This is a genomic window from Pelosinus sp. IPA-1 (genome assembly GCF_030269905.1).
Classification (GTDB): domain Bacteria; phylum Bacillota; class Negativicutes; order DSM-13327; family DSM-13327; genus Pelosinus.
On sequence record NZ_BSVC01000004.1, the window covers coordinates 1 to 230,686 of the forward strand.

Below are 230,686 nucleotides of genomic sequence, written 5' to 3' on the forward strand. Positions count from 1 at the left end.
ACGTCCAGGAGTAGTTGGCTTTTCATTGGGAAGCGGCCACTTTGCCAATGGCAGTAAAGACGTCACCATTGACGGGGCCACAATCAAGGGAGATTCGCGGCGTAGTAAGGGTATTCATGCAAATGTAACGATGAGAGTAGACCCCATTCTTAAAAATACAGGTCTTCAAGATCTTGTAGGTGGAAGTATCTGTTTTTATGATACCAAGGTAAAATTACTAAAGGCGTAGTAGAAAGGAGGCGGGATATCCCGCCTCTTTTCTACGTGTAACTACCCCATTAGCACTATAGATATTATAATTCATTGAATAGGATATAAAAGTAATTCATTCTTAATTACATAAGTTAATAGCATGGTTGATAAATGTAATAGGGATAGGTATGCTGCTGCTTATCAATTCTAATTCTTCTAATCGGGTTTCAACAAATGTTAGGATAATAGAACGCAGAAGGTATCATATCAAACAACGAAATTTATCCTCATTTGCACAATTAGCAGGAAATAGCATTTAAATAAAGAAGATACCCAAAGCATAGTGGTATACTTTGGGTATTTTGCATAACAGATATTGTTGGATGATTTGCTAATGATAGGGTATTTTTATCTGACAATTACTTATCAGGGAGGAAAATTGAATGGTAATCAATGAAATGGACTTTGAGCAGGTATATACCGAATTTCAGCCTAGAATTTACCGCTATCTAGTGAGGTTGATTGGTATTAAAGAAGCTGAAGACATAACCCAGGATGTTTTTGTTAAGATTGGTAAGGCATTAGCAACTTTTAATAATCAATCACAATTGTCCACTTGGATTTATCAAATCGCAACTAATGCGGCTATTGATAGAATGAGAAGTCGTTCATTTAAGCAGGAGTCTACCGAATCATATTGTCTAATAGAAGCAGAGCAATGCAAGGAAATAGGATGTTCTTATAAGAAGCCGTCTTTAACGGAAGAAAAGGTTATTCGTAAGGAAATGAACGAATGTATTCAGGGGTATATTGCAATCCTTCCTGAAAGTTACCGGACTGCAATCATTCTTAGTGAAATAGAAGGACTGAAGAATAGCGAAATTGCTTCTATACTGGGGTTAAGCATTGGTACGGTAAAAATACGATTACATCGTGGGAAAGAAAAACTAAAGGAGCTACTTTCTGCAAATTGCACTTTTTATAGAACAGAATGTAATGAATTGGCCTGTGAATCGAAAGGACCCAACGTAATAAGAATAAAGCCGTTTACTTCTATGAAGCACTGACTAAACTAGTCAGTGCTTTTTGCTTACTTTTTAAAATATTTTAGGTGTATCCTTTTCAACGCATCTTCGTCTATAGATTTAGAGGAGGTGATAGGAATGACGTTTGATAAAAGGACAGTAGAATTAATTGCCCTTGGGGCTTCTGTTGCAGTAAATTGCCAACCGTGCCTGCAATTCCACATAAATGAGGCGCTAAAAGTTGGAATTACTGAACTGGAAATTAAAGAAGCAATTCAAGTGGGTAGAACGGTTAGAAAAGGTGCGGCCCATAAAATGGATCAGTTCGTCTCAACTATGATTGAAGATGAACTCTTAATTTCACGCGGGGGAGAAGGTTGTGGATGTCGGTAAAAAGGAGGAATTTTTATGCAATCATTAAATTGTGATATCGTAAGTTCGGAACACTGGGTAGAACATGATGGTATCAAGCTCTACGTTTTTGAAAAGTGTCAAGAAGATTCTTTCCGTAAACCGATTGTGGTCTTAGCCCACGGTTCTGCGACGGCAGGTAAAGAGAGTTTCGACCTTCAAGTACCTGGGAAGCCTTCTTATAGTCTCATGGATTTTCTGGCAAATGAGGGATTTGATGTATTTGCTTTGGATATTAGAGGCTTCGGTCGTTCCACTCATCCCGATGGACACATAACCACTGCGGACGCGAGTGAAGATCTCAACGCAGCCGTTGATTACGTCCTTAAAATAAAAAATGCCGAGAAGATCAATCTTCTCGGTTGGTCCTGGGGCACGCAATATGGCGGAATGTTTATTATGAACCACCCTGAGAAAGTGTTAAAGTATGTGAGTTATGCACAAATGCATGTCGATAGCGCCGACCTCGCCAAAAGACGACCTAAGATTGAGACATTCCGAAAGAACCTATATGTTAACATTCCAGAGGCTGGCTGGAAAGGCCGTTTCTATTCGATGACACCAGCCGAGGTTAATGATCCTGATATTGTAGACAACTACGCCAAGGCTGCCACCCATGTGGAGTTTCGGACTCCCACAGGACCTCAGCTCGACATGGTCACTATAATGCCTATGGTGAATCCTCGACTATTATCGATTCCCACGATGATCATTCACGGTGAGCATGATGATGTGGCTGATGTGGAAGGTTTGCTGCCGTTTTTTAAGCAGATTCCTAACGCTTATAAGCGCTACGCCATAATCCCCGACGCCGGGCATATGATGCACCTTCAAAAGGGGCACCGATTGTTTCAGCACGAGATAGTCGGCTTTTTAAAAGATGCAGTTGAAGTAGAAATAACAGTCAGAGATGGAGCGATGTAAAGGTGCATAAGTTTACTACAAATCTAAGTAAAGAGTTGCCCTGTATTCACGTGGAGGCAGCGAAAGGTATGGAAGAAAAGACTCCTCGGAATAATGAAACAAGTACATTACCTAATTTTGTGGACATAACAAAGGAGCAATCTTTTTGGGATAAGGCAGTTCTATCTTAGGATTAGGTCTTTGACTATCCTGTTACTAGCAAAAGTGTACTTAGTATTATAAGTAGAGAAAGAAGGAAATGCATGACTATAAATAAAAAGGTTTTTACTCCATCACCGTTAATGGTACTAATTTGCGGTAGCATTATTTTAGCACTGGCGCTCGGTACAAGGCAAAGCTTTGGAATTTTTTTAAAACCAATGAGCCTTGATTTAGGTTATAGTAGGGAGACATTTTCTTTTGCCATAGCATTACAAAATCTAGTATGGGGGATTGCTCAGCCATTTACCGGGTGGATCGCTGATAGATACGGGGCAAGTAAAGCATTGCTTATCGGTGCTGTAGCTTATGTGCTTGGGCTCATATTTATGGCTAATTCTTCATCCGGCATAGGTTTAACCCTTAGTGCTGGCATGCTAATAGGTATAGGACTTGGCGGAAGTAGTTTTGCGGTTGTTTTTGGTGCGCTCGGTCGGGCATTTGACCCGAGTAAACGGAGTCTGGTGTTGGGTATAGCAGGAGCGGGTGCTTCTTTCGGAATGTTCGCCATGGTGCCGTATAGCCGGTTTTTTATAAATTACTGGGGGTGGTTTGAGTCTTTAATTGTTCTCGCAATTACCTGCGCCTTGATGTTTCCTCTTTCCTTAGGCTTGATAGAAAGAAAAGATCCATTGGAAGAAAAACGTGATACGAAAGCTGCATTAACTGAAGCTTTTAATCACCGAGACTTTTGGCTACTAGGCCTAGGGTTTTCGGTTTGCGGTTTTCAAGTGGTTTTTATTCTTACTCACTTTGCGGCTTTTATTCAAGATAATAGTCTATCTTTAGCAGTTGCAGCAAATGCTTTAGCAATTATAGGATTCTCTAATATGTTTGGCTCCTATCTTGCGGGATATTTAGGTGGAAAGTATCCAAAATCGTATTTGTTGAGCCTAATCTTTTTTCTCCGCGCAATAGTGATTACAGTATTTATTGCAATGCCCATTACCGAGATATCAGTATATGTCTTTTCAGCTGCCATAGGCTTGATTTGGCTAGCGACGGTACCGTTAACGAATGGGATTTTGGCGAGTGTTTTCGGAGTGAAGTATCTTTCGACGCTTTCGGGGATTGTATTTGTCATGCACCAAATAGGTAGTTTTACAGGAGGATGGCTAGGTGGGCTTCTATTTGACTGTACTGGTTCTTACCAAACTATCTGGATAACAACAATAATCTTGAGTATTGTTGCTGCTCTTTGTTATTTGCCAATCAAAGAAAGGTCTATTAATGATCTCAAAGCCGAGTTGCAACAAAAAAGCGTTAGCTCTTAGCCAATTCAATTGCGCAACCAGCAGACAGTGGCTGCGGGTGTAGTTGTTCAGGTTAAATACTTTTACTTTAACATTAAATATATGCATAGGGGGAGGAGTTAACATGTCAATCGGATGTGGAGAAAGAAGTAGCGAGGCAAGAATCTGCCCAGAGGGAGCACGATACGTAGAAAAAATATTGGCTGGACCACCTAGAACAGCTATCATGGCCTGTGAAGGTGGTTGTATTAAAGGCGAGGTTGCCCGCGTTGCCGCTAATATATTGGCGTATCAACTTGAGCGGGATGCCGCTGTTAGGATTTGTTTGGGGGACGCTGTGACAGGGGATTCTGGTTTTTTGGAACTGATAAAGCAGGCCCCAAAAACAATTGTGATTGAGGGGTGCTTTTTACATTGCGGCACAACAATTATGAAAACACGGTTGCCGGGTTTTGACCCTGTGGTCGTGGAAGCAATTCGTTTATATCGCTTTGACCGAGATAAGTATTTCGAAATTTTTGATATGCCGCGTGCGGAAATTGAGCAGTATGCGAAACAGGTTGCCGACTATGTGCAACAAACCTATTTTCAGGGGAAGAGTGTGGAAGGAGCCGTTTTGCCTCCCTGTTGTGGTGGCAGCACATCTTTCCAATAGGTTTGCAGTTCATGTGCTGCCGCCTTAACGGGTGGTGATGCTTGGCTTGTCTCACTCATGATGACTCATCTAGACACAACAACAAGCCGGAGACTTTTGTCCCCGGCTTGCTGTTGGTAAGGGTGGGCCGCTGTCGTGCTGCCAGGGTAATTACTGGTCGGCAGCAATCGGCGTAAACTTTGTCCGCTTGTGCAGTTGGTTTTCCAATATCTCTTTAGTTATTTCGGCAGCACCGCGTACATAGACGGCGCATTGTCCGATATGTTCAGCTGACAGCCATTCTACTTTACGGGTCAAAACCCGGCAGCAGGTGGCCCCAAATTGTTCTTTAAATTCATCATGCAACTGATTGGTAATGGTAAAAGCTGGGTCTTCTGACTCCTCCGCCGTGTTGCGGCCGGCAACTAAGCTCAATACGATGGCACTGCCGGTCACACAGCCGCAGCAGCATTTTGAGCCACCTAGGCCCACGCCGAATGCCGTGGCAATTTTATACCATTCTTTGGTCAAACCCAAATCATAGTCATCACTGAACGCTTTTAAAATGGCCTCGCTGCAGTACAGGCCACCGTCAGTAAACTCTTGCACCGCTTTGTCGACGGTAGTGATTGTTCCGGGAATATTCGCCATTTTTTCTACCCCCTTATTTTTAATATGATTTGCTGAGCAAAAAGAAAAAGGCTAATACATCTCCTAGCGAAGATGTATTAGCCTTCAAATTTTTTGATCAGCTATCTATTAAAAATTAGCATAACAAAAAATAAATTGTTTGTCAATGCTCCTTCTTCTTGCAACCAGCCCTGCCGAAGAGCGGTGTTGCCACAGCATATCCTCGTAGCGAATTTTCGTTCAAATTTGAGATATAATGGTTAACTACTTTCAGAGAGATAAGCACTTTAATCTGTCATTAATACTTTGCATTACATTACAATATGTCACAGGATTTTCCATTTATTTATAGAAATTATATATTAAATATGGTTTTTTTGTTGTTTTAACACAGGAATTGGAATAATTATCTAGAAATTACTAAGTTAGTAAACCACTATAAATGAGGGAGTGAGTGTATGAAGGATTGGAGAAAGCTTTGGGCGTATGGGTCGGCAACAGCTCTATGGTTTGCTGCTCAATTGGGTTTGGTAGATGCACCCCATGTTGAAGCTAAGCATATACAGCCCAATGATGGAAATTTGAGAATCACCGGAAATGAACCTATTTATCTTGATAAAACGAGTACAATTCAGAACTCATTAGAAGACATCTTTGCCAATGATAATCTTGATCAATTTGCGCATTATTCTCACCGTTCCCACAGCTCCCATCGATCACATTCTTCGCATAGCTCTCACTACTCTCACTATTCCAGCACAGGTGGCAGTGGAGAAGGTGGTGGATATTATAGCAGCGCGCCTGCTACACCTGAAGATGCGATGGATATCCGTGCAATCCAAAAAAAACTTAATGAACTAGGATACGATTGTGGGACTGTGGATGGTGTTAAAGGGGCTCAAACCAGGGAATCTATACGGAACTTCCAAATGGATTATGACCTCTCAGTCGATGGAATCGTTGGTGAAGGGACTAAAAGAATACTCGAATCTGTTGACCTAATCAGCATTCAAAAGAAGCTCAAACAACTGGGCTATGATTGCAATACCATTGGTAATAGGGATGAAAAGACAATACAAGCCATTAAGGATTTTCAAGCGACAGAAGGACTCGATAGCTATGGAACCATCAATCGCGTGACTAAAGAAGCTGTTGAGAAGAAAGAAATTCCTAAACAAGTAAATCCTGAAACCGCAAAATCAAAGACACAAAATAAGTATGATTTTAAATCCAATTCAGGTCGGTAGGTGATTAACATAGAAAAGATACAGAACAGGCAACCTTTTATTACTGAGACGGAAGCGGGTGTATTCTTAGTAAAGTTGAAAAAAGAATTTTACGAACAGGAGGCTGTTATGCAAGCCTCCTATAAATTTACGAATACCTGTTTTATTAAGATTGATGCTATGGAAGAGGGGTATGTAGGAATATGGTTTAAAGCTAAGCTCGAATTACATGTAGATCCCGAATTGCTCCTATGTGAATTTTGCAATGAAGTACTAGACCAACAGGTGAGGCTTGATCTCGAAAAACGTTACGGAACCATTCGAGATAGTATTTATCAATTTGCCTTCGCTCCCATTAAAGACCGTATTGAGGATCTGGATGGGTAATATGATGAGGAATGAATATAGTATATTGCCTTTTACTTTTAAACGGTTACCACACCGTAAGATGCTTATGGTCAATCAGAGTGGCGAATTTATCTTTGTGAGTAGTAATGATTTTAATGATTTGTTAAATAATGATTTATCTGCTGGTAGTCCCACATACTTTGAGCTTAAAGGTAAGCATTTTCTAGCAGATACCGATCTAGATATCGCTCAGGAAATGGTAGCCACACAACTACGCAGCCGTAAGAGTTTTCTTCGTCATTTTTCTTCCTTACACATGATTGTTGTAACGGCGCGGTGTAACTTCATTTGTGATTATTGCCATGCATCTAGTGCAGCTCTTGAGCAGCAAAGAGTTGATATGAATTGGAAAGTAGCGAAGAAGACTGTTGATCTGATTTTTTCTTCTCCTTCACCGGTACTGAAAATAGAATTTCAAGGGGGAGAGCCTCTACTAAATTGGCCGATCATAAAGGAAATTTTCCATTATGGGACATTTCTTAATCGTTTTGCCAAGCGACAGCTAGAATTTGTTATCTGTACCAATCTGACGCTGCTAACAGAGGAAATGATTGATTTTATTAAGGAGCATAAAATAGCCATATCCACTTCTCTAGATGGTCCCAAGTTGATTCAAGATCTGCACCGCAAAACCCGTGAAGGATATAGTGGATACGATGTATTTCATAGCAATTTACAACGGTTACGTGAGAGAATTGGGCACGATGGTGCCTCGGCTTTGTTAACCATTACGAAGACCAATCTTAGTAAATTGCAGGAAGTCATTGATCATTACGTGGAACTCGGGTTTGATGGTGTCTTTTTACGGGCACTAAACCCCTATGGATTTGCACGTCAAAACATGGAACAACTAGGCTATTCTGTAGAAGCGTTTGTTAGTGAGTATAAAAATATATTACAATATTTGATTGAATTAAACCTGCAAGGTATTCCCTTTGCAGAATACTATACAACGCTTTTATTACAACGAATTTTCACACCTTTTTCAACGGGATTCGTAGATTTGCAATCTCCTTCAGGAGCTGCCATCAGTGGTGTTATTTATGATTATAACGGAGAGGTCTATCCTACAGATGAAGCGCGGATGCTTGCTCGTACAGGTGATAAGCACTTTAGAATGGGACATGTTCTAAGAAACAATTATGAAGAAGTCTTTGGTGGATCATTAGTGAAGGAACTGGTTAAAAAGTCCTGCATTGAAGTATTACCTGGTTGTGCTTCTTGCGTATATCAAGCTTATTGCGGTGTAGATCCAATACGAAATTATGTAGAAACCAAAGATATTGTCGGTCATCGACCCAGTAGTGATTTTTGTAAAAAGAATACAATGATTTTAGATCATTTATTTCAATTAATTGATGAAAATGATCCGGATGTCATAGATGTATTTTGGTCTTGGATAACACGACGTCCTTTGGAGGAAATTCGCCATGATAAATTTAGTAGGAATAGCCCTTAATTTTCAATACCCCATTATTGGGATTGTTACAACCACACCATTAAACCCTTTCATACGAAGAGAGCGAATATTTGTTTCCACGAAAATTAATTCTTCAGTTTTCGGCTATGCTTGTTGTATCACAAGTCAAAATGTTGTTGCTATACCACGCGGCAGTTTTGTTCACTCTGTGTCCCAAACGGAAACATTAATAGATGGTGATATTGTATTAGTTACTCCTGAAGGACGAATCAATGTCATGCACCGAAGTTGCGATGCAGATCATACTGTCTTTATCACAAACCGTTGTAACAGCCGTTGCATCATGTGTCCGCAGCCTCCAAGTAATGATCCGCCAGATTTACAAGATATAAACGAAAAGGTATTGTCTTTAATAAAGGCTGGTAGCTTACAACACATTGGAATTACTGGGGGCGAACCCACGGTTGTCTTAGATCAGCTCTGTCAAACGTTAGTCTACTTGAAAAGTAACTTTCCTAATGCATTTATTTCTCTATTAACCAATGGACGTAGATTGAGTGATTTTAATTTAGCGAAACAAGTCGTTGCAGTAAAAAACAAGAAGTTGCTGTTCTGTATTCCTCTTTATGCAGATAATGATGTCCAGCATGATGCCATTGTAGGCGTACCTGGTGCATTTGCCGATACAATACAAGGAATTTATAACCTCTATCGTTTGGGACGAAGAATGGAAGTTCGCGTTGTTGTAATGCGACAGAACTTTGCTCGCTTAACAGCAATATCAGAATTTATCTACCGTAATATGCCCTTTGTTGCCCATATCGCTTTTATGGGTATGGAGTATACTGGAGAAGCCGAGCAACATTTAGAGGATTTATGGGTTGATCCCGATGAATATAGTCAACAATTGTATGCGGCAGTATGGCACTTGCATCGACGAGGAATGAATATATCCATTTATAATATTCCACTCTGTTTGTTAGCAGAGCCACTATGGCGATTTGCCCGGGATAGTATATCTACTTGGAAGAAGAATTACTTGGAACCATGTAATTCTTGCTCAGTAAAAGAAAAATGTGGTGGTGTATTTGGAACTTCGGCCGTACAAAGTGAAAATATATCACCTTTATCCTTATAAAAATCATAACTAAGTTGCCAGGAGCGTTATAAAGAAACATTAGAAGATGTTGAGAGAATTATATTTTATACTGAAGGAGTACTATACATGCCATATCTAATTCTTTTTATTATAGTTATTGCTATCTTTTCGTACCTTGGACAACTCTTCCAAGAAGTCCTTAGATACCTTCACTCCATTCCTCAACCTATCATAACGAATACGGGATTTTTTCTAGTCTCTTTAGTTATACTTTATCTAGCCAATACTCTATACCACTACTATACTACAATTTCCAATCACTCCTGTTCCATTACCCAAACTACCGAAAAATACCAATCTCTAATATCTCAAATTAAATCTATACAACGACAATAGAATTAAAAAGAGTGCAACGGAATCGTTCCACTCTTTTTAATTTACACACTACCATTTCTTAAAAAGGAGATTTTTCATGCCTACTGTATCAGCCTGTTTTAATACTATTCAATCCATTATAAAACAAAAATGTAACCAAACTCCTTTCAATGTTACTGGTGAAATATCGGACTATTATGAGCCAACTTACAATACCACTTATGCAGTACTCAGCCTAACAGAAATAACCACTGAGGCTATCCATAAACTAAAAGTTTATGTTCCGATTCAAGTATTGCGCCAAACTTCTATTCAACTATGTAATAAACAAATCATTGAAGTAACCGGCGCACTAAACTTATATAAAGGTTCTTTACAAATTATTGCAAATAGTATTGCGATTATCAAAAACGAAGAACAAATAAAAAAACCATATCCTTTCTTAACACATAAAAAGGCACTTCCCGATATTATTGCGAGTATTGCCATCATCACAAGTGTTAACGGCAAAGTATACGGTGACTTAATAAATAACCTAAAATACGGACAAGCAGAAGTATTTGACACCAACATGCAAGGTCCTACCACTGCAGCAGATATAAGCCATCAAATCAATCTCATTAACCAATCCCAAAAGAAATACGACTGTATATGCATTATACGAGGTGGGGGAAGTGAATCTGATTTCTATGGTTACAACGGTCATAGTCTAGCCGATGCCATTAAATCATCCAATATTCCCATCTTAACCGCCATCGGTCACGATGGCAACCAATTCCTCTGCGATCAAGTAGCTGATAACCCATACTTTTTCTCAACTCCTACCTCCATCGCAAACTATCTTTCCAACCATCACGATAAATTGCTTAATGAATATAATCAACGAATACCGAAACCACTTTCATTCACCCAGAAATTCGGCATGCTTCCTTTTAAAAAGATTGTATTATGTCTTATAGCGATTTATTTAATATATAAATACTTACTCAGTTGAGTAAAATGAAATTATAATTTAAAAATAATTTCTTCTTTATAAATTACGGATATATATGACAGTTTATGAAGCTTATGGAATAAATGTCGTAGCTACTTATGCCGTAATATTACAAAGAAAAACTCAATCAGCAAAATCTGTTGCGTAGATTGGGCTGTAATAGTTTTTAAATAGAGCATAGTGTAAAATAATAGACATATAGAAACGGAACGACCTATTGAATAAAGGAGTGATGAAAATGCGCCAAAATCATAAAAGTCACATTTTAAAACTTAAACAAATAGCTAAATATAAGGCTATTAAGATATTTAAAGAATATAGACTTTACATGGCTGATGTGCCAGCTGTAGTAAAAATGCTAACGATTCACAAAATAACTGTTGAAAAAGTAAAAGAAGCTATTATTTATTTTTATCGTGGTTATAAGGAAAGCACTGATTATTGATAAAAAATGCTCTGGAAATAATAGAAAACAGAAAAAAGAAAAAAGAGGCACAAGTACTAATCAAATGATCAACTACCTGATTTTATGCCGGTTGAGGCGGATATTGATAGGAGTGTTTACAATGGCAAAAGACCCTGAATCCCGTGACTGGAAAATTGACAAGTATATTTCTAAATGTATCGCAATAGACCCCGACAAAGAACCACCTTCCTATGAAGAAGTAGGGCAGATTATTGATAAATGGGACAATATGGGGAGACATATCACATATCCAATGGCAGGGGATTTGTGGAATCAGATTGAATGGCAAAACGCGAGGAATGTGAATGAGTTTATCAAACAAAATTTTCCTAACGAAATTAAAATAGAATTATTTTATGGGCAAAATAGGCTAATTAAAAGAGTAATTTTGCCAGATGGAATAGAGAAAGTTGTTGCATATAATTCGGAAACTGGTGAGGTCGGATGTGTTGATATTAATAATACAGCTTTGATAGAAAGTATACTAAAAGGGCTTGATGAGCCTATTAATCAAATTTCAAAAATCAAACCAGTTCTCGAAACAAGAAAACCACATGAGATTCTTTCCTCAATGAGAGACGCAATACGCGCTAATGAAGAAAGCAGATTTATTGCAAATGTACCTGGCGGTTATAAAATGGGAATGGTGGAACTAAAACAGAGAGATAAAAATGAAACGTGACAAATTCATTTGCATTTAAGAAAACTCACTATTTGGGGGAGTGTGATGAATTTGAAACTTCTGTACTGTCCGATGTGCCATGAAATTTTCAATCTTACCTATAAGAAGTTACACTTTTTAAATAAAATCCGTAGTCTATACTTAGGATAACCCATTAATAATAGCTGTAGTTACTTTGTAAGTATATTTATTATATTGAGCTTAGTGCAGATGCACTTGAAATTCTGGACATGATCAAGGATGAAGGAATTGAAGCTCAAACATTAAAAGATATAATACAATTTAAAAAACTTACTCATGAAAAGAGCATAGAACTTTCATTTTAAAGCTGTTGTGATGTTGTGACAGAAACAACAGCTTTTGTCACACCTTCTTATGAAGTTTGTTCTAGGGAAAATTGCCCCAATTATGCAATCTGTAAACGTTATTTATTGCTTTTTTATCTAAAATATAAAGATATGTTGAAGGGGTAAAATTTTATTTCTCCCAAGGGTAATTTAGAGGATTTACGAAAATGTAAAAAGCTAATCGGGATGGAGGAAATGTTCTGATTAGCTTTTTAGAAAGTTGTTGATCTAAAAAGGCCATAAGTCCGAGTTATATTCACGATTGATGTTGATTAGTCTCGTTAAGAGGGGTGATATTATGCGTACTGTTGATAGGATTTTGGCGACTTCTGACGTTCATGGAGAGAATAAAAAACTTCTTAGTTTACTAGAAAAAGCGGCATATGAACCAGATAAAGACTTATTAGTAGTCTGCGGTGATTTAGTAGACAGGGGGGAAGAAAACCTAGCTACTCTTACTACCTGTATTGATTTACAGAAAAAGGGAGCAATCATTTTAAAAGGCAATCACGAGAAATTTTTAGAAGAGTGTTTGAAAGAAATGATAATCAATGACACTATTTCTTCTGAAAATGTAAATCTTTGGGTAGGTCATAATGGTGGGGCGAGTACCTATGACGAGATAAGGAATCTATCTCAAAATGAGTTAATTAATATTCTGAAATTCGTTCGAAGCCTACCTACCTATTTCACAAGTGGCACATATATCTTCAGCCACGCCGGCGCTGATACAAGAAAGCCTGTTGAAAAAAATAGTGAGGATGATTTAATTTGGATGGAGGACAGGTTTCCTTATTGTTCGGCATATAAAAATAAAATAATGGTCTTTGGGCACGTACCCACTTGGCTACTGTACTCATACGATAAAAAATTCAAAAAGAAAAATGCGAAAATATGGTATGACAAAACTTGGAATGACAAAATCGGTATTGACTGTGGTGGAGTCTTTGGGGGGAATTTGGCGGCAATAGAGTTGCCAACCTATCGAGAATTTTATGAATAGGAGTTTGATGTTATTTTGCTTACAAAAGAAGATATTAAAAAAGCAAGAGATTTTGATGATGCCGCAATGGAAGCAGGCGGCTATCTAGACACCACCTTTGAGGCACCATCATATAGACTTCGTGATATGTACCGATGGGCTAGAGAACAGGGAAAAGATGTTGAAAACTTAACTGAAAGTGAACGAAAACAGTTTTTAGTTGGTAAAAAAATTTGGTTAATCCGTCACGGGGAGAGTACAGCTAATGCCGGGGCCATTACAGATAATCACAAAACCATTTCTTTATCTCCTGCCGGACAAATACAAGCTGAACAGATAAGCCACTCATTCCAAGAAGCACCAGCCTTAATCATTACCTCACCCTTTACCCGAACTCAACAGACAGCAGAGCCGACAATTAAGCGTTTTCCTAATGTTAGATGCGAGGTGTGGAGTGTAGAAGAATTTACATACCTATCCCCTGAAACTTGCAGAGGGACAACCGCTGCCGAACGTAAGGAACGAGTAAGTGAATACTGGGAACGACTTGACCCCGACTATGTAGATGGTGAAGGTGCCGAAAGTTTTAGTATGCTACTATCTCGGGCACAGACCGCCATTGACCGTCTAAGCCGACTTGAAAGCGGGTTTATAGTAATGTTCACCCATGCACAATTCATGAGGGCTATGTGGGTGCTAAGCACTAATCGCGGAGAGGACGCAAAAGGACTTATGAACCGTTTCAGAGAATTACCACAATTTAATAATTGTGAAATTATCAAGTGGAAGGAATAAAGAATGGAAATAAAGCAGTAGAAATGAAAAAACACGACCTGAAATTTATAGATATAATACTTGAAAATTGCGAGATTATACGAGTTGACGAATCATCCGTTTGCTTGGTACGGAAGATGTATTATGACCGTAGTCAACGCTCGAATGTACGTCCATAGATTCTCTCTGCTGTATTGAAAATGTGAAATACTCAATTGCTCAATAATAGTATGGCTTTATCAGATTTACTTAGTGGTTAAGCAGCATCGAAAATTCATATTAATGTTTAAACTTATATATAAAGCCTTCACGAAGCTAACATACTTGGTGTAGAATTTATTATTGATACGTACGTAATCTCTATGCTAGATAAAATGATGATCCGATACGTGAAATTTTGGGTAATTCGGAAAGTGGACAGTTGTCAATAAAGCTCAATTTAGTCGTTGACCATATTCTTCCTTTTATGATAAAATTTCCTCAGAAAGAAGCCTTTTGGGGAAAGGTTGATTCATATGTTTTTAGAAACAGTAAATCGTTTACCTATTGTACAAGCAAATAAATGCGTTTGTGCTATCAGCGGCTACCGAAGGAGAACTTCCTAAATACTTCACCAGTAATGAAGTATTTAGGAAGTTCTTTGCGACACGTCTATTTTCTATGTTGTTTCTATGGCGTACTTTTTGCCGGATCAGCACTAAGTTACAGTGGTTGATCTTGATACTATGAATAAAGTAGTTTGTATTCATACATTAAAGAGAAAGAATCATATGTACTTTGTACTACTTGCCACTTCAGATTGAATTTATTGGTAAAATTGCTATTTAGATCAACTAAATTAGTTGAGTCGTACGGATAATCTATTGTTTGACGGAGGGACTATAACGCATAATCGGCTTGGACATGCCTACTTAGGGGAGATAACTCAATTGGTGGCGACTGACACTTGAAATTATGGATGGGTAAGATTTTAAGGGCGCAATTGAATTTGTTTATAGTCAAATCCAGTTGGCATAAATTAAGCCCCTTATAGTACGAGGGCTCTATGGTACTAAATAGTTTCTGCTAAAAAGAAACATTGATTTGAAAATAACTGTAAATTTATCAAATCTTATAAATACGTACAATATAATTATGTATATTAAAAATTTAGTTAATAAAACGCTTGTCCTTAGATGCTTTAGGGTTAATACTTATTTTATTGCGAGAGGATAGATAATAGTGACTATAGGAAATATTGATTTTTCTAAATTGAAGCCATTCGATGGAAAGCAAACAAAAAGTTTTGAACAATTTTGTTATGAAATAGCCAAAAATCAATTTTCTCATTTGGGGAAATTTACCCCTATTGACGGCAGCGGTGGTGATGGTGGTATAGAGTTTTATTTGGAATTTGATAATGGAGATTGTTGGGGCTGGCAATGTAAGTATTTTTCGGATAGTGGACGTTTGCAGAGTAACCGTAAACAGCAGATTCAGAGTTCACTAAAAACAGCTTGTGAAATCCGTCCAAATTTAAAAAAGTGGTTTCTATGTTTAAAAACTGACTTAACAGGAACTCGCAAAACTTCAGAAGAAAGTGTTTCTGACGGTGAAATCGGTTGGTTTAATACTACATTAAAAAATAAAATTCCTAATCATATGAGTGTCGAATTAGTGTTGTGGGGCGCTAGCGAACTTATTAGTCATTTAATTAGTCCTAAAAGCATTGGTATAAGAAGTTTTTTCTTTGGAGAATTAGAAGTTAATCAGGAGTGGTTTAAAAAAAGGTTTGATGAAAATTTTGAAAAAGTAAACAGTAAATATGATAATGATCTTCATTGTATTGATGAATTTAGTAAATCTATAATTGAATGTGCTTTGTTAGACCCTAATTATATTGTACGTCTAGAAAAAGTGAGTTTTGAATTACATATATTATTAAAAGAATTTGTTGATGCTTTAAATTCTTTTTCTGAAGAAAAGAAAATTGAGAGTAAGGAACAGCATGATTTTGATATGCATGTTATAGCTTATAACCAAGTTCATAAACATATGGAACTAGCTTTAGAAAAAATCAATACATTAATTCAATATTTCAAGAATAATAATGAATTTGAAATAAAGTCATTTAACATTTTAGATATAGAAAAGAATTATATAGAGTTAATTAGAAGTACTGATTTTTCCATTTTTAATGCGGAATCAAGTTTGTATAAAAAAGCAAAAGCTGTTTTCTATTGTTCACACGATTTTCAAGAAAAGTATGAACGATTTTTTCGAAATTATTTTCACCAACCTCGGAATACGCTTCATTTTTTAGGTGATGCTGCTAAGGGAAAAACTCATCTATCTTGTGATATCGCATATTCAAAAATTATCAATAATCAACCAGCTATATTTATTACAGGTGATAAGTTTTCTAACGCAATATCAATAACGGATATATTTTTAAAAATCTTAGAAATCCCTCCAAATTATTCTTTTGAACAGTTACTAGAGGCTTTGGATACATATGCATCAATTACTAAAGTAAAAATACCTATTATTATTGATGCCTTGAATGAGACAACTTATAATGGTCTGTTTTCTTCCATATGGCAGGATCACTTATCTTCTTTTCAAAAGAAGATTACAAATACTAAAAATTTAATATTAGTTACGACATGTAGAAATTCTTATAAAGAAAAAATTTGGGGTATAGATAAAACTATTAAATTTGTTTTTATCGACGGCTTTACAGATCAAGAAACTTTAGAAACTGCAGTGAAAAAATATTTTACTAAATATAAATTAAAAGCTGATTTAAATTTTGCCAATATTAGAAAGTTCAAAGAGCCAATATTATTAAAGCTATATTGTGAAATGAAGAATTCTGAACGTGATAACGAAGTAGAAGTGAATTTAGAAGAAGAATCAACTTTTGATATATTTAATCAATATATTTTAAAGATTAATAAAAGTTTAACATTACAGCATTGCTTCTTAAGACCTAATGAACCTTTTATTTCAAAGTCTTTATCAATATTTGCTAATTATTTGTGGGAAAATAATGTAAGAGAAATCCCAATACAAGAATATTACGATTTAATAGATGGAATAAACCAACCATATAATGAGGCTTCTTCTAGGGCAGAAGTTTTAATTCACGAAGATCTTTTAATTAACCGAGATATAAGAAACGATAATGAATTTGTTAGTTTCACCTATGATGTTATGGCAGGTTTTTTCTTGGCAAAAAACTTGATGGAAAAGTATACTGATCCGAAATATTTCCTCAGTTTCCATTTTGCTATCCGCATAATGGATGATAAAAGACAACACCCGTTATACGATGATTTAATATCTTCGCTTTGTATACTATTACCTAAACAAGGATATAAATTACATCAAATAATATTAAGAAAAAATAGCGCTAAATATAATGTTAATAAATTTGAGATTGATAAAAAGGTTGTTAAAACTATAAAGTTCAAATCTATGGTAATGAAAAAATATATAAATTATGCTTTGTCATTATCGATAGAATCTTTATTCAAAATAGAATATCAATATATTGACTCAGTTGATATTCAAATATTACAAGAACTATTTGATAGTGACGCTAATAATGCAAAAAGAATTATCGAATTAAGTATGACAATTTTAAGCAATACTCTACACCCTCTTAACATGAAATTCTTATCTGAGTTATTAAATACCTTGCATATGAATATGCGTGATATAATTTGGACTGAAGTTATACGTAGAGAATCTACCAGCTGGAAAGCATTTTTGAAGAATTTTGAACAATGTATAGCTCAAGTGGAAATGCATTCCGAGATAACCATAAAAAAATTACATTTAATTTCCCAATTTTCCATGTGGTTGCTTACAAGTACCGACAGAGACATAAGAGATTTAGCAACTCGTTCTCTCTATAATTATGGACGAAAATTTCCTAATGAGTATACCGATTTAGTCTATTTTTCACTTGGTATAAATGATCCATATATTTGGGAACGTACATTAGCAAGTTTATACGGTGTTACTATGGCTGAGCATAATGCTCTTTTTAATAAAGATTTTAGAGATAATATTTTGCCTTCAATCGCCAAAAAACTTTATGATTTAATGTTTAAAGAAAATGCTTCATTCTCCACGACCCATATTTTAGCTCGAGACTACGCTAGAAAAATAATTGAAATTGCTTTAATACATCATAAAAATTTTTTAACTACAAAAGAAACTCAAAGAGTAATGCCTCCATATAAAGATGGTGGAATACGAAAATGGGGAGAACATAAATATAAAAGTTATGAAGATCCTATTAATATGGATTTTTCGAATTATACAATCGGAAATATCGTTAAAAACGCTCATAGCTACAGTGATCCTCCAGAAAAACAAAAGGTAAGAAGGCAAATTTATTGGAGAATCTTTGATTTAGGTTGGGAAGAACAATTATTTAATGCAGTGGACAAGAACATTGACCGTTTTAGCAATAGAGATCGACCTAAGATTGAACGATATGGTAAAAAGTATTCATGGATTGCTTACTATGAAAATGCAGGATTTCGTAATGATAAGGGTCTTTTAGAAAATAAATGGAACCAATTTAGAATTATAAATAACGATATAGATCCAAGTTTTCCAGTTAACTGTGAAAACAAAAGAACTGTACTAAAGGATTTGCTTGGTAGCCGTAATACTTCTCTTATTGAATGGTATCAGAGTGATGATGCAATAGATATTGATGAATATCTTATTCTGAAGGATTCAACTAAAGATTGGGTTTGTTTAGATGGACATATATCCCAGGAAGATGGAAGTTGTAATCGAAGGATGTTTTTGTTTATTAGAGCATTTATTGTGAATAATGAAGATTATGATCAAATTATTGACCATTTAAACAAAGTAAATATGACTAAACATGAACTACCTGAAAAAAATGAAAATAATGATTCATTTTCTGGCGAAGTATATACTTTTGATGATGCAACTTGGTCAAACTATTCCGAATTTAAATTTTTATTAGAAACTAAAACTGTAAAAGTGAGAAAAGGTGAAGACGGCTATTTCCCTGATATAAGTTTGGAAGATAATAGTAGTGATTTATCTATCAAAGAATTTTTCCCTGAGGAAAAAGAAATAAGAAAAGATATTATTAAAAGATTTAAAACTTTATTACCTGTAATGAAGTGGTCTTGGAATAGTGAGAATAGTTTTGTTAATGATGCTAAATCCAGAGTTGTAATCGCAAAAGAGTTAGTAAGAGGTCTCGAACTCAAGGATCAGCCTCAGACATTAGATTTATATACGGCTGAGGGTGAAAAAGCTACGCGATATATGACGTATCTTAAAAATTATCACGATAATGAAGAATTAATATATTTAAGAAAAGATCTATTGGATAAATATTTAGATTTTAATAATTCGAAACTAATATATGTCATTTGGGGTGAGCGTGAACCTTCATTTGACGATAATACACTACAAAGTAGATTTTATGAAGAAAATGGCTCTGAAGATATTAAACGATTCAAAAGCATTATAAAGTACTCTACTTAATGAATCGGACTGATGAAATCAAAGCAGAGAGACAAAAATGAAACGTGACAAATTACAGGTATTACGTTACAAATATATCCCCCTATAGCTTTTTTTCTAGATTATTGTAATCTGAAGCGTGACAAATTTACGGTATTACATGTAATAAAGCTCTAGCGTTGGTGTTTTTGTAGTAGTTTTCTGCGGTGCTTCACATATTAACCCATCCATTGCTTTTGCTAAATTGCTAAATGGTGTAAACGCAAGTAATGAAGCCATTATGATTTCAAATTGATAATTCAATAGTCTTATTCAAATTGGATGCTTGGAAATTATAATCGATAAAATAACCTATTAAGGACGAGTAATTAATAGGAAAATTTACATATATACAGAAAAAATACCATAGGATGTGCTAATTTAAATCATTTAATTATAAACGACTAGGTGCGCAGTAAAAGATACTACTTATTGTATAGATAGGGAGAGATAATGGAATTAAAGATTAGTTTAATAGAAAATGCTCTCGACTCAATATATCATGGGCTTGACCATCTGAAAATAGCAATAGATAACAATAGTTCATCCGATTATAAACAATCCATCCTGTTGATTTTTCAAGGGGTGGAATTAATACTCAAAGAATTACTAGTTCAAGAAAATCCTATATATATGTTCGACAAAAACGCTTTGTTTGAAAAATGTATAGATCCTCAAAATCCAAAACTGGATGAGTTATACAATTGCAAATCCCTTGATATAAAGCAAATCTGTACTACTATCAAAAAATTATATCCAGATTTATTAGATAAAGAGTCGTTTAAAATTATTGAGTGTAGTGCAAAGATAAGAAATAAGATTCAACATTTTTCATTACAAATAGATAAACAAGAATTAAGCAAGATGATTGCTAAAATGCATGGAAAAGTTATATCGCCAGCTTTACGGCACATTGGGAAAAGGTTTTTAGATGGAAGTTTTAATAATCCATTCAAAGTCAGAGTAGAGGAAATTCTCCAGTTTGATAGGATTGCTTGTCAAGAGGTTGAAATACTTAAAATGGAAGACGTTGATTTCGAAAGGGGGAGTTGTTTCGCTTGTAGAAATTATACATTCTTCTTTATTTATTCCGAAGGTCCCTCATATCCTGAAAGCTGTTATTGTACAAGCTGTGGATACTCGAAGGGAAATCTTAGTCATGAAGAGAAATATGAATGTCCTGAGTGTGGTGCATTCTCATTACTTTATTGTCAAGAATTAGAGGCTGGTATTTGCCTATGGTACAATTGCGGAAACCATAAAGAAGGTGGTTTATTAACCACAATGGAGTGGTGTAGTGATTGTAATAGTTATAACATAGAGTCTATTTGTAAATGTAATTCAAATGAAGAGAACGAGAACAGCTAGAGGAATGTAGTTGAAATTTAGTATACTTTGATTAGCTTTTTAGCATTTAATAAAGAAATGGGAGACTTTCTTATGCATACTGCTGATCCTGATCGCATATTAGCGACGTCTGACCTGCACGGACAAATCAACGATTTTTACAATTACTTAAGTGGAATATGATCTAGAGAAAGATTTATTAGTAATATGTAGCGACTTAATCGACCGGGGCGAAGAAAATTAGATTGCCTTGCCACTTGTGCTGAATTGCTGAAATAAGGTGCAATACTCCCTAAGGTAAATCACGAGCAATTCCTTGAGCAAAGCCTCATCGAAATGCTTACTACTGACACTTGGCATACTAATCCATCAGAAGATTTATATAATTGGATCACTTATAACGGCGGCGCAGAGATGTTCCATGAAATAAAGGATTTGTCTAATGCCCACTTAACTAGTAGCTACAATAAATAATATCTTCCCTACAGCCGATAGCCGTAACCTAATCAGTTTGTTTGATGTATATGGTATTTATAGGTTTAACGGAAGGTATTGAAAAGTCACTACTAGCGGACATGGCTCCGAGTAGTCAAAAGGCCTCGGTTTATGGATTACATGCTTTAATGGTAGGGGGCGCTCTTTTGCCAGCTTCCATAATCTCTGGATTTTTATGGGATGCATTTGGCGCCTCTGCACCTTTTTGGTTTGGCGGTGCAATGGGAATTTTATCAGCCAGTGGAATTTGGTTTGGTTTAAGAAATACTTAAGTTAGATAGTGTTATGCTGCATTACATATGTCCAATCTTTTACAACAAATATTAATGGATATAAAACAGGCAGCTATTTTGTTTAAACTATTGCAAACAAAATAGCTGTTTATTGCATTGAGAAAGGTGATATATAGCTATTTATGTTCAAACTTATATAAAAAGCTACACTAAGATTGAGGTCATAAGCAACCCGTGTATTCCCGACGATGTATTAATTCAAATGGAGGTGTTTGTTGTCCACAGACTTATTAATAAACTTGATCGTAAGATTGTTGAGAAGGCGTGTGGACATCTTGATGGAGCAGCTGCGGCTTTTTTGCCTATACTGGGACAAGGTGAGGCTATTCTTGTTGGCGCTGATTTTCCGATGCCGATGCCTATGCAGATCATTCAACCCGATTACTCACCAGAGTCTAATGGACCTGCTTATGCTGAATCATGGAAGCGCAAGAGCGCTAGTGATTGAAAATGCTACGGACACTGCATATTAGTAACGAATAAAATGATAAGGGAACTCTCTTGAGTAAAACACGACAGGTAAAACAAAACTAACTGTTGAAGTCCCAAAATTTTAAATGAAGTTCCCATTCGGTTACTCCCAAAATTATGGGACAAGAAGTTAGTTGCAGAAGGAGCTATCAGAATTTAAAATCTTAGCTTTTGCCATGAAATATAAACTTTATATATTATATGGAAGAAACTTAAAAAACGGGCTATAGCAGGCGGTGATATCATTGCGATGGAAAGACTAACAAAGATTCAAGTAATAAAAGGTATTTTAACGTGTGAGTAGACGTATAATATACGCATATTGTCGGTAAGACAACATTGGCGCAAATTATTGCTAACACTACAGGTAGTTATTTTGAAAAACTCAATGCAGTAGCGGCGGGTATTGCTGATATCCGTAAAATCGTTGAGGCAGCAAAGGAAAGGCTCGGATTTTATCGACAACGCACTATTGTTTTTATAGATGAAATACATCGATTCAATAAAGGCCAACAAGATGTGCTTTTACCATATGTGGAGGACGGCAGAATTATTTTAATTGGTGCAACTACAGAAAATCCATATTTTGAAGTAAACGCAGCTTTATTATCTAGAATGAGAGTGGTTCGCTTAAAATCTCTTGGAGTGTCAGACTTAGTAGAAATTATGCAACAAGCAATGAATGACAGTGAACGTGGACTTGGAAACTTCAATATTGAATACACAAATGAGGCCTTAGCTATTATCGCTGAATTATCCGGTGGTGATGCCAGAATTGCTCTAAATATTATTGAACAATCAGTAACTATGATGAGATCATCGAACGTAACTGAATTAACAATTGAAATTCTAAAGGAAGTAGTAGGCGAAAGAGTACAAAGGTATGATAAGTCTGGTGACCATCATTATGATACCGTGTCCGCCTTTATTAAAAGCATGCGTGGCTCTGATCCAGACGCCGCTTTACATTATTTAGCACGTATGATAGTAGCAGGAGAAGATGTTAAGTTTATAGCTAGGCGAATCGTTATTTGTGCTGCAGAAGATGTAGGCAATGCTGACCCTCAGGCTTTAGTAGTAGCCATGTCTGCTGCTCAAGCGGTTCAGTTTATTGGTATGCCTGAAGCACAAATTATTTTATCAGAAGCTGTCATTTATATTAGTACTGCACCTAAAAGTAATGCTTCTTATATGGCCGTAGCCCAAGCAATCAATGACGTGAAGCAAAAAGATTGTGGACAAATACCGTTACATTTACGGGACGCTCATTATCCAGGGGCTAAAAAAATGGGACATGGCTTAGATTATTTATATCCCCATAACTATGAAGGTAATTATATAGAACAACAATATTTACCGGATAATTTAAAGGGTACGGTCTACTATAGGCCTACTGAAAATGGCCAGGAATTAAAAAATAAAAAAAAGTCAAAAACTTAAAGATATTTTTTTGACAACAGGATTTTTTTTTGGTATATTAATAAATAAGAAAGCCTACTAAATTACTCGGAATACTCGGGAATTGCAGGAGAGATTACTGTGAAGATATCGACAAAAGGACGCTATGGCGTAGCAGCCATGTATGATTTAGCAGTACATTATGGAGAAGGACCAATTTCTTTAAAAAGTATTGCGCAGCGGCAAAAAATTTCAGAAAATTATTTAGAACAGTTAGTAAGCACATTGCGTAAAGCTGGATATGTAAAAAGTATTCGTGGTGCGCAAGGCGGATATACTTTAAGTAAAGACCCAGCAAAAATTTCAGTAGGTGACATTATTAGAATCATGGAAGGCCCTATTGTTTTGGTAGATTGTCTATTAGCAGAATCAGAAGATAATGATTATTGCGAAAGGGCAAATATATGTGTAACCCGTGGGGTCTGGGCAAAGGTTTGTGACAGTATAAGTTCAGTGTTAGATTCTATTTCACTTGCGGACTTATGCCGGGAAGAAAGATTACAAGGAGATGTTTGTGATAATGGAAAGAATTTATTTTGATCATTCGGCTACTACGCCTGTTGATAAGGAAGTAGCTAAGGTAACCCTGGAATATATGACAGAAAAGTATGGCAATCCTTCTAGCGTTCATTTTTTTGGGCGTGAAACTCGCAAAGCTGTAGAGGAAGCTAGATCAAGCGTAGCGGCTTTACTTGGAGCCAATGCCAATGAAATATTTTTTACCAGTGGTGGTACTGAATCTGATAATCTTGCATTAAAAGGTATTGCTTTTGCAAATCGTAAAAAAGGAAATCATATTATAACGACTACGATAGAGCATCATGCAGTATTACATGCTTGTGAATATTTAGAGAAACAAGGTTTCGAAATTACGTATTTACCAGTTGATGAAAATGCCATGGTTCGCGTAGAAGATGTAAAAAATGCCATTACAGATAAAACAATCTTAATTAGTGTAATGTTTGCTAATAATGAAGTTGGTACTATTCAACCGATTAAGGCAATTGGACAATTAGCAAAAGAGAAAAAGATATATTTTCACACAGATGCAGTACAGGCCGTAGGCAATTATCCTATTGATGTAAATGAATATAATATTGATTTGCTTAGTCTTTCTGGGCATAAGTTATATGGTCCTAAAGGTATCGGGGCGATTTACATACGCAAAGGGGTAAAGATTGAATCCTTGCAGCAAGGTGGTTCTCAAGAACGTAAACTGAGAGCTGGTACTGAAAATGTTTCCGGCATTGTTGGTTTAGGCAAAGCGACAGAACTAGCTAGACTTGAAATGGATTCTAGAATTGCGCATGTGAAAGCACTTCGTGATAAGTTGATTGCAGGAATACAAGAGAAAATTACAGATATTAAATTAAATGGTCATAAAGATTTACGATTACCTGGGAATGTTAATTTTAGCTTTCTTTATATTGAAGGTGAATCACTTCTTTTAAATCTTGACTTAAAAGGTATTGCAGCTTCTAGTGGTTCAGCTTGTACATCAGGATCTCTTGATCCTTCACATGTTTTGTTGGCTATGGGACTTACACACGAAACAGCTCATGGTTCCCTTAGACTTTCTTTAGGGCGTGGCAATACAGAAGCTGATGTTTCCTATTGTTTAGAAGTATTACCACAAATTGTTGAAAGATTGAGGAGTATGTCACCATTAAGTGCTAACTCAAAGTTGGCGGCTAATAATCCTTGCAATCAATGTGATCATCATTAATTTATTTAAGGGGAGATATTATTATGTATACTGATAAAGTAATGGACCATTTTACCAATCCTCGTAATGTAGGTGAAATAGAAAATCCTAGTGGTGTTGGAGAAGTTGGTAACGCTAAATGTGGCGATATCATGAGAATTTATTTAGATGTAAAAGATGGAATTATCAAAGATGTTAAATTTAAAACTTTTGGCTGTGGTGCTGCGATTGCAACTAGTAGTATGGTTACTGAATTGGTAATGGGAAAAACCCTTGACGAAGCCTTAAAAATTTCAAACGATGCTGTTGCTGAAGCGTTAGACGGTCTCCCACCAGCTAAAATGCATTGTTCGAATTTAGCTGCTGATGCATTACATGAAGCTATTAAGGATTATATCAGCAAAAAAGGAAAGTGATTTGATTCATGGGAACTAAGCCAAGAGTTCTTGTAGCCATGAGTGGAGGGGTGGACAGTTCTTTAACTGCCGCCCTTTTGGTTCAACAAGGATATGATGTAATTGGAGCAACTATGCAAATCTGGGATAAAGATGTTCCAGAGGATGATGTTGAAAATCGGGGATGTTGCTCTTTAAGTGCAGTAGATGACGCTCGTAGGGTAGCTGAAAAAATTGGTATACCATATTATGTACTGAATTTTCGCGATATGTTTGAGGAAACAGTTATTGATTATTTTATTGCAGAATATGGTGCAGGAAAAACACCGAATCCTTGCATCGCTTGTAATCGATTTGTCAAGTTCGAAGGTTTGTTAAAGAAAGCACTGGCTTTAGGAGCCGAATATGTTGCAACTGGCCACTATGCTCGTATTGGTTATGATGATAAATTAAACAGACATACGTTGAGTAAGGGAATAGATTCTACCAAAGATCAATCCTATGCTTTATATCATTTGAATCAAAATACATTGAAGCATTTCTTGATGCCCTTAGGTGATTATACTAAAGTGAGGACAAGAGAACTAGCGGCTGAATTCGGTTTATTAGTTGCTAATAAACCTGAAAGTCAAGAAATTTGTTTTATTCCGGATGATGATTATAAAGGATTTTTAGCGGAGAAAACTCCTGAAGCACTGAAACCAGGTGATATGGTGGACTTACAGGGAAAAGTTATAGGAAAACACCAAGGACTTCCTTTGTACACTATTGGACAACGTAAGGGATTAGGAATTGCTGCAGGGACACCCCTATATGTGGTAAAATTAGATTATGAAAAGAATCAAGTAGTAGTTGGATCGAATGAGGATGTTTTTGCTTCGGAACTTATAGCAGAAGATCTGAATTTTATTACTATTGATAAGTTAGAACATCCTATTACTGTTTCTGCTAAAATTCGTTATGGCTCACGTGAAGGTACCGCTACTGTAACTCCTCTTGCTGATGGTGGTGTTCATGTGAAATTTGATCAACCCCAAAGGGCGATTACACCAGGGCAGTCAGTTGTATTTTATGATGGAGATATGGTTATTGGCGGCGGTATTATTAGAAAATCAATGTAGGTACACAAAAGAAGAACCGTTTTAATAAAAACAAGGACTTGGCTTTAAAGCCAAGTTCTTGTTTTTATTATATATACTATATAGATGCATTATAAAATAATCCATTGTGGGTAATAATAGTATTACATTCTCTTGGAGGCTACTCTTATGCAAAGAATGCGAGACATAGTTGGGCTGCCTGTAATAGAAACTGAAACAGGTAAGCAAATAAGCCAAATAGAAGATATTGTTTTAAATATTGATGAGGCGAAAATCTATGGAATCATTACTAATAGTGCAAAGGATTTGTCTTCTGAACAAGGTATCTCTTTTATGAACATATTAAGTTTAGGTCGGGATGCTGTTATGGTAAGGAACCATTCAGTTATACAAGAAGCTACTGCTTTTTTTGAAGTGACAGCTATTTACTATATAAAAGAATTATTTGAGAAAGAAATCGTAACGGAAGAAGGGTTTCGTTTAGGTATATTAGTTGATGTTTTTTTTGATACTAGTACTGGTGAAATGAAATCATATCAAATATCTGATAGTATCATAACAGATTTACTATATGGTCGAAAAAAAATGCCGATACCAAAAATTCAAGTTATAGGCAAAGACAAGGTAATAGTTCCTGGAACTATGAAAACTCTTCTATATACTGAAATATAAGTTAACAATAAGAAGAGAGCCACTTTTCTTATCGTCAATAGATGAAAGTCGTGTGAGGTGCGAATTATGACGGTTTGTCCTGTATGTAATAGTAAAAGAGCGATTGGTAAAGTAGGAGCAGTACAATATTATTGTTGGGATTGCTGTATTGAGTTTATAGTGCGCGGGGAAGATATTAAGATCTTTAATGTCGAACCTGATGGTACATTAACTCTCTATTTAGATCCATTAGAAAACGCTGCTCATTAAGGAAAGGGGTGATATAATGCGCAATTTTTGGCAGGGCTTATTCTGGGGAAGTTTCATTGGAATCATGTTAGGGACTGTCATAAGTCCGATAATGAATAAGTCTACATTAAGAAGAAAACCATTCGTAGAACGTAGTGCCGACTCAGTAATTTCTACAACACATGGTTTAATGAGAAAGGCCCGTAAGCGGTTACTACACAAATTTGATTAGAAATAAAGTGGAGACCACAGGGTCTCCACTTTATTTTAGCTTTAGAATCATAGTTTTTAGTATTTATAAGTAACGAATCAAAACCAACTTTTTAGAGTGAGGTATTATAAATTGCTTATAAAAAAAACACATTTTAGGATAATGCTTATTTTTTTCCTTATAATGGTTTGTTTTTATTTTTTTTGGATGGTACGAAATGCATTATATCCTTTTCTCATTGGCCTATTTCTATCATATTTATTAAATCCAGCAGTATGTTATTTGGAAAACAAAAAGATAGGAAGGGTATGGGCGATTATTGCCGTATACATACTATTATTTAGTATTGTTATTATTGGTGGAAGTAAGTTGCTTGCCATATTGATTAGAGATTTACAATCCTTTGCACAGGATTTACCATCTATGATAGAAAATATTAATATACTGTTGATTAAAGTGCAATCACAGTATCAAAACTCTGCATTGCCATATTATTTAAGGTTAGCGATAGATGATGCCTTATTATTATTATTAGGTGATGTACAGGAGTTTATTGGAGAAGTCGTAAATGGTATAATTAATCTTATAACCCACTCTTTGGGTTTAGCAATAAGCCCAATCTTAGCCTTTTATCTTCTTCATGACTGGCATGAAATTAAAAGTAAATTATTATTGTTAGTGCCAAGCCAATGGAGGGGGGAGTTGATTTCATTTTGGCGTGATGTTGATAAAGTGCTAGGGGGGATTATTCGAGGACAATTAATCGTAGCATGCATTATTGGTATCTTTGTAACAATCGGTTTATTCTTACTTCAAGTAAAGTTTGCCCTCATTATTGGGATATTGGCAGCATTATTTGATATAATTCCTTATTTTGGTCCTATAATCGGAGCTTCGCCGGCGGTAATGTTAGCTATATTGGAATCACCTTTGTTAACCTTAAAAGTAATTCTATTATTTTTTATCATACAACAAATTGAAGGAAATATTATTCATCCTAAAATTATAGGTGAAAATATAGGGCTTCATCCGTTGACTGTGATTTTTTTTGTTTTTGTTGGAGGCGAGATGGGTGGAATTATTGGAATGTTGCTTGGTGTGCCATTCGTGGCAGTTGGTAAAGTATTGTTACATCATATAATAAAGGTATTGTTATAATCACCATTAATTGACATTGGGCAATTATTTATGTATAATGTCGAACGAGAGTATGCCTAACAATCTGGAGGTTGATGAACTTGAATTATATAACGGGAAATGAACTTCGTAAGAAATTTTTAACTTTTTTTAAAAGTAAAGATCATTTAATATTACAAAGTTATCCATTAGTTCCTGAGAATGATCCTACATTATTATTAGTCGGTGCAGGCATGGCACCATTTAAACCCTTTTTTACAGGAAAGATGAATCCGCCACATCCGAGAATTAGTACTAGTCAAAAATGCGTACGTACAGGTGATATTGAGAATGTCGGTCGTACAGCTCGTCATCATACTTTTTTTGAGATGCTAGGAAACTTCTCTTTTGGTGATTATTTCAAAAAAGAAGCAATTGCTTGGGCTTGGGAGTTTATTACTGAGCAATTACAAATGCCTAAGGATAGATTATGGATAACAATTCATACAGAAGATGATGAAGCATTTGCGATTTGGAATAATGATATTCATATACCCGCAGATCGAATTATTAGAATGGAAGATAATTTTTGGGAAATTGGTCCAGGACCATGCGGTCCATGTTCAGAACTATATTTTGATTTAGGTGAAGAACGGGGCTGTGGAAAACCAGATTGCGCAGTTGGCTGTGATTGTGATCGATTTTTAGAAATTTGGAATTTGGTCTTTACCCAGTATGATCGAGATGAAGCTGGAAATTATACCCCATTAGCGAAAAAGAACATTGATACGGGAGCAGGGCTAGAGCGTATTGCATCTGTATTGCAAAATAAAAAATCTAATTTTGAAACAGATTTATTATTTCCGCTTATTGAGCATGCAGCAAAAATAGCGAATGTGGAATATGGTAATGACAACAAAATAGATATTTCCCTTAAAGTTATTGCGGATCATATTCGGAGTATGACGGTTATGATTGGCGATGGCATATTACCTTCGAATGAAGGTCGAGGATATGTTTTACGTCGGATTTTACGTAGAGCGGTAAGACATGCCCGCTTACTAGGAATTGAAAAATTGTTTTTGGTTCCAATGGTTGATGTTGTAATTGCAATTTTTGCTGAAGCCTACCCTGATTTAGCAGAAAAACAATCTTACATAAAAAAAGTAATCCAATTAGAAGAAGAACGTTTTCAAACAACATTAGTACAAGGTATGGAGTTATTGAACGGACACGTTCAAAGTCTAAAAAAATCTGGAATTACAATGCTAGATGGTGCAACTGCCTTTAAGTTATACGATACTTTTGGCTTTCCTTGGGAACTTACCTTAGAAATACTGGAAGAACATGACATGCAGCTGGATAAACAGAATTTTGATGCTGCGATGAAAGAACAACGAGAACGTGCACGGGCAGCCCGCCAGGATCACGCTGAAAAAGTAATTATACCTGATTTGTCTAAGCTAGCAACGGAATTACTCACTGTTGATGAGCAGGCTGACAGCGGGAAGGTGGTCTTAGCTTGGAAAGAGGGTATGCTTGTTGATGAAGTTCACGATGGTGAGGATGTAGCCGTTATATTGGATGTGACAGGTTTTCATGCCGAAGGTGGCGGTCAAGTTGGAGATACTGGATTTTTAGAAAGTTCCTTGGGGAAAATGCAAATTACTGCTACTAAGAAGTTAGCAAATGGTACAACTTATCATATTGGTAATGTTACAGAAGGTTTATTGAAAATTGGCGATACTGTAAATCTTAAAGTTGATATGATAAGGCGGCGGGAGATTGCACGCAATCATACAGCGACCCATTTGCTTCATGCTGCTTTAAAGCAAATCCTAGGAACACACGTAAATCAGTCAGGCTCATTTGTAAGTCCTGAAAGATTACGTTTTGACTTCTCTCATTTTTCTCAAGTGACTCCAGAGCAATTATTGGAGATTGAACAGTTTGTACATCAAGCTATTTTAGAGAACATTTCTGTCTCTATTGTTGAGACGAATCAAAGTGCAGCGAAAGAAATGGGAGCTGTAGCTTTATTTGGTGAAAAATATGGTGAGTCTGTTCGAGTTGTTTTAGTGGGCGATGTAAGTAAAGAACTTTGTGGTGGTAGCCATGTAGTCAGCACTGCAGAAATAGGCTTATTCAAAATCGTTAGTGAAGCTGGTATTGGTTCTGGTATTCGAAGAATTGAAGCTGTGACAGGAAAGGGTGCAATTGAATACGTTAATGCGCGAGAACAATTACTAGTTAGTGCTGCAACGGTTTTAAAATCACGTCCTGAAGAAATTGTTCTTAAGGTAGATAGTGTTGTCGCTCGTGTTAAAGAATTGGAGCATGAATTAACTGAACTCACTAGTAAATTAGCTCATGGTGAAGTAGATGCGTTATTAGCTAGTTCTCAAGAGATTAATGGAGTCCAGGTTGTCGTTGGTAAAGTTAGTATTAATGATCCAGATGGTTTGCGTACCGTGGCGGATATGGTGCGAAATCGTTTAACTTGCGGTATTGTTACTTTAGGTTCTATTAATGGAGATAAAGTCAATTTTGTTGCAATGGTAACAAAAGAAGCTATAGCAAAAGGTATACATGCTGGTAATATTGTAAAAGAAGTTTCTAAAATAACTGGCGGTGGTGGTGGTGGCCGTCCAGATATGGCCCAAGCGGGTGGCAAGAACCCAGAAAAACTTGCTGATGCTTTACAATTTGCCATAGAAGTTATTAAGAAGCAGATTAAATAGTTTTAAGTGTACGTAGAGTGGATATAGTAACTCTACGTACACTTTTGCACTTAAAAATGGAATTGTTCCTTTTAAAATCTAGAAGGTGATTTCCTATGAAATTATGTAAATTATTTAATAATATTTAGCAAAATGAAATAATTATTTTTATTTTAGTGGAGGAAATAACTAGTCCAGGTAGAATATAATGGTATAGTGATGGAGATACTATTGGAGAGGAGGATGCTCAATGCCTAATATATCGGAAGAAACAATGATGTTTCGTGTGGAGAATGAGGAAAATAATGCAGCGATGGTTATTAATGCTGTATATCAGTCGTTAAAGACCAAAGGATATAATCCTATAAATCAACTAGTGGGATACCTTTTATCTGGAGATCCTACCTATATTACCAGCTATAACAACGCCCGTGGACTAATACGTAAATTAGAACGGGATGAACTTCTAGAAGAGTTGGTAAGAGCATATCTCAAAGATAAATAATATGTTATAGGTATAGTGGGAGGACAAATGCGCATACTAGCTCTTGACGTTGGTGATAAAACAATTGGTGTTGCAGCAAGTGATTTGTTATTACTGACAGCCCAAGGCATTGAGGTCATTCGCCGTACTTCTTTAGAAAAAGATTTTATTAGGTTGAGTGAGATTGTTAATGAGTATGAAGTTGAGACAATTGTAATTGGATTACCTAAAAATATGAATGGAACAATCGGCCCTAGAGGCGAATCGATGCAAGATTTTGCTGACAAGGTTGCAGCACAGTTTCCTAAAATAAAAGTGCATTTGTGGGATGAACGCTTATCCACAGTAGGAGCACAAAAGGCATTAATTGCTGCAGATGTGAGTCGTGCAAAGAGGAAAAAAGTAATAGATAAAATGGCTGCGGTGTTTATTTTACAGGGTTATCTAGATAGTTTGTCCTGCTAATAACTTCCTTGACAGGATAACTTTTCTAAGATAAAATTACAGTACACTAAAAGGAAGAGGTGATATGAATGGCTGATTTTGAGAAAGAAGACCTCGAAGAATTGGATGAAGAGCTTGTGGTTGTTATGACTGATGAAGAAGGTAATGAATATTATTATCGTGAAGAAATGATTGTTCCAGTAGGTGACAAGCAGTATGCTATATTAATTCCTATCGAAGATGGAGACGATTGCGAATGTCAGGATGCTGGATGCGGTTGTTCTGACGATGAAGTTGATGTATATATTGCGCGCATTGATACTGATGAAAATGGCGAGGAAATATATGTCGATCCTACCGATGAAGAATTTGAAGATGTTCGTAAGGCATATGAAGAACTAATGGTAGAAGAAGAGGATGAAGCCGAATAGGCTTCATTTTTTTACAGATTGAAAGTATAACACTTCTGATTAGGCAAGCAACTATGGCTTGTTGCAAGTCATAGTTTTTTTATGATGGCATAGTTCTAATTTTGATTTCTAGTGATTAGGCTTTTGGTTTAAGTCTAGGGACTTACCAGAAGCCTAGTCTTTTTTTATCTTTTTGTGTATAATATAGTCATTGTCTTAAAAGGATAACTAAAAATGCTAGGGAGGTGGTATATGATGAGGTATAGGCTGATACAATTTAAATGGCATATTCTGTTAGTATTTGTTTTTCTTTGTTTGGGAAACGTTATATATAGATTGACACAACCGGTTAATGCACCTGTAGCGGAAAAAGCAGTAATTGTAGTTAAGACGGGAATGGCTGCCAATGAAATTGGTGAGTTGTTGTATCAACAAGGTATTATAAAAAGTGTATTAGCATTTCATGCTGTAGCTAAAATGCAGGGATTGGCAAATTCTTTGCAGGCAGGCGAATATGTAATAAACAAAAATATGACGATTCAACAAATTGTAGCAATGTTAGCTAAGGGGGAAACAGTATATCAACAAATTACAATTCCTGAAGGATATACTGTCGATCAAATTGCGAAACTAATACAAGAAAAGCAGCTTGGCAGTGCGGAAAAGTTTAAAGCACTCGCTAAAAAAAGTAATGTTTTTTCTTATCCTTATATGATGAATTATAATGCAAATATAGTATATAAAGTTGAAGGGTATCTATTTCCTAACACTTATCAAATCAGTAAGGGTGCGACAGAAGAGCAATTACTAAATATGATGCTTACTCAATTTGATAAAGAATTTAGTGAAAGCATGAGGGAAAGAGCAACTGCAATTGGTTTATCCGTCAAGGATGTAATTATTTTGGCATCTTTAGTAGAGAAGGAAGCCCAAATAGAAGATGATCGCCCAATTATTGCCGGAGTCTTTCTTAATCGTTTAAAACAAGAGATGCCTTTACAATCTTGTGCTACGATTCAATATATTTTAGGATATCCTAAAGTAGAACTTTCAGTGGAAGATACAGAAATTTCTTCTCCTTATAATACTTACCAACACATGGGACTACCTCCAGGGCCTATTGCAAATCCTGGAATGGCAGCAATAAATGCTGTTTTATACCCAAAGGAAACCAGTTTTATATACTTTGTTGCAGATAAGCAGGGCACGCATCATTTTAGTAAAACATATGAAGAACACCTTGCAGCAATTGAACAAGTGCGTAAATAATAGGAGTGATATATTGAATTTGCTAAATGAAATGGAAAGATATGCTACTGATAATAATATACCAATTATTAATAAAATGAGTAGTAATTTGCTAATTGACGCTGTAAAAAGTAAACAACCAAAATCGATTTTGGAAATCGGTACTGCCATTGGCTACTCAGCATTACTTATGGCTCAATATATGCCACAGGATGGTAAAATTACTACCATAGAGCAAGATGCTTCACGTATTGATCTTGCTTATGATTACATTGCTAGGGCTGGTAGAACAGAACAAATTCAGCTATTAGACGGTGATGCGAGCACTATTTTATCAGATCTTGAGGGGACATTTGATCTAGTATTTATTGATGCGGCCAAAGCTCAATACCTTGATTATTTATGTAAAATTGTAGACAAGTTATCTGCTGGCGCTGTTATTATCGCTGATAATGTATTATTTCGTGGTATGGTTTTGAGTGAAGAGCCACCGTTAAAACGTTACAAAACCATTGTCAAGCGTTTAAAGGAATATTTGCAATTTGTTAATACAGATTCTCGTTTTACTACAACAATTCACCATGAGGGTGACGGAGTGGCTATTTCTTATTATCAAGGAGCGAATAAAAAGTGAGAAAACCCGAACTTTTGGCACCTGCTGGTAACTTTGAAAAGCTTAAGATGGCTCTTCTTTATGGAGCAGACGCTGTGTTTATGGCCGGCAAGTCCTTTGGACTGAGAGCTTTTAGCGGTAATTTTACGGAAGAAGAGCTAAAAGAGGGTATTAATTTTGCCCATAGTTTACAAAAAAAAGCATATGTTACAGTGAATATATTTCCTCATAATGAGGATCTACCAGAACTACCTGCCTACATTAAATTTTTAGTTGACTGTCATGTTGACGCAGTGATTGTTGCCGATGTAGGTGTATACCGAATTGTTCGAGAAGTAGCACCTACATTACCTATTCATATTAGTACGCAAGCCAACAATACTAATTGGTCTTCAGTACTTTTCTGGCAAGAATTGGGAGCTGATCGAGTAGTGCTTGCTCGTGAATTGTCCCTAGAAGAAATTACAGAAATTAGGCAAAAAGTGAGTCTTGATCTTGAAGCATTTGTTCATGGAGCGATGTGTATATCTTATTCTGGACGTTGCTTAATGAGTAATTATTTTGCTGATCGCGATGCAAATCGCGGACAATGCGCTCAACCCTGCCGCTGGAAGTTTAACTTAGTAGAAGAGAAACGTCCAGGTGAATATTATCCTGTACTAGAGGATGAACGTGGGACTTATATCTTCAATTCAAAGGACTTGTGTTTATTGCCAAACATTCCTGAATTGATCAATAGTGGCCTGGATAGTTTTAAAATTGAAGGTCGTATGAAAAGTGTGCATTACGTGGCTACAGTTATTAAAGTATACCGTGAAGCCATTGATGCTTATATAGCGGATCCAGACAAATATAGTGTTAAAACAGAGTGGCTCGAAGAATTGCAAAAAATCTCTCATCGTGCCTATACAAGTGGATTTTACTTTAACAAAGCAACTCAAGATGATCAAATTTATGGATCATCTTCTTATGAACAGACATTTGATTTTATTGGTTTAGTGAAAAATTATGACGCCACGACACGCATGGCTATTATTGAACAACGCAATAATATAAAAATTGGGCAAAGAATTGAGGTCATGCAACCTGGGAGATCCAATTTTTCACAAGTCATTACTGAAATGTTTGACATGGAAGGCAATTCTATAAGTGTTGCGCCCCATGCTCAACAGCTTATTCGTATTCCTATGCTCCAAGAAACTGTGGAGTTTGCCATGTTACGCCGTGAGGTACAGGAAAATGCATGAACAAATTCTAATTCGTATTGATGTCAAGTACATAAATTATCTAAATCGTATTATGGAAGGGTATGAATATTTAGGTGTAGTTACTACTGTAAAAGATCAGGTTGGAGTATTACGTATCCGAGTTACACCCGATACATATAAAGAAGTACAAGATATATTAGAAAATCTACCGATTGAGTTTGAATATGTAAGCAATAATAGCGCATAGCTGCAGTATAATGAAAAATTAATAATTTTACCAGCCAATGCCATACTATCATTGAGGTGATAGTATGGCATTACAAGTTTCACGCATCTACAAAATGTTGACGTTCTTTCTTTTGGTCAGTTGCCTACTAATTATGCGATTATTCTATTTACAAATTATTGCTGGCAGCGAGCTTGCAAGCCAAAGTTTGAGTATGCGTATTCAAGAAGTACCTATTGAAGTTGCCAGAGGAGAAGTTGTTGATCGCAATGGATTAGCACTCACAAATACAGCGCAACATTTTAGCGTTGTTATTTTTCCAGGATTAATTCATAATGCAGAAACTGCGGCTAGTCAATTAGCAATGTTAATGGGTCTTTCGAAAGAGTATATTCTATCGGAAATTATAGGTAATAAACGCCCCTTTAAGTTAAATGGTAAGGTTGATGCCATGGTTGGAGACAAAATAAATCTGTCTAACATTTCAGGAGTTATAGTCGTAGCGGAGAGGGTTAGATATGGTTATCTTCCTATAGCAGCCCATGTAACAGGCTATATTAATAATGCTGATAACCAAGGTGTTAGTGGCATTGAAGCTATGTATGATGACGTATTACGAGGTAGCCAGCCAGAATATGCCGCGGCATTGGTCGATGCAGGGCAACAGATTATACCAGGTTTAGGGTATAAGCGTTTACGATTGCTGGATCATTCTGGCCCAAGCAACGTAGTATTAACTATAGATAGACAAATACAAAAAGATGTGGAAAATATATTAGATAATCATGATGTAAAAGGAGCGGTAGTAGTAATACGTCCAAATACAGGTGAAATCTTGGCTATGGCGTCACGTCCTAATTTTGATGCAAATCATCTTGATGACTATTTAAAACAAAGTAGTGCGCCTTTATTAAATCGTGCTATCGCAGCATATCAGCCTGGGTCAGTATTTAAATTAGTGGCGGCGGCAGCTGCATTAGAAATGGGGATTGTACATCCAGATGATAGTTTTTTTGATCCTGGTTTTATTGAGGTTGATCATATACGATTTAACGGATGGGACTATGAGAAAGGTGGGCGTGGTAAATTGACTTTTACCGAAGCTTTAGCATACTCTAGTAACCCTGTCTTTATTGAAGTTGGCTTAAAATTAGGTGCTGAGAATCTAATTTCCTTTGCAAAAAAATTAGGCTTTGGTAAGAAAACCAATTTAGATTTTTATGGTGAGGTAGAAGGGTATCTACCGCCAGTTGATAGTATTTATCCAGGAGAACTTGCAAATTTAACTATCGGTCAGGGAAAATTGGAGGCAACACCACTTCAAATTGTGTCATTAGTTGCAACGATTGCAAATGATGGCGTTAAAGTAAATCCGTATATAGTGGACAAGTTGACAAATGCGGAAGGCGTGGTTGTGAAAAATTATATTGCAACACCAGGTCAGCGGGTGTTAACCCAAAGAACCGCTAAGCAAATGCAAGAAATGATGGGAGCAGTTACCCGTTTTGGGACAGGGCAAGCGGCTTATGTGGAAACAATTGGTTCAGCAGGTAAAACTGGTTCTGCTGAAACTGGACGAACAAATGAGTCTGGGAAGAGTATTAATCATGCATGGTTTGCTGGTTATGCACCTTTAAAAAATCCGCAATATGCGATAGTCGTTTTTATTGAAGAGGGAATGTCTGGCGGCGATGTAGCAGCACCAATTTTTAGTGAGATTATGTCAGCCATAATAGACCCAGCAAAAGAATTGAAATAGCTTACAAAAAACTAGGCAATAAATTAAAAATATGATAAACTATATGAGATAATGAATTATTATGCTAAGGCTGTGATATTGTGATAGAAGAAAAGCCTTGTATTTTGGTTATTCATGGGCCTAATTTAAATTTATTAGGAAAACGTGAACCAAATATTTATGGTAACCTGACGCTAGATGAAATTAATGCAAATATAAGGGGAAAAGCTAACAACCTAGGTTTTGCAGTGGAATTTGTTCAATCAAATCATGAAGGTTATATAGTGGACGCCATTCAGCAAGCTGAAGGCAATCAGAAGGGTATCATTATTAACGCTGCGGCTTTTACTCATTACAGTATTGCTATACGTGATGCCTTAGCTGCTATTTCTGTTCCCGCGATAGAAGTGCATTTGTCGAATATTTATAAGCGTGAAGAGTTTCGCCATCATTCGGTTATATCTTCAGTTGTCTATGGCCAAATCAGCGGATTTGGATATGATAGCTATCTTTTAGCATTGGAGGCAGTTGCCCGTTTAATCGGCAACAAGAGATAAAATGGAAAGAAGAATAATAAAACTTCGTAAGTTTATGAATGAAAATGATTTACACGCAATGCTTGTTAGTAAACCGGAAAATGTACGGTATTTCAGTGGATTTAGTGGTTCAGCCGGTATGTTATTAATCACTAATAACTCTAACAAGTTATTAACGGATTTTCGTTATATTGAACAAGCTACTGCTCAAGCTAAGCAATTTGAAATAGTACGCTATAGCGCAACTTTATGGAAAACATTGGCTGATCTTGTTAAGAGTTCGGATCTTTCAAAAATTGGCTTCGAAGGTGATTTTATCACTTATGATGGGTATCTTGAAGTAGTTGATACTCTTCCTATGATCTCTTTAGTACCAGTTAAATTAGATAACTTGCGTATGGCAAAAGATGATGCTGAAATTGTTTCTATTAAGAAGGCCGTAGAAATTGCTGACAATGCCTTTTTACAAATCCTGTCTTTTATAAAACCTGGAATGACGGAGCAGGAGGTTGCTCTTCAATTAGAATATTATATGCGCAAGCTTGGTGCAGAAAAGCCAGCATTTGATACTATAATGGCTTCTGGTGTTCGTGGGGCATTACCCCATGGCAGAGCTTCCGAGAAAGTAATTGAAGTCGGCGATTTTGTGACAATGGATTTTGGTGCAGTGTATAAGGGCTATCATTCTGATATTACACGTACCATTTGTATGGGCAAAGCCAATACGCGGCAAAAAGAAATATATGGAATTGTCCTTGAGGCACAATTAGCAGGTGTCAAGACTGTTGCTCCTGGAAAAGTTGGCAAAGAGATTGATATAGTATCTAGAGATATTATTACTAATGCTGGTTTTGGTGAATTTTTCGGTCACGGGCTAGGACATGGATTGGGGCTTAATATCCATGAAGAGCCGAGGCTTTCACCTACTAATATACATACTGTTTTATTGGAAAATATGGTAGTAACAGTTGAACCAGGAATTTATCTGCCTAATTGGGGTGGAGTTCGCATTGAAGACACTGTTTTAGTTAGTACTGAAGGGTGTCAGATATTGACTGCTAGTAGCAAGCAGTTGATAGAATTAGACTAATTTATTTTTACAAATTGAATTTTTGGAGGTAGCAAAATGATATCAAGTGGTGACTTTCGTACAGGTGCAACAATTGAAATTGACAATAATGTTTGGCAGATAGTAGACTTTCAACACGTAAAGCCAGGTAAAGGTGCGGCTTTTGTGCGCACGAAAATGAAGAATGTACGTACTGGAGCGGTTGTTGAACGTACGTTTAATCCAGGTGAAAAGTTTCCTAAGGCTCATGTTGATCGTCGTGAGATGCAATTTTTGTATGAAAGCGATGGCAGCTATAACTTTATGGATAATGAAACCTATGAGCAAAGTGAATTATCCGCTGATCAATTAGGTGATGCAGTAAAATATTTAAAAGAAAATATGACTATTGGTATTATGTTTTTCCAAGGAACTATTATTGGTGTAGAATTACCAGTGGCAGTTGAACTTACAGTAGTTGAAACAGACCCTGGTATTCGCGGCGATACAGCAACTGGTGGTACTAAACCAGCGAAAATGGAATCTGGTTGTGTAGTGCGTGTACCTTTATTTATTAATATTGGTGATGTTCTACGAATAGATACCCGTACAGGTGACTATTTAGAAAGAGCGTAATTAGCGTTATATAGGGGTATAAAAGATTATTAAAAAATCTTTTATACCCCTATTTTTTATTTTTATATGAATAGATAATTCGAAAAATAGTTAAAATAAGTTGTAGTGACAGTTGAAAAAGTAACGAGAATAACTGTCTAACTATTGGGTATAATGACAATATCGTAGTAAATTACTTTAAAGGGGGTTATTCATATGGCAAATATTAAAGAACGAGTAGCTTATTTACAAGGATTAACGCAAGGGCTCAATGTCAGTTCTCACTCTGCCGAAGGTAAGTTGTTAATAAATATTATTGATGTCCTTGATGATATGGCTGAGGAATTTAGTAACATTCAGATGGTGCAAGAGGACTTAGAAACGTATGTAGAAAGTATGGATGAAGATTTAACAGATTTAGAAGAAGAAGTATATGATGATGTTGCTGGGGAAGAATTAGTAGAGGTGCAATGTCCTTCTTGTCACGAAACAGTTAGTTTTGAGTCCAGTTTATTAGAAGATGAAGATGATCTAGAAGTTTCATGTCCTCATTGTGGTGAAACTGTATATGATAGTGCATTAGAAATTGAGGTTACGGATATTGGTGATGGACAAATTAATAATAACTTTAATTATGGACTTCACCCAGGAATTTAGTAGTATATTAAAATGAATATACTTTTTCTTGGTTGTTGATCTTTTATATGAAATTCTAGTTTGCAAAAAAATCCCGGGAAACCGGGATTTTTTTTGTGTTATTGGCATAAATTTCTAGTTACTCCATATCTATGTAAAGAAAGGATGTAAAATATATGACTGATAGTAAACTTATTTTAGTTAAGAATATCTTAGAAGATTATATCTATCCCGTCTTACCTTATAAGTTAGTCACTATGATACGAGAGATACCTTTAGAAAAATTAATTGACCTAACGGAAATAAGATTACGAGTAAATCAGCCCCCACTATTGGTATTAGCTAATACCGATATCCTTGTAAGCCCTATGGGAAAAGAATCAACTATTCATGGAAAAACTTATGTATGTAATCAAGATGACCTACAGAAAACATTGCAACTTATTAGTAAAAACTCACTATATGCCTTTGAGGAAGAGTTGAAAATGGGGTTTTTAACCATAGATGGTGGACATAGAATCGGTTTAACTGGACAGGCAATTGTAAATGCTGGAGAGGTTAAGGCACTAAAACACATAAGCTCTCTCAATATTCGTTTAGCTAGAGAGGTCAGGGGATGTGCTGACAAAATTATGCCATTTATTATTACTAAAGGAGGTCATGTCTTAAATACCCTAATTATTTCACCCCCCCGCTGCGGAAAAACTACAATTTTACGGGATCTTATAAGGCAAATAAGTGGAGGATCTAAAATATGTAAAGGGTTGCAAGTGGGGGTTGTTGATGAACGCTCAGAAATTGCTGCATGTAAGAACGGAGTCAGTACTGTTGATTTAGGGCCTCGTACCGATATACTTGATGGTTGCCCTAAAGCTATAGGTATGTTGATGTTGATTCGCTCAATGTCACCGGCTGTAATAGCAACAGATGAGCTGGGGAGGGTTGAAGATATATATGCCGTTCATGAAGCCTTAAATGCTGGTGTTAGCGTACTAGCAACGGTACATGGTCGGAATAATAACGACTTGTTATACCGACCGTATGTGAAAGAGTTATTAGAAAATAAGTCCTTTGACCGTTACATTATCTTGGGAGACAGTCCATCTGTCGGTACTATTGAAAGAGTTATCGATAGTAAAAGTAATGAAATTTTATGGGACATAACAACAAAGTAATTCACTGTGGATCATTTTTCCATAGTAAAAAGGAGTAACGATGTTGCTAAAAATAATAGGTAGTATTTTGGTGTTAATAACAAGTTCCTATATTGGGTTTAAAATGGCGGCCTCGTGCCAAGAAAGACCTCGCCATCTTCGGCAAATCATAAGTTGTATTGCATCAATGAGATCTTATATTTTATACGCCCGTGTTCCTCTACATGAAGCTGTGGCTCAATGTACGAATGGAATCTATGGGCCTGTAGCTACTTTTTTTCAGAAAATAGCCACTATGCTAGAAAAGCAAACAATATTGACTCCCCAGGAAGTGATAAGTAAGGTTTTACATGAAATGCAAGGGAGTTTAATGTTAAATACTCCAGAAATAGAAGTACTACATGTTTTAGGTGGAAATTTAGGTCACATGAATTGTACGGAGCAAGAAAAATACCTATTGTTAGTAATTGAACAGTTAGAGCGATTCGAGAATGAAGCAACAAGATTGCGCGATCTTAATACTAAAATGTATCGCTACTTAGGGGTTTGTGGGGGAATGGCTATAGTAATTATATTAGTCTAATAGGTATTAGCTAGTTATTTTAAATAGCCGAAAGGTGGTAGTACTATGAAGGAGGATAATAATGGGCCTGGATATATTATTTAAGATTGCTGGTGTTGGTATTTTGGTTTCCGTTTTTCATACAGCACTAAAACAGGCTGGTAAAGAAGATATGGCACATTTATGTACACTGGCAGGATTTACTGTAGTTTTATTATGGGTTGTTCAATTATTAGGAAGACTATTTACTACAGTACAAGATGTTTTTAAGTTATTTTAAGGGGTGCAGGGTGTGGAAATTATTCAAATTGTCGGGCTTGGATTTGTTGTAACCTTACTTATCTTAACAATTAAACGAGAAAGGCCGGAAATTGCCGTACAGTTAAGTTTAACCTTAGCAACCATCATCTTTTTAATAGTTCTTACTAAAATTAATGTTATTCTAAATTTATTCCGTGATATGGCGGATAAAGCTAATATTAGTCAAATGTATTTAAATACGATATTAAAAATTATTGGTATTTCCTATATTACTGAATTTGGAGCTCAAGTATGCCGAGATGCAGGCGAAGGAGCAGTAGCAGGTAAAATTGAATTTGCAGGTAAAGTGTTAGTTATGGTAATGGCCGTTCCTATTATCGCTTTGGTAATGGATACCATTGTCAGATTGATTCCATGAGGTGAAACATGAAAATATTTATTATGGCAATAGTATGGCTAATGATTAGCATAACTAGTGTTTTTGCCAATCCCTTAAATAGTGTTGAAATTGAGCAGCAACTATTAGAGAAAGTTTCTCCTGAAAACATTAATCAATTTATTCAGCAAGTTAATCAAGAACTAAATGATGAGATGCCCTTATTAAATAGTGACACCATTCATGGTATAGCAACTCAAGGCTTAAATGTAAGCTGGCAACATCTCAGGCAATCCATAATTGCAAATTTCTTTCACGAAATAACAGTAAGTACTCATTTAATGGGTAAATTATTATTTCTAGCAGTATTATGTGCTATGTTACAAAATCTACAGAATTCATTTGAAAAATCTAGTATTTCTTTATTAGCCTATAGTGTTTGTTTTATTTTTATGTCATCGATTGCTCTAACTGCTTTTTATAATACATTAAAATTAGCAAGTCAAACAGTGGGGTATATGGTTGGATTTATGGAGGCTTTGTTACCCCTTTTAATGTCACTCTTAGCAGGAGTTGGGGCGATAACTTCTGCAAGTTTGTTTACTCCCTTAATGTTATTTGTCATAAGTAGTATGAGTGTTATTGTTAAAGATGTGGTTTTGCCTTTGTTATTTTTAACAGCAGCTCTTGAATGCTTAAACTTTCTTTCTGATACATACCGTTTAAGTAATTTAGCGAGTATATTAAAACAATCAGGCATGATAATACTCGGCTTTTCAATGGTAATATTTATTGGAGTTATTACAATTCAAGGTACAGCAGGTAGTATTGCCGATGGGCTAGCACTGCGCACGGCAAAATTCGCAACAGCAACCTTTATTCCTGTAGTAGGCAAAATGTTTGCCGACACGGTGGAATTAGTAATGGGCGCATCCCTACTTTTAAAAAATGCAGTTGGAATTTTTGGTATTATCATAGTATCTATGATTTGCATACTTCCCTTAATTAAGATATTATCTTTAATTTTGGTGATAAAAATTTCTGGTGCATTAGTACAACCACTAGGTGATGAAAAAATGGCAAAATGTCTTGATTCTATAGGAAATAATTTATTTTTAGTATTTGGTGCAGTATTAACAGTTGCTTTAATGTTTTTTTTAGATATAACCATGATTCTAGCTGCAGGTAGTGCAGCTATGATGCTGAGGTAGGTGTTTTTTATTGATTGCTATGTTTACTGGCTGGGTTAAATATATTATTTTTGTTGTTTTATTTGCATCATTTTTAGAACTTTTATTACCAAGTAGTAGTATGCAACGATTTGTCAGGGTAATCATGGGATTATTTATTATGTTAGCAATTATGAATCCAATTATTTCAATAGTACAAAATCATTTAATACCAACAAACCAAATACCAGCACTGAGTACAAATTTTGGTAATTCCATAATGAATGATTCAATGAACATGTCTAACGATCGTGAAAAGTTATCTCTTGAACTGTATAAAAAAGAATTAGCCCAGCAAATGAAAATTTTAGTAATGGCTATTGATGGTGTAGCCGATGTTCATGTAAATATAGAAGTTAATACCGTCAAGAATAGCAGTATAGTAAGTGGTATTGAAAGTGTTATTTTATATATTAAGCCGGGTTTATCGGCAAAGGATCGGAAAGTTGCTGCCGTATCAAAGATAACGATTGGCGAACAAAAAGATAAATCTGAAGACCCATATATAGATCTAAAAAAAAGAATCTCGGAGATAGTAACAGAGCTTTACCAAATTCCCAAAGAAAAAATTGAAGTAAAGACTATACATCCATAAAGGAGTGAGTAATATATGAACGGTTTAGATACTGTTTTATCTTATACAAAAAAAATGTGGCCAAGGCAATTACTAAAAGATGGGGTACTAAACTCACGATTAATTTGGTTAGGTATTTTAGGAATAGGGCTCTTGTTATTGGGAGGAGTATTTGATCATTCCTTAATCGATTCTAATCAAAAAACTCCTACTGAAGTCAGTAAGAACCCTACTCCAGTAAATCGTAGTTATGAAGAGATTGTAGAAGGCAAATTAGCAAATGTATTATCACAGGTAAAAGGTGCCGGATCCGTTGTTGTTAATATCACGTGGGAAAATAGTAGCACGCAGGAACATGCTAAAAACGTAACAAAAGAAAGTAAAACCATTCAAGAAAAAGATACTTCAGGGGGAATTCGTAGTACTACTGAAACCAAAGAGAGTGAACAAATTCTGGTAGGCAAAGAAAATGGTATCGATCGTCCAGTTCTTGTGCGAGAAGTAAAGCCAATAATTAAAGGTGTATTGGTTATCGCTGAAGGCGCATATGATTCTAATGTTAAGGCAAACTTAACGAAAGCTGTAGAAGCTGGTTTAGGGATTCCTTCCTATAAAATAACTGTATTAGCTCAAAAAAAGTGAGGAGTTTATTATGAAAATATTCACTTTCCATAAAATAAATAAATATACTATATTTGCTGTTGGACTGGGTATAACTATAATGATGCTTGTCCTAGTAAAAGGTTTAGGTGCAATGCTACAAGCGAAAGTAAATCAATCGAATGCAATGCAGGTTTCCGCTACAAGTGTTTCTGAACCCATTATACCTAATAGTAGCCCAGATTTTTTTATCGAATATCGATTGGAACGAGACAAGATTCGAAGTGAGCGCTCAGACTTACTAAGAGAAAATATCAAAAATGCAAAAACAGATGATAGTAGGAATCAAGCCCAAATTACAATCCTAAAAATGATTGCTGAAAAACAGAAAGAAACTGAGATGGAAAGCCTAATAAAATCGCGCGGATTTGCTGATGCATTAGTATTTGTCAGAGAAAATTCAGTAAGTGCCATAATAAAAACCACCTCCTTATCCCGGGAAGAAGTAGTTCAAGTAGCAGATGTAATTAGTAAGGTCTCAGGAATGAAATCTGAAGATATTTCAATTAGCGCAAAACCTTAATATTTGCAAGTTGCATAGCTAGTTTGTAAAGATGGAAAATGTTTGTTATAATAAAATAGCTATCGTAACGTAATTGTATTATTATATATAGTATAAAAATTATCTTGAAATGGGGGGGATTTGTGAGTGGATAAACGTGAACGCAGTGAAAAGATGGAAAATAATGACGTTGGCTCTATTCGTATTGCGGATGAAGTCGTAGGGATTATTGCAGGTATGGCTGCCACCGAAATTGCTGGCGTAGCAGGAATGAGTGCAGGCTTGGTAGGTGGTATTGCGGAGATGCTTGGCAAAAAAAGCCTGGCTAAAGGCGTAAAAGTAGAGGTTGGCGAGCGTGAAGCTGCCGTGGATTTATACATAATTGTAGAATATGGCGTACGTATACCGGACATTGCATTAAGAGTACAAGAAAACGTAAAACGTGGAATCGAATCAATGACAGGGTTAGATGTTGTAGAAGTTAATGTTCATATACAAGGCGTGGGCTTTAATCAGGATGGTAAAGAAGAGGATATTCGTGTGCGGTAAAGTCATGTTGTAGCAGCAGTCGTGTAGAAAGGAGTAATATATGGGAATTTTTGATCGCATCATTTTATCTATTTACACCTTATTGTTAGCAATTTTATCAATAGGCGTAATCTTACTTTCTTTGCGCCTTATTTCTTTGGAATGGGTTTGGACAAGTATTTCGCTTCTTAGCGGACAATGGGAAGTTGGTTTGGTAGGGGCGGTGTTTTTATTGGTAAGTATTCGGTTGTTACTAGCAAGTATACGTTCTCACCGAATTAAAGAAACTATAGTTCATCATACCAATATGGGTGACGTACATATTTCACTTGATGCCATAAAAAATTTAGTTGAAAAAACAGCTAGACATACACGCGGTGTACGAGGAGTTAAAGTTCGTGTTAGTCATGATGGAAAAGGTTTAAAAGTATCTTTAAAAGCAGTTGTTAGTCCAGAAAACAACGTTCCAAGTGTTTCAGAAGAATTGCAAAAGAGAGTTCATGCCTATATAAAAAATACGGTTGGTGTTGAGTTAGTTGATGTACAAATTTTAGTTGAAAATATATCTAATGATTTTAAATCTAAGCAACGTGTAGAATAATAGTTAAGAGAGAATTCTCTAGTATGTAAAGGAGTGTAAATATGAATTCCGAGTTACTAGCAAAAATATGGCAGTATCATAGCGGGAAAATTGTAGGTTTAGTGACAGGGTTTTTAGTTGGTATTTTCATTTTAGTATTCGGTTTTTTACATACTATGTTTGTAATGCTATGCATGGTTGCTGGTTATTTGGTCGGCAAACGAATTGACGAAAAAGAAGACATTATGGATATTTTGGGTAAATTATTGCCTCCAGGATATTATCGTCAATGAAAAAAGTATGGTATACTATAAGTCCAATAGTAACGATGTTGTTATAAAAAATTTTGTATGACATACCAAATGTCATGAATTTTGTTTTACAACATTGGAGTGAAGCATAAGAAAAGAGGGAAGTTATGAGCCGTAGACAAGCCCGTGAATTGGCGCTTCAGACTTTATTTCAGTTAGATTTTAACACTACAGGTAAAGATGAAGCTCTACAGACAGCATTAAGTGAACATGATAATATTGATGAAAACACTAGAAAATACACCGAGAATCTTGTTATTGGCACCCAGGAACATTTAAAAGAAATAGACACAATTATTGGGGACATTTCAAACGATTGGAAAATAGATCGTATGCCTGGAATTGATCGAAATATTGCTAGGATGGCAATTTATGAAATGAATTTTGGTAATGAATCATTACCACCTAATGTAGTCATTAATGAGGCTATTGAATTGGCCAAGCTTTTTGGAACTGAAGAATCAAGTCGATTTGTAAATGGAATTCTAGGAACATTGGTCAAAAGAACGGACAAGTAAACTATAGTTGCTCGTCTATTAGTACCATTCAGTATTTACTTTGCATATGATACATAAAAAACATATGCGGAGGTGCTTTCTATGTTTAGATATATGTTATTTGGGGCGGCAATAGGTGCATTTATAGGTTATCTTATTCCGCCAGGTAGCTTTTTTTGGTTTATATTAGGAGTAACTGGTGGTTATATAACATGTCAATGTGTAGAGCAGCGTCGATATTGAAGAAAACTATCCAGACTTTCGTCTGGTTTTTTTTGTACTCATGTTATATGATAAATAGAAAATATAGTTGATAAAGTGATTTTATCAACTATATTTTCAAATGAAGGTGAATTATGAATATAGTTAGTGTAAGTGAAATAACAAAATACATAAAACAACTTTTTGAGTCCGATGCTAAAGTTGCATCTGTGTTAATACGTGGAGAAATATCAAATTTTAAGAAACATTATTCTGGGCATTGTTATTTTACTCTCAAAGATAGTAATGCTACAATTAGAGCTGTAATGTTTAAAAGCCGCGCACAATATCTAAAATTTGAACCAAGGGATGGCATGAAAGTGATTGCTGGCGGCCAAGTCACAATATTTGAAAGAGATGGCCAATATCAGTTATATGCAGTCCAATTGGTACCAGAAGGAATTGGCGAATTAAGTATCGCTTTTGCCCAGCTAAAAGAAAAGTTGGAGGCAGAGGGACTATTTAATGATGAGCATAAACAAACACTACCAATGTTACCAAAAACAGTGGGTATTGTTACTTCACCAACAGGTGCAGTTCTTAGAGATATTATTACTGTATCTAAACGAAGACATCCCGGCATCTTACTAAAGTTATATCCTGTTCAGGTACAAGGACCAGATGCACCTTTACAAATTGTCCATGGAATTGAAGTCTTTAATAAACTGTGTAATGTTGATGTTATTATTATTGGCCGTGGTGGGGGCTCTATTGAAGAATTATGGGCATTTAATGATGAGAGAGTGATAAGAGCTATTGCCGCTTCAAAAATTCCTATTGTCTCTGCAGTTGGCCATCAGACAGATTATACCTTGGCAGATTTTGTAGCTGATCGTCGGGCAGCTACGCCATCGCAAGCAGCAGAATTTGTTGTACCTGATGTCAGAGAGCTTTACAAATATGTCTCTACCTTAAAAAGTATGTTAGAAAGTAATGCACGGGGTGTATTGAAGAATCATCGCATGAGGCTTGAGCAATCTGCGAAGAGCAGAGTTTTTAAATATCCCTATGAGAACCTAGCAATAAAACAACAACTGGTCGATAACCTGCTGCAAAATTTGCAGCAGGTTATGAAGAAAATGGTCATAGAAAAACAACATGGTTTTAAAATTATGGCCGAAAAGTTATCAATGCTGAATCCACTAGCTGTATTGGCACGAGGATACGGTATTGTGCGTACAAACGATGGACAACTGGTTAACAATGTTAAGACACTGCAGCCAGGAACAAGAGTTGAAATTGTGCTCAATGAAGGTTTGATAGATGCTGAAATAATTCGCGTACAGGAGGGGCATTATGGTAAGAGCTAAGAAAAAAGAAGAGTTAGATGAAATGTGTTTTGAAAAGGCTTTGGAAAATCTAGAAGCCATTGTAAAGCAGTTGGAAAAAGGAGAATTACCATTAGATGAATCATTAGCCAACTTTGCTGAAGGAGTAAATTTATCAAAAATTTGTTTAAATAAATTAAATTATGCTGAACAGCAAATAGATAAAATTTTATTAGAAGAAAAGGGAAAAGTAATAGAAAGACCCTTATTGTTAAAGGAGGACGATAGATGTTAAAACAATATTGTCAGGAAAAAGGTAAAATAATTGATGAAGCTTTAGGCAAATTTGTTTCCTGCGAAAATATGTATCCACCAGCTATTTTTGAAGCTATGCGTTATAGTTTATTTGCGGGTGGAAAACGTTTACGTCCGATATTACTCATGGCAGCTGCTGACGCCGTAGGTGGAACAGGTACTGATTATCTTAATATAGCCTGCGGGTTAGAAATGATTCACACCTATTCTTTAATTCACGATGATTTACCAGCAATGGATGATGATGATTATCGAAGGGGTAAACTAACTAGCCATAAAGTTTTTGGTGAAGGTATGGCTATTTTAGCTGGAGATGGGCTATTAACTGCAGCATTTACGGTTATGTTGTCTCAGCCCGCCGTTAAGCCTGATGTGCTAGTAAAAGTCTTAGGGGAAATTAGTACTGCTGCGGGTGCTACAGGTATGATTGGTGGACAAGTCATTGATTTGTCTTCTGAGGGAGAAGTTATTTCTATTGATACTCTCGCTTATATGCACCAAGCAAAAACAGGAGCCTTATTTAAAGCTGCTCTAAGAGCTGGGGCACAATTAGCAAGCGCAAAAGAATGGCAAATTGAAGCATTAACAAAATATGCAGAACAATTTGGTTTGGCTTTTCAAATAACGGATGATATTTTAGATGTAACTGGATTGCAAGAAAAAATTGGAAAACCAATTGGTAGTGATATGAAAAATCACAAAGCAACCTATGTAACCTTATATTCTTTAAATGAGGCAAAGATAATGGCAAATCAAGCCGTAAATCAAGCCCTAGAAGCGTTAAGTCATTTTGGTCATGAAGCAGATATCTTAAGGGAAATGGTACGGTCTTTATTAACACGAGATAATTGAGGTGTTTATTGTGGCAGAGTGTATCGCTCTTATGGGAAAAAATATAATATTGGCAACCGCTCTGACTGCTTGGTTTTGCGCTCAAGTTCTCAAGACATTAACGTCTTATTGGAAGCATGGTGCGCTTAATTTTGAACGTTTAGTAGGTGCGGGCGGAATGCCTAGTTCCCATACTGCATTAGTAATGAGCTTAGCCTGGGCTGTAGGACTTCATGATGGCTTTGATTCATCATTATTTGCTGTAACTATTGTATTGGCAAGTATTGTTATGTACGATGCAGCTGGAGTACGTAGAGCAGCTGGGAGACAAGCAAAAGTTATTAATAAGTTAGTGCGTCAGCTACGTGCGGAACATACAGTACGTGATATTCGCTTGAAGGAGCTCTTAGGGCATACGCCTCTAGAAGTATTAGCGGGAGCAATATTAGGAATTACTATTGCCCATGGCTTTAAGAATTTATTAGGATAACAAGTATATTCATAAGGGCTTTGTGATAAGCCCTTAATATCACAGTAACTATAGAAAACTTAATGCTGATTGAATCATGTTATGTTATAATGTTTTTACAGATTGTGGATTACTGAAAGAGGGTTGTTATATTTGAAGACAATACTTGAGGCCATTAATAAGCCCCAAGATTTAAAAAAGCTCTCATTTGTACAAATGAGAGCTTTAGCGGAAGAAATTCGTCATTTTTTAATCTGTTCCGTCTCTAAGACAGGCGGACATTTAGCCCCCAACTTAGGTGTTGTAGAGCTAACGATTGCTATACATAAAATATTTAATAGTCCCGTTGATAAAATCGTATGGGATGTTGGTCATCAATCATATGTACACAAAATTTTGACAGGTAGGCGTAATGAGTTTTCATCGTTACGTCAGTTTGGCGGTATAAGTGGATTTCCTAAAATTAGTGAGAGTGTGCATGATGCTTTTGGCACAGGTCATTCTAGTACGTCTATATCTGCTGCATTAGGAATGTCACTAGCTAGAGATATCGTAAACGACAAAGAAAATGTACTAGCTGTTATCGGTGATGGTTCTTTGACTGGCGGTCAGGCCTATGAAGCATTAAACCATGCTGGACATTCAGGAACAAATATGATTGTTATTCTTAATGATAATGAAATGTCCATTGCTAAAAATGTTGGTGCTATTTCGGAATATTTGTCTAAAATGCGTACAGAGCCAAAATATACAAAAGTTAAACAAGATATTGAATTTTTGTTACGACGTATTCCAGCGATTGGTGACACAGTAGCAAAAACTGTAGAACGTGTCAAAGACAGTTTGCGCTACCTACTAGTCCCTGGCGTTCTATTTGAAGAATTAGGATTTAATTATATTGGCCCGATTGATGGACATAATTTAGAATTGCTTTGTGAGGTTCTTGAAAAAGCGAAAAAGATGCAGGGGCCTATTTTAATCCATGTTCTTACTTGTAAAGGAAAAGGTTATAAACCTGCTGAATGTAATCCAGGTAAATTTCATGGTGTTGGGCCTTATTGTGTCGAGTCTGGCGAAGTGATAAAAAATGGTAATACCCCGACCTATTCAAGTGTCTTCGGTGATACTCTGCTAGATTTAGCACAGCAGGATTCACGCATTGTGGCGATAACAGCCGCTATGCCGGAAGGAACTGGTCTCAAGAAGTTCGCAGCAGCCTTTCCTAAACGGTTCTTTGATGTAGGTATTGCTGAACAAAATGCGGTTACCATGGCTGCGGGCATGGCAGTTAAGGGAATGAAGCCAGTAGTGGCCATATATTCAACTTTTTCTCAAAGAGCATATGATCAGATTTTACATGATATCTGTTTGCAAAAACTACCTGTAATATTTGCATTAGACCGGGCCGGAATTGTAGGTGACGATGGTCCAACTCATCATGGATTATTTGATTATAGTTTTTTGCGGCATATTCCCAATTTAGTAATAATGGCACCAAAGGATGAAGATGAACTACGTCATATGCTGCTTACGGCAATCAATATGAATGGGCCAGTTGCCATTCGTTATCCACGTGGTAGTGGTCTAGGAGTCCCCATTGATAAGCCTTTACAGCCTATTTCCATAAGTTGTGCTGAGGAACTAAATAGCGGCACAGATGTAGTCTTCTTAGCAGTTGGTTCTATGGTTGAACCTTGCCAATCAGCCAGTAAGTTACTTGCCTCAAAAGGGATAAGCGCTGGTGTAGTAAATGCTAGATTTATAAAACCGTTAGACGAGCAGATTATCCGAAAATTATCGCGGGACGTTGGTGTTATTGTTACGGTAGAAGAGAATACCTTAACTGGAGGATTTGGATCAGCCGTTCTTGAATATATAAATACGCAGAGTTTTAACTGGGTTAAAGTACTACGGTTGGGTTTTCCTGATAAGTTCATTGAACAAGGCGTACGAACTCAACTATTGGAAAAATACGGTTTGACAGCAGAAGCTATTGCTGCTGAGGTAAATTCTTTTGTCCAAAAATTTGGAGCGCGGTGAAAAATGAGTAAAGTACTTAAAGAACGTTTGGATGTTTTATTATTGGATAAAGGCTTAGTTTCTAGTAGGGAACGAGCTAAGTCTTGTATTATGGCAGGATTAGTATTTGTTGATGAACAAAAGATCGATAAAGCTGGTACTTTAGTGCCAGTAGATAGCAACATTGTTGTTACTGGTGATAATATTGGTTACGTAAGCCGTGGTGGATTAAAATTAGCAAAAGCCTTGAATTTCTTTTCCGTAAATTTAGTCGATAAGGTTATGGCGGACGTAGGTGCTTCTACAGGTGGATTTACGGATTGCGCATTAAAAAACGGTGCTAAACAGGTCTATGCAATTGATGTTGGCTATGGTCAATTAGCTTGGTCTCTTAGAACTGATAGTCGAGTTATTAATATGGAACGTACTAACATTCGTAATGTTACCTTAGAGCAACTAGGACAGCCCTTAGATTTTGTTTCTATTGATGTTGCATTTATATCACTAACAAAAGTATTACCTGTTATTAAAACGCTATTATCCTTGACTGGTACAGTAGTGGCTTTGATAAAACCACAATTTGAGGCCGGACGAGGAAAAGTTGGCAAAAAAGGAGTAGTAAAAGATCCTTTAGTTCATAGTGAGGTTATTCATAATGTTATCAATCATGCCTGTGAATTAGGATTTACCCCCCTTGGCCTTACGTACTCTCCAGTAAAAGGTCCAGAAGGTAATATAGAATATCTTGTTCATTTAGCAAATTTTACAGCAGAGATAGGAGTTACTGGTGAGACCATAGAAAAGATTGTACAAGAAGCTCATGCGGGAGCCATATAGAAAGTTGTCATTGGCAAAGCAATTTTATTATAGAGTGTACTAAAAGCCGCGCAACCTTAATGTAACAAGGCTGTTTTAATGGCAGGGGATTAAATCACCTGCCATTATGGTGTATTTAAATAATGGGGGATTGTGTGTGTTAACAATAGGTCTATTTCCTAATACGAACAAGCAGAGTGTAGTTACTGTGCTAGGTTGGATGGTGCAGTACTTTAAAGAGCATGGTGTACGTGTTTTATTACCTACAGAGGCTGCACAAAAAATGGGATATCTAGAGTTAGCCTGTGGTCAAAAAGATATGGTAAAGGAAATTACAGTAGGTGTTACAATAGGTGGCGATGGGACATTATTAAATACAGCAAGAGAAATTGCTTGTGCTGGTATACCTATATGCGGAATTAACATGGGGCAATTAGGTTTTTTAACCGAAGTAGAGCTCCCCGATTTAAGCAGCTCCTTAGATAAGCTTATTCGTGGAGAGTATCACATTGAAGAACGATTGATGTTAGATGCAATAATTGTTCGTAGAGGCAAGACCATTTATGTTTCTCCCGTTTTAAATGATGTGGTAATCAGCAAAAATGGAGTCTCACGTATGATTAAGTTCAATCTGTTTGTTGATGAAGAATTAACAGCTAATTATGCAGCTGACGGTTTAATTATTGCCACAGCAACTGGTTCCACAGGGTATTCATTATCAGCAGGCGGTCCCATTATAAATCCTAAGTTAAAAGTGATTGTATTAACACCTATTTGCTCTCATACATTACATGTCAGACCATTAGTAGTTTCTGATGAAGAAGAGATAAAAGTAGAGATGATAGCAAACCAGGATGATGTTGTTTTAACAATTGATGGTCAGACAGTATATAGCTTATTGCCTGAAGATACTGTGCTCGTAAAACGTTCATCCTTTAGGGCACAATTTATACGACTTAATAATAGAAGTTACTACGAAACACTACGTACTAAACTATGGCGGAGTGAAACAAATGCAAACTTTTAATGCAGTCAAATTAGCACAATATTTATTACTCCCGAAAGTTAATGAAGCGCAATGTATGATAGATGCGACGGCTGGAACAGGTAGGGATACTTTATTCTTAGCAGAAAATTCTCCCGCAGATTCCATTATTTGGTCATTTGATATTCAACAATTAGCAATTTTTAAAACACAAGATTTACTTAATCATCATAAAGTGGCTCCTGACAAGGTAAAATTGGTAGCAGATAGCCATGTTAGTATAGCTTCTTATGTAAATACTTCTATCGATGTAGCTATGTTTAATCTAGGATATTTACCTAATGCAGATCATACTATTACAACGCATTGCCAATCAACAATAGAAGCTTTACAACAAATTTTAGATTTACTTTGTATCGGCGGTCTCATTTCCGTAGTAACCTATCCTGGGCATCAAGAAGGATCTCTAGAGCAGCAGGCTGTAAATGAGCTATTTAAATCATTACCATCAAAGTTATTTACTGTGGGCTCTTGGTCTATGATGAACCATAGTAATCAACCTCCCATATTATATGTAGTTGAAAAAACGAGGAGTGAAGCCTGTGAAAGTTTTGCGTCACGCCAAAATAAAAGCAATAATTGAAGACAATGTAATTGAAACGCAAGAAGAATTAGCTACTGCATTGCGCAAGCAAGGAATTGAAGTAACACAGGCTACCGTCTCAAGAGATATAAAAGAATTGATGCTTATCAAAGTCCCTGCTGGAGATGGCCGCTATCGTTATGCTTTTCCTGTAGAACAAAGTGCAGCTTTTCTACAACCCCGTATGGAGCGAATATTTCAGGATTCTGTTATTGGTATAGATTATAGCGAAAATATTGTAGTGATAAAAACATTGCCTGGTACTGCACAAGCCGTTGCCGCTGCCATAGATAATACCAAATGGCCAGATATTATTGGTACAGTAGCTGGTGACGATAATATTTTGGTTGTTGTTAAGCCAACGGATGCAGTTCCCCAGGTGATGGCAAAGTTACATACTTTATCACAGTAAAAATTAGGAGAGAAATTACGTGTTAAAATCATTGACTGTTACTAATTTTGCACTAATTGAGCAGGCTATGGTGGAATTTGATGAGGGGTTAAATATACTAACTGGAGAAACAGGTGCTGGTAAGTCGATCTTAATTGATGCTCTCAGTATTATCCTAGGCAACCGAGCATCTGTTGATTCGATTCGCACTGGTTGCGATTATTTTCGGGTTGAGGCAGTATTTGATATTTCCAAGAACTCTACCATTTATAAAATAGTGGAAGATCAGGGCATTATCGTAGAAGATGATGCAATATTAATCATAAGCCGTCGTTTTTCTCGACAAGGTAAAAATGTTATATTGATTAATGGATGCCATGTTACTGTAACTATTTTACGACAAATAGGTGAAAAACTTGTTGACATGCATGGTCAACATGAAAATCAGGCTTTATTGCGTCCCGAGTCTTATTTATTTTTATTGGATGCTTTTGATAATAAAATTAAAGACATTTTGGGTGAATATCATATCGTTTATCAGAATTGGCAAGAAATAATGAAACAGCAATCGTTACTCGAACAAAATTCAAGAGAACGAGCTCAACGTATTGATATGCTCAGTTGGCAAACACAAGAAATAGCTGCTGCAGAACTAAAACCCAATGAAGAGGAAGACATTGAGAGGCAATTACCCGTACTAGCTAATGTTGAGAAAATTACCACTGCTGTCAATCGTGCCTATTTTTTGTTAGAACAAAGTAGTAATGGAATGAAAGGTATTTTACCGGCACTGGCTGAGGTAAAACATGAACTAGAAGTCATTGCTCGTTATGATAACCGAATACAGGGGCAACTTACTGTTATCAGTGATGCTTTATACCAATTAGAAGAAAGTTGCATGGATTTGCGTGTATATAGTGATCAAATTGATTATGATCCCAATAATTTATCCGTATTGCAAGAGCGTATGGATTTAATTTATAAGCTGAAAAAAAAGTATGGTGGAAGTACTGCAGAAATATTAGCTTATTATGAGTCTGCACTTTCCGAGTTGTCTGATATTCATAATTATGATAAAAATATTATCAAATTGCGCGAACAACAGAAAGAATTAGAAAAGTCATTAGGGCAATTATCTGAAAAGATTACGGCTTTGCGACAAGAAGCTTCTAAATTACTTGCTAAACAGATCTGTAGGCATTTAAATGATTTAGGTATGACAAACGCGAAATTTAGTATAGAAGTAACAAAAAGTTCAAACTTTACTTTTAATGGAGCTGATGAAGTAATTTTCTTATTCTCAGCCAATCTTGGAGAACAAACTAAACCCTTGTATAAAATTGCTTCAGGTGGTGAACTTTCTCGTATTGCTTTAGCTATAAAAACAGTTTGTGCCCATCGTGATGCTGCTGGTATTATGGTATTCGATGAAATTGACGCTGGAATAGGCGGTCAGGCTGGGCATATGGTAGCAGAAAAGGTTGCTAAAGTAGCATCGACTAGACAAGTGTTGTGTATCACTCATTTGCCACAGATCGCTTGTATGGCTGATCGCCATATCTATATAAAGAAGCAAATTGAGGGTGAAAGAACAAATACTGTAATCCAAGTTTTGGATAAAGAGGAACAATTGCTTGAAATAACAAGGATGATTTCAGGTACTAATATAACAAAAATAGCATTAGACAATGCCAAACAAATGTTTGATTCTGCCTATCGTAAAAAAGAAAAATGGTAAAATAAAGCGCAAGCATAAGCTTGCGCTTTATTTTTCGTCAAAATAGCCGAATTTCAAAATACATAAGATTATACGCGAATAACAACAGAATAATAGCCTTATAAAACGGGAATCTTTAAAGTTAAGAGGTTAAGAAGAAAAAATAAATTTTCTTGCTGTCTTCTCTTTACTCAAACGTATGACTGTTTTTTTCTAGGTAGTTTTGAATACGATTAGGGAGGGGGAAATAATAAAAATATGAAAAATAGTAGGTACCGTTCTCTTTTGGGAATGTGTCTTGCAGTGTTAATTGTTGCCTTCTGTTTTTCGCCGCAGTTCCGTACTATCTATGAATTTCCACCTCATATGCGTATCATTGAAGGAGAGGTTGCATTATTTAATGTTAATTTTCCTTTAACACTAAGTGTTGAGCCCGATGCAGAAGACCAATCCGCTCTGCCCAAATATGCATTATCTAGGTCCGTATTCTTAGAAACTTTAAAATTAAGAACAGCTACTATTCAATTTAAACTATTGGGTATCATTCCTATTCGGACAGTACAAGTAGATGTGCTACCAACTATTAAATTGGTTCCTGGAGGACACTCGATAGGTGTTGTATTACATTCTCGGGGCGTCATAGTAGTTGGGAATTCACCTGTTTCTACGAATAATAATGAGCAATATGTAACGCCGGCGAAAGATGCAGGAATTACTGTTGGTGATGTTATTTTAAGTATTAATGATATTCCTGTACAAAGTGATAGCCAAGTAGCCGAAATTATTGATAATGCTGGCAGACAACAGGAAATATTAAAAATACTTATCAAACGTGGTGAAGAACAAATAACAATTAATTTAAAACCAGTGTTATGTAATGATACCAAAAGATACAGAGTTGGATTATTTGTACGTGATAGTGCTGCTGGTGTAGGTACCTTGTCTTTTTATGATCCGAAAACTCATGCTTATGGAGCGTTAGGGCATGTAATCACAGATAGCGATACAAACCAACCGATTGATTGTGCTCAAGGTAAAATAGTGTCAGCGGCAGTGTCGGGAATTCAACATGGTAAGAGAGGACAACCAGGAGAAAAAATTGGTGTATTTATTGATGAAGACCATCTACTGGGAAATATACAGAAAAATACGAAGTTTGGTATATATGGACAGTTGCATGATAACATAGCAAACGACCTATATTCTGAAGCAATACCTGTTGCTTCAATGAATCAAGTTCAGACGGGGCCAGCTGAGATTTTAACAGTTGTAGATGGGCAAACCATTGAGCGTTTTAAAATTGAAATTCAAAAAGTAAACCTACAAGAATACCCTGATGGTAAAGGACTTGTCATTAAAATAACTGATCCTATTCTACTAGAAAAAACAGGTGGTATTGTCCAAGGTATGAGTGGTAGTCCTATTATTCAAAATGGTAAGTTAGTTGGTGCAGTAACCCATGTATTTGTTCATGATCCAACTAGAGGTTACGGATGCTTTATTGACTGGATGCTAATGGAAATTGGCGTAGTTCCTAAATCTGAAAAACAATCTGCCAGAAAACTATTTACGTTTTCTGGTTTTTTTCTGGAAAATACATATTAATGATAGATAGAACGTCTTTGTAATATTTAGGCAAAATGTGTAACAATTTAACGATAAATAATAAGCTAAAATATGGTTTTTTTTTCCATAGAAGGAAGGGATTTATATAGCTTTGTCGAATTGATATTATTAGAGAAAACAGCAGGGAGAGGATTTTACGTGATTAGAGAAACAATTAAAGTAGCTATTGCAGATGACAATAGAGAATTTGTTGGTATTGTTCAGGATTACCTTACTCAACAAGCAGATTTTCAATTAGTTGGTATTGCTTACAATGGTGAAGAAATTTTATCAATAATTGAAGAGAAAAGTCCTGATGTAGTAATTTTAGATATTATTATGCCCCATCTTGATGGTATCGGTGTTTTAGAACGCCTTAATACATTAGCTGCTAAGCGGCCTAAAGTTATAATGCTCACTGCCTTTGGACAAGAAAGTATTACACAGCGTGTCGTAGAATTAGGGGCTGACTATTATATATTAAAACCATTTAATATGGATGTACTAGCTAGTAGAATTAGACAATTAGCCACTACTATTACAACGCAGCGCCCAGTCGTTGCTCAAGCAATTAAGGCTCGCCCAGTTGATGTAGAAGTTACTAATATTATCCGTGAAATTGGTATTCCAGCGCATATTAAGGGTTACCAATATTTACGAGATGCAATTATGATGATTATCACTGAAATTGATTTATTGGGTGCTGTAACTAAAGTTTTATATCCTATGATTGCTGAAAAATATTCTACTACACCTAGTCGTGTGGAACGCGCTATTAGACATGCTATTGAAGTGGCTTGGAGTCGCGGTAATATGGATATGATTAATCGTTTATTTGGTTATACTGTTAAGTTGGAAAAAGGAAAACCGACTAACTCAGAATTTATGGCAATGATTGCCGATAAATTAAGATTGGAAATGCGGGCATAAGTTACTACTTTTAGAACAAAGCTCTACAAACTAGATTACTAGTATGTAGGGCTTTTTCGTGGTGAAAGAGGCAATTTTTATACATAAGGTGAAGGTGATTGGGTAAGAATTATAGAAGTATATAATGTCCATTAGGATTTATAAATATTATTTTAATATAAATGTTCTTAAAAGTAATATATGTATACGTATTCCTAAATATACCGATAAATTGGGGGTAATCTTATGAGTCATTTAGCGGAAAAATTTATAGACACAAAAGTAGTTTTTGAGGGTAAATTGCTCAAGGTATTTTCTGATAAAGTAGAGTTACCAAATGGTACTGAAGCATCACGAGAATTTATTAAACATCCTGGGGCAGTAGCAGTTGTTCCAATTACACCAGAGGGGAAAATTGTATTAGTAAGACAGTTTCGTTATCCTGTAGGTAAGGTCATGCTAGAAATACCAGCCGGTAAACTAGATTATGGTGAACATCCTGATGCGTGTGCGTTAAGAGAATTAGAAGAAGAAACTGGCTTTATCGCAAAAAATATAAAAAAGCTGACTTCTATTTATACTACTCCTGGGTTTACTGATGAAATAATACATCTTTATATTGCTGATCAATTATCAGTATCTAAGCAACGGCTAGACGAAGATGAATTTTTAGATGTTGAATTGTATACAAAAGAAGAAATAAAAACTATGATTGCCGATGGTAAAATTAATGATGCTAAAAGTATGCTTGCTTTATTGTTAGCAGAAATATAAGCAAGTTATTTTTTAAATGAATAAGTTAACACAATAAAGTAAGTGGACAAATAAGGTATAAACTCAGCTTGCATGACATATATCATAACAGAAGAAACAGGGAGGATGGTCGCATGCTGGGGTATCTTCGCCAAAATTTTGGAATGTATCTAAAGGCAAACATTGTTGCTTATTTTTTTATGATTCTTATTTTTGTTATTGGTATTGTTGTGGGAGCATTAGCTGTAAAGATATTGCCAGATGAACAAAAAACTGAACTTATTAATTATTTGCGTATTTTTTTTACAGGATTGGCTCAGGGAACTGAAGAAGTTGCCTCCTCTGAAACTATGATTGGTGTCGTAATGTTTAACAACGCTAAAACAGTAGTTTTAATGTGGATACTAGGATTTACTATTGTTGGAATACCTTTTGTATTATTTATTTTATTTACAAGGGGTTTTATAATTGGCTTTACTGTAGGATTTTTAGTAAATGAATATGTCATGAAAGGATTATTATTTGCATTTGCATCCGTACTGCCTCATAATTTATTTGCTGTTCCAGCTATTTTAGTGCTTAGTGTATCAGCAACTACATTTTCTCTTATGTTATTACGCCGTAAGACTTATGGTAAGGTAAATATATGGTATGAAGCAATTCGGTATTCAATTGTATGCATGATAATTTTAGCCCTTATGCTGTTTGCAGCTTTACTAGAAGTATATATTTCACCAGTATTTATGAAACTAGCAGCAAGCTTATTAGCAAAGTAGCAGTGAGCATAAAAGAATACTCGCCTATACTTTTATTTATTAATTTGAGTATTTGAATAATAATTATGAGGACTGTAAATTTTACAGTCCTTATTCTATTTATAGTTGAATAAAGCAGGTAGATAGTGAATAAGCATTATATTAAGTTAAGCTAATTAGGAGGTGGAGTAGAAAAATGGTAATTAATTTCTCAGGAAACAGTCTTATAAAGAAAACAAAACTTATTTTTAAGTTAATTATCTTAGTAATTATAGTATTTTATATTTTGCCGAAATTGTTAAGTTTATTGTGGTATCTGAATCCTCCTGAACTTAAAATACGTGAAGAACATTTATTAGAGAAGCCGCTAAGGGTAATCTTAAATATAATAAATTATAGTTAACAAAAAAAAATGCCATAAAGTATGGATTTTGTTAATATTAAACAGGAAAAGAGAATATTATGTGGAATAAGGAATTAGAAAGATTTTCGTGATTTTATGACTGGAAAAGTAGAAAAAGGGTGGTAAAAATGGAAGGCTATGTTAATGAGTTTATTAACTATCTTGCAGTTGAAAGAGGTTTAGCACAAAATACGCTAGAATCATATGGTCGTGACTTACATCAATTCCAAGTTTATTTACAAAATGGAAATATGGAAATCTTAAAAGACTCTAATCGCACTACCATCCTCAGTTATTTAAATAATCTTCAATCTAAAGGCAGAGCCGTTTCCACAATTTCCCGCAACCTTGCTGCAATAAAATCATTTTATCAATATCTGGTACGTGAACGTTATTTAGAAAAGGATCCCGCTGCTAATCTTGAATCTCCAAAACTTGAAAAAAAGTTACCAAAGGTTCTAAGTATTGGTGAAGTTGAGGAATTATTAAAACAACCTAGTGGATTTTTACCTACAGGTCTTAGGGATAAGGCAATGTTAGAACTTTTATATGCTACAGGCATTCGCGTTTCTGAATTAATATCTTTGAATATATCAGATGTGAATTTAGAGATGGGATATATAAAATGTTATGGTAAAGGTGCCAAGGAACGTATAGTTCCTTTAGGCTCAATAGCTGCCAAGTGTGTACAGGATTACGTTGGTAAAGGACGTTCTAAATTAATACGTACATATGAAGAAGCCGCCCTTTTTGTTAATCATCATGGTAATCGATTGACAAGGCAGGGATTTTGGAAAATTATAAAAAAATATGCGCAGGAAGCTGACATTAGTAAAGCGATTACTCCTCATACACTGCGTCACTCTTTTGCTACACATTTACTAGAAAATGGAGCCGATTTACGTTCTGTACAAGAAATGCTTGGTCATGCAGATATTTCTACTACGCAGATTTATACTCATGTTACTAAAAATCGCTTAAAAGAAGTGTATGATAAAACACATCCCCGAGCATAGTAGTAGCATAAGTAATTAGGCTAGTTTTAAAAGAAAATTAATTGTTATATTTGTTTTGGGCCAATAGGATAGCTAGATTGTGTGTTCATCAAGTTTTTTTCTGTCTTGAAAAAAACAGAATTAAGCTTTTTTCCTATTGACCCGATGGATTTGTAGAAAGGTAATTCCTACTCTTTGAAAATATTATTAGTTAAGGACAGAGCTTTTTTCACAAGAAATTTTGAGGTGAAATAAATGAGACTGTTAGATATTATTACTAAAAAACGTGATGGCTTTGTTCTCACTGATTTGGAAATCAACACTTTAATTCATGCATATACGAATGATAAAATACCTGACTATCAAATGGCAGCGTGGTTAATGTCAGTATATTTTCAAGGAATGACGATTGAAGAGACCGCAACGCTAACTATGGCAATGGCTAAGTCAGGTAATATGATGGATCTAACTGCTGTTCCTGGTATTAAGGTAGATAAGCATAGCACTGGTGGCGTCGCCGACACTACCACGTTAATCTTAGCACCCTTAATAGCGGCAGCTGGGGTACCAATTGCTAAAATGTCGGGAAGAGGATTAGGTTTTACAGGTGGAACACTTGATAAATTAGATGCTATTGCGGGATTCAAGACAACTCTATCACAAAGTGAATTTATTAGTATTTTGCAAAAACATAATATAGCAGTAATTGGCCAGAGTATTGATATTGCACCAGCAGATGGTAAGATCTACGCATTACGAGATGTAACTGCTACGGTTGAAAGCATTCCTTTGATAGCTTCCTCAATAATGAGTAAAAAAATTGCTGCTGGAGCCAACAAAATCCTACTTGATGTAAAGGTCGGTAAGGGCGCCTTTATGAAAAAAATGGAAGATGCAATAAAATTGGCTGAAACTATGGTACACATTGGTCAATTAGTCGGAAGAGAAACTAGAGCTATCGTAAGTAGTATGGATGAGCCACTGGGACAAGCCATTGGTAACAGCCTAGAAGTACAAGAGGCTATAAATATATTAAGTGGACGTGGGGAAGAATCTCTAAGACATGTTAGTTTATTTCTAGGAGCTCATATGCTTCATATGGCTCGTGCTGTACCAAATATTACTGTTGGCTATGAAACCTTGACTAAATTGTTAGATAACAAAATAGCATTAGCTAAATTTAAAGAGTTTATATTAGCCCAAGGTGGTAATACAAACATAATTGATAACCCAAATTTATTGCCACAAGCAAAAATAAAGGCTAAAGTAGTAAGTACAGATAGAGGCTTTGTACATATGGTTGATGCTGCAAAAATTGGCAATTGTGCTATGAGATTAGGGGCCGGGCGAGAGTACAAGGGTCAAGAAATAGACCTAGCAGCTGGAATAATGTTAGAGCAAAGAGTTGGTGACTTTGTTGAAAAAGGGCAGCTTCTCTGTACTATCTATGCCAACGATGAACGCCATCTGAAAGAAGTACAGGCATTACTTTTAGATGCTATTAAAATCGGTAGTGATAAAGTTTCTAAAACCAAGTTAGTTTTAGGAACTGTAGATATACAGGGGTTCCAAGCTATATAAAAATTATATTAAACTAAAAATTGGACTAGCTTAGCTAGTCTTTTTTTATTGTTAAATTTCCAGTGTAATTGGTTTTTATCTTGGAGAAACTAAAAAAAAGAGAAAGGAGTGTTTTGCGTATGTGTCGACTGAAGAAATTTAGAATGATTCTTTTTCTTATCTGTGTTTTAGTTTTAACAAGTGCTTTTAATCAAACGATACAAGCTGCCGACAATAAGAAAGCAATAAATGCAAGCTTTCAAACAACGGCGCAATCCGCTATTCTGATGGATGGTAATGGTACAATTTTATATGAAAAAGAATCACACAAACGTTTACCGCCTGCAAGCGTTACAAAGTCTATGACTTTGTTATTAGCGACTGAGGCGGTAGAACAAGGCAGGGTTAAATTAACCGACACAGTACAAATATCTGAAAATGCTTGGCATCAAGGTGGTTCACAAATATGGTTAGAACCTGGCGAAACAATGACCTTACACGAATTAATGATTGCCATCGCTGTGGTAAGCGCCAATGACGCTGCAGTTGCTGTTATGGAACATATATTCGGAAGCCAGGAAGCTGCTGTAGAGGCTATGAACCAACGTTGTATTAGTCTAGGGCTTAATGATACTCATTTTGCAAATGTAAATGGTCTACCAGCACCTGATCATTATATGAGTGCATATGACACAGCACTCATTGCTAAAGAAGCGGTCAAACATCCCTTATATATGGAACTCTGTGGTATAAAAGAATATTGGTTGCGTGATGGGAAAAACTGGCTAGTAAATACAAATAAATTATTATGGTGGTATAAGGGCGCAGATGGTTTAAAAACGGGCTGGACACAAGAAGCGCAATATTGTTTCGCTGGAACAGCGAAACGTGACGGCTTACGGTTGATATCCGTTGTATTTGGTACACCTGAACCACGTTCTCATTTAAGAGAAAGTATAAAATTATTTGACTGGGGCTTTGCAAACTTTTCTGCAATGTCTATTGTAAATGCCGGAGAAATCATTGAAAGAATAATGATTAATAAAGGGATGGAAAAAGAAGTTCAACTAATTGCTTCTGAAAACTTAACTTTATTATTAGGTAAAGGTGAAAGTAAAAATATACAAAAGAAAGTAGTAGTAAATCCCGCGGTTACAGCTCCTGTTGCGCAAGGTCAAAAATATGGAGAGCTATTAGTATTACGTGATGGAAAAGAGGTAGGTAAGGTAGATTTAGTAGCAGAAAAATCTATAGAAAAGGCAAGTTTACTCAGAACATTGCAAAATATGATTACTAACCTATTCTCTATAAAGTAATAATAGTTAAAGCGGAAAAAATTCCGCTTTTTTTATTTCTGTGCAGGAAAAATTTACCTTTTGAAGAATAATATTAGCAGAGCTAAGTGAGGAGGAAAAAAATATTGAATATAACTACATCACTGAAACGAGGTGTCCTTTTGGTACGAGTCGAAGGCGAATTGGATATGCATGTTGCAGCAGAGTTTAGGCAAAAGGTAGATAACGCATTAGAAACAAGCGGTGTACAAAAAGTTCTATTTAATTTACAAGGTGTTGATTTTATTGATAGTTCTGGCTTAGGAGTTCTTTTAGGACGTTATAAGAAAATTAGTGGCTTGGGCGGTGTTATGTCCGCGACTCAAATTCAACCACAAGTATCTCAAATATTTGAGTTATCAGGTCTATTAAAGATTATTAAACTATATCATTCAGAGAAAGAAGCATTAGAATGTTTATGAGGAGGGCATCATGGCAATAAAAAATCAAATTACAATGAGTATTCAAAGTCTTAGTGAAAATGTTGGTATTGCCAGGGTGAGTGCTGCAGCTTTTGCAGCTCAAATTGATTTTACTTTAAATGAAATTGAGGAAATTAAAGTTGCTGTATCAGAAGCCGTTTCTAATGCTGTTATACATGGATATGAATACCAGAATGGGGAAATAGAAATTAGAATGACTTTGTATAATGATAAATTAGAATATATTATCATTGATCATGGTAAGGGAATTACGGATATTGATTTAGCACGGCAGCCTTCCTATTCGACTGATCCAGAACGTATGGGGTTGGGATTTGCATTTATGGAATCTTTTATGGATGAACTGGCAATCACGTCAGAGGTCAACAAAGGTACAGAAGTGCGAATGGTAAAAAAAACGTTACTAAAAACGGAGCATTAGGTGGTACGCCATGCTTGAAGATAAAGAGATAAAGGCTTTGCTAATTAAAGCACAAAACGGTGATCAGATCGCTAAGGAATATATTTTAGAAAATAATATAAATCTTGTTAGAAGCGTTGTACATCGATTCACAAACCGAGGGTATGAATGGGATGATTTATTTCAGTTAGGGTGTATTGGGCTAGTGAAAGCAATCGAACGTTTTGATACTACATTTAGTGTCAAATTTTCTACATATGCGGTGCCAATGATTATTGGTGAGATACGTCGATTTATGCGTGATGATAATCCTGTTAAAGTTAGTCGGCCTATTAAGGAGCTAGCATATAAGGTGCATCGTACCCAGGAAAGGTTACAAGGTATTTTAGGCCGAGAACCGACAATAGCGGAAATTGCGAAAGATTTAAGCTTAGTACCACAAGAAATAGTAGCGGCACTTGAAGCGAATCAATCGCCTGTATCATTATATGCCAGTGTATTTCATGATAATGGAGATCCAATACTTCTTCTTGATCAGTTAAAGTATTGTGATGGACAAGACAATGCTTATTTTGAAAACCTAGCGCTAAAAGAAATTTTGTTACGTTTACCAGAAAAAGAGCGTGTAGTGATTCAGTTACGTTTTTTTGCTGATAAAACACAAGCAGAGGTAGCTGAAATAATAGGATTATCTCAGGTGCAAATATCGAGAATTGAAAAATATGCTCTTAAATTAATGAGAGAATTTATGCAGACCTCCTAAATAGAGGTCTTATTTTTTTATTTAAAAGGACATAATAATATTAGAGGTGAGAATCGTGTTTCGCAATAAAAAATATATTATTATAGCGCTAGTAGTAACGTTAGGCACAGGTATATTTACATGGTTTTTCTTTGATGGTAATTTGCCACATCGATCACCTATACGGGCAAAGCAAGTTTTCTATCATATAGCAGCAAATAAAGTTCTTATGTAAAATATAATGGTATTTTCTTATAGAAAAAATATGAGCAAGTATAATACCAATAGTTGTGCGCAAACTATAGGGGAACCACATTATTTTATCAAGGAGGTAATAAGCATGGTTGTAAAAGTTATTGAATTAGTTGGAACTTCTAGTCATAACTGGACAGACGCAGTAGACAATGCAGTCATGGAAGCATCTAGATCAATTGATGACATACTGGGTGTTGAAGTAACTAACTTTACGGCTAATATTGACAATGGGCACATAGCAGAATACAAAGCCGATGTAAAAGTAGCTTTTAAAGTAAATCATTAAAAGTTGTTTATCTAAAGAGAGAGTACCTTTGTTGGTACTCTCTCTTTAGATAAACAACTTTTATCTATTTTAACGCATATTTCAGAACACTGTGGTCAAAATAAGAAAAGACTTCTTTTTGTAAAGGTAGAAAAGTTAGTACGATAAATTTTTTTAAAAGGTGAATTGAATGAAAAAAGAGCAGCAGGAAATGCAACAAGAGAAATATCAAGGTAAAGTAGATAACCTTACGCCTAAGCCTCCCTTGTTAAAAAACATTTGCTGGGCTTTTGTAGTTGGGGGAATTATTTGCACTTTGGGGCAGTTAATTACAGATTATTTTGTAGGGTTAGGGTTTGTGAAGAAAGAAGCATCAGCTTATGCTACAGTGGTACTAGTGTTTTTAGGGTCTTTTTTAACTGGGTTAGGGCTTTATGATGATTTAGGTAAACGGGCTGGAGCAGGTTCAATCGTACCTATCACAGGATTTGCTAATTCAATCGTAGCACCTGCTATGGAGTTTAAGCGGGAAGGTTATGTATTTGGAGTGGGTGCTAAAATGTTTGTTATTGCTGGACCAGTATTAGTCTATGGAATGATAACAGCTTTCATTATAGGATTAATTTATTGGCTAAGATTATAGGAGGTGATTAAATGAATAAAAAGAAAGGAAAGCAAAGTATTCTATTTGCAAATCCACCAGTAATAACAAGCGTAGCCAATATTGTTGGCCCTATGGAAGGGGAAGGATTCTTACAACAATATTTTGATACGATTATGCAGGATAATTTACACAGTTTAGCTAGTTGGGAACAATGTGAATCTTATATGATGGAATATGCTATAAAAAAGTCTGTAGAAAAAGAAAATAGTACAACAGATAATATTGATTGTATTTTTGCTGGTGATTTGTTAAATCAGTTAATGAGTACTCATTTCGCTATGAAAAATTTACAGAGACCTTTTTTAGGACTTTATGGAGCTTGTTCCACTATGGTAGAAGGCATGTTGCTTAGCGCGATAATGTTAGATGGTGGTTTTGCTAGTAAGGTTGTAGCTGCAGCTTCTAGTCATCATGATGCTGCAGAACGTCAATATCGATTTCCAAATGAAATGGGTGTGCAACGCCCCCCTAGTGCACAATGGACAGTAACAGGTTCGGGTGCAACCGTTATTTCAACATCGGGATCTGGTCCATGCATTACCGGAGCAACGATTGGTAAGATTGTAGATTTTGGTATTAAAGATCCAAACGCAATGGGACCTGCAATGGCGCCAGCAGCTGTTGATACGTTATGGCAACATTTTCAAGATACAGGAAGGACTCCAAATTATTATGATATGATTTTCACCGGTGATTTAGGGAGTGTAGGAAGAGATTTAGTAATCCAATTGCTACAAGAAAAAGGCCTGGATATAGCAACGAATTACCAAGACTGTGGGTGTATGATTTATCGAGAGGAACAAGATGCTCACGCAGGTGCGAGTGGATGCGCTAGTTCGGCAATCGTCTTTACTGGTCTTATATACCAGAACTTAATGAGTGGTAAATGGGGAAAAATCCTTTTTTTAGGAACTGGAAGTTTACATAGTACAACTTCTTATCAACAAAAAGAGTCAATTCCTTGTATTGCTCACGCAGTAGCAGTAGAAGTATTATAAATTCATGCATAAAAAGGAGGGGGAATATTGCAACTATATATTATGGTTTTTGTCATTGGGGGAGGCTTGTGCGTACTCGGCCAATTGTTAATGGATGCAACACCACTAACACCCGCCCATGTTTTAGTACTATTTGTGGTTTTAGGAGGAATATTAAGTGGCCTAGGCTTATATCAGCCATTGGTTGACATTGCTGGAGCTGGGGCAACTGTGCCGCTGTTAGGTTTTGGCCATGCGTTAGTCACTGGAACGATTGAAGATATAAATAATTATGGTTTTTTGGGAATTTTTAGCGGTGCTCTCAGATCAACAGCCTCAGGTATAATGGCCGCAGTCGTTTTTGGCTTTTTTATGGCAGTATTATTTAACCCTAGGAGTAAAGGCGGATAATGCTAGCAGTCGATATTATTGGCATAGCTGCAACAATCCTTCTGATAGGAATACGTTATCCTCACTATGTTTTAGTAGCTGCATTTATTCACGAGTTAGGTGGCATTCTAATTACTGTGTTTCTACATGGGCAAATTGATACTATTGTAGCAGCTGGGGCTTTTGGGACAATAGAAGTTACTAATCATAATGCAAGTTTTATAGGAATTCTGATTTTATTTAGTGGTTCCTTAGCAAATTATATTGCAAGCTCTCTTACAGGTGGAATTGTCTTTGAATCAACGTCTCGATTACTGAATCCGATAAGTAATCTAAAATCTCCTTTTTCTGTGATAAATTATCGATTGTGTATCGTATCCTGCGTTATTAACCTTTGGAAGATTTTTATGTGAGGTGCAATTGTGCAAAAAAGAGCTTCACGACGTTCAATGAATAGTGGAAGAACAAATGAAGAACAACAGACAAATAAAGTAGAAAAACAGGAAGATTCCATTTCGCAAAAAGACTGTAATACAGATAGTTTAATTGCTGACATGGCTCAAGGATTTATTCAGGCGCAAGCTAATACAGTGAATAATGCCAGCAAATTATCTAATAGGGATGTTATATCACTATTGGAAAAAGTAAATAATCAATTGGAAGAAATAAAAGGATCCACCAAAGAAAAACAAAATGTGGGGGACCAAGCACAGAGTGGTCAATCCTCTAATAAAAAATCCACTCAGCAAGAAGAAGTGGAACAATCAACTAGTAGTAAGGAAAAAACAGATCAGGAATTACTAAAACAGCTAAAAGAGTTAGTAGGTGCAACACTTCAAGAAAAAAGCAAAAAAAACGAAAATAGTATAAATACATCTTCGAAATCACAAAATGATAGTAGTGAAAATTCAAATACAAAAAATCAACAACAAAGTAGTATGCCAGCGCAGATGGCGAGTCAGGTACTAGCACAAGCGCAGTATGAGTTAGCTAATGAACTAGAAAATAGTTTAGAAAAACTTAAACAAGTTATTAAAAAAAGTGAAAAAATTGCTACAAATATTAGTAACCTATTAGGTGAGGAAAACCAAAAAAAATCTTGAGGTGAAGATATTGTCAAAAAAAATAAGAGTGATATTAGTGACAGATGGTGATAGAGTTGCGCAACACGTTGTAGAGGAAATGGCTACATCGCTGGGTCTTCGTTGTATTTCGGCTTCAGCTGGAAATCCTACCCCAATAAGCGGGCAAGAGATTGTTACTTTATTAAAGCAAGTTCACCATGATCCAGTACTAGTTATGTTTGATGATAAGGGTAGTCGACATAAGGGTAGTGGAGAGGTTGCTATGGAATATGTAGCTTCTCATCCTGATATTGAGGTTTTAGGAGCTGTTGCAGTGGCATCAAATACAACTGGTATAGCTGGAATTGCTACTGATGAATGCATTACCAGTGGAGGTGACATCGTAAATAATCGTTCTGTCGATAAAAATGGCGCTATAAAAGGTGGACATCATAATAAGTCTATTATTACGGGAGATACGGTAGATGTACTAAATGATGTGGACATACCTTTTATTGTAGGGATAGGAGACATTGGCAAAATGGATAGAGCAGATGATATAAGCCGAGGTGCACCTATTACTCGTAAAGCAATTGAAGAGATTTTAAAACGGAGTGGCATTGAATATGGAAGAACAAGAGAGAATTAATAAAGATTTAGATCATAATATTAATTACTTAAAGGACTTACTAGGCGTTGGAGAAACCTTTGATATCGTTTTTCGTGAATATAAAGTAGGACGCAAACGAGCAGCATCTTTTTCAATCAATGGTATGACAAATGACGTGCTGCTTACCAATGTTTTCCAGGACATGCTTACACTACATCCGGACGAGTTATCATTAAATACATTGCAAAAGTTATTTTACACTCGAGCAACGCATTCTCAAGTTAAGTTAATGGATAATATGAAGGATGCGGTAACAAGTCTATTATCTGGTGAATTATTATTTCTAGTAGATGGAGAGACAGAGCTTATAATCTTTGATGCTAGAGCATATCCTGCAAGGATGCCAAGTGAATCCACTATTGAAAAAGTAACTAGAGGGTCGCGAGATTCGTTTGTGGAAACATTACCCTTTAATACTGCATTAATTAGACGGCGTTTGCGTGATCCGAACTTACGATTCGAAATTGTAAAAGTAGGTGTACGCTCAAGAGGCGATATTGCAGTGTGCTATATCAAGGATATTACGGACCCTAAACTTATTGACATTGTAAAACAGCGATTAAATAATATCAATATAGATGGTATACCTATGGCGGAAAAGGCAATAGAAGAATATATTGTTGGCGGTAGTAAGTGGAACCCATTGCCAAAAGTAAGATATACGGAGCGTCCCGATGTAGCAGTTGTTCATTTGTTAGAAGGGCATGCCTGCATAATTTCTGATACCTCACCGAATATAATGATACTTCCTACTACCTTTTGGCATCATGTGCAGCATGTAGAAGAGTTTCATCAACACGTGATGATTGGTTCTTATCTTCGCCTAGTAAGACTCTTTGGTATAGTATTATCGTTGTTTTTACCTCCTTTATGGTTAGCATTAGTTTTGCAACAGCATTTATTGCCAGAAGCGCTAGCGTTTCTTGGCCCGCGGGATCCGGGCATTATTCCAATTGGCTTTCAATTTCTTTTAGCTGAAGTTGGTGTAGAATTAGTACGTATGGCGACTGTTCACGTACCAACTGCACAAGCTACTTCTCTTGGTTTTATTGGTGCCTTCATGTTAGGTGATTTTGCTACCAAAGTTGGCCTCTTTGGTAATGAAATCATTTTTTATACTGCTGTGGCTGCCGTTGGAGCTTTTGCTACACCTAGTATAGAATTTGCTATGGCTATTAGATTTTTTCGTGCGGTTTTATTATTGTTAGTTCTATTCTTTAAGTTACCAGGTTTAATAATTGGGTTAATTGGTATATTTATAGTAATGGCCACTACTAAGTCATTTGGAATTCCTTATTTATGGCCATTCTTACCTTTTAACTTAAATGGAATGAAAGATGTCTTACTACGATTACCTTTACCAAGCAAAGTTTTACGTCCAGCCATATTAAAACCTCTAGATTCTGATCGATTAAATAATGATAATAAAGAAGATGAAGAAAAAGATAAAGACAAATAATGAATCCTCGCTTAAGCGAGGATTCATTATTTTCCCTTATAGTATTCTCTTATTTTCGCCATGCTTTCGTTTATATTTGCTATGTGTTCTTCGGCGGATCCCTTATTCTCTGCTTCAACGGCGTCTTTTAGTTGCTTTATCGAGGAATGAGTTTTGGTTGTTTCAGAGAGGATTCCTATCTTTTCCATACTAGGCTTGGCTTGCCCCCAGGTGCCCTCTAGTTCTTTCATTTTTGCCTGGGCCTTTTTCCAAGCCATATCGTGGATATAGAAACTAACATTTCTAATCGTGTTACCAACAGCAACAATATCTGAAAGGGGTGAAAGCTTATATGATTTGCCTATATCACTAATGTTAGCCATGAATTTATTAAGACTTTCATAAGAATCAGCATTTTTATGTCCACTAATATCAGTTACTAATTTTTCTAGAGCACCGTCAGCCTCTTTAACTCCTTTTTTGTCACCAATTTGATTCTTTATCTGAGGCCATAATGTTTGTAATGTACTTAGTCCACTTTCAGCTTGCGCCCAGTTACCATTTACAACGCCTTCAAAGATAACTCCAGCAGTGGCTTCTAAATCATATAATTCTTCTGGTGGAGCTGCAAATCGCTGGGTTAAAGGTGGATTTGGTTTAGTCTCTACCGGTTTTCCGGCAGGTCCTATTTCTGGCTTCTTTGCTGGGCTAAACATACTGCAACCACTTAGCAGTAATGATATACTAATTATTGCTGCCAGTTTTTTATAGGATGATCTTAGTCGTGACAATGCAGTTACCCCTCCTTTTGACTATAGCATTTGCGTGTAGTATACTATTTATTCTTAATTTTTAGTAAAATAGAATGGATAAATCCATAATATCTCTTTCATCTAACCAATATTCTCACAAAATATTTTAAATAGGGTTATTTTTTTGCTTTAGCTAAATTTTTCTAGTATAATTAGGTTACAATTTGCTTTTTATGAGAAAGTAGTATAGCTTGAGGGGGAACAAGAGTGTTTGGTTTCGATGAAAATATGATATTTAGAATTCCAGCTCTACTTATTGCTTTGACTATTCATGAGTATGCTCATGCTAGAGTGGCGGTATGGCTAGGAGATAATACTCCGCGAATGATGGGACGGTTAACATTAAATCCTATTGCCCATCTTGATCCCTTCGGACTGATTATGTTATGGCTATTCAAATTTGGTTGGGCCAAGCCAGTACCAATTAATCCTAACAATTTTGCAGATTGGCGAAAAGGAAACATATTAGTTTCTCTTGCAGGACCTATCTCAAATGTAATTGTGGCATTTGTGGCTGCCATTACTTATGGTGCACTATATAAGTTGCATCTCCTTTCAAGTGGAATAGCTATGATTATAAGTTTTACTTATAGCTATAATTTAATTTTTGCAGTTTTTAATATGATTCCCTTACCACCACTTGATGGATCAAAAGTTTTAATGAATCTATTGCCAGGGCGGCAAGCTTATTTTTTTGAGAGAATTGAGCCTTATGCTCCATTTATTTTAATGGCACTAGTCCTTTTTAATATGATTAACGTTTTTATTGGACCATTTTATAGTGCTTTAGATTTTATTATTAATCAATTAGTAGGAAAAATTCTTTAACAGGGGGAACTTTGAAATGAATAAAGGACGTATTTTTAGTGGCATGCAGCCATCAGGTAAATTTCATTTGGGAAATTATATGGGTGCATTAGAAAATTGGGTAAAATTACAACATGAATATGAGTGTTTTTTTAGTATAGTTGATTGGCATGCCTTAACCTCCTCCTTCGAGGACACGAGTAAGATTCCAGAACGTATTCACGAAATGGCTTTGGATTGGCTAAGTGCTGGTCTTGATCCAGAGCGTAATGTTATTTTTGTACAATCACATGTGAAAGAACATGCAGAACTACATCTATTATTATCCATGATGACTCCATTATCTTGGCTAGAACGGGTACCTACTTATAAAGATAAATTACAGCAATTGGGTGTACAAGGAAAGGATATAAATACCTACGGCTTTCTAGGATACCCGGAGTTAATGACTGCAGATATCATTTTATATAAAGCAAATATAGTTCCTGTAGGGGAAGATCAAATTCCACATTTAGAGTTGTCACGCGAAATAGCACGGCGATTTAATAATTTATACAAACCTGTTTTTCCCGAACCTCAAGCTAGTTTAAGTCAGGCTGCTGTTTTACCAGGTATTGACGGGAGAAAGATGAGTAAATCTTATGGGAATGAAATTCCTTTTGCGGCTAGTCCTGATGAACTTAGGGCTAGGGTTCGTCTAATGGTAACGGATCCTCAGCGGGTCAAAAGAACAGATCTAGGGAATCCTGATGTATGTACAGTTTACACATTTCATAAGATTTTCAACAAAGAACAGTCTGCTGAAATTGCTCAATCTTGCCGGCAAGCAACATTAGGGTGTGTAGACTGTAAAAAATGTTTAGCAGAGAAGATGGTTACTAATTTGGCCGATATGCATGTACGCCGTCAAGAGTTAGAAGCTAATCCAGGGCGGGTTAAAGAAATTTTAGTTTATGGTGGCGAAAGGGCAAGAAAAGTTGCTGCAAAAACAATGGAAGAAGTTCGCCAAGTCATGAACCTTGCTTAAGTATGTCGGAATATAATATTAAATTAGAAGTTTTTGAAGGCCCAATGGACCTATTAATGCATTTAATTGAAAAAAATCAAATTGACATTTATGATATACCCATTGCAATAGTAACGGAGCAATACTTAGGATATCTTAAATCCTTAGAGATGTTTAATATTGATGTTGCTAGTGAGTTTTTACTCATGGCAGCAACTTTATTACAAATAAAATCGCGTATGTTATTACCACGAAAACCACAGACCATTGAAATAGATGAGGAGGAAGACCCACGTCAAGAACTTGTTGATCGGTTATTGGAATATCGCAAATTTAAGGAAATGTCTGCGGTGATGGAAAACATGTTACGGCAGCGAGAACATTTCTTCACCCGTTTACCAGAAGAGTTCCCAGTGAAGATCCCATTACCTGAAGGGTTGAATATTAATGATTTGGTAGTAGCATTTGCTGCGGTATGGGAAAGTAGTATTGATGATTATGAACTTGTTTCTCGTGAGGAATTTAGTGTGCAGGATAAGATGTATGATATTATCCACTTATTATATAAATACAAGGGAAAGTTAGAATTTAGTCAGACTCTAATTCGTAAGGGAACTAAATCCGAGGTAATTGCATCCTTCTTAGCATTACTAGAATTAGTGAAATTACAAAGGGTGATCATTGCTCAGCAAGAACGCTTTGGAGCCATCAATATTACATTGAAAGAGTGAGAATTAAATGTTTTACTTACAATATAAAAAGCATGTAGAAGCTCTACTTTTTGTTAGTGGCGATCCAATCTCTACACATAAAATGGCACAAATTCTTGAAATCCCCGAGGAACATATTAATTTATTGGTTGAACAGCTAATACAAGATATGGCTGAAGATAGCCGTGGATTGACGATTGTTAAAGTTGCTGCTGGTTACCAGCTTTGCACTAAACCTGAATTATCTTCTATATTAGAAAGGTTAGGGCAAGTTCAAGATAATAAGTTATCCGCTGCTGCTATGGAAACCTTATCAATTATCGCTTTTAAACAGCCAATTACAAAGCTAGAAATTGAAAGTATCCGTGGTGTGAAGATTGATAGAGTGTTAGCTACATTAAATGAGCGGCAAATGATAAAAGAAATTGGACGCAAAGAAGCTATTGGAAGACCCATTTTATATGGAACAACCGAGACGTTTTTAAAATGTTTTGGTTTAAATGGCCTACAAGATTTACCTCCTTTAATCGAACTTCTACCGTAAAACAGCCCCTAGGGGCTGTTTTTTTTGTATATGTATCTATTATTGGGTTAACACTAAGAAGACGTAAAGAATAATAGTAAGGGAGCAACAAGTGTGGAACTTTGGTTAATGTTACTAATCGCTATTATAATAATTAGTTTGTTACTTCTTTTTAGTAAGATATATATAGATATTAAATATAAGCGTAATGGCAAGAATGATTATATTAAGGTAGATGTTTCTATGTTAAAAAGATTGTTAGTCTATCAGATGGAAGTTCCAATTGTAGAAGTAGACGATAATAAGAGCCCCTTTTTAATTCAATCAGTATTAAAAACTGCTAACGCTAGCGATGAAGTATATAAAAAAAAAGAAAAACGCCTTATTGATAAGATGGCAAAATTATATAGTAAGCGACCGATTAAATTAAGGCATGCTATTCACCAAATTAATTATTTCACTCATTTGTATTCCAAGGCTATTGATAAGATCTTTAGGTTAATAGTATGTGAAAAATTTTACTGGAAAACTTCCTATGGTGCAGAGGATGCTGCCCTAACAGGCATTATGGCAGGATTATTATGGACAGGGCAAACATTTTTGATCACTCAATTCAAAAGACGTATTTCGTTGCTTGGTAAACCGGTTATTATGTTACATCCTATATTTGGATCTAAACAGTGTGAGGTAGATTTTCAATGTATATTCAGCATAAGACTTGGTAATGTTATAAAAGCAATTAGGAGTATATATGCTATTAAAAATGAAAAGGAGAAATAAAAGTGTCTGAACATCCAATTCAAGGGCTAATGAAAACGGCTATGGAAAGTATTAAAGATATGGTAGATGTAAATACAATTGTTGGTGATGCTGTTGAAACTCCGGACGGAACTATCATTATACCAATTTCTCGAGTATCCTTTGGCTTTGCGGCTGGAGGAGGCAACTGCGAACCCGAAAACCTAGAGGAATCTAAAGCCGCTATTTCATTTGGTGGTGGTAGTGGTGCAGGAGTAAGCGTAAAGCCAGTAGGATTTTTAGTCTGCTCAGCAGTACATGGCGTTCGCTTTATGCCGGTAGAAGGGAATATTATTTATGATAGATTAATAGATTTGGTACCTAAGGTATTGAATAAGATTCAAGAAATGCTAGAAAATACGAAGAATGATACTATGGATGATATGGATGAATTAGCGGAAACTGCTGAAACACAGGGTAAATAATTGCTTACCTCAAATCAGGCTTATTTTAGTAAAGGAAGTAGTACGTATACTACTAAGTAAAAAACCGCACATTATAGTGCGGTTTTTTACTTAGTAGGTAATATCTTATTGTAATTGATCTAATTTCTCTTTAATTTGGGTTGCATGTAACGCTTCTGCTTCTGCAAAGTGACTGTACATTTTAGAAACATCTGCATTTTTAATCTGTTTAGCAAATGTTTGGTAATCGCGCACTAACTCTTGTTTGCGCGTTAACGTATTGCGTAAAGCAGTTGTCATATCTAGTGATTCCATAAATTCACCCCCTTTACTTTATCGAGAATGCACTAAATTAAAACAGAGAATTAATTGTTTTAGTTAATGCGAACTATATAGTATTATTTCCTACTACTATCGTAAAAATGTATCTTTGTTTTGACGATTAGACAGAACATCGTTATAATATAAAAAGAGTTGTTTTAAACCATCATTCAAGAAAGGGAAAAATTCATGATTAAACAAAAGAAAGTAATCGCATCCGTTGTTGTTTCTATGTTTGTATCAATTATCACAACAACTGTTGGCTTTGCTTCTACCAATTCTCCTAATGTAACAGCGAAGGCAGCTATTGTTATGGATGCAGCTACAGGCAAGGTTTTGTACAGTAAAAATGCTGAGGAACGTAAATATCCTGCTAGTACTACAAAAATGATGAGTTTAATTGTTGCTCTTGAACATGGTAATCTTGATGATCTAGTCACTACAAGTGCCAATGCTGCGAGTACTGAGGGATCATCACTCTGGTTAACGCAAGGAGAAAGTCTAAAAATGATTGACCTGTTGTATGGCATTATGCTTATATCAGGGAATGATGCCACTGTGGCTGTCGCAGAACATATTTCAGGATCTGTAGAAAACTTTGCTAAATTAATGACAGAGAAAGCACATGCGATTGGAGCAAAGGACACCCATTTTGCTAATTCTAGTGGTTTACCTGATCCAAATCATTATAGTACTGCGCATGATTTAGCACGAATTGCAGCATATGGTTATAAAAATCCCTTGTTTACCCAAATTGTAAGTACTGAGCATAAAGTGATTCCTTGGCCAGGTAAAGGATTTGATCGTGATTTATACAATGAAAATAAAATGCTTTGGTTTTATGAAGGGGGCAACGGTGTAAAAACAGGTTATACGGATGTTGCTGGGCGTTGTTTGGTCTCAGGTGCTAAGCGTAATAATGTACAACTAGTTGCAGTAGTTTTGGATAGTGAAACCATGTGGGACGATTCAAAAGCCTTGTTAGATTTTGCATTTGCTCAGATAAAATCAGAAAAAATGTTTGAGCAGGGCGATATATTAAATTCAATAAAAGTATTAAATGGCAAGTCGGAAGTAGTGAGATTGATAGCTGATACTAGTATCTCTGTTCCTGTCACAGAATCAGATAGAGATGCATTTCATACAATCGTTGATGCGCCCAGTAAAATGGAAGCTCCAATAGTAAAAGGACAAAAACTTGGTACCGCTAGAGTGCTTTATAATAATACCGAAATTGCTACTATTGATCTAGTTGCAGAAGAAAGTGTCGAACGTAAATCTTTCTTTGGCACGCTATTTACATCTGCTTGGAGTATCTTTACATTTTTCATTAAGAATTTTGCCTAAAGTGAGATAATATCTCACTTTTTTATTTTAATTAAATTGTTCTAGTGATAACAGGTGCATCATACCTTCATAAGGGGTGATGTATATGATTAATTTAATCTGGCTATTATTGCTGGTGGCAGGTATACTATATGCCGGTTGGCAGGGTAGAATAGAAGTGGTAACACAAGGTGCAATTAGTGCGGCGGAAGGAGCAGTAGGATTATCTTTTAAGTTAATTGGGATTATGTGCTTATGGCTAGGCATTATGAAAATTGCTGAATTAGCAGGTATTGTAAACTTTATTTCACGACTATTAGGCCCGGTCATTCGTTTTCTATTTCCTAGTGTACCTAAGAATCATCCAGCTATGGGAGCAATTATTATGACTCTTAGTGCAAATATGCTGGGCCTTGGTAATGCAGTTACGCCACTAGGTATAAAAGCAATGCAAGAATTACAACAACTTAATAAAGAAAAAGATACAGCATCACCTGCTATGTGTACACTATTAGCATTATGTACAGCAGGATTTACATTGGTGCCTGCTACCATTATCGCAATTCGATCTGCTGCAGGATCCGTTAATCCTACTGAAATTATTGGTGCAACGTTAATCGTGAGTTTTATGGCCACTATTAGTGTGATCATTGCTGATCGCCTTTGCAGAATTTATTATCAATGTCGTGCGAGGAGGTAGACGGATGTTTATCCTACTCTCCGAGCACTTATCTGTTTGGGTGATACCCATCATTTTATTACTGGTGCCAACAATTGCCTACTTTCGCCATGTAAAGGTATATGAAGCTTTTGTAGAAGGCGCATCAGAAGGATTTTACACGGCAATTCGAATTATGCCATTTTTGGTAGCCATGATGGTTGCAATAAATATTTTTAGGTTATCAGGTGCAATGGATTTAGTAGTAGAGGCTATAAATCCGGTTTTAACATTTTGTGGCGTTCCACCGGAGCTAGTACCATTGGCTATCATGCGCCCGCTATCAGGTACGGGAGCATTAGGTTTAACTACTGAAATATTAAATACCTATGGCCCCGATTCTATGCTTGGTCGAATTGCTTCTACTGTCTTAGGAAGTACAGATACAACTTTTTATATATTAACGGTATATTTTGGTGCGATTGGTATAAGTAATCCACGTTATTCAGTTCTGGTTGGTTTACTGGGTGATCTAATTGGTTTTTGGGGTTCTATCTATATATGCCAGCATTTATTTTAGTGCTTATAGATGTTACCGATCTTATGTTATTGCTTATAGAAGAAGGATAAAGTGGGTATGAAAAAAGGATGATTATGTAATCATCCTTTTTTATTTGCTATTTAAGTGTCACTTATCGTTGAAGAGAATAGACTGTAGTGTGATAGCAGAATGTATGGGGGGATGTTTATGGTAAAGGTTGTAGTAATTGGAGGAGGATGGGCAGGATGCGCTGCAGCATTGTCGGCAGCTAAAACTGGAGCCCAAGTGCTTTTATTGGAGCGTACTGATTTGCTATTGGGCACTGGTCTAGTAGGAGGTATATTCCGTAATAATGGAAGATATACAGCCGCAGAAGAAGCCATTGCCATGGGGGGCGGAGATGTATTTGTTGCTATGGATGCTAACGCTAAACATAAAGGTTTCTCATTCCCAGGTCATAAACATGCTTCTACATATGACGTAACAACAATGGAACCGTTGGTAAAAAAAATATTACAAAACTATGGTATCGAAATTAGAACTTATACTCGAGTAGTAGATGTAGTAAAACTTGGCAAGAAGATTCAGGCCTTAGTTGTAAATGACGGAGCCGAAATAGACGGTGATGTATTTATTGATGCAACTGGCACGGCAGGATCTATGGGGAATTGTCTTAAATATGGTAACGGGTGCGCCATGTGTGTATTGCGTTGTCCCGCATTTGGCCCACGAGTAAGTGTTACAGCAAAAGCAGAAGTAAAAGAAATAATGGGAAGAAAAGCGGATGGAACCTTTGGCGCAATGAGTGGGTCTTGTAAGCTAGGTAAAGATTCGATTAGTAAGGAGATCAGAGCTCAATTAGATATGGAAGGCGTCGTAGTATTACCACTACCAGAAAAGCTGCAAAAGAGCAGTTCGTTAGGTAAAAAAGCATGCACTCAATATGCCTTACCCGAATATGCATCTAACCTAGTGTTGCTAGATACTGGCCATGTAAAACTAATGACATCCTTTTTTTCCATAGAAGATTTACGAAAGGTTCCTGGTTTAGAACAAGCTCGTTATGAAGATCCTTATGCAGGGAGTGTTGGTAACTCGGTAAGGTATTTGGGAATGGCACCTTGCTCTAGTTCTTTAAAGGTTGAAGGTGTGGAAAATCTATTTTGCTGTGGGGAAAAATCGGCAATTCTTGTAGGTCATACGGAAGCTATCGTCACTGGTTTACTAGCAGGTAATAATGCTGTAGCATAGTACACAAAAAGCGATGCATCTCAAAACTTAATAATTATATTATTTGCCTTATCTATCGTAATACTATGGACAAAGCTCAATAATATTTGCCGTCTTTCTTCTTTGGTTGCACCCTCCCAAATCATATCAAAGTTATTTAATATATTAAATATCTCTTTTGCTGTAGCAACTTGGCTAATATTTACTTTCATGATTTTGTCGTATTCAAATATTTTACCTTCGAGATAAACACGATGTTCATGCAAGTCCTTAATTCGATTAACTAGGTCATCTGCTGAAATAATATCTTTTTCAAAGGCATCATACCATTTATCTAATTTTTTCTTAATGCCATCTAATTCTTTTACTGCCTGCGTTTGGGATTTTGTAATATGTTCATTTGCAGTATCTTTTAGAAGTTTATCCATAGTATTTTTTAAAATTATTGGATCCTGTTTATACTCATGTAAAGATTTAATTACAGCCATTTCGATCTCAGAAGCACGCTTATGTCCACATTTGCAATTCACATCACGAATCATAGATTTTGAAGATCTATCTTGTGAATAACAAGTATAATAGTCAACTTTCTCAACTGGATTCCTAGGATTCTTCCATACTTTTTTCATTCGCATCCTAGCACCACACTCACCACAATATATGATTCCTGTTAAAAGACCTGACTCGGCTTTTGAGGTGTAGCTACTTCTTATTGCTTTAATTTTTTGTGCAGCATAAAATTCTTCCTCTTGGATGATGGCAGGGTGCTCCCCTTTATTCATATTTCCTTTATGTTCCACAAATCCTGCGTAGAATGCATTTTTAAGGATAGCCCTTATAGTACCTCTTGACCACTGGCTAGAGGTGCTTGGTGTTGGAGTATGACGTTCATTAAGAGCATCAGCAATATGTTGATACCCCTTGCCACTATTAAGATATTCTGAAAAGATAAAGCGAACTGTTTCAGCCTCCATTTCATTGATTTCTAATTTTCGAGTGTCGCGATTAAATTTATACCCTAACGCAATAGGACCTCCCATAAAACGACCTTGCTTGGCAGCTTCCTTTTTCCCCTCGCGTACACGCTCTACTATTGTTTCTCTTTCCAATTGAGCAAAAACGGCCATCATACCAATAGCAGCTTTACCAAATGGGGTAGTAGTATCAAAGGGTTCAGATACAGATTTAAATCCAACAAAGGAAGGTTCAAAAACGTCTTCAAGTAGATACAAAACATCTTTTTGCCGACGCGATAGACGGTCAAGCTTGATAACTATAACGGCTCCGATTTTTTGTTCTTTTACATCCGCTATCAATCGTTGCATTGCGGGCCTATTAAGATTCTTTCCGCTGTACCCATCATCAATATATAAGTCATATAAATTCCAGCCCTGTGATTGGCAGTAAGCGATGATACGCGATTTCTGTGATGGAAGTGAGACTCCATGTTCTGCTTGTTCATCGGTACTGACACGCAGATATCCAGCTGCTGAGATTATCATAATATCCTCCTATATATATATATATGTTGGATAGAGAGTATTTTTGTTTAATAGTAGTGAGCTTTAATAGACCTAGTTTTCATTCCTGTAGTTACCTATAAGGTACGTAATTAAATATATTCTTCACATCATTCATTAATTAAAAAAACTTCTAAGTTTAATAGATTTGATTCTAATTTCGCAAGAAGTAATATTTTATTTACAGATGATACGCACGTTTAAGGTTAATGAGAAGCATATCACTTAACAGCGAAAAATACTTTTGTGCATCAATTATAAATTCTAATCTATCTCTAGGATGTAATTGTTATAATTTTCACAGAAACAGTTATCTTTGTTTTTTACTGACATATATATATGGATATAAGGAAATTTTTTTAAAGTGAGGAATGTATATGTGGGAAAAACAAGTTGATTTGGAACGAATTGTGGAAATTCGGACTAAGACTATAGTGTATTTTGGTGTGGGTGCGATTACTAAGATAACCGATATTGCGATCATTTTAGCTAAACAAGGAATTAGTAAGGTTCTTGTAGTTACTGGTAAGGGGTCACATATCAAGTCTGGTGCTTGGGGACATGTGGAACAGGCCTTTGCTGTTGCTGGTATAGCACCAGTATTATACAGTAAAATAACTCCCAATCCGACGGTTGATCAAGTCGATGAAGCAACACAGTTAGCAATGGAGTTTGGAGCACAAGCTGTTATTGCTATTGGTGGTGGCAGCCCAATTGATGCAGGTAAGAGTGTGGCGGTTTTATTAGCTAACCAAGGTAAAACAGCACGTGAACTGTACGAATTTGCTTTTGTACCTGAAAAAGCAGTTCCGATTATCACCATCAATTTAACCCACGGAACAGGGACTGAGGCAGATCGTTTTGCAGTTGTAAGTATACCTGAGAAGGAATATAAGCCGGCTATAGCCTATGACTGCTTATATCCCATGTACTCTATCGATGATCCAGCCCTCATGACTACTTTACCTGCTGATCAGACAGCCTATGTATCAATTGATGCTATCAATCATGTTGTCGAGGCGGCTACCACTAAATTGGGCAACCCTTTTGCCATAAGCTTAGCTCGAGAAACAATTCGTTTAGTTGCCCATTACCTTCCATTAGCTCAACATAATCCGAAGGATCTGGAAGCACGCTATTATTTATTGTATGCTTCAATGATCGCTGGTGTTGCCTTCGATAATGGACTTTTACATTTTACGCATGCTATGGAACATCCTCTTAGTGGCATGAAACCAGATTTGGCCCATGGTTCAGGACTAGGCATTTTATTGCCAGCAGTAGTGAAACACATTTATCCAGCCAAGGGAACTATTTTAGCAGATATCCTAGCACCCTTAATACCTGGAATCAAAGGTACTCCAGAAGAAGCATATACTGCTTACAGTGGATTGAAACAGTGGCTTAAGGCACTCGGTATAAAAGAGAACTTACGTGAGGAAGGGTTTGTTGATGGTGATGTGGCCCGTCTTACAGATTTAGCTTTTGAAACTCCTAGTTTGGGGCTACTACTCAGTATGGCACCAATTGAGGCCAGCCGGGAGACAGTTGCTGCTATATATGCGGATTCTCTATAAAATAATGCTTACAAGGATTCCTGGGCGGAATCCTTGTAAGCATTTTGTATGTTCACGAGAAATATTACGACGATAAGATATCTTCAGCATAGAAAATTCAGATGTATTAGTTATTATACAGATTATGTGACTTATATTGAAAGTGAGCCAATATTTGGTGTCATTACTAGACGACACACAGAATACATTTATTATATAAAAGAAAAGAGAGTAGCGAGCTTTCTTTTATATAATGCCCAACGTTACCGATACTCTATTGAGAATCAGTTAGTTATCTATCCTAAAGTAAAATGCATGTTGCATCTTATTTAGGGATTTCTCCTGAAACATTAAGCCGACTTAAAAAAATGGCAAAAAGCACTTTTTATCATCATATCTATTAATAAGTAAAATCCTACAAGGATTTAAATGCGAATTTTAACAGGGATAATCATCGATAAAATACGATTGACATAAATTAGCCATTTTGTTAGAATATTCTTAATAGTAAAATAATGCATATAGAATGATGGTTATAGGGAGAGATCGCTGAATGCGGCGCCGAAGGAGCAAGAACTTTGTCAAACTCTCAGGCAAAAAGGACCGTAACCGGACTATACTCTGGAGAGTACGCCTTGTAAAGGCGTCACCGATGGGGAGCCTATTTAGGCAAAACTCTCAGGTACAACAGACAGAGACAAAGGGGGATTCGTCCGCCTTTGTCTCTGTCTTTATTTTTAAGAAAACAAGTAGAAAGGGGAGATGGATTATGGCAGCATCAAAAAAGACGCCTCTATATGAGACTCATTTAGAGTACGGTGGAAAGATTGTTGAATTTGGAGGTTGGTTACTGCCAGTACAGTATACCGGGATTTTGGAGGAACATCGAGCAGTTAGAGAAAAGGCTGGCTTATTCGATGTTTCACATATGGGGGAGGTACTTGTTAAGGGGCCTGATGCCTTTGCATTTGTACAAAAATTAGTAACGAATGATGTATCTCGCCTTGCTAATCATAAAATACAGTATACGCCCATGTGCTATCAGGATGGTGGTACTGTTGATGATTTGCTTATTTATAAACAGGGTGAAGAAGAATATTTATTAGTTATTAATGCTGCTAATATTGAGAAAGATTGGCAGTGGATGCAGGAAAATAAGGGCGGCTTTCATACAGAATTAATCAATTTATCCGATCACACAGCGCAGCTAGCCTTGCAGGGTCCCCTAGCTCAGGCTATTCTTAGCCAATTGACAGATATAGCTTTAGAAAATCTAGAGTATTATTGGTTTTTACCAAAAGTAATGTTGGCGGGCAAGGAGACGCTAGTATCTAGAACTGGTTATACTGGCGAAGATGGATTTGAAATTTACTGTCGCCCAGAGGATGCAGCATCATTATGGAATTCTATAATGACTGCAGGTAAATCTTATGGGCTGTTACCTGCAGGCCTAGGCTGTAGAGATACTCTGCGTTTTGAAGCTTGCCTGCCACTCTATGGGCATGAATTATCCAAGGATATTTCCCCCTTAGAAGCAGGGATTGGTATGTTTGTGAAGCTGGACAAAGGTGACTTTATTGGTTGTGCTTCTTTGGCAGAGCAAAAGAAAAATGGCGTAAGACGTAAAAATGTAGGTTTTGTTATAACTGGACGAGGGATAGCTCGGGCTGAATATCCTGTAATGGCACAAGGACGATGTATTGGGATAGTAACCACAGGAACCTATTCGCCAAGTTTGGATAAGAATATCGGTCTTGCTTTAGTAGAAGCCGAATTTGCTATAGTTGGACAGCAATTTGATATAGAGATTCGTGGTAAAAAAGTAGCTGCTCAAGTAATTCCTAAACCATTTTATAATAGAAAGGGGAAATAAAAATGAAAACTCCAGTAGAATTAAAGTATTCACGCGACCATGAATGGGTGAAAATTGAGGGAACTCGTGCAAGGGTGGGTATTACCGATTATGCTCAGTCTCAGCTTGGTGATGTAGTGTTTGTTGAGGTGCCTACAGTGGATAGCAAGATAGCTGTAGGGGCGGGTTTTTCAGTGGTAGAATCAGTGAAAGCAGTATCTGATATTTATGCACCTGTTGGTGGTGTGATTGTGGAAGTAAATGAGACGCTTACTGATGCACCAGAAATTATGAATGAAGATCCTTACGGCGAGGGTTGGCTGGTAGTCATCGAAATAGCCGATCCAGCGGACTTTAACCAACTACTTAGTAGTGACGAGTATGAAAAATTAATAGCTGAAGGAGGTCATTAAAATGGGGTGGAGTTATTTACCTCATACTTACGAAGACCGCCGTACCATGCTTGCCGCCATTGGTGTAGAGAAAGTGGAAGATCTTTTTAATGATATTCCCACCCATCTATTATTTAATCGCCCACTACAGTTACCAGCTCCCATGTCGGAGCCAGATTTGATAAACTACCTTCATAAATTAGCTGGGGTAAATGCTAATCTCCAGGAATATACTTGTTTTCTAGGCGCAGGGGCTTATGATCACTACATACCAAGTGTGATTGACCATGTAATAAGACGTTCTGAGTTTTATACAGCTTACACTCAATATCAACCAGAAATCTCTCAAGGATACTTGCAAGCATTATGGGAATACCAAAGTATGATCTGCCAGTTAACAGGGATGGAAGTCTCTAATGCTTCCATGTATGACGGTGGTACCGCCTTAGCCGAGGCAGCAATGATGGCCTGTAACGTCACAAATCGCAGTGAAGTGCTGGTAGTAAACACAGTGCATCCTCATTATCGCACTGTACTCACTACGTACGGAATGGATTGGGGATATAAACCAACAGAGTTTGGTTATAAAGATGGTACTGCAAATAGGGAAGAACTCACACAATTAATAAACAAAAATATCGCTGCTGTTATCATTCAATCACCTAATTTTTTCGGGTGTATTGAAGATATAAAAAAAGTTGCTGATCTTATTCATGCAGAAGGAGCATTGCTTATCGTGGCTGTCGATCCTATTTCCTTAGGTATTTTAGAAGCACCTGGTGAACTTGGTGCAGATATCGTAGTTGGCGAAGGCCAGTCTATGGGATTGGCGACTGCTTTTGGTGGTCCTTGTCTGGGTTTTTTTGCTGCTAAAGAAAAACTGATGCGCAAGATGCCTGGTCGTATTGTGGGGCAGACCGTGGACCATGATGGTAATCGAGGATTCGTGTTAACCTTACAAGCAAGGGAACAGCATATACGTAGGGAAAAGGCGACTTCAAATATCTGCTCCAATGAAGCTTTGTGCGCCTTAACAGCTGCTGTATATTTGAGCGCTGTTGGTAAAGAGGGCCTGCGTCAGGTAGCCGAATTATCACTGCAAAAATCTCACTACGCATACCGTGAGCTAACAAAATTAGAAGGATTCAACTCTGTATTTGGGGCAAGTTATTTAAAAGAATTTATTATACGTTGTCCAAAATCTATTACCCAAATCAATGAAGAATTACTACATGAAAAAATGATTGGTGGATTGGACCTTGGTATTTATTATCCAGAACTTAAAAACTGTATGTTATTGTGTGTAACAGAAAACAGGACACAGGACGATATTAACCGATTGGTAAAGAAATTGGGGGCGATAGTATGAGAAAAACTAAATCCTTGATTTTTGAAATAGGGAAAGAAGGTCGCTGTGCTGTAGATATGCCTAAATGTGATGTACCACAAGAAGCCATTACATCATTAATACCCCAAGAATTTTTACGAAAAAATCCTGCGGCCCTGCCAGAAGTCAGTCAACTAGATTTAATACGTCATTACACAGAACTGTCTGAACGGAATTTTGGTGTAGATTCAGGTTTTTATCCATTAGGTTCGTGCACCATGAAGTATAACCCAAAAGTGAATGAAGATATCGCCCGTTATCCTGGATTTGCTTTATTGCATCCTTTGCAGCAGCCTGAAACAGTGCAGGGAGCCTTAGAACTGTTATATAACATGGAACAGTATCTTGCTGAGCTTGCAGGAATGGATGCTGTTACCATGCAGCCAGTTGCAGGTGCTCATGGTGAATTGACAGGATTAAAGCTGATTCGGGCCTATCATCGGCGCAATGGGGAAACTCGAAACAAAGTTATCGTGCCTGACTCGGCTCATGGCACCAATCCTGCATCAGCTGCCGTATGTGGGATGGAAATTGTAGAAATAAAGTCAAATGAAGATGGATCGATCAATTTAGATGCACTCCGCACAGCAGTAGGGCCAGATACGGCTGCCCTCATGTTGACTAATCCAAGCACCTTGGGATTGTTCGAAACCAATATTCAAGAAATTGCTAGCATTGTCCATAATGCGGGTGGACTATTATATTATGATGGGGCTAATGCCAATGCCATTATGGGGATTGTTAGGCCTGGAGATATGGGCTTTGATGTTGTCCACTTTAATCTTCATAAGACCTTTGGTACACCACATGGAGGTGGTGGTCCAGGCTCAGGACCTGTAGGTGTAAAGCGTAGCCTTGTTCCATTTTTGCCTACCCCTGTGCTCACTTTTGATGGAAGCAAATATGACCTGGATCATAATCGTCCACTGTCTATTGGCAAGGTACATTCTTTCTATGGTAATTTTGGGATTATTGTTCGTGCCTACGCTTATATCCGTGCTTTAGGTCCAGATGGATTGCGCCAAGCCAGTCAAGATGCTGTAATGAATGCCAATTACTGTTTGACCCAGTTACGGCAGCAGTACCATGCTCCTTTTACTCGTTTTTGTATGCATGAATGTATCTTAACATCCAAGGAACAAACACAATATGGCATTCGAACACTAGATATTGCCAAGCGACTACTGGATTATGGTTATCATCCACCCACCATATATTTCCCTATGATTGTAGAAGAAGCACTTATGATTGAACCAACGGATACAGAAAGCAAGGAAACCTTAGATGGATTTATTGCTGTAATGAGGAAAATTGCGCAGGAGGCCAAAGAAGACCAGTCCCTAATTAAGAGTGCTCCCAGTACTACTGTAGTTGGGCGTTTAGATGAAACTTTGGCCGCTCGCAAACCGGTTGTAAGATGGAAAGAGTAATTTGTTTTACATACCCCCAGAATACCAAATCTATCAGTGTCACAGAAAATCGCTGTGAACAAAATTGCGCTCATTGTGGTGGTCATTATCTGAAACATATGTTGCCAATCTCTGCTATGCAGGAGAGCAACGCTACTAGCTTTTTGATTAGCGGCGGCTGTAAAGCTGACGGGACCGTTCCTATTGGTCAGCATATTTCTGAACTGAGAGCCTTAAAACAAGGAAGGCTTTATAATCTTCATGTGGGATTAATAGATAAGGCTGAAATTGTAGAAATCACTGAGATTGCTGACTGTATCTCTTTTGATTTTGTTGGTGATGATGAGACCATTCGTGAAGTCTTTGGTATAGAACGGACAGTAAGTGATTATATCCATTGTTATAAAGAATTACGTCAAAAAGTTAAGGTGATGCCCCATATTTGCATTGGTCTACATGCTGGTGAGATCAGAGGCGAATATCAAGCAGTAAAGCTTTTACAGGAGCTTGGTATGGATGCATTAACATTTATTATTTTTACACCAACTCGTGGGACTCGTTATGCAAATTGTTTGCCCCCAAAGATGGAGGATGTAGTAAAACTATTAACGTGGGCTCGTCAGGTATGTCCTTCGATACCCATTCACTTAGGTTGTATGCGTCCTGGTGGGCATTATCGTAGTGAAATTGATCAATGGGCGGTTAAAATCGGTATGGATACGATTGTCAATCCTACGCCTAAAGCTGTGGCACTAGCAAAAGAATTAGGCATGTCTATCTTACGGACTGAGGAGTGCTGCGTACTATGAACCTTTGGAAACTTTCTGCAGGTACAGCCTGCCTAATTGGCAAAAAGAAATTTAAAGCGGATGTTCTTCCTACTACTGCTTATATTATGCTCGGGGAAAGGTGCAAAAATAACTGTCAATTTTGTGCCCAGTCACGGGACAGTGAAGCTAGAGTAAATCTGCTTTCCAGGGTGACTTGGCCAGTTTTTCCGAAGGAAGAAGCTGCCGCCGGAATCAGAGATACTTATGAAGCAGGAGCAATAAAGCGAGCTTGTTTGCAAGTGGTATACAGCGCAAATAGTTGGGATACCACTGTCGATGCACTTGAATTATTACATGCTAACAGTGCGGTTCCCATCTGCATATCCAGTCATCTAGAAACAGTAAAGCAGGCGAGAGAGCTTGTATCAAGAGGCGCAGAAAGGGTCTGTATTGCGCTCGATGCCGCTACGCCAGAGTTATTTGGGAAGGTAAAAAAAGGTCAGTGGGCTTCTAAGTGGAGCCTCTTACTAGAGTGCGCACTGGCATTGCCAGGCCTTGTTACCACGCATCTCATAGTAGGATTAGGAGAAAGTGAAGCGGATATGGTGAGTCGAATGGCGGTCTGTATCGACAAAGGAATCCGAATTGGCTTATTTGCTTTTACTCCTATACGTGGGACCCCTTGGGCACATCTGAATGCGCCTACAATTGCTCACTATCGGCGCATTCAGATTGCTCATCATCTGCTTAGGAACGGATATAAGCAGGATATCATTGGCTACCAGGATGGGATCATTTCCGAGTATAACGTACCAAAGGTTGAGTTATTAGGGATATTAAAAGACGGTCAAGCATTTCAAACAAGCGGTTGTGATGATTGTAATCGTCCTTACTATAATGAGCGTCCTGGCGGTCTTATGTATAATTATCCTCGCCGCCTTACGTCTTTAGAAGTTACTAAGGCGATTAAGGAGTGCGAAATTATTAGGGGAGAAAATGATGAACTGGCGACTAATTAACAGTGGATTCGCTGATGCCGCAACAAATATGGCTATTGATGAAGCCATATTACTGGCACATAGCGCTGGTAAAGTTCCGCCCACACTCAGGTTCTATGGCTGGCAGCCTGCTGCAGTTAGTCTAGGATATTTTCAAAGGGTGATGTCTGAAATTGATTTGGACCAATGTAAAGAGCGTAACATTGACGTGGTACGCAGATTAACTGGAGGCAGAGCTGTTCTGCATGACGCTGAGCTCACCTATAGTATTGTTGTCCAAGAAGATAACCCTCTAATCCCTAAAACCATTACGGCATCTTATCGTTATTTTAGCAATGGTTTATTAGTTGGTCTTAAGGAACTTGGTATACAGGCGCAAATGACTGTGCCTGCCGCGATTTATGGGCAAAGGAAAAAACAACCTGCGTCAGCGGCCTGTTTTGATGCTCCTTCTCATTACGAAGTAACAGTGGAAGGGCGAAAGCTGGCGGGAAGTGCCCAGGTACGTAAGAATGGCGTTATTTTACAGCATGGATCATTACTATTGCGCTTTTCCGCTGAGCAGTTTGTAGAGTTACTGCGGTTGCCATCAGTAGAAAAACGCCAGCAGACAGCTCAAATGTTAAAGGAGAGAGCTACAGCGATTGAAGATGTGCTAGGAAGAACCGTGACGTGGCAAGAAGTGTATCATCCCATGCCCGAGGCTTTTGGGACGGCTCTAAGCATCAAGCTAGTGGGTGGAGAACTTACAGAAGAAGAACAAAGAGTAAGTAAAGAATTGGCGTCAACAAAATACAGTCAGGACTCCTGGAAAATGCTTCGATAAGCAGTGGCAACAATACGAGGGAGGAGAAAAAATGGATTATGATGTAGCGGTGATCGGCGGTGGTCCTGGAGGCTATGTTGCCGCCATACGAGCGGCCCAATTAGGCGGGAAAGTATTATTGGTAGAAAAGGATAAGATGGGGGGAGTCTGCTTAAACCGCGGTTGTATTCCTACCAAAACCTTATTAAAAAGCGCTGAAAAATGGCAAGAACTTAAGAGTTGTCATGAATTTGGTCTACAGGCTGAGAATATAGGATTTGATTTTGATGCCATTAGATTACGTAAGAATCAAGTTGTTAACAAGCTGCGTGGCGGTATTGAACAGTTAATCAAAAGCAATGCTATAGAAATGATACATGGAGTAGGAGTACTAGAAGGGCCAAATCGGTTGATTATCACACAAGGAAAAGAGAAAATCAGTTATGAAGCAAAAAATATTATTGTTGCTACAGGTTCTGAGCCCATGCATTTACCTATACCAGGCCAGGATTTGCCTAATGTCATTGACAGTAATCAGCTGCTAGAGATAGATCATGTTCCAAGCAGTATGATGGTCATTGGTGCGGGTGCGGTAGGGATTGAATTTGCCGCTATTTTTCAATCCTTTGGCTCAGAAGTAACCGTAGTAGAAATGCTACCGACAATTTTACCAAATATTGACAATGAAATAGTCAAACGTATGGGGATCCTTCTACGCAAACAGGGCATAAAAATGCTGACAAATACCAAAGTAATTGGTATGGAGGAAAACAACGAAGGCGTTAAGGTTTCTCTTGATAATGGTAAGTCAATTCAAGAACTCACTGTGGGAAAAGTATTAGTAGCAACTGGCCGAAAACCTATAGTAGCTGGGCTAGGGCTTGAAGCTGCAGGTATTGATTACAGCCAGGCTGGTATTAAGGTGAACAGCAAAATGGAGACCAATATACCTGGAATTTATGCTATCGGTGATGTCACTGGAGAGGAAATGTGGGCTCATGCCGCCTCGGCAGAGGGTATGGTTGCTGCAGAAAATGCATTGGGTGATAATGTTAGTATGGATTACAGTGCGGTGCCAGGTTGTATATTTACTACGCCAGAATTAGCTATGGTTGGGCTTACTGAGAAGGAGGCTCAAGACACAAACATAGATATAAAAGTTAGTAAATTTAATTTTGCTAGTAATGGTAAGGCTGTTTCTATGGGTGAAACAGATGGTTTGGTCAAAATTATAGCCGATGCTAATAGTAATAAAATATTAGGCATGCACATCTTAGGAGCCCACGCTAGTGATCTAATTATGGAAGGTGCAATCGCTATTCATAATGGCTTAACGGCAGATCAAATTGCACACACAATTCACCCTCATCCTAGTTTATCTGAGACGGTAATGGAGAGCGCCCATGGAATTAATGGTGATATCATCCATCAGTTTATCTTGAAAGGGCGACCTCTATGAATATTTTCTAGTTTACTAAAGACATTTTTGAAATATAAGACACAGCACGTCCATTTAGTAGTGGAATAGTGCTGTGTCTTTTCTGCGTCATTATATTTTTTATCTATAGTAATGTTGGAAACCAGTAGCTCATAAACTGTAGAAGAGGTGGTGAGCGTGGGAAAAACAACATCCCCTAAGTGTAACGTGACAGTAAGTTATAATCCTCATAAAGATTTAGCTAAATTGGCTAGAGGATACGCAGTTATGATTAAAGTTGCTATTCGTATAATCAGGCAGAAGAAGATTTCTGAAGTAGAATGACTTCTCCGGCAAAAAAAATGGACAGGAATGTGATTAGGACGGTATTGAGCGTTCTTTCGTTCAATATCTAAAAAAATAGAATAGATATGGCGTAATACATATCTTTATGTAGTACTGGGGATAGTAGGAGTTATTTTATATAATGGTGGGTTAATTCTAATGAAATGTAAGGATAATATGGTGTTTGCTTTCGCAAGCCTACAATTACTTTGGTTTTTATTTTTCTTATGATATACCAATCATTGATCTATTTGCTCCATACTAGTAAACCAATAGAGGAGTCCTCTAGCTACGGTTCCAACTATGAAGAAAAGTAAAAAGTGATAGAACCAGTTCCATTTATAAAGTTGAAAAATGCCTAATAAAGAATACACAGGCAAGATTACAAAAACGATAACTGCACAACCGATACCATTCCATAGAAGGAAACTTCTCCATGAAGATGTATACTGAAATACTAACATATACATAATTGGCCCCATAGTAAGACCTACTATGAATAAAGGCGGTTGAAATGGAAGGAGCCTGATTTTAAAACTCCACAATCCTAAAAAACCAACAAGAGTAGTATCTATTACAGCAAAGGCTACGGCACAGAGTGAACCTAACAATAGTAGGTCTTTTATCCTTCGCTTATCAACTAGTTTAAACCATATACCATACGTAACGATAAGTACACCAACCGTAATGAACCAACCAAATGAAAAAAGTTCCTTAGAAATCCAATGTTGGTAGGAGATGTTGGCCGATAGTCTTCCAACTTCATACAAATCAGGCATCTTGTTCCCTCCAGTGAGTTGACATACTTAGCCTTTTTAGCAGAATTACTTGTGTTAAAGTGTTGGTTTATTTCACAAGAACTATGCGGTAAAAAGGAGACTAACGTAACACAAACACTAACTATTTAATAGCTTAGTCTAAGATTGTGGATGCGTATGCATGTCATAAGTTTTAATTGCTTATAGCAGGAATTTTTGGGATTAGGTAGTACGTTTAAGATATGTTAGATTTATTTTCTATGGGTGATTTAAAAGCAGAGACTTTATTGGAAACTTAAAAAGGAGTTACATATGTCGCTGGTTATATATAACCAGTAAAGGGATAAAGGTATCATCTTAATAAAGTGATGACGGCTAAGCTAAAAATTAGCTGATAAAAAAACAAGTAAACGATAATTAAGATGGAGGAATTAATATGATCTACAGAGTGGACATACTTTTATTTGATAAATTTGAAACATTAGATGTCTTTGGGCCTGTTGAAATACTTGGGACGGTGCCTGATATCTTTAAATTGAATTTTGTATCTGTTAATGGAGGAATTGTTGAAAGCTCTCAAAATGTAAGAGTAGATACTAATTTATATACAAACGAAAAAAGTAAAGAAAAAATTTTTCTTGTGCCAGGTGGGATTGGAACAAGAGAAAATATTCAAGACAACAATTTTATAAATCTTATTAAAAATTTTTCTAGTCAATCAAAATATATACTTAGCATTTGTACAGGTGCGGCTTTACTCGCTAAAACGGGAATGCTAAATGGAAAAAGAGCAACAACAAATAAAAGAGCATTTAATTGGGTTACAGAGCAAGGGAAAGATGTTCTGTGGATAAAAGAAGCACGATGGGTACGGGATAATAATATATATACATCTTCAGGGGTATCGGCTGGAATAGATATGACATTAGGATTTATAGCAGACCTTTTGGGGAAGGAAAAAGCATTAGAGATTAGTCAAAGAATTGAATACTTCTGGAATGAAAATAGTAACTATGACCCGTTCTCCAAGATGTATGAATAATTGGTTTATATAGAATAAGGGAAGTCAAAGTGGATCCCCAATTTTTTATAAATAGCAATATATCGCAGACAAACAATATACACACAGGGCCTGTTCATTGCCAAATTTACGTTGTACAAAACATTCTCTTTCTTGACCACAAGCATCACATTTCATATATTCAGATTCACTACTTGCAGATAGCATAAATACACCCCTTTTTTAATTTTAGCTTGCAATAAAATCATATCCTTTATACGGAGTTATTCGAAATATTATTACCTTGCTCAATTGTGTATTATTTGTACAAGAGGGCTTGAAACATACCAAACTTTATGAGGAGGTATGGTTGATAACTATCTTTATACATCAGGATTTACTGAAAAAGTGATTTAGATAAATTTATCAATAAGCATCGGAGGTAGAATATGGGAGCAACGAGATATTGTGAAGTGAAAATTACTGTTCTAAAAAAGATCGAAGTAGGTGATATCCACAAAGAATATGCCTCAGAGGGAGTACATACTACCTGTTTAAAATATAATGAAGGACAAGAATATGTGTCTAAGAATTGCAATAAACCCGAAGGATTTTGTAGTTGGGCTTGGGCAGGAGCTCAAGATAAGGTTGTATTTTTAGCACTAGGGCATGATTATCCTTGGATTAAGCAGAAAGGAACTGAAATATTCTGTTGCGCTGATGGGCTTCATCCAATTCTTTATAAATTAGAAAGAATTGAAAATAGTATTTAAGATTTAATAAGCAGTTTTCTTAGATGAAGGCAAATTGTTCAAAGAATGGAAACATAAGAAACTCCCTAGAGTTTAGGGAGTTTCTTGTATTTATTATAGGAAATAATGGATGGCTACATCAAAAGAATGTCCTATTATTTAGTATAATGAAGAAAAGTATTATTGCATATCATACTGTAAATTACACTGTTAGACATTGTTTGGATATGCAATATTTAGAATTACCAGCAACATTAGTATCTGGTGACTTCATCCACTTTGTCCATGAACAGATGAAAACTGAAGCGGGATTGAGTATGCGTTATTCTTTTTCAGGATCTGTATACTTTGAAAGAATGAAAAATCTATCCCTTTATTCTATAAACCGTACTGAAATAAATGAAAGAGTAACTCGTGCTGGATTGAATGATATCTATAATATATGCCTAGTATAAGGAGGTATAAGATGGATAGGAATATATTCCAGTGTATTGATATTAATTCAAAATATTGCCCTTGTTTATTAGCAGAAACGAATCAGTGTGTTGTTTGCAGCCATTTAAAAGGGGACGGTACTTGTAATTGCAACTGGGCGGGAGTATGTATATTATACGAAAAACATTGGCAGTATAAAAAACAACCACAAAGTGATGAAATCATAAAAACAAGGAAGGAAGAAGAGGTTAACTTTGTTATAAAAGAACAAATTAGTGAGAATACATATAGGCTAGAAATGCAAGTGAGTGATGAATTTGCCGAACAATTAACTTCAATTGGTTCTTTTGTTTTTTTACGGCGTCCAAATGATCCACACTTTTTTTCTTTCCCCGTTAATATTATGAAAGTGGAAAATAATACGATACAAGTAGTCATAGAAACCATCGGACCTAAATCACTTAGGATTATAGCCGATAATAACTGTAAAATAGTCGTACGTGGACCATACTGGAACGGAGTTTTAGGTCAGCCCTGGATTGACAATCTTACTTATGGTAAGATAATATTAGTAGCTGGTGGTATAGGGCAAGCCCCTGGTTTACCTCTTGCGGTTAATTTAATGAATAAGGATAAGAATAATCAAGTTTTGACCATATTAGCCCCTGGTAAAGTCGGAAGTATATTTATTGCAGAAGAATTACATCAACTAGGTGCTCTAGTACATGTTGTACCTTCCTTGCGTAAGGTAGGGATGCCTACGCTTAAAAAGTGGATAAATCAGGAGAAGCCCGACCTTATAGTAAGCGCTGGACCTGATAGTCAACATTATGGAATAATAACAGCTATGCAGGAAGCAGGAGTTAATATACCTATGGTGGCGACTAATAATGCTACAATGTGTTGCGGTGAAGGTATTTGTGGCAGTTGCTTAAAAAAGGTACAGGGAAACAAAGAAATTAGACTTTGTAAGCAACAAACTGATTTTTATAACATTATGGTAGATTAATTATTTTTCAAAGGAGCTTATTATATTGGAACGTTTGCAGAAAGTTATCAGTCAAGCTGGAGTTGCTTCTAGAAGAGAATCCGAGAAAATTATACAACAAGGTCGAGTGACGGTAAACGGTAAGGTAGTTACGGAAATGGGGACGAAAGTAATTCCAGGTAAAGACCGGATTATGGTTGACGGTAAACCTATAGCCGGTGAGAAACTCGTCTATATTTTACTGTATAAACCAAAAGGAATATTAACTACACTAAAAGATCCCCAAGATCGTAAAACAGTGGCATCATTAGTTAGTGATATTACGCAGCGTATCTACCCAGTAGGTCGGCTTGATTATAATACAGAAGGCCTACTATTATTAACTAATGATGGCGCACTAACCCATGCATTAATACATCCAAGTAAGAAAATAGATAAAACTTACATAGCCAAAGTTGCTGGCAGACCGTCACAGGAAAAACTAGACTTACTTAGGGTTGGCATTCAATTAGAGGATGGCATGACAGCACCCGCTGTAATAAACATGATAGATTTTGATCGCGAAAGAAATATGACGAGTCTACAAATCACAATTCATGAAGGCAAAAATCGTCAAATACGACGTATGTTTGAGGCAATCGGTTCAGATGTGAAGCAACTTAAACGGGTTCAATTTGCCTTTCTGACACTTGAAGGTTTACGCCGAGGTAGTTATAGACATTTACTTCCTCAAGAAGTAGAAGCCTTACAGAATCTCAATAAATAAATAAGAGTGTGAGCCCTTATTTGCAACATAATAAGGGCTTTTTGTTATACTACATATAGGAATTTTACGTACTAAAGTCTACATGAAAGGGTGTTTAGATGAAAAAGATTATTGTAATTGGTGCTGGTCCTGCAGGAATGATGGCCGCCGTTAGTGCCAGCCAAAATGGTGGAAAAGTAACTATTTTAGAAAAGATGTCTGTTGTAGGTAGGAAATTATCTATTACTGGTAAAGGTAGATGTAATATTACTAATATTGCTGATAAGGAAACTATTATCAAAAACATGCCGGGAAATGGCTCCTTTATCTATAGTGCCTTATATAGCTTTAGTAACCAAGACATCATTGATTTTTTACATAGTTATGGAGTAATGACTAAGGTAGAACGAGGTGGACGTGTCTTCCCTGTAAGCGATCAAGCAAAAGATGTCGTAGAAGCTTTTATGAAAGCCTTTAAAGAACTTGATATAGAGGTGGTAACGGGGCAGCAGGTAAAAAGAATTCTCACGCATGACGGTAAAGTAACAGGAGTTCTTGCAAACAACAATGTTCAGTACAGGGCTGACGCTGTGATCTTAGCCACTGGTGGTGCTTCTTATCCTGGTACTGGTTCCTCTGGCGATGGATATCGTATGGGCGAAATGATTGGACATACAATTGTTCCATTAAAGCCGTCATTAGTACCACTAGAGGTAGGGGAAGATTGGATTGGCGACCTACAAGGGTTATCATTAAGAAACGTATCTGCTAGTGTAATTTTTGGAGGCAAAAAAGTAGCGGATGATTTCGGTGAGATGTTATTTACTCATTATGGGCTATCTGGACCTATTATTTTATCATTAAGTAAGAAGGTAGCTGAACTACTAACAAACTATCCCAATCAAGAGGTACTAATACAAATTAACTTAAAACCAGCTTTAACAGCTGAAGTGTTAGATAAACGAATTCAGCGAGACTTTGAAAAATTCGCCCGCAAACAATTGAAAAATTCACTTGGTGAATTACTGCCAGCTAAATCAATTGATGTCATTATCGATTTAGCCCATTTGGATCCGGATAAATTTGTCCATCAAATCACAAAAGGCGAGCGTGCACGATTAGTTGAACAGATCACAAAATTAACCTTTACAATAACAGCCACACGTCCGGTTAGTGAAGCAATTGTCACAGCAGGTGGTATACACGTTAAGGAAATCAATCCCAAAACAATGGAATCTAAAGTAGTGGAAGGACTGTATTTGGCTGGTGAAGTAATTGATATTGATGGCTATACTGGTGGATATAACTTGCAAGCTGCTTTTTCTACTGGATATGTAGCAGGTCATAATGCGGCAGAAATGTAGCATCTAACGGATCAGTATGTACTGGAAGAAACGGCGTATAATAAAGACAAAAAGGTAGAAAAGCGGGTGACATCTTTAGTGACTAACTCTAAGGACAATTGGATGGAACGTGGTGAAGCTATACTATTTCGCTTGCTAGTAATCTGTATTACGACGTTGTTTATATCCCAACTGTTGTTATTTAAAGAAGGTACACGAATCTATTTATCAAAAGTTGATCAAATGGAAGGTGAACGTATTACTGCTGCTATACCTCTACATACAGATACGCCCTTACAAATTATTGAAGAAACTACTGTTATTAAGCACTATCAAAATCTTTTGCGTAAAAGTAAAGTACTTCTAATTCACATGGTTAAACCACCTACAGAATCAGATGTTTTTATAATGGTAAATGGTAAAAGAGTAGGCGGCTTTACCAAGGGCAATAGCAAGATTACCATATATGATGGTGATTATGTCGAAATTGATGCAACAGCCCTTGCTCAGCCAATTCAATTTATTATTAATGTCCCAGATAATGATCTACTTTCTCCACAGGATGGCTTAATCGTAGAAGGATCGAAGAGAATTCTGCCAATTGGTAAAATAAAATTTAAAAATGAGTAGTAAAAAGGATAATAGAATCTGGCGGTGAATTATAAATAAATATATTTTTGTTAATTATCGGAGGCTCTTATAGATGATTATTGTAATGACAGATTCGACAAATGAACAAATCGAACATGTAATGGGGAAATTTCGCCAGCATGAAATAGAGGTTCATTGTCTTAATAGTTATGGTAAAACAATTATTACGGCGATTGGTGATTCTTCAGCTTGTAATCCTGCAAGTTTTGAACGAATGCCAGGGGTTGAAAAAGTAATATCAATTGTAACGCCATTCAAATTAGTTAGCCGGGAGTTTCGGCGAGAAAATACTATAGTAACTGTTGGTAATGCTGTATTTGGTGATAAAAAAGTATCTGTTATTGCTGGTCCATGTGCTGTTGAAGGATATGAGCAATTACTAGAAGCCGCCCTAGCTGTAAAAAAAGCTGGAGCATGCATGCTTCGTGGAGGGGCTTATAAACCACGCACATCACCATATAGCTTTCAAGGGCTCGAAAAAGAGGGATTGGCAATACTTAAAGCTGTTTCTCTTAAGGCAGGATTACCGGTTGTTTCCGAGGTAACAGATCCTCGAACAGTTGAAATGATGAGCGAGTATGTAGATATGCTACAAGTTGGTACCCGCAATATGCAAAACTTTGTTCTTTTAAAAGAAGTAGCCAAAAGCGGAAAGCCGATCTTACTTAAACGTGGTCTATCAGCTACTATGGAAGAGTGGTTGATGGCAGCAGAATATATTATGGCTGGTGGCAATGAGAATATAGTGTTATGTGAACGCGGTATTCGTACCTTTGAAACATATACACGTAATACCTTAGATTTAAATGCAATACCTTTAATCAAACACCTTAGTCATTTACCAGTTATTGTTGATCCTAGTCATGGTACTGGGAATTGGCGTTTAGTTAACCCAATGTCAAAAGCCTCTCTTGGAGCTGGAGCAGATGGCTTAATTATTGAGGTTCATCCTTGTCCAGAAGAAGCTGTTTCCGATGGGCAACAATCGCTAACACCTCCCAATTTTGAACAAATGATGAGAGAATTACAATGCCTGGCAATGGCTATTGATAGGGTTATGTAATATAGTTGACTAAAACATGGGGGAGATTTTACATGTTAGAAAATATAACTATAAGTCCAAAAGGTGGTTTATCTGGAACAATACATATTCCCGGCGATAAATCTATTTCTCACCGGAGCGTTATGTTTGCAGCACTTGCTTCTACACCTGTAGTAATAAAAAATTTCTTGTACGCTGAAGATTGTCTATCAACTGTTAGTTGTATGCGAGCGTTAGGTGCAAAAATTGAAAAAGATGCATCTAATAACTTACATGTTCTAGGAAATGGATTACACGGTTTACAAGAGCCGCCTAACATAATGGATGCAGGAAACTCTGGGACTACATTACGTTTATTATCAGGTATTTTAGTAGGACAACCCTTTTTTAGCGTACTTACAGGTGATGCCTCTTTACGTAGTAGGCCAATGGCTAGAGTCGTTACTCCTTTAACTAAGATGGGCGGGAAAATAAGCGGTCGTCAAGATACACGGTATATTCCGATGGCTATCATGCCAAGTGAAAAAATAGAGGGTATAGAATATAATATGCCAATGGCTAGTGCTCAAGTAAAATCAGCGATATTATTGGCAACGCTATTCGCAAGTAGTCCAAGTATTGTGACAGAACCATATATATCCCGTGACCATACAGAACTTATGTTAGAGACTTTTGGTGTAAAAATTAAAAGACAAGGTACAAGTGTAGGTGTCAGTCCCATAGCTGATTTACAGGCACCAGCGGAAATTGATGTGCCTGGCGATATAAGTTCAGCTGCTTTTTGGTTAGTAGGCGCATCCATTATTCCTAATAGCCATTTAACTCTTAAAAATGTTGGAATAAACCCAACTCGTACAGGAATTTTAGATATACTAAGGCAAATGGGTGCAAATATAACGATCGAAAATGAGCGTTTTAGTGGTGCTGAACCTGTCGCTGATCTTGTGGTTAAATCAGCGGAGTTAAAAGGTGTTACAATTGAGGGACCTATCATACCAAGACTAATTGATGAAATACCAGTATTGGCTGTAGCAGCTTTATTTGCAAATGGGCAGACTACGATTCGGGATGCTGAGGAATTAAGGGTAAAGGAAACTGATCGCTTAAAGGCTGTTGCTAGCGAACTGGGTAAAATGGGAGCCATTATAACGGAAACAAAGGATGGGCTTACCATTAATGGTCGACAGAAATTACAGTTTGCCAAATGTTGCTCTTACCATGATCACAGGATGGCTATGTCTCTTGCAATCGCTGGTGCTGCATCAAATGGTGTAGAAATTAATCAACCTGATTGTGCTAATATTTCTTATCCTAATTTCTTTACAACATTAGATACTATTAGAGCATAATTTTATACTGCTTCCAGTTATAGATTGGAAGCAGTATATTTAATTTTGTAGATGGAGGAAGTTATGAAAAAATTAATTATTGCGATAGATGGGCCTGCTGGAGCAGGTAAGAGCACGGTTGCTCAAATACTGGCTCATAGGCTTCGTTATAACTATATTGATACTGGAGCAATGTATCGGGCTATAACCTGGAAAGTAATGAAAACCAATGTAAATAATGATATAATAGCTATTGAAAATATCGCTAAAAATATTAAGATTCAATTAGATTATGTCGATGGAAAAACTAATGTATTTGTAGATGGTTTTAATGTTACTGAGGAAATCCGTAATCCAGCAATTTCTCGACTGGTCTCTGAAATTGCTCAAATTAGAGCTATACGTGATGCTATGCTCCAATTGCAACGTCATATGGCCACCGCTGGTGGAGTTGTTATGGATGGACGTGATATTGGCACCCATGTCTTACCTAATGCGGATGTAAAAGTATTTTTAACAGCTTCCATTAAAGAACGTGCTGACCGTCGATGGCGAGAGTTAACGGAGAAGGGATTTATTGTTAATCGTGAAGAACTTGAGAAAGAAATAGCTGACCGCGATAAAGCAGATAGCGAACGTGAATTTGCACCACTAATACAGGCTTCTGATGCTATATTAATTGATACAACTACACTTTCTATAGAAGAAGCGGTAACAGCAATTTTAAAAAATTGCGAGGAGAGATCTAGTCTTGTATAACGTAGTTAGGGTCTTTTTACATTATTTTTTTAAGATTATTTTTCGTTGTAAAATTATTGGAGCCGATAATATACCCTCCCATGGTGGTGCAATTATAGCTGCTAATCATGTGAGTCTGTTTGATCCCCCTGTAGTTGGAACGGCTTTCCCTAGACCTATTCATTTTATGGCCAAAGAGGAATTATTCGCAAAACCAATTTTAAAATGGATTTTCACAAAACTAAAAGCATTCCCTGTACGTCGTGCTACAGCTGATCGGACTGCCATTCGTCATGCGATTAATTTACTAAATAATGGTGAGCTACTCGGCCTTTTTCCAGAAGGTACCCGTAGCAAGACAGGAAAACTAGGTAAACCAGAAACAGGCTTAGCTATGATTGCTTTAAAGTCTGGAGCCCCAGTAGTGCCTGCCGCAATAATTGGTACTAATAAGGTATGGAAAGAAGGACTTCTATTACCGCGTTTTATAGTTAAATTCGGTAATCCGATCAATGTTGAACAGGGAAAGTCTGATAAAGAAGCAATGGAAAACCTTAGTAATAGAATAATGCAAGAGATTTCTCATTTATTAGAAGAAAGATAAACAACTACATTAGAAACAAAAAGGTACTTATGATTTGCATAAGGTACCTTTTTGTTTGCTGCTTGAAATAGTACATCCACTTTTTATGTTACAGTCGCTAAATAAAAAGGAATTATATTATTAACAGGGAATATCAATAAGTAATTTGCAATTAATAGGAGGTCACCCTATGAAAATATTCACGGCCGAACACCTAGGCTTTTGTTATGGTGTTAAACGTGCAGTGGCAATGGCTCAAGAGTGTGTCGGCATGGAAGGTGAGATACATACGTTGGGGCCTATCATTCATAATCCTCAAGTGGTTAAACGTTTATCAGATCAAGGAATTGAGGTAATTAATGATTTATCCTTAGTAAAGGATAAGAGTACAGTTATTATTCGTTCTCATGGTATTGGTCCAAACGCATACGCAAAAGCTGAGTCAAAAAATTTACAAATTATTGATGCTACTTGTCCCCATGTCAAAAAAGCACAGCAATCAGCTCATGAATTATTCCAGGCTGGATATACTGTGGTAGTAATTGGTGAAAAGCATCATCCAGAAGTGAAAAGTATCGTTGAGTGGTCAAATAATAAAGCTATAGTGGTAGAATCAGTTGTTGAAGCGCTGGAAGTACCTAATACCCTTAAAATAGGTGTCGTGGCACAAACTACATTTGCAGGGGAATTATTTCAAAAGATTGTTACTATATTACAAGAAAAATGTGAAGAATTGAAAATCTGCCGGACAATCTGCACAGCTACTGATCTTAGACAACAGTCAGCACTTGATATCGCCAGCAAGGTTGACTTGATGTTAATCATTGGAGGTAAGAATAGTGCGAATACATCAAGGTTAGCCCAATTATGTCGTGATGAAGGAAGCCTAGTCTACCACATCGAGACGGCCGACGAACTTACTATACAGGATTTTTATGGGGTGGAGACAGTTGGTATTACTGCTGGAGCATCTACACCAGATTGGTTAATAGAGGAGGTTTATAAAAAAATGCAAGATTTTAATGAAATTTTTGATTTAGGGATCAAGAAGCTTGAGCAAGGTAGTATTGTAAAAGGTAAAATTGTAGGCATTCGTAAAGATGAAATTTTTGTAGATATCGGCTACAAAGGAGAAGGAAGCATTTCCTTAGCCGAGTTAGCCTATCCGTTACCGGAAAATGCTGCAGAAGTAGTCAGTGATGGGCAAGTTATTGACGTTTTTGTCTTAGATGCAGATCCTGCTGATGGGGTCATAAAATTATCGAAGGTAAAAGCGGATGCAATTGTTGGTTGGGATATTTTAGAGCAAGCATTTCATAATAAAACAACACTTGATGCCAAAGTACTAGAAGTTGTTAATGGAGGATTAAAAGTATCCGTTTTAGGTATAAACGGTTTTATTCCAGCTTCTCAGGTAGATCTTCGTTTCACCGAAGACTTATCTGCCTTTTTAAATCAAACATTAACGCTTGTTCCTATTGAAGTCGATAAGGCAAAGAAACGTGTTGTATTATCTCGTAAAATCTTATTAGAAGAACAACGCCGTCTGAAAGAAGAAGAAACGATTGCAACCTTAGCTGTTGGTCAAATTATAGAAGGTACAGTACGACGAATTGTTGATTTTGGTGTTTTTGTTGATATTGGTGGAATCGATGGACTAGTACATATTTCCGATTTATCATGGCATCGTGTCAATAAACCTCAAGAAATTGTAGCTTTAGGAGATCAAGTCAAAGTACTCATCTTAAAAATCGATCGTGAATCAAAAAGAATTTCTCTTAGTTTAAAACAGGTAGGACGTGATCCTTGGTTAGATTTAATAGAGCAATTTTCTATAGGTGCCATCGTAAAGGGAAAAGTTAGTAACATATCAAAATTTGGAGCTTTCGTAGAAATCGTTCCAGGTGTTGAAGGCTTAGTGCACTTATCAGAATTGTCGGATGAGAGAGTAAATAAAGTTGAGGAAATAGTAAGTCTTGGACAGGAAGTGTCTGTAAAAGTATTGGAGATCGACAAATCTAGTAAACGTATTTCTCTAAGCATTAGTAAAGCACAGCAGGATGCAGATCGAGTAGAATATCAATCTTATTTAGATAAGAACGAAGGTACAGGTTTAACAATTGGAGATAAACTTGGGCACCTATTTAAAAAACTAGAATAGGGAGATGAAAGGGTGCGCCAGTCACGTAAATTAGATCATTTAAAATATTCTTTAGCTTTAGCAGATGGCCCTGGTGATAGTGGCTTTGCAGATATTTCCTTGATACATAATTGTCTTCCTGATTTAGCTTGGAATCAAATTGATATTTCAAGTTCTATTGCTGGTATACCACTTCGTCATCCCCTAATTATTAATGCAATTACCGGTGGAGCGGATGATGTTGCCGCAATTAATAAATCAATTGCGAAATTTGCTCATTTGACAAATACGGCAATGGCTGTTGGTTCTCAATATGCTGCTTTAGAGTATACAGATGTTAAACATTCTTATAAAGTTGTGCGTGAAAATAATCCTTACGGTACAATTTTTGCGAATTTGGGTGCTTATGCAACTCCTGAGGAGGCTCAATTAGCAGTAGAAATGATAGATGCCCAAGGAATACAGATACATTTAAATGTAGCCCAGGAAATTGTAATGAAAGAAGGCGATCGAGATTTTTCAGGATATTTATCTAATATTTCGAGAATCGTTGATAAGGTAAAGGTTCCTGTAATTGTCAAAGAAGTAGGGTGTGGCATTGCGAGAGAACAGGCTATGTTATTAGCCAGTACAGGTATACGTGCAATTGACGTAGGTGGTACTGGCGGGACTAATTTTATAGCAATTGAAGCTGCTCGCAGTCAAGCCACGATCAATCCTGATATCTTATCTTGGGGAATCCCTACAGTAATAAGTGCAGTTGAAACAAAATCAGTTCTTCCGGCACATATGGATATGATGGTGTCTGGTGGGGTAAGATCGGCTTTAGATGTAGTAAAATCTCTTGCTTTAGGAGGTATTGCTACAGGAATGGCAACACCTATAATTAGGATGTTGTGTGAAAAAGATATTGATTACGCAGTAAATTGGTTTCAAAACTTTCTATATGAAATACAAAGCTACATGCTGTTCTTAGGAGCTAGCAGTATTAGAACATTAGCAGAAACACCTATAGTTATTACTGGACATAGTAAGGATTGGTTAACAGCTAGAGGAATTGATATAATGAATTATGCTACTTATAAAAAGCATGGCTAAGGCCATGCTTTTTTTGCATTTTTTTTCTCGGAAGAGGGCAAGATAAACCATAAAATACAATTGAGGTGAAAAATATGAATATGCCAATAGGAATGATTCTGCTATTGGTGGTTGGGGTTTTGGTTTATTTTGGCGTAGCTCATCGAATCCTGGACAGAATGCGTTTAACAGATAAGCAGGCTTTACTTTTTATTCTAGCTGTAATTGCGGGAAGTTTTATTGATATTCCTCTTATGCGTACACCCGTAGATGTAAGCATAAATGTAGGAGGAGCTTTGTTACCAGCATTACTGTCTATTTGGCTGATTTTTAAAGCAGATGAAACAGCTGAAAGGGTGCGGGCAATCTTAGCCGCTATTTTGGTAGCCGCAGCTGTATCCTTAGGTTCTCGCTATTTACCATATGAACCAGAAAATATGTTCTTAGATCCTAAAATCATATACGGCATTTCAGCAGGTCTAATTGCTTATTTGGCTGGACGTTCGAGACGCAGTGCTTTCGTTGGTGGAGTTCTAGGCATTGTATTAAGTGATATTGTGCATCTAGTTACCCTTATGAGACTAGGGATTGCCGGAACAACAAATGTTGGCGGTGCAGGTGCTTTTGATGTAGTGTTAATTGCCGGAATTGTAGCAGTAATGGTAGCGGAATTAGTTGGCGAAACACGAGAAAAAATGCAAGGTGGCCCAGAACTTGGAAGGTACCGCCCAGAGGGACTATACGAATTCAGTAAAGAACTTTCCCATACTAATCAAAAAAATAAACCAAGTAGCAATCAAACTGACCCAGTTGACGACACGAAGCAAAAAGATAGAGGTGAGAAAAATGACTAAACTGCGGGGGGCAGTTATAGTACTACTTTTATTGTGTAGTATGACTATACAAGGATATACCCATGAGCGAAGTGATGGTGGGTATTTTTCTATCGTAGATGAGAGTGGCACCGTAGTCTATATAACAGGTTGGGGAGTACGAGTGGGGGATGAGTTCCTTACTGAAAAAAATAAACGCTATGAAGTTATTAGTATAGAAGGTGATATAGCCCATAGCAAATTAATCGGTGATGTCAATTTAAGTAAATATGGGCAATCAAAAGACAATCCACTCGTAAGTTTATTAAAACCTAGCATTACATGGGCTCAAGGAAGTGGTAAAGTAGCTGTTTACCATACTCATTCTGATGAGTCTTATACTCCTACAGATGGCAAGGATAGTATCCTCGGAGCTGGTGGCATTTATAAGGTGGGGGATAGTTTTACCAGTGCCCTTCAGTCCAAAGGATTGGAAGTGTTTCACTCCGATGCAAAACATGATCCACATGATGATATGGCTTATGAACGTTCACGCCGTACAGTAATGGAACTTTTAAAAAAGCAACCCGACGCTATTTTTGATATTCATCGGGATGCCGCACCTCCAGAGGTATATAAAGCCAACATTGATGGTCAAGATGTAACAAAAGTACAATTAGTCGTTGGTAAGTATGGACCAACGGGAAAACAAATTGAAGATTATGCCTTACAACTTAAGGCTAATTCAGATACGCAACATCCTGGTTTAATAAAGGGTATCTTTTTTGCTAAGGGCGGCGATTATAATCAAGATTTGCACCCACGGTCGATGCTGCTTGAAGTCGGCTCAGACAAAAATGATCGGCAATCAGCTGAAAGAGGTGTTGCCTTGTTCGCTGATGTAATACCTACAATCTTAGGAAAAACAGCTGCAACCCCAAATAATGTTGCTGGACAAGCCGGGCTAGGTACTGCCGAGGCAGGTCCCTCTGGTGCAAGTAAATCAATGGGATGGATCGTAGGAGCTTTGATTATTGGTGTAATCGCCTTCTTGTTTTTAAGCACAGGTAGTATGAAAGAAGCAAAGGGAAAGCTTAAACAGTTTACAACAACTGAGTTTGCGAACTTTTTTGGACCAAAAATAAAAGATAAAAAAGAGCTTGACAAGGAAAATAGCAAAAAAGACGAAGATTAGTATTGACGTGTGTAAAATATTTTTTCATAATATAATAGTGTTTCATGAGAATATATAGTATGATATGAATATAATGGGTTTTACAATAAGCATATTTATAACTCTTAATGAAGAAAATATAAATACGTGCTATTTTAGAGTGATGCTCTTTCATCACTCTTTCTTTATTTGCAGGAAATAAAGAAAATTTAAGGAATATACATAAGAGGTGAGATTGGTGGTATATAGCGGTATTATTGCAAAAGTTATGCCAAATAGTATTGCTGAAGAAGTGGGATTAGAATCTGGAGATCGTTTGCTTACCGTAGATGGAGAAAACATTCGTGATATCATTGATTTAAGTTTTGCTTTAGCAGATGACTGTGTAGAAATTTTAGTTGAGAAAAAGAACGGTGAACAGGAAATTCTTGAAATAGAGAAAGAGTATGATGAAGATTTAGGTATTGAATTTGAAAGCGCTGTTTTTGACGGTGTTCGCCGATGTGCTAATAAATGTATCTTTTGTTTTGTAGATCAGATGGCACCAGGTATGAGGGAAAGTCTATATGTCAAAGACGATGATTATCGATTATCGTTCTTGTACGGAAACTTTGTAACATTAACAAATCTTGGCCCACAAGATATTAAGAGGATACGTCAGCTTCATTTGTCACCTTTATACATATCAGTGCATACTACAAATGGTCCTCTTCGTGAGAAAATGTTAAATAATAAAAATGCAAGAAACATCATGGCACAACTACGTACACTAATTGACAGTGGCGTTGAAATGCATACACAGATCGTATTATGTCCAGACATAAACGATGGGGACGAACTAGAAAAAACAATAAATGATTTATATGCATTGCATCCAAATGTATTGTCTATGGCAATTGTCCCTGTCGGTTTAAGTCGTTATCGGGATACATGTTACACATTGCAGGGATTTACCCCTGAGAGGGCCCATGCAGTTGTCGATAAAATAACGCAATGGCAAAAAAAATGCCGTGATAAAAGTGGTACATCCTTTGTATATTTATCGGATGAATTTTATCTTACAGCTGATTTGCCAATCCCAGCCTATGAGATGTATGATAATTTCCCTCAACTTGAAAATGGAATCGGTCTCGTCCGGAATTTCCTTGCTGAATGGCAGGAAGAACCACTTAAAATGCAAGGATATACTGAACCGCATTATTTAGATATAGTTTGTGGCATATCTGCAAAAAAGGTATTAGGGCCTTTGTTAGAAAATCTAGAAGTACCCAATTTGACGATTCGAGTACTGTCCGTAGAAAATGTTTTCTTTGGTAAGGATATAACGGTAAGTGGCTTATTAACTGGACAAGATATTTGTAGTACCTTAGATGAAGTTGGAGGAGTTAGAACTGGGGTTATAGTACCTGGATCAGCTCTAAAAAAAGGGGAAACAATATTTTTGGATAATATGACATGTGATGAATTAGAAATAAATTTAGGAGTACCTGTACGCGCCGCTTATAGTGCTACGGATTTAAGACAGTTATTACAAGCGTGGAGGTAAATTCATGACTAATTTGGGATTGATTCAAGTATATACTGGCAATGGCAAGGGGAAAACTACTGCTAGCTTAGGTTTAGCATTTAGAGCATGTGGACACGGTTTAAAAGTATGTATGATCCAATTTATGAAAAATAGTACAGACTATGGCGAAGTAAAAATCAGTAACTATTTACCTGGATTTAAATTAATTCAAGTTGGGCGTAATGATTTCGTAGATTTGGAAAATCCAGAAGATATTGATAAAAAATTAGCACAGGATGGATGGGAATTAGCAAAGTCAATCCTAATGTCTAGTGAGTTTGATATTATTATTCTTGATGAAATTAATGTAGCCATGGCTTGTAAATTACTCAATGTGAACAAAGTTATCGATTTTTTAACAAGAAATTGTGACTTATTAAAAAAACGTCCAGAGATAATATTAACTGGTAGATACGCTCCACCGGAAATTATTGCCGTTGCCCATCTAGTAACCGAGATGAAAGAAATTCGACACAATTATTCCGAGGGAATAGACGCGCGTCAAGGAATTGAATTTTAAATTTTCGAATAAGAATATAATAAGTATAGGAGATAAATATATGAGCAAACCAATTCTAGCCATAGTTGGGCGACCTAATGTTGGTAAATCCACTTTATTTAATTATATAGGACAAAAAAGAGTGTCAATCGTTGAGGATATCCCTGGCGTTACTCGAGATCGTATTTACTTAGATGCTGAGTGGCTTGGTCGTGAATTTACTATGATTGATACAGGTGGTATCGAAATAGAATCTAGTGACAAAATCTTGACTGCTATGAGATATCAGGCAAAATTAGCAATTGACGAAGCAGATGCCATTTTATTCATTGTAGATGGTAAGGTAGGTTTAACCTCTGCCGACGAAGAGGTCGCTATTATTTTACGTAATACCCGTAAACCTGTTATATTGGCCGTTAATAAAGTTGACAATATGAACAAGGCAAATGAAATTTATGAATTCTATAATTTAGGTCTTGGTGACCCCATTGCAATTTCTGCGGCAAACGCCTTAAATATTGGTGATTTGCTCGATGAGATTGTTAAGCGCTTACCAAATGAAGAAATTCAAGAAGAAGATAATGAGAAAATTAGAGTTGCGGTGATTGGCCGCCCTAATGTAGGCAAATCTTCTTTAGTGAATCGACTAGTTGGTGAAGAACGGGTTATTGTAAGTGATGTAGCAGGCACTACTCGTGATGCTATTGACACTCACTTTACGAAAGATGATACATCCTTTGTGTTAATAGATACTGCTGGAATGCGACGCAAGGCTAAGGTTGAGCTTCCCGTTGAACGCTATAGCGTTATGCGAGCATTACGGGCTGTAGACCGTTCAGATGTCGTTTTGATCGTTATTGATGCAGTAGATGGGGTTACAGAACAGGATAAAAAAATAGCAGGTTATGCTCACGATGCAGGTAAAGCTTCTGTTATCGTTGTAAATAAGTGGGACTTATTAGAGAAAGATGGTAAAACTTCTTTACGATATACAGAAACGATTCGTACTGAATTAGCCTTTATGCAGTATGCGCCAGTTCTTTTTATCTCAGCCCTTACTAACCAACGGGTATCACGGGTAACCGAATTAATAAAATTCGTAGCAGAACAACATACCATGCGTGTAGCTACCAGCGTCTTAAATCAAGTTGTAGAAGATGCAGTATCTATTAATCCACCACCCTCACAATATGGTAGACGCCTAAAAATTTACTTTACTACGCAGCCGAATGTTAAACCACCTACTTTTGTTTTCTTCGTAAATGAACCAGATATTATGCATTTTTCCTACTTGCGTTTTTTAGAAAATAGATTAAGAGAAAGTTTTGGATTCGAAGGAACCCCTTTAAAGCTAGTCGTTCGTGGACGTAAAGAAGAAGAATAATAAATAGGAGAAATAGTGATAATGGATTATTTACTCATCGCTATACTCGGGTATTTGATCGGCTCTATTCCGAATGGTCTACTTATTGGGAAAAAACTATATAATGTAGACTTACGTCAATTTGGTAGTAAAAATATTGGAGCAACAAATGCCTTTCGTACCTTGGGATTATGGCCTGCTTTATGGGTATTTCTTACTGATGCATTAAAAGGGGTTATTGCAGTTTATTTAGGCAGCATTTTGATAGGTACGCCGACAGCCTTATTAACAGGCGGAATTGCGGCTATCGTTGGTCATAATTGGTCAATATTATTGAATTTTACAGGCGGACGTGGCGTTGCTACTGGTTTAGGTGTCATCGCTGTCTTAGTACCTAAAATTACAATAGTGATTTTCCTACTATGGGCTATTATTGTTTATATTACTCGTTATGTATCTCTTGCTTCAATTGTTTCAGCAGTGCTGGTACCTATTTTAATGTGGTTTTCTGATGAACAAATTGAATTTTTTTATTTTGGTATTATTGCTGCCCTTTTTGTTGTTGGTAGGCATAAAGCTAACATTGGAAGATTACTGAAGGGCACTGAGTTAAAAATAAAAGTAGGGAACAGATTAGTTGATTCAAAAGAAAAATAAATATCGAGTTGAAAAGAAAAAGACTTGGCATGTGCCAAGTCTTTTCTTATTTTGTAATATTATTGCTGGCATGTCATATATTTATAATGATTAAATTGCCAGTATTTCATTACTTTTTAAAATACTATTTAATATCGTTTAATTATCATTTTTTCTTCAGGGGAGGGATGGATGCGAGTGTAGAACATACGCGAGTATTTTTCATAAAGCGCAGTTGTGGGGAGGGAAAGGTAAATGGAAAAATTCGATTTATTTCGAGATATTGCCGAACGTACTGGTGGTGATATTTACATTGGTGTTGTAGGTCCAGTACGTACAGGGAAATCAACGTTTATTAAACGATTTATGGAAACAATGGTATTACCTAATATGATTGATCCCTATGAAAAAGAAAGAGCTAAAGATGAATTACCACAAAGTGCGGCCGGCAAAACAATTATGACTACAGAACCCAAGTTTATTCCAAATGAAGCTGTAGAAATTAATGTTAAAGACAACATTAATGTAAGAGTTAGAATGGTTGATTGTGTAGGCTACACTGTTGATGGTGCATTAGGTTATGAAGAAGAAGCTGGCCCCCGTATGGTACTTACACCTTGGTTTGATCATGAGATTCCTTTCCAAGAGGCAGCAGAGGTAGGCACCAAAAAAGTAATTGATGAACATTCAACAATTGGTCTTGTGATTACTACTGATGGCAGTGTGACAGATTTACCAAGAGAAAAATATTTGCCTGCTGAAGAAAGAGTCATTAATGAACTGAAAGAGCTGGAAAAACCATTTTTAATCATATTAAACACTTGCCGCCCAACGGCAAAGGAAACACGTGAATTAGTTGCCAAACTCGAAAATACCTACGACGTACCAGTTGTTCCTGTTGATTGTATTCAACTAAGCCAGGATGATATATATGCTATCTTGCAAGAAGTATTGTATGAATTTCCAGTTAAAGAAGTTAATATTTCTCTGCCAAAATGGATTGAAGAACTGGAGACTGAGCATTGGCTTAGAGAAAAATTTGATGATGCAGTTCAAGAGGTTATCCAATATGTAAGAAGACTAAGAGATATTGACAGGGCTATTGATGATTTATCAGGCTATGATTTTATTGCTGATGTAATATTACATGACATGGATTTAGGAAATGGGATAGCGGTAATAGAAATTACTGCTCGTAATGATTTATTTTATCAAGTATTAGAAGAATTAACAGGTTTTACGATTTCAGGTGAACATCACTTACTGCGCCTAATGCAAGACCTATCATTCGCTAAGCGTGAATATGATAAAATAGCTAGTGCATTAGAGCAAGTTAAACTGACTGGTTATGGCATTGTTTCACCACAATTGGATGAAATGGTTTTGGAAGAACCAGAGATTATTAGAACTGGGAATCGCTTTGGCGTAAGACTAAAAGCAGCAGCTCCTTCTTTACATATTATTAGAACCGATGTACAGGCCGAAATATCACCTATTATCGGCAGTGAAAAACAAAGCGAAGAATTAGTTCAATACCTTATGAGGGAATTTGAAGGGGAACCAGAGAAAATATGGCGCACAAATTTATTTGGCAAATCACTTAATGCTTTAGTGCGAGAAGGTATCCAAAATAAACTATCAGGCATGCCAGAAAACACGCAAGTAAAATTACGAGATACTTTACAAAAAGTTGTCAATGATGGTAGTGGCGGTTTAATTTGTATTATCTTTTAAACTTTAGAAGGGCTAAGAATCAGATGAGTGGTAAATTTCATCTGATTCTTAGTCTTGTGATAACGCAACAGTTTTACTATTTTTAACTAATAAAGAAAAATATGTATTAAAATTTGATAAAAAAATGATCAATCTGTACAGATTGATCATTTTTTTTATGAATTATACTTGTTTTTTGTAGTACATTAATGCTATACTGTCTACTGAGAGTAGATTATTATCCGTATACGTAATACTTGAGGGGGTAAGACAGTGATTGGACAAAAATCCGTGTTTTTTTTAGTTCGGGAAGAAATATTACCAGAAGCAATAAAGAAAACAATCAAAGTAAAAGATATGCTCAAACGTGGTGAAGCACGTACTATTAATGAAGCTGTGGAAAAAATGGAATTAAGCCGCAGCGCTTATTATAAATATAAAGATTATGTATTTCCTTTTTATGAAGCAAGCAAAGAGAAAATAGTTACATTAGCATTATTGCTTGAACACAAACAAGGTGTTTTATCAAGAGTGTTAAACACTATAGCGAATGAACGTGGTAGTGTATTGACGATTAACCAAGGAATACCTCTCCAAGGTGTAGCCAATGCTACCATTTCAATTGAAACCGCTGAATTAGTCATTGATTTAGAAGCTTTATTGGATAAAGTTAGAATGGTCGAGGGCGTTAAGCGATTAGAAGTGTTAGGCCAAGCTTAATAAGGAGGAAAACATGAATAATATGATTACAATTGGCTTACTTGGTATGGGTACAGTAGGGGCAAGTGTCGTCAAAATACTGAATGACAATACCAATGATATTCTACAAAAAGTTGGCGTCCCTGTAAAGATAAAAAAAATTATGGTTCGTCAGCTTGATAAAGTTAGAAGTATCGATGTGGATGCAAAATTCACTACAGATATTGATGATATCATTAATGATAAAGAAATTGATATTATCGTTGAAGTGATGGGTGGGATAATTCCAGCCAAGGATTATATTATAAAAGCTCTGGCAGCAGGCAAGCATGTAGTAACTGCTAATAAAGATGTTGTCGCTAAATATGGGCAAGAAATATTCGAAGTTGCTGAAAAAAGTAAAGTTGATTTCTTATTTGAAGCCAGTGTTGCTGGAGGTATTCCGATAATTCGTCCCCTTAAACAATGTTTGGCAGCAAATAGAATTAGTGAAGTTATGGGAATAATTAATGGCACAACTAACTTTATGCTCACTAAAATGACAAACGAAGGTTTAGATTTTGATAGTGTATTGGCCGAAGCGCAAGCAAAAGGATATGCCGAAGCCGATCCAACTGCTGATGTAGGTGGGTTTGATGCTGCTCGCAAAATTGCTATATTAGCTTCTATTGCTTTTGGTAGCAGAGTTTCAATTGACGACGTTTATGTGGAGGGTATAACTACTATCTCCACGGAAGATATAAATTATGCAAAAGAACTGGGATATGTAATTAAATTACTCGCTATCGCCAAAGATGATGAACATGGTATAGATGTTCGTGTACATCCAGCCTTCATTCCATCTAAGCATCCATTAGCTTCAGTACATGATGTTTTTAATGCTATCTATATCAAAGGTGATGCTGTCGGCGAAACTATGTTTTATGGTAGAGGGGCTGGAGGAATGCCTACAGCTAGTGCTGTAGTTGCCGATGTTATTGATGTGGCTCGTAATATTATTCATAATGCAAATAGCCGTATACTTTGTACTTGTTATACACAGAAAAGTTTTTGCCCTGTACAAAATACAGAATCTCCGTATTATATTAGATTATTAGTAGCAGATAAACCCGGTGTTTTGGCTGCTATTGCGGGTGCTTTTGGTGCACAGCAAGTCAGTTTACATTCAGTAATTCAAAAGCGTAAAGTAAATACTTCTTCGGAACTAGTATTAATTACGTATCAAGTTTCTGATGCGAATTTGCGTCTGGCTATTAACACAATTATGGGCATGTCAGTAGTTAATAAAGTAAGTAGTGTAATACGAGTAGAAGCAGAAGATTTTGCATAGTGTCTGATAATACGATAGGAGATAGGATATGGAAGTTACTGTAAAGGTTCGTGTGCCAGGAACAACTGCCAATTGTGGGCCTGGTTTTGATGCAGTAGGCATAGCCTGTACTGTTTATAATGAATTAGAATTATCTTTAAGTGAAAAAGGAACGATAAGGATTGAAATAGTAGGTGAGGGAAAAGATAGTATTCCTAGTGGTAAAGATAATATTATTTGTCAGGCAGTACAAACAGTATTAGATCGAGTTGGGAAACCTTATGAAGGCATTTATCTTAAATTGTATAATAATATTCCTTTAGCCCGTGGATTAGGAAGTAGCGCTGCTGCTATTGTGGCTGGACTTTTTGCCGCAAATACGGCAACTGGAAATATATTAACTAAAGAGGAAATCTTTCATATGGCGACTGAAATAGAAGGTCATCCTGATAATGTTGCACCGGCAATATTCGGTGGTATTACCATTAGTGTAATGCAAAACAATCAACCTTCCTATTTGCGCTTTATGCCTGAAAAAAGCCTTAATATGGTAGTAGCAATTCCTGAGTTTAATTTGTCTACCCACAAAGCACGTCAAGTTTTACCTACGTCCATAGATATTAAAGATGCTGTTTTTAATATTAGTCGTGTCGCTTTATTAATTGGTGCCCTATGTAAAGGCGAATTTCGTCATTTACGACATGCACTAGAAGATAGAATTCATCAACCTTATAGGCAACATCTCATACCGGGCATGCAACAAGTATTTAATGCTGCTATCGCCAAGGGAGCCTATGGCGCTGCTATTAGTGGTGCTGGGCCATGTCTAATCGCATTTTCTGAAGTTAATTGTGATGATATTGGTATCGCCATGGTAGAGGCTTTTGCTAACAATAAGATAAATGCCAACTATGTGATACTCAATATTGATCCTGACGGTGCAAAAGTAATTACAGAATGATTCTTGACAGAACGTTTCAAAAAAGGTAGAATAGACTTTGTTAGTCGGGGCGTAGCGCAGTTTGGTAGCGCATTAGACTGGGGGTCTAAGGGTCGCAGGTTCAAATCCTGTCGCTCCGACCATTTTATCATCATTAATGCCATCGGCAATTTTGTCAATAGCTTTTTTTGAGAAACATCAAATTCTTAATGATATTTCATATGAGAGCGGAAGCGTTAGCTTCTGCTCTCATATTTTTTACACGTTGCTATTACGCACCATCATGTAAGTCTATTAGCAAAAGATGAGGATAACATAAAAAGTTACCGAAGCTGTTATATATTTGTAATAATTATCCTGTACACTGCCATAGAAAAGTACATATATTAAATTATTTAAAAATAAGAGGTGACTTATGAATAACAAGAAAGACAATGAATCTATGTGGCGCAATCATCCCATTGTAATTTTTACTGGAATATTAGCACTATATACTGTCAGTAATTCAATTATGGTATTATTTAATTTATAGGTAAATGACCTACTCGGCCTCTTACGTGCCAAGTGGGTTAGTTTCTTTTATTGATTTTACATATTAATGCTTACAATAAAAATCCGAACGTTATAAACAAAAAACGACTAAAAGTTTGTTTTTTCATTGACAGTAATATTACAGACTGTTACAATAAGTGCGTTAAGTGAATATATTTCGTATAATTTTGGAGATATGGTCCAAAAGTTTCTACCGGCAACCGTTAAATTGCCTGTCTACGAGTGAAAGTGTACCTAAGGCTATGTGGTGTATGCTTACTATTGCGTGTGCATATCCCTATAACCATTGGATGCAAGTGTTTTTAAACACTAAACCGATAGGATAATCCCTGGCGGGAAGGTTTCGCTCATTTTTCTATAAAGCGAACTTTCTTACTAGGGTTATTTTTTTTGTCTAATACTTATCATTTATATACATTTTAAGCCTTGGGAGGTAGATGAATGTTTACATTACTTAATTTGGTACAACCAGATACTATAGAGGCGGCATATAAAGCACTAGTTGAAAAAAGAAATAACATTGTTTTAGGGGGCTGTGCTTTTTTAAGAATGGGTTCGCAAAGAATTGGTACCGCAGTAGATCTTTCAAGACTTAATTTAAATTATATTGTAGAGCAAAATGAATATGTCGAAGTAGGTGCAACAACAACATTTAGAGATATTGAAACAAATCCTCTTTTAAATCGGTATTTTAATGGAGTATTGCCTGAAGCCTTAAGTCAAATAATAGGAATCCAATTTAGGAATACCGTTATGATTGGAGCAACCATTTATTCCAAATATGGTTTTTCCGATTTACTAACTGCATTGCTAGCTTTAGATACAGAAATAGAATTATACAAAGGTGGAAGAATGTCTCTAAAATCATTCTTAGAGAGTTCTTTTGAAAAAGATATATTGACAAGGATATTCATAAAAAAGAATGAAAGAAAAGCCAATTATCAGCATTTGAGAAATTCCTGTAGTGATTATCCCATATTAAATGTTGCTGTTTCTAAATTAAATGATCAATGGAAAATCGTTGTAGGTGCTAGGCCACAACGAGCTATAATTGTTCAAAAGGCTTCTGAAGAATTGGCGAATTTAGAGCTGAATAGTAAGAACATAGATAGGGTAGCTACTATGGCTGCAAACGAAATTACTTTTGGAACTAATATGAGGGGTACAGCTGACTACCGAAAATGCATATGTAAAGTATTAGTAAAAAGAGCCATAATGGAGGTATTGCAATGCAAATAGAGGTTATTGTCAATTTGAAAAAAATCAAGATGGAAGTAGATGCTAATGAGTTCTTAGCTGATACATTAAGAAAATATGGAATATTAAGTGTCAGAAAAGGTTGTGATACAACCTGTTGTGGGCTTTGTACCGTATGGATAGATGATAAACCTACCTTGTCTTGTACCACACTCTCTTTTAGAGCGAATGGAAGAAAAATTACTACGATAGAAGGCGTTCATAAAGAGGCTGATGAGTTTGCCCAGATACTTGTTGCAGAAGGTGCAGAGCAATGTGGCTTTTGTAGTCCCGGTTTTATTATGACTGTACTTGCGATGAAAAATGAGCTTACTAATCCAACTGAAGAAACGATAGTACATTATTTAACGGGTAACTTGTGTAGGTGTACAGGATATATGGGACAACTCAGAGCTATCAAGACCTATTTGGGGGTACAGTAAGATGAAGACCGTTGGTAAAGGTATTTCTAAGATTGATGGCATGAGTATTGCTACAGGTAAACCTGTCTATACAGAAGATTTGGCAATGGCCAATTCTTTGGTGGTAAAGCTGCTTAGAAGTCCCCATGCATTTGCAAAAATAAACTCCATTGATACCACTATTGCAGAAAAGTTAGAAGGCGTTGAATGCATTCTAACATATAAGGATGTTCCTAAACAAAGATTTTCACTAGCTGGACAATCCTACCCTGAACCTTCACCTTACGATCGACTAATCCTAGAAGAAGTAGTCAGATATGTAGGAGACGAGGTCGCCATTATTGCAGCTATAGATGAAAAGACAGCATTAAAGGCTATGTCCTTGATAAAGGTTAAATATGAACTATTTGATCCTGTTTTAGATTTTGAAAAGGCTATAGGACATGCTTCAATCGTTCATGCTGAAAATGATGTTCACTGTAATTTTGATATTGGTATGAAAAAGGAATTGAATATTGTCTCCTCACATAAGGTCGAAGTAGGAAATATAGATGAAGAAATTAAAAAATGTGACATAGTTGTTGAAGAAACTTATTATACTCAGGCAAATGCTCACGCAATGATGGAAACCTATCGGGCTTCTAGTTATTTAGATCACACGGGGAGACTTGTAATCGTAAGTTCAACACAAATCCCTTTCCATGTCAGACGTCAGTTAGCAAAAGCTTTACAAATACCTGCTAGTAAAATAAGAGTTATCAAACCAAGAATTGGTGGAGGATTTGGCGGTAAGCAAACTTCAGCTGTTGAAATATTTACAGCGATTGTTACTCTGAAAACAGGAAAACCAGCAATTATTATATATGACAGAAAAGAAACCTTTAGTTGTACAACCAGTCGTCATGCAATGAGACTATCGGTTAGATTGGGAGCCGATAGTAATGGGTATATCCGAGTTGTAGATATTCAAGGTTTATCTGATACAGGAGCTTATGGAGAACACGCTTCTACGGTCTTTTCGGTAGTAGGGGATAAAACTCTTCCCTTATATAATAAAACAACCGCGGTTCGTTTTACGGGCAATGTTGTGTATACCAATAAAATGCCCGCTGGAGCATTTCGAGGCTATGGAGCTACGCAAGGTGCATATGCATTAGAGTCAACAATTAATTTACTTGCAGAAAAACTAGCTATGGATCCGACCGAAATTCGATTAATGAATTTAATAAAAGAAGGTGAAACATGCCTAACATATAACGGCAAACTGCTGGGAAGCTCCACATTACACAAGTGCATAGAAAAGGGTAAAGAGTTAATAGGCTGGAAAGAAAGATACCCTGTACAACAAATTGACAAAAACAGAGTAAGGGCTATTGGCATGGCAGTTACTATGCAGGGATCAGGTATAGCTGGTATTGATACTGCATCAGCAGAAATACGACTTAACGACGACGGCAACTTTACCCTTCTCATCGGTTCTACAGATATGGGAACGGGCAGCGATACGATTTTGGCGCAAATGGCTGCCGAGATTTTAGAAATTCCCATCGAAAATATTATCGTTAACGCTGCCGATACAGACATTTCTCCATACGATCCAGGCTCCTATGCTTCAAGTACAACTTATGTTACAGGAATGGCTGTGGTACAAGCAGCGCAAGATTTAAAAAGGCAAATTATTGAAAGCGGTGCAAAGTTTCTAGAAGTTTCATCAGAGGAAGTAGAATTTGATGGAGAAACAATAAGTATGATCAAAGGAGAGGGATCCGTTAGACTTGAAAAACTAGCCGAATTTTTAGTTTTAGGAACAGGTAAACGTCAACTAGTAGGTAATGCAACCTATGGAAGCCCCGTTTCGCCGCCACCATTTATTGCTGGTTTTGCCGAAGTAGAGATTGATAAAGAAACTGGAAAGATAGACTTAATAGATTATGTAGCGGTGGTAGATTGTGGAACTGTTATAAACCCCAAATTAGCAAGAATTCAAGTAGAGGGCGGTATAGTTCAGGGCATTGGTATGGCACTCTATGAAGATGTGAAATTTGGGGATAAAGGAAAGCTACTGACAAATACATTTATGCAGTACAAAATCCCCTGTAGAAAAGATATTGGAAACGTACAAGTTGCTTTTGAAGAAAGTTTTGAAAAGACAGGACCTTTTGGCGCAAAATCTATAGGTGAAGTAGTTATTAATACACCTGCACCAGCAATTGCACATGCAGTTTATAATGCAGTTGGTGTTAGGGTAACATCACTTCCAATTACTCCTGAAAAAGTATTTATGGGAATGCAGAATAAAATAAATTTCTAGTTAAACGTGTTTATTTAAAGGTCATTACTTTATATATATAAACTTAAAATAAATAATAGGAGATTGGACAATTGGAAAACAAAAAAGACATTCATCCAGTAGACGAACTTATGCCTAAAGGGCAGTTATTTACTTACGGGCTACAACATGTAATGGCTATGTATGCTGGTTGTGTTGCTGTTCCTTTGATAATTGCCAATGCACTAAAATTAACCTCGGAACAATTGATTATTTTAATTAATTCCGATTTGTTTGTCGCAGGTATAGCAACGATTATTCAATCCTTGGGTCTATTAAATATGGGTATTAAAAGCCCCATAGTGCAAGGTGTTTCCTTTGCGGCTGTAGCACCAATGGTTTTGGTTGGGCAAAACGCTGGTGGACAAGTTCCCGGATTATTAGCGATTTTTGGTGCAACCATAGCTGCAGGTGTTATCAGCTATGCTATAAGTCCACTATTTAGTCGGCTTATTCGTTTTTTCCCACCAGTAGTAACTGGTTCTATTATTACTTTGATTGGCATTTCATTATTACCAGTTGCCATACGGTGGGCAGGGGGGGGCATCCCTGGTACGCCTAATTTTGGTAGTATTCAATCCATTGGAATGGCATTTGCAGTATTAATGCTGGTTATTATATTATACCGGTACTTAAAAGGATTTTATAGTAACATAGCTGTACTGCTCGGATTAGTCATCGGTACTATAATTTCTATACCTTTGGGTATGGTTGATTTTTCTAAAGTTGAAAACGCGGCTTGGGTTGGCTTGGTTCAGCCTTTTTACTTTGGTTGGCCTACATTTGATTTAGCTGGAATTGTTGCTCTGGTTATTGCAATGTTGGTTATTATGACAGAAACAACAGGCGATTTTATTGCCGTTGGCGAAATTATTGGTAAGCCAGTAACTCAACGGGATTTGACTAGAGGATTACGGGCAGACTCTTTTTCTACCATGCTTGGTGGTATCATGAATACTTTTCCTCACTCAGCCTTTGCCCAAAATGTTGGCCTTGTCAGCCTAACTAGAATTAAGAGCCGATATGTTGTTGTTGCCGCTGGAATGATTCTTGTTATATTAGGACTATTTCCTAAGGCTGCTGCTGTCGTCGCCTGCATCCCTACACCAGTACTTGGTGGTGCTGGAATTGCAATGTTTGGAATGGTTGCCGCAAGTGGCATTCGGGCTCTTAGTGCCGTAAAATTTGAAGGTACACATAATGCCATGATTGTGGCAATAAGCATTGGCGTCGGATTAATACCTCTAGCAGTACCAAGTTTTTATCAAAACTTCCCTAAATGGGCTCAGGTTATTTTGCATAGCGGAATAACATCTGGTAGTATTTTAGCAATTGGGTTAAACTACTTCTTTAATGAATTAGGTAACAATACACAATGTCCTAATGTTGTTGCTACAAGAGATGCACAAACGAAGAATGTTTAATTAAGTCTAAAGAAAAACCTCCACATTACCTTCGTTAGAAGTATGTAACTTGGAGGTTCTTTTTTGTCTCTATTAAAAATAAATTAAATATAGATATTAGGATAGGAAAAATAATGAATTCGGAGTATATAAAAGAGGAATTTTATTGCTATAAATAGAAAACAATACCAATGAGAATATTTTCTTTTTGGAGGTGTATGTGTGAATTCAGACAACATAATTAGTGAAACAATCGAAAATTATGAACAATATATTAATCCAGCGATAGCCAAGTTGTTCCGTTATATGGGTCTGTCAACAGTGGAATGGAAAGCTGAAGGCAACATAATATATGATATTGATGGAAAAGAATATATTGACTGTTTGGGTGGCTATGGAGTATTTAGTTTAGGTCATCGCCATCCTAAAGTTGTTGAGGCAGTAAAAAAACAACTTGATTTTATGCCCTTGTCTAGTAAAGTATTATTTAATAAGCCTATGGCTGATTTGTCTGCCTTACTAGCAGAAATTACACCAGGAGAGTTACAGTATAGCTTTATAGGAAATAGTGGTACTGAAGCGGTTGAAGGAGCACTGAAACTTGCGCGAATTCACACTGGAAGATCTAGAATAATCTCTACTACTAATTCTTTTCATGGTAAAACATTGGGATCACTTAGTGCCACTGGAAGGGATTTATTTCGCGACCCATTTAAACCATTATTGGATGGTTTTGAACACATCCCTTTTAATGATTTAGAAGCAGTCAAACAAGTCATGAGTCACGATGTTGCTGCTGTTATTGTGGAGCCAATTCAAGGTGAAGGGGGAATTATCGTTCCTTCCGATGATTATTTGCCTGCCCTTCGCAAACTTTGTGACGAATACGGAGCTTTGCTCATTTGCGATGAAGTCCAAACGGGCTTAGGACGAACTGGCAAAATGTTTGCCAGCGATCATTATAATGTAATACCCGATATTTTAACAACTGCTAAAGCCCTTGGTGGTGGTATTATGCCTATAGGTGCATTTACAGCAAAACCAGATATTTGGGAAAAATATATAACTAGTCCTTTTTTACATACTTCCACCTTTGGTGGCAATCCTCTAGCATGTGTCGCTGCAATAGCAGCAATTCATGTCTTGCGCGATGAAGATATTATCAACAAGTCTGCGACCACTGGCGCGTACTTTCTCGCTAAATTAAAGAGCCTGCAGCAAACTTATCCTGATGTTATTAAAGACGTACGGGGCAAGGGTCTTATGATTGGCATTGAATTAACAAAAGAAGGAATTGGTGGTTTACTAATTTCAGAGCTTGTTAACAAGGGTGTTTTAGCAGCGTATACGCTTAATAATCCAAAAGTAATACGTATGGAACCACCATTAATTATTACAAAGGAATTAATTGATCTTGTACTTAAAGTTCTACACGATGCAGTAGAAATGGCTCATGATATGATTGAAGATTTGTAGGAGGATTTATAATGCCATATGTTGAGGTAATGATTTCAGTTAGTTGTGATCGGGCGAAAATTTATCCGATCTTAAAGGATATGGAGAGGTATCCTGATTTCATGAATGATTTAGTTAGTGTTGAAGTACTAGAACGTACGGATAATACTACGGTTACTAAGTGGGTATCTAATGTTGATGGGCGAGTGATTAAATGGACAGAATTAGATACTTTTGATGATGAAAATATGCATATTTCCTATAAACAAGTAGAAGGCGATCTAAAGAAAATGGAAGGGGAATGGTTATTAACCCCTAATAGCGAAGGTACGGAAATTAAGCTAACTGTAGATTTTGAATTTGGTATTCCTATGATATCAGGTCTATTAAATCCAATCCTAAAGAAAAAAGTCCGAGACAATAGTATAAATATGCTTAAAGCTGTCAAAGAGAAAGTGGAAACTAATATATTGTAGATGTATGTGAGGTGTAAATTTGAATACAGTAAGGACGGCAGTTCTATTAGCTGCTCTAACAGGATTATTATTAGCGGTAGGTGCCTTCTTCGGTGGAACGAAGGGTATGACAATTATGTTCGTAGTGTCTCTGCTGATGAATTTTGTTAATTACTGGTTTAGTGATAAAATAGTTCTTAGTATGTATGGTGCAAGAGAAGTTCCCCCCCAAGATGCCGTTGACTTAATTAAGATGGTTTCTGGCTTAGCAAAAAAAGCTAAGCTTCCGATTCCCAAAGTATATATTATTGATACTGATGTGCCGAATGCTTTTGCAACTGGTCGCTATCCTAAGCATGCTGCTGTAGCAGTAACTACAGGTCTCATGCGAGTACTTAAGGATGAAGAACTTGAGGGTGTAATTGCCCATGAGTTAGCCCATATTAAAAATCATGACACTCTCGTAAGTACGATAGTAGCCACTGTCGCTGGTGTCATTACTATGATTGCCAATATTGCTCAATGGACGGCATTCTTAGGTCTAGGAAATCACAATGATGAAGAAAGTTCTGGGGTTACAAGTATTGTAGAATTTATTTTTTTAGTATTATTAGCTCCTATAGCTGCAACTCTAATTCAATTAGGAATTTCACGTGCAAGAGAATTTCAGGCAGATAAAATAGGTAGTTCAATTTCCGGAAATCCAATATCTCTTGCTAATGCCTTGGAAAAAATTGAATATTACGCGAAAGATAAAGTAATGTTGGAAGCAACTCCAGCTACATCTCATATGTTTATTGTTAATCCGTTTAGTGGTGCTGGTAGTTGGATGATGAGGTTATTTAGTACTCACCCTACTACTAGTGACAGGGTTATTAAATTAAAAGAGTTAGCAAAAAATGTACGTTAAGAAAAAAGCCTCTGAAATAATCAGAGGCTTTTTAAAAAATCAGCTATTTCATATTTCTATGCTCAATTACAGGGTATGACGACTGATTGTACTATACTATATAAAAGGATTGATGATTCATGCAAAAACAAAATGTAATCTCATTTAAGGGGGTTACACCTACCATAAATGATAATGTATTTTTAGCAAGTGGTGCATATATTATTGGTAATGTTACAATTGCCTCTCATGCAAATATATGGTTTAACACTGTTATACGTGGGGATGTTCATCCTATAAGTATCGGCGAATATACAAATATACAAGATAACTGTACCATACACGTTATGCATAACCAAGATACTGTAGTAGGTGATTATGTTACTGTTGGGCATGGTGTTATTTTGCATGCATGTCATATAGGAAACAATTGTCTTATTGGCATGGGGGCAACTATATTGAGCTATACAGAAATTGGTGAGAACTGTATTATCGGGGCAGGATCTCTGATAACAGAGCACAAAAAAATCCCCCCTAATTCTTTGGTGATGGGGTCGCCAGGTAAAGTGATACGTACAGTCACAGAGGAAGAAATTAAAACAATTAGACAGTCTGCCCTTACCTATTACGAAGAATCACTATATTATCGTTGAAGGGATGAGAGACATGGAGAAAACTTTGATTTTATTAAAACCCGATGCAGTTATTAAAGGGGTCTGTGGACAAATTATTGATCGATTTGAAAAACGAGGTTTTAAAATTATTGGCTTAAAAATGTTGCAATTATCGAAAGAATTAGCTGAGACTCATTACCAAGACCATCGAAATAAGCCTTTTTTTCAAGAGCTAGTTACTTTTATTATCTCTGGACCACTGATTGCTATGGTTATATCTGGTGAAAATTCCATAAAAACAGCACGGACTATGATGGGGGTAACAAACCCATTGGATGCAGCACCAGGGACTATCCGTGGGGATTTTGCTCTAAATGTTAGAAATAATATAATTCACGGATCTGATAGTTTAGAAAGTGCAAAAAAAGAAATCCGAACTTTTTTTACTGACAGTGAACTCATTTCTTAATCTTTATAATAACTAGGAGGTTTTTATGAAAGTTTATACTAAAACAGGCGATAAAGGAACTACAGGCTTATTAACAGGTGAACGTATTGATAAAGATAGTCTTAGAGTTGAAGCATATGGCACCGTTGATGAAATTAACTCTGCATTAGGATTAGCTAGGGTTTCATGCAGTAAATCGTCTAGTAAGGATATTATATTTAGTGTACAGAAAACCTTAATGCTAGTAATGGCTGAGTTAGCTAGTATTAATGCTGATACCCATTATATTAACGAGGAACATGTGAAGCAATTGGAACAATTTATTGATACAATTGATGCTCAATTACCTCCTTTAAATGAATTTATAATACCAGGTGGTAACGCAGGTGCTGCTGCTTTGGATTTGGCAAGAACAACTGCTAGAAGAGGGGAACGACAAGTTATTCGCCTATCTAAGCAAGAAATAGTTAGTGAAAAAGTTTTAGTCCTGTTAAATCGATTATCTGATCTGTGTTTTATGCTGGCTCGTGTGGAGCTTGCTCAAGATTAGTATCGCAAGAAAGTATGATACACCATTACTACTATAACAGCATACACTATAAATGTATAAACTGTGTATCATGTTAAGTAATAAGGGGGAGAACGCGGTGAAACCTTTAAAAATTTATGTTATGGCAATACCTAAGCCACTGCGTAAAATCATGCAATTGTTTTGCAAAAGCTCTTGAATTGAGTAATGATAACCGCCTATTATGGGCGGTTATTAATTTTTAAGGATAAATAAATTGAAAAGAAGGAAAGTTCAGTATTGACAGAGAATTGTAAAAATAAGTTATATTAATTAGTGTAGGAGAATGACTAAATTAATATAGGGGGAATTAAATTGAAGGAATACAGAAGTGATAAACTTAGAAATGTGGGGATTGTAGCCCATGGTGGTGCTGGTAAGACAAGTCTCGCGGAATCCTTATTATTTAATTCAGGAGCAACAACCCGTATAGGTCGTGTGGATGATGGAACGACAATGACAGATTTTGAGCCAGAAGAAATTAAGCGAAAAGTAACAATTAGCGCAGCGTTGGCCCCATGTGAATGGCGAGAGCATAAAATCAATTTTATTGATACTCCCGGATATGCTGATTTTATTGGTGAAGTAAAGGGTGCTTTAAGAGCTGTTGACAGTGCATTAGTTGTGTTATGTGCAGCATCAGGTGTTGAGGTAGAAACGGAAAAAACATGGAATTATGCAAATGAATTGCATTTGCCACGAATTGCCTTTATTAACAAGATGGATCGGGAAAACGCTGATTTTTATAGCGTCATTCAAGAAATGAAAGATAAATTTGGTCCTATGGTCTTGCCTATTCAGCTTCCAATTGGTGCTGAGGAGAGCTTTAACGGTATTGTCGATTTAGTGAAAATGAGAGCTTTTATCCCCTCGAATAAACAAAATACACAAATAGTAGAAGCTGATATTCCTGATAATTTGCAAGAGAAAGCTTTCGAATTTAGGCAGAAATTAATTGAAGTCGCAGCTGAATCAGATGATGATCTCTTAGCCAAATACTTAGAAGGTGATGAATTATCTGAAGATGAAATAAAGGTTGGCTTACATAAAGGCATTAACCAATCAGTAATTTTTCCTGTTATGTGTGGTTCAGCTTATAAAAACATCGGTGTTCAACAAGTAATGAATACGATAGTCGACTATTTAGCCTCCCCAGCAACAAGCAAAATCTTAGGAATGCATCCAGTTTCTAAAGAAATCTTAGAGCGGAAAACAGTAGATGAATTTTCTGGAATTGTATTTAAAACTACTGCAGATCCTTTTGTTGGACGTCTCAGTTATATCAGAGTATTATCAGGGATGATGAAGCCTGACAGTGTAATCTACAATTCATCGAAAGAAAAAACAGAGAGAATTGGGAATCTTTTTACCCTACGTGGCAAACACCAAGAAGCGTTACCCGTTATACATGCAGGTGACATTGCTGTTGTAGCTAAATTACAGGAAACAGTAACAGGTGATTCACTTTGTGAAAAAGAAAAACCTATTATTTTTGAATCAATATCGTATCCTAAGCCTATGTTTACAATGTGCATTGAAGCCAAAAATAAAGGTGATGAAGATAAAATCGGAAATGCACTAAATCGCCTTATGGATGAAGATCAAACCTTTAAAGTCGTAAAAAATACAGAAACAAAGCAATTGTTAATTAGTGGTATGGGGGAATTGCATACAGATATTATGGCGGAACGAATGAAACGTAAATTTGGTGTAGATGTAATTATATCAAATCCTAAAGTACCCTATCGTGAAACAATTCGTGGGACGGTTAAAGTGGAAGGGAAACACAAAAAGCAAAGTGGCGGTCATGGACAGTACGGTCATGTGTGGTTGCAATTAGATCCGCTGCCTCTAGGGAATAATTTTGAATTTGTTGATTCAATTTTTGGTGGATCCGTGCCACGTCAATATATCCCTGCTGTTGAAAAAGGCGTGCGAGAAGCCCTAACAGGCGGCGTTTTAGGCGGTTTTCCAATGGTAGATGTAAAAGTAACACTCTATGACGGCTCATATCATAATGTAGATTCTTCAGAAATGGCCTTCAAAATTGCCAGCATTATGGCCTTACGTAAAGGAGCATTACAAGCAAAACCAGCATTATTAGAACCAATTTGCAATGTGAGTATAAATGTACCAGATTCTTTTATGGGTGATGTGATTGCTGACTTGAACGGCAAGCGGGGCCGAATACAAGGAATGGAACCCGCCAATCAAGGGGTTGGCATTATAAAAGCTCAAGTTCCTATGTCTGAAATGTTTAGGTATGCTATCGATTTACGTTCTATTACGCAAGGACGCGGATTTTTTGACTTAAACTTTTCTCATTATGAGGAAGTGCCTCCACGTATTGCAGAGATGATTATTGCTTCTAGTAAAAAAGAGAAAATTGAAGAACATTGATTTCTTAGTAACAGGCCTTATAAAGGCCTGTTATTTTTATTAATTTCAAATCATGTCGCTATTTGACAGAAAAAAACATTTCCAAATTGAAGGAATTTTACAAATATTTAGTTAATAGTATGTATTGGTAAACTGAAAACATAAAGGGGGATTCTTTTAAATGAAAAAAGTGGTTAAATTTTTGGCAATCCTAATGGCATTGACTATGATGACGTCACTGCTAGCAGGCTGCAGCCAAAAAGCCCCAGCAGCAACATCGGAACAGAAAGTAGAGAAAATTAAAATTGGTCTATCCCTACCAACTCAGAGAGAGGAACGATGGGTAAGAGATAAGGAAACTATGGAAGCTGAAGCAAAAAAAATAGGTGTTGATCTAGAGGTGCAAGTTTCTGATAATGACTCAGCAAAACAAGTTTCTCAATGTGAAAATTTAATTACCAAAGGTGTTAAAATTCTGATTGTAGGTCCTCATGATAGCAAAGCAGCAGCTGCTATCGTCGAAAAGGCTCATGCTGCTGGTGTAAAAGTTATCTCTTATGATCGATTAATTTTGGATTCTGACGTTGACCTTTATGTATCTTTTGATAATTTTAAAGTCGGCGAAATTCAAGGTAAATATATAACCGAGAAAGTCAGCAAAGGCAATTATGTCGTTCTTTCTGGAGACCCTGCTGATAATAATGCCAAACTATTTAAAGAAGGGGCTATGAAGTATATCAAACCTTTAGCTGATAAAGGTGATATTAAAATTGTATTAGAACAAGCCGTGAAAGATTGGAAACCAGATGAAGCTATGAAACATATGGAAAATGTGCTAACTGCTCAGAAAAATGATATTCAAGCAGTTCTCGCTCCTAATGACGGAACAGCAGGTGGAGCTATACAAGCGATGGCCGCGCAAGGCTTAGCTGGAAAAATTCCTGTCACTGGACAGGACTCTGAATTAGCTGCAGCTAGAAGAATTCTTGAAGGAACTCAATCGATGACAGTCTTTAAAGATACTAGAGAACTTGGAAAAGCTGCCATCGCAGCAGCGTTAAAGATGGCAAAAGGTGAAAATCCAGGTGTTAATGGTAAGGTTAATAACGTTAAATTAGATGTCCCTGCCATTCTTGTAGAATCGGTAGTTGTTGATAAAACAAACTTAGATAAAGTATTAATCGATAGTGGATATTTAAAGAAAGAAGATGTATATAAAAAATAGTATAAATAACTAAATTGATTTTAGAGGAACAGGGAGATTTAACTGTTCCTCTAAAATCATTAAGGTGGTATATAAATGAGTGAATACATTCTTGAAATGATAAATATAACAAAAGAGTTTCCTGGCGTTAAAGCGTTAGATAACGTTACATTTCGGGTAAAGAAAGGAGAAATCCACGCTCTTGTAGGAGAAAATGGTGCAGGTAAGTCAACTTTGATGAAAGTGTTGAGTGGAGTATATCCTTATGGTACATATAGTGGTGATATCGTATTGCAAGGTATGGTGCAGGAGTTCAGCAAGATTAAAGATAGCGAAAAAAAAGGGATTGCTATTATTTATCAGGAACTCGCCTTGGTAAAACAGATGAATATATGTGAAAATATCTTTTTAGGTAATGAATTTAAAAATAATGGATTTATTGACTGGGATAAGTCCTTTCACGAAACAGAAAAAATTCTACAAGAAGTTCGGTTGGATATTAATCCTTCCACTAAAGTTTTAAATTTAGGGATTGGTCAACAACAATTAGTCGAAATTGCTAAAGCCATATCAAAACAAGCAGATATTTTAATTTTAGATGAACCAACAGCAGCACTTACAGAAACCGAATCTGAAAATCTTTTAAATATCCTCGTTGAATTAAAGGAAAAAGGGGTAACTTGTATCTATATTTCCCACAAGCTCAATGAGGTGCTAAAAATTGCTGATACGATCACTGTTCTAAGAGACGGAAGAACTATTTGTACCGAAAATGCAAAAGACATGAATGAAAATAAAATTATCTCACGGATGGTTGGACGAGAATTGACCCAACGTTTTCCCTATCAGCAGCATACTCCAGGAGAAGTAGTTATAGAGGTTGAAAATTGGATGGTATATAGTCCAGAAATTTCTGACAAAATTATTATTAATAACGTCAGCTTTAAAGCACATAAAGGGGAAATTGTCGGCATTTCGGGATTAATGGGAGCAGGCAGAACAGAACTTGCTATGAGCATTTTTGGATGTTATGGAAGTAAAAACTCTGGAATGATTAAAATCGATGGGAAAAAGGTTACTATAAATAATGCAAAAGAGGCTATAAAAAATGGCATATGTTATCTGTCAGAAGACAGAAAGCAGTATGGCCTTGTATTAATGATGGATGTCAAAAAAAACATTTCCCTCTCCAGTTTAGATAAGATCTCTAATTTCAATATCCTTAATGATAATGAAGAAATTAGAATGAGTGAAAAATATGTAGATGAGTTACATGTTAAAACTCCTTCAATAGAACAAAAGGTCGGAAATCTTAGTGGCGGAAACCAGCAAAAAATTGTCTTGGGAAAATGGTTGATGGCTGGGCCTAAGGTGCTAATATTAGATGAACCCACTAGGGGGATAGATGTTGGTGCAAAATTCGAAATATATAATATTATGAATAGTTTGGTCAAACAAGGTGTAAGTATCATTATGATCTCTTCAGAGTTACCTGAAATCTTGGGTATGAGCGATAGAATCATTATTATGCATGAAGGAAAAATTCGCGGTGAATTATTACGGGAAGAAGCAACACAAGAAAAGATAATATTTTACGCAACTGGAGGAATCTAACTATGGGAGAAACAAGTAAGGTAGACACTCGTACTAATAATATACAACGTACAAATTCACTTAAGGAAATTTTAGTAGGGTCTATTAAAAACAATATTAGACAATATACAATGGGTATTGCTTTGTTAGCGATATGGCTGATATTTACAATATTGACAGATGGCATTTTTATTACTTCAAGAAATCTATCTAATCTTTTTTTGCAGTCTTGTACAATCGCAATTCTAGCTTCGGGCATGGTACTGGTCATGGTAGCAGGCCATATTGATTTATCCGTTGGATCGATTGCTGGCTTTCTTGGAGCTGTTGCAGCCGTATTAATGGTAAAAATGAATGTAGGTACTGTATCAGCAATATTGATTACACTACTATTAGGTTTACTAATAGGTTTATGGCAAGGATACTGGATTGCGTATAGGGGAGTTCCCGCTTTTATAGTAACTCTAGCTAGTATGATGGCTTTTAAGGGTGCAATTATCGGTGTTACTAGTGGAGCTTCCATTGGTCCGATGAATTCTGATTTCAAAGCAATCGGCCAAGGTTATGTGCCTAAATTGTTTTTTCAAGATCTTTCATTTAATGATACGAGTGCATTTATAAGCGTTGGGTTAATATTATTATTCATTCTTTTTGAGTTTAGGAGAAGACAGGTACGTATTAGATATGGTTTTCAGGTATTACCTATGCCATTACAAATTACTAGAGTAGTACTCATTTCCTTCGCCATGGCTTTAGTACTTTCTATTATGGTTGGATATAGAGGTATTCCCTATGCAATCATATTGCTTATAGGTATTGTCGCTTTATTTAGCTTTATTGCAGAGAAAACAACATTTGGTAGACATGTATATGCAATCGGTGGTAATAAAGAGGCAGCTAGGTTATCTGGAATCAATATTAATAAAACAAACTTAATGATTTTTGTTATTATGGGAGTGTTAACCGCTGTTGCCGGCATCGTATTTACAGCACGACTTAATGCTGCTACTACAGCTGCGGGGAATTTATTTGAGCTTGATGCGATTGCTGCAGCGGTAATTGGTGGTACCAGTACATTAGGTGGTGAAGGAACTATACTTGGTGCTATCATAGGAGCATTAGTTATGGCTAGTCTTGATAATGGCATGAGTTTGATGAACTTGGACATTACCTTTCAATATGTAATTAAAGGGTTAATCCTTTTGTTAGCAGTATGGGTTGACATTGCGACGCGCAAAAGAAGCTAATCCTTATTAAGAAGAGCTGCCTAATAAAAATAGCACCCAGTAAAATACTGAATGCTATTTATAATATGTATACAATTTTTCTAAATTAGTGATTTGATGTTATAATGGCAGGGGCAGCTGGACTCGAACCAACGGATGCGGGAGTCAAAGTCCCGTGCCTTACCAACTTGGCTATGCCCCTAAAATTAATGACTAATCGTTTAAACATCAAATTTTATCCCAACGAGACATAATTATACCGATTCAATATAATTATGTCAAGACAAATTATAGGAGAATGATAGCTTGAAAACAATCAAATTAATGATGCTTTTTATTATTTGCAGTAGTATCTTTTTTATTCTACCAAGTACTACCCAAGCAGAATCTTTGATACTATCACAAGGTATGTCAGGTAATGCCGTGCATATACTCCAATCCAAACTTAAAGAATATGGGTTTTATTTTGGCGAAATCAATGAATTTTTTGATGCAAATACTTGGAGTGCTGTTATCAAATTCCAACGTGCTTGTAATCTTCCTGCTGATGGGATAGTGGGTGAGCAAACTTATATTGCATTACATCAATTTAAGTATGGAGATGTTAGCAGTCGAGGTCAGATTTTGAGAAAACAGGCTATAGATATAGGAATCTTTGCAAAAAAGTTTTATGATATTCCCTATGTTTGGGCTGGTTCCTCTCCTAGTGGATTTGATTGTTCAGGATTTATATATTATATTTTTAACGAATTTGGGATTCTTATACCTCGTATGGCAGATGAACAATTTGAAATGGGTTTGGCTATCAATCAATCGGATTTACAAACTGGGGATATCGTTTTTTTTAGTACATATGAGCCGGGTCCATCCCACGTTGGAATTTATATTGGGAATGGTCAATTTATTCACGCGAGTTCTGCCGCAGGAAAAGTGACAATAACCGATTTGTCTAAACCTTATTACCAATCAAGGTATCTTGGAGCACGAAGAATTATTTAAACGTGTAAATATGTGAGCCTACATTTGAAGGGAAAAAGGAAGAAAACCATCTCGTTTAAGTTGATGGTTTTCTTCCTTTTTTATTCTAAGGTTCTATGTATGCTAATGACAAGGTTGGCTGTGCCCATATTTCAAACGTACGTTGCCAAGGTAAATAAGTTTGTAACTCTAAATCCGTTATGATAATTTCTTGTGCCCCTTGGGTACTATTAATTGTAATAGGTTTATTGAATAATCCTTCTCGGAATAAATGAACACCTTTACTAATCATCATTCTTTGAATTTTATAATTGGTTTGGTAGTATGCAGTTCCTAAATTATAAGGATCAATATGTAATCGTTGTAGTTCTTTATTAATATATGGATTAATTTCTTTTTGATAATACAGATCATCTAAAAAACGTGCCGTCAAAAATTCTAAATTTTCTTTGTAAAGGCCCATTGTATTAGACAGAGAAGTCGGCTTACTTACTGCTTTAGAAAAAATACAGGCTTGTGTAACAGCAGTTCCAATTGAGTTACTTGTAGTATTCCAACCTGCATAAGCGATAAGTTTAGGAATAGCAACATCCTGTTTTATTAATATAGGTAGCAGCGTTTCTGAGATATTGAAATTCTCTGTTAAATCGACTAAAGCTACCTTGTATCCTTGATCTAGAAGCTTTTTAACCTCCTTAGCTGCTGGAATAAGATCGGATTTGGTATTCTGATTACCAATATGCACATACAAAACAAAATCTGCTTCGTCAGTGTTCTGAACTTCTATTGCACCAGCAATTTTTAATTTTTCCTGTACTGTTTTAGCTACTGTATGAGGCATAAAAGGCATTGTTATTTGACCTGCATCAGCAGTAGAATATGTAACAAAAACTTTTGGATGTTCATTAGAAAACTCCATTACAATATGCCCTAATAAAGTTAATGCTACCTCATCTGTACCGCGAGTAATAAATACTTTGTTTGCTGATAAAGGCGTTTGCAGCAATTGGTACTGTAATTGCTGTTTATTTATGTTCGGAATTCCAAAAGGTTGTCCATCGTCTTGTCCAACGACTAAACCAGCGAGTACTCCACTTTCTACCATATCCATTAGTGTTTTATTTAGCTTAGAATTATTTTCATACATAGCTGTATATCGATTTATGATAGTATCTGGTATTTGCTTCTCTACTGAACGTATTTTTTTTATATCTTCCGCATTTTCAAATGTATAAACCTGATCCTTTAGTACAGAATATTTTAGCATATCTTTTTGAAAAATAATATTTTCCTTATTATCTGCAATCAATAAGCGAGGAATAATACTAAAAACATACATTTTCAATTGAGGATTTTCCTGATGGACCCTCGTAAGTAAATGTAATACTTCTTTTGTATCATCAGTTGTACCACTGGAAAGACGTGATGCTAATAAGCCTCCATGAATAAGCATATCTGTTGAAATAATTGCCGCATCAGCTTGTTTACTTACTTGAGTTAGCCAAATTCGGAGTTCTTGCTTATTTGCTAGGCTTTTGTAGTTATCCAGTAATTCTGGTTCTGGGATCAATAGTTTAATACCAGCCATGTGAGCTAATTGTTCAACAAATTGCGTACAAGGAGGACGACTATCTAGAGGAAGCAAAATTACAGTTAACCAGTAGTTTGAATTTCTGGTTATTGTAGTTGGTACCGCGTGATACATTTTCCCATAAGACATATACAAACTTATACCAACTACAGCACAAATAATTATTGATAGCAAAGATAATTTTATTATACCTTTAGACATAAGGCACCCCTTTATAGTAATATAGAAATAATAATATCATATCTTTTGCTAATCATACAAAAAACATGATATTATATCAGAAAATGATATTCTATAACTTATAGAAAACATAATATAATGTTTGTATCATAAAAAATATGTAGTATACTATAAAAATATGTTAAAATAAAACATGTTATTACAGGGGATTGGTATGAGAATAATTACAGGAAGTGCCAAAGGCACACAATTAAAAGCACCACGTGGCCTAGCAACAAGACCAACTGCCGATAGAGTTAAAGAATCAGTTTTTAATATTCTAGGCAATGTTGTTATTGATGCTCATGTCTTAGATATCTTTGCTGGAACTGGGAATCTAGGATTAGAAGCATTAAGTCGCGGAGCAACTGCAGCAGTATTTATTGATAACAGCGCAGAAAGTATAGATATCATCAAAACGAATGTGGAGCGTACGAAACTAACTGCCCATACTGAGATCTACAAAAATGATGTAATAAGAGCTTTAGATAAATTTGTACAAAATGGCCGTTCTTTTGATTTAATATTTTGTGACCCACCATATAATCAAGGACTGGTTCAGATTGTATTAGACAGGATTGAAAATCATTCCCTGCTAAAGCCGAAAGGAATTCTCGTAATAGAACATTCTAAACATGAAACAATAACAGATGATTGGAATAACTTACAACTTAGACGTGTTGAACAATATGGGGAAACATTGGTTAGCTTTTTACTCTATAATACCAATTAGCAGGAGGTTACATAGTGCGAATAGCAATTTGTCCCGGAAGTTTTGATCCAGTTACAAATGGTCACATTGATATTTTCGAACGAGCCAGCAAACTATTTGACGTATTAATTGTTGCAGTATTTCATAATCCGAATAAGCAACCCCTTTTTGATATGGCTGAAAGGGTGGAACTATTAACATTAACGACTAAACACATTCCAAACGTACGTATTGACTCCTTTTCTGGCTTGCTTAATGAATATGCCCATCAGCAAAGTTCCAATATAATTGTTAGGGGTTTACGTGCACTAAGTGACTTTGAATATGAGTTCCAGCGTGCGTTATTAATAAAGAAAATTGACCCTACGCTAGAAACAGTCTTTATTATGACTAGTAGTGAGTATTCCTTTATAAGTTCAAGTGGAATAAAAGAATTAGCTAATTTTGGCGGAAGTATCGCAGGATTGGTGCCTGAAGGCGTAGAACATAGAATTAGTAAGCGCATAAAGAAAAAATAATTATATAAACGTATTAAATCTTGGGTAATTGTAAGCATAAGTTTAATACGAAATATATAGTTAAGTAATACCAAATGGGGAGAGGTATTTATGACTATTGAAGGAATCTTAGATGAATTAGAAAGTTTATTGATTGATGCTGCACGCGTACCATTTACAAATAAACGAGTGTTAGAAGAAGATGATGTAGCAAGACTACTTGATGAATTGAGGGAAGCATTGCCTGGTACTATTTCTGAGGCTAGTAAAATTATGCAAGAAAAACAACGAATTTTAGAGGAAGCCCAAAAGGAAGCACATAATATTATTGAGAAAGCGAAAAGCTATACTATTAAATTAACAGATGAAAATGTAATTACAAAACAAGCTCAGGATTATAGCGCTGAAATTGTTACTCAAGCACAAAAACAAGCCTGTGATTTAGAAAATGATGCGATTGCTTATGCTGACGATGTATTCAAACATCTTTCAGGAAACCTAGAAAAAGCACTAGAAGTAGTTCGCCAAGGTCATAATGAACTTCATCAGTCAAGAAAAAAATAAGGAGCATATGCTCCTTATTTTTTTCTGATCAAAACTCATAAAAATTTGGTTATTAGTAGATGCTATTATGGCTTATGTTTATGCCCAATGTGTTTAATAAATCCAAGATCTTTACTTACATATTGGTACAATTCTTTGATAATATGTATGGCTATAGATAGAGCAATCATAATACTTAATAATATTAATATTTGATAACTCACTTGCTCTATTCTTGTTAAGAAGGAAACAGCTATAGCCGAGCTAGTCGGGATAAGCATTACAGGAAGTGTAAATAATTGAGTTATGCTACTAAAGGGCGATATCATTAATATGATTGTAAGTATTGAAGCGAGTAAGGCATGAAGAATTCTAGCCACCATATACGGCACCATTCTTATACCTGATTCTATAACAATACTAGCCACTTGGCCGTGAACAGAAAGGCCGCTCCAAGCAATAATTGCACTTGCTACTACTACTTTTTCAATTAATGGTCCATCAGCCTGACTCGCTGCTAATGTACCTAAATCTATTTCGAATAATCCACTAACTAAAGCTGGCGCTAGATTTGTAGTAAATCCAATTATCCCCAAGAACACTGCAAAAGCGTTACTCAAAAGAGCCGTTACTCCAATAACCGATAAAATTTGTAGAAATACGGAGAACAGAATAATAAACCCACCAATAAGTAAAATTGTATTCATAGAATTTTTTACAGAATCACCAAGCAATTGCGCTATAGATCGTTTATCCTCTTGTTTTGCAGCATATAAAGCACGGAATGCCCTGAGTATAATGTTTCCTGTTGCCACTTGTGTATCATTCTTATAATTATCTCGACCACGACCATGGAAACGAAAGATAATACCTACAAGAAAACTTGATAGGTAATGAGCCAATGCGATAATTACACCTAATTCTGGCATACCAAACATCCCAACAGCAACAGCACCAAACATAAAGAGGGGGTCTGCCGTATTTGTAAAGGACAGCAATCTCTCTGCTTCAACACCAGTACATAGTTTACTCTTGCGGAACTTACATGTTATTACAGCATCCATAGGATATCCTGAAGCTAATCCCATTGATAAGGCAAATGCTCCTATTCCCGGAACATTAAAAATGGGCCTCATTAATGGTTCCAGCAAGACGCCGATGAAATGAACTACGCCTAATCCCATGAGAATTTCTGACAAAATAAAAAAAGGCAACAAAGAAGGAAAAACTACATTCCACCATAAATTAAGGCCCATAATAGCTGAATCAAATGCATCTTTAGGATAGTTAACCATAGAAATAGTAATAAATACTGCACTAAATGCCATAAAATATGCTAGTAGCCGGGAGTGATAACGTTTACCTCTGCCGAAAATTCTCATATAATAATCTCCTCTCCTATAAGGCAGTCTCTAATATATATTGGGAGATAGAGCGTAATATAACTATATAAAATATAGAATTAATAAAATAATAGATGAATATTATTGTTACTCTAGGTGTAGTTCTCACATAGAATATTAATACTTTGTATATTTTAGGGGGTGATCATATTAGACCCAAAGTTGGTATAGCTTTAGGATCAGGTGGTTTAAGGGGATTAGCGCATGTTGGTGTACTCAAGGTATTAGAGAGGGAAAATATCCCAATTGATTATATTGCAGGTTGTAGCATTGGTAGCTTAATTGGTGCTTTATATTGTTCCGGCCAGACCCCAGAAACAATATTGCGATTAGCTAAACATTTAAAGCCTCGGAATTGGTTAGACTTTATGATTTCTAAGATGGGGGTAATTTCCGGAGATAAGGTATTAGAGATTATACACTTACTAACTAAAGGAAAAAGCTTTTCAGAATTAAAAATACCATTAGCTATCGTAGCGACGGAAATAAAACAAGGCAAAGAAATCATTTTTACTGAAGGAAATGTAGCGATAGCCGTAAGAGCGAGTATTTCTGTCCCCGGATTCTTTGTACCTTTTAGTGTAGCAGATATGTTATTAGTTGATGGGGCGGTATTAAATCCGACACCAATTGATGTAGTGAGAAAAATGGGGGCTAATATTGTAATTGCAGTTGACCTATCCCATGCAGGAACGGTTTGTAATATTACAACAATATTTGATGTTATTATGCAATCATTTGATATTATGGAGCGAGAATTATTTAAATACCGACAACACAATTGGGATATACTGATACGACCAGATATTGCCCATATACAACCAAGTTCTTTTGATAATATGGACGAAAGCGTTCTTTTAGGGGAACAAGCAGCAGAGAGTATGCTTGTCGATATCAAACGTTTATTGAATGAACCTATAGTGGAATATAACGAGCTGGATAACGAAAATCCCATGCACCTACCTTCCAACTAGAAGAGGGCATTCCTAATGCATACATATCACTAGATATAGTATCAACAGATAACATTTGTTGGAGTGAAGTAAGCGGTTCAGTATCACGTTGTTTGCTGCTCAGATAGTGTGTGGTTTTGGTTATAAGAGGAATAGAACAAGATTGATTTAGTTCCTTTAATAATAAACGTCCATTTTGATTAAATGCCAATATACGGGCATAGAGTGGGCCTTGTTCGTCAAAATCTTGTAATTGGTTCTTTGTAGTTCCTAACAAAGCATGAATAATAATACGTTGCAATCTTGTATAGGTATAGCGTTTACTTTTCAGCATAGAAAATAAATGTTTCATATCTCCTGCTAAAAGTGAACAATCGCGGATTTTGTAATGTAGCCCTTCTGATACGCTAGGCAATTGTTCTAACCGTTTTAAACTAGTTGTCCGCAAGTTAGCTAATATAATATTAGCTAAATCAGATAAAGTTACTGGACCACGTCCTTCTTCCAATATATTGGAAATAATTTGTAACGTAGTTGCAGGGACAGCCATTTTTAATTCTTCTGTAATATTCATATAATTGGTTAGCACTTGCCTAATGGCAGTGGCACTAGCAAAAGGTGTCGTAATACTGGTATCATTGTATTTTGATTGTTGTCTAGTCACTGCAATAGGAATGAGATTTGGTGCGAATTTTTCGATAGAACGGAGGTATTCTACCGCTAAAATATTATTAGACGAGGTTATAATTCCAGGAGAAATAGAATGCTGTTTTTCTAAAGCCTGTCCGAGAGCAGCCGCGTAAGTGTTTCCTGCTTTCAGGTTTACATGCATATCATTAACGGTTATAAAATCATTCGTTGCCATGGCAATTGTTTTTAGCAAAGTTAGATCGGCATGCTCCGCTCCAAAACAAATATGACTGACAAGCCCCAGTGATTGTAAAAGGCGCACACCTCCAGCTGCAAAATACTGGGCACTACGCACTGAAAAAACAGTAGGCAACTCAATAATAAGATCAACGCCGCCACGAATTGCCATTTCCGCTCTTGTCCATTTATCAAAAATTGCTGGCTCGCCTCTTTGTACAAAGTTACCACTCATAACGCCTATAACAAAGGGACAACCTGATATCTTTTTAGCGGCATTTATATGCCATTTATGACCATTATGAAAAGGATTATATTCAACAATAACGCCAACTGCTTGCATCTTTTTTAAGGTCACTCCATTTTTATAAATTTATTCTCTACATTATTTTACCCAACATACTGATTAAATTTTACCTAAGAATAATATCAAAGTAACTTATTGGTAATTGTTTCAGTAATTTATTTTAAAATCCTGCCAATACTATAAGTATATTATTTTTTTAAATAACTTTATCCAAAATAAAAGGAAAAAGTAGTACTATGTCGAAAAGTAAATAGCTGTACAGTCGTATAGAGAAAATTAAGAAGAGAAAAATACGAGGAGGATCTTAATATGAAAGTTTTAGTAGTAAATTGCGGAAGCTCTTCTATCAAATATCAGCTATTTGAGATGGATAACGAGCTAGTATTGGCAAAGGGTTTGGTGGAACGTATTGGCCTAGAGGGGTCTATTTTGACTCATCAACCTACTGGAAAAGAAAAAAAGGTTATCAATGCTAACATTACAAATCACGTTATCGGTATTAGTTTAGTGTTAGAAGCATTAACTGATGCTAATTATGGTGTTATTTCCAACATGAATGAAATTGATGCGATTGGTCATCGTGGTATTCATGGCGGTGAAAAGTTCTCAGATTCCGTACTTATAAATGAAAATGTAATCAAAGCAATTGAAGAATGCAATGATATGGCACCACTTCATAATCCGCCTAGCATCTCTGGTATTAATGCATGCAGCGAGTTAATGCCAAATGTACCACAGGTAATCGTCTTTGATACTGCCTTCCACCAAACTATGCCAAAACATGCTTTTATGTATGGATTGCCTTATGAAGCTTATGAAAAATATGGTATTAGACGTTATGGCTTCCACGGGACTTCCCATAAATATGTATCTCAACGAGTTGCTGATTTAATGGGAAAAGACTTTAAGGATCTAAAAATTATCACTTGTCACTTAGGTAATGGTTCCAGCGTTGCCGCGATAAAGAATGGTAAATGTATTGATACCAGCATGGGATTCACACCACTAGAAGGATTACTTATGGGTACTCGTTGTGGTAATATTGACCCAGCCATTATTCCTTTTCTAATGAAAAAAGAAAATATGACTCTGGATCAAATTGATAACTACATTAACAAAAAATCCGGTGTTTTAGGAGTTTCTGGAATTTCCAGCGATTTTAGAGATATTGAAAAGGCTGCTGAAAGCGGCAATGACCGTGCTCAGTTAGCATTAGATATGTTTACATATGAAGTTGTTAAATTTGTTGGTAGTTATGCTGCTGCAATGAATGGTGTAGACGCTATTGTATTTACTGCTGGAGTCGGTGAAAATTCCATTGAAATGCGTGAACATATTTCTTCTAGTTTGGAATATTTAGGTACAAAAGTAGATAAAGAGAAAAATAATATCCGTGGGAAGGAAAGAGAATTTAGCGTAGATGGCTCCAAAGTTAAATTATTTGTCATCCCAACTAACGAAGAATTAGTAATTGCTAGAGATACTAAAACTATCTGCACTAAATAGTTTTAACTATATTTCGTATTACTTTAAAGACTTGGTGTAAACCAAGCCTTTTCTTGTTGACAAAATATAGAGGGGTAGCTATAATTAATGAAGGTCGAGGTGGAAAATGATGATAATTAATGTCTTACAAGCTAAAAAAACAATTGGTAACCGGCAAACATTTGAGTTTATCACTTCTGCTGAAAAAATAGCTATCGAGGGTGAGACTCCCTGGATGGATAGTACTATAAAAGTTGAAGGCGAATTGATAAATAATGGGCGAGTAATAGCTGTTAAAGGTATTATTTCTGCCACTGCTAAACATCAATGTAGTTGTTGTTTAGAGGATTTCACTATTGATATGGAAATTCCTTTCTCCGATAATTTTCAGGAAAATAGTGATGAACCAGCTGATAGTGAAGATGATTTAGCTTATTATACTGGTGATGAAATTGACATTACTGATTTAATTCGTGAAAGTATGATCTTAGCTGAGCCTTTGAAGATCGTATGTAGTAATAATTGCCGTGGATTATGTCCTCACTGTGGTATTAATCTTAATACTGCTCAATGTAATTGTCAGGACAAGCTAATTGATCCAAGGCTTGCAGTATTGCAACAGCTTTTAAAGTGAAATTATGAATCAAGTATTGATAGTAAAATGGTTTGATTTTTTCAATAGCCATCTTGAAACCCTGTTAAGGAGGTGTGTAATAAATGGCAGTACCTAAGCGTAAAATGTCCAAAGCCCGTCGTGATAAACGCCGTGCAAATTGGAAATTAACCGTTCCTGGCTTTGTAGCATGTCCACAATGTCACGAATTGAAAATGCCTCATAGAGTATGTCCTGATTGTGGTCATTACAATGGTAAGGTAGTTATAAAAGCAAAAGCAGAATAAGATCTTACTTAGTGAGCAAGATAAGAGTTAATTGAACTTTTTTCTTGCTCACTGTTTTTTCTTGCTTTTTTAATAGTAACTGATTATAATAGTAACTGATTATAGTAGTAGCTACTAAATTCATCGTAATGAAAACAAAACTAGGTGATATGATGGCGCGAATTCATAAGAAACTACGACAAGAAATGCTCAAAGAAAAAATAGAATCTAATCCTTTTCTTACTGATGGAGAGTTAGCAGCAATACTAAACGTGAGTATTCAAACATTACGTTTAGATCGTTTAGAATTAGGAATACCCGAGTTACGGGAACGCACAAAGCAAATGGCAGAAAATGCGCAAGATAAATTGAAAGCAATTGCCAGCAGTGAAATGATTGGTGAGTTAATCGATTTAGAATTAGATAAGCAAGGAATCTCAATCTTACATATTACGCCTGAAATGGTTTTTGAGAAAACACAAATTGCTCGTGGGCACTATGTTTTCTCACAAGCAAATTCTTTAGCCCTTGCCGTTATAGATGCTCCAACAGCATTGACTGGTGTAGCAAATGTTAAGTATAAAATGCCAATTCATGTTGGTGAAAAATTAATTGCCAAAGCGGAAGTAATACGAAAAAGAGGAAATAAATCCTTCATTTGGGTTAAAACTAGAAACGAAAAACAAGAAGTGTTTCGCGCTAAATTTATTATGGTATCATTAGAACCATGAAAGGAAGACCGTTAATGAAAGTTGCCGTTGATGCCATGGGTAGCGATTATGCACCAGAAGAAATCGTATTAGGAGCAATACAAGCTGCTAACGAGTATCAATGCGAAATTGTTTTAGTTGGAGATCAAACTAAAATCCAAGAAGTATTAGATAAAGTAAATAATTGGGATAGTCAGAGAATTAGCATTCATCATGCCAGCGAAACAATTGAAATGCATGAACATCCAGGAGCAGCTGTTCGCAAGAAAAAAGATGCCTCTATTGTTGTGGCTACACGTTTAGTAAAAGAAGGACTTTGTAATGCCGTTGTATCTGCAGGTAGTACTGGTGCCGCTGTAGCTGCTGCTTTATTTGGTCTTGGTCGTATTCCAGGCGTTGAGCGTCCAACGATTGCTACCCCGATTCCTAATCTCACTGGAACGACTGTTTTATTAGATTCTGGTGCAAACGTAGATGGTAAACCGAAACATTTAGTACAGAGTGCAATTATGGGATCTATTTATGCACAATATATTTTGGATATAAAAACTCCTCGTGTGGGTTTGTTAAATATAGGTGAAGAAGAGACAAAGGGAAATGAGCAAGCCTTGGCTACCTATCCCTTGCTAAAACAATTACAAACCGTTAACTTCATTGGTAATGTGGAAGGCCGAGATATTCCGAAGGGTACAGTTGATGTTGTCGTTTGTGATGGTTTTGTCGGTAATGTAGTGTTAAAATTCGGCGAAGGTCTAAGCAGTGTTATCATGCAATTGATAAAAGAGACTATTAAAAATAGCGGTATTTTAACCAAATTAGCATCGTTAATGATTATACCTGCATTAAAAAACTTAAAACAGAAACTTAATTATGCGGAATATGGTGGAGCACCGCTCTTAGGAGTTAATGGATGTTTTATTATTTGTCACGGCAGTTCTAAAGCAAAAGCTATTAAAAATGCCATCCGCGTCGCTAATGAATTTACACAAAACAAAGTTGTTGAACATATAGGCGAAAATATTGCACAGGAAGGAGTTGTTACTAGTGCAAGTGAAGAATAAAGGTGTAGGTATTATTGGTGTTGGTAGCTATGTTCCCGAAAAAACACTGACTAACAAGGATTTAGAGAGTATTGTAGAAACATCCGATGAATGGATTGTTAGTCGAACAGGAATAAAAGAACGTCATATCGTCGCACCAGGTGTTGCTACATCAGACTTAGCAGCCTATGCGGCTGAAAGGGCATTATTAGATGCTGGGGTATCCGCAGATGAAATTGATTTAATTATTGTTGCTACAGCTACTCCTGATATGCTATTTCCCTCTACTGCATGTCTAGTGCAAGATAAAATCAAGGCTAGTAAAGCTGCTGCATTTGATTTATCTGCAGGATGCTCTGGTTTCGCATATGGTCTAGTGACTGGTAGTCAATTTATTCAGACTGGGCTATATAATAAGATTCTGGTTATTGGTGCAGAAACTCTTTCTACAATTCTTGACTGGAACGACCGTAATACTTGTGTGTTATTTGGTGATGGTGCCGGCGCCGTTGTTTTAGGTGAAGTACCAGCAGGGTATGGTATTTTAGGTATTGATCTTGGTGCTGATGGTTCAGGTGGAGAATTTTTGAAAATACCAGCTGGTGGTTCAAGATTACCAGCAACAAGTGAAAGCGTTAGCCAGCGACTACATTATCTGCAAATGAGTGGTAATGATGTCTTTAAGTTTGCAGTTAAAGTCATGGGGGAATCTGCAGTAAAAGCCTTAGATAATTCTGGATTGTCGTCTGCTGATGTAGATTGTTTAATTCCTCATCAAGCGAACATACGAATTATTCAATCTGCTGCAAAACGTTTAAAATTGCCAATGGAGAAAGTAATAGTAAATGTTGATAAGTATGGAAATACTTCTGCTGCCTCTATTCCTATTGCTTTAAATGAGGCATTGCAGGATAATAAGCTTAAGAATGATGATGTAGTCGTATTTGTCGGCTTTGGTGCTGGACTTACGTGGGCATCTTGTGTCATAAAATGGTACAAGGAGGATAAAACAGTTGTTTAAAAGTAAACTTTGTCAATTATTGAATATAAAATATCCCATATTACAGGGTGGTATGGCTTGGGTAGCTACATCTGAACTTGCAGCTGCTGTTTCAAATGCAGGTGGTCTAGGTATTATTGGAGCTGGCCATATGCCCCCAGATGTTCTTCGTTCAGAGATACAAAAAACAAAAGCTTTGACCAATAAGGTTTTTGGTGTTAATATCATGCTTATGTCTCCATTTGTAAAAGAAGTAATGCAAGTGGTTATTGATGAACGAGTTCCTGTCATTACAACAGGTGCTGGCAATCCTGGCGAGTACATACCCGCATTAAAGGAAATTGGCAGTAAAGTGATTCCTGTAGTAGCATCAGTAGCACTAGCCAAACGATTAGAACGAACTGGCGTTGATGCGATCATTGCTGAAGGTCAGGAAAGCGGTGGTCATGTTGGCGAAATTAGTACGATGTCTTTAATACCTCAAATTGTTGATGCTGTAGAAATACCTGTTATTGCCGCAGGTGGAATTGCTGACAGTCGTGGTGTAGTTGCAGCAATGGCCTTAGGGGCCCAAGGTGTGCAAATAGGTACACGTTTTGTTGCATCACTAGAGTGTATTGCTCATGCAAATTATAAAAATGCTATCTTAAAAGCAAAAGATCGATCAACCATCGTAACCGGAATTGCCACTGGGCATCCAGTACGGGTACTTACCAATAAATTTACTCGTGAATACCACGCAATGGAAAAAAACGGCTCATCTCCTGAAGAACTGGAGCAGCTGGGTGCAGGGAAGCTTCGCATTGCAGCCCGTGAAGGTGACGTAGATTATGGTTCTGTCATGATAGGGCAGATTGCAGGCATGATTACGGACATTAAATCTGTAGAAGATATTATTCAGGATATAGTTAAAGGTATACCAAACATAGTGTCTGGCTTATCTGAAAACGTTTAACTATAGCAAAGGGAAGGTATTTATATGAAAAAAATAGCTTTTGTTTTTCCTGGTCAAGGATCACAGTCTATAGGTATGGGAAAAGAGTTATATGAGCGTTTTCCTGTAGCCAAAGCAGTATTTGATGCAGCAGATGAAGCATTAGGTTTTTCTATTACTAATATGTGTTTTAATGGTCCTGAAGATGAATTGCGAAAAACCGTTAATACACAACCAGCAATACTAACTGTTAGTATTGCACTATATCAAGTATTAAAAGAAAATGGTCTTACCCCTAACATTGTAGCTGGTCATAGTTTAGGCGAATATTCAGCTTTGGTAGCAGCTGGTGCATTGTCTTTTAGCGATGCTGTCCAACTAGTCCGCAAGCGTGGATTATTCATGCAAGAAGCAGTGCCGCTAGGTGAAGGCAGTATGGCTGCTATATTAGGCAGTGAACGTCAATTGGTTGTTGAGATTTGTGAGAAAGCGCAAGTAGAGTTCGGTTCTGTACAAGCTGTAAATTTTAATTGTCCTGGTCAAATTGTTATTGCAGGAAAAACATTAGCAGTTGAAAAAGCTACCGAAATGCTTAAGGCAGCTGGGGCTAAGCGCGCAGTAATATTACCAGTTAGTGCTCCATTCCATAGCACGTTAATGAAACCTGCTGCTGAAAAATTAGCTGTTGAATTGAGTAAAATAACGATCAATGATGCTAGCATACCAGTTGTTGCTAACATTAATGGTCAAGCAATTACCAATAAACAAGAAATTGAAGTTTCTTTAGTAAAACAAGCGGATCACCCCGTAGAATGGGAAGATTGTGTTGCCGAAATTATAAACTTTGGTGCTACTACTTTTGTAGAAGTTGGTCCAGGTAAAGTACTATCATCTTTTACAAAGAAAATTGCTAAAGAAATTGACAATTTAAATGTGGAAGATAGTAATAGCTTAGAAAAAACCCTTGATTATTTCAAGGAGGTTCGTTAAAATGCATTTAGATGGTAAAGTTGCAATTATTACTGGCGCTTCAAGAGGGATTGGTCGTTCCGTAGCAATCCAATTAGCCAAAGTCGGAGCTAAAGTAGTAATTAACTATGCTGGTAACACAGCCGCAGCTGAAGAGGTTAAGAATATAATTGTGGCTGCTGGTGGTCAAGCTATTGTTTGCCAAGCAGATGTTGGCAATATGGAAGCTGTAGATGCAATGATTAAAGAAACAATTGATACTTTCGGCAAAGTTGATATTTTAGTCAATAATGCGGGAATTACTCGTGATAACCTTTTAATGCGTATGAAGGAAGACGACTGGGATGCCGTCATGAATATTAATTTAAAAGGTGTCTTCGCTTGCACTAAGATAGTTTCTCGTATTATGATGAAGCAAAAATCTGGCAAAATTATCAACATGACTTCTGTTGTAGGTTTAATGGGAAATGCTGGTCAAGCAAATTATGCAGCGGCTAAAGCAGGCGTTATCGGATTCACTAAATCTATGGCCAAAGAATTGGCATCTAGAGGAATTACAGTTAATGCAATTGCTCCAGGATTTATTAACACCGATATGACTGCCGTTTTATCTGAGCAAGTAAAAGAAGGTTTAACGGAAAAAATACCTGTAGGAAGATTAGGCAATCCTGAAGATGTTGCAGCTGCTGTAGTATTCTTAGCTTCTGACTCGGCAAACTATATTACGGGTCAAACTTTGAATGTCGATGGTGGTATGGTAATGTAAATAAACGCCTTTTGAAAGGAGGTGAATATCGTGACAACATTTGACAAAGTAAAACAAATATCAGTAGAACAACTTGGAGTTGATGAAGCTGATGTTACTATGGACTCTACGTTTATTGATGATTTGGGTGCTGACTCTCTTGATATCGTTGAGTTAATTATGGCATTTGAAGAGGAATTCAACATTGAAATTCCTGATGAAATAGCTGAAAAAATTAAAGCTGTAAAAGACGCTGTAGACTACATAGAGAAAGAAAAACAAGGTTAATTTTCTGTAGTAAAAGAAGAAGTCCCGTGAAATAATGATTTTTCGCGGGACTTTCTTAAAAAGACAATGTCCTAGCGAATGGAGGAGTTATAACTTGAAACTTCCAGAACTGAAAATAGGTAATTTAGTGGCAAAAGTGCCAATTATACAAGGTGGAATGGCAATTCGAATTTCCACTGCTCGTTTAGCGGCAGCCGTAGGTGAAGCTGGTGGTATTGGATTGATTGCTGCTTCTGGTATGAGCTTTGATGAATTGCGTAAAGAAATTCGCTTAGCGCGATCACTTACGACTGGAATTATTGGAATCAATGCAATGGTAGCAGCAAGGGAATTTGCCGGACTTGTAAAAACAGCAATAGAAGAAGGTATTGATTTAGTAGTTGCTGGTGCTGGATTCTCTCGTGATATGTTTGGTCTGGGGAAAGAATCGGGCACACCGATTGTGCCAATTGTTTCTTCTGCAAAATTAGCTAGAATTTCGGAATCACTTGGAGCTTCTGCCGTAATTGTAGAAGGTAAAGAAGCCGGTGGACATTTAGGTACTGATAAACCCTTACATTTTTTACTTCCTGATATTAAGAATGCAGTGAAAATTCCAGTGATTGGTGCTGGTGGTATTATTAACGGTAGGGATATTGTTGATACACTAAGACTCGGTGCTGATGGCGTGCAAATGGGAACTCGATTTGCAGCCAGTGATGAATCAAATGCTGCACCTGCCTTAAAAGAATTTTATTTAAAGGCTAAGCATGAAGATATTGTTTTAATTAATAGTCCAGTAGGACTACCTGGTCGTGCTATAAAAAATCCATTTGCTGAGAAAATTATTGGAAGTACTGCACCTGTTCCTGAAAGTTGTGATGCATGTTTAAAACATTGTGCAAAAAACTTTTGCATTATCAAAGCGTTAATTCGCGCTCAACAGGGTGATGTAGAAACTGGATTAGTATTTACTGGTGAGTACATTCATAAAATAGATGAAATACTACCTGTTAAAGAAATTTTCAATAGACTTCTTGCAGAGGTCGAGGTTATAAATTAACGTGAGGTGATTCCTTTTGAAAAAACGAGTTGTAATAACAGGGCTAGGTGCAGTTACACCTATTGGAATTGGTAAGGATAAATTTTGGCAGGCACTTTTAGAAGGTAAATCTGGAATTGGTAAGATCACTCGTTTTGATGCAAGTGAATATACTACACAGATTGCTGGGGAAGTTAAGGATTTTGATCCAGCACAATATATAGACAAAAAAGAAGCAAAACGTATGGATAGATTTACTCAGTTTGCAGTAGCTGCTAGTAAAATGGCTTTTGATGATTCCGGTATTGACTTACAATCAGAAGATCTTACTCGAATTGGCACCATGATTGGTACTGGTATTGGCGGAATGGATACTTTGAATGAACAATACAAAAATTTGTTTGATAAAGGGCCAAGCCGTATTAGTCCATTTTTTATACCAATGATGATTGGTAACATGGCCGCCGGACAAACATCTATCACTTTTGGCTTACAAGGTCCATGTAACTGTGTGACTACAGCTTGTGCAACAGGTACAAACGCAATTGGCGATGCATTTAAAGTGATCCAACGTGGTGATGCAGATGTTATGGTTGCAGGCGGTACGGAAGCAGCCATTTCCCCTATTGCCGTAGCAGGTTTTTGTTCTATGAAAGCCTTGTCTACTCGTAACGATGAACCAGAAAAAGCATCACGTCCTTTTGATAAAGATCGCAATGGCTTTGTTATGGGAGAGGGTTCTGGCGTAGTTATCCTTGAGTCTTTAGAACATGCGTTAGCGAGAAATGCACATATTTACGCGGAGATAATTGGTTATGGTTTTAACGCAGATGCTTACCATATTACCGCACCAGCTCCTGAAGGGGCACAAGCTGCTAAATGTATGGCTATGGCTCTTAAGGATGGAGATATAGAACCAGAAGCTGTTGATTATATCAATGCTCATGGAACTTCAACTCCTCTAAATGATAAGAATGAAACATTAGCAATAAAATCATTATTTGGTGAACATGCCTATAAATTGGCCGTTAGTTCTATTAAGTCTATGACTGGACATTTACTTGGAGCAGCAGGCGGAATTGAGTGTATTGCTACTGCCTTAACTATAGAAAATGGCCAAATTCCTCCTACTATTAATTGTGATGAACCTGATGAAGAACTAGATCTAGATTATGTTCCTCATACATCTCGCAAGCAAGTGGTTAATGTCGCACTATCGAATTCCTTAGGGTTTGGTGGACATAATGCAACTATCTTATTAAAAAAATTCCAAAAGTAATATGATATGATTGAGATGCTTACAAAAAAAAGAATGGATTCTTTGGCCAAATTATCGGATCAATTGGGCGTACCATTTACCGATGTAAATTTATTGCACCAAGCTCTTACCCATACTTCTTATGCAAATGAATCAAAAAAAGCAGTTATTTCTCATAATGAGCGACTAGAGTTTCTAGGTGATGCTGTATTAGATTTGATTGTTAGTGAATATCTATTCCGCCAATTAAAGAACCTTCCTGAGGGTGAATTAACAAAAGCCCGAGCGGTAATCGTATGTGAGCCCACTTTGGCTCGCTGCGCTGCCGAGCTTGGTATTGGAGAATACTTGTTTCTCGGAAAGGGCGAAGCTGGTTCTGGTGGTCGTGAACGTGCTTCCATTTTAGCGGATGCTTTCGAGGCTGTAATTGGTGCTATCTACTTAGACAGTGGTTTTCTTAGTGTTTCTAATTTTGTTTTAAGGCAGCTTAATGCGGATTTAAAGTTAGTTGAACGCGGTGAATATGTGAAAGATTATAAAACTGTACTCCAGGAAGTCGTTCAGAAGAAAACGGATAGCAAAATTATCTATGAAATTATTTCGGAGAATGGTCCTGACCATAACAAAATGTTTGAAATAATTGTCTTAGTAAATGGGGATTCTTTAGGTAATGGACTGGGGAAAAGTAAAAAAGAAGCTGAACAACACGCAGCAAAGCAAGCTTTAATGAAACTGGGAATTATAAATACTAACTAATATGGGCGACCGTTAGGTCGTCTTTATTAATTAGCATTTATAATTAATACTAATCTACTAAATTTATCAGAGAGTTTTATAAAAATTAGGGAGGAATTATGAAGCATTTTATTATTCCTGTATTTATTCCACACTTTGGATGTATCCATAGTTGTGTTTTTTGTAATCAACAAAAAATTACTGGCAGAAATACTCCTGTAAACTCTCAAGAAGTAGCAGATATCATTGATGAACATTTGGGTAGAATTACTGAAGAGCGACACATTGAAGTAGCTTTTTATGGTGGAAGTTTTACGGCACTTACTATTGAAATACAATCAGAGTTGCTAAAACCTGCTTATATTGCACTAAAAGCAAAAAAAATTCATGGGATTCGCCTTTCTACTCGTCCAGATTGTATTACAAATGAGATCGTGCAGAACCTTATACAATACGGAGTTTCAACTATCGAATTAGGGGTTCAATCACTTGATAATAAAGTATTAGAAGCAAGTGCTAGGGGACACAGTTGTAGCGATGTATTTGAAGCTGTTACGATTATTAAAAATATGGGATTATTTTGTGGGCTCCAATTAATGCCAGGTTTACCTCAAGAAGACTGGAAAAGTTTGATTCGTACTGCACAGGGCATAATAAAACTTTCCCCAGATTTTATAAGGATTTACCCCACGCTAGTAATAGCCCATACACGCCTAGCTGATATGTACCATGAAGGAAGTTACAAAGCACTATCCTTAACCACTGGAGTCGCATATGGAGCGTTTTTGAAATTACTTTTCGATCAGTATAAAATACCAGTCATTCGAACTGGTTTGCAAGCAACAGAGGAATTAGATAAAAGCAGCGTGGTCCTAGCCGGTCCTTATCATCCCGCCTTTGGTGAAATGGTTGATTCTTATATTTTTTATGTTATGTTAGCCCATTTCGCAGAATTAGTACTTTTATTAAAGGAAAGTATCGAAGAAATTATTATTCATCATCATCCTCGTGATACGTCTAAAATTAGAGGTGTGTCCAACAGTAATATGAAAAGATTCAAATCTACTTATAATGCTAAAAAAACTATTCTAAAGCAAGATGGCTTACATATGAATGAAGTAATCGTTGAGTACCAAGGTATATATTATGTTATTAATAAAAAAATGTTATTTTATATTTAATTCTAAAAAAGGAATTTAAAGGAAATCGATAGAATACTATATAGTGTAGTAAGTCCTGATCCCAAAAGGAGGTTAGCGAATGGATGTGCTCAAAGTATCTGCACAATCAAATCCTAAATCTGTAGCAGGAGCCTTGGCTGCAGTGTTACGAGAAAGAGGTTCTGCCGAAGTACAGGCAGTAGGTGCCGGCGCAGTTAATCAAGCTATTAAAGCAGTTGCAATAGCTCGTGGGTTTGTAGCGCCGAATGGTATTAATTTAATTGCGATTCCTGCTTTTGCCGAGATTGTTATTGATGGTGAACAACGTACTGCTATCCGTTTTATTGTGGAGCCCAGATAGAAACTTTACATTGCTAAGTTCCTAAATGTAGTCAGGAACTCCTAGTATTCTTATTTAGAATTAGAAATTAATAACTTTAATTTCGTAAAAGAACCTGTTTGCTATGCAAACAGGTTTTTTATTCAAGCATGTTGTATAAAGCTTTGACACATGGTAGAATTTTAAGGTTAGGGTTAATTGAAGAAATAATTAAATTAATAATAATTATATGTGTGGTGATTTAGTTTGTTATTGCGCAGGCTTGAAGCGTATGGATTTAAATCTTTTGCTGACAAAACAGAAGTAGAATTCGGTCCTGGTATTACTGCTATTGTTGGTCCAAACGGCAGCGGTAAAAGTAATATCTCTGATGCGATTCGTTGGGTGCTTGGAGAGCAAAGTATACGTAATTTACGCGGAACTAAAATGGAAGATGTAATCTTTGCGGGTAGTTTAGGACGTAGGCCTCTAGGGGCAGCTGAAGTCTCCGTAGTTTTTGACAATAGTGATGGAACATTGCCCTTAGATTTTAATGAAATAATTATCACTCGTCGCGTTTTTCGTTCTGGTGATAGTGAATATTTCATTAATAAAGCAGCTTGCCGTTTAAAGGATATTTATGAATTATTAGCTGATACAGGTCTAGGCAGGGATGCTATGACTGTTATAGGACAAAATAAAGTGGATGAAGTCTTAAATAGTAAACCCGAAGAACGTCGTTTATTATTTGAGGAATCCGCTGGCATTTCCAAATATAAACAGCGAAAAAAAGAAGCATTACGCAAATTAGAAGATACTACGCAAAATCTGATTCGAGTTTCAGATATAACAAATGAGATTGAGGATCAACTTGTACCCTTAAAAGAAAGCGCTGAACGTACAAAACAATATAATTCATTAAAGACAGAACTAACTTCCTGCCAAGTAACATTACTTTTGAATACATTAGAAAAATCAGAGAAAATGATAGAAAGTGCTAGCTTGCAGAAAGACCATTTAACAGTAGAAGAACTTACTATTAGTACTAATTTGAGTTTAAAAGAAACGGACAAAGAAAAGTTAACAACGGAGCTCATACAAACAGAAGAAAAACTTACCTTCTATACTACATCGATTAATCAAGCAGACACAGAATTAGAAAGGCTTCACGGCAAAGTAGCCGTACTAGAAGAGCGAATTCTGCAAGGCAAACGTAATCAGGATCGAATAATAGATGAGCTAACTCGTATGGAAAAGCAGAAAAGTGAGCTAGAGAGAAAAAACAGTGAGATAAATGAAACTCTTTCTGAGAAGAAAAAACTGACTGAAAATCTGCAACAAATTTTAGTAGATAAGAATGTACTTTATCAAAATATAGTTACAACGTTAGAGCAAGCGGAAAAACAGTTAGAAACTAGCAAGGAAAAAACACTTATCTTTTTGCAAGAGGTTATTGAAGAACGAAACCGACTCGCAACAATAAAAGATGATATTAAAAGAATTGATTTACGCCAAGATAACTTCGATCAGGAATATCAAAATTATAATATCCAGCTAAAACAAGCGGAAGAAGCATATAATAAGATCCTAACGGAAAACGAAGCAATAAAAACAAAAGTAAATGAATTGAATGAAGAGAATAAATCTTTATTAACTGCAAGAAAAACCCTTGAAGAAAAGTTACAAACCATATTACAACAAGAAAAACAACTTACTACCCAAGTGAATGAATCGCACTCACGCTTTAAAATACTATCGAGTATGCAAAATGAGTATGAAGGATTTTCTCGTGGTATTAAAAGTGTTTTGAAAAGTAAAGCCAGTTGGCATAGCGGTATTTGTGGTGCTGTTGCTCAAAATATAACCGTACCTGATAACTATATTACAGCTATCGAAATTGCATTAGGTGGTGCCCTGCAATATATTATTACGGAGAATTCAGAAACCGCCAAACAAGCAATGCAATTTTTAAAAAATGAACGACTAGGACGTGCTACTTTTCTGCCACTCGATACAATTAAACCTTTCAAACGTCGAGAATCTGATTTAACGATTGCAGAGCTTCCCGGATCACTAGGATTTGCTGCGGATCTTGTATCTTGTGAGCCTCGCTATCGTGAGGTAATAGAATTTTTATTAGGTCGTACTATTATTGCAGAGAATATTGATATTGCCCTTATCATTGCTAAAAAATCTGGCTTTTCCATAAAGATAGTTACACTGGACGGACAAGTATTAAATCCTGGTGGCTCTATGACAGGTGGTAGTACTAATAAACGGGAATCTAGTTTTTTAGGCCGAAATAATGAAATAGAAGCGATTAAGGCAAATATAGAATCTATGACACAGGAACTAACTACAATCCAAGCTAATGTAGTTACACTACAAAATGATACACTACATATTGATAATAAGGTAACTTCACTTCAGAAAAATCGCCAGCTTATTGAAATTCGCGTAGCTGAGATTACTGTCCATACTGAAAAATTAATGTTTGAAAAAGAACGGCTTACCTCGTTATTGGCTACAATTGCAGACTCAAAAACTTCCTGTATACAGGAAAAGGCACAGTTAGTATTAGCGTTATCTCAAAGTGAAAAAGCAATTAATACACTTGAAGATCGTGATAATCAACACAAGGAATTTATTACGATTGGACAAAAGAAATGTAAGGAATTACAAGGTTCAAAAGAAATTTTACAAGCAAGTTTAACAGATATTAAAATTGACATTACAGCCCTGCAGCAAGAAATTACCGCTATTACTACAAATTATGAACAATATGAAGAATCGAAGGAACTGATTAAGAGTCAGCTGCAAAACTTACTCGTAGAAAAGGGCAATATTACAGAACAAATAGAATTAGCTAATCAAGAGCTAATAAGTAATTCAAATAAACATCAAGTATTATCTGAAGAAAAGATCAATTATGAGCAGCATCATAAAACCCAATATGGAGTAAAACTTACCCTCTTAACAACGTTACAGCATCTTGAAAAAGAGTTAAAAGAGTTAAGGCGCAAACATCATGAAATACAGACACGTCTACATGAAAGTGAGCTTTTAGCCACAAAGTATAACTACGAAATAACGCACTCCATGGAACAATTAGAACAACAGTTTTCCTTAAATATAGAGCAAGCTAAAGAACTTTACCGTACTGAAAGCATTGATATAATTTCGAGTATGGTAAAAAATTTAGAAAATGAACTTATCTTATTAGGCCCAGTTAATCATGCAGCCGTCGAAGACTATATTCGCTTACAAGAAAGATGTGATTTTCTGCAAAAGCAGTACCAAGACCTAACGCAAGCCAAAGAATATTTGGCCTCCATTATTACTGACATTGATAATACAATGTCAACAAAGTTCTTACTCGCTTTTACCAAAATTAATGAGCATTTTAGTAATATTTTTTCACGCTTATTCGGTGGTGGACAAGCTCAGTTAAAATTGGTGGATCCAGATAATATTTTGAGTACAGGTATTGAGATTATTGTACAGCCACCAGGTAAAAAGTTACAAAACTTAATACTATTATCAGGTGGGGAACGGGCTCTTACTGTTATTGCACTTCTATTTGCTTTTTTAGCGTACCGTCCAGCACCATTTATTGTAGTGGATGAAATCGATGCCCCTTTAGATGAAGCAAATATAGACCGCTTACGCGATTTTCTACGCGATTATGCAGAGCATACCCAATTTATAGTTGTTACCCATCGTAAAGGAACTATGGAAGCTGCTAATATTATACACGGTGTTACTATGGAGCAATCAGGGATATCACGTTTAGTTTCAGTTAAATTAATGGATAAAATAGGATAATAACGAACGGAGGAGTATTGAAATATGGGCTTTTTTGATAAATTAAAAGCAGGTTTAGAAAAAACCAGAAAAAATCTTACAGAAAAAATTGAGCAACTGGTCACTGGCTATGCCACAATCGATGACGAATTCCTTGATGATTTGGAAGCCATATTATTATCAGCAGATGTCGGTGTGCATACAACCAGTAAACTAATGGTTGATATAAAAAAAGGTATAAAAAGTAAAGAAATTAACAGTCCAGAAGATTTAAAACCGTTTTTACAGAATAAAATTAGCGCTATGTTATCAGATGATGTAATGGAAACAAATATGGCGACTAATCCACCTACCGTAATTGTAGTAGTTGGGGTGAATGGTGTGGGAAAAACTACTACAATCGGTAAATTAGGTCAATACTATCGAGATCAAGGTTATAAAGTGATGTTAGCAGCGGCTGATACTTTTCGCGCTGCAGCCATTGATCAATTAGAAATATGGGGTACAAGAACAGGATCTGAAATCATCAAACATAAGGAAGGCTCCGATCCTGCAGCCGTAGCTTTTGATGCTGTACAATCGGCCAAAGCAAAAAAAATGGACATAGTTATTATTGATACAGCTGGACGTCTTCATACTAAATCCAACTTAATGGAGGAATTGAAAAAAATAGGACGAGTTATTAATCGCGAAATTCCCGATGCACCTCACGAAACATTGTTAGTACTGGATGCCACTACGGGACAAAATGCCATTAACCAAGCAAAATTATTTGGAGAGGCAATCCCATTGTCTGGTATTGTACTCACAAAACTTGATGGTACAGCCAAGGGTGGCGTTGTTATCGCTATTAAAAATGAACTCAATTTACCTGTAAAATGGGTAGGGGTAGGGGAGACAGCCAATGATTTACGTCCTTTCATACCTCAAGATTTTGTTCAAGCACTCTTCGCTGACAAGTAAAAACACTTGACACTAAATAGGGTTTGTTTTATAATATGGGTGTAAAGCATTTTCCCTTGTCAGTAAAGAGGTGATTTTAATTGTTAGATAAAGTTTTGCATATTATAGCGCTGTTTGATTTTTACGGTGCCTTATTGACTGATAAACAACGTCTTTCTATGGAAATGCATTATCTCAATGATTTATCGCTAGCTGAGATCGCTGATGAACTGGGAGTAACTAGACAAGCAGTTCATGATATATTAAAGAGGGCAGAACAAGTTCTTATTGATTATGAAGATAAATTGAAGTTTGTTGAACGGCATCAACGTGAACAACAAGCTATACAACATATATATCAATTGATAGGTGAATTGCCAGATGAAATACGGCAATTGCCTAAGTTACATTTAGCAGTGCAAGAGTTGAATTGTTTGTTAGACTATTCAAAAGAGGTGTAGTATGGTTTTTGAAGGGTTAGCCGATAAGTTACAAAATACTTTTAAAAAATTGCGTGGTAGAGGCAAATTATCAGAAGCTGATATTAACGATGCAATGCGTGAAGTACGGATGGCGCTATTAGAAGCGGATGTTAATTTCAAAGTTGTAAAAGATTTTATTGCTAAGATAAAAGAGCAGGCTATTGGACAAGAGGTCATGCAAAGTCTTACACCAGCTCAATTCGTAGTGAAAATTGTAAATGATGAATTGACTGCTCTGATGGGTGGAACACAAAGTCGTATAACAGTTTCCTCTAGACCGCCAACTGTCATTATGTTAGTTGGGTTGCAAGGTGCTGGTAAGACAACTACAGCTGGTAAATTAGCTCTTTTGCTTAAAAAGCAAAGTAAGCGTCCATTGCTAGTAGCTGCTGATATATATCGTCCTGCTGCTATAAAGCAGTTACAAGTTTTAGGTGGACAGCTCGATATACCCGTTTTTACTCTTGAAGATTCCAAAGATGCTGTTCTAATTGCCCAAAAGGCAGTCGAATACGCTAATTCCTATGCTCGGGATACTGTCATTATTGATACTGCTGGTCGATTACACATTAATGAAGACTTAATGCAGGAACTAAAATCAATAAAAACAACAGTTAAGCCACACGAAATACTTTTGGTTGTTGACGCAATGACAGGACAAGATTCTGTTACTGTGGCGGAATCTTTTAATAAAGATCTAGGCCTAGATGGGGTTATTTTAACAAAACTTGATGGGGATGCACGCGGTGGTGCGGCCCTATCAATTAAAGCTGTTACTGGTTGTCCTATTAAATTTGCCGGTATGGGCGAAAAGCTTGATGCTCTTGAAGTATTTCATCCTGATCGAATGGCATCCCGCATTTTGGGCATGGGAGATGTGCTTAGCTTAATTGAAAAAGCTGGTGCTTCCATTGATTTGGAACAAGCCAAAGAAATGGAGAAAAAATTTCGTAAAGAAGATTTTAATCTAGATGATTTCTTAACTCAATTGCAACAAGTGCGTAAGTTAGGCCCCTTAGATCAAATCTTAGGCATGCTACCTGGCATGGGGGATTTAAAAAAATTAAAAGATGTAGAAATTGATGAAAAAGAATTAACACGTACGGAAGCCATTATACGTTCTATGACGAAAAAAGAGCGTCGAGATGCTTCCTTGATAAATGGCAGTCGTCGTAAACGTATTGCTATTGGTAGTGGAACTAGAGTACAAGATGTGAACAAATTACTCAAACAATTTGCAGAGGCAAAAAAAATGATGAAACGTTTTCAAGATATGCAAAAAGGCGGTAAAAAATCCTTTGGTGGGTTTAAATTGCCCTTCATGCAAAAATAGTTTAAAATGAGTATTCTATGAAGGAGGTGATTTTTGTGGCAGTAAAAATTCGTTTAATGCGTATGGGTGCGAAGAAAAACCCTTTCTACCGTGTAGTTGTGGCTGATTCCCGCGCTCCTCGTGATGGACGTTCTATCGAAACTTTAGGACATTATGATTCCACTGTTGAACCTGCAATTGTTAAAATTGATGAAGATAAAGCCATCAGTTGGATGCAAAAAGGTGCACAACCTACTGATACCGTTAAAGCTCTTTTCAGTAAGGCTGGTATCATGAAAAAATGGGATGAACTAAAGCGTACAAAGAAAGAGGCGTAATTGACTATGAAAGATTTAGTTGGGGTTATCGCCAAAGCATTAGTTAAAAACCAGGACCAAGTTAGTGTCACCGAATCCGTTGATGCTGACACCACTATTTATGAGTTGCATGTAGCCTCTGAAGATATGGGGAAAGTTATTGGCAAGCAAGGTCGTATTGCAAAAGCAATGCGGACGGTTGTCAAAGCAGCAGCTACTCGTGAAAACAAGAAAATAATGATAGAAATAATTTAGTTCGTGTATAATTACACGGCTAAATTATACAAACTATTAGAAAAGGTTCAGATGCAAGTCACGCTTTTAAGAAGAATGTAGTAAAATACATCTCCTTAAAAGCGCTACATTGCAGATGGGCCTTTTCCAACAAAAATAGGAGAGTGGACAAACATGGATAGTATTACATTAAAGTGTCCAGTAACCATTAAAGCTAAAGTTACAGAAGAACTCAAAAAGAATTTGGCAGCTGAAATTCAAGAAAACATACGTAAAGCAGATATTGAATTACAACAAATTGAATTTCATGCGAAACGTATGCTAAATGAACAAGCCATGGCAGATGCGCAAGGCCTTACTGCACTTCGCCAACAAATTGATGGTGAAACTCAAAAACGTCTTGAGTACAAAAACCATATGACAGAAAAGCTAAAAGAAACAGCTCAATTGGAACTTGGTGCAGAAATTGCTCAAGGAACTTTAGAACAAATCGTTACAGTAAAAGTTGGCGATGATTTACATAAGTTTATGAATGCTGAAATTTTGCTAGAAGATGGCAAAGTTATCGCTTTTAGAAACTAATTATTATGATGGATAATATGATTGTAATTGGGAAAATTGGTGCCCCTCAAGGGGTGCGAGGTGAAGTTCGTGTTACACCCTTAACCGATTTTCCGGAGCGATTTCGTGAGCTAAAAACTGCATTACTTGATGATGGAACTAGTTTGCCTATCGAAAGTGTTAGATATCATCAACAATTTGTTTTACTAAAATTCCGTGGAATGGATAATCGAAATGATATTGAACATTTACGAGGGAAATTAATAAAAGTAGAACGTAAGGACTTGGTACAATTACCAGCTGGCCATTATTATATCTTTGATATTGTTGGTCTAGAAGTATATACCGAGGAAAAAGAGTACCTAGGTAAGGTTACAGATGTTTTGGAAACAGGTAGCAATGATGTCTATATTGTTGAACAAAAGGATAAGCAACCTTTACTAATTCCAGCACTAAAAAGCGTAGTCTTACAAATTGACATTCCTAGTGGCAAAATGATTGTAAAATTACAGGAATGGGAAGAATAATGCGTATCGATGTTGTATCATTATTTCCTGAAATGTTTACTGGTCCTTTGGGGCATAGTATTATTAAAAGGGCACAAGAAGCTGACATTTTAAAGGTCAATGTGACAAATCCACGGGACTTTACGTTTGACAAACACAACATTGTTGATGACTATCCTTTTGGTGGTGGAGCTGGTATGGTAATGAAGCCAGAGCCTATTTTTCGTACTGTAGATAGTATTATTGCAGCAAGCAATATTACAAATCGACGAGTTATTTTAATGTGCCCTGGCGGTTATCGACTTGATCAGGCAAAGGTTAAGGAATTAGCCAATTATGACCAACTTATCTTATTATGTGGACATTATGAAGGTATCGATGAGCGAGTTAGGTTGCACTTAGTAGACGAAAGCATCTCCATCGGTGACTATGTACTAACAGGTGGCGAACTACCAGCTATGGTAATTGTTGATTCTGTTGCTCGTATGTTACCTGGAGTTCTTGGCTCTAGTAGTTCAGCTCCAGAAGATTCTTTTTATAATGGTTTGTTAGAATATCCTCAATATACACGACCACGAGAATTTGAAGGTATGAAAGCACCAGACATACTATTATCTGGCGACCATGCCAAGATTAACCGCTGGCGCAATAAAGAAGCACTAAAAAACACTCTTGAGCGCCGGCCAGATTTACTGAAAAATAAAGAATTAAGCCCAGATGATGCTAAATTATTAGCAGAAATTATAGCTGAGCAGACTGGAGACTAATATGGCTTTACCAATTTATCTCGGCTTAGTACACCACCCGATCTACAATAAAAATAATGAAATTATCACTACGGCGATTACTAACTTTGATATTCACGATATTGCACGTACTTCCCGGACCTATGATATAAAAAAATACTTTATTATTCATCCACACGAAAGCCAAACTATGTTGGCAAAGGAAATAATGGATTACTGGCAACATGGTTATGGTGGAGAATATAACCCGGACCGTCGTGAAGCATTTAGTGTATTAGATATTAAAGCAGATATTAAAAGTGCTGTAGAATACATTACTGAATGTGAAGGTAGCAACCCCCTAATTGTTACCACAGATGCTCGCACCTTCCCAAATACTATCTCATATAAAAACATGAGAGATCAGATTGACCTTAGTGGCAGGCCTTGCCTCATTTTATTTGGGACTGGTTGGGGTATTGAAAAATCAGTAATGGAAGAATTTGATTATATTCTAGAACCAATTTATGGCCCTGGTGATTATAACCACTTACCAGTACGAGCAGCTGTGGCTATTATTTTAGATCGGCTGTTAGGTGAAAAATGGTGGGAGTCATAATAACATTCTGTAATCTCATAATCTACTTGAGTTTATAGAATTGATATGTTATAATTTTTAAGGTGTAACGGACGGTCCACTGCACAATGTAAGAATGGATTGGCATGAACGTCTAGGATAAGGAGGAAATATATATGAATATGATTCAAGCATTAGAACAAGAACAACTACGTCAGGATATCCCTGCATTTAAGCCAGGAGATACTGTACGCGTTCATGTAAAAGTTGTCGAGGGTACTCGTGAGCGTATCCAGGTGTTTGAAGGTGTTGTTATTGGTAGAAGCAATGGCGGAATTCGCGAAACATTTACTGTTAGACGTGTTTCTTACAACGTCGGTGTAGAACGTACATTCCCTGTGCATTCCCCACGTTTGGAAAAAATTGAAGTAGTACGTAAAGGTATCGTACGCCGTGCTAAATTATACTATCTGCGTAAACTTAAAGGTAAAGCAGCTCGTATTAGAGAAAGACGGTAAATACTTAGGGACTGTTTTCAGTCCCTTTTCTTCATTTGCGAAGGAGGTTTTACAGTGAGTAACACTAATTTAGGCGAAGAGGTAAAAGATTGGGTAGTCTCAATTCTTATTGCTGTCGTATTAGCCTTTTTTATCCGATATTTTATTGTTGAACTCTATATGGTAGAGGGTCCTTCTATGCGTCCCACCTTAGTGAATAGTGAGCGACTCGTAGTAAATAAGTTTATCTATCGCTTTAAAAGTCCTGAAAAAGGTGATGTATTAGTTTTTCGCTACCCTAAAGACCCTAGCCGTGATTTTATCAAGCGGGTTATTGCTGTAGCAGGAGATACTATTGAAATAAAAGAGGGTCGCGTATTTTTGAATGGTCAATTATTAAATGAAACTTATATTCTAGAAAAAACCCGTGGCTCCTATCCTTTGTCTACTGTACCTGAAGGGCATATCTTCGTTATGGGAGATAATCGTAACAATTCGGAAGACAGTCGTTTCCGAGATGTTGGTTTTGTACCTCTAGAAATGATTAAAGGTAAAGCGGTTATGATATTTTGGCCACTTGATCAATTAAAAACTCTCCCTTAAAGTAGAGAATAGCGTAATAGAGAGTGATAACAATGGATGATTTGAATATTAACTGGTTTCCTGGACATATGACAAAAGCTCTGCGGATGATCCAGGCAAATCTAAAATTAGTCGATGTAGTTATTGAATTACTGGATGCCCGTATTCCTGTAAGTAGTGCAAATCCAGTCATTCATCAAATACTCGAAGGAAAGCCGCGAGTAGTAGCCTTAAATAAAATTGATTTGGCTGAACCAGAGTATACCAAGCAGTGGATAGAATATTTCCACTCACAAGGTTTACAAGTAGTTGCCTTAGATTCGATGACTGGAAAAGGTACTAAAGAACTAGTCAGCCAAGTAGAAAAGCTAGGTAGTCTAAAAGCTGCAAAATTAGTTTCAAAAGGCGTAAATGCTCGGGCAGTGCGAGCAATGATTTTAGGAATTCCTAATGTCGGCAAGTCATCTCTTATTAATCGTTTACTAGGGATGAAGGCTGTACGTACTGCTGATAAACCAGGTGTCACTCGGGGTAAACAATGGATTACGATTGGCAAAAATTTAGAATTATTAGATACACCAGGTGTATTGTGGCCAAAATTTGAAGATCCGGAAGTTGGATTTAGACTAGCCATGACTGGTGCAATCAATGATGATATCTACGATATTGAAAAAGCGATGTCGAAAATGCTACTATTCTTACGTGAAAATTATAGCCAACGTTTAATTGAACGATACAATTTGACCTCACCATTACCAGAAGATTCAATTGAACTATTAGGCCTTATTGGAGCACGGCGCGGTTGTTTACGCAGCGGTGGAGTCATTGACTATGAGAAAGCTAGGCGTATGATACTTAATGAATTTCGTAATAGTAAGTTAGGAGTATTTACTTTAGATCGGCCGAATGAGCGTGAATAATGAGTGAATGAAAAGGAGTGGTATCCAATACCATTTCTTTTTTTGTATTATTATATCTTGGGAAAAAAACCAAAAAGGAATTAGCAATCTTAACGAGAATATTAATATAATTAATAGCAATACCTTTTGGAGGTAGCAAAATAGTGAATGTAGAACAAATGACGGTAGCACAAATTTCGAATATTCTAGAACAAAATAATGTATCAACTTCTATGATTAACAGTTTAAAACAAGATCCGAGAGTTTCAATATCTCGTTTACTAGAAAAGTGGCAGAAAAGCCAGGAGAAAACGTTACTAGAGCAACAGCGCATTCAAGGTCTTTATGAACAGGAACGTAAACTAGTAAGTGAGGGTTATAACTTCATCGCAGGTGTTGACGAGGCCGGTCGTGGTCCTTTAGCAGGTCCATTAGTTGTCGGTGCTGTTATATTGCCAATTGGTTGCCATATACCACTCATCAACGACTCCAAAAAGCTATCTGCTAAGCAACGAGAAGAGTTGTATTACATAATAAAAGAAGTAGCTATTGGAGTACAGCATAAAGTTATTGATATTGATATTATTGACAATTTGAATATTTATAAGGCAACTGTATTTGGCATGTATAGTGTTATTAATGAATTGCTGCCTCAGCCGCAATCTGTATTAATTGATGCTGTACCTTTACCTGATTTAGCATTGCATTCCTTATCGCTAATTGGTGGCGATGCCATAAGCGCCTCCATTGGAGCAGCGTCTATCATTGCTAAAGTAGAACGAGATAATCTCATGTTAGAGTTCGATAAGCAATTCCCTGAGTATGGTTTTGCTAAACATAAGGGTTATGGAACTCCTGAGCATTTAAAGGCATTACAACAGTATGGGCCTTGTCCGATTCATCGAAAAAGTTTTGAACCTATTAAGTCTTGGGAGAAGACATGCTTATGAGTAATAAAGAAACAGAAAAACCCAAACAGGCCATTGCTTTAACTTATCAAAATACAAATGGCAATGCTCCCAAAGTAGTAGCGAAAGGCACTGGTTTTATTGCAGAAAGAATTATGTCTACTGCGAAGCAAAATTCGATTCCCGTATATCAAAATAAAACCTTAGCTAGTATGCTAATGGCAGTAGAGTTAGATAGAGAAATCCCGCCCGAGTTATATCAAGCGGTCGCAGAGGTCCTAGCATATATTTATTATATCGATAAAAAAATGAATAACTCCTAACAATGTGCATTATTGAAAATGAGAATATTATATTTCTTAAGACAACATCAAAGTAGCAGGATGTTGTTTTTTTTCGGGGAATATTGTATTGAGGTGTTTAATTGTGAATACGGTTCAGACAGGAGATATTGGGGAACAGGCTGCTACAGATTATTTACTTCGAGCTGGATATGATATAATAGAACGAAAATATCGCAGTAAGATTGGCGAAGTAGATATTATTGCCAGAATTAAAAATACCATTGTCTTTATAGAAGTAAAGACGAGACGTAATACTAACTATGGTTTTCCTGCAGAAGCTGTAACATATCGAAAGCAGAAAAAAATAATTAATACTGCCCTTTGTTATCTACAACAAATACATAACTCAAATATGTCTTGTCGTTTTGATGTAATCGAAGTCTTTTTAACAGAAAATAATAAGATAACCTATAACCATATTACAAATGCATTTATTAAATAAGGGGTGGGTAATATAATATGCGAATTATAGTTGGCATTACCGGTGCAAGTGGCGGTATTTACGGTATTAGATTAATCGAAGTACTAAAAAAAGCAGGATGTGAAATTCATGCAGTAGTATCAGAGCATGGTTGTCAGGTTCTAGAATATGAATGTGGTGTAACGCAAGAGATGATTAGAGAACAAGTAGATTTTTTACATGATATAAAAAATATTGGTGCGTGCATTGCCAGCGGGTCTTTCAAAACAGATGCAATGATAGTTGTACCTTGCTCTATGCGCACAGTTGCTAGTATCGCTAATGGAATTGCAGACAATTTGCTAATACGTGCGGCTGATGTAATGTTAAAGGAAGGACGCAAATTGATTCTTGTCCCTAGAGAAACACCTCTTAATGCTATACATTTAGCGAATATGCTGAAATTATCTCAATTGGGTGTTAGGATCGTACCTGCCAGCCCTGGATTTTATCACCGTCCCACTACAATAAACGATCTAACTAATATGATGGTTGGTAAAATTTGTGATACCATTGATATTGACCATGATTTATTTCCTAGATGGCAAGGTGAATAGAATTACACAGAAACACACTTTACCGGAAGATTTACTCCAGATGCATGTCTTTCGTCTTAATGGTCGTCAAGCAAACAAATAAATTCCAAAAAAGATACTTAATTATATTTGTTTAGTTTCATATCTTACCTAAATAGATTTTCCCTAAAATCACCAAAGAGAATAATAGTTTCCTTTTTTGCGATTAATTAGTTAATTGAGGTCAGTGAACATAAATTCACTAACCTCAATTTTTTATTTCCTCATATTACTATATGGATGCCTATCAATTAGGTAGTACATAATTTAAAAAGACTAACGAGGATATCAGTCAGCCTAAAAAAAGAACCCTTAAAGATCTGCGTTGCTGTAAATATTGATCATTACATACGTATACGCAATCTTCAATTCCCACAAGCGTCACTCCTTCACTGTGTTTTATAATGAGACCTTATGAGGACTGACCCGAGTAATTACTAGATTAAATCAGTGTTCAACTTTAGAAACTCTAGGCAGCCACCCTCGATGAAGCATTAACTGTACTAAATGATAGCCCCATAGCAATCCACTGTTCAATAATTTATTAATACCGAAGATAATTTCAAGCTGATAACATTGCTGTAATGTTAAAAATAGGACCAACTGAAACGCTCTTGCTATATTTCCAATGGCTATAGCAATTTCCATATCTGTTAACCGAACGTCTTTAGGATAGTCCACATTATCATATAGAGGATGTGGGGCAAAGTGTACATCCGGTAGTTCCCCGTCTCCGTCCCGCATAAGCTCTTCACATGTTTCAATTGCTGGAATCGTTTCCTCATAGATAGCTTTCTTGATTAACTCCTTAAGCTCGGGATCCTGAGCTTGGTTGTATAATGAACTGAGCATTGAAATATTGTGCCTTGCTTGAAGTATTATCCCAAATAGACCAGCAGCCTCCATATAGTTTACCGGCTCCTTGTCAATCACTGATTGTACAAGTGTGCGTGTATATACCTTTACCTGATCTGTAATTTTCAACGATAATTCCTCCTTTATAATTCTCATAAGTAGTATGTCTTCCTCGTTTATTTTTAGTAGTAAACAAACATGTAATTATTATTTTGAAGACAACTTTCCTATTGAAAGGTTTTAATGATATTCTAAAAAAACCACTATAGGGTATCGCAAGTGACTGACTGCATTGTGAAATCCCATTATCTTGTATATGCCTAACAATGCCTACATTTTATATAATCGTTTGTGGCATAAATCAACAAATGCCTGTAAAGCAGGTGATAACCATTTATCACGATGATAAGCTAACTGGGCCTGAATATTAAAGATGGGCCCCTGCCAACTAAGGGCAATTAGACTACCGGATAGTAACTCTCTTGCCACTGCACGTTGTGATAAGAAAGTAATACCGAGGCCGTGAACGGCAAATTGGCGAATGACTTCTATACTACTAATCTCTAAAATGGAATGGGGAGTTATTTGATATTGCCTGAGCATGCCTTCAAATAGTAAACGATAGCTGCAACCTGGCTCAGTGAGCAGGAGTGCTTGCCCAGACAAATCTTTCGGCAGGACAGTGTCTGCATGGGATAGAGGATGTTCTGGGGACACCAAAAGAGACATAGGTTCCGGAAATAATTGATAAACTATGAGATCACGATCTTGCAAGGGTTCATCAAGAAATAAAGCTATATCCAATGTCCCTTTACGTAAAGCATTTCGAAAATTTTGGCAAGTATCGAAGCGAAGTTGCAAGTCCACCTGTGGATAAGTTTTACAATAGTCTTTGACTAAAGCAGGAAGTATTTCTGCACATAAGGATTCAGGTGCACCGATCAATAATTGACCGTTTGGTGTATCCGGATTTTTTACTTCTGTTTCAGCTTGTTTGGCAATGTTTAATAAGGCAAGGGCATGACGATATAATATTTTACCGGAAGTAGTTAATTTAGCTTGGCGCCCTATTCGTTCAAATAAGCAAGTTTGTAATGATTCTTCCAAAACTTTAATTTGCCCAGTAATAGTGGATTGGGCATAGCCGAGATGCTGAGCAGCTGCGGTAAAGCTACCAGTATGAATAATAGTGACAAACGTTGTGAGGTTTTTTAAATCCAAGACAATTCCTCCATCCATCGGATTTTATAAAGTATTACATCGGAACTATCAATTTTACCGATATATAATTGTATGCTATTATAACAGGTAATACAAATAGTTCCAAGGATTTAATAATGGGGGAGAACGAAATGGAACAAAAATTTAGAAGAAATATTGGATGGTTACAGGGAAGTGCCATGACAATAGGTGCTGTGTTAGGGTCTGGGGTATTAGTATTACCAAGTTTAGCCGCTAATATGGCTGGACCGGCCTCCTTAATAAGTTGGTGGCTGATGGGTGTATTAACAATTCCCCTAGTAATTGTATTAGCAAAATTATCTACTTTGTACCCTAGTGCTGGAGGAATTGCCGCCTATGCCCGACAAGCTTTTGGAGAAAGCGCAGGTCGTATTACAGGTTTCTTGTTCTTGGGGACCGTGCCATTTGGTGCACCCATTTGTGCGTTGATTGGCGCTTATTATTTAGGGCATTTCTTTCTCTTAGATGCTGGTGGTATTACTATTATTGCTCTAGGCATGCTGATTATTGCAGTATTGGCTAATTATCGCGGCATACGTTTTTCGGGCAATGTGCAAGCATTAGTGGTTATAGGGATCGCAGCTGCTCTACTGGCTAGTATTATAGCTGCTTGGCCGATGGTGCGAAAAGAATCTTTTTATCCTTTTGCCCCCAATGGGTGGATACCGCTAGGCACAGTGATGACAGTCCTATTTTGGGCCTTCGTTGGATGGGAAATGATTTGTCATTTAGCAGAAGAGTTTGAGCACGCTAAGCGAGATATCAAACGAAGTTTGTGTATATCCTTAATAGTGGTAAATTTATTATATCTGGGTTTAGCCTATGTAACCATCGGTACAGGGATTTACTTAGAACAGGAAAATTTGACCTCATTAACAGGGCTATTGGAAAGTGGATGGGGCAGATTAGCGGGAAGTATTGTGGCATTATTAGGAGTAGCTGCCTGTTACGCTACTATTCATACTTACATGGCAGGATTCTCCCGACTAGTGTACTCGGAGGCGAGAGCAGGCAATTTCCCAAAATGGTTTGCCAGACTGCACGTGACTTATGGTACACCTTATCGCGTACTTATAGTATTAGGCCCCTTTTCTATGATGGTCTTATTAACAGGATTATTATTACAACTTGATATGAGCATATTAATCCAATTTCCAGGTTCAATATTTATAGCATTATATATTATCGCTATGGCATCGGGAATTAAGCTTTTACCACCTAAGAGCATCAGTTATTATTGTGCTTGGTTAGCCTGTATTGTGTGTATCATAATTTACCTTTTTAGTGGATGGATAGGCTTCTATCCACCCCTGTTAGCTGGTGCGTCTTGGTTATTTAGCCGCCAGAGAATAAGAAGAGTCAATAATGGGGTGATTAACGGATGAAAGTTGCAGAACTTCTACTATAGATATAAAGAGATTTAAGCATAAATCTGGTTTATATGTTATTATCCGATTTCCTTCACATTCAATCATTTCTTAATAAGAAAAACACAGCCTACCTACTAGTGAAGTAAGGCTGTGTTTTTTGTACAATATTGTGGGAATTAACCATTAGTCTAATTATTAATTTTAGAATCGTAATCTTGTTTTTTATCAATGTATAAGGTACCTTGAGGGGTCATCGTAGCTATCATAATTTGACTAATATCTACTATTCCGTGATTGTTTAACTGTTGTTGCAACCATTTCGCATCTACCTTGTTAACCGTTAGGTTTTCCATAATAATATTCCCGTCAATTATCAATTCTTTTCCAACGGCTAAATGACTATTAGGGGTGCTATGTTGTATGTTTAGGTCTTTTGGAGTTATGGGTTGAAGCTGTGGTTTTTTAAGAATACTAAGTTTTCCATCTGGTTCGGCTATTCCTATTTGCACTTCACTAGGATCAAAAACTCCATTTTCACGCAACTCCATCATAAGGTCATTTACGTTGTAATATTTTGAACCTATATTTTGCTCTAAAATCTTTCCATTATGAATGACCATAATAGGTTCACCATCAATGTATTTCCTTAATGGAATACTTTTTAATGTGCCAATATTTAATATCATGGCCCATGTAGTCCAAATTACTAAGCCTAATATACCTGTCACTAAAGGAATATCTTTATCAACTGCTAAAACGGCTGCAATTGAGCCGATACTTATGCCAGTCACATAATCAAAGAAGGTTAGTTGTGATACTTGCTTTCTTCCCATTATTCTTGTTAAGGTTAACAGAACCCAAAAAGCTAAGGTTACTCTCAAAAACAGTTCCATAAAAGACATCTGCGTTCCATCGCTTATTCCTTGGAAAGGCAAATTACCAGCCTCCTAAACCTTTTTTAGTTAGTAGTTTACCCAAATTCCACAAATGTTACGTAAAATGTGGCTGTATGCAAAAAAAGCTAGAGTTTTTGGCAATTAATCAACCAAGTTTATCTCCCAGCTAGTTTTTAGCAAAAATGATTACAACTAATTGTTGTTTGAAGGGAGGATGATTTCCTAATTTAAAAGCCCATTTCCACTTAAAGTAATTTGGGAGAGAAGTATTATTGATAATTGTAAAAAATACCTACCAAACTTTGTATTAGTTCACTGACTGTCGTATAGTTTACCTAAATAATTAGTGAATTAATTAGATAAATTTCTAACGAATAGGTACTTTTCAAACCAATTTGAGGCAAGGTGAGCTACCTGTTCCAGAGTACCTGGCTCCTCAAACAAGTGGGTAGCATTTGGTACGATTGCTAGTTTTTTGGTATTTGGCAGTTGTTCGAAGGCTTGCTCATTCAGTTCAATCACTTCTAAATCATGACCTCCTACTATAAGCAGTACAGGTGCTTGTACATGGCTTAAATCTTTTCCTGCTAAATCGGGCCGCCCGCCCCGAGATACTACTGCATCGATTGATGATCCAAAGCTTGCAGCCGCTTGCAATGCGGCCGCTGCCCCAGTGCTAGCTCCGAAATAACCTAGTGGCAAGCTTTGGTTTTGAGAATGATTTTTCACCCAAATAGTAGTTTCTATTAGACGTTGCGCCAGTAGCTTAATATCCAAACGTGTTGCGTAGTTTTGATCTTCATCAGGAGTAAGGAGATCCATTAGCAAAGTACCCATTCTTTTTTCATTTAGTACTCTGGCGACAAAATTATTTCGGGGGCTATTACGGCTGCTGCCGCTGCCATGGGCAAATAACACTAAACCTTTGGCCCTGTCTGGTATGGTGAGTACTCCCTCTATGACTACTGCTCCCGCCGGTATACAGACCAATTCTTCCGTAGTGCTCATAAATAATCCTCCTAAATCAATGTTAGGTCAGAAGAAAGTAGGGACTGTTTTTTTCCTCCTATTCACTAATACTATACCAATAAATTGAAAAGGCTATACGATAATAATCCTAGAAAAGTCGTCTATCTTCATTGATAGACGACTTTTTGCTGTCACTATATTGTCATATCTTACCTGTATTATATAGATCTGAAAGAAAAGGGTAGGATACATGAGTTTTTCAATAATTTAATAGATAATTATATTCGTTTTTTTATAAAAAACAGCCGCACTATAGCTAATGAAATGATGCAAGATATGAAACTTAAGGTGGATTTAATTAAAAACAATGGTTTGAAATTAAGAGGGAGGCAGTTCAACATTGATAAACTGGCTAAAATTAAAGAGGGGTAAAATAGGAGTAGTAGAAATTTTATTAGTCACTGCATTAATCCTAGTAGATTTATATAAACTTTACTATACATGGATCGCAATTCTAACTATATTATCATTTGTAATTTATAACTGTTTAAGGTTGTATTTATGGGGATCTGAATATACCTCCAAGAACAAGACAGCACTTTATCTAGTTGTTTTAGGATATTTTATCGTATTAGTTTATGTAGTGTTACATCTTGAGTCAATTTGATAGTATTTACCGAGTGGTCTACTTCTGATAAAGACTTTTTTTATACAACCCTTTCTATGATATAATAGAAGAATATTTTTTGGGGAGGTCTCTAATGCGCCAAGTCAGTGCCACAGAACTCGCTAAGATGGGGAAATGCGAACGACAAGTCTACCTTGACCACCATTATGGCGAAGACACATCACTTACCGCAACATACATAGAAAAAGGCAACTATGAGCACGAGAAATTCAACCACCAACTCTCCGGCAAAGACAAACGCTGCTTTATTGCCACAGCAGTCTTCGGTATTGATGCAGTAGAAACGAATATTCTACGCCAGATCAGGGACGAGCATCTAATTCCTAACAAACCCGGTAAATTTTTTACTTCATTATATTATTGTATATCGCCATATATAGTTATCTTAATCGAAAAGTACCCAATATTGATGATTCCAATCCGTATCACATTACGTTGGTTTATTAGGTCCTGGAGGTCTATATGTCATTCCTTATCGTAGTTGCAGTTATAACTATCTATTGGTGGTTACGCTCAAGACGAAAACCGAAGATGTCACCATATATGCTAGAACGATTTTTGAAAATTACCGATCCAATACCTCTATGCGGTAAGCCAGACGTAGTATGGAAAACTCGTAATGGTATCTTAATTGTTGGAGATTACAAAAGTCGCGAAAATCAGCAGGTGTATGAATCAGAAGTTATTCAACTGTCTGTATATAAATTGTTAATTGAAAAAACTCAAAATATACCTGTTGCTGACTATGGTTTTATTCATTTTAAAAATAAATATATGAAAAAAGTGCATCTAATGAAGGAAACTGAAATTATCGCCTTGTATCATAGCTACTGGGATGTTGTAAATGGAGAGGTAGAAGCTTGTGTCGCTAGTAATGAAAACTATTGCCAATATTGTTCGCATAAACATAAGTGTTAAATAGCTAGATCATCCCAATTATAGTTCATTATGTAGTTACCTCCTAACTTGCCTATAGGAGCATCTACATAATATAATCAAAAGGTGAATGAGCGGTTAAGCATTTTCTATCAAGCAGGAGGCTGGAAGAGTATTTAATACAAACAAAAAAGGCCCTCTAAAAAAAGCTAAGACCAAGAATGGTATGGAGTTAATTAACGCATGAGTATGAATTTATAAATAATAAAAAGAGAAGGATTTGTAGACTAATGATCTGCCACCTTATTAAGCAAGATGAGAGAGATCATGGATACTTGGAGAAAGATTAACAGAAGGCTTTTTTTACATAAAAAAAAGTCATAGAATTATCTACTTGCTCATAACTATTATTAAAGCATTTTATATAATAGGGGAAAATTTATCAATTGATAATCCATGGGGTCATCACTATTTGCTATAAGTGAATATTTCACCTTAATACCCGGTTATGGTAATTTGTAAGTGTAACCTTATAAGAATATGTATTAAATTTATATTAGGAGGTGAGTTCATGGGGTAGTGGATTATGATAGGATACAAGCGATACTAACATTAATCGCGACCCTCTTGGGAATACTAACAATGAGTATTGATTTTTATGAGAAAATAAGAAGCAAAAGAAAGTCTACAACCAAACGTAGGACCTATATTCGAAACTAAACCCATATACTCTTTCTTAGATAAAAACCACATGGTATATAATAATTAGTTAGACTATTATTAACTAATGCGCATAATATAATTTTGGAGGTGTAGCTATGATTTTTTATTTAACCTTGCTAAATATTGGTTTGATAGGAGCAAATACTATAGTAACTTCTTGGTACGTAAGTATACCCAACCTAGTAGTTTCAATTATTATTATAACATTGGCTACCAAGAACTTATATAATAGGTGCACTAGTATTAAAAATGAAGATATTATGCGCAAAACACTCTAAATAGAAAGCTATAAAGGTATTCAAATTGCAAAGGAGTACCGTGAAATTTCAAAAACTTTGAAATTTCGTACACTTAAGCATCCTCCTAGGTGCTTTCATTTAAGGTAAATAAATATTATCATTTCCAAAGTCAAGTTAAATACCGATCTAATAAAATATAAACCTTTGGAACACCTTTAGAATACCTTTGGACAAACGTTGATTTTTACTGAATTTTATGCAATATGTAAATGCATGATTAGTAACTAAGCAAAATACCCCTCGTAGTGCTTTTTTCCTTTTTGAAAAATAAACCACGTTTTTATGGAACGTGGTTAAAAGAAAAAAGGGGAGATTGATTGTTAGAGAAAATTAAAAATCATTATCACAACACAAAAGTAAAATAATGATGATAATTATAAAAATAAACCACATACCACCATTACCGGATTCCATAAGAATTCCCTCCAATTGATAATTTATTTGTCCTAATCTATTTTATGCAAACTCAACATAAGAGGTGTCAAAAATAAATGTCATACATATATTTAACTGCAATCATAATTACAGTTAAATGTATAGCCGTCTTACCTTTGGGTAGGATGGTGCTTTTTTATTATGAATGATATATTTGCAAATTTGGTTGATCAGTGAACAACATGCAGGATTTTAGCGATAAATAGCGAAATATACTAAAACTTTTAAAAAAGCAGGCAAACCTTCCGAAAGGGAGGGACGCAAAGCCGTGGGTCTAAGGATGTATTAATCTAAGACTGCCAGGTTACATTTAAGGATGTAACCTGGCAGTCTTTATAACTATATCTTAGATGAGAATATAAATGAAAATTAAGCTGAAGAGAACGATGGGTTCATCTAAGCTATTGGGAATAAAGGAGTTATTTATAATGAACCAAGTAGAATTACAGCAATTAGTGAAGAAATATTTTACTGAAGCTAGTGACGAACAGATCGAAAAAATTATGGGTGAACTGTCTAGAGAAATTGAGATTATGACCCACGCTAAAATTAGAGAATTAGTTAATTTCGAGAAAAGTAAAAAACTATTAAATATTTAATAGTTACAATTTACATAATTGTGCCTTTTAGCAGATTTTTTTCTAATTGACAATGATTATCCAAAAGAATAGCAGGGGAAAAGAACTTTTGGAGAGAAGGTTAATATTCAGATTATCTTTGTCCTAGTTAAGTAATAACGCTTGTTACCAAAAGCCAGTTTCCTAAAATAAAGATGGGCATTGATGGATATTATGCATCTAAGGCGTACAACTTGTTGACTAAAGGATAAAAGGAGGGAAAACAAGTGAAAACTTTTCTGGTTTATGCAACTTTTTTAATGCTGATGCTAAGCAACTCGCTGGTCGCAGCAGCAAGCGTAAGCGACAACCCAGTTGACGAAAGAGTTACCCTGACCTTTTATGGGCAATCGGCGTTTATGCTTTCTCATGGAAATACAAAGTTGATCTTCGATCCTTATCTGAGTAAGAATCCGTGGAAGGCAGCTAATGCCGATGAAATTGAATGCCAGTACATCCTTGTTTCACATGGTCATCAGGACCATATTGGGGATACCGTTCCAATTGCTAAACGCACTGGTGCTAAGGTTATTACATTTACCGCACTTGCTGGACTACTGAAAGAGCAAGGGTGTGATGTGGCCCCTATGGATATAGGTGGTCAGCGGGCATTTGATTTCGGCTACGTCAAATTAACACCGGCTGTTCATGGTTCCGGTGTCTCTGGAGGATTGGCCGCTGGGTTCATCGTTAACTTCTACGGCAAAACCATCTATTTTGCCGGTGATACCGCCTTATTCGGTGACATGGCCTTCATTGCCAAGGCAACGGTTGATTATGCGTTGCTACCAATAGGGGATAACTACACAATGGGAATAGCCGACGCGGTAGATGCGGTGGAACTGATCAAACCCAAAGCAGTAATTCCAATGCATTATAACACCAATCCCTTAATAAAAGCCTCGCCTGAGGAGTTTAAAAAGGCAGTGGAAAAACGCTATAGAATTCCGGTTCATGTAATACAGCCGGGAGGGACACTTGTTTTATGAGTAATGGCGAAAACAAAGAATTCTTGCCAGATTTTTATTAATTGGGTAAGAATTCTTTGTTTTTTCGAGGAATAAATAGCCTGTCTCTCCTAAAGATATCTTGACAAGAAGAAATAATATAGATTAAGATATAACAAATAATGGTTGACTAGATAACTAGAGACCAATTCCGTTTTGGAATTGGTCTCTTTTTGTTTTTTCTCTAACCAGTAGGGAAAACAAAGTTTGCTGACGAAGAGGAGGTGCATTTTTGTTCGCAGTGTAATTGCTATAAGTGTTTCTACTTTTGGAAGTTAATTTAAGAAACAGGAATCGTATAGACTAAATTTAGTAGGAGGTAACCAATAGATATGATAAGAATGACTAATATTATACTTGTACTAACAGTTTTTTTGACCACATTTTTTACATGCGCCGATGCTGCTGATTCGAACATTCATCCTGTCCAATCGGAAATTGTTGCAAGGCTTCCTTATTCCGTAGGTAACATCGCCTTCACGCCAGAAAATCAAATTATTTTTAGTCATCATCCGTTTTATACTCCAGATATTCGAGTAGCTAGACTCACATCGCCAACGACGTTCGAACCTTTTCCGAATGCCGAATGGAACACACCGCGGCAGGGCACTGATCATTATCTTGATAACGTACTTGGATTGAGGTCGGATGAGAATGGAGTTGTCTGGATGCTTGATATGGGCTTCCGCACCCATATTACCCCCAAATTGGTTGGATGGAACACACGGACTAACAAGCTTGAGCGAATATATTATATGCCAGAACCCGCGACACGACCAGGATCGCAACCACAAGACTTAGTTATCGATCAGAAGAATCGCAAGTTTTATATAGCAGATGAAGATATCGGTCCTGGTGGGGATGGTTCACAATCCGCCATCATCATTATCGACATGGACAGTGGATATGTACGAAGAGTTCTGGAAGGCGACCGCTCTACAATACCGGAAAATGTTCCGCTTCATTTTGATGATAAAGATCTTACCTTCCCAGGCAAAGACGGAAATCCCGTCATTATTAAAGTTGGGTGCGATGGTATTACTATGGACCGGAAGGCAGAGTGGTTATACTATGCACCGTTGAGCGGGCACTCTTTATATCGGATCCGTGTAGATGATCTGAACAACGAAAAGCTTACGTCTGCAGAACTTAGCTCGAAAGTGGAGCGGTACTCTGATAAGCCCAATAATGGCGGGCTCTCCATCGACAAATCAGGTAATATTTACTTGACTGCGTTGGAGAGCAAGTCTATTGGACTTATAACACCAGACCGTAAATACCATACATTAACAAGCCATCCGGACATGGTGTGGCCTGATGGTATTTCATATTCCTTAGACGGCAATATGTATGTTTCAGCGTCCCAAGTCTCCGCGGCCGCTGTTTTCCACGATGGAAAGGCAGAAAATACAACACCATATCTGATTTTCCGCTTCAAACCTCTATCACCAGGCTATATCTCCCGTTGATGCCCCTTGTTTGAATATCAGCAGATTATTCTAATTTTAAATTTGCCGTTATAAGGAGAGTCAGCAGTGTCAGGCTTGGGTTTCAATACCCGTACCAGGTTGTCTGTATCAATCATATTTTTACATATTGTTAAAATTAGTCCTACACAAACAAAGAGAGGTCAACGGACAAAAATCCGCGTACCTCTCTTCTTTATGTAATATGTGGACTTTCCTTATCTAAAGTGTAAAATACTAACAGGAATATCCGCTAAAAACTCAGTTTTCGCTGATGGGTTTTATTCAAATATTCTATTGTAAATTTTTATTGCTTTCTTTGAGATATTTTTGTTTGAAGTAACGTCCGCGAATTTCTAGAATATCACAGACACCATCGTCAACAATGCGAACATAACCTTGTCCAATAAATTTTAACTCTTTTTCTTTGCCAGGTGCTTTCACTTCTTCCCACTTAAACCGTCGTTCTTCGTTTGTGCCTGGGTTTTCGACAAAGATTTCTGCTTCCGGATTTGGTTTCTCGTCACCACTACAAGGCGCAAAACTCTCTTTGAGTTTACTGATGAAAACCTCACAGATTTGATCAGGAATATCTAATGCACCTTCTTCATCACCGTTGACATCATCAATGACGAGAAAAAGAGCATTACCAAAAACAATTTCATCTTGATCAGGTTCAGGGAAACGACGATTTGCAGTCAGTTGTAGAGGAATTGCCATATCATTGATAAAAATATGTAAGGATAAACCTTCACCGATTTCAAACAAGCGAGAACTAATAAAATTTCCACCTAACACAACGGCCATTTCTTCAAGTTGTTTATCAATCGCCGTTGATAGTTTGTAGACAGCAGGATCTTTACCTACTTCCATAATGATTGCATTTAATGTTGTCATATGTTTGCTCCTCATATCATTGTGGTTTTGTTTATTTGCCAAAAAATCAAATGATTATAATTGTAGATAATTTTACTTCATTCGTCAAGCAGCATGAAAGTTCTTCAATCGAGTCCCCACCATTTTTACAGCGTGGGGACTCGACGGTTCCGGCAAATCCCAATTTAGGTTTCACCATTATCAGTGATATGCAAAACCGTATCATTTGTAACGACGAAAAAAATAAAGTTTTTGCCAATTTTTGTGTAGATTGGCAAGAGCTTCATTTTATATAGCTAGCATTTTATGAAGAGGTATTAGTGTTTAGGTTTAAACTAACGCAAAAATAAAAAACTAACGGAATAATCCATTAGCTTTAAAAGATGGTTCTATTTGGGATTGGCAAGAGGGATTTTTGTAAAGGCTGCATCCAAAATTCTATTCATCATGGACTCAGGGCCAGTGCTATCTCGGTCTCTGTTCCACGAAAAGGAAGAACGATACCGAGAGTCTGTATAGGACCATACTACTTGTTTAGTTTTAGGATCTGTCAAGCTTAGTACTAGATTTGCATCATCGTATATTCGATAACCAGCAGGATAATGTACAACTACTTCTTTAGGAATTTCCATCCAACCATGATATTCTTTGCCATCTGCGTTTATACCGCCATATTCTACTCTTTCTTTGATGGTCTCTGTGGAGTCATAAGCATCATAATATTCATAATACCAACCATAATTCCGCACTTCCGCAGATAATACTAGATCAACATATTTAGATAATTCTTGCTCGCGCAACGTAGTGAATTCGAGGGAATTTTTATCCTCAATGGTAGGGATATTAGGATCGCCTTGTATTTGGATATCAATATAATTTAAATTTAATATATAATATTTGCCTAAATTTTTTACTCGATTATTTAATGAATTAATAAATTTTTCTTGTCCATAAGGATATTTATCAAACTTATCATTCATATCTCCTTTGAGGGTATATGAAAATGTTGGTTCTAATAACAATATCCTTTTTACATTGCCAAAATTATAGTTTGGGCTTTTCCAATTGCTTGATTCGGCGGACACGGAAGAAATGGTGACCATAGAGTAACAAATAAGAAGGAACAAAATATTCAACAAGCGCCTAACCATAATAATCTCCTCCATTAGTTTAAAATAGCGAATCAAATGCTGCTTCTTTTAGTATATCACGTTATGGTTTTTTTTCCCATTAATGATAATTGTCCGCAAGCAAACACAAACCAGCTAAGCATTATGTTCAAGAACAGTGTTGATAATATAACAATTTTGCGGTATAGAGGGGAAGCTTTTTATCGCCAAGGAGGTCAGCAGGCAAGAATCCGCTGACCTCTCTTCTATATTATTAACAAAAGAGATTAAGAAATTATTTTTCCCTTTATACTAAATAAAATAAATAAGATAGCGGGATGTTTTTTGTCCCGCGATATGGTATAATGTACAATGTATTCAAGATAATATATAGGGAGGTACTTATGGAGAGAATAGGAGAAAATAACTACCTCGATATTACAGAGGTAGCCAGTAAAGTATATTATAATCTGCCGCCGACGCGCCTAGTAGAAGAAGCCATTAGCCGTAATGAGGGACGGCTTACTTCTACAGGAGCGTTGCGGGTTACTACTGGCAAATATACTGGACGTTCGCCTAATGATAAATTTATTGTGGATTCGCCTGCTGTGCATAGTGATATTGCCTGGGGCAGCAATAAAGCTTTTAGTGGTAAACAGTTTATCCAGCTATATAATCGCATGATGGGATACTTACAAAATCGGGAGATATTTACATTTAGTGGCTATGCAGGAGCTGATGAAGAGCATCAGGTAAAAGTACAATTTATTAATGAATTTGCTTGGCAAAACCTTTTCGTTCATCAACTATTTATTCGTCCTGAGTCATTGCAGGAAACAAGAAAGCCAGATTTCACGGTGATTTGCCTGCCTAACTTTAAAGCGGTACCGGAAATCGACGGTACAATTTCCGAAGCTTTTATTGTCCTGAACCTTGAACAGAGGATAATATTAATTGGGGGAACCCATTATGCTGGTGAAATGAAAAAAGCTATTTTTACGGTCATGAATTTTTTGCTTCCTAAACAAGGTATTCTTTCTATGCATTGCTCCGCTAATATGGGAGAAACAGGTGATACCGCACTATTTTTTGGTCTGAGCGGAACTGGTAAGACTACGTTGTCGGCTGACCATAATCGTCGTCTAATCGGGGATGATGAACATGGCTGGAGTAACCAGGGTATTTTTAATATTGAGGGCGGATGTTATGCTAAGTGTATTAAACTGAGCCAGGAAAATGAGCCACAGATTTGGGACGCCATTCGTTTTGGCACAGTGTTGGAGAATGTAGTTGTGGATGAAGAGAGTCGTGCGGCGAATTATGATAGTGTAGATTTCACTGAAAATACTCGTGCCGCCTACCCTGTTCATTACATTGATAATGTTGTAGTTCCAGGTGTGGGAGGACATCCTAGCACCGTGATATTTCTAACGGCAGATGCCTTTGGAGTATTACCACCGATTGCTAAGTTAAATAAGGAACAGGCTATGTACCATTTCTTATCAGGGTATACAAGTAAGCTTGCGGGAACAGAGAGAGGCGTTACCAAACCAGAAGCCACTTTTTCTGCTTGCTTCGGTGCTCCTTTTCTCCCGTTATCTCCTTTGGTTTATGCAAAAATGCTGGGAGAAAAGTTAGAACAACAGAACACCAATGTTTTCTTGATTAATACTGGTTGGTCAGGAGGACCATATGGCATAGGGAAAAGAATGAATTTAGCTTATACTAGAGCCATGGTGACAGCAGCTATTGAAGGGCATATGGATCATGTATCCTATGATCTAGATCCGATTTTTAATGTTTATGTACCCGATACATGCCCTGGAGTGCCAGAAAGTATACTTAAGCCTCGCAACACCTGGAGTGATGGGGGATCTTATGATCGCCAGGCTAGAAAGCTGGCAGCTTTATTCAATGAAAATTTTACTAGATTTTTGGAAGATATCCCTGAGGGAATTGCTCAAGCGGGTCCCAAAGGGTAATAATAATGGAAGAACTCTTGTAGCTTAATCTTATACTTTGTTTTATGGAGGCAGAACATGACAATAAAAGTAGGAATTAACGGCTTTGGACGCATTGGGAGAATGTGTTTAAGAGCTGCGTTAGAAAATGAGAATATAGAAGTTGTCGCCGTTAATAGCACGTCAGATAGCATTGCATCAGCTCGCCTTTTAGAATATGATTCAATACATGGCAGACTTAATAAAGATATTAAAGCAACTGAAGATAAAATCATAATTGATGGACATCCTATAAAAATAATTTCCGACCGCAATCCAGCTAATCTTCCTTGGGGAAAACTTGGAGTCGATATTGTTATTGAATCTACAGGGAAATTTAATTCTAGTAAGGATTGTGAAGTTCACTTGCGAAATGGTGCTAAAAAAGTTATCATATCAGCACCGGCTAATGACTCCACTCCTACAATTGTTCTGGGAGTTAACGAAAATATTTATAAGCCTACAGTCCATCATGTGATATCTAACGCATCTTGTACGACAAACTGTTTAGCTCCTATTATCAAAGTAATTAATGATAATTTCGGAATTACCAATGGTTTAATGTCTACCGTTCATGCATTTACCACCGATCAACGAAGCTTAGACAATAGTCATAAGGATCCGCGTCGATCAAGAAGTTGCATGCAATCGATAGTTCCAACTTCAACAGGAGCTGCAAAAGCAATTGGCCTTGTAATACCTGAGCTAAAGGGAAAGTTAAACGGAGTTTCCCTACGTGTTCCAGTACCAAATGTATCCTTAGTCGATTTAGTTGTCGAGCTGAAGCAAGACGTAACCATTGAGAAGATCAATGATGCTTTGCGTACTGCCACTAAAAGTTCTATGATGGGTATTATGGAATACTGTGATCAGCCCCTCGTTTCCGTTGACTTTTTGGGCAACAAGCACTCGGCCATTGTAGATGCTCTATCGACATTGGTTATTGAAAAGCGAAAAGCAAAAATTCTTGCATGGTATGATAATGAATGGGGCTACTCCTGTCGTGTTGTTGAACTGGCACAACACATTGGTAAAATGCTGCATAAAGAAGAAGTCAGAAATGTCGAAACAAAAGCTGTAGGATACTAATAATAACAGGAGTATTTACCGATATATTAAAGGAGTGACCTTCTTGAAGGTCACTCCTTTATTCTATATAGCTTAAAAGCTGGTAGATCTCTTTTTTTACTCGTGTATGATCGTCATTGATCAGCATAAGAATATTTGTAGTTGTTTTCTGAGGAAGTTGGGAGGTTCTTTAAATGTTATATAGTTAGGGTAATAAATAACAAATAATATATATGTATTTAATCAAGGTGAAGGGTAAAGCTATTTATCAAAGGTAATATAAAAACCACAATGAAAAGGCGTAAATCGAAAGTAATAGCACATATTAAACCATTTGAAAAAGGGGGAGAACTATTAAGTGGCAGAATTGAAACTTAGGGTAGTAGCATACGAGAAGCAAAAAGACATGCATCATTGTATTGAATTACCAGATGGGTCAACTGTTGATAATGCTATTAGTGAAGTTGTTGAAGGACAAGCTAAGTATGGATCAGCATGGATTGAAATATATGAGAATGGAAATTGGGAGAAATACTTAGATTAATAATTAGGCCGTCCAATAGGACGGTTTTCTTGTATGTAATAAATGATCGATTTGATAAATATGATATAAAACCATAATCGATAGTAATTATCATTTACAAATCTAACGTTACTAATATATAATAAACATATAAAGATGATTCCCTTTTAAGTCAAGAACGAAGAACTAAGGGGATGAGTATAATGACAACAAAAAGCATTTGTCACAATGGTCACTGTCAACCCATACGTAAGGAAAATAAAGCAGGACATTCTAAGTTGACATCTGTGGAGCCTTTCATAAATGGTGCCTTTATCTTATTCCTAATTACCTTAATAGCTTTGGCTATATGCGAAGCCTTAGTGGAGATTTTTACGTATAGGTGAAGGCTAAAAAATTCTCTAAGCTTAACAGCTTGGGGAGTTTTTCATTATATTCGCATAATTGCTGCTAGGTACTAACCATTGGTTTGGTCACTAGAGGGCTGCCCTGGTTTCGAAGAACTCAAATTTATTTTAGATAATGATGGTTAGATGGTTTATCGTTCATTATGAACAGTTTACCTTTTGTTTATTTGATAAACATCCTCATATCAGATATAATATTGAGGATATAATAATGAATTTACAGGAGTTGATATATAATGTCAAAACCCGATCAATATAATACACAGATGTCATCAAAAGAAGGAAAGGATTCCAAACAGAAATTCTTCACAACTTATACTTACGGTTGTCAAATGAATCAGCATGATTCTGAACGGTTAGCTGGACAGCTTAAAAGCATTGGTTACGAATATACAGAGGAATTAACAGAAGCTAGTTTTATTTTAATTAATACTTGTTGTGTGCGTGAAAGTGCTGAAAAGAAAATCTATGGTAAGATTGGAGAATTGAAGAATCTAAAAATAAATAATCCAAGTTTAATTATTGCCATTGCTGGTTGCATGGCCCAAAAGGATAGAGAAAAGCTATTTAAAAAAGCGCCTCATATAGATATAATAATAGGCACACATAACGTGCACCAATTAGTGGATCTTGTAAAAGAAGTAGAAGATTCGAAAAAGCATGTATTAGCAGTCTGGGATCAGGCAGAACAATTAGCACCTGATGTTCCTACGATAAGAAGGGGAACAGTTTCTGCTTGGGTGCCTATTATGTATGGTTGCAATAACTTTTGTACTTATTGTATTGTCCCTTATGTGCGTGGGCGTGAGCGGAGCCGTCCTTTACAGGATATTGTACAAGAAATCCATCAATTGGGATTGGAAGGATTTAAAGAAATCACATTATTGGGACAAAATGTAAATTCCTATGGTAAAGATACAGAGGAATATGGAGATTTTGCTGATTTACTCCAAGCAGTAGACAAAGTGGAAACAATAGAACGTGTTAGGTATATGACCTCACATCCTCGTGATATAAATGACAAAGTAATAGAGACCATATTAAACAGCAAAAAAATATGTGATCATTTTCACTTGCCTGTTCAATCTGGTAGTGATACTATTTTAAAACTAATGAATAGGGGCTATACAACAGATTACTATCGTGAATTAGTAAAAAAAATACGTAAGGCTATTCCACATGCAAGCCTTACCACAGATATTATTGTTGGTTTCCCTGGTGAAACAGAGGAATTATTTAACGAGACCCTTGCCTTCATCAAAGAAATTGGCTTTGATGCTGCCTACACTTTTTTATATTCAAAACGTTCGGGAACACCTGCAGCTACAATGTCTGAACAGGTACCCTTGGCGACAAAAAAAGAAAGATTGCAAAAATTAATGGACGCGCAAAATGAGATTAGTTTAGCAATTCATCAACGTCTCGTAGGTCAAACACTAGCTGTTATTGTAGAAGGTGCTAGTCCGCGAGATGAAAATAGGCTTACAGGACGAACCACTACGAATAAAATAGTACTATGGGACAAGCAAGGCACTGAGAAGATTGGCCAGTTAGTGAATATAAAGATTAATACGGCACAAACTTGGATCTTAAAGGGACAACTTGTAGACTAATGAAAGTTTACTTTAGGAATATTGGACTTCTATTGAAGAATTATTCCTAAAATCCAGAAAGGAGATTCTATTTATGACAGTAAAGTATACTCCCATGATGGAGCAATATTTAGAGATTAAAAGCCGGCATCCGAATGAAATTTTATTTTTTCGTATGGGCGACTTCTATGAAATGTTCTTTACGGATGCAGAATTAGCATCCCGCGAGCTAGAAATTACACTTACAGCACGAGATGGTGGGCAGCGCGTTCCCATGTGTGGAATACCTTACCATGCGGCAGATAACTATATCGCTAAGTTAATTAATAAAGGTTATAAAGTAGCAATCTGCGAACAAGTAGAAGATCCTAAGCAAGCAAAAGGAATTGTCCGGCGTGAAGTAGTTAAAATTATTACCCCGGGAACAATCATTGCTGAGAATCTTCTACCCGGCAATAGCAATAATTACCTTGCAGTACTTTATGAAGAAAATGAGGAACTCATTCTCGCTGCGACAGATATTTCGACTGGGGAATGTCTTTGGGCATCTTTTTCTGGATCTCAGCGTTTAATTGCCCTTTATGATCAATTATTTCGACTGATGCCCACTGAGTTAGTATTAGCAAGTAAAATAGAAGAGGTTGAAAAGCTAAACGCCTTTATTAGTAATCGTATTCCTCAGTGCACACATACGACTTTAAAAATAGATAACTTACAATTAGCTAGCGAATTGCCAAAACAACATTTTAATAAAGATGATTTGCCGCAACAAGAAATAGCTCTAACAGCGATAGGTTTTTTACTTTACTATTTACACCAAACTGTAAAAACAGATTTATCACATATCAACAGATTGATAAAATATAATGCATCGGAATACTTAATGATTGACTCAACGAGTATGCGTAATTTAGAAGTAACACGCAATGTAAGAGATGGCGGCAAAAAAGATACTCTACTTGCTGTTTTAGATTACACTAAAACAGCAATGGGAGGCAGACTGCTAAAGAAGTGGTTAGAATACCCTTTGTTGAATACTACCCATATTATACAGCGTCAAGATTCTATTGCTGAACTTTTAGATAAGACTCCATTACGTCAATCTATTTATGAAACCTTAGCCAATATTTATGATCTTGAGCGTATATTAACTCGGATTGAAGTTGGCACGGCAAGTGCGCGTGATTTAACGGCATTAAAATCTTCATTAGCCGTATTACCAATAATAAAATCTCATATACAAAGTGCCAGTACTGTATTTTTAAGTAATTTGCATTTTTACCTACATACCCATACAGATTTAGTGACTTTGATTGATATGGCTATCGTTGATAATCCGCCTTTTTCCGTCCGTGAGGGCGGGTTAATAAAGCAAGGCTATGATTTAGAGTTGGATGAATTACATGCTCTATCTCGTGATAGCAAACAGTTTGTGCAAAACATTGAAACTAGAGAACGAGAAACTACTGGAATTAAATCTCTTAAGGTAGGCTATAACAAAGTTTTTGGCTATTATATTGAAGTTACTCATTCTCATACGGCATCTGTACCGATTACTTATATACGAAAACAAACGTTAGCAAATGCAGAACGTTATATTACCCCTGAATTAAAGGAATTTGAAACGAAAATTCTTGGTGCTCAAGAAAAGATTGTTACGATTGAATATCATTTATTCTCTAAAATACGAGACCATATTAAGAGTCACATTAAGGAGATCCAAGAAACAGCTAGGCAACTAGCTCAATTGGATGCGATAATTAGCTTAAGTGAGGTAGCTTTTCGCTATAATTATAGTAGACCGCAAATAACCCAAACTAAAGAAATTACGATAAAAGACGGACGTCACCCAATTGTAGAGCGGTTATTGCAGCGTGAAATGTTTGTACCCAATGATTGTGAACTCAATCATCATAGCAGTGAAATCATGATTATTACAGGGCCTAACATGGCAGGGAAATCTACGTACATGCGTCAAGTCGCATTACTGGTACTCATGGCACAAATAGGTAGTTTTATTCCCGCCCGTGAAGCTACAATTAGCCCTGTAGATCGAATCTTTACTAGAGTAGGTGCTAGTGATGATTTATCCACTGGACAAAGTACTTTTATGGTAGAAATGAATGAAGTCGCTCAGATTCTTAAGCATGCTACTAACCAAAGTTTAATTATCTTGGATGAGATTGGGCGAGGAACGAGTACCTTTGATGGTATGAGTATTGCCCGTGCAGTTATCGAATATATTAAAGAACGTATTAAAGCAAAAACCCTATTTGCAACACACTATCACGAACTTACGGAATTAGCCGATTATAATAAAACCGTCAAGAATTATTCAGTAGCTGTAAAAGAGCGGGGAAGTGATGTCGTTTTTTTACGTCGTATTATCCCTGGTGGTGCAGATAAGAGTTATGGTATTCATGTTGCACAATTAGCTGGTTTACCGCAAAAGACGATCAAAAGAGCCCAGGAACTCTTATTAGAATTGGAACAAAATCATTTACAAGCCCAAAAGAATCCCTTAGCCTCGAGTACTCCAGAGACGCTACCAATGTCTTTATTTACCTCATCAACTGTAGATGAGTTATTAACAATAGACATTATGACAATCACTCCGATAGAAGCTATTAATATCCTCTATCGTTTACAAAATCAGGCAAAGCAGGAGTCTGGTAAATTATGAATACTGTAAATCGTATCCATGTGTTAGATGAAAACACAGCAAATAAAATAGCGGCTGGAGAAGTCGTTGAGCGCCCGTCTTCTATTGTTAAAGAACTTGTCGAAAATTCTATTGATGCCAAGAGTAGTAATATTGAAATTGAAATCGCTGAGGGTGGGACTAATTTTATTCGTATTACAGATGATGGTATAGGTATGAGTTATGAAGATGCACAGCTTGCCATATTACGTCATGCTACTAGTAAAATTCGGGCAGCGGAGGATCTTTCAAGCATTTCCTCTTTAGGATTTCGCGGTGAAGCTCTTCCTAGTATTGCTGCTGTATCAAAGTTTTCATTAACCACACGTCTTCATAATGATCAGCCAATGGCTACTTATGTAGAGGTAACAGGGGGCGTTACTACGGATATCCGTGAGGCAGGTGGTAATGTCGGTACTACTATTATTGTGAAAGATTTATTCTTTAATACTCCAGCTCGTAAAAAATTTTTAAAAACGCTTTCAACTGAAAGTTCTCATATTCACGACATCTTAATGAAACTAGCCTTATCCAATCCTAATATAGCTTTTAAGCTAATTAATAACAATCGATTGGTTTTATCTACACCTGGTAATAATCAGCTACATGATACTTTAACTAGTTTATATGGGCAAAAAATATCTCCAGATCTCTTACCCATTGCTTATGATAATACTGTAGATAATATTAAAATTTCGGGTTATTTATCCAAGCCAACATTACTCAAAAGTAGTCGGCAGTGGCAAACTGTAATTGTGAACGCAAGGGTAATCAATAGCCGATCTATAGCGAAAGCCTTAGACAATGCTTATCACTCTTTATTGCCCAAGAGCGGTTACCCCTTGGCTGTATTAAATATTTCAGTTCTCACCAATACAATTGATGTAAATGTACATCCGCAAAAAAGTGAAATCAAATTCAGCGATGAACAAAAAATATTCAGATCTGTGTATAAAGCAGTAGTAGACGTATTGTCAGCACCTCATAATCCTAGCCAACTGGCAGCTACTGTTGAGCTTAGACCTAACTCATATCATTCTGCTCCCAATCACTATGGCAGTAAGGATTATAAAAAACCTTCCTATGATAGTTTGCCTTTCCATGTAACAACCTCCTGGAAAGAAACGCCACTTCCCTTGACAGCGGCGAGAAATATAATAGAACAAGAGGAAAGGGCTTTTCTAGATGCGCCAGAAACTCCTCTGTCTCTGGATTCAAATATTCTACATCAATTTCAAGAAGAACAATTTACTTTGTGTCCCCTTGGGCAAGTTGATGATTGTTTTATTATAAGTAAAGGACCAGACGGTTTATATATCATTGATCAGCATGCAGCCCATGAGCGAATACTTTATGATAAGATGAGTCAATATAAGGATCGTATACCATCCCAACAATTACTCGTACCCTTATTCATGGACTTTGATAATGCTGAAATTAATACGATTACGGAGTATCAAGAGACTTTTTACAAATTAGGATTTACTCTAGAGTTGGTAGGGCCTAATACGATGCGCCTATCAGAATTACCAAGCGATATTCCCTTATCAGAAACAGAGTCTTCAATAAGGCAAATATTAGAATCCATACAAAATATGCACAATCCAAGTGCGCAAGAATTGCGTCATAGCTGTCTGCAAATAGCTTCTTGCCGTGCTGCGATTAAAGCAGGAGAATCACTTAATATGCGACAGATGCAAGCTTTGATTGAAGAACTTTGTAATACTAATTTGCCTTATACTTGTCCTCATGGAAGACCAGCGATGATCCGTTTTAGTCCTAAAGATTTAGATAAAATGTTTAAGCGAACATAAAGCATAGGTGGAAAGAATGGACTTAATAGTAACAACGATACAATCTCCATCCCAAGCGGTAGAAGAATTGGCACTTGAAATTGCCTCAGTATTGCGAATTCCTTTTGTTCATAGGGAGAGATTTTCCTTAATAGCGTTACGAAACAACTATCAAATCGATACTATAGTTGTCGTAACTAAAAATGGTCCTGTAGTCCATACGTTGGGCGGAGAGTATTTTTTTCACTTAAATATGGCGGAATTACGTATAAAAAATATAATAAATGGTAAACATGACCATATGGTTGCAGCCATGATGCTAACAGCAGGTATGTCAGTGTTAGATTGCACATTAGGTCTAGCGACTGATGCAGTAGTAGCTAGTTTTGTAGTGGGGCAAACAGGTAACGTTGTAGGCCTAGAGTCTTCGCCAATAATAGCTTTTATTGCCAATTATGGCTTGCAAAATTTTACTCATGATAACCTAGATGTTACTGAAGCGTTGCGCCGTATTAAGGTACAACAAACACATTGTCATGATTATCTTATTAATTTGCCTGCAAATAGTTTTGATATCGTTTTTTTTGACCCAATGTTTCGCCAACCGATTCATAGTAGCTCCAATCTAAAACCACTGCGCTATTTAGCAAATAACCAACCTATTGCAGAAAGTGCTCTAACAGAGGCTTGCCGAGTGGCAAAAAAAAGAGTCGTTATAAAAGAGACCAATCACAATAATGAATTTGAACGCTTAGGAGTAACTACTATTTGTGGCGGAAAATATAGTAGTATTCAATATGGCGTTATTAAGGTGGACAACTAAATTATGGAACGTATGATTGCTGTTATTGGACCAACTGCTGTGGGTAAAACAAAAGTCAGTATTGACTTAGCAAAGATACTACATACCGAAATTATTTCTGGGGATTCTATGCTAGTTTATAAAAATATGAATATTGGGACTGCCAAACCAACAATTGAAGAACAATCTAATATTCCTCATCATTTAATAGATTTTCTCGAACCACAAGCAGAGTTTAGTGTAGTGGATTTTATAGAAATTGCTGCAAGCCATATTCGAATGATAAATCAGCAAGGAAAAATCCCCATTTTAGCAGGTGGCACCGGTTTATATGTTAAAGCATTACTTGAAGGTTATCAGTTTAACCCCACACCAAGCGATGAGAATTTACGTGCAAAACTTGATGCATTAGCAAAAAAACATGGCAATCAATATCTTCATGATGAATTGACAAAAGTAGTACCAGAAGCTGCAGCACGTTTACATCCGAATGATTTACGTCGTGTTATTCGAGCTCTAGAAATATTTTATCTGAGTGGCGGCATCGTATCACAAGAGAAGCTCATAGAGGAACATAAGCTTCTTTACGATGTTGTTGTAATTGGACTCACAATGGAAAGGAGTCTATTATACGAAAGAATTAATCAACGAGTTGATTTAATGATTTCACAGGGCTTGGTTGATGAAGTTGCTAGTTTATTAGAGAGTGGAGTCTCGATCAAGTGCCAGGCTATGCAAGGAATCGGTTATAAAGAAATTGTTAGATACTTGAACAAAGAAATTGATTTGCCTATTGCAATTGATAATATTAAACAGGCAACGAGAAATTTTGCAAAACGTCAGCTTACTTGGTATCGTAAAATGCCTTATATTATATGGTTTGACGTTAATAAGTTTGCTAATCATCAAGATTTGATGGAAAGTATTTACAGCAAAATTGCAGGAAAATTCCAATGTAGAATAGAATAATCAAATAAAATAAGAATCGGAGGGGTTTAACTATGATAAATAAAGTTATTAATTTACAAGATAGTTTTCTAAACCAAATCCGCAAAGAAAATAATTTACCTGTAATTATTTATCTTATCAATGGTTTCCAGCTAAGAGGTGTTGTTAAGGGGTTTGATAACTTCACTGTTATTATAGAAAACGAAGGTAAACAGCAATTGGTATATAAACATGCGATATCAACAATAACTCCATTAAGACCAATCAATGCCAATTTTCATGAAAAGAAAGACGACACTAAAATAGACAAACAGTAAATAAAAGGTGATAAAAAAAGCCTAGGCTTTTTTATCACCTTTTATTGTCTTTTGCGTATAATAAATATCACCTATAGCCCTATGGTGAGGTGATGTAGAATGTCTTATGTTTGGCCACAAGATGTGTTAACAGCCGTTGAGAATGGTGAGATATCTGTTACCCAAGCATTTAAATTTCTTCAGGAAATGGATAGTAAAGCAACTCATTACAAGGTTGATACTAGACAAAAGAGAATAGAAGAGATTTTATTCGAGTTAGATAATTTGATTGGACTCTTTGAAGTAAAAAAATTAGTAAGAGAAGTTTATGCATTTATTGAAATTCAGCGCCGCCGTGCACAAGAAAAGTTAAATACTGAGCCTCTTGTATTACATATGATTTTTAAAGGAAATCCAGGAACAGGTAAGACTACCGTTGCTAGAATTCTTGGTAAAATTCTTCGTGAAATAGGGGTTTTAAATCGAGGACACCTGATTGAAGTTGAACGAGCAGATCTTGTAGGTGAGTATATCGGGCACACTGCTCAAAAAACACGAGAACAATTAAAAAAAGCATATGGTGGTATTTTATTTATTGATGAAGCATATTCCTTAGCTCGGGGCGGTGAAAAGGATTTTGGTAAAGAGTCTATAGATGTTTTGGTAAGTGCATGAGTGCAAAGACTTAAAAGCCATGATACCATGTTTTATATGGTATCATGGCTTTTATAAAAATTTTAAATTAACTGTAAATTCTGGTTTGCTATTCCTTGCAAAAGTAGTGTCAATTCGTTCGACAGCCACTTTATCAAGAACAGCACGAATTGCAACCCGACGCTCATCATCCCTATAGTATTGGGTATCCTTAAAGTGCTTTTTAATATTTATGGCGATATCCGCTACACTGGTTTGAGGTGCAAGAAAAGTTAATTCATTTTCCAGACTCTTTTTCGTGATCTCAATTTCAATAAGCTGTTTACTGATTTCATCTAACTGTTTTTCGGCATCGCCGCCATTAATGATCTGTTGTCGAAACCACCGTAAAATAGTTTCCTTTTGAGTGTTTATTTTCTTCTCCGTCTCTTTTAACTTGCTTAAAGTATTCTTAATATTTGCTGTAGCAATTGGATTACTAGCATCTTGTGTGTATTGAGTTATTAGTTTAGTGTTTCCCGCCAGCTCGCATAACTTAGTCCATACTAATTCATCCAATATGAGGCTAGGGATTCGCCTAGCTGTACATTTTTCATTTTCTAAGTATATATAGGATGTGCTCACTTGCGTTAAACAAGTGTAATAGCTGATACGATCACTACTATTTCCAGAATGTTTAATACTCATTTTCTTGCCACAACGCGCACAATAGACTAAACCAGCTAAAAGGTGATCATATTTTAAATTTCTTTTTGCAAAATTCTTGTTGGATTGCAGCTGCTTTTGCGCAGTGTGCCAGGTGATTTCATCAACAATGGCTGGCACTTTGATGGGGATCCAATCAGATTCAGGCCGTATTTCGATTCTACGAGTACTAAAACCTGTTTTGGTAGACTTCTGCCTCATGCTATAGATAACACCTCTATAGGCTGTATTGGTTAGTATACGATGTATGCTAGACACAATCCACTGATTGCCACGGGGGGCGGGTATACAATCATTATTTAACTTTTTACTTATGAGGGCGGTACCTAGTTTATCTTTTATACATAAATCAAATATTTGACGTACGATAGCAGCTTGGGCTTCGTTTATAATATACATGCTATTTACTTTATCGTAGTCGTATCCGAAACAGCGACCATTATTAACAAGTTTACCTTGGCGAGCTTTGCCTTTTTTACCGCGAGTTGTCCGTTCTTTAATTTTCTCTTTTTCATATGCTGATATGGCTCCTCGCATGGAGTAAAATAGTTTTCCTTCAGGAGATTCCTCAAAAGTTACCGAAACAAAGAGTAGTTTTGCTCCTGACTTTTCTATTTCATCCGTAATAATAAGCTGGTGTGCCAGGTTTCTAGCTAAACGATCAGGATCATAAATAACAACCATGTCAAATTCTTTTCTTTCTAATCCATCACGTAATTGAGAAAGGGCAGGGCGATCAATATACTCACCGCTATAACCATCATCAATAAACTCTACAAAACTTGTTGCTCCCAACTCACTTGCTTTTTGCCGATTTTCTGATAATTGAGTTTCAAGTGAATATCCCTTTTCTGCCTGATCTGCTGTGGAAACACGTATATAAAGTGCTGCAATCATAAATACCTCCTTTTAAAAACATCTTTAAATCTAAAAGAGCTTATCATAGTGGAGTATCAATAATAATTATATGTAGTTTAAATTAAGACAGCACATTATCTACTAATAAGTAGAAAGTGTTGTTTTTCTATACGTAACCCGATGGCTGATACAAAATGCCAATTGATGCACAACTTATTCTAAAAAATTTAAGCGTAAAGTGGACAACCACACTATCATAAACTGTATAGAGAATTGTATCAGTTAACAGGAGGCGAAAGTTTTGGGAACTATCAAAAAAAAAGACAAAACTGCAACATCGCCCGAAAGAAAAAAAGAAGTAAAAGTTCATTGGATTATAGCAAATCAACCAAGTCAGAAAGCACTTGAAAACTTTAACCGAGTATTAGCAAAAGCTCAGTTAAGGGTTTACCGTGAATCTTTGGAAACAAAATAGCCGGGGGATCCGGCTGAAATAAAAATGGACAGGATCGTAATCGTTATCTAATAGGAGAATAGATGATAATAATTTAAAAATAAAGAAGTACTACTTGGAAAGTAGTACTTCTTTAACTATCGGTGTGTTTAAAATTTACTTTTAGAATTCAGTGTTATATTTGCATGCTTCACAACTTTGTACAGGATGTCCATTTCTGATTTGTTGTGCTTGACACACAGGGCACGAATTCTCGATGGTTTGAATGTTATTTTTCTTGGTATCTGACATTGTAAAACCTCCCCGTTTGCTAGATTGAATTATACCCAAATAATACCACAAACTCTTCATTGATGCAAATTATTAATTAATAATTATTATGTACATGTAATTAAAAGAGTAATAGAATGTAATACTGTAAATAATGATAGAGGAGAAATTAGATACACTTTTTTTGATTTTGACTGTGATAAAATAATATTAAGCTAACAAGATTTTATAAATGTTTAAAATAGCTAGTAAAAAAGGGAGATAAATATGATTATTAAAAATGCTTTAAATCGAATAAAAGAAATAATACGTGGTTTAAAAACAAAAAAAGTTGAAGAAAGACTACAATCATATACCACAATTGCGGTAATACTTAGTCGTCTAGAAGATATCAGCAAAGACCAAAAGCTCCCTAATTATGTTATATATAAACAGGATTTATTATATAGTTGCGAAGTTTTGTGCGGTTTAGATGATGTTGATGGTCATTCTGAGGAACAACATATAGGTTGGGCGTTATCGGCAGTTGATAAGTTAAAATCTTTTCATTGTTTTAACGTAGATAACCATCATATTTGAGCTTAGGATATAGGTAATAAAGGTGAATATATAATCTTAAAGGATTAATGTAGTATTTTATAGAAGTATACATAAAATGAAATAAGGAAGTGTTTAAAAATGTGTACATCTTGTGATGAAACTTACAGAATATTTTCTGTTGAACTTATTACGAAAGAACCTGTTAATACAAATATGGAATTATTTAAAGAGATAGCTCACAGACTATTTCAAAATAAAGTAATATCCAATATTAATATTGATAATAATAAGGCTTATAATGTTAATGGTAAGCAAATGTTTGGATTTGATCTTCATTTAGGTAATACTAACAATCCTTTGACTGTGAATCTTGAAAATGTTGAAAAAGCGCTTAATGGTCTTTTAGCTCAGTTTGTAGATTACTCTGAAATGCAAATTAAACTTAATTAAATATTTGTAAAGTTGGCATCCTTCGGGGTGCTTTTTTTCATGTCAAAACAAGCGATTAAAAGTCGCCTCGCTCTTATTGAGTGAGGCGACTTTTAAGTTTGCTAACAGTGGTAACGAAATTAATTGTTGTTTTTTTATTCTTTCAATCTATAAATTACGGAACATACGTTCGCCAGTGAGGAAATAAGGATTATGAGCTGCCATTTCATGTTAATCTAAAATGCATTGGGAGAAATTAATCCGATTATCCATGCTGCTTAATAAATGGGATCTCATTAATTTGATGCTCATTTGTCATGGTTTTATAAACAGTTTTAAGACAATCTGTACAAATTGCGTTTTTAATAAGAAAGTTGTTTTTTTGCTCTTCCGCACAAAATTGTAAAAAACAATATTGTTCATGTCCGCAAATTTCACAAGTCGTATATTCCATAATTCGTATCCCCCTTTATTTATAGTAGTATACTGGATAAATATGGTTTTTATTCATACAAGATTCAATAAGTCTTGTTGAGTTCATCTCAAAATAAAAACGAAATATTTTCTGAAGTAAGTGTTAAATAATTGTTGGTTATTTGATTATGGTTAAAGGAAAATAACTTCTTTTAGACGAATGTTTAAATAACTAAAAACGTTATTTTTCTTCTTCCCGAAATGTATTGATATAAATCACTTATAAGCTTAATTCCTATTAGATATTATATGATTAGACGAAGTGGGAGGCGTTGGCATGACTGATTTAGAAATCAAAGAATTATGGGAAGAAATAGAACAGTTGCGTAATAAACTCCATGATATTGCTAGCAAAAAAGGAATTAACTCACCAGAAGCGATCCGTGCAAGTCAATCATTGGACAATAAGGTGAATGAATTTTATCGTTTAAAACGTTAAGTCACTTTGGTGGCTTTTTCTTTTATTCAAAAAAATATCAAAGATTTTAGTGCTATCCTTCCAATTGGAAGAATAGTTTCTTATTGCATAAGTCAAAATTATATTTAATTCTATGTTTTCGTAAAAGCAATGGAAGACCATAAAAATGAAATTATTCTAATACTAGCCGGTTATCAAAAAGAAATGGAAAATTTCTTGCAAACAAATCCAGGTCTACGTTCTCGTTTTCCAATCCATATAGATTTTCCAGACTATAACCAACAAGAGTTGTTACATATTGCCGAACAAATTTGTGCAAAACGTCAATATACATTATCTTCCGATACACAAGTCGCTTTATTAAAGCTTTTGCTTCAACAAAGTAACATTGATGAAAACTTTGGCAATGCCCGGACGGTCCGTAATATGATTGAGCAAGCAATTCGTCATCAAGCCGTACGCCTAATGGCTAAAGGTAATATTACTAGACAGGAGTTAATCCAAATTGAGCCTGATGATTTAAAGGGGGTTAAAGAGTGAGGGATCTTATTGTCGTTGGCCGCCCAAATTCAGGAAAAACAATGTTTACGCTCAATTTTGCTTCTTATATCGGCAGTAAATCAGTAGATATAACCTTTCGGAGTTATGATGATTTAATTACTTGTAAGCATTTTTCAGTTGAAGAAGCAAGGCGAGAATTATGTAGCAATACATTACATAAAACCAGAACGCTGCAATCATTAGTACTTAAAATTGCAATTGGAAAAACGGCAGTAAATTTTAGGCTCAATGATACTTGTGGGATTGGTGAAAAAATACATAATGAGGTAGCAGTTCGTCGTGGAATGGCACAGACTCTGAGCCTAATGCGATGTGCAGATTTTATTTTTCATATTATTGACTTATCATATATATCTAAAGAATACATGAATGGTTCTAGTACTATAGACCATGAAATATACAATTATGGCATCATCCAGAATTCATACATTATTTTGGCCAATAAGACAGATATTCCTTATGCTAAAGATAATCTTACTAAGCTGTCTTGTATATTTCCTAAAGCTACAATTATCCCGATTTCAGCTTTATTAAGTCAAGGATTGAAAGAGGTGAAGAGTTGTGTCGCCCGTAATATTTGAATTCATCGGCACAACTTTCTCTGTAATATTTTGTGCCATTGCAATTAAACTGGCCGATGATTTTTTGGACCAAGAGATTGACACAAATTACAATTTTGCAAAAGATATTGGGAAAGGAACCATGATATATAGCATGCTATTCATGGCCTGTGCAGTCTGTTTAAATGTCTCAGTAAGTACTTCTTTATTTTTTGCTAGTTATATTATTGGCATGTTTCATGATTTAAAACAGCAATTTCCCAGCCGCCTCAGTGGCATACAAGAATCGATTTTAGTATTTATAATAGGAATTTTCTTCTGGGGTTGGAAGACCATGGTATTCTCAGTTTTATTCATTTTATCAATCCAATTATTTGACGATTCTATAGATGTCCATATTGATCAGTTGTCTGGACATCGTAATTGGGCCCACCGCCTAGGGAATGTGGAATGTTTCCTGTTATTTGTAGTAAGCATACTTGCATCTTGGTGGGTTGACGAACATTTGTTCTTTCCTGTGTTTTTGGGTACAGTTATCTTTTATGGTACCGTTTGGTGCTATCAGAGGGGGAGGGCATAAGTGTTACTAATATTGATAGTAGTCGTTAGTGCATTATTAGTAGGGTATGTTTGGGGTAAACATGACAAAGTTATCCACCAAACAAAGCAATTAGAGGTAAGTATACCTATATTGTTAAGGCAGCAATCCCTGGAGCGGGGCTATTGTATATTGTGTAATGGATCTAAAAAAAATATACTTAGACAAAAATTAAGGAAACAATACAAAATGAAATTAGTTTGTTTAAGAGTGTGCAATAAAAAGAGGAATTTTTGATTGAACATATAATTTAATCTGTAGGTGTTTTCTAACATCATACAATAAGTTTCTATAAATCTATGTCATATATTATGAATAGCTCTTTATAAGTAAATTCTTGTAAGGTATTTACTCTTCTTGTAGCAGATACAGTAGTTGAATGGAGTTATGAACAGATGAACTTTTTAGTTAACAAACGTACGCGAAATATTGCACTCTTCCTCGGTATCATTACCTTATTTAGTTCAACAGGATTCCTTGCTGCTAATGCGGCATTTACAATATCGGATAAAATATATGATGGCATTTTAGTTGGTGATATTCCAGTAGGAGGACTATCCATTGAAGAAGCCCAAAAAAAAATTAATGAAAACTTCAAGAAACAAATTGCCGCCCCTCCAATTTATTTAACGTATAAAACAAAAAGGTGGCCTATCGGGGCTAAAGATATTGATTTAGACATTGATGCGGATAAGCTTGCTCGGCAAGCTTATAATGTTGGCCGGGTTGGAAATATAATGAATCGTGTGCAAGAAAGATACCGTACAATTCATTATGGGAGCACCATACCGTTGGCATTACAGTATAACCAAGCGAAATTACAGGATGTTGCAAAGGGTATTGCAGATGCTGTATACAGTAATCCGCAAAGTTCTTCACTGTTATATCAAAATTCTAAAATTAGTATTCTTCCTGAAAGAACTGGTTATAATGTTGATTTAGAAAAAACGTTAGCTGCTTTAAGCACAGTATTAAATACTAAAATTCCTGCTACACTTGAACTGGTAGTTAACGAGCTACCACCTTCCGTTTTATCACAAGATTTATCTGGAATAGATAGTTTACTATCCGTATATACTACGCAGTTTGATTCACATAATGAAAATCGATCAAAAAACATTACCATAGCTACTAAGAATATTAATAATATCTTAGTAAGACCTGGCGAAACATTCTCCTTTAATCAGTATGTGGGAGAACGCCTTTCAGAATATGGTTATCAAGAAGCTCCTGTATTCATTGATGGTAAGCTAGTACTGGATTGGGGTGGAGGGGTCTGTCAAGTAAGTAGTACTCTATATAATGCAGCATTGCTGGCTGATATGGGTATTGAAGAACGTACGTCACATTTTCATCCTCCAAGTTATGTTCCTTTAGGGCGGGATGCTGCTGTTGCGGACAATCTTCTAGACTTTAAATTTAAAAATACTAGTAACAGTAATATTTACATTTCAAGTGAAGCTTCTAATAATGAGATAACCATTTATATCTTTGGTAAAAGTAATCCTGCCCTTACGGGTATTAGGATTATTGGGGCTAATGAAAAGGTTATAGAGCCTACTACTGTTTTTAAAGAAGACTCTAACCTTGAGTTGGGAAAACAAGTGGTAGAATCTGAAGGGCAGAAGGGCTTTGAAGTCACAACTTATAGAGTTAAAGTTACCAATGGGCATGAAAGTAAGCAAGAATTTTTGGCGCATGACGAATTTCAAGCAGAAGATAAAGTAATACGAATCGGTACTAAGATATTATCAAAATAAGGCAATGAGTAATTACATAAAATATGCCTTCCAGAATTGAATGGGAGGCATATTTTATTTTAGTTATTTATTAATAAAATTGCATAAGTATAGTGAGGCTTATTAATAATAAAATAGCTAGATAAAGAATTTACCTTTTACTACTTGTCTGTAGCAATCTGTAGTATAATCTATATTGTCTTATAAATAGTGGTAGTCATTTATGATGTTTGCCAGTTTACAAGATTTAATGATTGGAGTGTGATATATTTGTCAAAAATATATGGGGAAATTGCCGGAATACGCAAAAGTATCTTAAATAGGTTAGAAGAGTTATATGAATTTACCATCCCATTTGGACAGGTTATAACATCTGAACTCGCGCAACAAATGGTTACTCTTACAACAGACCTAAATCGTGAAATTGCTATATATATTAGTAGGCGTGGGCAAATCACTTGTGTAGCAGTTGGTGACATATATACTGTCGTACTACCTGAAATCGACGGGCGTCGCTCGAGTAACCGTTTGAGCGGTATTCGCTGTATTCATACTCATCCTAGTGGCGATACAGAGCTAAGTGGGGTTGATGTAGCTTCTTTAAAAGAAATGCGTTTTGATTTAATGGCAGCGCTTGGTAGTAAAGACGGGGTTATTCAAGCTGGATTTGGTATTATTACTAATATAGAGAAGGACAACTTTAATACTCAAACAGTTGGTCCGTTATCTCTAGAAGAATTTATTGAGCTTGATATCACTTATTTGACAGCACAGATTGAACGGCAATTAGACTTAAATACGAAGACATCTGCTATTGAAGAAACCGAAAGAGCTATATTAGTTGGATTAGAGAAACAAGGAAAATGGGCAATTATTGATTCGCTGAAAGAATTAGCTCAACTTGCGGAGACTGCTGGCGCAGAAGTACTAGGAATGACATGGCAAAAAAGGGAGCGTCCAGACTCAGCATTGTTTATCGGGCGTGGTAAAGTGCAAGAATTAAGTTTACTGCGCCAAGAAAAAAATGCAAATCTTATTATTTTTGACGATGAATTATCGCCTGCTCAGCAACGAAATTTGGAAAAAGCATTAGGCATTAAAGTTTTGGATCGTACAGCCTTAATTCTAGATATATGTGCTTTACGTGCTCGTTCTCATGAGGGGAAATTACAGGTTGAACTAGCACAACTCCGATATAATTTACCAAGACTGGGTGGGCAAGGGTTAGTATTATCTAGGCTTGGTGGTGGAATTGGTACTCGAGGTCCTGGGGAAACCAAACTTGAAGTAGATAGACGAAGAATACGTGATCGGGTTAGCGATATTACACAACAAATAGAACAGATAAAAAAACAACGCAATTTACATCGCAAACGTCGAGAGAATACGCGTATTCCAACAGTAGCCTTAGTTGGTTATACGAATGCAGGAAAATCAACTTTACTTAATACTCTAACAGCATCTGATGTTTTAGCTGAAGACAAGTTGTTTGCAACGCTTGACCCAACAACTAGGCATATCACTTTACCTAATGGCCAACAAGCATTATTAACTGATACTGTAGGCTTTATTCAAAAGCTCCCGCATCAGTTAATTGCCGCTTTTCGTGCAACATTAGAAGAAGTGATACAAGCAGATATACTGTTACATGTAATTGATGCCAGTCATCCTCAATATCAAGAACAGAGTCATGCAGTATACCAAGTGCTACGTGAATTAAAAGTAGATACGAAACAATTAATTACTGTCTTTAATAAAGGGGACAAATTAGAGGATCAAAGTATAAAGGATCAGTTATTAAAAAAAGAAAATAGTGTTATAATTTCTGCACTATCAGGAACAGGCACTAATACTTTATTATTATTAATTGAAAATTTTATAAAGCAACAAACAATCGAAATGCATTTACTTATACCATATAATGATAGTGGTGTAATAGCAAAATTGTATGACATAGCGAACGTCCACTCGACCGAATATCGTGAAGATGGAATTTATGTAGTTATTTCATTGCCACCTGATCAAATGAGTTATTTTAGTACATATGCAATAGGAGCAGAATTATCATGACAACTTTTCCAGAAGAAATCTTAGCTATACGAAAAAAAGCATTAGAACAAACATCATCATTATTTTCCATTGTTGATGAAATTTCCGAAAAGAACACGAGTAAGGTTTTAGAAATATTTCGTAAACACAAATTATCTGACTATCATTTCCGCACTACATCAGGCTACGCCTATAATGATGCAGGAAGAGAAAAGCTGGAAGATATTTGGGCAGATATTTGTGGTGCAGAAAAAGCGCTCGTACGCACCCAGTTTGTATCGGGCACTCACGCTTTAGCGACGGTACTATTTGGCCTATTACGTCCTGGCCAAGAACTTTTATCAGTAACAGGGGCACCTTATGACACGATGCAAACAGTAATTGGCCATACGTGCTCCTCACCAGGTTCACTGAAAGAATTTGGAGTCAGTTATTCTGAACTTCCCATGATAGATAGTGGGGTAGATATGGATAACATCGCTAATGCAATTAAACCTAATACAAAAATGGTTTTAATCCAGCGTTCAAGAGGCTATAGTATGCGCGACCCGCTGACAATTGACGAAATTAGTCAGTTATGTGCTCATATAAAGAAAATAAAGCCAGATTGTATTTGTTTTGTAGATAATTGTTATGGCGAATTTGTTGATACTCTGGAACCGACAGCTGTTGGCGCAGACATTATGGCTGGATCGCTTATAAAAAACCCTGGAGGAGGTATTGCCCCAACAGGTGGGTATATAGCTGGGAAAAAAGAATTAGTCGAACAAACGGCTTATCGTATGACGGCACCAGGTATTGGCAGTGAGTTAGGTGCATCCCTTGTTGATAATCGACTTTTATTTCAAGGTATATTTATGGCGCCTCATACCACAGCCCAAGCGGTAAAGGGAGCTATATTTGCTTCTATCTTTTTCTCTTTATTAGGTTACAATACATTACCATTACCCGAAGAAAAACGTAGTGATATCATTCAAGCAATCCAACTTGATTCACCTGAAAAATTGGTAGCATTTTGCCAAGGCATACAGAAATATTCACCAGTAGATGCTCATGTACGTCCAGAGCCAAGTGCTATGCCAGGGTACCAGGATGCAGTCATTATGGCTGCAGGTACCTTTGTTCAAGGCGCCTCTATTGAGTTAAGTGCCGATGGACCTCTACGGTCACCATATATAGTATATTTACAAGGTGGCCTCACTTTTGAACATGCTATGATTGGAATCATGGGAGCGGCAGCTGAAGTTTTTAAATTATAGTAACAAGAAAGAAGTTTTTATGATAAAGGCTAATTAACACAAAAGGCAACCATCTTATTATTAAGGATGGTTGCCTTTTAATTTCCTGCATAATTATTGAGTAAAATGTTATATGCTCCGAAATACTCCGATAACTTTTCCCAAAATTGAGACATTACGCGAATAAATAGGAGACATACTATCATTTTCAGGTTGCAAACGTATATAATCTTTTTCTTTAAAAAAACGTTTTACAGTTGCTTCCTCATCGTCAAGCAAAGCGACTACAATATCATTATTATTGGCAGTTTTTTGTTTATTAACTAACACATAATCTCCATCCAGAATACCTGCATTAATCATACTGGTTCCTTGCACTACGAGCATAAAGACATCTTCATTATTTCCGATTAATGCTTTTGGTAAGGCATAGGTTTCTTCGATGTTTTCAACTGCTAATATAGGCTGACCAGCAGTAACGCGACCAACTAATGGCACAGAAGTAAACACGTCTTGCCTCCATGGAATGGCGCCTAGTATTTCAATGGCGCGTGGTTTTGTGGGATCACGACGAATAAATCCCATTTCTTCAATTTTAGCTAGGTGGCTATGTACTGTTGAACTAGAACTTAAACCAACGGCTTTACCTATTTCTCTTACGGATGGGGGGTAACCCTTGCTATGCAATGTATCCTTAATATATGATAAAATTTGATTTTGCCTAGTTGTTAATCTATCCTCATTATCCATAGTTTCATCTCCTAAACATATTCGTTTTTAACGATTATAGTAATAATTATAATAATATTATCATTATAACAATTATTACTATAATCCGCAAACATTTGTTCGTCTTATACTAGTTTTATGATTGACCGAACATAGGTTCTATGGTAAAATCTAAATATAAAGCAAACATTTGTTCGGAGGTGCTGAGTTGTGTTTAAAATAAATAATATGTGGTTTATAATCGCTCTAACTATAATTGCATTATCGTATGATAATAATTTCACATTTTCTAATAAATATTTAGCTGTTACTTCTTATCAAACCGTGGATGTTCATAATGGAGATTCACTTTGGACGATTTCCTCTAAATACGTCACGGATAAAGATGACATACGTCACTTAGTCGCAGCAATTAAGTATCTTAACAAGTTAGATAATGATACGCAAATACATCCAGGGCAGTTATTGAAGATCCCCGTTATACAAAAAGATATTAAGTATGCTCAAAAAGAGAATTAGCACATTGGTTGTGCTAATTCTCTTTTTGTCCGATTTCCATCTCTTAATTATGTAAACTAGAAAGAATAATTAGAACATTATATGATATAGCATATTAAAGCAATAATCGTCAAACCTCTCTATAAGAGACTTCTTCAATTTGCTGTTCTGTAGATGATGAATTTACAAGCTCTGTCCTAGCTCCATGTACGCCACACTCTGGGCAGAGCCATGATTGTATTTTTAATTCTTTAGTATTATCTTCAAACTGATAATCCACGATTACATATTTAGAGATTTTCTCTGAATGTTCACACCATAATTGTTTTTTCATAAATACCCTCCTAAAATTTCAGAATTATATAATAATTATTGGGATGTAGTATTTTATTATCCGTTTTCCAATATTATGCAAGTTCTATTTGAGTGGGTATAGGAAACTATGTAATAATCTGAACTTCAGGATTTTGTTGCACGTGATTACCATGTAGTAAAGCGTTATTTATTTGTTTGTAATTTTTATCTATTCATTAGGTATATTAAATACAATTAAGCCCGGAATAATCTTATATGCTTTTAGATCCATGGTCACTAAAGTAAAACCATATTCTTGCGCTGTTGCAGCGACAATTGCGTGCTCAGTAGTCATCTCAGGGAAATTGGACTTAAATACTCCAGCCCTCTGTGCTATAGTTGAAGATAAAGGGATGACTTCCACAGTTGCGAGGATTTTGCTTATTAATTCTGGACTTGCCTGAGATAACGTATATAGTTCCATCTCTCCAATAACAGAAATTGCAGGCAAAGGAGAATCGCTATGAGCGAGTGTACGCAAAAAATCAGTGGTTGCTTGGCGACCATTTAAATGCGATATTAAAATGGATGTATCAATTAGAATTTTGTTCATAATATAACTCCCTTTATATTTATAGCTTAAATAAGTATCTCCTACTACGAATTTTCTTCGTTTGAATGGCCTTCCTCCCTCTTTTTAAAACTACCAAACGTCTCTTCAAGTATGCAAAATAACATATCTTTATCCTTGCTTATCTTTTTCGGATTCCCCTCTAATAAAATGAATCCTTCTTCTGTAACTTTTGCCATTAATATATCATTTTCGTTTATTTCCAACTTTTTTCGTATATCTGACGGAATTGTTATTTGCCCTTTTGGGTTTACTTTGCAGGAAAAATTCATACTTCAATCTCCTTTTCGCAGTAGTAGTAATTTTAAATTTAAATGTAGTCTATCATAAAAAGAGGAATTCTTCAATGTCGCTTACTATTTTATTGACTTTTTCTAATTAATGACATAAAATTAAATAAAAACTCAATGTTCGATAATTTAAGATTATCGAACATTGAAAAATACGAAAAGGAATAAAAATATGAATATTATTACTACGTATGACAAAAAAGAAATTGCTACAGAAACATACAACGAATACATAGAACAAGGAAAAAAACTAATTATAAGCTCGAAGGCTAAAAATACTACGAAAGCCTATTCTTCCGATTGGAGAATGTTTTCTGAGTGGTGTGCGACAGAGGGCGTATCAGCTTTACCAGCAACGCCTGAAACGGTGGTTGCATATTTATCCTACTTATTTACGCAAAAGAAGAAGCCCAGCACAATTTCTCGTCAGAAGAGTACAATTAGCCAAGCGCATGCCACTGCGGGTTATGATTCGCCAACAACAGCAAAAATGGTCATTGATACTGTAAAAGGTATTAAACGTGAGTTAGGTATTATGCGCAATAAAAAAAGTCCTTTATTATCTGAAGATTTACAGCTAATTTGTGATAAAAAGAGGGACCTAAGAAGTCTTCGAGACTGTGCCTTATTATTAATAGGTTTTTCGGGTGCTTTTCGTCGTTCGGAATTAATTTCATTGGATGCAGAGGATGTCCGTTTTACGAGGGAAGGACTTAGAGTGTTACTGCGTCGTTCAAAAACGGACCAAGAAGGTGCTGGAATGGAAAAAGGAATTGCTTATGGTTCTAATCCAGATACGTGCCCAGTGCGAACCTTGCAAGATTGGTTAGAGGCTGCTCAAATAAAGAATGGGCCGCTTTTCCGTCAAATTAATAAACATGGTCAAGTATCTAAAAAAAGGTTGGCATCCCCTCATTCCGTAGCTAGAATTGTAAAAGAATATGTACAAAAAATCGGCCTCTTAGAAGGTCAATACTCTGGTCATAGTTTACGAGCTGGTTTTGCTACGGAGGCCTCTGGGAATGGAGCATCATTAGATGATATTATGCGACAGACAGGCCATAGAAGCGTAGAAATGGTGCGCGAGTATATTAGAAAACAAAATATTTTTAAGAATAACGCTTCCACAAAACTTGGGTTATAGAAATTATAGAAAAAAGCGTCCAAATTTGGACGCTTTTCTCTATAATAAAATGGCATTATGAGGTTATATGATCAATATAATAATAAAAAAGGGGGATATAATATGAGCAAATCGGAAGATACAAATGAGGGATTACAAGAAAATTACCAACAAGAGCTTGCAAGTGATTTTTATAAAAAACTAAGTCATTATATGGATGAATTTGATAAGAGTCTTAATCAAGAGCAAGAAGTTGGAGTTAAGTTAGTAAATTTTGGCCAAACAGTACAATTTACAGTACATAGTATCGGTTATTTTAATCCAAAATTAATATGTTTTTATGGAGAAATGCCAGATGGGTCAGCTATTCAATTAATCCAACATGTTAATCAAATTAATTTTCTTCTGACAGCTGTACAACGTAAGAATCCCGAGGTTCCCAAACGTCCAATAGGATTTTGCTCAGAATTTTTTAGATATAAAGAAGGATATCCTGAGTATATGGGATTTACTCCTCGCAAGTAAGAGGGATTACTTATACTAGTATTTATTCTAAACTAAGTCGCTTTACACATACATTAACCTCTTTTACGACTAGTCCGGTCATTTGCTCCACCATCGATTTGATACGCCTTTGGGCTTGATATGTGATATCCCAAAGAGAATTACCATATTGTACAGTTATATCTAAGTATATGGAAATGCCTTTTTCTTTATCAGGGGAATATTTTATATTTATTTGACTGGTATTGGGTATTTCTGGAACAATTGTAGCTACGTGATCAACGATAGTCGCAATTGCTGCATCGGAAATAAGTAATTTGCCATAATAGCTAAAGGTTGGACGAACAATTGACTTTTCACCAATTTTGCGACGTCGTGTTTTAGGCTTCTTGAAGAATATATCTAAGGGGTCTATAAGATATCCTGAAAAATGGGGTTTTAATTCTATTGTTGGTACCGGAATGATATGTTTGCCTTCTTTTAATCTACTTTCACGAGCTTTAGCAATTTCTGCAGGCGTAGCGATATCCTCAATCATAATTACTTTACTAATCTTAGGTAATTCTAAAATATGAACAATTTTCTCAACCATATTGATCGAGGTTCCTAAAACTAAAATGCGTGTTGGCATTACATTTTTGATTGCCTTTCGTACTTCTTGCGCATGATCTTCTTCCATAAAAATTGCTCGCTTAACAGCCATTATTTTACTGGCTTCTTTTTTAGCAGAGTGACCAGCAATAATTTTACTATCCTTAATTAATAAGCCATCATCAATAATTGTATCAATATGATGTTCATGTGCGACAATTAATGCTCTATGACTTTTTCCAGTGCCACTTGGCCCCACTAGTGCGATGATGTCCATCGGGTAGCCTCCTATTATTTTATATATGGCGATAAGTATTCATAAATAAAAATAAACATCTTTTAAGATGTTGTCAAGTAAAGAAAAGTTTTTTATTCTTATTCTTTAGATCATAGTACAAAACTTATTAAAAGGTAAATTCTTATATTTATTTTAGCTAATTAAGTATAGTAAACTCCCCCTTTATTATTCATCTCGGGGGAGTTTGTAGTTATAGAACAAGTCAAAATGACTTTTGTAACCTTTTTACTAGCGATGCTGAAATCGTAAATACCCCCAGTTTTTCAGGAAATCTAGTGGGAATGGCATGGAAATCTGAACCGCCTGTTACTAGCAGTTGATGATCAGTCGCCATATTTAAATATTTTTTCACTTGAAATTCTGTATGTGTAGGATGGTATACTTCCAGTCCTAGAATGCCAGCAGCGATAAGATCCAAAACAATATTGTCATCTCCAATCAAACCGGGATGCGCTAAAACGGGAATACCACCGGCCCTTTTTATTAAATTGATGACTTGTAGTGGTGTCAGTTTATAATGAGGTACATAGGCTGGTCCATTTTTATCTAATAACTTCGTAAAAACATCAGAAACATTAGCAAAATAGCCTTTTTCTATTAGTGCCTTAGCAAGATGCGGCCTGCCGATAGAGGTAGCTTGCTGCGCTATTTCTAGTACACGTAAATAATCAATATTATAACCTAAATGGTTAAGCTTTTCTACCATTTGTTTTATACGGTTGCGACGATGGGTAACTAAAACTTCTAAATGGTTACGTAACTCAAAATTGTTTATATCAATCTGATAACCTAAGATGTGTACTTCATTTGTTGGTAAATCTGTACTAAACTCTATACCAGGAATAATACCAATGGTGGTAACTTTTGTATAATTTATTTCTATTAAACCATCAACGGTATCATGGTCTGTGATAGCAATATAGGAAAGGCCAGCCTCAATAGCTTGTTTAAGAATTTCTTGAGGTGAGAGATGTCCATCAGAAGCTGTTGTATGAATATGTAAATCAGCTGTCATGTTGGCTTATATTTAGAGCTAGTTGTATTAAGGTTCTTGTAGCTACGCCTGTAGCACCTTTAACTTTATAGCCCTCTTCTTTCTCAATATATGCAGTACCAGCAATATCTATATGGACCCAAGGAGTATTCTCAACGAATTCTTCAATAAATGATCCAGCAGTAATTGCTCCAGCCATACGTCCACCAGAATTTTTTAAATCAGCAATCGTACCTTTCAGTTGCTCTTTGTACTCAGGAAAGTTTGGTAATTCCCACATTTTTTCTCCTGCATCTTCTGCTGCATGTAGTACTTGTTGGCAAAGAGTACTATTATTAGTGATTAAGCCAGAAGCTACATTTCCCAGAGCAACAACACATGCACCTGTTAAGGTGGCAATATCAATGATTTGAGTGGCACCTAACTTGTTAGCATAAGTAATAGCATCTGCAAGAATAAGCCTTCCTTCGGCATCTGTAGTAATAATCTCGATGGTTTTACCACTCATTGAGTAAATCACATCACCAGGTTTAAAGGCATTTCCGTCAGGCATATTTTCGGTGCAAGGAATAAGCCCAATAATATTAATTTGGGGTTTAAGCTTTCCAATCGCTGCCATGGCACCTAATACTGCAGCCCCACCTGCCATATCACTTTTCATCTCACCCATATTTAAGCTTGGTTTAATAGAAATGCCACCACTATCGAAAGTGACACCTTTTCCTACGAACGCTGTGATTTGTTTACTAGTTCTATCTCCCATATATTTTATAACAATCATTTTAGGAGGCTGAACACTGCCTCGAGTGACCGCCAGTAAAGCGTGCATGTTTTCTTTTTCCATATCTTCTTTTTCTAGTACTGAAAATTCAACGTTACTTAGTTGGGCAATTTCTTGCGCACAAATAGCCATTTTAGTCGGCGTCATATACTGAGCTGGGTGATTAACTAAATCACGGGCTAGATTAACCTTTTCACTGATTATAGCAGCATTGTGGATACCCTTTTTCAGGAAAGACGCATTATTAGCATCATTCTCGATGAGGAATAAAGTTCGAATGTCTGCATTTTCAGGTTTATTTGTTTTATAGTAATTAAATTGATACATTCCTAAGATCACGCCCTCTAAAAGGGCTTGTGCAATCTTTTGAATATCATTCTTTTCCGTAACTAAATCACAGGGAATCATGGCAATAGATATAGAATGTATCTTCTTTATTACACGCGCAACAATCCCGGATAGCGCTCTTATTTTATCAATACTTAAACTTTCCTTTTCTCCCATACCAAGTAGCACAACATGTTTAGCGTTAAGTATTCCAAAGGTATGAATAATAGTAGTTTCGCCATACTTACTACAATCAGAGTTCTCTGATATAATGTTGCTTATGTGACCTGATAATGCGTTATCAATTAGCTTTGTATACTCATTTTGCTCTACAACGCCTTTAAATATGTGAATGATCAAAGTATCACATGAGATCTTAGTTATTGAGTTATTTGTTACTACTATTTCCATTGCAAACCTCCATGTTAAATTATTATATGTACATAATACTATTGTACCCCAAATAAAATAGCTAAAACCTGTTCTTTAGAACAGGTTTTAATTATTTATCGCGGTTGGACTATTAGTTTCATGGCGGTTCGTTCCTCACCATCAATTAAAATGTCAGTAAAGGCAGGGATGCAAATAAGGTCAACACCATGAGGTGCTACAAATCCTCTTGCAATTGCTACTGCTTTTACTGCCTGGTTAAGTGCGCCTGCGCCAATTGCTTGCATTTCGGCGCCGCCTCGTTCTCTTAGCACTCCAGCCAATGCACCTGCTACAGAATTCGGGTTAGATTTTGCTGATACTTTTAAGACTTCCATGTTTTTTAGTACCCTCCTTTTAGTTAGAAAGCAAATGATAAAGTCCTTATTATATCAGTATTCGTCGTGTACCCAAAAAATTCCTTTTTTTTATATTGAAGAAATAAATTTAAAATTTCAAATTTTCTTGTATTCGTGTAATCTCACTTACTTTATTTGAGATAGGATCAACTTTTATTATAATTGCACAAAAAATTGATTCATTACCAGTAGCAACAGTAAACCTAGTTGGCAGTCCTGTTAAAAACTTTTTTATTACAGGTTCTTTATCTACCCCTAATACTGAGTTTAAAGTTCCTACCATGCCAATGTCAGAGATATAAGCAGTACCTTGTGGTAGAACACGTTCATCTGCAGTTTGAATATGTGTGTGGGTTCCTGCAATACATGACACCTGCCCATCTAAATACCAGCCCAACGATAATTTTTCCGAAGTAGCTTCCGCATGAAAATCTACAATAATAACTTCACAGGTATCTTTAATTTCGCATAAAATTTCACTGGCAGTACGAAATGGACAATCTACTGGGGGCATAAATACGCGACCTAGGAGATTAATAATAGCGACGTTCCGTCCCTGAACAGATAATATGTGATAGCCTCTACCAGGTGTGCCAGGAGGATAGTTCGCTGGACGAATTAAATTCGATTCTAAATCAATAAAATCAAACACTTCTTTTTTATCCCAAACATGATTCCCTGTTGTAATGCTATCAATACCCATTGAAAAGAGTTCCTTTAATACATTCGCCGTAATCCCGACCCCACCAGCTGAATTTTCACCATTCGCTATGATTAAATCTAAATTATATTTTTCTTTTAATAGAGGAATAAAATGAGCAGCAGTACGCCTACCAGGTTGACCACAAATATCACCAATCATCATAATATTCACTTGTAATCCTCCAATTAAAACTATTTAATAGAAATGATATTATTTACTTGTTAAAGACTAAGACTCTGCCATCTTCTCGTATGCCAATTAATCGATTTTCATCATAATGTGTTTTTAAATTTGTCAGCATATCTTCAATTACTTCTTCTTGCAGTAGCAAATCTTCTTCTAGTAGAGAATCATTATAGTCGATAATTAAATCTTTAAACGTTTTTCTTAATAAAGCAATAAGTAAGGCAATTTCGTTTTTAGAGATAGTATGTACATCTCTAAATATACTTAGCATAGCAACTTTTTCAAAAACATCTAATTGTATATCAGCAGTTTTTAGTGGCAGACCTTCTAGTGTAGTATAAGCAATAATACTGCTTTTTAATAGCCGCTTGGCATTCGAAAAATCAAGTTGGGATGGTATTGCAGATAACATAAAAGTTAGCTTTAACCAATTATTTTGTGGATCAAAGCTAATAGTACCAATTTCAGGATAGCGAACAAGTATAGAGATTAATAAATTGACACCATCTGAGACTTCTTCGTTATTTTTTTTATATTTAGGCATAAAAATCACCGTCCAATAGTAATAATAGAATATTAATTAAATGTACATATTCTCTAAAGCCCATTTGAACTCCTCTTGGAAATATATGGAACAAATAGTAAAACGACCTTAAAGGTAAGGTCGTTTTACTATTTGTTATTTACTTAGCGTAGTCAACTGCACGAGTTTCACGAATTACAGTTACTTTTATTTGTCCAGGATACTCAAGATCATTTTCTATTTTCTTGACAATATCTCGAGACAGGCGAACCGAGGCTAAATCATCTATTTTATCAGGTTTAACCATTATACGAATTTCACGACCAGCTTGGATAGCAAAAGATTTTTCTACACCTTCAAAGGATTCTGCTATTTCTTCTAGTCTTGTAAGACGTTTTAGGTAACTTTCAAGACTTTCTCTACGAGCACCAGGACGTGCGGCTGATATTGCATCAGCAGCAGCAACTAAAACTGCCTGGACTGTAGTTGGCTCTTCATCACCGTGATGTGCACCGATCGCATTTACTACTTCAGGTGACTCACGATATTTTTTTGCTAAAGTCATACCCAATTCAACATGGGATCCTTCCATTTCATGATTGACAGCCTTACCAATATCATGTAAAAGTCCGGCTCGTTTAGCTAACATAACATCAACACCTAATTCTGCAGCCATAACACCTGCTAAGTGAGCGACTTCAATAGAGTGTTTAAGTACATTTTGTCCATAACTTGTACGGTATTTTAAGCGACCAAGAAGCTTAATAATTTCAGGGTGAAGTCCATGCACCCCAGTTTCGAAGGTTGCTTGTTCACCAGCTTCTTTGATTCTTTGTTCCACTTCTTTTTGGGCTTTTTCAACCATTTCCTCAATACGGGCTGGATGAATTCGTCCATCAGCAATTAATTTTTCTAAAGCAATTCTAGCTACTTCACGACGTATCGGGTCAAAGCCAGATAATATGACAGCTTCAGGAGTATCATCAATAATGAGGTCAATACCAGTTAATGTTTCTAATGTTCGAATATTACGTCCCTCACGTCCGATAATACGTCCCTTCATTTCGTCGTTAGGTAACGCTACGACAGAAACTGTAGTTTCTGCAACATGGTCTGCAGCACAACGCTGAATAGCTAAAGAAATGATATTACGTGCTTTTTTATCAGCATCTTCTTTTGCTTGTTGCTCTAATTCTTTAATCATCATAGCAGTTTCATGTTTAATTTCTTCTCGAGCATTAGCTAATAGTAAATTGCGAGCTTCTTCAGATGTTAATCCTGATAATCTTTCTAATTCAGCAAGTTGTTTGGCATATAAAGTATTAATTATTTCTTGACTTTTATCTAATTCAGCCTCTTTATGGCTGATAATTTCCTCCTTTTTTTCAAGGGAGTCAACTTTCCGGTCAAGATTTTCCTCTTTTTGCATTAAGCGTCGTTCTAAACGTTGAAGTTCTGAACGTCGTTCTTTAGTTTCCCGCTCTAATTCACTCCTAAGTTTGTGAATCTCTTCTTTAGCTTCTACCAGTGCTTCTTTTTTCTTAACTTCACTTGAGCGTTCTGCTTCTACGATTATCTTTTTAGCAGCCTCTTCGGCTGAGATTATTTTTGCTTCAGCAGTTTTTTTGCGTATCCAGTAGCCTATGCCGAAGCCCAAGATAGCAACAAGTACCGTTGTTAAAATAAATTCAAATATAATCTTACACCTCCTTTTATTCAAATAATATTAAGGGTAAGCTGGCAAATTTACACAGCTCTTAAAAGCATTTCACAATTACTCCCCTACAGTAATTGGTTTTATTGGATAAGTATTACAATTGCATATGCAATTGATTAATTCAATTGTAAATGTTTTTCAAAGTAGTGTCAAGTTATCCCTTATGTCTCTTGCTGAGATTAAACAAAAATGCAAAAAAACTGCGTAAAAAGCTTGTATTTAAAGAAATTTGAATAAAAATAAAAAATGATTTGGCACAAGCCAAATCATTTTATGTTTATTAGAAATTATTTTCAGATTGATAAAGATGTTGTATAACTTTACTGATACTACTTGATGAAAATCCTTTAGTAGCTAAATATCGATAAATCTTTTCTTTAGTAGTAGCATCCATAATTTTAAATCGAATATTTACTATTTTAAGGGCAGACTGCCATTCTTCTTTATCACAAGCACAAATTATATTGTGTATAATAGCATCTGGTATTCCACGTTGCTTCATCTTAAAGGTAATCTGTTTTAAACTATACTTGCCAGCTTGCATGTATTTATTAAATAAATTTTTCGCCAATTCATCATCATTTATATACCCATATTCTCGTAAGCGCTGTATGACATTTTCAATAGAATCATAACTATAATCTTTATAATGTAACTTTTGTTGCAATTCGTATTCGCTATGAGGACGACGGGCGATAAGATGCAATGAAGCTTGCCAAACATCTTTCTGACTAGTCAATTGAGACATCATCTAATAAATCAGCAACGGGAACTTTACTTTTTTCAACTAATAATAATTCTCGAATCTTTTTATCAATTTCACTAGCTATATCAGGATTTTGTTTGAAGAATTCTTTAACATTTTCACGTCCTTGACCAAGACGAGTATCGTTATATGAATACCATGCTCCACTTTTATTGATTACATCAAAAAGGGTACCAATATCAACTAAACATCCTTCATGGGAAATTCCCTCGCCATACATAATATCAAATTCCGCTTGTTTAAATGGTGGGGCAACCTTATTTTTAACTACTTTAATTTTAGTACGATTACCAATGATATCATTTCCTTGTTTAAGACTTTCGGCTCTTCTTACTTCTAATCTTATTGTGGAATAAAATTTTAAAGCTCGTCCACCTGTAGTCGTTTCAGGATTACCAAACATAACTCCAACTTTTTCACGAATTTGATTAATAAAAACAACAATTGTTCGAGACTTGCTGATAATACCCGTTAATTTACGCAATGCTTGGGACATAAGTCTCGCATGTAAGCCCACATGAGAATCACCCATTTCACCATCAATTTCAGCTTTAGGTACCAATGCTGCAACTGAATCTATGATGATCATGTCAATTGCATTGCTTCTTACTAGAGCCTCACATATTTCTAAAGCTTGTTCACCGTTATCTGGTTGGGAGATAAGCAAATTATCAATATCAACACCAAGATTTTTAGCATAAACAGGATCTAGGGCATGTTCGGCATCAATAAAAGCTGCAAGTCCTCCAGATTTTTGAGTCTCTGCAATCATATGTAGAGCTACCGTCGTTTTACCTGATGATTCAGGTCCATATACTTCTATCATTCTACCTCTGGGGACACCGCCAATGCCAAGAGCAATGTCAAGTGGTAATGCACCAGTTGGAATTACTTCTACATTCATTCTAGCAGCGGCCTCACCTAGCTTCATAATAGAACCTTTACCAAAATCTTTTTCGATTTTTCGTACAGCACTTTCTAAAGCTTGTAGTTTATCTGATGATGTTGATTTTTCCATGAATTTATCATCCCCCTTGTTACTTTCATTGTACAAACATTTGTTCGTATTGTCAATAGTCATAAATGTACTATTTATTCAATTCGACGAAAGAAGAATATAGGCGCTAATGGGAAATATAAGTAAATAAGAAGAGGACATAAAGTCCTCTTCTTATTAGAATCAAAAGCATTCTTTGGAAACGATTCTTTATAGGAGTCGCCACTATCTGCTTTTCGCAGGTTCAACGTTAATTTTATATCCTTTAATAGAACTCTTATGCAATACAGCGATAACACGCTCGGCAATATCCATAGGAACCTCTACAAAAGTAAATTTTTCATAGATATTGATTACGCCAATATTGCTTCCAGGGATATCGGCTCCTTCGGCTATGGTGCGAACAATATCTTCAGGGCGTATTTTCTGAGCTCTGCCGGCATTAATAAATAAGCGAACCATGCCTGCTTCAGCACCTGTATTAGTGAAATCAGGTTTGTCTTCTTCAACAGCAAATTTTTCTTTAAAACCTTCTTGTGCCAGCTTTAAAGCGGCTGCTGCGATTTCTATCGGGTCATAATCAGCTGCTAAATCTACGATAATGTCTTGATAGACTTCAAATTTACCTTGCTCAATCATTTGTACTAAGCGATTTTTGATAATTTCTCTTTGACGATCTAAAATGTCGGCAGCAGATGGGAGTTGCTTACGTACGATGCGGGATTTAGTTAGTTTTTCAATAAGTTTAAGTTGACGATATTCACGAGGATTAATAAAAGTAATCGCCACGCCTTTTTTACCCGCACGGCCTGTACGTCCAATACGATGTACATAAGCTTCATTATCTTGAGGAATGTCATAATTGAAGACATGAGTGATATCATCAATATCAATACCTCGAGCAGCAACATCCGTAGCGATCAGTAATTCAAGCTTACCATCACGGAATTTTTTCATAACTCTATCACGTTGTGCTTGGCTTAAATCACCGTGTAAGCCATCAGCCATGTAACCTCGTCCTTGCAATGAAACTACCAAATCATCTACGCCTCTTTTAGTACGACAGAAGATTATCGATTTTCCAGTTGTTTCAACATCAAGAACTCTACATAATGCTTCGAGTTTCTCACGAGTTTCATAATACACTTGATCAATAAGAGGAACAGTAAGTTGTTCTCTACTAATTGAAATGGTTTTAGGATTATTCATATATTTCTTAGCTAAATTAGCAATTGGTCCTGGCATAGTAGCAGAAAATAGAAGTGTTTGTCTTCCTTCAACAGGAAGTTGTTGCATAATTGTCTCAATATCTTCCACAAAACCCATATCAAGCATTTCATCTGCTTCATCTAGGATTAATGTTCTTACAGCATCAAGTTTGATTGTTTTGCGACGAATATGATCTAAAAGCCTGCCCGGAGTACCAATTACCACTTGAACTCCTAAACGTAGAGCTTTAATTTGTCTATCAATAGGTTGTCCACCATAAATAGGTAAAGTTCTAATTCTTTTAAATTTGCCTATTTTTGCCAATTCCTCAGATACTTGAATAGCAAGTTCGCGGGTTGGAGTAAGTACTAGTACTTGAATTTGGCGATTGTCTGTAATACGCTCTATTGCAGGTATACCAAAGGCAGCTGTTTTACCAGTACCTGTTTGTGCTTGCCCAATAACGTCGTGGCCTTCAAGTACAAGTGGAATTGTTTGGTTTTGAATAGGTGATGGTTCTTCAAAACCCATCTCAGCGATCGCTGAAAGTAGTTTTTTGCTTAATGGAATATTACCAAATAATTGAGTTTCGTTCAATGTGTATTGCCCCCTAATTTTTTTAAAAATATTATATTATAACGATAATGTATACTCTCTTAGCATATGTAAAGCGGCTTGTGATATACGATATTTAATATCAGTACGCTGACCATTAAATGTATGATGTTGGCATTGTATACCAGCCGGGCCATCAATTGCAATAAATACCGTACCAACAGGTTTTGTTGGAGTAGCGCCAGTTGGGCCAGCTATGCCGGTAATCCCTATTCCAATACTAGCAGCAAATTTTCGACGAATACCAGTAGCCATAAGGCAAGCAGTTTCTTGACTTACAGCTCCATGCTCAGCGAGGATTTGCGGAGTTACATCAATAAAATCAGTTTTAATTCTATTGGTATAACAAACTATAGAACCCACGAGGTAATCTGAACTACCAGAAATGTCGGTAATGCGACTGGTAACCAGACCTCCCGTACATGATTCGGCTAATGCAACAGTAAACTTCTTTTCAGTTAAAGTTTTCCCAATATTTGCTTCGATAGTATCATTATCCAGACCCCAAATGTAATTGGCAATTTTATGCCGGATTTTTCTCTCCAGTTCATCGATTAATTCTGTGGCTTCAATGCTTGCACTACCTTTTGCAGTAAGTCGAATAATAATTTCACCCGGTCTTGCAAGCAATGCAATAGTTGGATTGGACTGAGAGATAACTAAATCTTTGATTTTCTCTTCTAAAGAGGATTCGCCGATACCATAAGTATGTAATACCCTAGAGACAATGGCTCCCTGCAATCCAAATTTGGTTTTTAGGTAAGGAATCACTGCATGTTCATACATCCACTCCAATTCGTGAGGAGGTCCAGGTAAATGAATAATTATCTTATTATCATGTTCTAGAATCACACCTGGAGCGGTGCCACGCTCATTCTTTATTACATAAGCACCTTCTGGTATCATTGCCTGTCGTAAATTGTTTTCTGGCATAGGGAGTTGACGTTTGGCAAAAAGATATGCCATATGAGTTACACTCTCTTCGTGTAAAAATAAAGGGCGATTTAATAACTGTGCAGTTACTTCTTTTGTGATGTCACCTTGTGTGGGCCCCAATCCACCTGATGTAATTATTATATCTGATCTGCTTAATGCATTACTTAATACTTCTGTCATTCGTGTTTTATTATCACCAACTGTTGAATGATATAAAACGTCAAAACCTAATTCATTTAGCTTCTGAGATAAAAAAGGTGTATTGGTATTGTTGATTTGACCCAAAAGTAGTTCTGTTCCAGTAGCCACTATTTCTACGATCATGTAAAATCACTCCCCCATAATTGGGCAATTATATAAATAAAACATATAGCTGCTAAACTGTTAAACAGTAGCGAGCTTATAAAATTTTACAAATAGCTCTATAATTTTTCAGCAACTACATCATATGTAAATCCTTGGACGATTTTCACTTTTATAACATCTCCAGGTCTACAATTAGTTGCCTTTTCAACGTATATCTGTCCGTCGACATCTGGTGCTTCACGGTATGAACGCCCAGAAACAACAATCTCTGGTTCAGTGTTGACTTGTTCAATTAATACATCTAAGACTGTTCCTTCAAGCTCTTGATTAAGTTGTTCAGATATTTGGCACTGTAATGTCATAAGGTTATGATAACGTTCTTGTTTAACCTCATCGGATACCTGATTTGGAAGATTAGCAGCTATTGTATCTTCCTCTTGCGAATAGGTAAATACCCCAACTCTATCAAATTTCTGAGCCATTACAAATTGTCGAAGATCTTCAAAGTGAGCTTCTGTTTCTCCAGGGAAACCAACAATAAAAGATGTTCTAACTGTAATGCCAGGAATTTTGGAGCGTAAAGTATTTAATAGATTTTCAATATCTTTTCGACTATCTTGCCGCAGCATTGATTTCAAAATAGTATCATTTGCATGTTGTAGAGGTAAATCGATGTATTTGCAAATTTTAGATTCTGTCGCAATAAGTTCAATAAGTTCATTAGAAAAATGCTTCGGATAGCAATAAAGCAAGCGAATCCACATAAGCCCATCAATTTTAACCAGTTCTTTTAAAAGGTCTGTTAATTTAGCTGCACCATACAAGTCACGACCATAACTAGTAGTATCTTGTGCAATTAAATTAACTTCTTTCACACCGTTCGCAACAAGATTTTTAACTTCTGTAACGATCGATTCCATCTTTCGACTACGGAAAGAGCCTCTTACTTTTGGAATTACACAATAAGAACAACAGTTACTACATCCTTCGGCAACTTTAACATAAGCACTATAAAAAGGTGTAGTGTTAATGCGTGGCATAGTTTCATCATAAAGAGTATTGGTTTCTCCAACTAATAATACACGTTTTTTATTATTCATTGTGCTATTAATTGCTTCCATAATGCGATGCCAATCCCCTGTGCCAACAATGGCATCAACTTCTGGCAATTCATCCAATAAGTCTTGCTGGTATCGCTGTCCAAGGCAACCAGCTACAATTAGGCATTTACAATTACCTTGTTTTTTATATTCAGCCATTTGAAGAATTGTCGTTATCGATTCTTCTTTGGCTGACTCTATAAAACTACATGTATTAATAATGAGAATATCCGCTTCTTGGGGGTTATCGGTTAGTTTAATTTGATTGGCGGCTAATAGTCCTAACATGACTTCTGTGTCTACAAGATTTTTAGCGCAACCCAGGCTTATAAACCCGGCTTTTAACATTAAGTGTTCCTCCTAGTATAGATAATATTTTTACTTTGAAGCTAGCCGTACTGTTTTTATCCATTTATCAAGTAATTGGCTTTTCTGCTCAAATGAAAAATTTTCTTTCTTGTCCCAAAGTTTAATATTTTTAGTATCATAGTATTTATAGATAAGCGTTTCTGGATTTGTAGGAACATAATAAAAATTATTGGTATACAAAGTACTTTGGGCAATATCTTGTAGTAACCAATCAATAAATTCCTTCGACTCCGATTCATTGTGCGTGCCAGCAATTAAAGCTGCACCCGTTAAAATAAAAGAAGTTCCATCTTCAGGATATAACAATGCAATAGGAAACTTATCATTCATATAATGTATTGTTTCGTTTTGCGTGGCAATAGCTATGTCGACCTCTCCCATCCCTGCCATTCGTATAGGGGTAGTTAGAAATTTAGCATACTGTACAATCTGAGGATGTAATTTTTTTAAATAGGCGAATGTTTGTGTTTCACCATTTGCAGATAATAGTGTATAAAATAAATTTGCGGAAGCCTCTGCTGCTAAAAAATCCGTGATACCTATGCGGCATTTATTGTCTAAAGTAAGGTCATTCCATTTAGTTGGTGATTTAGGAAGACTCTTTAAGTAGTCCTGATTAACAGCAAATACGATAGGATCATACCAAAGACCTGTCCAATAATTGTTTGCATCTTTAAATCGATCAGGTATTATATCTATTTGTTCAGAAGTGTATGGCGCTATTGTATTAATTTTTTGTGCTTGTTCTAATAATGAACGGTTAGCAATAATAACGTCAGCATGAGGTGTAGCTTTTTCTACTTGAATCCTTGTTAACAAATCCTGCTCGGAAAGCGGTATAAGATTAATGCGCACGTTCTTAGATTTTTCATACTCTTGCGCTAAGAGTGAGAGCTGCTCAATAGGTAATGTTGTATAAACATTAATACTTTTCATGTTTTTTTCAGGATTTTGTTTATCAGCATAGCCCTGTAAGGAAGTACTGCCAGCAATTACAATGACAAGTACAAAGAACGCGATTAATAGAATTGGCAGATAACGACGCATATGCTACCTCCAGTACAAATTAGACCAATAATACTATACCTCTTATTGGTCCTCTATGCAAGTCAATTTTCTCTAAAGTACTAGAAAGGGCTTAGATTATACTAAGCCCCCCCCCTCTTTAGATGGAATTGTAGTATACGTACAATCGTAGTAGTGAATGTAGGCTCTGAGGGCTCAGAGGAATTAATCATTTAAAGCTTTCCTGTAGATAAATATAGATACAACATCTTAATGGTTCTTTTTAGGTTTAAAATGATTATGATATTATATTACTGTTATAGGTTCAGAGTGGTGAGTAATTATGGAATCTTGAGAATCAAGTAAACTTACTTGTAATTCATAAACGCCTTCATGAGTAAAGTCAATATCTTCTAAGAGAATATTATTAATTTGTCGATACGTATTATTCTCTAAGGAAAAGGGGCCATTCTCCCCACTCGCTACAACTCTTCCATCTGGTGCGAGTATTTCAATTTTTTCTTTATAACTTTTATGTGAATTATCATTTGCGCCCCGCCAAATTGTAAGAATTGTGAAGGGCTGAGAATATCCCATAGTATATTGACTAAATTCATTGTAGATTGTGTGCCGTCCATTTTCATCGGTAGTCATGCCTTCACATAATAATGCGGCTTGCAAATGAGGCTCAGCAAGATTCATTAATACTCTCCTCCTACTAGTTTTTATGTTAGTATGGTCTGAAAATTATGGAGTTATGTGAGGCATGTACCTAAAATAGTAGAATAATATATTGGACACGTGTGTATTACCTTAATTATCACCTGTTTGCGCTAATTAGCGACTTTTAGTATGTTTCTTTATATTCTTTTTACGTGATGTGGTTGTTTTTGACTGTTTACTACGTCCTATATCCTTTACTACCTTGCCACTTGTTGATGTGTGTGATTTGCAATTTGAATTATGTGGAGGACGAATTAGACACTTAGGTCCATGGCCAATGAGATCTTGGCGGTTGGCCTTTGTGAGCGCTTCATATACTAACATATAGTTTTTGGGATCGCGATATTGCATCAATGCTCGCTGCATTTTCTTTTCATGAATGTCTTTAGCAACGTAGACTCTCTCATTAGTAAGAGGATTGGTACCTGTATAGTAGATGCAAGTAGATAAGCTCCCTGGAGTGGGAATAAAATCTTGCACTTGTTCTGGCCTGTAATTCAAATCTCGGATAAATTCAGCTAATTCAATAGCTTCCTTAAGACCAGATCCGGGATGGCTTGACATAAAATAAGGAACAAGATATTGTTCTTTGCCGATTAAGTCATTGACACGCTTATAAGCTTTCATAAACTTTAAATATACGCCTTTACTGGACTTACCCATTAAATTAGTCACTTTTTGCGAAATATGTTCTGGAGCAACTTTGAGTTGTCCACTAATATGATGCTCACATAATTCACGTAAGAATTCCTCATTATTTGGGTCCGCCATTAGATAATCGTAGCGTAATCCTGAACGAATGAAAACCTTTTTTACACCTGGCAAGGCGCGCAACGTACGTAATAATGTTAGATAATCTGTATGATTCGTTTCTAATTCCTTACAGGGATTTGGCGCCAAACATTGTCGCCCCTTACAAGTGCCTCTCTCAGATTGATTTTGGCATGATTGTATACGAAAATTTGCGGTAGGACCACCAACATCATGGATATATCCTTTAAATCCAGGCATTGCGATGATTGTTTTAGCTTCATTTATAATCGACTCTTGGCTACGACTTTGGATAATACGTCCCTGATGTGAAACAATTGCACAAAAAGAACATCCGCCGAAACAACCGCGGTGGCTAACTAAACTAAATTGTACTTCTTGGATTGCTGGAACACCACCAGCTTTTTCATAGATAGGATGATAAGTTCGTTGATAAGGGAGATCATAGATTTCATCCATTTCTACAGTTGATAAAGGCAAAGCTGGTGCATTTTGTACTACAAAATATTCACCATGGTTTTGAACAATTGTTTTACCACGAATAGCGTCTTGTTCTTGGTACTGAACTTTAAACGCTTGGTTAAATGCTTCTTTATCCGTATTCACGGCATCGTAACTAGGCGTTTCAATATAATCCCATAAATGTTCAGTGGTATCAGATTTGTAGCAAGTGCCTTGTACGCTTCTTATATCTGATATATCTATACCTTGTTGCAACTGATCGGCAATTTCTTTTATTTGTTTTTCGCCCATGCCATATACCAAAATATCCGCCCGGCTATCAATTAAAATTGAACGGCGTACTGAATTAGACCAATAATCGTAATGAGCAAAACGTCTAAGGCTTGCTTCAATTCCGCCAATAATGATTGGGATGTTTTTCCACACCTCGCGAATGCGATTACAATAAACGATTGTAGCCCGATCGGGGCGGCAACCCGCCTTTCCACCAGGGGAATAATTATCAGTACTCCGATATTTTTTTGCAGCAGTAAATTTATTTAACATGGAGTCAAGGTTTCCTGCCGACACCAATACCCCTAAACGAGGCTTCCCCATCTTCTTAAAGTCTAACGTTGAGCGCCAGTCTGGTTGAGAGATAATGCCTACGCGATATCCGTATTTCTCTAGTAGCCGACACAAAATAGCAGGTCCAAAGCTAGGATGATCCACATACGCATCGCCACTAATAAATAAGAAATCCAATCGATCCCAGTCACGCTTGACCATATCTTCTTTGCAAATTGGTAGAAAATCGTTTTTCATAATTTTACTTCTCCTAAAACAATATAATCCATCGTGGTCGATTATAAATAATGGATACAATTGTTACATGTCTTTTTGTATTTTAAAAACTTATTTTACTAATGAATAGTAAAATAAGAAAAGACTTGGCTTTTGCCAAGTTCTTAGACGTAGGCAAAAGCCTTAGTCATTGCTTGAGAAGTAAAATAGGTAGTTCTCAAGCGTCAAATCCAATACTATTCAGCAAGGGAATTGACCTTATGTATAATGATGTGCTTTTCTATTTGCCATATGTTTTGACTAGGACTTCACCTTTAACTCCCAGTTTCCCCATAGTTTGTCCATTATATACTATATCAATCCCACCAGCATTCCCAACTTTTAACGCAATATTTTGTTCTGCTTCCCAGGTAAGGGTATCACCAGCTTGAGGAGTGCCTTCATAGATTATTTTATTATCAGCAGTTACTAAGGTCCAACATTGATCAGTATATTTTGCTGTAAGTGTAACGGGTTTTTTTAGAACTGTTGGTACTACAGGGGTTACAGATTGTTCTTTAGTTACTTGGTTTGGGATAGTTGGAGTGGATTGCGCTTGCTTTTCTATATTCGGTTCTTGTATTGATTTTGCACTACCTAAAAGCCACCAGGTTCCACCAATGGCACACAAGGCTAACAAACTAATTGTTATCCATTTTATTGGAATATTATTATTATTATTAACTGGCTTATCCGCGTCGACTTTGCTTACAGGGGATAAATTTTCGTCTGCCAGAGTACTAGGATTTTGATCTTTGCGATACAAATCCATTATTTCTTGGCTATTTAAACCTAAATAATTAGAATAATTGCGAATAAATCCTTTTAAATAAACCTCACCAGGAATAACACTATAATTATCTTCTTCAATTGCTGTTATATATAAAGTTCTTATACTGGTAGCAACTTCAATTTCTTTAACCGACAGCCCCTTTTTTTCTCTTTCACTACGCAGTATTTCGCCAACTGTTTGCACGAAAGTTACCTCCCTAAGTTTCTAAAATACTATACACTATTCTATAAATGTCTAATTGATAAACATGCATAATGAAAATAGTTTTTTTCTGAAAAACTATCTCATACTAACAATAGTTACATTCTAACATTTATAGAGAATTTTTTCAAAGTATCTTTTTAATTATCTACAATGATTTACCAAAAAAACATCAATTTTACATTAAAAGATATTAACCGCAATATTTTTCAACATTCTTCGTTGGAAATAGTCGAAAGTGATGAAAGAATACTCTATATTACATTGAAAAGAGAAAAGACTAAAAAAGACCGTCAAGTTGTAGGAGAAATTTTGACGGTCTTTGTGTATAGTTAAGTAATGAATAAGGCGTTATTCTAAAACTAGCCTATATGTTAATACACTTCCTGGCTGGATTTCTGGGCGTAAGTAATCTTGGGGATTAGTTGTTAATAATCGACTAACTTTGCATTGAGTTGGGCTAATTTTTTCAACTAGCATTTTCATATTATTGCACTCAATTTCTTCATAAACTGTTGGAGTACTTACATTATCTAAAACAATCTCTTCTGGTATTATACTCCATAAGGTCATTGTTTCAACCCCTTAGATTCTTTTTGTATTCTAATTAACTCATTTAATTTTGCCTGTGCCTGCGATAAGCCGCCTATTTCGTTAATTATTCCATAAGAGATAGCATCCTTGCCGATAACGGAAGTACCAATGTCTCGAGATAACTCTCCAGTCCTAAAGAGTAAGTCTTTCCATTTTCTTTCGGAAATACTAGAATGATCTACTACGAATTTATTGACTCTGTCTTGCATTTTCTCCAAGTAGTCAAAAGAGCTAGGTGCACCGATGACTAAACCTGTAAGCCGTATTGGGTGAATTGTCATTGTTGCACTTTCTACGATAAAAGAATATGTTGCAGATACGGCTATGGGAACTCCAATACTATGCCCTCCGCCAAGTACTATAGAAACTG

General features: G+C 36.3%; 244 protein-coding genes, 2 tRNA genes, 1 pseudogene and 3 riboswitches (1 of these 250 cut by a window edge). Of the genes and pseudogenes, 208 read left to right on the forward strand and 39 right to left on the reverse strand.

Going from position 1 to position 230,686, the window contains the following annotated elements; genetic code table 11:
- The 6 genes from QSJ81_RS09630 to QSJ81_RS09655 form a co-directional block, all read left to right on the forward strand.
- Positions 1-229, forward strand: a 229-nt coding sequence (locus tag QSJ81_RS09630) for a hypothetical protein (RefSeq protein WP_285717209.1), incomplete at its 5' end; no start/stop codon positions are given.
- Positions 230-635: 406 nt separating this feature from the next.
- On the forward strand, positions 636-1,259 hold the full coding sequence (locus QSJ81_RS09635; protein WP_285717210.1) for an RNA polymerase sigma factor: 624 nt from the start codon (positions 636-638) through the stop codon (positions 1,257-1,259).
- A gap of 96 nt (positions 1,260-1,355) precedes the next feature.
- A complete protein-coding gene (locus QSJ81_RS09640; protein ID WP_285717211.1) occupies positions 1,356-1,610 on the forward strand; it encodes a carboxymuconolactone decarboxylase family protein in 255 nt (84 codons plus the stop codon).
- A gap of 15 nt (positions 1,611-1,625) precedes the next feature.
- Entirely contained in the window at positions 1,626-2,552 is a 927-nt protein-coding gene (locus tag QSJ81_RS09645) for an alpha/beta fold hydrolase (RefSeq protein ID WP_285717212.1), read from the forward strand.
- Between the two features lie 242 nt (positions 2,553-2,794).
- On the forward strand, positions 2,795-4,024 hold the full coding sequence (locus QSJ81_RS09650) for an MFS transporter (RefSeq protein WP_285717213.1): 1,230 nt from the start codon (positions 2,795-2,797) through the stop codon (positions 4,022-4,024).
- A gap of 103 nt (positions 4,025-4,127) precedes the next feature.
- A complete protein-coding gene (locus QSJ81_RS09655) occupies positions 4,128-4,658 on the forward strand; it encodes a putative zinc-binding protein (protein ID WP_285717214.1) in 531 nt (176 codons plus the stop codon).
- 150 nt (positions 4,659-4,808) lie between these two features.
- Here the strand turns inward: QSJ81_RS09655 and QSJ81_RS09660 are convergent, their stop codons facing one another.
- Positions 4,809-5,288: a C-GCAxxG-C-C family protein gene (locus QSJ81_RS09660; protein WP_285717215.1), complete on the reverse strand. Its 480-nt coding sequence runs from the start codon at positions 5,286-5,288 to the stop codon at positions 4,809-4,811.
- Between the two features lie 437 nt (positions 5,289-5,725).
- Here QSJ81_RS09660 and QSJ81_RS09665 point away from each other — a divergent pair, with 437 nt between their 5' ends.
- The 77 genes and pseudogenes from QSJ81_RS09665 (at position 5,726) to QSJ81_RS10045 (ending at position 73,596) form a co-directional block, all read left to right on the forward strand.
- The gene (locus QSJ81_RS09665) at positions 5,726-6,514 is read left to right on the forward strand and encodes a peptidoglycan-binding domain-containing protein (RefSeq protein WP_285717216.1); all 789 of its coding nucleotides are present in this window, start codon (positions 5,726-5,728) and stop codon (positions 6,512-6,514) included.
- Positions 6,515-6,880, forward strand: a complete 366-nt coding sequence (hxsD, locus tag QSJ81_RS09670) for a His-Xaa-Ser system protein HxsD (RefSeq protein WP_285717217.1) — start codon at positions 6,515-6,517, stop codon at positions 6,878-6,880.
- 1 nt (position 6,881) lies between these two features.
- Entirely contained in the window at positions 6,882-8,360 is a 1,479-nt protein-coding gene (gene hxsB / locus QSJ81_RS09675) for a His-Xaa-Ser system radical SAM maturase HxsB (protein ID WP_285717218.1), read from the forward strand.
- Positions 8,332-9,459, forward strand: coding sequence for a His-Xaa-Ser system radical SAM maturase HxsC (gene hxsC / locus QSJ81_RS09680; RefSeq protein WP_285717219.1), 1,128 nt, complete (start codon positions 8,332-8,334; stop codon positions 9,457-9,459). Before hxsB ends, hxsC begins: the two co-directional genes overlap by 29 nt.
- A gap of 433 nt (positions 9,460-9,892) precedes the next feature.
- Positions 9,893-10,789, forward strand: a complete 897-nt coding sequence (locus QSJ81_RS09685) for an exodeoxyribonuclease VII large subunit (RefSeq protein WP_285717220.1) — start codon at positions 9,893-9,895, stop codon at positions 10,787-10,789.
- A gap of 238 nt (positions 10,790-11,027) precedes the next feature.
- The gene (locus QSJ81_RS09690) at positions 11,028-11,234 is read left to right on the forward strand and encodes a hypothetical protein (protein ID WP_285717221.1); all 207 of its coding nucleotides are present in this window, start codon (positions 11,028-11,030) and stop codon (positions 11,232-11,234) included.
- Positions 11,235-11,355: 121 nt separating this feature from the next.
- Positions 11,356-11,937 (forward strand): hypothetical protein, encoded by a 582-nt coding sequence (locus tag QSJ81_RS09695; RefSeq protein ID WP_285717222.1) that lies wholly within the window; start codon positions 11,356-11,358, stop codon positions 11,935-11,937.
- A gap of 645 nt (positions 11,938-12,582) precedes the next feature.
- Positions 12,583-13,287 carry a metallophosphoesterase gene (locus tag QSJ81_RS09700; RefSeq protein ID WP_285717223.1) on the forward strand — a complete coding sequence of 235 codons (705 nt, stop codon included), beginning with the start codon at positions 12,583-12,585 and terminating at the stop codon, positions 13,285-13,287.
- 15 nt (positions 13,288-13,302) lie between these two features.
- Positions 13,303-14,061 (forward strand): histidine phosphatase family protein, encoded by a 759-nt coding sequence (locus QSJ81_RS09705; RefSeq protein WP_285717224.1) that lies wholly within the window; start codon positions 13,303-13,305, stop codon positions 14,059-14,061.
- A 1,200-nt stretch (positions 14,062-15,261) separates the two neighbouring features.
- The gene (locus QSJ81_RS09710) at positions 15,262-19,569 is read left to right on the forward strand and encodes an NACHT domain-containing protein (RefSeq protein ID WP_285717225.1); all 4,308 of its coding nucleotides are present in this window, start codon (positions 15,262-15,264) and stop codon (positions 19,567-19,569) included.
- Between the two features lie 471 nt (positions 19,570-20,040).
- Complete coding sequence (locus QSJ81_RS09715; RefSeq protein WP_285717226.1) at positions 20,041-20,955, forward strand: hypothetical protein; 915 nt, start codon at positions 20,041-20,043, stop codon at positions 20,953-20,955.
- Between the two features lie 497 nt (positions 20,956-21,452).
- Positions 21,453-21,701, forward strand: a complete 249-nt coding sequence (locus QSJ81_RS09720; RefSeq protein WP_285717227.1) for an MFS transporter — start codon at positions 21,453-21,455, stop codon at positions 21,699-21,701.
- A gap of 223 nt (positions 21,702-21,924) precedes the next feature.
- Positions 21,925-22,170 (forward strand): hypothetical protein, encoded by a 246-nt coding sequence (locus tag QSJ81_RS09725; RefSeq protein ID WP_285717228.1) that lies wholly within the window; start codon positions 21,925-21,927, stop codon positions 22,168-22,170.
- A gap of 350 nt (positions 22,171-22,520) precedes the next feature.
- Positions 22,521-23,633, forward strand: a pseudogene (locus QSJ81_RS09730) (replication-associated recombination protein A); the annotation flags it as partial.
- 99 nt (positions 23,634-23,732) lie between these two features.
- Positions 23,733-24,191: an RrF2 family transcriptional regulator gene (locus QSJ81_RS09735; protein ID WP_285717229.1), complete on the forward strand. Its 459-nt coding sequence runs from the start codon at positions 23,733-23,735 to the stop codon at positions 24,189-24,191.
- Positions 24,172-25,377, forward strand: coding sequence for a cysteine desulfurase NifS (gene nifS / locus QSJ81_RS09740; protein ID WP_285717230.1), 1,206 nt, complete (start codon positions 24,172-24,174; stop codon positions 25,375-25,377). Before QSJ81_RS09735 ends, nifS begins: the two co-directional genes overlap by 20 nt.
- Positions 25,378-25,400: 23 nt before the next feature.
- Positions 25,401-25,772 (forward strand): Fe-S cluster assembly scaffold protein NifU, encoded by a 372-nt coding sequence (gene nifU, locus QSJ81_RS09745; RefSeq protein ID WP_038670316.1) that lies wholly within the window; start codon positions 25,401-25,403, stop codon positions 25,770-25,772.
- A gap of 8 nt (positions 25,773-25,780) precedes the next feature.
- Positions 25,781-26,872 (forward strand): tRNA 2-thiouridine(34) synthase MnmA, encoded by a 1,092-nt coding sequence (mnmA, locus tag QSJ81_RS09750; protein ID WP_285717231.1) that lies wholly within the window; start codon positions 25,781-25,783, stop codon positions 26,870-26,872.
- Positions 26,873-27,019: 147 nt separating this feature from the next.
- Positions 27,020-27,523 (forward strand): PRC-barrel domain-containing protein, encoded by a 504-nt coding sequence (locus QSJ81_RS09755; protein ID WP_285717232.1) that lies wholly within the window; start codon positions 27,020-27,022, stop codon positions 27,521-27,523.
- A gap of 66 nt (positions 27,524-27,589) precedes the next feature.
- Positions 27,590-27,772 (forward strand): YrzR-like zinc ribbon domain, encoded by a 183-nt coding sequence (locus QSJ81_RS09760; protein WP_285717233.1) that lies wholly within the window; start codon positions 27,590-27,592, stop codon positions 27,770-27,772.
- 16 nt (positions 27,773-27,788) lie between these two features.
- Positions 27,789-27,983: a hypothetical protein gene (locus QSJ81_RS09765; RefSeq protein ID WP_285717234.1), complete on the forward strand. Its 195-nt coding sequence runs from the start codon at positions 27,789-27,791 to the stop codon at positions 27,981-27,983.
- A gap of 162 nt (positions 27,984-28,145) precedes the next feature.
- On the forward strand, positions 28,146-29,120 hold the full coding sequence (locus QSJ81_RS09770; RefSeq protein WP_502929649.1) for an AI-2E family transporter: 975 nt from the start codon (positions 28,146-28,148) through the stop codon (positions 29,118-29,120).
- An 80-nt stretch (positions 29,121-29,200) separates the two neighbouring features.
- Positions 29,201-31,819, forward strand: a complete 2,619-nt coding sequence (gene alaS, locus QSJ81_RS09775; RefSeq protein WP_285717236.1) for an alanine--tRNA ligase — start codon at positions 29,201-29,203, stop codon at positions 31,817-31,819.
- Positions 31,820-32,048: 229 nt separating this feature from the next.
- Positions 32,049-32,303 (forward strand): IreB family regulatory phosphoprotein, encoded by a 255-nt coding sequence (locus QSJ81_RS09780; RefSeq protein ID WP_038670325.1) that lies wholly within the window; start codon positions 32,049-32,051, stop codon positions 32,301-32,303.
- 27 nt (positions 32,304-32,330) lie between these two features.
- The gene (gene ruvX / locus QSJ81_RS09785) at positions 32,331-32,747 is read left to right on the forward strand and encodes a Holliday junction resolvase RuvX (protein ID WP_285717237.1); all 417 of its coding nucleotides are present in this window, start codon (positions 32,331-32,333) and stop codon (positions 32,745-32,747) included.
- A gap of 68 nt (positions 32,748-32,815) precedes the next feature.
- Entirely contained in the window at positions 32,816-33,157 is a 342-nt protein-coding gene (locus QSJ81_RS09790; RefSeq protein ID WP_038670330.1) for a DUF1292 domain-containing protein, read from the forward strand.
- Between the two features lie 231 nt (positions 33,158-33,388).
- A complete protein-coding gene (gene mltG / locus QSJ81_RS09795) occupies positions 33,389-34,405 on the forward strand; it encodes an endolytic transglycosylase MltG (RefSeq protein ID WP_285717238.1) in 1,017 nt (338 codons plus the stop codon).
- A gap of 13 nt (positions 34,406-34,418) precedes the next feature.
- The gene (locus QSJ81_RS09800) at positions 34,419-35,018 is read left to right on the forward strand and encodes an O-methyltransferase (RefSeq protein WP_285717239.1); all 600 of its coding nucleotides are present in this window, start codon (positions 34,419-34,421) and stop codon (positions 35,016-35,018) included.
- Positions 35,015-36,244, forward strand: a complete 1,230-nt coding sequence (locus QSJ81_RS09805; protein ID WP_285717240.1) for a peptidase U32 family protein — start codon at positions 35,015-35,017, stop codon at positions 36,242-36,244. Before QSJ81_RS09800 ends, QSJ81_RS09805 begins: the two co-directional genes overlap by 4 nt.
- On the forward strand, positions 36,237-36,452 hold the full coding sequence (locus QSJ81_RS09810; protein WP_285717241.1) for a DUF4911 domain-containing protein: 216 nt from the start codon (positions 36,237-36,239) through the stop codon (positions 36,450-36,452). Before QSJ81_RS09805 ends, QSJ81_RS09810 begins: the two co-directional genes overlap by 8 nt.
- A 64-nt stretch (positions 36,453-36,516) precedes the next feature.
- A complete protein-coding gene (locus QSJ81_RS09815) occupies positions 36,517-38,190 on the forward strand; it encodes a peptidoglycan D,D-transpeptidase FtsI family protein (RefSeq protein WP_285717242.1) in 1,674 nt (557 codons plus the stop codon).
- An 80-nt stretch (positions 38,191-38,270) separates the two neighbouring features.
- Positions 38,271-38,726, forward strand: coding sequence for a type II 3-dehydroquinate dehydratase (gene aroQ, locus QSJ81_RS09820; protein ID WP_285717243.1), 456 nt, complete (start codon positions 38,271-38,273; stop codon positions 38,724-38,726).
- A 1-nt stretch (position 38,727) separates the two neighbouring features.
- A complete protein-coding gene (locus QSJ81_RS09825) occupies positions 38,728-39,795 on the forward strand; it encodes a M24 family metallopeptidase (protein ID WP_285717244.1) in 1,068 nt (355 codons plus the stop codon).
- 36 nt (positions 39,796-39,831) lie between these two features.
- Positions 39,832-40,389 (forward strand): elongation factor P, encoded by a 558-nt coding sequence (gene efp / locus QSJ81_RS09830; protein WP_038670344.1) that lies wholly within the window; start codon positions 39,832-39,834, stop codon positions 40,387-40,389.
- 195 nt (positions 40,390-40,584) lie between these two features.
- Complete coding sequence (locus QSJ81_RS09835) at positions 40,585-41,025, forward strand: CD1247 N-terminal domain-containing protein (protein ID WP_038670346.1); 441 nt, start codon at positions 40,585-40,587, stop codon at positions 41,023-41,025.
- Between the two features lie 155 nt (positions 41,026-41,180).
- Positions 41,181-42,179, forward strand: coding sequence for a stage III sporulation protein AA (gene spoIIIAA, locus QSJ81_RS09840; RefSeq protein WP_285717245.1), 999 nt, complete (start codon positions 41,181-41,183; stop codon positions 42,177-42,179).
- Positions 42,180-42,219: 40 nt separating this feature from the next.
- On the forward strand, positions 42,220-42,741 hold the full coding sequence (spoIIIAB, locus tag QSJ81_RS09845; RefSeq protein WP_285717246.1) for a stage III sporulation protein SpoIIIAB: 522 nt from the start codon (positions 42,220-42,222) through the stop codon (positions 42,739-42,741).
- A gap of 61 nt (positions 42,742-42,802) precedes the next feature.
- Entirely contained in the window at positions 42,803-43,000 is a 198-nt protein-coding gene (gene spoIIIAC, locus QSJ81_RS09850) for a stage III sporulation protein AC (protein WP_038670352.1), read from the forward strand.
- Positions 43,001-43,012: 12 nt separating this feature from the next.
- Positions 43,013-43,399: a stage III sporulation protein AD gene (spoIIIAD, locus tag QSJ81_RS09855; RefSeq protein ID WP_038670353.1), complete on the forward strand. Its 387-nt coding sequence runs from the start codon at positions 43,013-43,015 to the stop codon at positions 43,397-43,399.
- 8 nt (positions 43,400-43,407) lie between these two features.
- Positions 43,408-44,568, forward strand: coding sequence for a stage III sporulation protein AE (spoIIIAE, locus tag QSJ81_RS09860; RefSeq protein ID WP_285717247.1), 1,161 nt, complete (start codon positions 43,408-43,410; stop codon positions 44,566-44,568).
- Between the two features lie 19 nt (positions 44,569-44,587).
- The gene (spoIIIAF, locus tag QSJ81_RS09865) at positions 44,588-45,181 is read left to right on the forward strand and encodes a stage III sporulation protein AF (protein ID WP_285717757.1); all 594 of its coding nucleotides are present in this window, start codon (positions 44,588-44,590) and stop codon (positions 45,179-45,181) included.
- Positions 45,182-45,196: 15 nt separating this feature from the next.
- Complete coding sequence (locus QSJ81_RS09870) at positions 45,197-45,802, forward strand: SpoIIIAG-related protein (RefSeq protein ID WP_285717248.1); 606 nt, start codon at positions 45,197-45,199, stop codon at positions 45,800-45,802.
- A 10-nt stretch (positions 45,803-45,812) separates the two neighbouring features.
- On the forward strand, positions 45,813-46,343 hold the full coding sequence (locus QSJ81_RS09875; protein WP_285717249.1) for a SpoIIIAH-like family protein: 531 nt from the start codon (positions 45,813-45,815) through the stop codon (positions 46,341-46,343).
- A gap of 126 nt (positions 46,344-46,469) precedes the next feature.
- On the forward strand, positions 46,470-46,871 hold the full coding sequence (locus QSJ81_RS09880) for an Asp23/Gls24 family envelope stress response protein (protein WP_285717250.1): 402 nt from the start codon (positions 46,470-46,472) through the stop codon (positions 46,869-46,871).
- A gap of 40 nt (positions 46,872-46,911) precedes the next feature.
- The gene (amaP, locus tag QSJ81_RS09885) at positions 46,912-47,451 is read left to right on the forward strand and encodes an alkaline shock response membrane anchor protein AmaP (RefSeq protein WP_285717251.1); all 540 of its coding nucleotides are present in this window, start codon (positions 46,912-46,914) and stop codon (positions 47,449-47,451) included.
- Positions 47,452-47,492: 41 nt separating this feature from the next.
- A complete protein-coding gene (locus QSJ81_RS09890) occupies positions 47,493-47,723 on the forward strand; it encodes a DUF2273 domain-containing protein (RefSeq protein WP_285717252.1) in 231 nt (76 codons plus the stop codon).
- Between the two features lie 125 nt (positions 47,724-47,848).
- Positions 47,849-48,259: a transcription antitermination factor NusB gene (gene nusB, locus QSJ81_RS09895; RefSeq protein ID WP_038670370.1), complete on the forward strand. Its 411-nt coding sequence runs from the start codon at positions 47,849-47,851 to the stop codon at positions 48,257-48,259.
- Positions 48,260-48,340: 81 nt separating this feature from the next.
- Positions 48,341-48,481, forward strand: coding sequence for a hypothetical protein (locus QSJ81_RS09900; protein WP_285717253.1), 141 nt, complete (start codon positions 48,341-48,343; stop codon positions 48,479-48,481).
- Between the two features lie 113 nt (positions 48,482-48,594).
- Positions 48,595-49,809, forward strand: a complete 1,215-nt coding sequence (xseA, locus tag QSJ81_RS09905) for an exodeoxyribonuclease VII large subunit (RefSeq protein ID WP_285717254.1) — start codon at positions 48,595-48,597, stop codon at positions 49,807-49,809.
- Positions 49,796-50,062, forward strand: coding sequence for an exodeoxyribonuclease VII small subunit (gene xseB / locus QSJ81_RS09910; protein ID WP_285717255.1), 267 nt, complete (start codon positions 49,796-49,798; stop codon positions 50,060-50,062). The genes xseA and xseB overlap by 14 nt, the downstream gene beginning before the upstream one ends.
- Positions 50,056-50,934 carry a polyprenyl synthetase family protein gene (locus QSJ81_RS09915; protein ID WP_285717256.1) on the forward strand — a complete coding sequence of 293 codons (879 nt, stop codon included), beginning with the start codon at positions 50,056-50,058 and terminating at the stop codon, positions 50,932-50,934. The genes xseB and QSJ81_RS09915 overlap by 7 nt, the downstream gene beginning before the upstream one ends.
- A gap of 10 nt (positions 50,935-50,944) precedes the next feature.
- Complete coding sequence (locus QSJ81_RS09920) at positions 50,945-51,403, forward strand: divergent PAP2 family protein (RefSeq protein ID WP_038675076.1); 459 nt, start codon at positions 50,945-50,947, stop codon at positions 51,401-51,403.
- 132 nt (positions 51,404-51,535) lie between these two features.
- Positions 51,536-53,422 (forward strand): 1-deoxy-D-xylulose-5-phosphate synthase, encoded by a 1,887-nt coding sequence (gene dxs / locus QSJ81_RS09925; protein WP_285717257.1) that lies wholly within the window; start codon positions 51,536-51,538, stop codon positions 53,420-53,422.
- A gap of 3 nt (positions 53,423-53,425) precedes the next feature.
- Positions 53,426-54,238: a TlyA family RNA methyltransferase gene (locus QSJ81_RS09930; protein ID WP_285717258.1), complete on the forward strand. Its 813-nt coding sequence runs from the start codon at positions 53,426-53,428 to the stop codon at positions 54,236-54,238.
- 136 nt (positions 54,239-54,374) lie between these two features.
- Positions 54,375-55,244, forward strand: a complete 870-nt coding sequence (locus tag QSJ81_RS09935) for an NAD(+)/NADH kinase (RefSeq protein WP_285717259.1) — start codon at positions 54,375-54,377, stop codon at positions 55,242-55,244.
- Positions 55,231-55,845, forward strand: a complete 615-nt coding sequence (gene mnmM / locus QSJ81_RS09940; RefSeq protein WP_285717260.1) for a tRNA 5-(aminomethyl)-2-thiouridylate-methyltransferase MnmM — start codon at positions 55,231-55,233, stop codon at positions 55,843-55,845. Before QSJ81_RS09935 ends, mnmM begins: the two co-directional genes overlap by 14 nt.
- Positions 55,805-56,257 (forward strand): arginine repressor, encoded by a 453-nt coding sequence (gene argR / locus QSJ81_RS09945; protein WP_038670385.1) that lies wholly within the window; start codon positions 55,805-55,807, stop codon positions 56,255-56,257. Before mnmM ends, argR begins: the two co-directional genes overlap by 41 nt.
- Positions 56,258-56,276: 19 nt before the next feature.
- Complete coding sequence (gene recN / locus QSJ81_RS09950) at positions 56,277-57,974, forward strand: DNA repair protein RecN (protein WP_285717261.1); 1,698 nt, start codon at positions 56,277-56,279, stop codon at positions 57,972-57,974.
- Between the two features lie 237 nt (positions 57,975-58,211).
- Entirely contained in the window at positions 58,212-59,558 is a 1,347-nt protein-coding gene (gene spoIVB / locus QSJ81_RS09955) for a SpoIVB peptidase (protein WP_285717262.1), read from the forward strand.
- Positions 59,559-59,717: 159 nt separating this feature from the next.
- Positions 59,718-60,488 carry a sporulation transcription factor Spo0A gene (gene spo0A, locus QSJ81_RS09960; protein ID WP_038670391.1) on the forward strand — a complete coding sequence of 257 codons (771 nt, stop codon included), beginning with the start codon at positions 59,718-59,720 and terminating at the stop codon, positions 60,486-60,488.
- Between the two features lie 225 nt (positions 60,489-60,713).
- Complete coding sequence (locus QSJ81_RS09965) at positions 60,714-61,241, forward strand: NUDIX domain-containing protein (protein WP_038670393.1); 528 nt, start codon at positions 60,714-60,716, stop codon at positions 61,239-61,241.
- A gap of 113 nt (positions 61,242-61,354) precedes the next feature.
- Positions 61,355-61,996, forward strand: a complete 642-nt coding sequence (gene spoIIM / locus QSJ81_RS09970) for a stage II sporulation protein M (protein WP_285717263.1) — start codon at positions 61,355-61,357, stop codon at positions 61,994-61,996.
- Between the two features lie 510 nt (positions 61,997-62,506).
- Positions 62,507-63,394 carry a site-specific tyrosine recombinase XerD gene (gene xerD, locus QSJ81_RS09975; RefSeq protein WP_038670399.1) on the forward strand — a complete coding sequence of 296 codons (888 nt, stop codon included), beginning with the start codon at positions 62,507-62,509 and terminating at the stop codon, positions 63,392-63,394.
- Between the two features lie 234 nt (positions 63,395-63,628).
- Positions 63,629-64,954, forward strand: a complete 1,326-nt coding sequence (locus QSJ81_RS09980; protein ID WP_285717264.1) for a pyrimidine-nucleoside phosphorylase — start codon at positions 63,629-63,631, stop codon at positions 64,952-64,954.
- 119 nt (positions 64,955-65,073) lie between these two features.
- The gene (locus tag QSJ81_RS09985) at positions 65,074-66,249 is read left to right on the forward strand and encodes a D-alanyl-D-alanine carboxypeptidase family protein (protein WP_285717265.1); all 1,176 of its coding nucleotides are present in this window, start codon (positions 65,074-65,076) and stop codon (positions 66,247-66,249) included.
- 104 nt (positions 66,250-66,353) lie between these two features.
- Complete coding sequence (spoIIAA, locus tag QSJ81_RS09990) at positions 66,354-66,689, forward strand: anti-sigma F factor antagonist (protein WP_285717266.1); 336 nt, start codon at positions 66,354-66,356, stop codon at positions 66,687-66,689.
- A 10-nt stretch (positions 66,690-66,699) separates the two neighbouring features.
- Entirely contained in the window at positions 66,700-67,131 is a 432-nt protein-coding gene (spoIIAB, locus tag QSJ81_RS09995; protein ID WP_038670408.1) for an anti-sigma F factor, read from the forward strand.
- A gap of 10 nt (positions 67,132-67,141) precedes the next feature.
- Positions 67,142-67,873 carry a SigF/SigG family RNA polymerase sporulation sigma factor gene (locus tag QSJ81_RS10000; RefSeq protein WP_285717267.1) on the forward strand — a complete coding sequence of 244 codons (732 nt, stop codon included), beginning with the start codon at positions 67,142-67,144 and terminating at the stop codon, positions 67,871-67,873.
- 55 nt (positions 67,874-67,928) lie between these two features.
- Positions 67,929-68,087: a hypothetical protein gene (locus QSJ81_RS10005; protein ID WP_285717268.1), complete on the forward strand. Its 159-nt coding sequence runs from the start codon at positions 67,929-67,931 to the stop codon at positions 68,085-68,087.
- Between the two features lie 105 nt (positions 68,088-68,192).
- Positions 68,193-68,393 carry a dodecin family protein gene (locus QSJ81_RS10010; protein WP_007934091.1) on the forward strand — a complete coding sequence of 67 codons (201 nt, stop codon included), beginning with the start codon at positions 68,193-68,195 and terminating at the stop codon, positions 68,391-68,393.
- Between the two features lie 169 nt (positions 68,394-68,562).
- Complete coding sequence (gene spoVAC / locus QSJ81_RS10015; RefSeq protein WP_285717269.1) at positions 68,563-69,015, forward strand: stage V sporulation protein AC; 453 nt, start codon at positions 68,563-68,565, stop codon at positions 69,013-69,015.
- Positions 69,016-69,026: 11 nt separating this feature from the next.
- Entirely contained in the window at positions 69,027-70,034 is a 1,008-nt protein-coding gene (gene spoVAD / locus QSJ81_RS10020) for a stage V sporulation protein AD (RefSeq protein WP_285717270.1), read from the forward strand.
- A 27-nt stretch (positions 70,035-70,061) separates the two neighbouring features.
- Positions 70,062-70,424, forward strand: coding sequence for a stage V sporulation protein AE (spoVAE, locus tag QSJ81_RS10025; protein WP_352230878.1), 363 nt, complete (start codon positions 70,062-70,064; stop codon positions 70,422-70,424).
- Positions 70,424-70,816, forward strand: coding sequence for a hypothetical protein (locus tag QSJ81_RS10030; RefSeq protein WP_285717271.1), 393 nt, complete (start codon positions 70,424-70,426; stop codon positions 70,814-70,816). The genes spoVAE and QSJ81_RS10030 overlap by 1 nt, the downstream gene beginning before the upstream one ends.
- A gap of 9 nt (positions 70,817-70,825) precedes the next feature.
- Positions 70,826-71,506 carry a hypothetical protein gene (locus tag QSJ81_RS10035; RefSeq protein ID WP_285717272.1) on the forward strand — a complete coding sequence of 227 codons (681 nt, stop codon included), beginning with the start codon at positions 70,826-70,828 and terminating at the stop codon, positions 71,504-71,506.
- Between the two features lies 1 nt (position 71,507).
- Entirely contained in the window at positions 71,508-72,116 is a 609-nt protein-coding gene (gene spoVAEA / locus QSJ81_RS10040) for a stage V sporulation protein SpoVABEA (RefSeq protein WP_285717273.1), read from the forward strand.
- Positions 72,094-73,596, forward strand: coding sequence for a spore germination protein (locus tag QSJ81_RS10045; protein WP_285717274.1), 1,503 nt, complete (start codon positions 72,094-72,096; stop codon positions 73,594-73,596). Before spoVAEA ends, QSJ81_RS10045 begins: the two co-directional genes overlap by 23 nt.
- A gap of 26 nt (positions 73,597-73,622) precedes the next feature.
- On the opposite strand, the gene QSJ81_RS10050 is transcribed toward QSJ81_RS10045, so the two are convergent.
- Positions 73,623-74,366 (reverse strand): DUF4363 family protein, encoded by a 744-nt coding sequence (locus QSJ81_RS10050; protein ID WP_285717275.1) that lies wholly within the window; start codon positions 74,364-74,366, stop codon positions 73,623-73,625.
- Positions 74,367-74,594: 228 nt separating this feature from the next.
- On the opposite strand from QSJ81_RS10050, the gene QSJ81_RS10055 reads away from it, so the two are divergent.
- From QSJ81_RS10055 to ytfJ, 6 genes are all read left to right on the forward strand, one after another.
- Positions 74,595-75,215 carry a site-2 protease family protein gene (locus tag QSJ81_RS10055; protein ID WP_285717276.1) on the forward strand — a complete coding sequence of 207 codons (621 nt, stop codon included), beginning with the start codon at positions 74,595-74,597 and terminating at the stop codon, positions 75,213-75,215.
- A 16-nt stretch (positions 75,216-75,231) separates the two neighbouring features.
- On the forward strand, positions 75,232-76,221 hold the full coding sequence (gene trpS, locus QSJ81_RS10060) for a tryptophan--tRNA ligase (protein ID WP_285717277.1): 990 nt from the start codon (positions 75,232-75,234) through the stop codon (positions 76,219-76,221).
- Between the two features lie 2 nt (positions 76,222-76,223).
- Positions 76,224-76,931 (forward strand): segregation and condensation protein A, encoded by a 708-nt coding sequence (locus QSJ81_RS10065; protein ID WP_285717278.1) that lies wholly within the window; start codon positions 76,224-76,226, stop codon positions 76,929-76,931.
- A gap of 7 nt (positions 76,932-76,938) precedes the next feature.
- Positions 76,939-77,454 carry an SMC-Scp complex subunit ScpB gene (scpB, locus tag QSJ81_RS10070; protein ID WP_038670433.1) on the forward strand — a complete coding sequence of 172 codons (516 nt, stop codon included), beginning with the start codon at positions 76,939-76,941 and terminating at the stop codon, positions 77,452-77,454.
- A gap of 93 nt (positions 77,455-77,547) precedes the next feature.
- Complete coding sequence (locus tag QSJ81_RS10075) at positions 77,548-78,213, forward strand: DUF2953 domain-containing protein (RefSeq protein ID WP_285717279.1); 666 nt, start codon at positions 77,548-77,550, stop codon at positions 78,211-78,213.
- Positions 78,214-78,215: 2 nt separating this feature from the next.
- Positions 78,216-78,656, forward strand: a complete 441-nt coding sequence (gene ytfJ, locus QSJ81_RS10080; protein WP_285717280.1) for a GerW family sporulation protein — start codon at positions 78,216-78,218, stop codon at positions 78,654-78,656.
- Between the two features lie 105 nt (positions 78,657-78,761).
- Here the strand turns inward: ytfJ and QSJ81_RS10085 are convergent, their stop codons facing one another.
- Positions 78,762-78,950: a hypothetical protein gene (locus QSJ81_RS10085; RefSeq protein ID WP_038670439.1), complete on the reverse strand. Its 189-nt coding sequence runs from the start codon at positions 78,948-78,950 to the stop codon at positions 78,762-78,764.
- Positions 78,951-79,145: 195 nt separating this feature from the next.
- On the opposite strand from QSJ81_RS10085, the gene QSJ81_RS10090 reads away from it, so the two are divergent.
- The 4 genes from QSJ81_RS10090 to QSJ81_RS10105 all read left to right on the forward strand — a co-directional run bounded on the left by QSJ81_RS10090 (position 79,146) and on the right by QSJ81_RS10105 (position 82,732).
- Positions 79,146-80,303 (forward strand): D-alanyl-D-alanine carboxypeptidase family protein, encoded by a 1,158-nt coding sequence (locus tag QSJ81_RS10090; protein WP_285717281.1) that lies wholly within the window; start codon positions 79,146-79,148, stop codon positions 80,301-80,303.
- Positions 80,304-80,388: 85 nt separating this feature from the next.
- Positions 80,389-80,982 (forward strand): nucleoside recognition domain-containing protein, encoded by a 594-nt coding sequence (locus QSJ81_RS10095; protein WP_285717282.1) that lies wholly within the window; start codon positions 80,389-80,391, stop codon positions 80,980-80,982.
- Positions 80,983-80,986: 4 nt separating this feature from the next.
- Complete coding sequence (locus QSJ81_RS10100; protein ID WP_038670444.1) at positions 80,987-81,520, forward strand: spore maturation protein; 534 nt, start codon at positions 80,987-80,989, stop codon at positions 81,518-81,520.
- Positions 81,521-81,688: 168 nt separating this feature from the next.
- A complete protein-coding gene (locus QSJ81_RS10105) occupies positions 81,689-82,732 on the forward strand; it encodes an FAD-dependent oxidoreductase (protein ID WP_285717283.1) in 1,044 nt (347 codons plus the stop codon).
- Between the two features lie 20 nt (positions 82,733-82,752).
- Here the strand turns inward: QSJ81_RS10105 and QSJ81_RS10110 are convergent, their stop codons facing one another.
- Positions 82,753-84,213: a recombinase family protein gene (locus tag QSJ81_RS10110; protein WP_285717284.1), complete on the reverse strand. Its 1,461-nt coding sequence runs from the start codon at positions 84,211-84,213 to the stop codon at positions 82,753-82,755.
- A 395-nt stretch (positions 84,214-84,608) separates the two neighbouring features.
- Here QSJ81_RS10110 and QSJ81_RS10115 point away from each other — a divergent pair, with 395 nt between their 5' ends.
- The 10 genes from QSJ81_RS10115 (at position 84,609) to QSJ81_RS10160 (ending at position 95,162) form a co-directional block, all read left to right on the forward strand.
- On the forward strand, positions 84,609-85,808 hold the full coding sequence (locus QSJ81_RS10115; RefSeq protein ID WP_285717285.1) for an iron-containing alcohol dehydrogenase: 1,200 nt from the start codon (positions 84,609-84,611) through the stop codon (positions 85,806-85,808).
- Between the two features lie 506 nt (positions 85,809-86,314).
- Positions 86,315-86,402: riboswitch (glycine riboswitch) on the forward strand.
- Between the two features lie 154 nt (positions 86,403-86,556).
- The gene (gene gcvT / locus QSJ81_RS10120; protein WP_285717286.1) at positions 86,557-87,660 is read left to right on the forward strand and encodes a glycine cleavage system aminomethyltransferase GcvT; all 1,104 of its coding nucleotides are present in this window, start codon (positions 86,557-86,559) and stop codon (positions 87,658-87,660) included.
- Between the two features lie 2 nt (positions 87,661-87,662).
- On the forward strand, positions 87,663-88,052 hold the full coding sequence (gene gcvH / locus QSJ81_RS10125; protein ID WP_285717287.1) for a glycine cleavage system protein GcvH: 390 nt from the start codon (positions 87,663-87,665) through the stop codon (positions 88,050-88,052).
- A gap of 1 nt (position 88,053) precedes the next feature.
- Complete coding sequence (gene gcvPA, locus QSJ81_RS10130) at positions 88,054-89,400, forward strand: aminomethyl-transferring glycine dehydrogenase subunit GcvPA (RefSeq protein ID WP_285717288.1); 1,347 nt, start codon at positions 88,054-88,056, stop codon at positions 89,398-89,400.
- Positions 89,397-90,848: an aminomethyl-transferring glycine dehydrogenase subunit GcvPB gene (gene gcvPB, locus QSJ81_RS10135; RefSeq protein ID WP_285717289.1), complete on the forward strand. Its 1,452-nt coding sequence runs from the start codon at positions 89,397-89,399 to the stop codon at positions 90,846-90,848. The genes gcvPA and gcvPB overlap by 4 nt, the downstream gene beginning before the upstream one ends.
- Entirely contained in the window at positions 90,836-91,636 is an 801-nt protein-coding gene (gene lipS1, locus QSJ81_RS10140) for a LipS1 family lipoyl synthase (RefSeq protein WP_285717290.1), read from the forward strand. The genes gcvPB and lipS1 overlap by 13 nt, the downstream gene beginning before the upstream one ends.
- Positions 91,633-92,616 carry a LipS2 family lipoyl synthase gene (gene lipS2 / locus QSJ81_RS10145; RefSeq protein WP_285717291.1) on the forward strand — a complete coding sequence of 328 codons (984 nt, stop codon included), beginning with the start codon at positions 91,633-91,635 and terminating at the stop codon, positions 92,614-92,616. Before lipS1 ends, lipS2 begins: the two co-directional genes overlap by 4 nt.
- Positions 92,594-93,421, forward strand: a complete 828-nt coding sequence (gene lipM / locus QSJ81_RS10150) for an octanoyltransferase LipM (protein ID WP_285717292.1) — start codon at positions 92,594-92,596, stop codon at positions 93,419-93,421. Before lipS2 ends, lipM begins: the two co-directional genes overlap by 23 nt.
- A 31-nt stretch (positions 93,422-93,452) precedes the next feature.
- Entirely contained in the window at positions 93,453-94,859 is a 1,407-nt protein-coding gene (gene lpdA / locus QSJ81_RS10155; RefSeq protein ID WP_285717293.1) for a dihydrolipoyl dehydrogenase, read from the forward strand.
- Between the two features lie 156 nt (positions 94,860-95,015).
- Positions 95,016-95,162 (forward strand): hypothetical protein, encoded by a 147-nt coding sequence (locus tag QSJ81_RS10160; RefSeq protein WP_285717294.1) that lies wholly within the window; start codon positions 95,016-95,018, stop codon positions 95,160-95,162.
- A gap of 239 nt (positions 95,163-95,401) precedes the next feature.
- Here QSJ81_RS10160 and QSJ81_RS10165 read toward each other — a convergent pair whose 3' ends face one another.
- The gene (locus QSJ81_RS10165) at positions 95,402-95,941 is read right to left on the reverse strand and encodes a CBO0543 family protein (protein ID WP_285717295.1); all 540 of its coding nucleotides are present in this window, start codon (positions 95,939-95,941) and stop codon (positions 95,402-95,404) included.
- A gap of 415 nt (positions 95,942-96,356) precedes the next feature.
- Between QSJ81_RS10165 and QSJ81_RS10170 the strand changes: the two genes are divergently transcribed.
- The 38 genes from QSJ81_RS10170 to QSJ81_RS10355 all read left to right on the forward strand — a co-directional run bounded on the left by QSJ81_RS10170 (position 96,357) and on the right by QSJ81_RS10355 (position 136,248).
- Positions 96,357-96,962: a DJ-1/PfpI family protein gene (locus QSJ81_RS10170; RefSeq protein WP_285717296.1), complete on the forward strand. Its 606-nt coding sequence runs from the start codon at positions 96,357-96,359 to the stop codon at positions 96,960-96,962.
- A gap of 407 nt (positions 96,963-97,369) precedes the next feature.
- Positions 97,370-97,693 carry a TIGR04076 family protein gene (locus tag QSJ81_RS10175; protein WP_285717297.1) on the forward strand — a complete coding sequence of 108 codons (324 nt, stop codon included), beginning with the start codon at positions 97,370-97,372 and terminating at the stop codon, positions 97,691-97,693.
- A 23-nt stretch (positions 97,694-97,716) separates the two neighbouring features.
- Positions 97,717-98,127 carry a hypothetical protein gene (locus QSJ81_RS10180; protein WP_285717298.1) on the forward strand — a complete coding sequence of 137 codons (411 nt, stop codon included), beginning with the start codon at positions 97,717-97,719 and terminating at the stop codon, positions 98,125-98,127.
- Between the two features lie 11 nt (positions 98,128-98,138).
- Positions 98,139-99,116: a hypothetical protein gene (locus tag QSJ81_RS10185; protein WP_285717299.1), complete on the forward strand. Its 978-nt coding sequence runs from the start codon at positions 98,139-98,141 to the stop codon at positions 99,114-99,116.
- A gap of 22 nt (positions 99,117-99,138) precedes the next feature.
- The gene (locus QSJ81_RS10190) at positions 99,139-99,861 is read left to right on the forward strand and encodes a pseudouridine synthase (protein WP_285717759.1); all 723 of its coding nucleotides are present in this window, start codon (positions 99,139-99,141) and stop codon (positions 99,859-99,861) included.
- 98 nt (positions 99,862-99,959) lie between these two features.
- The gene (locus QSJ81_RS10195; protein ID WP_285717300.1) at positions 99,960-101,204 is read left to right on the forward strand and encodes a BaiN/RdsA family NAD(P)/FAD-dependent oxidoreductase; all 1,245 of its coding nucleotides are present in this window, start codon (positions 99,960-99,962) and stop codon (positions 101,202-101,204) included.
- A 78-nt stretch (positions 101,205-101,282) separates the two neighbouring features.
- Positions 101,283-101,813: a DUF5359 family protein gene (locus QSJ81_RS10200; protein ID WP_285717301.1), complete on the forward strand. Its 531-nt coding sequence runs from the start codon at positions 101,283-101,285 to the stop codon at positions 101,811-101,813.
- 73 nt (positions 101,814-101,886) lie between these two features.
- Complete coding sequence (gene aroF / locus QSJ81_RS10205) at positions 101,887-102,897, forward strand: 3-deoxy-7-phosphoheptulonate synthase (RefSeq protein WP_285717302.1); 1,011 nt, start codon at positions 101,887-101,889, stop codon at positions 102,895-102,897.
- Between the two features lie 32 nt (positions 102,898-102,929).
- Complete coding sequence (gene aroA, locus QSJ81_RS10210) at positions 102,930-104,225, forward strand: 3-phosphoshikimate 1-carboxyvinyltransferase (RefSeq protein WP_285717303.1); 1,296 nt, start codon at positions 102,930-102,932, stop codon at positions 104,223-104,225.
- 63 nt (positions 104,226-104,288) lie between these two features.
- On the forward strand, positions 104,289-104,963 hold the full coding sequence (cmk, locus tag QSJ81_RS10215) for a (d)CMP kinase (RefSeq protein WP_285717304.1): 675 nt from the start codon (positions 104,289-104,291) through the stop codon (positions 104,961-104,963).
- Positions 104,956-105,546 carry a lysophospholipid acyltransferase family protein gene (locus QSJ81_RS10220; RefSeq protein ID WP_285717305.1) on the forward strand — a complete coding sequence of 197 codons (591 nt, stop codon included), beginning with the start codon at positions 104,956-104,958 and terminating at the stop codon, positions 105,544-105,546. Before cmk ends, QSJ81_RS10220 begins: the two co-directional genes overlap by 8 nt.
- Before the next feature lie 169 nt (positions 105,547-105,715).
- Complete coding sequence (locus QSJ81_RS10225) at positions 105,716-107,686, forward strand: bifunctional 4-hydroxy-3-methylbut-2-enyl diphosphate reductase/30S ribosomal protein S1 (RefSeq protein WP_285717306.1); 1,971 nt, start codon at positions 105,716-105,718, stop codon at positions 107,684-107,686.
- A 12-nt stretch (positions 107,687-107,698) separates the two neighbouring features.
- Positions 107,699-108,763 (forward strand): type 2 isopentenyl-diphosphate Delta-isomerase, encoded by a 1,065-nt coding sequence (gene fni / locus QSJ81_RS10230; RefSeq protein ID WP_285717307.1) that lies wholly within the window; start codon positions 107,699-107,701, stop codon positions 108,761-108,763.
- Positions 108,764-108,837: 74 nt separating this feature from the next.
- The gene (locus QSJ81_RS10235) at positions 108,838-109,596 is read left to right on the forward strand and encodes a DUF1614 domain-containing protein (RefSeq protein WP_285717308.1); all 759 of its coding nucleotides are present in this window, start codon (positions 108,838-108,840) and stop codon (positions 109,594-109,596) included.
- Entirely contained in the window at positions 109,589-110,749 is a 1,161-nt protein-coding gene (spoIIP, locus tag QSJ81_RS10240; protein WP_285717309.1) for a stage II sporulation protein P, read from the forward strand. Before QSJ81_RS10235 ends, spoIIP begins: the two co-directional genes overlap by 8 nt.
- 217 nt (positions 110,750-110,966) lie before the next feature.
- Positions 110,967-112,274: a DUF512 domain-containing protein gene (locus tag QSJ81_RS10245; protein ID WP_285717310.1), complete on the forward strand. Its 1,308-nt coding sequence runs from the start codon at positions 110,967-110,969 to the stop codon at positions 112,272-112,274.
- A gap of 4 nt (positions 112,275-112,278) precedes the next feature.
- Positions 112,279-112,815, forward strand: coding sequence for a cob(I)yrinic acid a,c-diamide adenosyltransferase (locus tag QSJ81_RS10250; protein ID WP_285717311.1), 537 nt, complete (start codon positions 112,279-112,281; stop codon positions 112,813-112,815).
- Between the two features lie 40 nt (positions 112,816-112,855).
- A complete protein-coding gene (gene der / locus QSJ81_RS10255) occupies positions 112,856-114,178 on the forward strand; it encodes a ribosome biogenesis GTPase Der (RefSeq protein ID WP_285717312.1) in 1,323 nt (440 codons plus the stop codon).
- Positions 114,179-114,199: 21 nt separating this feature from the next.
- The gene (gene plsY / locus QSJ81_RS10260) at positions 114,200-114,814 is read left to right on the forward strand and encodes a glycerol-3-phosphate 1-O-acyltransferase PlsY (protein ID WP_285717313.1); all 615 of its coding nucleotides are present in this window, start codon (positions 114,200-114,202) and stop codon (positions 114,812-114,814) included.
- A 234-nt stretch (positions 114,815-115,048) separates the two neighbouring features.
- Positions 115,049-116,527, forward strand: coding sequence for a stage IV sporulation protein A (spoIVA, locus tag QSJ81_RS10265; RefSeq protein ID WP_285717314.1), 1,479 nt, complete (start codon positions 115,049-115,051; stop codon positions 116,525-116,527).
- Positions 116,528-116,779: 252 nt separating this feature from the next.
- Positions 116,780-117,226 (forward strand): ACT domain-containing protein, encoded by a 447-nt coding sequence (locus tag QSJ81_RS10270; protein ID WP_007934159.1) that lies wholly within the window; start codon positions 116,780-116,782, stop codon positions 117,224-117,226.
- Positions 117,227-117,239: 13 nt separating this feature from the next.
- Complete coding sequence (locus tag QSJ81_RS10275) at positions 117,240-118,535, forward strand: homoserine dehydrogenase (protein WP_285717315.1); 1,296 nt, start codon at positions 117,240-117,242, stop codon at positions 118,533-118,535.
- A gap of 28 nt (positions 118,536-118,563) precedes the next feature.
- On the forward strand, positions 118,564-119,475 hold the full coding sequence (gene thrB, locus QSJ81_RS10280; RefSeq protein ID WP_285717316.1) for a homoserine kinase: 912 nt from the start codon (positions 118,564-118,566) through the stop codon (positions 119,473-119,475).
- Between the two features lie 45 nt (positions 119,476-119,520).
- Positions 119,521-119,597: transfer RNA gene (locus QSJ81_RS10285), tRNA-Pro, on the forward strand.
- Between the two features lie 546 nt (positions 119,598-120,143).
- A riboswitch (purine riboswitch) is annotated at positions 120,144-120,245 on the forward strand.
- Between the two features lie 202 nt (positions 120,246-120,447).
- Complete coding sequence (locus tag QSJ81_RS10290) at positions 120,448-121,245, forward strand: FAD binding domain-containing protein (protein ID WP_285717317.1); 798 nt, start codon at positions 120,448-120,450, stop codon at positions 121,243-121,245.
- On the forward strand, positions 121,236-121,685 hold the full coding sequence (locus QSJ81_RS10295) for a (2Fe-2S)-binding protein (RefSeq protein WP_285717318.1): 450 nt from the start codon (positions 121,236-121,238) through the stop codon (positions 121,683-121,685). The genes QSJ81_RS10290 and QSJ81_RS10295 overlap by 10 nt, the downstream gene beginning before the upstream one ends.
- Before the next feature lies 1 nt (position 121,686).
- On the forward strand, positions 121,687-123,975 hold the full coding sequence (locus QSJ81_RS10300; protein WP_285717319.1) for a xanthine dehydrogenase family protein molybdopterin-binding subunit: 2,289 nt from the start codon (positions 121,687-121,689) through the stop codon (positions 123,973-123,975).
- A gap of 110 nt (positions 123,976-124,085) precedes the next feature.
- On the forward strand, positions 124,086-125,417 hold the full coding sequence (locus QSJ81_RS10305; RefSeq protein WP_285717760.1) for a nucleobase:cation symporter-2 family protein: 1,332 nt from the start codon (positions 124,086-124,088) through the stop codon (positions 125,415-125,417).
- A gap of 201 nt (positions 125,418-125,618) precedes the next feature.
- Entirely contained in the window at positions 125,619-126,872 is a 1,254-nt protein-coding gene (locus QSJ81_RS10310; protein ID WP_285717320.1) for an aspartate aminotransferase family protein, read from the forward strand.
- An 11-nt stretch (positions 126,873-126,883) separates the two neighbouring features.
- Positions 126,884-127,327, forward strand: coding sequence for a type II toxin-antitoxin system RatA family toxin (locus tag QSJ81_RS10315; protein ID WP_285717321.1), 444 nt, complete (start codon positions 126,884-126,886; stop codon positions 127,325-127,327).
- Positions 127,328-127,346: 19 nt separating this feature from the next.
- Positions 127,347-128,216, forward strand: a complete 870-nt coding sequence (htpX, locus tag QSJ81_RS10320) for a zinc metalloprotease HtpX (RefSeq protein WP_285717322.1) — start codon at positions 127,347-127,349, stop codon at positions 128,214-128,216.
- Positions 128,217-128,335: 119 nt separating this feature from the next.
- Complete coding sequence (locus tag QSJ81_RS10325) at positions 128,336-128,848, forward strand: gamma carbonic anhydrase family protein (protein ID WP_285717323.1); 513 nt, start codon at positions 128,336-128,338, stop codon at positions 128,846-128,848.
- 13 nt (positions 128,849-128,861) lie between these two features.
- On the forward strand, positions 128,862-129,278 hold the full coding sequence (gene ndk / locus QSJ81_RS10330) for a nucleoside-diphosphate kinase (protein WP_285717324.1): 417 nt from the start codon (positions 128,862-128,864) through the stop codon (positions 129,276-129,278).
- A 25-nt stretch (positions 129,279-129,303) separates the two neighbouring features.
- Positions 129,304-129,807 carry a cob(I)yrinic acid a,c-diamide adenosyltransferase gene (locus QSJ81_RS10335; protein ID WP_285717325.1) on the forward strand — a complete coding sequence of 168 codons (504 nt, stop codon included), beginning with the start codon at positions 129,304-129,306 and terminating at the stop codon, positions 129,805-129,807.
- 333 nt (positions 129,808-130,140) lie between these two features.
- Complete coding sequence (fusA, locus tag QSJ81_RS10340; RefSeq protein ID WP_285717326.1) at positions 130,141-132,225, forward strand: elongation factor G; 2,085 nt, start codon at positions 130,141-130,143, stop codon at positions 132,223-132,225.
- 160 nt (positions 132,226-132,385) lie between these two features.
- Positions 132,386-133,429: a sugar ABC transporter substrate-binding protein gene (locus tag QSJ81_RS10345; RefSeq protein WP_285717327.1), complete on the forward strand. Its 1,044-nt coding sequence runs from the start codon at positions 132,386-132,388 to the stop codon at positions 133,427-133,429.
- A 75-nt stretch (positions 133,430-133,504) separates the two neighbouring features.
- Entirely contained in the window at positions 133,505-135,022 is a 1,518-nt protein-coding gene (locus QSJ81_RS10350; RefSeq protein ID WP_285717328.1) for a xylose ABC transporter ATP-binding protein, read from the forward strand.
- A gap of 2 nt (positions 135,023-135,024) precedes the next feature.
- Positions 135,025-136,248: a sugar ABC transporter permease gene (locus QSJ81_RS10355; protein ID WP_285717329.1), complete on the forward strand. Its 1,224-nt coding sequence runs from the start codon at positions 135,025-135,027 to the stop codon at positions 136,246-136,248.
- Positions 136,249-136,353: 105 nt separating this feature from the next.
- Here QSJ81_RS10355 and QSJ81_RS10360 read toward each other — a convergent pair.
- A tRNA-Gln gene (locus QSJ81_RS10360) sits at positions 136,354-136,429 on the reverse strand.
- Positions 136,430-136,533: 104 nt separating this feature from the next.
- Between QSJ81_RS10360 and QSJ81_RS10365 the strand changes: the two genes are divergently transcribed.
- On the forward strand, positions 136,534-137,226 hold the full coding sequence (locus tag QSJ81_RS10365; RefSeq protein ID WP_285717330.1) for a C40 family peptidase: 693 nt from the start codon (positions 136,534-136,536) through the stop codon (positions 137,224-137,226).
- Positions 137,227-137,311: 85 nt separating this feature from the next.
- On the opposite strand, the gene QSJ81_RS10370 is transcribed toward QSJ81_RS10365, so the two are convergent.
- Complete coding sequence (locus QSJ81_RS10370) at positions 137,312-138,997, reverse strand: DUF4127 family protein (RefSeq protein WP_285717331.1); 1,686 nt, start codon at positions 138,995-138,997, stop codon at positions 137,312-137,314.
- Between the two features lie 193 nt (positions 138,998-139,190).
- On the opposite strand from QSJ81_RS10370, the gene rsmD reads away from it, so the two are divergent.
- From rsmD to QSJ81_RS10385, 3 genes are all read left to right on the forward strand, one after another.
- Positions 139,191-139,748, forward strand: a complete 558-nt coding sequence (gene rsmD, locus QSJ81_RS10375; protein ID WP_285717332.1) for a 16S rRNA (guanine(966)-N(2))-methyltransferase RsmD — start codon at positions 139,191-139,193, stop codon at positions 139,746-139,748.
- A gap of 14 nt (positions 139,749-139,762) precedes the next feature.
- On the forward strand, positions 139,763-140,245 hold the full coding sequence (gene coaD / locus QSJ81_RS10380; RefSeq protein ID WP_285717333.1) for a pantetheine-phosphate adenylyltransferase: 483 nt from the start codon (positions 139,763-139,765) through the stop codon (positions 140,243-140,245).
- 90 nt (positions 140,246-140,335) lie between these two features.
- Positions 140,336-140,788: an ATP synthase subunit B family protein gene (locus tag QSJ81_RS10385; protein WP_038670535.1), complete on the forward strand. Its 453-nt coding sequence runs from the start codon at positions 140,336-140,338 to the stop codon at positions 140,786-140,788.
- Between the two features lie 65 nt (positions 140,789-140,853).
- On the opposite strand, the gene spoVV is transcribed toward QSJ81_RS10385, so the two are convergent.
- Positions 140,854-142,149, reverse strand: a complete 1,296-nt coding sequence (gene spoVV, locus QSJ81_RS10390; protein WP_285717334.1) for a dipicolinic acid transporter SpoVV — start codon at positions 142,147-142,149, stop codon at positions 140,854-140,856.
- A 146-nt stretch (positions 142,150-142,295) separates the two neighbouring features.
- On the opposite strand from spoVV, the gene QSJ81_RS10395 reads away from it, so the two are divergent.
- Positions 142,296-143,144, forward strand: coding sequence for a patatin-like phospholipase family protein (locus QSJ81_RS10395; RefSeq protein ID WP_285717335.1), 849 nt, complete (start codon positions 142,296-142,298; stop codon positions 143,142-143,144).
- Here the strand turns inward: QSJ81_RS10395 and QSJ81_RS10400 are convergent.
- The gene (locus QSJ81_RS10400; protein WP_285717336.1) at positions 143,086-144,333 is read right to left on the reverse strand and encodes a nucleotidyltransferase; all 1,248 of its coding nucleotides are present in this window, start codon (positions 144,331-144,333) and stop codon (positions 143,086-143,088) included. The genes QSJ81_RS10395 and QSJ81_RS10400 overlap by 59 nt on opposite strands.
- 273 nt (positions 144,334-144,606) lie before the next feature.
- Here QSJ81_RS10400 and QSJ81_RS10405 point away from each other — a divergent pair, with 273 nt between their 5' ends.
- The 32 genes from QSJ81_RS10405 (at position 144,607) to QSJ81_RS10560 (ending at position 170,547) form a co-directional block, all read left to right on the forward strand.
- Positions 144,607-145,803 (forward strand): acetate/propionate family kinase, encoded by a 1,197-nt coding sequence (locus QSJ81_RS10405; protein WP_285717337.1) that lies wholly within the window; start codon positions 144,607-144,609, stop codon positions 145,801-145,803.
- Positions 145,804-145,909: 106 nt separating this feature from the next.
- Positions 145,910-146,416, forward strand: coding sequence for a YceD family protein (locus tag QSJ81_RS10410; RefSeq protein WP_285717338.1), 507 nt, complete (start codon positions 145,910-145,912; stop codon positions 146,414-146,416).
- An 83-nt stretch (positions 146,417-146,499) separates the two neighbouring features.
- Complete coding sequence (gene rpmF, locus QSJ81_RS10415) at positions 146,500-146,682, forward strand: 50S ribosomal protein L32 (RefSeq protein WP_285717339.1); 183 nt, start codon at positions 146,500-146,502, stop codon at positions 146,680-146,682.
- Positions 146,683-146,831: 149 nt separating this feature from the next.
- A complete protein-coding gene (gene fapR, locus QSJ81_RS10420) occupies positions 146,832-147,392 on the forward strand; it encodes a transcription factor FapR (protein ID WP_285717761.1) in 561 nt (186 codons plus the stop codon).
- Between the two features lie 14 nt (positions 147,393-147,406).
- Positions 147,407-148,432, forward strand: a complete 1,026-nt coding sequence (gene plsX / locus QSJ81_RS10425) for a phosphate acyltransferase PlsX (RefSeq protein WP_285717340.1) — start codon at positions 147,407-147,409, stop codon at positions 148,430-148,432.
- Positions 148,416-149,432, forward strand: coding sequence for a beta-ketoacyl-ACP synthase III (locus QSJ81_RS10430; RefSeq protein WP_285717341.1), 1,017 nt, complete (start codon positions 148,416-148,418; stop codon positions 149,430-149,432). The genes plsX and QSJ81_RS10430 overlap by 17 nt, the downstream gene beginning before the upstream one ends.
- A complete protein-coding gene (gene fabK / locus QSJ81_RS10435) occupies positions 149,425-150,366 on the forward strand; it encodes an enoyl-[acyl-carrier-protein] reductase FabK (RefSeq protein WP_285717342.1) in 942 nt (313 codons plus the stop codon). Before QSJ81_RS10430 ends, fabK begins: the two co-directional genes overlap by 8 nt.
- A gap of 24 nt (positions 150,367-150,390) precedes the next feature.
- Positions 150,391-151,335: an ACP S-malonyltransferase gene (gene fabD / locus QSJ81_RS10440; protein WP_285717343.1), complete on the forward strand. Its 945-nt coding sequence runs from the start codon at positions 150,391-150,393 to the stop codon at positions 151,333-151,335.
- 1 nt (position 151,336) lies between these two features.
- Positions 151,337-152,080: a 3-oxoacyl-[acyl-carrier-protein] reductase gene (fabG, locus tag QSJ81_RS10445; RefSeq protein ID WP_285717344.1), complete on the forward strand. Its 744-nt coding sequence runs from the start codon at positions 151,337-151,339 to the stop codon at positions 152,078-152,080.
- 30 nt (positions 152,081-152,110) lie between these two features.
- Positions 152,111-152,347, forward strand: coding sequence for an acyl carrier protein (locus QSJ81_RS10450; protein ID WP_038670556.1), 237 nt, complete (start codon positions 152,111-152,113; stop codon positions 152,345-152,347).
- Positions 152,348-152,441: 94 nt separating this feature from the next.
- The gene (locus QSJ81_RS10455) at positions 152,442-153,389 is read left to right on the forward strand and encodes an NAD(P)H-dependent flavin oxidoreductase (protein WP_285717345.1); all 948 of its coding nucleotides are present in this window, start codon (positions 152,442-152,444) and stop codon (positions 153,387-153,389) included.
- A 16-nt stretch (positions 153,390-153,405) separates the two neighbouring features.
- Entirely contained in the window at positions 153,406-154,647 is a 1,242-nt protein-coding gene (gene fabF, locus QSJ81_RS10460; RefSeq protein ID WP_285717346.1) for a beta-ketoacyl-ACP synthase II, read from the forward strand.
- A 6-nt stretch (positions 154,648-154,653) separates the two neighbouring features.
- Positions 154,654-155,382 carry a ribonuclease III gene (gene rnc, locus QSJ81_RS10465; protein WP_285717347.1) on the forward strand — a complete coding sequence of 243 codons (729 nt, stop codon included), beginning with the start codon at positions 154,654-154,656 and terminating at the stop codon, positions 155,380-155,382.
- A 98-nt stretch (positions 155,383-155,480) separates the two neighbouring features.
- A complete protein-coding gene (locus QSJ81_RS10470; RefSeq protein WP_285717348.1) occupies positions 155,481-156,542 on the forward strand; it encodes an elongator complex protein 3 in 1,062 nt (353 codons plus the stop codon).
- A gap of 79 nt (positions 156,543-156,621) precedes the next feature.
- A complete protein-coding gene (locus QSJ81_RS10475) occupies positions 156,622-156,882 on the forward strand; it encodes a stage V sporulation protein S (RefSeq protein WP_038670566.1) in 261 nt (86 codons plus the stop codon).
- Positions 156,883-157,107: 225 nt separating this feature from the next.
- A complete protein-coding gene (gene smc, locus QSJ81_RS10480; RefSeq protein WP_285717349.1) occupies positions 157,108-160,665 on the forward strand; it encodes a chromosome segregation protein SMC in 3,558 nt (1,185 codons plus the stop codon).
- 24 nt (positions 160,666-160,689) lie between these two features.
- Positions 160,690-161,607, forward strand: a complete 918-nt coding sequence (gene ftsY / locus QSJ81_RS10485; RefSeq protein ID WP_285717350.1) for a signal recognition particle-docking protein FtsY — start codon at positions 160,690-160,692, stop codon at positions 161,605-161,607.
- Positions 161,608-161,687: 80 nt separating this feature from the next.
- Positions 161,688-162,047, forward strand: a complete 360-nt coding sequence (gene ylxM, locus QSJ81_RS10490) for a YlxM family DNA-binding protein (protein WP_285717351.1) — start codon at positions 161,688-161,690, stop codon at positions 162,045-162,047.
- A gap of 1 nt (position 162,048) precedes the next feature.
- On the forward strand, positions 162,049-163,401 hold the full coding sequence (ffh, locus tag QSJ81_RS10495) for a signal recognition particle protein (RefSeq protein ID WP_285717352.1): 1,353 nt from the start codon (positions 162,049-162,051) through the stop codon (positions 163,399-163,401).
- A 35-nt stretch (positions 163,402-163,436) separates the two neighbouring features.
- Positions 163,437-163,718, forward strand: coding sequence for a 30S ribosomal protein S16 (gene rpsP, locus QSJ81_RS10500; protein WP_007934559.1), 282 nt, complete (start codon positions 163,437-163,439; stop codon positions 163,716-163,718).
- 6 nt (positions 163,719-163,724) lie between these two features.
- Positions 163,725-163,952: a KH domain-containing protein gene (locus QSJ81_RS10505; protein WP_285717762.1), complete on the forward strand. Its 228-nt coding sequence runs from the start codon at positions 163,725-163,727 to the stop codon at positions 163,950-163,952.
- A 153-nt stretch (positions 163,953-164,105) separates the two neighbouring features.
- Positions 164,106-164,513, forward strand: a complete 408-nt coding sequence (locus QSJ81_RS10510) for a YlqD family protein (protein WP_038670573.1) — start codon at positions 164,106-164,108, stop codon at positions 164,511-164,513.
- Between the two features lie 5 nt (positions 164,514-164,518).
- The gene (gene rimM / locus QSJ81_RS10515) at positions 164,519-165,019 is read left to right on the forward strand and encodes a ribosome maturation factor RimM (RefSeq protein ID WP_285717353.1); all 501 of its coding nucleotides are present in this window, start codon (positions 164,519-164,521) and stop codon (positions 165,017-165,019) included.
- Positions 165,019-165,765, forward strand: a complete 747-nt coding sequence (gene trmD / locus QSJ81_RS10520) for a tRNA (guanosine(37)-N1)-methyltransferase TrmD (RefSeq protein WP_038670575.1) — start codon at positions 165,019-165,021, stop codon at positions 165,763-165,765. The genes rimM and trmD overlap by 1 nt, the downstream gene beginning before the upstream one ends.
- A 1-nt stretch (position 165,766) precedes the next feature.
- Positions 165,767-166,342: an RNA methyltransferase gene (locus tag QSJ81_RS10525; RefSeq protein WP_285717354.1), complete on the forward strand. Its 576-nt coding sequence runs from the start codon at positions 165,767-165,769 to the stop codon at positions 166,340-166,342.
- Positions 166,343-166,476: 134 nt separating this feature from the next.
- Positions 166,477-166,818 (forward strand): 50S ribosomal protein L19, encoded by a 342-nt coding sequence (gene rplS, locus QSJ81_RS10530; RefSeq protein ID WP_038670577.1) that lies wholly within the window; start codon positions 166,477-166,479, stop codon positions 166,816-166,818.
- Positions 166,819-166,872: 54 nt separating this feature from the next.
- Entirely contained in the window at positions 166,873-167,400 is a 528-nt protein-coding gene (lepB, locus tag QSJ81_RS10535; RefSeq protein ID WP_038670578.1) for a signal peptidase I, read from the forward strand.
- A 32-nt stretch (positions 167,401-167,432) separates the two neighbouring features.
- Positions 167,433-168,299, forward strand: a complete 867-nt coding sequence (gene ylqF / locus QSJ81_RS10540; RefSeq protein ID WP_285717355.1) for a ribosome biogenesis GTPase YlqF — start codon at positions 167,433-167,435, stop codon at positions 168,297-168,299.
- 143 nt (positions 168,300-168,442) lie between these two features.
- Entirely contained in the window at positions 168,443-169,228 is a 786-nt protein-coding gene (gene rnhB / locus QSJ81_RS10545) for a ribonuclease HII (RefSeq protein ID WP_285717356.1), read from the forward strand.
- Positions 169,225-169,509 carry an EscU/YscU/HrcU family type III secretion system export apparatus switch protein gene (locus tag QSJ81_RS10550; protein ID WP_285717357.1) on the forward strand — a complete coding sequence of 95 codons (285 nt, stop codon included), beginning with the start codon at positions 169,225-169,227 and terminating at the stop codon, positions 169,507-169,509. The genes rnhB and QSJ81_RS10550 overlap by 4 nt, the downstream gene beginning before the upstream one ends.
- 103 nt (positions 169,510-169,612) lie before the next feature.
- Positions 169,613-169,972, forward strand: a complete 360-nt coding sequence (locus tag QSJ81_RS10555) for a YraN family protein (RefSeq protein WP_285717358.1) — start codon at positions 169,613-169,615, stop codon at positions 169,970-169,972.
- Between the two features lie 17 nt (positions 169,973-169,989).
- Positions 169,990-170,547, forward strand: coding sequence for a UbiX family flavin prenyltransferase (locus tag QSJ81_RS10560; RefSeq protein ID WP_285717359.1), 558 nt, complete (start codon positions 169,990-169,992; stop codon positions 170,545-170,547).
- A gap of 465 nt (positions 170,548-171,012) precedes the next feature.
- On the opposite strand, the gene QSJ81_RS10565 is transcribed toward QSJ81_RS10560, so the two are convergent.
- Positions 171,013-171,549: a hypothetical protein gene (locus QSJ81_RS10565; protein WP_285717360.1), complete on the reverse strand. Its 537-nt coding sequence runs from the start codon at positions 171,547-171,549 to the stop codon at positions 171,013-171,015.
- Positions 171,550-171,750: 201 nt separating this feature from the next.
- On the reverse strand, positions 171,751-172,641 hold the full coding sequence (locus QSJ81_RS10570) for a LysR family transcriptional regulator (RefSeq protein WP_285717361.1): 891 nt from the start codon (positions 172,639-172,641) through the stop codon (positions 171,751-171,753).
- Between the two features lie 131 nt (positions 172,642-172,772).
- Between QSJ81_RS10570 and QSJ81_RS10575 the strand changes: the two genes are divergently transcribed.
- Positions 172,773-174,047 (forward strand): APC family permease, encoded by a 1,275-nt coding sequence (locus tag QSJ81_RS10575; RefSeq protein ID WP_285717362.1) that lies wholly within the window; start codon positions 172,773-172,775, stop codon positions 174,045-174,047.
- Positions 174,048-174,220: 173 nt separating this feature from the next.
- Here the strand turns inward: QSJ81_RS10575 and QSJ81_RS10580 are convergent, their stop codons facing one another.
- Entirely contained in the window at positions 174,221-174,967 is a 747-nt protein-coding gene (locus QSJ81_RS10580) for a YetF domain-containing protein (protein WP_285717363.1), read from the reverse strand.
- 312 nt (positions 174,968-175,279) lie between these two features.
- Complete coding sequence (locus tag QSJ81_RS10585; protein WP_285717364.1) at positions 175,280-175,936, reverse strand: dienelactone hydrolase family protein; 657 nt, start codon at positions 175,934-175,936, stop codon at positions 175,280-175,282.
- A gap of 722 nt (positions 175,937-176,658) precedes the next feature.
- Here QSJ81_RS10585 and QSJ81_RS10590 point away from each other — a divergent pair.
- The 5 genes from QSJ81_RS10590 to QSJ81_RS10610 all read left to right on the forward strand — a co-directional run bounded on the left by QSJ81_RS10590 (position 176,659) and on the right by QSJ81_RS10610 (position 182,011).
- Positions 176,659-177,066 (forward strand): CFI-box-CTERM domain-containing protein, encoded by a 408-nt coding sequence (locus QSJ81_RS10590; RefSeq protein ID WP_285717365.1) that lies wholly within the window; start codon positions 176,659-176,661, stop codon positions 177,064-177,066.
- Positions 177,048-177,503, forward strand: coding sequence for a PD-(D/E)XK nuclease family protein (locus QSJ81_RS10595; protein ID WP_285717366.1), 456 nt, complete (start codon positions 177,048-177,050; stop codon positions 177,501-177,503). Before QSJ81_RS10590 ends, QSJ81_RS10595 begins: the two co-directional genes overlap by 19 nt.
- A 1,640-nt stretch (positions 177,504-179,143) precedes the next feature.
- Positions 179,144-179,230: riboswitch (cyclic di-GMP riboswitch) on the forward strand.
- A 116-nt stretch (positions 179,231-179,346) separates the two neighbouring features.
- Positions 179,347-179,517: a hypothetical protein gene (locus QSJ81_RS10600; protein ID WP_285717367.1), complete on the forward strand. Its 171-nt coding sequence runs from the start codon at positions 179,347-179,349 to the stop codon at positions 179,515-179,517.
- Positions 179,518-179,762: 245 nt separating this feature from the next.
- Positions 179,763-180,524 carry a metal-dependent hydrolase gene (locus tag QSJ81_RS10605; RefSeq protein WP_285717368.1) on the forward strand — a complete coding sequence of 254 codons (762 nt, stop codon included), beginning with the start codon at positions 179,763-179,765 and terminating at the stop codon, positions 180,522-180,524.
- A gap of 350 nt (positions 180,525-180,874) precedes the next feature.
- Entirely contained in the window at positions 180,875-182,011 is a 1,137-nt protein-coding gene (locus tag QSJ81_RS10610) for an L-dopachrome tautomerase-related protein (protein WP_285717369.1), read from the forward strand.
- A 291-nt stretch (positions 182,012-182,302) separates the two neighbouring features.
- On the opposite strand, the gene QSJ81_RS10615 is transcribed toward QSJ81_RS10610, so the two are convergent.
- Together QSJ81_RS10615 and QSJ81_RS10620 are read right to left on the reverse strand one after the other, a co-directional pair.
- Positions 182,303-182,905: a hypothetical protein gene (locus QSJ81_RS10615; protein WP_285717370.1), complete on the reverse strand. Its 603-nt coding sequence runs from the start codon at positions 182,903-182,905 to the stop codon at positions 182,303-182,305.
- Between the two features lie 368 nt (positions 182,906-183,273).
- On the reverse strand, positions 183,274-184,035 hold the full coding sequence (locus tag QSJ81_RS10620; RefSeq protein WP_285717371.1) for a DUF4136 domain-containing protein: 762 nt from the start codon (positions 184,033-184,035) through the stop codon (positions 183,274-183,276).
- A 362-nt stretch (positions 184,036-184,397) separates the two neighbouring features.
- Between QSJ81_RS10620 and pckA the strand changes: the two genes are divergently transcribed.
- The 11 genes from pckA (at position 184,398) to QSJ81_RS10675 (ending at position 196,798) form a co-directional block, all read left to right on the forward strand.
- A complete protein-coding gene (pckA, locus tag QSJ81_RS10625) occupies positions 184,398-185,975 on the forward strand; it encodes a phosphoenolpyruvate carboxykinase (ATP) (RefSeq protein ID WP_285717372.1) in 1,578 nt (525 codons plus the stop codon).
- A gap of 57 nt (positions 185,976-186,032) precedes the next feature.
- A complete protein-coding gene (gap, locus tag QSJ81_RS10630) occupies positions 186,033-187,082 on the forward strand; it encodes a type I glyceraldehyde-3-phosphate dehydrogenase (protein WP_285717373.1) in 1,050 nt (349 codons plus the stop codon).
- 337 nt (positions 187,083-187,419) lie between these two features.
- The gene (locus QSJ81_RS10635) at positions 187,420-187,605 is read left to right on the forward strand and encodes a hypothetical protein (RefSeq protein WP_038670662.1); all 186 of its coding nucleotides are present in this window, start codon (positions 187,420-187,422) and stop codon (positions 187,603-187,605) included.
- A 182-nt stretch (positions 187,606-187,787) separates the two neighbouring features.
- Positions 187,788-187,970: a hypothetical protein gene (locus QSJ81_RS10640; protein ID WP_285717374.1), complete on the forward strand. Its 183-nt coding sequence runs from the start codon at positions 187,788-187,790 to the stop codon at positions 187,968-187,970.
- A 257-nt stretch (positions 187,971-188,227) separates the two neighbouring features.
- Entirely contained in the window at positions 188,228-189,604 is a 1,377-nt protein-coding gene (gene miaB, locus QSJ81_RS10645; RefSeq protein WP_285717375.1) for a tRNA (N6-isopentenyl adenosine(37)-C2)-methylthiotransferase MiaB, read from the forward strand.
- A 73-nt stretch (positions 189,605-189,677) separates the two neighbouring features.
- Positions 189,678-192,266 carry a DNA mismatch repair protein MutS gene (gene mutS / locus QSJ81_RS10650; RefSeq protein WP_285717376.1) on the forward strand — a complete coding sequence of 863 codons (2,589 nt, stop codon included), beginning with the start codon at positions 189,678-189,680 and terminating at the stop codon, positions 192,264-192,266.
- The gene (gene mutL / locus QSJ81_RS10655; RefSeq protein WP_285717377.1) at positions 192,263-194,098 is read left to right on the forward strand and encodes a DNA mismatch repair endonuclease MutL; all 1,836 of its coding nucleotides are present in this window, start codon (positions 192,263-192,265) and stop codon (positions 194,096-194,098) included. Before mutS ends, mutL begins: the two co-directional genes overlap by 4 nt.
- 16 nt (positions 194,099-194,114) lie before the next feature.
- Entirely contained in the window at positions 194,115-194,900 is a 786-nt protein-coding gene (locus QSJ81_RS10660) for a class I SAM-dependent methyltransferase (RefSeq protein WP_285717378.1), read from the forward strand.
- Positions 194,901-194,903: 3 nt separating this feature from the next.
- Positions 194,904-195,848 (forward strand): tRNA (adenosine(37)-N6)-dimethylallyltransferase MiaA, encoded by a 945-nt coding sequence (gene miaA, locus QSJ81_RS10665; RefSeq protein ID WP_285717379.1) that lies wholly within the window; start codon positions 194,904-194,906, stop codon positions 195,846-195,848.
- A 32-nt stretch (positions 195,849-195,880) separates the two neighbouring features.
- On the forward strand, positions 195,881-196,144 hold the full coding sequence (hfq, locus tag QSJ81_RS10670) for an RNA chaperone Hfq (protein WP_285717380.1): 264 nt from the start codon (positions 195,881-195,883) through the stop codon (positions 196,142-196,144).
- A 99-nt stretch (positions 196,145-196,243) separates the two neighbouring features.
- Complete coding sequence (locus tag QSJ81_RS10675) at positions 196,244-196,798, forward strand: AAA family ATPase (RefSeq protein WP_285717381.1); 555 nt, start codon at positions 196,244-196,246, stop codon at positions 196,796-196,798.
- A 51-nt stretch (positions 196,799-196,849) separates the two neighbouring features.
- On the opposite strand, the gene QSJ81_RS10680 is transcribed toward QSJ81_RS10675, so the two are convergent.
- Positions 196,850-198,379: a recombinase family protein gene (locus QSJ81_RS10680; protein ID WP_285717382.1), complete on the reverse strand. Its 1,530-nt coding sequence runs from the start codon at positions 198,377-198,379 to the stop codon at positions 196,850-196,852.
- A gap of 262 nt (positions 198,380-198,641) precedes the next feature.
- Between QSJ81_RS10680 and QSJ81_RS10685 the strand changes: the two genes are divergently transcribed.
- The 3 genes from QSJ81_RS10685 (at position 198,642) to QSJ81_RS10695 (ending at position 200,054) form a co-directional block, all read left to right on the forward strand.
- Positions 198,642-198,815: a hypothetical protein gene (locus QSJ81_RS10685; RefSeq protein ID WP_285717383.1), complete on the forward strand. Its 174-nt coding sequence runs from the start codon at positions 198,642-198,644 to the stop codon at positions 198,813-198,815.
- A 516-nt stretch (positions 198,816-199,331) separates the two neighbouring features.
- Positions 199,332-199,643, forward strand: coding sequence for a hypothetical protein (locus tag QSJ81_RS10690; RefSeq protein ID WP_285717384.1), 312 nt, complete (start codon positions 199,332-199,334; stop codon positions 199,641-199,643).
- Positions 199,644-199,742: 99 nt separating this feature from the next.
- Complete coding sequence (locus QSJ81_RS10695; protein WP_285717385.1) at positions 199,743-200,054, forward strand: hypothetical protein; 312 nt, start codon at positions 199,743-199,745, stop codon at positions 200,052-200,054.
- Between the two features lie 244 nt (positions 200,055-200,298).
- On the opposite strand, the gene QSJ81_RS10700 is transcribed toward QSJ81_RS10695, so the two are convergent.
- Complete coding sequence (locus QSJ81_RS10700) at positions 200,299-200,487, reverse strand: hypothetical protein (RefSeq protein ID WP_285717386.1); 189 nt, start codon at positions 200,485-200,487, stop codon at positions 200,299-200,301.
- 297 nt (positions 200,488-200,784) lie between these two features.
- Between QSJ81_RS10700 and QSJ81_RS10705 the strand changes: the two genes are divergently transcribed.
- The 7 genes from QSJ81_RS10705 (at position 200,785) to QSJ81_RS10735 (ending at position 207,691) form a co-directional block, all read left to right on the forward strand.
- On the forward strand, positions 200,785-200,946 hold the full coding sequence (locus tag QSJ81_RS10705) for a Spo0E family sporulation regulatory protein-aspartic acid phosphatase (RefSeq protein WP_285717387.1): 162 nt from the start codon (positions 200,785-200,787) through the stop codon (positions 200,944-200,946).
- A gap of 195 nt (positions 200,947-201,141) precedes the next feature.
- Positions 201,142-201,465: an AAA family ATPase gene (locus QSJ81_RS10710; protein ID WP_285717388.1), complete on the forward strand. Its 324-nt coding sequence runs from the start codon at positions 201,142-201,144 to the stop codon at positions 201,463-201,465.
- The gene (locus QSJ81_RS10715) at positions 201,462-202,067 is read left to right on the forward strand and encodes a P-loop NTPase family protein (RefSeq protein WP_285717389.1); all 606 of its coding nucleotides are present in this window, start codon (positions 201,462-201,464) and stop codon (positions 202,065-202,067) included. Before QSJ81_RS10710 ends, QSJ81_RS10715 begins: the two co-directional genes overlap by 4 nt.
- The gene (locus tag QSJ81_RS10720; protein ID WP_285717390.1) at positions 202,048-202,626 is read left to right on the forward strand and encodes a hypothetical protein; all 579 of its coding nucleotides are present in this window, start codon (positions 202,048-202,050) and stop codon (positions 202,624-202,626) included. The genes QSJ81_RS10715 and QSJ81_RS10720 overlap by 20 nt, the downstream gene beginning before the upstream one ends.
- A gap of 413 nt (positions 202,627-203,039) precedes the next feature.
- Positions 203,040-204,404 carry a VanW family protein gene (locus QSJ81_RS10725; protein ID WP_285717391.1) on the forward strand — a complete coding sequence of 455 codons (1,365 nt, stop codon included), beginning with the start codon at positions 203,040-203,042 and terminating at the stop codon, positions 204,402-204,404.
- Between the two features lie 249 nt (positions 204,405-204,653).
- Positions 204,654-206,453, forward strand: a complete 1,800-nt coding sequence (gene hflX / locus QSJ81_RS10730; protein WP_285717392.1) for a GTPase HflX — start codon at positions 204,654-204,656, stop codon at positions 206,451-206,453.
- A complete protein-coding gene (locus tag QSJ81_RS10735) occupies positions 206,450-207,691 on the forward strand; it encodes a methionine gamma-lyase family protein (protein WP_285717393.1) in 1,242 nt (413 codons plus the stop codon). Before hflX ends, QSJ81_RS10735 begins: the two co-directional genes overlap by 4 nt.
- A 108-nt stretch (positions 207,692-207,799) precedes the next feature.
- Here QSJ81_RS10735 and lexA read toward each other — a convergent pair whose 3' ends face one another.
- The gene (gene lexA, locus QSJ81_RS10740) at positions 207,800-208,420 is read right to left on the reverse strand and encodes a transcriptional repressor LexA (RefSeq protein ID WP_285717394.1); all 621 of its coding nucleotides are present in this window, start codon (positions 208,418-208,420) and stop codon (positions 207,800-207,802) included.
- A 189-nt stretch (positions 208,421-208,609) separates the two neighbouring features.
- Here lexA and QSJ81_RS10745 point away from each other — a divergent pair, with 189 nt between their 5' ends.
- Positions 208,610-208,918, forward strand: a complete 309-nt coding sequence (locus QSJ81_RS10745; protein WP_285717395.1) for a LysM peptidoglycan-binding domain-containing protein — start codon at positions 208,610-208,612, stop codon at positions 208,916-208,918.
- 109 nt (positions 208,919-209,027) lie between these two features.
- On the opposite strand, the gene QSJ81_RS10750 is transcribed toward QSJ81_RS10745, so the two are convergent.
- From QSJ81_RS10750 to QSJ81_RS10760, 3 genes are all read right to left on the reverse strand, one after another.
- A complete protein-coding gene (locus tag QSJ81_RS10750) occupies positions 209,028-209,231 on the reverse strand; it encodes a hypothetical protein (protein WP_285717396.1) in 204 nt (67 codons plus the stop codon).
- Positions 209,232-209,420: 189 nt separating this feature from the next.
- The gene (locus QSJ81_RS10755; protein ID WP_285717397.1) at positions 209,421-209,804 is read right to left on the reverse strand and encodes a PIN domain-containing protein; all 384 of its coding nucleotides are present in this window, start codon (positions 209,802-209,804) and stop codon (positions 209,421-209,423) included.
- 44 nt (positions 209,805-209,848) lie between these two features.
- Positions 209,849-210,094 carry an AbrB/MazE/SpoVT family DNA-binding domain-containing protein gene (locus tag QSJ81_RS10760; RefSeq protein ID WP_285717398.1) on the reverse strand — a complete coding sequence of 82 codons (246 nt, stop codon included), beginning with the start codon at positions 210,092-210,094 and terminating at the stop codon, positions 209,849-209,851.
- A 190-nt stretch (positions 210,095-210,284) separates the two neighbouring features.
- Here QSJ81_RS10760 and QSJ81_RS10765 point away from each other — a divergent pair, with 190 nt between their 5' ends.
- Positions 210,285-211,256: a tyrosine-type recombinase/integrase gene (locus QSJ81_RS10765; protein WP_285717399.1), complete on the forward strand. Its 972-nt coding sequence runs from the start codon at positions 210,285-210,287 to the stop codon at positions 211,254-211,256.
- A gap of 102 nt (positions 211,257-211,358) precedes the next feature.
- Entirely contained in the window at positions 211,359-211,760 is a 402-nt protein-coding gene (locus QSJ81_RS10770; RefSeq protein WP_285717400.1) for a DUF6173 family protein, read from the forward strand.
- Positions 211,761-211,782: 22 nt separating this feature from the next.
- Here QSJ81_RS10770 and QSJ81_RS10775 read toward each other — a convergent pair whose 3' ends face one another.
- The 18 genes from QSJ81_RS10775 to QSJ81_RS10860 form a co-directional block, all read right to left on the reverse strand.
- Positions 211,783-212,607 carry an Asp23/Gls24 family envelope stress response protein gene (locus tag QSJ81_RS10775; RefSeq protein ID WP_285717401.1) on the reverse strand — a complete coding sequence of 275 codons (825 nt, stop codon included), beginning with the start codon at positions 212,605-212,607 and terminating at the stop codon, positions 211,783-211,785.
- 223 nt (positions 212,608-212,830) lie between these two features.
- Positions 212,831-213,643 carry a PHP domain-containing protein gene (locus QSJ81_RS10780; RefSeq protein WP_285717402.1) on the reverse strand — a complete coding sequence of 271 codons (813 nt, stop codon included), beginning with the start codon at positions 213,641-213,643 and terminating at the stop codon, positions 212,831-212,833.
- Positions 213,633-215,141, reverse strand: coding sequence for a leucyl aminopeptidase (locus tag QSJ81_RS10785; RefSeq protein WP_285717403.1), 1,509 nt, complete (start codon positions 215,139-215,141; stop codon positions 213,633-213,635). The genes QSJ81_RS10780 and QSJ81_RS10785 overlap by 11 nt, the downstream gene beginning before the upstream one ends.
- Before the next feature lie 95 nt (positions 215,142-215,236).
- Positions 215,237-215,497: a stage V sporulation protein S gene (locus tag QSJ81_RS10790; protein ID WP_007934279.1), complete on the reverse strand. Its 261-nt coding sequence runs from the start codon at positions 215,495-215,497 to the stop codon at positions 215,237-215,239.
- A gap of 109 nt (positions 215,498-215,606) precedes the next feature.
- Complete coding sequence (locus QSJ81_RS10795) at positions 215,607-216,392, reverse strand: TIGR00282 family metallophosphoesterase (protein WP_285717404.1); 786 nt, start codon at positions 216,390-216,392, stop codon at positions 215,607-215,609.
- Between the two features lie 43 nt (positions 216,393-216,435).
- The gene (locus tag QSJ81_RS10800; RefSeq protein ID WP_285717405.1) at positions 216,436-216,951 is read right to left on the reverse strand and encodes a hypothetical protein; all 516 of its coding nucleotides are present in this window, start codon (positions 216,949-216,951) and stop codon (positions 216,436-216,438) included.
- A gap of 139 nt (positions 216,952-217,090) precedes the next feature.
- Positions 217,091-218,629, reverse strand: a complete 1,539-nt coding sequence (gene rny / locus QSJ81_RS10805; protein WP_084159812.1) for a ribonuclease Y — start codon at positions 218,627-218,629, stop codon at positions 217,091-217,093.
- 298 nt (positions 218,630-218,927) lie between these two features.
- Positions 218,928-219,395 carry a regulatory protein RecX gene (locus QSJ81_RS10810; protein ID WP_285717763.1) on the reverse strand — a complete coding sequence of 156 codons (468 nt, stop codon included), beginning with the start codon at positions 219,393-219,395 and terminating at the stop codon, positions 218,928-218,930.
- A complete protein-coding gene (gene recA / locus QSJ81_RS10815) occupies positions 219,379-220,431 on the reverse strand; it encodes a recombinase RecA (RefSeq protein WP_038670725.1) in 1,053 nt (350 codons plus the stop codon). The genes QSJ81_RS10810 and recA overlap by 17 nt, the downstream gene beginning before the upstream one ends.
- Before the next feature lie 204 nt (positions 220,432-220,635).
- Positions 220,636-222,216 carry a DEAD/DEAH box helicase gene (locus QSJ81_RS10820; RefSeq protein WP_285717406.1) on the reverse strand — a complete coding sequence of 527 codons (1,581 nt, stop codon included), beginning with the start codon at positions 222,214-222,216 and terminating at the stop codon, positions 220,636-220,638.
- Positions 222,217-222,252: 36 nt separating this feature from the next.
- Positions 222,253-223,494, reverse strand: coding sequence for a competence/damage-inducible protein A (locus QSJ81_RS10825; RefSeq protein ID WP_285717407.1), 1,242 nt, complete (start codon positions 223,492-223,494; stop codon positions 222,253-222,255).
- Positions 223,495-223,592: 98 nt separating this feature from the next.
- Positions 223,593-224,924, reverse strand: a complete 1,332-nt coding sequence (gene rimO / locus QSJ81_RS10830) for a 30S ribosomal protein S12 methylthiotransferase RimO (RefSeq protein ID WP_285717408.1) — start codon at positions 224,922-224,924, stop codon at positions 223,593-223,595.
- Between the two features lie 30 nt (positions 224,925-224,954).
- Positions 224,955-225,992: an extracellular solute-binding protein gene (locus QSJ81_RS10835; RefSeq protein WP_285717409.1), complete on the reverse strand. Its 1,038-nt coding sequence runs from the start codon at positions 225,990-225,992 to the stop codon at positions 224,955-224,957.
- A gap of 264 nt (positions 225,993-226,256) precedes the next feature.
- Complete coding sequence (locus QSJ81_RS10840; RefSeq protein WP_285717410.1) at positions 226,257-226,652, reverse strand: DUF6941 family protein; 396 nt, start codon at positions 226,650-226,652, stop codon at positions 226,257-226,259.
- Between the two features lie 135 nt (positions 226,653-226,787).
- Complete coding sequence (locus tag QSJ81_RS10845) at positions 226,788-228,710, reverse strand: YgiQ family radical SAM protein (protein ID WP_285717411.1); 1,923 nt, start codon at positions 228,708-228,710, stop codon at positions 226,788-226,790.
- 259 nt (positions 228,711-228,969) lie between these two features.
- Entirely contained in the window at positions 228,970-229,704 is a 735-nt protein-coding gene (locus QSJ81_RS10850; protein ID WP_285717412.1) for a helix-turn-helix domain-containing protein, read from the reverse strand.
- Between the two features lie 369 nt (positions 229,705-230,073).
- Complete coding sequence (locus tag QSJ81_RS10855) at positions 230,074-230,295, reverse strand: YlzJ-like family protein (RefSeq protein WP_285717413.1); 222 nt, start codon at positions 230,293-230,295, stop codon at positions 230,074-230,076.
- Positions 230,292-230,686: the 3' portion of a ClpP family protease gene (locus QSJ81_RS10860; protein WP_285717414.1), read on the reverse strand. The gene runs 382 nt beyond the window's last position; 395 of the gene's 777 nt are visible here — the last part of the coding sequence; the start codon falls outside the window, past its right edge — the gene reads right to left on this strand; its stop codon occupies positions 230,292-230,294. Before QSJ81_RS10860 ends, QSJ81_RS10855 begins: the two co-directional genes overlap by 4 nt.

Bases quoted from the DNA above. Each gene is read 5' to 3' on its own strand.
- lpdA (WP_285717293.1), top strand. From the start codon at position 93,453: ATGGATTATGATGTAGCGGTGATCGGCGGTGGTCCTGGAGGCTATGTT.
- amaP (WP_285717251.1), top strand. From the start codon at position 46,912: ATGGGAATTTTTGATCGCATCATTTTATCTATTTACACCTTATTGTTA.
- recA (WP_038670725.1), bottom strand. From the start codon at position 220,431: ATGGAAAAATCAACATCATCAGATAAACTACAAGCTTTAGAAAGTGCT.
- QSJ81_RS09660 (WP_285717215.1), bottom strand. From the start codon at position 5,288: ATGGCGAATATTCCCGGAACAATCACTACCGTCGACAAAGCGGTGCAA.
- rimM (WP_285717353.1), top strand. From the start codon at position 164,519: ATGATGGATAATATGATTGTAATTGGGAAAATTGGTGCCCCTCAAGGG.
- rpmF (WP_285717339.1), top strand. From the start codon at position 146,500: ATGGCAGTACCTAAGCGTAAAATGTCCAAAGCCCGTCGTGATAAACGC.
- QSJ81_RS10290 (WP_285717317.1), top strand. From the start codon at position 120,448: ATGTTTACATTACTTAATTTGGTACAACCAGATACTATAGAGGCGGCA.
- QSJ81_RS10825 (WP_285717407.1), bottom strand. From the start codon at position 223,494: ATGATCGTAGAAATAGTGGCTACTGGAACAGAACTACTTTTGGGTCAA.
- spoIVA (WP_285717314.1), top strand. From the start codon at position 115,049: ATGGAAAAATTCGATTTATTTCGAGATATTGCCGAACGTACTGGTGGT.
- QSJ81_RS10010 (WP_007934091.1), top strand. From the start codon at position 68,193: ATGGTTGTAAAAGTTATTGAATTAGTTGGAACTTCTAGTCATAACTGG.
- QSJ81_RS10835 (WP_285717409.1), bottom strand. From the start codon at position 225,992: ATGCGTCGTTATCTGCCAATTCTATTAATCGCGTTCTTTGTACTTGTC.
- ruvX (WP_285717237.1), top strand. From the start codon at position 32,331: ATGCGCATACTAGCTCTTGACGTTGGTGATAAAACAATTGGTGTTGCA.
- QSJ81_RS10085 (WP_038670439.1), bottom strand. From the start codon at position 78,950: ATGGAATCACTAGATATGACAACTGCTTTACGCAATACGTTAACGCGC.
- mltG (WP_285717238.1), top strand. From the start codon at position 33,389: ATGATGAGGTATAGGCTGATACAATTTAAATGGCATATTCTGTTAGTA.
- spoIIIAA (WP_285717245.1), top strand. From the start codon at position 41,181: ATGACTGATAGTAAACTTATTTTAGTTAAGAATATCTTAGAAGATTAT.
- QSJ81_RS10660 (WP_285717378.1), top strand. From the start codon at position 194,115: ATGGACTTAATAGTAACAACGATACAATCTCCATCCCAAGCGGTAGAA.
- QSJ81_RS10845 (WP_285717411.1), bottom strand. From the start codon at position 228,710: ATGAAAAACGATTTTCTACCAATTTGCAAAGAAGATATGGTCAAGCGT.
- QSJ81_RS10615 (WP_285717370.1), bottom strand. From the start codon at position 182,905: ATGACAACATTAAATGCAATCATTATGGAAGTAGGTAAAGATCCTGCT.
- lexA (WP_285717394.1), bottom strand. From the start codon at position 208,420: ATGGATAATGAGGATAGATTAACAACTAGGCAAAATCAAATTTTATCA.
- QSJ81_RS10030 (WP_285717271.1), top strand. From the start codon at position 70,424: ATGCTAGCAGTCGATATTATTGGCATAGCTGCAACAATCCTTCTGATA.
- QSJ81_RS10770 (WP_285717400.1), top strand. From the start codon at position 211,359: ATGAGCAAATCGGAAGATACAAATGAGGGATTACAAGAAAATTACCAA.
- QSJ81_RS09650 (WP_285717213.1), top strand. From the start codon at position 2,795: ATGACTATAAATAAAAAGGTTTTTACTCCATCACCGTTAATGGTACTA.
- QSJ81_RS09665 (WP_285717216.1), top strand. From the start codon at position 5,726: ATGAAGGATTGGAGAAAGCTTTGGGCGTATGGGTCGGCAACAGCTCTA.
- QSJ81_RS10790 (WP_007934279.1), bottom strand. From the start codon at position 215,497: ATGGAAGTCTTAAAAGTATCAGCAAAATCTAACCCGAATTCTGTAGCA.
- QSJ81_RS10355 (WP_285717329.1), top strand. From the start codon at position 135,025: ATGGGAGAAACAAGTAAGGTAGACACTCGTACTAATAATATACAACGT.
- mnmM (WP_285717260.1), top strand. From the start codon at position 55,231: ATGCAAACTTTTAATGCAGTCAAATTAGCACAATATTTATTACTCCCG.
- QSJ81_RS10725 (WP_285717391.1), top strand. From the start codon at position 203,040: ATGAACTTTTTAGTTAACAAACGTACGCGAAATATTGCACTCTTCCTC.
- nifS (WP_285717230.1), top strand. From the start codon at position 24,172: ATGGAAAGAATTTATTTTGATCATTCGGCTACTACGCCTGTTGATAAG.
- spoIIIAE (WP_285717247.1), top strand. From the start codon at position 43,408: ATGAAAATATTTATTATGGCAATAGTATGGCTAATGATTAGCATAACT.
- ylqF (WP_285717355.1), top strand. From the start codon at position 167,433: ATGGATGATTTGAATATTAACTGGTTTCCTGGACATATGACAAAAGCT.
- QSJ81_RS10755 (WP_285717397.1), bottom strand. From the start codon at position 209,804: ATGAACAAAATTCTAATTGATACATCCATTTTAATATCGCATTTAAAT.
- QSJ81_RS09655 (WP_285717214.1), top strand. From the start codon at position 4,128: ATGTCAATCGGATGTGGAGAAAGAAGTAGCGAGGCAAGAATCTGCCCA.
- fabD (WP_285717343.1), top strand. From the start codon at position 150,391: ATGAAAAAAATAGCTTTTGTTTTTCCTGGTCAAGGATCACAGTCTATA.
- thrB (WP_285717316.1), top strand. From the start codon at position 118,564: ATGGAAGTTACTGTAAAGGTTCGTGTGCCAGGAACAACTGCCAATTGT.
- QSJ81_RS09985 (WP_285717265.1), top strand. From the start codon at position 65,074: ATGTGTCGACTGAAGAAATTTAGAATGATTCTTTTTCTTATCTGTGTT.
- QSJ81_RS10760 (WP_285717398.1), bottom strand. From the start codon at position 210,094: ATGAATTTTTCCTGCAAAGTAAACCCAAAAGGGCAAATAACAATTCCG.
- lipS2 (WP_285717291.1), top strand. From the start codon at position 91,633: ATGAACCTTTGGAAACTTTCTGCAGGTACAGCCTGCCTAATTGGCAAA.
- QSJ81_RS10610 (WP_285717369.1), top strand. From the start codon at position 180,875: ATGATAAGAATGACTAATATTATACTTGTACTAACAGTTTTTTTGACC.
- QSJ81_RS09825 (WP_285717244.1), top strand. From the start codon at position 38,728: ATGGAAAGAAGAATAATAAAACTTCGTAAGTTTATGAATGAAAATGAT.
- QSJ81_RS10225 (WP_285717306.1), top strand. From the start codon at position 105,716: ATGAAAATATTCACGGCCGAACACCTAGGCTTTTGTTATGGTGTTAAA.
- QSJ81_RS10585 (WP_285717364.1), bottom strand. From the start codon at position 175,936: ATGAGCACTACGGAAGAATTGGTCTGTATACCGGCGGGAGCAGTAGTC.
- QSJ81_RS10855 (WP_285717413.1), bottom strand. From the start codon at position 230,295: ATGACCTTATGGAGTATAATACCAGAAGAGATTGTTTTAGATAATGTA.
- QSJ81_RS10305 (WP_285717760.1), top strand. From the start codon at position 124,086: ATGCCTAAAGGGCAGTTATTTACTTACGGGCTACAACATGTAATGGCT.
- rimO (WP_285717408.1), bottom strand. From the start codon at position 224,924: ATGTTAAAAGCCGGGTTTATAAGCCTGGGTTGCGCTAAAAATCTTGTA.
- QSJ81_RS10695 (WP_285717385.1), top strand. From the start codon at position 199,743: ATGTGTACATCTTGTGATGAAACTTACAGAATATTTTCTGTTGAACTT.
- QSJ81_RS10185 (WP_285717299.1), top strand. From the start codon at position 98,139: ATGGATAGGAATATATTCCAGTGTATTGATATTAATTCAAAATATTGC.
- QSJ81_RS10750 (WP_285717396.1), bottom strand. From the start codon at position 209,231: ATGAAAAAACAATTATGGTGTGAACATTCAGAGAAAATCTCTAAATAT.
- QSJ81_RS10335 (WP_285717325.1), top strand. From the start codon at position 129,304: ATGAAAGTTTATACTAAAACAGGCGATAAAGGAACTACAGGCTTATTA.
- spoIVB (WP_285717262.1), top strand. From the start codon at position 58,212: ATGAAAAATAGTAGGTACCGTTCTCTTTTGGGAATGTGTCTTGCAGTG.
- trpS (WP_285717277.1), top strand. From the start codon at position 75,232: ATGAATAAAGGACGTATTTTTAGTGGCATGCAGCCATCAGGTAAATTT.
- QSJ81_RS10350 (WP_285717328.1), top strand. From the start codon at position 133,505: ATGAGTGAATACATTCTTGAAATGATAAATATAACAAAAGAGTTTCCT.
- QSJ81_RS10180 (WP_285717298.1), top strand. From the start codon at position 97,717: ATGAAGGCAAATTGTTCAAAGAATGGAAACATAAGAAACTCCCTAGAG.
- QSJ81_RS09810 (WP_285717241.1), top strand. From the start codon at position 36,237: ATGCATGAACAAATTCTAATTCGTATTGATGTCAAGTACATAAATTAT.
- xseA (WP_285717254.1), top strand. From the start codon at position 48,595: ATGAATATAGTTAGTGTAAGTGAAATAACAAAATACATAAAACAACTT.
- QSJ81_RS10505 (WP_285717762.1), top strand. From the start codon at position 163,725: ATGAAAGATTTAGTTGGGGTTATCGCCAAAGCATTAGTTAAAAACCAG.
- QSJ81_RS09685 (WP_285717220.1), top strand. From the start codon at position 9,893: ATGCCTACTGTATCAGCCTGTTTTAATACTATTCAATCCATTATAAAA.
- QSJ81_RS09980 (WP_285717264.1), top strand. From the start codon at position 63,629: ATGAGACTGTTAGATATTATTACTAAAAAACGTGATGGCTTTGTTCTC.
- spoVAC (WP_285717269.1), top strand. From the start codon at position 68,563: ATGAAAAAAGAGCAGCAGGAAATGCAACAAGAGAAATATCAAGGTAAA.
- QSJ81_RS09755 (WP_285717232.1), top strand. From the start codon at position 27,020: ATGCAAAGAATGCGAGACATAGTTGGGCTGCCTGTAATAGAAACTGAA.
- ffh (WP_285717352.1), top strand. From the start codon at position 162,049: ATGGTTTTTGAAGGGTTAGCCGATAAGTTACAAAATACTTTTAAAAAA.
- QSJ81_RS10470 (WP_285717348.1), top strand. From the start codon at position 155,481: ATGAAGCATTTTATTATTCCTGTATTTATTCCACACTTTGGATGTATC.
- QSJ81_RS09635 (WP_285717210.1), top strand. From the start codon at position 636: ATGGTAATCAATGAAATGGACTTTGAGCAGGTATATACCGAATTTCAG.
- QSJ81_RS10680 (WP_285717382.1), bottom strand. From the start codon at position 198,379: ATGATTGCAGCACTTTATATACGTGTTTCCACAGCAGATCAGGCAGAA.
- hxsB (WP_285717218.1), top strand. From the start codon at position 6,882: ATGATGAGGAATGAATATAGTATATTGCCTTTTACTTTTAAACGGTTA.
- QSJ81_RS10115 (WP_285717285.1), top strand. From the start codon at position 84,609: ATGTGGGAAAAACAAGTTGATTTGGAACGAATTGTGGAAATTCGGACT.
- QSJ81_RS09870 (WP_285717248.1), top strand. From the start codon at position 45,197: ATGAACGGTTTAGATACTGTTTTATCTTATACAAAAAAAATGTGGCCA.
- QSJ81_RS10675 (WP_285717381.1), top strand. From the start codon at position 196,244: ATGTCTTATGTTTGGCCACAAGATGTGTTAACAGCCGTTGAGAATGGT.
- lipS1 (WP_285717290.1), top strand. From the start codon at position 90,836: ATGGAAAGAGTAATTTGTTTTACATACCCCCAGAATACCAAATCTATC.
- ndk (WP_285717324.1), top strand. From the start codon at position 128,862: ATGGAGAAAACTTTGATTTTATTAAAACCCGATGCAGTTATTAAAGGG.
- QSJ81_RS10780 (WP_285717402.1), bottom strand. From the start codon at position 213,643: ATGACAGCTGATTTACATATTCATACAACAGCTTCTGATGGACATCTC.
- QSJ81_RS10000 (WP_285717267.1), top strand. From the start codon at position 67,142: ATGCTTGAAGATAAAGAGATAAAGGCTTTGCTAATTAAAGCACAAAAC.
- hfq (WP_285717380.1), top strand. From the start codon at position 195,881: ATGATAAATAAAGTTATTAATTTACAAGATAGTTTTCTAAACCAAATC.
- miaA (WP_285717379.1), top strand. From the start codon at position 194,904: ATGGAACGTATGATTGCTGTTATTGGACCAACTGCTGTGGGTAAAACA.
- QSJ81_RS10690 (WP_285717384.1), top strand. From the start codon at position 199,332: ATGATTATTAAAAATGCTTTAAATCGAATAAAAGAAATAATACGTGGT.
- mnmA (WP_285717231.1), top strand. From the start codon at position 25,781: ATGGGAACTAAGCCAAGAGTTCTTGTAGCCATGAGTGGAGGGGTGGAC.
- QSJ81_RS10370 (WP_285717331.1), bottom strand. From the start codon at position 138,997: ATGTCTAAAGGTATAATAAAATTATCTTTGCTATCAATAATTATTTGT.
- QSJ81_RS10595 (WP_285717366.1), top strand. From the start codon at position 177,048: ATGTCATTCCTTATCGTAGTTGCAGTTATAACTATCTATTGGTGGTTA.
- QSJ81_RS10405 (WP_285717337.1), top strand. From the start codon at position 144,607: ATGAAAGTTTTAGTAGTAAATTGCGGAAGCTCTTCTATCAAATATCAG.
- QSJ81_RS10295 (WP_285717318.1), top strand. From the start codon at position 121,236: ATGCAAATAGAGGTTATTGTCAATTTGAAAAAAATCAAGATGGAAGTA.
- spoIIM (WP_285717263.1), top strand. From the start codon at position 61,355: ATGCTGGGGTATCTTCGCCAAAATTTTGGAATGTATCTAAAGGCAAAC.
- QSJ81_RS10345 (WP_285717327.1), top strand. From the start codon at position 132,386: ATGAAAAAAGTGGTTAAATTTTTGGCAATCCTAATGGCATTGACTATG.
- rsmD (WP_285717332.1), top strand. From the start codon at position 139,191: ATGAGAATAATTACAGGAAGTGCCAAAGGCACACAATTAAAAGCACCA.
- QSJ81_RS10775 (WP_285717401.1), bottom strand. From the start codon at position 212,607: ATGGACATCATCGCACTAGTGGGGCCAAGTGGCACTGGAAAAAGTCAT.
- QSJ81_RS10765 (WP_285717399.1), top strand. From the start codon at position 210,285: ATGAATATTATTACTACGTATGACAAAAAAGAAATTGCTACAGAAACA.
- QSJ81_RS10600 (WP_285717367.1), top strand. From the start codon at position 179,347: ATGAACCAAGTAGAATTACAGCAATTAGTGAAGAAATATTTTACTGAA.
- mutL (WP_285717377.1), top strand. From the start codon at position 192,263: ATGAATACTGTAAATCGTATCCATGTGTTAGATGAAAACACAGCAAAT.
- gcvPB (WP_285717289.1), top strand. From the start codon at position 89,397: ATGAGAAAAACTAAATCCTTGATTTTTGAAATAGGGAAAGAAGGTCGC.
- QSJ81_RS10590 (WP_285717365.1), top strand. From the start codon at position 176,659: ATGCGCCAAGTCAGTGCCACAGAACTCGCTAAGATGGGGAAATGCGAA.
- trmD (WP_038670575.1), top strand. From the start codon at position 165,019: ATGCGTATCGATGTTGTATCATTATTTCCTGAAATGTTTACTGGTCCT.
- QSJ81_RS09815 (WP_285717242.1), top strand. From the start codon at position 36,517: ATGGCATTACAAGTTTCACGCATCTACAAAATGTTGACGTTCTTTCTT.
- xerD (WP_038670399.1), top strand. From the start codon at position 62,507: ATGGAAGGCTATGTTAATGAGTTTATTAACTATCTTGCAGTTGAAAGA.
- QSJ81_RS10275 (WP_285717315.1), top strand. From the start codon at position 117,240: ATGAATAATATGATTACAATTGGCTTACTTGGTATGGGTACAGTAGGG.
- spoVV (WP_285717334.1), bottom strand. From the start codon at position 142,149: ATGAGAATTTTCGGCAGAGGTAAACGTTATCACTCCCGGCTACTAGCA.
- QSJ81_RS10315 (WP_285717321.1), top strand. From the start codon at position 126,884: ATGCCATATGTTGAGGTAATGATTTCAGTTAGTTGTGATCGGGCGAAA.
- QSJ81_RS09760 (WP_285717233.1), top strand. From the start codon at position 27,590: ATGACGGTTTGTCCTGTATGTAATAGTAAAAGAGCGATTGGTAAAGTA.
- gcvH (WP_285717287.1), top strand. From the start codon at position 87,663: ATGAAAACTCCAGTAGAATTAAAGTATTCACGCGACCATGAATGGGTG.
- QSJ81_RS10705 (WP_285717387.1), top strand. From the start codon at position 200,785: ATGACTGATTTAGAAATCAAAGAATTATGGGAAGAAATAGAACAGTTG.
- QSJ81_RS10560 (WP_285717359.1), top strand. From the start codon at position 169,990: ATGCGAATTATAGTTGGCATTACCGGTGCAAGTGGCGGTATTTACGGT.
- lipM (WP_285717292.1), top strand. From the start codon at position 92,594: ATGATGAACTGGCGACTAATTAACAGTGGATTCGCTGATGCCGCAACA.
- QSJ81_RS10700 (WP_285717386.1), bottom strand. From the start codon at position 200,487: ATGGAATATACGACTTGTGAAATTTGCGGACATGAACAATATTGTTTT.
- QSJ81_RS10810 (WP_285717763.1), bottom strand. From the start codon at position 219,395: ATGTCTCAATTGACTAGTCAGAAAGATGTTTGGCAAGCTTCATTGCAT.
- ftsY (WP_285717350.1), top strand. From the start codon at position 160,690: ATGGGCTTTTTTGATAAATTAAAAGCAGGTTTAGAAAAAACCAGAAAA.
- QSJ81_RS10105 (WP_285717283.1), top strand. From the start codon at position 81,689: ATGGTAAAGGTTGTAGTAATTGGAGGAGGATGGGCAGGATGCGCTGCA.
- QSJ81_RS09765 (WP_285717234.1), top strand. From the start codon at position 27,789: ATGCGCAATTTTTGGCAGGGCTTATTCTGGGGAAGTTTCATTGGAATC.
- spoIIIAB (WP_285717246.1), top strand. From the start codon at position 42,220: ATGTTGCTAAAAATAATAGGTAGTATTTTGGTGTTAATAACAAGTTCC.
- QSJ81_RS10250 (WP_285717311.1), top strand. From the start codon at position 112,279: ATGACTAATTTGGGATTGATTCAAGTATATACTGGCAATGGCAAGGGG.
- QSJ81_RS10100 (WP_038670444.1), top strand. From the start codon at position 80,987: ATGTTTATCCTACTCTCCGAGCACTTATCTGTTTGGGTGATACCCATC.
- QSJ81_RS10235 (WP_285717308.1), top strand. From the start codon at position 108,838: ATGAATATGCCAATAGGAATGATTCTGCTATTGGTGGTTGGGGTTTTG.
- spoIIIAC (WP_038670352.1), top strand. From the start codon at position 42,803: ATGGGCCTGGATATATTATTTAAGATTGCTGGTGTTGGTATTTTGGTT.
- QSJ81_RS09930 (WP_285717258.1), top strand. From the start codon at position 53,426: ATGAGTAAAGTACTTAAAGAACGTTTGGATGTTTTATTATTGGATAAA.
- QSJ81_RS10165 (WP_285717295.1), bottom strand. From the start codon at position 95,941: ATGCCTGATTTGTATGAAGTTGGAAGACTATCGGCCAACATCTCCTAC.
- QSJ81_RS10300 (WP_285717319.1), top strand. From the start codon at position 121,687: ATGAAGACCGTTGGTAAAGGTATTTCTAAGATTGATGGCATGAGTATT.
- mutS (WP_285717376.1), top strand. From the start codon at position 189,678: ATGACAGTAAAGTATACTCCCATGATGGAGCAATATTTAGAGATTAAA.
- spoIIAB (WP_038670408.1), top strand. From the start codon at position 66,700: ATGGCAATAAAAAATCAAATTACAATGAGTATTCAAAGTCTTAGTGAA.
- QSJ81_RS10620 (WP_285717371.1), bottom strand. From the start codon at position 184,035: ATGGTTAGGCGCTTGTTGAATATTTTGTTCCTTCTTATTTGTTACTCT.
- QSJ81_RS09900 (WP_285717253.1), top strand. From the start codon at position 48,341: ATGTTTAGATATATGTTATTTGGGGCGGCAATAGGTGCATTTATAGGT.
- scpB (WP_038670433.1), top strand. From the start codon at position 76,939: ATGTTTTACTTACAATATAAAAAGCATGTAGAAGCTCTACTTTTTGTT.
- QSJ81_RS09715 (WP_285717226.1), top strand. From the start codon at position 20,041: ATGGAATTAAAGATTAGTTTAATAGAAAATGCTCTCGACTCAATATAT.
- QSJ81_RS10785 (WP_285717403.1), bottom strand. From the start codon at position 215,141: ATGGAAATAGTAGTAACAAATAACTCAATAACTAAGATCTCATGTGAT.
- QSJ81_RS09915 (WP_285717256.1), top strand. From the start codon at position 50,056: ATGTTAAAACAATATTGTCAGGAAAAAGGTAAAATAATTGATGAAGCT.
- aroF (WP_285717302.1), top strand. From the start codon at position 101,887: ATGATTATTGTAATGACAGATTCGACAAATGAACAAATCGAACATGTA.
- QSJ81_RS10640 (WP_285717374.1), top strand. From the start codon at position 187,788: ATGACAACAAAAAGCATTTGTCACAATGGTCACTGTCAACCCATACGT.
- rnc (WP_285717347.1), top strand. From the start codon at position 154,654: ATGATTGAGATGCTTACAAAAAAAAGAATGGATTCTTTGGCCAAATTA.
- plsX (WP_285717340.1), top strand. From the start codon at position 147,407: ATGAAAGTTGCCGTTGATGCCATGGGTAGCGATTATGCACCAGAAGAA.
- QSJ81_RS09875 (WP_285717249.1), top strand. From the start codon at position 45,813: ATGAAAATATTCACTTTCCATAAAATAAATAAATATACTATATTTGCT.
- pckA (WP_285717372.1), top strand. From the start codon at position 184,398: ATGGAGAGAATAGGAGAAAATAACTACCTCGATATTACAGAGGTAGCC.
- QSJ81_RS09790 (WP_038670330.1), top strand. From the start codon at position 32,816: ATGGCTGATTTTGAGAAAGAAGACCTCGAAGAATTGGATGAAGAGCTT.
- miaB (WP_285717375.1), top strand. From the start codon at position 188,228: ATGTCAAAACCCGATCAATATAATACACAGATGTCATCAAAAGAAGGA.
- QSJ81_RS09700 (WP_285717223.1), top strand. From the start codon at position 12,583: ATGCGTACTGTTGATAGGATTTTGGCGACTTCTGACGTTCATGGAGAG.
- QSJ81_RS10195 (WP_285717300.1), top strand. From the start codon at position 99,960: ATGAAAAAGATTATTGTAATTGGTGCTGGTCCTGCAGGAATGATGGCC.
- QSJ81_RS10045 (WP_285717274.1), top strand. From the start codon at position 72,094: ATGGAAGAACAAGAGAGAATTAATAAAGATTTAGATCATAATATTAAT.
- xseB (WP_285717255.1), top strand. From the start codon at position 49,796: ATGGTAAGAGCTAAGAAAAAAGAAGAGTTAGATGAAATGTGTTTTGAA.
- QSJ81_RS09725 (WP_285717228.1), top strand. From the start codon at position 21,925: ATGGAGGTGTTTGTTGTCCACAGACTTATTAATAAACTTGATCGTAAG.
- spoVAD (WP_285717270.1), top strand. From the start codon at position 69,027: ATGAATAAAAAGAAAGGAAAGCAAAGTATTCTATTTGCAAATCCACCA.
- QSJ81_RS10575 (WP_285717362.1), top strand. From the start codon at position 172,773: ATGGAACAAAAATTTAGAAGAAATATTGGATGGTTACAGGGAAGTGCC.
- QSJ81_RS10550 (WP_285717357.1), top strand. From the start codon at position 169,225: ATGAGTAATAAAGAAACAGAAAAACCCAAACAGGCCATTGCTTTAACT.
- QSJ81_RS10800 (WP_285717405.1), bottom strand. From the start codon at position 216,951: ATGCCTAAATATAAAAAAAATAACGAAGAAGTCTCAGATGGTGTCAAT.
- QSJ81_RS10510 (WP_038670573.1), top strand. From the start codon at position 164,106: ATGGATAGTATTACATTAAAGTGTCCAGTAACCATTAAAGCTAAAGTT.
- QSJ81_RS10170 (WP_285717296.1), top strand. From the start codon at position 96,357: ATGATCTACAGAGTGGACATACTTTTATTTGATAAATTTGAAACATTA.
- QSJ81_RS09720 (WP_285717227.1), top strand. From the start codon at position 21,453: ATGTATATGGTATTTATAGGTTTAACGGAAGGTATTGAAAAGTCACTA.
- QSJ81_RS10175 (WP_285717297.1), top strand. From the start codon at position 97,370: ATGGGAGCAACGAGATATTGTGAAGTGAAAATTACTGTTCTAAAAAAG.
- QSJ81_RS10325 (WP_285717323.1), top strand. From the start codon at position 128,336: ATGCAAAAACAAAATGTAATCTCATTTAAGGGGGTTACACCTACCATA.
- QSJ81_RS09770 (WP_502929649.1), top strand. From the start codon at position 28,146: ATGGTTTGTTTTTATTTTTTTTGGATGGTACGAAATGCATTATATCCT.
- QSJ81_RS10475 (WP_038670566.1), top strand. From the start codon at position 156,622: ATGGATGTGCTCAAAGTATCTGCACAATCAAATCCTAAATCTGTAGCA.
- efp (WP_038670344.1), top strand. From the start codon at position 39,832: ATGATATCAAGTGGTGACTTTCGTACAGGTGCAACAATTGAAATTGAC.
- QSJ81_RS09695 (WP_285717222.1), top strand. From the start codon at position 11,356: ATGGCAAAAGACCCTGAATCCCGTGACTGGAAAATTGACAAGTATATT.
- QSJ81_RS10840 (WP_285717410.1), bottom strand. From the start codon at position 226,652: ATGAATCTTGCTGAGCCTCATTTGCAAGCCGCATTATTATGTGAAGGC.
- QSJ81_RS09835 (WP_038670346.1), top strand. From the start codon at position 40,585: ATGGCAAATATTAAAGAACGAGTAGCTTATTTACAAGGATTAACGCAA.
- nifU (WP_038670316.1), top strand. From the start codon at position 25,401: ATGTATACTGATAAAGTAATGGACCATTTTACCAATCCTCGTAATGTA.
- QSJ81_RS09890 (WP_285717252.1), top strand. From the start codon at position 47,493: ATGAATTCCGAGTTACTAGCAAAAATATGGCAGTATCATAGCGGGAAA.
- QSJ81_RS10410 (WP_285717338.1), top strand. From the start codon at position 145,910: ATGATGATAATTAATGTCTTACAAGCTAAAAAAACAATTGGTAACCGG.
- plsY (WP_285717313.1), top strand. From the start codon at position 114,200: ATGGATTATTTACTCATCGCTATACTCGGGTATTTGATCGGCTCTATT.
- QSJ81_RS09640 (WP_285717211.1), top strand. From the start codon at position 1,356: ATGACGTTTGATAAAAGGACAGTAGAATTAATTGCCCTTGGGGCTTCT.
- QSJ81_RS10090 (WP_285717281.1), top strand. From the start codon at position 79,146: ATGATTAAACAAAAGAAAGTAATCGCATCCGTTGTTGTTTCTATGTTT.
- gcvPA (WP_285717288.1), top strand. From the start codon at position 88,054: ATGGGGTGGAGTTATTTACCTCATACTTACGAAGACCGCCGTACCATG.
- fapR (WP_285717761.1), top strand. From the start codon at position 146,832: ATGATGGCGCGAATTCATAAGAAACTACGACAAGAAATGCTCAAAGAA.
- QSJ81_RS10065 (WP_285717278.1), top strand. From the start codon at position 76,224: ATGTCGGAATATAATATTAAATTAGAAGTTTTTGAAGGCCCAATGGAC.
- spoIIP (WP_285717309.1), top strand. From the start codon at position 109,589: ATGACTAAACTGCGGGGGGCAGTTATAGTACTACTTTTATTGTGTAGT.
- QSJ81_RS10400 (WP_285717336.1), bottom strand. From the start codon at position 144,333: ATGCAAGCAGTTGGCGTTATTGTTGAATATAATCCTTTTCATAATGGT.
- QSJ81_RS10095 (WP_285717282.1), top strand. From the start codon at position 80,389: ATGATTAATTTAATCTGGCTATTATTGCTGGTGGCAGGTATACTATAT.
- hxsC (WP_285717219.1), top strand. From the start codon at position 8,332: ATGATAAATTTAGTAGGAATAGCCCTTAATTTTCAATACCCCATTATT.
- aroA (WP_285717303.1), top strand. From the start codon at position 102,930: ATGTTAGAAAATATAACTATAAGTCCAAAAGGTGGTTTATCTGGAACA.
- gap (WP_285717373.1), top strand. From the start codon at position 186,033: ATGACAATAAAAGTAGGAATTAACGGCTTTGGACGCATTGGGAGAATG.
- fabG (WP_285717344.1), top strand. From the start codon at position 151,337: ATGCATTTAGATGGTAAAGTTGCAATTATTACTGGCGCTTCAAGAGGG.
- QSJ81_RS09645 (WP_285717212.1), top strand. From the start codon at position 1,626: ATGCAATCATTAAATTGTGATATCGTAAGTTCGGAACACTGGGTAGAA.
- spoIIIAF (WP_285717757.1), top strand. From the start codon at position 44,588: ATGTTTACTGGCTGGGTTAAATATATTATTTTTGTTGTTTTATTTGCA.
- gcvT (WP_285717286.1), top strand. From the start codon at position 86,557: ATGGCAGCATCAAAAAAGACGCCTCTATATGAGACTCATTTAGAGTAC.
- QSJ81_RS10385 (WP_038670535.1), top strand. From the start codon at position 140,336: ATGACTATTGAAGGAATCTTAGATGAATTAGAAAGTTTATTGATTGAT.
- QSJ81_RS09780 (WP_038670325.1), top strand. From the start codon at position 32,049: ATGCCTAATATATCGGAAGAAACAATGATGTTTCGTGTGGAGAATGAG.
- QSJ81_RS10525 (WP_285717354.1), top strand. From the start codon at position 165,767: ATGGCTTTACCAATTTATCTCGGCTTAGTACACCACCCGATCTACAAT.
- der (WP_285717312.1), top strand. From the start codon at position 112,856: ATGAGCAAACCAATTCTAGCCATAGTTGGGCGACCTAATGTTGGTAAA.
- QSJ81_RS10735 (WP_285717393.1), top strand. From the start codon at position 206,450: ATGACAACTTTTCCAGAAGAAATCTTAGCTATACGAAAAAAAGCATTA.
- nusB (WP_038670370.1), top strand. From the start codon at position 47,849: ATGAGCCGTAGACAAGCCCGTGAATTGGCGCTTCAGACTTTATTTCAG.
- cmk (WP_285717304.1), top strand. From the start codon at position 104,289: ATGAAAAAATTAATTATTGCGATAGATGGGCCTGCTGGAGCAGGTAAG.
- QSJ81_RS10110 (WP_285717284.1), bottom strand. From the start codon at position 84,213: ATGATAATCTCAGCAGCTGGATATCTGCGTGTCAGTACCGATGAACAA.
- QSJ81_RS09965 (WP_038670393.1), top strand. From the start codon at position 60,714: ATGAGTCATTTAGCGGAAAAATTTATAGACACAAAAGTAGTTTTTGAG.
- rplS (WP_038670577.1), top strand. From the start codon at position 166,477: ATGAATATGATTCAAGCATTAGAACAAGAACAACTACGTCAGGATATC.
- QSJ81_RS09690 (WP_285717221.1), top strand. From the start codon at position 11,028: ATGCGCCAAAATCATAAAAGTCACATTTTAAAACTTAAACAAATAGCT.